This window comes from Pedobacter sp. Leaf194 (assembly GCF_001423945.1).
GTDB lineage: Bacteria > Bacteroidota > Bacteroidia > Sphingobacteriales > Sphingobacteriaceae > Pedobacter.
Genome location: NZ_LMPU01000001.1, coordinates 1,038,087 through 1,268,772, shown reverse-complemented (window position 1 = coordinate 1,268,772; position 230,686 = coordinate 1,038,087). Strand labels below are relative to the sequence as shown.

Annotated in this window: 186 protein-coding genes, 2 tRNA genes and 2 pseudogenes (2 of these 190 only partly in view); 93 read left to right on the top strand and 97 right to left on the bottom strand. The window is 39.3% G+C overall.

Annotation, left to right across the window (positions count from 1 at the left end; all coding sequences use genetic code 11):
• The 3 genes from ASG14_RS05665 to ASG14_RS05655 form a co-directional block, all read right to left on the bottom strand.
• Positions 1 to 975, bottom strand: the 5' portion of a protein-coding gene (locus tag ASG14_RS05665) for a SusC/RagA family TonB-linked outer membrane protein (protein ID WP_056870016.1). It extends 2,034 nt beyond the left edge of the window; only the first 975 of its 3,009 coding nucleotides appear in the window; the start codon lies at positions 973 to 975; its stop codon lies beyond the left edge, outside the window.
• A gap of 332 nt (positions 976 to 1,307) precedes the next feature.
• The gene (gene katG, locus ASG14_RS05660; RefSeq protein WP_056870015.1) at positions 1,308 to 3,575 is read right to left on the bottom strand and encodes a catalase/peroxidase HPI; all 2,268 of its coding nucleotides are present in this window, start codon (positions 3,573 to 3,575) and stop codon (positions 1,308 to 1,310) included.
• 326 nt (positions 3,576 to 3,901) lie between these two features.
• Positions 3,902 to 4,354 (bottom strand): PleD family two-component system response regulator, encoded by a 453-nt coding sequence (locus ASG14_RS05655; RefSeq protein WP_056870014.1) that lies wholly within the window; start codon positions 4,352 to 4,354, stop codon positions 3,902 to 3,904.
• Positions 4,355 to 4,796: 442 nt separating this feature from the next.
• On the opposite strand from ASG14_RS05655, the gene glf reads away from it, so the two are divergent.
• The 4 genes from glf to ASG14_RS05635 all read left to right on the top strand — a co-directional run bounded on the left by glf (position 4,797) and on the right by ASG14_RS05635 (position 9,026).
• Positions 4,797 to 5,924: a UDP-galactopyranose mutase gene (gene glf, locus ASG14_RS05650; protein ID WP_056870013.1), complete on the top strand. Its 1,128-nt coding sequence runs from the start codon at positions 4,797 to 4,799 to the stop codon at positions 5,922 to 5,924.
• 8 nt (positions 5,925 to 5,932) lie between these two features.
• Positions 5,933 to 7,078 (top strand): glycosyltransferase family 1 protein, encoded by a 1,146-nt coding sequence (locus ASG14_RS05645; RefSeq protein ID WP_056870012.1) that lies wholly within the window; start codon positions 5,933 to 5,935, stop codon positions 7,076 to 7,078.
• Positions 7,078 to 8,229, top strand: coding sequence for a hypothetical protein (locus ASG14_RS05640; RefSeq protein WP_056870011.1), 1,152 nt, complete (start codon positions 7,078 to 7,080; stop codon positions 8,227 to 8,229). The genes ASG14_RS05645 and ASG14_RS05640 overlap by 1 nt, the downstream gene beginning before the upstream one ends.
• A gap of 260 nt (positions 8,230 to 8,489) precedes the next feature.
• Positions 8,490 to 9,026, top strand: a complete 537-nt coding sequence (locus ASG14_RS05635; RefSeq protein ID WP_056870010.1) for a DUF4142 domain-containing protein — start codon at positions 8,490 to 8,492, stop codon at positions 9,024 to 9,026.
• Positions 9,027 to 9,241: 215 nt separating this feature from the next.
• Here the strand turns inward: ASG14_RS05635 and ASG14_RS05630 are convergent, their stop codons facing one another.
• The 3 genes from ASG14_RS05630 to ASG14_RS05620 all read right to left on the bottom strand — a co-directional run bounded on the left by ASG14_RS05630 (position 9,242) and on the right by ASG14_RS05620 (position 13,239).
• A complete protein-coding gene (locus ASG14_RS05630) occupies positions 9,242 to 11,434 on the bottom strand; it encodes a glycoside hydrolase family 97 protein (RefSeq protein ID WP_235528524.1) in 2,193 nt (730 codons plus the stop codon).
• An 81-nt stretch (positions 11,435 to 11,515) separates the two neighbouring features.
• On the bottom strand, positions 11,516 to 12,769 hold the full coding sequence (locus tag ASG14_RS05625) for a DUF2130 domain-containing protein (protein ID WP_056870009.1): 1,254 nt from the start codon (positions 12,767 to 12,769) through the stop codon (positions 11,516 to 11,518).
• Between the two features lie 89 nt (positions 12,770 to 12,858).
• A complete protein-coding gene (locus tag ASG14_RS05620) occupies positions 12,859 to 13,239 on the bottom strand; it encodes an OsmC family protein (protein WP_056870008.1) in 381 nt (126 codons plus the stop codon).
• Between the two features lie 106 nt (positions 13,240 to 13,345).
• Between ASG14_RS05620 and ASG14_RS05615 the strand changes: the two genes are divergently transcribed.
• Both ASG14_RS05615 and ASG14_RS05610 read left to right on the top strand, forming a co-directional pair.
• Positions 13,346 to 13,711 carry a YtxH domain-containing protein gene (locus tag ASG14_RS05615; RefSeq protein WP_056870007.1) on the top strand — a complete coding sequence of 122 codons (366 nt, stop codon included), beginning with the start codon at positions 13,346 to 13,348 and terminating at the stop codon, positions 13,709 to 13,711.
• A gap of 53 nt (positions 13,712 to 13,764) precedes the next feature.
• On the top strand, positions 13,765 to 14,514 hold the full coding sequence (locus ASG14_RS05610; RefSeq protein WP_082491354.1) for a YdcF family protein: 750 nt from the start codon (positions 13,765 to 13,767) through the stop codon (positions 14,512 to 14,514).
• Positions 14,515 to 14,544: 30 nt separating this feature from the next.
• Here the strand turns inward: ASG14_RS05610 and obgE are convergent, their stop codons facing one another.
• From obgE to ASG14_RS05585, 5 genes are all read right to left on the bottom strand, one after another.
• Positions 14,545 to 15,540, bottom strand: a complete 996-nt coding sequence (obgE, locus tag ASG14_RS05605; protein WP_056870005.1) for a GTPase ObgE — start codon at positions 15,538 to 15,540, stop codon at positions 14,545 to 14,547.
• A 116-nt stretch (positions 15,541 to 15,656) separates the two neighbouring features.
• Positions 15,657 to 16,226 (bottom strand): adenylate kinase, encoded by a 570-nt coding sequence (locus tag ASG14_RS05600; protein WP_056870004.1) that lies wholly within the window; start codon positions 16,224 to 16,226, stop codon positions 15,657 to 15,659.
• 73 nt (positions 16,227 to 16,299) lie between these two features.
• Positions 16,300 to 16,373 (bottom strand) — tRNA-Arg (locus tag ASG14_RS05595).
• A 98-nt stretch (positions 16,374 to 16,471) separates the two neighbouring features.
• Positions 16,472 to 16,936 (bottom strand): redoxin domain-containing protein, encoded by a 465-nt coding sequence (locus tag ASG14_RS05590; protein ID WP_056870003.1) that lies wholly within the window; start codon positions 16,934 to 16,936, stop codon positions 16,472 to 16,474.
• 91 nt (positions 16,937 to 17,027) lie between these two features.
• Positions 17,028 to 17,936, bottom strand: a complete 909-nt coding sequence (locus tag ASG14_RS05585; protein WP_056870002.1) for an SDR family oxidoreductase — start codon at positions 17,934 to 17,936, stop codon at positions 17,028 to 17,030.
• Positions 17,937 to 18,336: 400 nt separating this feature from the next.
• Here ASG14_RS05585 and atpD point away from each other — a divergent pair, with 400 nt between their 5' ends.
• From atpD to ASG14_RS05480, 19 genes are all read left to right on the top strand, one after another.
• Positions 18,337 to 19,839 carry a F0F1 ATP synthase subunit beta gene (gene atpD, locus ASG14_RS05575; protein ID WP_056870000.1) on the top strand — a complete coding sequence of 501 codons (1,503 nt, stop codon included), beginning with the start codon at positions 18,337 to 18,339 and terminating at the stop codon, positions 19,837 to 19,839.
• A gap of 81 nt (positions 19,840 to 19,920) precedes the next feature.
• Positions 19,921 to 20,166, top strand: coding sequence for an ATP synthase F1 subunit epsilon (gene atpC / locus ASG14_RS05570; protein WP_056869999.1), 246 nt, complete (start codon positions 19,921 to 19,923; stop codon positions 20,164 to 20,166).
• A gap of 559 nt (positions 20,167 to 20,725) precedes the next feature.
• Positions 20,726 to 21,616 (top strand): aminotransferase class IV, encoded by an 891-nt coding sequence (locus ASG14_RS05560; protein ID WP_056869997.1) that lies wholly within the window; start codon positions 20,726 to 20,728, stop codon positions 21,614 to 21,616.
• 110 nt (positions 21,617 to 21,726) lie between these two features.
• Positions 21,727 to 23,409 (top strand): dihydroxy-acid dehydratase, encoded by a 1,683-nt coding sequence (gene ilvD / locus ASG14_RS05555; RefSeq protein WP_056869996.1) that lies wholly within the window; start codon positions 21,727 to 21,729, stop codon positions 23,407 to 23,409.
• A gap of 47 nt (positions 23,410 to 23,456) precedes the next feature.
• A complete protein-coding gene (locus ASG14_RS05550) occupies positions 23,457 to 23,681 on the top strand; it encodes a hypothetical protein (protein ID WP_056869995.1) in 225 nt (74 codons plus the stop codon).
• A 65-nt stretch (positions 23,682 to 23,746) separates the two neighbouring features.
• Positions 23,747 to 25,498, top strand: coding sequence for a biosynthetic-type acetolactate synthase large subunit (gene ilvB, locus ASG14_RS05545; protein WP_056869994.1), 1,752 nt, complete (start codon positions 23,747 to 23,749; stop codon positions 25,496 to 25,498).
• Between the two features lie 119 nt (positions 25,499 to 25,617).
• On the top strand, positions 25,618 to 26,256 hold the full coding sequence (gene ilvN, locus ASG14_RS05540) for an acetolactate synthase small subunit (RefSeq protein ID WP_056088599.1): 639 nt from the start codon (positions 25,618 to 25,620) through the stop codon (positions 26,254 to 26,256).
• A 92-nt stretch (positions 26,257 to 26,348) separates the two neighbouring features.
• Positions 26,349 to 26,732 carry a glyoxalase superfamily protein gene (locus ASG14_RS05535; RefSeq protein WP_056869993.1) on the top strand — a complete coding sequence of 128 codons (384 nt, stop codon included), beginning with the start codon at positions 26,349 to 26,351 and terminating at the stop codon, positions 26,730 to 26,732.
• Between the two features lies 1 nt (position 26,733).
• Complete coding sequence (locus ASG14_RS05530) at positions 26,734 to 27,216, top strand: DinB family protein (protein WP_056869992.1); 483 nt, start codon at positions 26,734 to 26,736, stop codon at positions 27,214 to 27,216.
• Positions 27,217 to 27,506: 290 nt separating this feature from the next.
• The gene (ilvC, locus tag ASG14_RS05525; RefSeq protein WP_056869991.1) at positions 27,507 to 28,988 is read left to right on the top strand and encodes a ketol-acid reductoisomerase; all 1,482 of its coding nucleotides are present in this window, start codon (positions 27,507 to 27,509) and stop codon (positions 28,986 to 28,988) included.
• 124 nt (positions 28,989 to 29,112) lie between these two features.
• Positions 29,113 to 30,519 (top strand): 3-isopropylmalate dehydratase large subunit, encoded by a 1,407-nt coding sequence (gene leuC / locus ASG14_RS05520; RefSeq protein WP_082491352.1) that lies wholly within the window; start codon positions 29,113 to 29,115, stop codon positions 30,517 to 30,519.
• Positions 30,520 to 30,573: 54 nt separating this feature from the next.
• A complete protein-coding gene (locus tag ASG14_RS05515; protein ID WP_056869989.1) occupies positions 30,574 to 30,861 on the top strand; it encodes an antibiotic biosynthesis monooxygenase in 288 nt (95 codons plus the stop codon).
• 7 nt (positions 30,862 to 30,868) lie between these two features.
• Positions 30,869 to 31,552 carry a trans-aconitate 2-methyltransferase gene (locus ASG14_RS05510; RefSeq protein ID WP_056869988.1) on the top strand — a complete coding sequence of 228 codons (684 nt, stop codon included), beginning with the start codon at positions 30,869 to 30,871 and terminating at the stop codon, positions 31,550 to 31,552.
• 60 nt (positions 31,553 to 31,612) lie between these two features.
• Positions 31,613 to 32,194 carry a 3-isopropylmalate dehydratase small subunit gene (leuD, locus tag ASG14_RS05505; protein WP_056869987.1) on the top strand — a complete coding sequence of 194 codons (582 nt, stop codon included), beginning with the start codon at positions 31,613 to 31,615 and terminating at the stop codon, positions 32,192 to 32,194.
• Positions 32,195 to 32,248: 54 nt separating this feature from the next.
• Positions 32,249 to 33,709 (top strand): ATP-binding cassette domain-containing protein, encoded by a 1,461-nt coding sequence (locus tag ASG14_RS05500; RefSeq protein WP_056870254.1) that lies wholly within the window; start codon positions 32,249 to 32,251, stop codon positions 33,707 to 33,709.
• A 2-nt stretch (positions 33,710 to 33,711) separates the two neighbouring features.
• Positions 33,712 to 34,803 (top strand): 3-isopropylmalate dehydrogenase, encoded by a 1,092-nt coding sequence (gene leuB, locus ASG14_RS05495; RefSeq protein ID WP_056869986.1) that lies wholly within the window; start codon positions 33,712 to 33,714, stop codon positions 34,801 to 34,803.
• A gap of 10 nt (positions 34,804 to 34,813) precedes the next feature.
• On the top strand, positions 34,814 to 35,974 hold the full coding sequence (locus ASG14_RS05490; protein ID WP_082491350.1) for a 2-isopropylmalate synthase: 1,161 nt from the start codon (positions 34,814 to 34,816) through the stop codon (positions 35,972 to 35,974).
• A 308-nt stretch (positions 35,975 to 36,282) separates the two neighbouring features.
• A complete protein-coding gene (ilvA, locus tag ASG14_RS05485) occupies positions 36,283 to 37,533 on the top strand; it encodes a threonine ammonia-lyase IlvA (RefSeq protein WP_082491349.1) in 1,251 nt (416 codons plus the stop codon).
• 123 nt (positions 37,534 to 37,656) lie between these two features.
• Positions 37,657 to 38,004 (top strand): cupin domain-containing protein, encoded by a 348-nt coding sequence (locus tag ASG14_RS05480; protein WP_056869984.1) that lies wholly within the window; start codon positions 37,657 to 37,659, stop codon positions 38,002 to 38,004.
• A gap of 81 nt (positions 38,005 to 38,085) precedes the next feature.
• On the opposite strand, the gene ASG14_RS05475 is transcribed toward ASG14_RS05480, so the two are convergent.
• Positions 38,086 to 38,646, bottom strand: coding sequence for a DUF4230 domain-containing protein (locus ASG14_RS05475; protein ID WP_056869983.1), 561 nt, complete (start codon positions 38,644 to 38,646; stop codon positions 38,086 to 38,088).
• A gap of 135 nt (positions 38,647 to 38,781) precedes the next feature.
• Between ASG14_RS05475 and ASG14_RS05470 the strand changes: the two genes are divergently transcribed.
• The gene (locus ASG14_RS05470) at positions 38,782 to 39,192 is read left to right on the top strand and encodes a hypothetical protein (protein ID WP_056869982.1); all 411 of its coding nucleotides are present in this window, start codon (positions 38,782 to 38,784) and stop codon (positions 39,190 to 39,192) included.
• A 7-nt stretch (positions 39,193 to 39,199) separates the two neighbouring features.
• Here ASG14_RS05470 and ASG14_RS05465 read toward each other — a convergent pair whose 3' ends face one another.
• The 14 genes from ASG14_RS05465 to hemA all read right to left on the bottom strand — a co-directional run bounded on the left by ASG14_RS05465 (position 39,200) and on the right by hemA (position 54,333).
• On the bottom strand, positions 39,200 to 40,192 hold the full coding sequence (locus ASG14_RS05465; protein ID WP_056869981.1) for an ABC transporter ATP-binding protein: 993 nt from the start codon (positions 40,190 to 40,192) through the stop codon (positions 39,200 to 39,202).
• Between the two features lie 120 nt (positions 40,193 to 40,312).
• The gene (locus tag ASG14_RS05460) at positions 40,313 to 41,125 is read right to left on the bottom strand and encodes an outer membrane beta-barrel protein (protein ID WP_056869980.1); all 813 of its coding nucleotides are present in this window, start codon (positions 41,123 to 41,125) and stop codon (positions 40,313 to 40,315) included.
• Between the two features lie 132 nt (positions 41,126 to 41,257).
• On the bottom strand, positions 41,258 to 42,001 hold the full coding sequence (locus tag ASG14_RS05455) for a hypothetical protein (RefSeq protein ID WP_056869979.1): 744 nt from the start codon (positions 41,999 to 42,001) through the stop codon (positions 41,258 to 41,260).
• Entirely contained in the window at positions 41,982 to 42,551 is a 570-nt protein-coding gene (locus ASG14_RS05450; protein ID WP_056869978.1) for an RNA polymerase sigma factor, read from the bottom strand. The genes ASG14_RS05455 and ASG14_RS05450 overlap by 20 nt, the downstream gene beginning before the upstream one ends.
• 373 nt (positions 42,552 to 42,924) lie before the next feature.
• A complete protein-coding gene (locus ASG14_RS05445) occupies positions 42,925 to 44,079 on the bottom strand; it encodes a hypothetical protein (RefSeq protein ID WP_056869977.1) in 1,155 nt (384 codons plus the stop codon).
• A gap of 200 nt (positions 44,080 to 44,279) precedes the next feature.
• Positions 44,280 to 44,840: a CopD family protein gene (locus ASG14_RS05440; RefSeq protein WP_056869976.1), complete on the bottom strand. Its 561-nt coding sequence runs from the start codon at positions 44,838 to 44,840 to the stop codon at positions 44,280 to 44,282.
• A gap of 15 nt (positions 44,841 to 44,855) precedes the next feature.
• Complete coding sequence (gene hemE / locus ASG14_RS05435; RefSeq protein ID WP_056869975.1) at positions 44,856 to 45,881, bottom strand: uroporphyrinogen decarboxylase; 1,026 nt, start codon at positions 45,879 to 45,881, stop codon at positions 44,856 to 44,858.
• A 186-nt stretch (positions 45,882 to 46,067) separates the two neighbouring features.
• On the bottom strand, positions 46,068 to 46,583 hold the full coding sequence (locus ASG14_RS05430) for a hypothetical protein (protein WP_056869974.1): 516 nt from the start codon (positions 46,581 to 46,583) through the stop codon (positions 46,068 to 46,070).
• A complete protein-coding gene (locus tag ASG14_RS05425) occupies positions 46,583 to 47,287 on the bottom strand; it encodes a response regulator transcription factor (RefSeq protein ID WP_025146905.1) in 705 nt (234 codons plus the stop codon). Before ASG14_RS05425 ends, ASG14_RS05430 begins: the two co-directional genes overlap by 1 nt.
• Before the next feature lie 8 nt (positions 47,288 to 47,295).
• The gene (locus ASG14_RS05420) at positions 47,296 to 48,162 is read right to left on the bottom strand and encodes a sensor histidine kinase KdpD (protein ID WP_056869973.1); all 867 of its coding nucleotides are present in this window, start codon (positions 48,160 to 48,162) and stop codon (positions 47,296 to 47,298) included.
• A gap of 404 nt (positions 48,163 to 48,566) precedes the next feature.
• Positions 48,567 to 49,937, bottom strand: coding sequence for a glutamate-1-semialdehyde 2,1-aminomutase (gene hemL, locus ASG14_RS05415; RefSeq protein WP_056870253.1), 1,371 nt, complete (start codon positions 49,935 to 49,937; stop codon positions 48,567 to 48,569).
• A gap of 142 nt (positions 49,938 to 50,079) precedes the next feature.
• Positions 50,080 to 51,048 carry a porphobilinogen synthase gene (hemB, locus tag ASG14_RS05410; RefSeq protein WP_056869972.1) on the bottom strand — a complete coding sequence of 323 codons (969 nt, stop codon included), beginning with the start codon at positions 51,046 to 51,048 and terminating at the stop codon, positions 50,080 to 50,082.
• 186 nt (positions 51,049 to 51,234) lie between these two features.
• A complete protein-coding gene (gene hemC / locus ASG14_RS05405; protein ID WP_200940315.1) occupies positions 51,235 to 52,815 on the bottom strand; it encodes a hydroxymethylbilane synthase in 1,581 nt (526 codons plus the stop codon).
• Positions 52,816 to 53,106: 291 nt separating this feature from the next.
• Complete coding sequence (gene hemA, locus ASG14_RS05400) at positions 53,107 to 54,333, bottom strand: glutamyl-tRNA reductase (protein ID WP_056869970.1); 1,227 nt, start codon at positions 54,331 to 54,333, stop codon at positions 53,107 to 53,109.
• A gap of 104 nt (positions 54,334 to 54,437) precedes the next feature.
• On the opposite strand from hemA, the gene ASG14_RS05395 reads away from it, so the two are divergent.
• Positions 54,438 to 54,830, top strand: a complete 393-nt coding sequence (locus ASG14_RS05395; protein ID WP_056869969.1) for a DoxX family protein — start codon at positions 54,438 to 54,440, stop codon at positions 54,828 to 54,830.
• Between the two features lie 35 nt (positions 54,831 to 54,865).
• Here ASG14_RS05395 and ASG14_RS05390 read toward each other — a convergent pair whose 3' ends face one another.
• A complete protein-coding gene (locus tag ASG14_RS05390) occupies positions 54,866 to 55,093 on the bottom strand; it encodes a YtxH domain-containing protein (protein ID WP_056869968.1) in 228 nt (75 codons plus the stop codon).
• 58 nt (positions 55,094 to 55,151) lie between these two features.
• Between ASG14_RS05390 and ASG14_RS05385 the strand changes: the two genes are divergently transcribed.
• Positions 55,152 to 55,976 (top strand): S9 family peptidase, encoded by an 825-nt coding sequence (locus tag ASG14_RS05385; protein ID WP_056869967.1) that lies wholly within the window; start codon positions 55,152 to 55,154, stop codon positions 55,974 to 55,976.
• A gap of 92 nt (positions 55,977 to 56,068) precedes the next feature.
• Here ASG14_RS05385 and ASG14_RS05380 read toward each other — a convergent pair whose 3' ends face one another.
• The 6 genes from ASG14_RS05380 to ASG14_RS05355 all read right to left on the bottom strand — a co-directional run bounded on the left by ASG14_RS05380 (position 56,069) and on the right by ASG14_RS05355 (position 62,612).
• Complete coding sequence (locus tag ASG14_RS05380) at positions 56,069 to 57,343, bottom strand: mechanosensitive ion channel family protein (protein WP_056869966.1); 1,275 nt, start codon at positions 57,341 to 57,343, stop codon at positions 56,069 to 56,071.
• A 186-nt stretch (positions 57,344 to 57,529) separates the two neighbouring features.
• On the bottom strand, positions 57,530 to 59,512 hold the full coding sequence (gene ispG / locus ASG14_RS05375; RefSeq protein ID WP_056869965.1) for a (E)-4-hydroxy-3-methylbut-2-enyl-diphosphate synthase: 1,983 nt from the start codon (positions 59,510 to 59,512) through the stop codon (positions 57,530 to 57,532).
• Positions 59,513 to 59,577: 65 nt separating this feature from the next.
• The gene (locus ASG14_RS05370) at positions 59,578 to 60,186 is read right to left on the bottom strand and encodes an RDD family protein (RefSeq protein ID WP_056869964.1); all 609 of its coding nucleotides are present in this window, start codon (positions 60,184 to 60,186) and stop codon (positions 59,578 to 59,580) included.
• A 59-nt stretch (positions 60,187 to 60,245) separates the two neighbouring features.
• Positions 60,246 to 61,223: a LiaI-LiaF-like domain-containing protein gene (locus ASG14_RS05365; protein WP_056869963.1), complete on the bottom strand. Its 978-nt coding sequence runs from the start codon at positions 61,221 to 61,223 to the stop codon at positions 60,246 to 60,248.
• 5 nt (positions 61,224 to 61,228) lie between these two features.
• Positions 61,229 to 61,903: a PspC domain-containing protein gene (locus ASG14_RS05360; RefSeq protein WP_162238712.1), complete on the bottom strand. Its 675-nt coding sequence runs from the start codon at positions 61,901 to 61,903 to the stop codon at positions 61,229 to 61,231.
• Positions 61,904 to 61,922: 19 nt separating this feature from the next.
• The gene (locus ASG14_RS05355) at positions 61,923 to 62,612 is read right to left on the bottom strand and encodes an SDR family oxidoreductase (protein WP_056870252.1); all 690 of its coding nucleotides are present in this window, start codon (positions 62,610 to 62,612) and stop codon (positions 61,923 to 61,925) included.
• 146 nt (positions 62,613 to 62,758) lie between these two features.
• On the opposite strand from ASG14_RS05355, the gene ASG14_RS05350 reads away from it, so the two are divergent.
• From ASG14_RS05350 to ASG14_RS20205, 6 genes are all read left to right on the top strand, one after another.
• Positions 62,759 to 63,493 (top strand): ABC transporter permease, encoded by a 735-nt coding sequence (locus ASG14_RS05350; protein ID WP_056869961.1) that lies wholly within the window; start codon positions 62,759 to 62,761, stop codon positions 63,491 to 63,493.
• Positions 63,493 to 64,245 (top strand): ABC transporter ATP-binding protein, encoded by a 753-nt coding sequence (locus ASG14_RS05345; RefSeq protein ID WP_056869960.1) that lies wholly within the window; start codon positions 63,493 to 63,495, stop codon positions 64,243 to 64,245. Before ASG14_RS05350 ends, ASG14_RS05345 begins: the two co-directional genes overlap by 1 nt.
• Positions 64,246 to 64,313: 68 nt before the next feature.
• Positions 64,314 to 65,195, top strand: coding sequence for a class I SAM-dependent methyltransferase (locus tag ASG14_RS05340; protein ID WP_056869959.1), 882 nt, complete (start codon positions 64,314 to 64,316; stop codon positions 65,193 to 65,195).
• A 101-nt stretch (positions 65,196 to 65,296) separates the two neighbouring features.
• Positions 65,297 to 66,343, top strand: a complete 1,047-nt coding sequence (locus tag ASG14_RS05335; protein WP_056869958.1) for a hypothetical protein — start codon at positions 65,297 to 65,299, stop codon at positions 66,341 to 66,343.
• Between the two features lie 61 nt (positions 66,344 to 66,404).
• Positions 66,405 to 67,817, top strand: coding sequence for a hypothetical protein (locus ASG14_RS05330; protein ID WP_056869957.1), 1,413 nt, complete (start codon positions 66,405 to 66,407; stop codon positions 67,815 to 67,817).
• Between the two features lie 192 nt (positions 67,818 to 68,009).
• A complete protein-coding gene (locus tag ASG14_RS20205; protein WP_157274843.1) occupies positions 68,010 to 68,153 on the top strand; it encodes a hypothetical protein in 144 nt (47 codons plus the stop codon).
• A gap of 18 nt (positions 68,154 to 68,171) precedes the next feature.
• Here ASG14_RS20205 and ASG14_RS05325 read toward each other — a convergent pair whose 3' ends face one another.
• The 5 genes from ASG14_RS05325 to ASG14_RS05300 all read right to left on the bottom strand — a co-directional run bounded on the left by ASG14_RS05325 (position 68,172) and on the right by ASG14_RS05300 (position 75,090).
• Positions 68,172 to 69,260 (bottom strand): acyl-CoA dehydrogenase family protein, encoded by a 1,089-nt coding sequence (locus tag ASG14_RS05325; RefSeq protein WP_056869956.1) that lies wholly within the window; start codon positions 69,258 to 69,260, stop codon positions 68,172 to 68,174.
• 65 nt (positions 69,261 to 69,325) lie between these two features.
• Positions 69,326 to 69,946, bottom strand: coding sequence for a nicotinamide riboside transporter PnuC (gene pnuC / locus ASG14_RS05320; protein WP_056869955.1), 621 nt, complete (start codon positions 69,944 to 69,946; stop codon positions 69,326 to 69,328).
• 536 nt (positions 69,947 to 70,482) lie between these two features.
• Complete coding sequence (locus ASG14_RS05315) at positions 70,483 to 71,793, bottom strand: DEAD/DEAH box helicase (RefSeq protein WP_056869954.1); 1,311 nt, start codon at positions 71,791 to 71,793, stop codon at positions 70,483 to 70,485.
• Between the two features lie 402 nt (positions 71,794 to 72,195).
• Positions 72,196 to 73,533, bottom strand: a complete 1,338-nt coding sequence (locus ASG14_RS05305; RefSeq protein ID WP_056869952.1) for an MFS transporter — start codon at positions 73,531 to 73,533, stop codon at positions 72,196 to 72,198.
• Between the two features lie 219 nt (positions 73,534 to 73,752).
• A complete protein-coding gene (locus ASG14_RS05300; protein ID WP_056869951.1) occupies positions 73,753 to 75,090 on the bottom strand; it encodes an APC family permease in 1,338 nt (445 codons plus the stop codon).
• Positions 75,091 to 75,547: 457 nt separating this feature from the next.
• On the opposite strand from ASG14_RS05300, the gene ASG14_RS05295 reads away from it, so the two are divergent.
• Both ASG14_RS05295 and ASG14_RS05290 read left to right on the top strand, forming a co-directional pair.
• A complete protein-coding gene (locus ASG14_RS05295) occupies positions 75,548 to 77,416 on the top strand; it encodes a DNA topoisomerase IV subunit B (RefSeq protein ID WP_056869950.1) in 1,869 nt (622 codons plus the stop codon).
• A gap of 41 nt (positions 77,417 to 77,457) precedes the next feature.
• Positions 77,458 to 79,599, top strand: coding sequence for an ATP-binding protein (locus ASG14_RS05290; RefSeq protein ID WP_157274842.1), 2,142 nt, complete (start codon positions 77,458 to 77,460; stop codon positions 79,597 to 79,599).
• 8 nt (positions 79,600 to 79,607) lie between these two features.
• Here the strand turns inward: ASG14_RS05290 and ASG14_RS05285 are convergent, their stop codons facing one another.
• From ASG14_RS05285 to ASG14_RS05275, 3 genes are read right to left on the bottom strand one after another with little or no spacing between them, the layout of a single operon-like run.
• Complete coding sequence (locus ASG14_RS05285; RefSeq protein ID WP_056869948.1) at positions 79,608 to 80,630, bottom strand: YihY/virulence factor BrkB family protein; 1,023 nt, start codon at positions 80,628 to 80,630, stop codon at positions 79,608 to 79,610.
• Positions 80,631 to 80,637: 7 nt separating this feature from the next.
• Positions 80,638 to 82,938, bottom strand: a complete 2,301-nt coding sequence (locus tag ASG14_RS05280; RefSeq protein WP_056869947.1) for a BamA/TamA family outer membrane protein — start codon at positions 82,936 to 82,938, stop codon at positions 80,638 to 80,640.
• A complete protein-coding gene (locus ASG14_RS05275; RefSeq protein WP_056870251.1) occupies positions 82,922 to 87,919 on the bottom strand; it encodes a translocation/assembly module TamB in 4,998 nt (1,665 codons plus the stop codon). The genes ASG14_RS05280 and ASG14_RS05275 overlap by 17 nt, the downstream gene beginning before the upstream one ends.
• A gap of 148 nt (positions 87,920 to 88,067) precedes the next feature.
• Between ASG14_RS05275 and ASG14_RS05270 the strand changes: the two genes are divergently transcribed.
• From ASG14_RS05270 to ASG14_RS05260, 3 genes are all read left to right on the top strand, one after another.
• Positions 88,068 to 88,556, top strand: a complete 489-nt coding sequence (locus ASG14_RS05270) for a cytidine deaminase (protein ID WP_056869946.1) — start codon at positions 88,068 to 88,070, stop codon at positions 88,554 to 88,556.
• A 23-nt stretch (positions 88,557 to 88,579) separates the two neighbouring features.
• Positions 88,580 to 90,259, top strand: coding sequence for a PNGase F N-terminal domain-containing protein (locus tag ASG14_RS05265; RefSeq protein ID WP_056869945.1), 1,680 nt, complete (start codon positions 88,580 to 88,582; stop codon positions 90,257 to 90,259).
• A 265-nt stretch (positions 90,260 to 90,524) separates the two neighbouring features.
• Positions 90,525 to 93,410: a DNA gyrase/topoisomerase IV subunit A gene (locus ASG14_RS05260; RefSeq protein WP_056869944.1), complete on the top strand. Its 2,886-nt coding sequence runs from the start codon at positions 90,525 to 90,527 to the stop codon at positions 93,408 to 93,410.
• Between the two features lie 165 nt (positions 93,411 to 93,575).
• On the opposite strand, the gene ASG14_RS20380 is transcribed toward ASG14_RS05260, so the two are convergent.
• The gene (locus ASG14_RS20380) at positions 93,576 to 96,848 is read right to left on the bottom strand and encodes a DUF559 domain-containing protein (protein WP_162238711.1); all 3,273 of its coding nucleotides are present in this window, start codon (positions 96,846 to 96,848) and stop codon (positions 93,576 to 93,578) included.
• Between the two features lie 240 nt (positions 96,849 to 97,088).
• Positions 97,089 to 97,493: a hypothetical protein gene (locus ASG14_RS05245; RefSeq protein WP_056869943.1), complete on the bottom strand. Its 405-nt coding sequence runs from the start codon at positions 97,491 to 97,493 to the stop codon at positions 97,089 to 97,091.
• 202 nt (positions 97,494 to 97,695) lie between these two features.
• On the opposite strand from ASG14_RS05245, the gene ASG14_RS05240 reads away from it, so the two are divergent.
• From ASG14_RS05240 to ASG14_RS05190, 10 genes are all read left to right on the top strand, one after another.
• Positions 97,696 to 98,574: an ABC transporter permease gene (locus ASG14_RS05240; protein WP_056869942.1), complete on the top strand. Its 879-nt coding sequence runs from the start codon at positions 97,696 to 97,698 to the stop codon at positions 98,572 to 98,574.
• Complete coding sequence (locus ASG14_RS05235) at positions 98,574 to 98,801, top strand: DUF3098 domain-containing protein (RefSeq protein ID WP_056869941.1); 228 nt, start codon at positions 98,574 to 98,576, stop codon at positions 98,799 to 98,801. The genes ASG14_RS05240 and ASG14_RS05235 overlap by 1 nt, the downstream gene beginning before the upstream one ends.
• 37 nt (positions 98,802 to 98,838) lie before the next feature.
• Complete coding sequence (locus ASG14_RS05230; protein ID WP_056869940.1) at positions 98,839 to 99,042, top strand: DUF2281 domain-containing protein; 204 nt, start codon at positions 98,839 to 98,841, stop codon at positions 99,040 to 99,042.
• Entirely contained in the window at positions 99,042 to 99,428 is a 387-nt protein-coding gene (locus ASG14_RS05225) for a type II toxin-antitoxin system VapC family toxin (RefSeq protein ID WP_056869939.1), read from the top strand. The genes ASG14_RS05230 and ASG14_RS05225 overlap by 1 nt, the downstream gene beginning before the upstream one ends.
• Positions 99,429 to 99,446: 18 nt before the next feature.
• Entirely contained in the window at positions 99,447 to 100,241 is a 795-nt protein-coding gene (locus ASG14_RS05220; RefSeq protein WP_056869938.1) for an undecaprenyl-diphosphate phosphatase, read from the top strand.
• 26 nt (positions 100,242 to 100,267) lie between these two features.
• On the top strand, positions 100,268 to 100,999 hold the full coding sequence (gene truB / locus ASG14_RS05215) for a tRNA pseudouridine(55) synthase TruB (RefSeq protein WP_056869937.1): 732 nt from the start codon (positions 100,268 to 100,270) through the stop codon (positions 100,997 to 100,999).
• Positions 100,996 to 101,856: a YitT family protein gene (locus ASG14_RS05210; protein ID WP_056869936.1), complete on the top strand. Its 861-nt coding sequence runs from the start codon at positions 100,996 to 100,998 to the stop codon at positions 101,854 to 101,856. Before truB ends, ASG14_RS05210 begins: the two co-directional genes overlap by 4 nt.
• Positions 101,857 to 101,988: 132 nt before the next feature.
• Positions 101,989 to 102,984: a bifunctional riboflavin kinase/FAD synthetase gene (locus ASG14_RS05205; RefSeq protein WP_056869935.1), complete on the top strand. Its 996-nt coding sequence runs from the start codon at positions 101,989 to 101,991 to the stop codon at positions 102,982 to 102,984.
• Positions 102,985 to 103,498: 514 nt separating this feature from the next.
• On the top strand, positions 103,499 to 105,712 hold the full coding sequence (locus ASG14_RS05195; protein WP_056869933.1) for a cation:proton antiporter: 2,214 nt from the start codon (positions 103,499 to 103,501) through the stop codon (positions 105,710 to 105,712).
• 71 nt (positions 105,713 to 105,783) lie between these two features.
• Positions 105,784 to 106,827: a DUF2157 domain-containing protein gene (locus ASG14_RS05190; protein ID WP_056869932.1), complete on the top strand. Its 1,044-nt coding sequence runs from the start codon at positions 105,784 to 105,786 to the stop codon at positions 106,825 to 106,827.
• A 65-nt stretch (positions 106,828 to 106,892) separates the two neighbouring features.
• On the opposite strand, the gene ASG14_RS05185 is transcribed toward ASG14_RS05190, so the two are convergent.
• Together ASG14_RS05185 and uvrA are read right to left on the bottom strand one after the other, a co-directional pair.
• Positions 106,893 to 107,546, bottom strand: coding sequence for a LysE family transporter (locus ASG14_RS05185; protein ID WP_056869931.1), 654 nt, complete (start codon positions 107,544 to 107,546; stop codon positions 106,893 to 106,895).
• Between the two features lie 8 nt (positions 107,547 to 107,554).
• Entirely contained in the window at positions 107,555 to 110,368 is a 2,814-nt protein-coding gene (gene uvrA / locus ASG14_RS05180) for an excinuclease ABC subunit UvrA (RefSeq protein WP_056869930.1), read from the bottom strand.
• Between the two features lie 262 nt (positions 110,369 to 110,630).
• Between uvrA and ASG14_RS05175 the strand changes: the two genes are divergently transcribed.
• The 5 genes from ASG14_RS05175 (at position 110,631) to recA (ending at position 115,022) form a co-directional block, all read left to right on the top strand.
• Positions 110,631 to 111,215: an RNA polymerase sigma factor gene (locus ASG14_RS05175; protein WP_056869929.1), complete on the top strand. Its 585-nt coding sequence runs from the start codon at positions 110,631 to 110,633 to the stop codon at positions 111,213 to 111,215.
• Positions 111,216 to 111,302: 87 nt separating this feature from the next.
• On the top strand, positions 111,303 to 111,497 hold the full coding sequence (locus ASG14_RS05170; protein ID WP_056869928.1) for a hypothetical protein: 195 nt from the start codon (positions 111,303 to 111,305) through the stop codon (positions 111,495 to 111,497).
• 132 nt (positions 111,498 to 111,629) lie between these two features.
• Positions 111,630 to 112,814: an MFS transporter gene (locus ASG14_RS05165; RefSeq protein WP_056869927.1), complete on the top strand. Its 1,185-nt coding sequence runs from the start codon at positions 111,630 to 111,632 to the stop codon at positions 112,812 to 112,814.
• Positions 112,815 to 113,206: 392 nt separating this feature from the next.
• Complete coding sequence (gene nth / locus ASG14_RS05160; RefSeq protein WP_056869926.1) at positions 113,207 to 113,872, top strand: endonuclease III; 666 nt, start codon at positions 113,207 to 113,209, stop codon at positions 113,870 to 113,872.
• A 136-nt stretch (positions 113,873 to 114,008) separates the two neighbouring features.
• Positions 114,009 to 115,022 carry a recombinase RecA gene (recA, locus tag ASG14_RS05155; RefSeq protein ID WP_056869925.1) on the top strand — a complete coding sequence of 338 codons (1,014 nt, stop codon included), beginning with the start codon at positions 114,009 to 114,011 and terminating at the stop codon, positions 115,020 to 115,022.
• Between the two features lie 68 nt (positions 115,023 to 115,090).
• On the opposite strand, the gene ASG14_RS05150 is transcribed toward recA, so the two are convergent.
• Together ASG14_RS05150 and tsaD are read right to left on the bottom strand one after the other, a co-directional pair.
• The gene (locus tag ASG14_RS05150) at positions 115,091 to 115,294 is read right to left on the bottom strand and encodes a hypothetical protein (protein WP_056869924.1); all 204 of its coding nucleotides are present in this window, start codon (positions 115,292 to 115,294) and stop codon (positions 115,091 to 115,093) included.
• Between the two features lie 131 nt (positions 115,295 to 115,425).
• Entirely contained in the window at positions 115,426 to 116,427 is a 1,002-nt protein-coding gene (tsaD, locus tag ASG14_RS05145; protein WP_056869923.1) for a tRNA (adenosine(37)-N6)-threonylcarbamoyltransferase complex transferase subunit TsaD, read from the bottom strand.
• A 200-nt stretch (positions 116,428 to 116,627) separates the two neighbouring features.
• Between tsaD and ASG14_RS05140 the strand changes: the two genes are divergently transcribed.
• Complete coding sequence (locus tag ASG14_RS05140; RefSeq protein ID WP_235528523.1) at positions 116,628 to 120,932, top strand: translocation/assembly module TamB domain-containing protein; 4,305 nt, start codon at positions 116,628 to 116,630, stop codon at positions 120,930 to 120,932.
• A gap of 90 nt (positions 120,933 to 121,022) precedes the next feature.
• Here the strand turns inward: ASG14_RS05140 and ASG14_RS05135 are convergent, their stop codons facing one another.
• The 3 genes from ASG14_RS05135 to ASG14_RS05125 form a co-directional block, all read right to left on the bottom strand.
• Entirely contained in the window at positions 121,023 to 122,234 is a 1,212-nt protein-coding gene (locus ASG14_RS05135) for a bifunctional 3,4-dihydroxy-2-butanone-4-phosphate synthase/GTP cyclohydrolase II (RefSeq protein ID WP_056869921.1), read from the bottom strand.
• 140 nt (positions 122,235 to 122,374) lie between these two features.
• Positions 122,375 to 123,799: an LptF/LptG family permease gene (locus ASG14_RS05130; protein ID WP_056869920.1), complete on the bottom strand. Its 1,425-nt coding sequence runs from the start codon at positions 123,797 to 123,799 to the stop codon at positions 122,375 to 122,377.
• A 29-nt stretch (positions 123,800 to 123,828) separates the two neighbouring features.
• Entirely contained in the window at positions 123,829 to 124,209 is a 381-nt protein-coding gene (locus tag ASG14_RS05125; protein ID WP_056869919.1) for an START-like domain-containing protein, read from the bottom strand.
• A 137-nt stretch (positions 124,210 to 124,346) separates the two neighbouring features.
• On the opposite strand from ASG14_RS05125, the gene ASG14_RS05120 reads away from it, so the two are divergent.
• Positions 124,347 to 124,423 (top strand) — tRNA-Met (locus tag ASG14_RS05120).
• Here the strand turns inward: ASG14_RS05120 and ASG14_RS19995 are convergent.
• The 4 genes from ASG14_RS19995 to ASG14_RS05105 form a co-directional block, all read right to left on the bottom strand.
• Positions 124,380 to 125,933: a recombinase family protein gene (locus ASG14_RS19995; protein ID WP_082491417.1), complete on the bottom strand. Its 1,554-nt coding sequence runs from the start codon at positions 125,931 to 125,933 to the stop codon at positions 124,380 to 124,382. The two genes, ASG14_RS05120 and ASG14_RS19995, sit on opposite strands and share 44 nt — an antisense overlap.
• Positions 125,934 to 127,397: 1,464 nt before the next feature.
• Positions 127,398 to 128,273, bottom strand: a complete 876-nt coding sequence (locus tag ASG14_RS05115) for a hypothetical protein (RefSeq protein WP_056869918.1) — start codon at positions 128,271 to 128,273, stop codon at positions 127,398 to 127,400.
• Positions 128,266 to 131,079, bottom strand: a complete 2,814-nt coding sequence (locus tag ASG14_RS05110; protein ID WP_056869917.1) for an N-6 DNA methylase — start codon at positions 131,077 to 131,079, stop codon at positions 128,266 to 128,268. Before ASG14_RS05110 ends, ASG14_RS05115 begins: the two co-directional genes overlap by 8 nt.
• Before the next feature lie 366 nt (positions 131,080 to 131,445).
• Positions 131,446 to 134,328, bottom strand: coding sequence for an NACHT domain-containing NTPase (locus tag ASG14_RS05105; RefSeq protein ID WP_056869916.1), 2,883 nt, complete (start codon positions 134,326 to 134,328; stop codon positions 131,446 to 131,448).
• A 623-nt stretch (positions 134,329 to 134,951) separates the two neighbouring features.
• Here ASG14_RS05105 and ASG14_RS05100 point away from each other — a divergent pair.
• From ASG14_RS05100 to ASG14_RS05090, 3 genes are read left to right on the top strand one after another with little or no spacing between them, the layout of a single operon-like run.
• Positions 134,952 to 136,523, top strand: a complete 1,572-nt coding sequence (locus ASG14_RS05100) for a type I restriction-modification system subunit M (RefSeq protein ID WP_056869915.1) — start codon at positions 134,952 to 134,954, stop codon at positions 136,521 to 136,523.
• Entirely contained in the window at positions 136,516 to 137,730 is a 1,215-nt protein-coding gene (locus ASG14_RS05095; protein ID WP_056869914.1) for a restriction endonuclease subunit S, read from the top strand. Before ASG14_RS05100 ends, ASG14_RS05095 begins: the two co-directional genes overlap by 8 nt.
• A gap of 16 nt (positions 137,731 to 137,746) precedes the next feature.
• Positions 137,747 to 140,614 (top strand): type I restriction endonuclease subunit R, encoded by a 2,868-nt coding sequence (locus ASG14_RS05090; RefSeq protein ID WP_056869913.1) that lies wholly within the window; start codon positions 137,747 to 137,749, stop codon positions 140,612 to 140,614.
• A gap of 565 nt (positions 140,615 to 141,179) precedes the next feature.
• On the opposite strand, the gene ASG14_RS05085 is transcribed toward ASG14_RS05090, so the two are convergent.
• The 5 genes from ASG14_RS05085 to ASG14_RS05065 form a co-directional block, all read right to left on the bottom strand.
• Complete coding sequence (locus ASG14_RS05085) at positions 141,180 to 141,545, bottom strand: TetR/AcrR family transcriptional regulator C-terminal domain-containing protein (protein WP_056869912.1); 366 nt, start codon at positions 141,543 to 141,545, stop codon at positions 141,180 to 141,182.
• Between the two features lie 335 nt (positions 141,546 to 141,880).
• A complete protein-coding gene (locus tag ASG14_RS05080; protein WP_056869911.1) occupies positions 141,881 to 143,809 on the bottom strand; it encodes a family 43 glycosylhydrolase in 1,929 nt (642 codons plus the stop codon).
• A gap of 100 nt (positions 143,810 to 143,909) precedes the next feature.
• Positions 143,910 to 146,243, bottom strand: a complete 2,334-nt coding sequence (locus ASG14_RS05075) for a TIM-barrel domain-containing protein (RefSeq protein ID WP_056869910.1) — start codon at positions 146,241 to 146,243, stop codon at positions 143,910 to 143,912.
• 49 nt (positions 146,244 to 146,292) lie between these two features.
• The gene (locus ASG14_RS05070; protein WP_056869909.1) at positions 146,293 to 147,030 is read right to left on the bottom strand and encodes a DUF3823 domain-containing protein; all 738 of its coding nucleotides are present in this window, start codon (positions 147,028 to 147,030) and stop codon (positions 146,293 to 146,295) included.
• A 15-nt stretch (positions 147,031 to 147,045) separates the two neighbouring features.
• Positions 147,046 to 148,506 (bottom strand): sigma-70 family RNA polymerase sigma factor, encoded by a 1,461-nt coding sequence (locus tag ASG14_RS05065; protein ID WP_056869908.1) that lies wholly within the window; start codon positions 148,504 to 148,506, stop codon positions 147,046 to 147,048.
• 389 nt (positions 148,507 to 148,895) lie between these two features.
• Between ASG14_RS05065 and ASG14_RS05060 the strand changes: the two genes are divergently transcribed.
• Entirely contained in the window at positions 148,896 to 149,390 is a 495-nt protein-coding gene (locus ASG14_RS05060; protein WP_056869907.1) for a hypothetical protein, read from the top strand.
• A gap of 107 nt (positions 149,391 to 149,497) precedes the next feature.
• Here the strand turns inward: ASG14_RS05060 and ASG14_RS05055 are convergent, their stop codons facing one another.
• Entirely contained in the window at positions 149,498 to 149,884 is a 387-nt protein-coding gene (locus ASG14_RS05055) for a helix-turn-helix domain-containing protein (RefSeq protein ID WP_056869906.1), read from the bottom strand.
• Positions 149,885 to 149,985: 101 nt separating this feature from the next.
• On the opposite strand from ASG14_RS05055, the gene ASG14_RS05050 reads away from it, so the two are divergent.
• Positions 149,986 to 150,699, top strand: coding sequence for an SDR family oxidoreductase (locus tag ASG14_RS05050; RefSeq protein ID WP_056869905.1), 714 nt, complete (start codon positions 149,986 to 149,988; stop codon positions 150,697 to 150,699).
• Positions 150,700 to 150,991: 292 nt separating this feature from the next.
• On the opposite strand, the gene ASG14_RS05045 is transcribed toward ASG14_RS05050, so the two are convergent.
• Positions 150,992 to 151,177 carry a hypothetical protein gene (locus tag ASG14_RS05045; RefSeq protein ID WP_200940313.1) on the bottom strand — a complete coding sequence of 62 codons (186 nt, stop codon included), beginning with the start codon at positions 151,175 to 151,177 and terminating at the stop codon, positions 150,992 to 150,994.
• Positions 151,178 to 151,317: 140 nt separating this feature from the next.
• On the bottom strand, positions 151,318 to 152,697 hold the full coding sequence (locus ASG14_RS05040) for a recombinase family protein (RefSeq protein ID WP_157274840.1): 1,380 nt from the start codon (positions 152,695 to 152,697) through the stop codon (positions 151,318 to 151,320).
• A gap of 314 nt (positions 152,698 to 153,011) precedes the next feature.
• On the opposite strand from ASG14_RS05040, the gene ASG14_RS20200 reads away from it, so the two are divergent.
• Entirely contained in the window at positions 153,012 to 153,203 is a 192-nt protein-coding gene (locus ASG14_RS20200) for a hypothetical protein (RefSeq protein ID WP_157274839.1), read from the top strand.
• Positions 153,204 to 153,663: 460 nt separating this feature from the next.
• Here the strand turns inward: ASG14_RS20200 and ASG14_RS05030 are convergent, their stop codons facing one another.
• From ASG14_RS05030 to ASG14_RS05000, 7 genes are all read right to left on the bottom strand, one after another.
• Positions 153,664 to 154,404 (bottom strand): copper homeostasis protein CutC, encoded by a 741-nt coding sequence (locus ASG14_RS05030; RefSeq protein ID WP_056869903.1) that lies wholly within the window; start codon positions 154,402 to 154,404, stop codon positions 153,664 to 153,666.
• Between the two features lie 74 nt (positions 154,405 to 154,478).
• The gene (locus tag ASG14_RS05025) at positions 154,479 to 156,680 is read right to left on the bottom strand and encodes an alpha-galactosidase (protein WP_056869902.1); all 2,202 of its coding nucleotides are present in this window, start codon (positions 156,678 to 156,680) and stop codon (positions 154,479 to 154,481) included.
• The gene (locus ASG14_RS05020) at positions 156,670 to 160,041 is read right to left on the bottom strand and encodes a DUF5107 domain-containing protein (protein ID WP_056869901.1); all 3,372 of its coding nucleotides are present in this window, start codon (positions 160,039 to 160,041) and stop codon (positions 156,670 to 156,672) included. Before ASG14_RS05020 ends, ASG14_RS05025 begins: the two co-directional genes overlap by 11 nt.
• Before the next feature lie 4 nt (positions 160,042 to 160,045).
• Entirely contained in the window at positions 160,046 to 161,392 is a 1,347-nt protein-coding gene (locus ASG14_RS05015; RefSeq protein WP_056869900.1) for a sugar porter family MFS transporter, read from the bottom strand.
• A gap of 180 nt (positions 161,393 to 161,572) precedes the next feature.
• The gene (locus ASG14_RS05010; protein ID WP_162238710.1) at positions 161,573 to 162,604 is read right to left on the bottom strand and encodes an aldose epimerase family protein; all 1,032 of its coding nucleotides are present in this window, start codon (positions 162,602 to 162,604) and stop codon (positions 161,573 to 161,575) included.
• 4 nt (positions 162,605 to 162,608) lie between these two features.
• Complete coding sequence (locus tag ASG14_RS05005) at positions 162,609 to 164,159, bottom strand: RagB/SusD family nutrient uptake outer membrane protein (RefSeq protein WP_056869898.1); 1,551 nt, start codon at positions 164,157 to 164,159, stop codon at positions 162,609 to 162,611.
• Between the two features lie 11 nt (positions 164,160 to 164,170).
• Entirely contained in the window at positions 164,171 to 167,227 is a 3,057-nt protein-coding gene (locus ASG14_RS05000; RefSeq protein WP_056869897.1) for a TonB-dependent receptor, read from the bottom strand.
• Between the two features lie 201 nt (positions 167,228 to 167,428).
• Between ASG14_RS05000 and ASG14_RS04995 the strand changes: the two genes are divergently transcribed.
• The 3 genes from ASG14_RS04995 (at position 167,429) to ASG14_RS04985 (ending at position 171,373) form a co-directional block, all read left to right on the top strand.
• Positions 167,429 to 168,316 carry an AraC family transcriptional regulator gene (locus tag ASG14_RS04995; protein ID WP_056869896.1) on the top strand — a complete coding sequence of 296 codons (888 nt, stop codon included), beginning with the start codon at positions 167,429 to 167,431 and terminating at the stop codon, positions 168,314 to 168,316.
• A 71-nt stretch (positions 168,317 to 168,387) separates the two neighbouring features.
• Complete coding sequence (locus ASG14_RS04990) at positions 168,388 to 169,170, top strand: hypothetical protein (protein ID WP_056869895.1); 783 nt, start codon at positions 168,388 to 168,390, stop codon at positions 169,168 to 169,170.
• A 271-nt stretch (positions 169,171 to 169,441) separates the two neighbouring features.
• Complete coding sequence (locus ASG14_RS04985) at positions 169,442 to 171,373, top strand: glycoside hydrolase family 97 protein (RefSeq protein WP_056869894.1); 1,932 nt, start codon at positions 169,442 to 169,444, stop codon at positions 171,371 to 171,373.
• A 217-nt stretch (positions 171,374 to 171,590) separates the two neighbouring features.
• On the opposite strand, the gene ASG14_RS04980 is transcribed toward ASG14_RS04985, so the two are convergent.
• Entirely contained in the window at positions 171,591 to 172,331 is a 741-nt protein-coding gene (locus tag ASG14_RS04980) for a DUF92 domain-containing protein (RefSeq protein ID WP_056869893.1), read from the bottom strand.
• A 405-nt stretch (positions 172,332 to 172,736) separates the two neighbouring features.
• Here ASG14_RS04980 and ASG14_RS04975 point away from each other — a divergent pair, with 405 nt between their 5' ends.
• The 17 genes from ASG14_RS04975 to ASG14_RS04900 all read left to right on the top strand — a co-directional run bounded on the left by ASG14_RS04975 (position 172,737) and on the right by ASG14_RS04900 (position 194,964).
• Positions 172,737 to 173,414: an NAD-dependent epimerase/dehydratase family protein gene (locus ASG14_RS04975; protein ID WP_056869892.1), complete on the top strand. Its 678-nt coding sequence runs from the start codon at positions 172,737 to 172,739 to the stop codon at positions 173,412 to 173,414.
• Between the two features lie 4 nt (positions 173,415 to 173,418).
• A complete protein-coding gene (locus tag ASG14_RS04970) occupies positions 173,419 to 174,645 on the top strand; it encodes a metallophosphoesterase (protein WP_056869891.1) in 1,227 nt (408 codons plus the stop codon).
• Between the two features lie 82 nt (positions 174,646 to 174,727).
• The gene (locus tag ASG14_RS04965) at positions 174,728 to 175,933 is read left to right on the top strand and encodes an SDR family NAD(P)-dependent oxidoreductase (protein ID WP_056869890.1); all 1,206 of its coding nucleotides are present in this window, start codon (positions 174,728 to 174,730) and stop codon (positions 175,931 to 175,933) included.
• 340 nt (positions 175,934 to 176,273) lie between these two features.
• Positions 176,274 to 176,942, top strand: coding sequence for an RNA polymerase sigma factor (locus tag ASG14_RS04960; RefSeq protein ID WP_162238709.1), 669 nt, complete (start codon positions 176,274 to 176,276; stop codon positions 176,940 to 176,942).
• A gap of 190 nt (positions 176,943 to 177,132) precedes the next feature.
• Positions 177,133 to 178,272, top strand: a complete 1,140-nt coding sequence (locus tag ASG14_RS04955) for a FecR family protein (RefSeq protein WP_056869888.1) — start codon at positions 177,133 to 177,135, stop codon at positions 178,270 to 178,272.
• Between the two features lie 232 nt (positions 178,273 to 178,504).
• Positions 178,505 to 181,810 carry a SusC/RagA family TonB-linked outer membrane protein gene (locus tag ASG14_RS04950; RefSeq protein ID WP_162238708.1) on the top strand — a complete coding sequence of 1,102 codons (3,306 nt, stop codon included), beginning with the start codon at positions 178,505 to 178,507 and terminating at the stop codon, positions 181,808 to 181,810.
• Positions 181,811 to 181,820: 10 nt separating this feature from the next.
• Positions 181,821 to 183,296, top strand: coding sequence for a RagB/SusD family nutrient uptake outer membrane protein (locus tag ASG14_RS04945; protein WP_162238707.1), 1,476 nt, complete (start codon positions 181,821 to 181,823; stop codon positions 183,294 to 183,296).
• Positions 183,297 to 183,342: 46 nt separating this feature from the next.
• Positions 183,343 to 185,817 carry a zinc-dependent metalloprotease gene (locus tag ASG14_RS04940; RefSeq protein ID WP_056869885.1) on the top strand — a complete coding sequence of 825 codons (2,475 nt, stop codon included), beginning with the start codon at positions 183,343 to 183,345 and terminating at the stop codon, positions 185,815 to 185,817.
• Positions 185,814 to 188,330, top strand: coding sequence for a zinc-dependent metalloprotease (locus ASG14_RS04935; RefSeq protein ID WP_056869884.1), 2,517 nt, complete (start codon positions 185,814 to 185,816; stop codon positions 188,328 to 188,330). Before ASG14_RS04940 ends, ASG14_RS04935 begins: the two co-directional genes overlap by 4 nt.
• Positions 188,331 to 188,698: 368 nt before the next feature.
• Positions 188,699 to 189,295 carry an NADPH-dependent F420 reductase gene (locus ASG14_RS04930; protein ID WP_056869883.1) on the top strand — a complete coding sequence of 199 codons (597 nt, stop codon included), beginning with the start codon at positions 188,699 to 188,701 and terminating at the stop codon, positions 189,293 to 189,295.
• Positions 189,296 to 189,613: 318 nt separating this feature from the next.
• On the top strand, positions 189,614 to 190,303 hold the full coding sequence (locus ASG14_RS04925) for a Crp/Fnr family transcriptional regulator (protein ID WP_082491345.1): 690 nt from the start codon (positions 189,614 to 189,616) through the stop codon (positions 190,301 to 190,303).
• Between the two features lie 180 nt (positions 190,304 to 190,483).
• Positions 190,484 to 191,383, top strand: a complete 900-nt coding sequence (locus ASG14_RS04920; RefSeq protein ID WP_157274836.1) for an AraC family transcriptional regulator — start codon at positions 190,484 to 190,486, stop codon at positions 191,381 to 191,383.
• 91 nt (positions 191,384 to 191,474) lie between these two features.
• Positions 191,475 to 192,302 carry an SDR family oxidoreductase gene (locus ASG14_RS04915; RefSeq protein WP_056869881.1) on the top strand — a complete coding sequence of 276 codons (828 nt, stop codon included), beginning with the start codon at positions 191,475 to 191,477 and terminating at the stop codon, positions 192,300 to 192,302.
• Between the two features lie 156 nt (positions 192,303 to 192,458).
• Complete coding sequence (locus tag ASG14_RS04910; RefSeq protein ID WP_235528521.1) at positions 192,459 to 193,211, top strand: hydrolase; 753 nt, start codon at positions 192,459 to 192,461, stop codon at positions 193,209 to 193,211.
• 407 nt (positions 193,212 to 193,618) lie between these two features.
• Positions 193,619 to 194,191 (top strand): pirin-like bicupin family protein, encoded by a 573-nt coding sequence (locus ASG14_RS04905; protein ID WP_162238706.1) that lies wholly within the window; start codon positions 193,619 to 193,621, stop codon positions 194,189 to 194,191.
• Positions 194,188 to 194,322: a hypothetical protein gene (locus tag ASG14_RS20375; protein ID WP_162238705.1), complete on the top strand. Its 135-nt coding sequence runs from the start codon at positions 194,188 to 194,190 to the stop codon at positions 194,320 to 194,322. The genes ASG14_RS04905 and ASG14_RS20375 overlap by 4 nt, the downstream gene beginning before the upstream one ends.
• Before the next feature lie 267 nt (positions 194,323 to 194,589).
• Entirely contained in the window at positions 194,590 to 194,964 is a 375-nt protein-coding gene (locus ASG14_RS04900) for a VOC family protein (RefSeq protein ID WP_056869879.1), read from the top strand.
• A gap of 19 nt (positions 194,965 to 194,983) precedes the next feature.
• Here ASG14_RS04900 and ASG14_RS04895 read toward each other — a convergent pair whose 3' ends face one another.
• Both ASG14_RS04895 and ASG14_RS04890 read right to left on the bottom strand, forming a co-directional pair.
• Positions 194,984 to 196,918 (bottom strand): sigma 54-interacting transcriptional regulator, encoded by a 1,935-nt coding sequence (locus ASG14_RS04895; protein ID WP_056869878.1) that lies wholly within the window; start codon positions 196,916 to 196,918, stop codon positions 194,984 to 194,986.
• A 15-nt stretch (positions 196,919 to 196,933) separates the two neighbouring features.
• On the bottom strand, positions 196,934 to 197,839 hold the full coding sequence (locus tag ASG14_RS04890) for a sensor histidine kinase (protein ID WP_082491343.1): 906 nt from the start codon (positions 197,837 to 197,839) through the stop codon (positions 196,934 to 196,936).
• Between the two features lie 690 nt (positions 197,840 to 198,529).
• On the opposite strand from ASG14_RS04890, the gene ASG14_RS04885 reads away from it, so the two are divergent.
• Complete coding sequence (locus ASG14_RS04885; RefSeq protein WP_056869876.1) at positions 198,530 to 200,851, top strand: sensor histidine kinase; 2,322 nt, start codon at positions 198,530 to 198,532, stop codon at positions 200,849 to 200,851.
• 254 nt (positions 200,852 to 201,105) lie between these two features.
• Here the strand turns inward: ASG14_RS04885 and ASG14_RS04880 are convergent, their stop codons facing one another.
• The 3 genes from ASG14_RS04880 to ASG14_RS04870 all read right to left on the bottom strand — a co-directional run bounded on the left by ASG14_RS04880 (position 201,106) and on the right by ASG14_RS04870 (position 203,949).
• The gene (locus ASG14_RS04880; protein ID WP_157274835.1) at positions 201,106 to 201,621 is read right to left on the bottom strand and encodes a cupin domain-containing protein; all 516 of its coding nucleotides are present in this window, start codon (positions 201,619 to 201,621) and stop codon (positions 201,106 to 201,108) included.
• A 139-nt stretch (positions 201,622 to 201,760) separates the two neighbouring features.
• A complete protein-coding gene (locus ASG14_RS04875; protein WP_082491339.1) occupies positions 201,761 to 203,020 on the bottom strand; it encodes an epoxide hydrolase family protein in 1,260 nt (419 codons plus the stop codon).
• A gap of 71 nt (positions 203,021 to 203,091) precedes the next feature.
• Positions 203,092 to 203,949 carry an SDR family oxidoreductase gene (locus ASG14_RS04870; protein WP_056870246.1) on the bottom strand — a complete coding sequence of 286 codons (858 nt, stop codon included), beginning with the start codon at positions 203,947 to 203,949 and terminating at the stop codon, positions 203,092 to 203,094.
• Between the two features lie 252 nt (positions 203,950 to 204,201).
• Here ASG14_RS04870 and ASG14_RS04865 point away from each other — a divergent pair, with 252 nt between their 5' ends.
• Entirely contained in the window at positions 204,202 to 205,236 is a 1,035-nt protein-coding gene (locus ASG14_RS04865; protein WP_056869874.1) for an aldehyde reductase, read from the top strand.
• A 48-nt stretch (positions 205,237 to 205,284) separates the two neighbouring features.
• Positions 205,285 to 206,085 carry an AraC family transcriptional regulator gene (locus ASG14_RS04860; protein ID WP_056869873.1) on the top strand — a complete coding sequence of 267 codons (801 nt, stop codon included), beginning with the start codon at positions 205,285 to 205,287 and terminating at the stop codon, positions 206,083 to 206,085.
• Between the two features lie 124 nt (positions 206,086 to 206,209).
• Here ASG14_RS04860 and ASG14_RS20670 read toward each other — a convergent pair.
• The 3 genes and pseudogenes from ASG14_RS20670 to ASG14_RS04840 form a co-directional block, all read right to left on the bottom strand.
• Positions 206,210 to 207,105: pseudogene (locus tag ASG14_RS20670) on the bottom strand (transporter).
• A 286-nt stretch (positions 207,106 to 207,391) separates the two neighbouring features.
• Entirely contained in the window at positions 207,392 to 207,778 is a 387-nt protein-coding gene (locus ASG14_RS04845; protein ID WP_056869870.1) for a hypothetical protein, read from the bottom strand.
• Positions 207,779 to 207,942: 164 nt separating this feature from the next.
• Positions 207,943 to 208,581: a Crp/Fnr family transcriptional regulator gene (locus ASG14_RS04840; RefSeq protein WP_235528520.1), complete on the bottom strand. Its 639-nt coding sequence runs from the start codon at positions 208,579 to 208,581 to the stop codon at positions 207,943 to 207,945.
• 506 nt (positions 208,582 to 209,087) lie between these two features.
• Here ASG14_RS04840 and ASG14_RS04835 point away from each other — a divergent pair.
• The 4 genes from ASG14_RS04835 (at position 209,088) to ASG14_RS04820 (ending at position 211,979) form a co-directional block, all read left to right on the top strand.
• The gene (locus ASG14_RS04835; RefSeq protein ID WP_056869869.1) at positions 209,088 to 209,621 is read left to right on the top strand and encodes a YceI family protein; all 534 of its coding nucleotides are present in this window, start codon (positions 209,088 to 209,090) and stop codon (positions 209,619 to 209,621) included.
• A gap of 243 nt (positions 209,622 to 209,864) precedes the next feature.
• A complete protein-coding gene (locus ASG14_RS04830) occupies positions 209,865 to 210,269 on the top strand; it encodes a nuclear transport factor 2 family protein (RefSeq protein ID WP_056869868.1) in 405 nt (134 codons plus the stop codon).
• A gap of 89 nt (positions 210,270 to 210,358) precedes the next feature.
• Positions 210,359 to 211,354 (top strand): hypothetical protein, encoded by a 996-nt coding sequence (locus ASG14_RS04825; protein WP_056869867.1) that lies wholly within the window; start codon positions 210,359 to 210,361, stop codon positions 211,352 to 211,354.
• Positions 211,355 to 211,613: 259 nt separating this feature from the next.
• Complete coding sequence (locus ASG14_RS04820) at positions 211,614 to 211,979, top strand: hypothetical protein (protein WP_056869866.1); 366 nt, start codon at positions 211,614 to 211,616, stop codon at positions 211,977 to 211,979.
• Positions 211,980 to 211,984: 5 nt separating this feature from the next.
• On the opposite strand, the gene ASG14_RS04815 is transcribed toward ASG14_RS04820, so the two are convergent.
• The 9 genes from ASG14_RS04815 to ASG14_RS04775 all read right to left on the bottom strand — a co-directional run bounded on the left by ASG14_RS04815 (position 211,985) and on the right by ASG14_RS04775 (position 218,808).
• Positions 211,985 to 213,196: a DUF3570 domain-containing protein gene (locus ASG14_RS04815; protein ID WP_056869865.1), complete on the bottom strand. Its 1,212-nt coding sequence runs from the start codon at positions 213,194 to 213,196 to the stop codon at positions 211,985 to 211,987.
• Between the two features lie 12 nt (positions 213,197 to 213,208).
• Positions 213,209 to 213,439, bottom strand: a complete 231-nt coding sequence (locus tag ASG14_RS04810) for a DUF4266 domain-containing protein (protein ID WP_056869864.1) — start codon at positions 213,437 to 213,439, stop codon at positions 213,209 to 213,211.
• A 2-nt stretch (positions 213,440 to 213,441) separates the two neighbouring features.
• Positions 213,442 to 214,374 carry an FAD:protein FMN transferase gene (locus ASG14_RS04805; RefSeq protein WP_056869863.1) on the bottom strand — a complete coding sequence of 311 codons (933 nt, stop codon included), beginning with the start codon at positions 214,372 to 214,374 and terminating at the stop codon, positions 213,442 to 213,444.
• Positions 214,375 to 214,382: 8 nt separating this feature from the next.
• On the bottom strand, positions 214,383 to 214,811 hold the full coding sequence (locus ASG14_RS04800; RefSeq protein ID WP_056869862.1) for a thioredoxin family protein: 429 nt from the start codon (positions 214,809 to 214,811) through the stop codon (positions 214,383 to 214,385).
• 5 nt (positions 214,812 to 214,816) lie between these two features.
• Positions 214,817 to 215,182: a ubiquinol-cytochrome c reductase iron-sulfur subunit gene (locus ASG14_RS04795; RefSeq protein ID WP_056869861.1), complete on the bottom strand. Its 366-nt coding sequence runs from the start codon at positions 215,180 to 215,182 to the stop codon at positions 214,817 to 214,819.
• A 292-nt stretch (positions 215,183 to 215,474) separates the two neighbouring features.
• On the bottom strand, positions 215,475 to 216,167 hold the full coding sequence (locus ASG14_RS04790) for a VIT1/CCC1 transporter family protein (RefSeq protein ID WP_056869860.1): 693 nt from the start codon (positions 216,165 to 216,167) through the stop codon (positions 215,475 to 215,477).
• A 36-nt stretch (positions 216,168 to 216,203) separates the two neighbouring features.
• Entirely contained in the window at positions 216,204 to 216,872 is a 669-nt protein-coding gene (locus ASG14_RS04785) for a cytochrome b/b6 domain-containing protein (protein WP_056869859.1), read from the bottom strand.
• A gap of 5 nt (positions 216,873 to 216,877) precedes the next feature.
• Positions 216,878 to 218,134: a HAMP domain-containing sensor histidine kinase gene (locus tag ASG14_RS04780; protein WP_235528519.1), complete on the bottom strand. Its 1,257-nt coding sequence runs from the start codon at positions 218,132 to 218,134 to the stop codon at positions 216,878 to 216,880.
• Positions 218,131 to 218,808: a response regulator transcription factor gene (locus ASG14_RS04775; protein ID WP_056869858.1), complete on the bottom strand. Its 678-nt coding sequence runs from the start codon at positions 218,806 to 218,808 to the stop codon at positions 218,131 to 218,133. The genes ASG14_RS04780 and ASG14_RS04775 overlap by 4 nt, the downstream gene beginning before the upstream one ends.
• A gap of 816 nt (positions 218,809 to 219,624) precedes the next feature.
• Here ASG14_RS04775 and ASG14_RS04770 point away from each other — a divergent pair.
• Both ASG14_RS04770 and ASG14_RS04765 read left to right on the top strand, forming a co-directional pair.
• The gene (locus ASG14_RS04770) at positions 219,625 to 220,743 is read left to right on the top strand and encodes a site-specific integrase (protein WP_162238704.1); all 1,119 of its coding nucleotides are present in this window, start codon (positions 219,625 to 219,627) and stop codon (positions 220,741 to 220,743) included.
• Positions 220,744 to 221,095: 352 nt separating this feature from the next.
• Positions 221,096 to 222,169 carry a transposase gene (locus ASG14_RS04765; protein WP_082491337.1) on the top strand — a complete coding sequence of 358 codons (1,074 nt, stop codon included), beginning with the start codon at positions 221,096 to 221,098 and terminating at the stop codon, positions 222,167 to 222,169.
• A gap of 46 nt (positions 222,170 to 222,215) precedes the next feature.
• Here ASG14_RS04765 and ASG14_RS04760 read toward each other — a convergent pair whose 3' ends face one another.
• The 8 genes and pseudogenes from ASG14_RS04760 to ASG14_RS04730 form a co-directional block, all read right to left on the bottom strand.
• Entirely contained in the window at positions 222,216 to 222,677 is a 462-nt protein-coding gene (locus ASG14_RS04760; protein ID WP_056869855.1) for a RadC family protein, read from the bottom strand.
• Between the two features lie 151 nt (positions 222,678 to 222,828).
• Positions 222,829 to 223,014 carry a DUF2158 domain-containing protein gene (locus ASG14_RS04755; protein ID WP_056869854.1) on the bottom strand — a complete coding sequence of 62 codons (186 nt, stop codon included), beginning with the start codon at positions 223,012 to 223,014 and terminating at the stop codon, positions 222,829 to 222,831.
• Positions 223,015 to 223,182: 168 nt separating this feature from the next.
• Positions 223,183 to 223,986 (bottom strand): hypothetical protein, encoded by an 804-nt coding sequence (locus ASG14_RS04750; protein ID WP_056869853.1) that lies wholly within the window; start codon positions 223,984 to 223,986, stop codon positions 223,183 to 223,185.
• Positions 223,987 to 223,996: 10 nt separating this feature from the next.
• Complete coding sequence (locus tag ASG14_RS04745) at positions 223,997 to 224,332, bottom strand: hypothetical protein (RefSeq protein WP_157274833.1); 336 nt, start codon at positions 224,330 to 224,332, stop codon at positions 223,997 to 223,999.
• 355 nt (positions 224,333 to 224,687) lie between these two features.
• Positions 224,688 to 224,744: a hypothetical protein gene (locus tag ASG14_RS20665; RefSeq protein ID WP_369817218.1), complete on the bottom strand. Its 57-nt coding sequence runs from the start codon at positions 224,742 to 224,744 to the stop codon at positions 224,688 to 224,690.
• 17 nt (positions 224,745 to 224,761) lie between these two features.
• Positions 224,762 to 224,848 (bottom strand): annotated as a pseudogene (locus tag ASG14_RS20660) (DNA translocase FtsK); the annotation flags it as partial.
• Between the two features lie 285 nt (positions 224,849 to 225,133).
• On the bottom strand, positions 225,134 to 225,910 hold the full coding sequence (locus ASG14_RS04735; protein ID WP_157274832.1) for a hypothetical protein: 777 nt from the start codon (positions 225,908 to 225,910) through the stop codon (positions 225,134 to 225,136).
• Positions 225,885 to 226,709, bottom strand: a complete 825-nt coding sequence (locus tag ASG14_RS04730; RefSeq protein ID WP_056869849.1) for a hypothetical protein — start codon at positions 226,707 to 226,709, stop codon at positions 225,885 to 225,887. Before ASG14_RS04730 ends, ASG14_RS04735 begins: the two co-directional genes overlap by 26 nt.
• A gap of 291 nt (positions 226,710 to 227,000) precedes the next feature.
• On the opposite strand from ASG14_RS04730, the gene ASG14_RS04725 reads away from it, so the two are divergent.
• Entirely contained in the window at positions 227,001 to 227,657 is a 657-nt protein-coding gene (locus ASG14_RS04725) for a heavy metal-binding domain-containing protein (RefSeq protein WP_056869848.1), read from the top strand.
• Between the two features lie 30 nt (positions 227,658 to 227,687).
• On the opposite strand, the gene ASG14_RS04720 is transcribed toward ASG14_RS04725, so the two are convergent.
• Positions 227,688 to 228,419 carry a hypothetical protein gene (locus ASG14_RS04720; protein WP_056869847.1) on the bottom strand — a complete coding sequence of 244 codons (732 nt, stop codon included), beginning with the start codon at positions 228,417 to 228,419 and terminating at the stop codon, positions 227,688 to 227,690.
• 383 nt (positions 228,420 to 228,802) lie between these two features.
• Here ASG14_RS04720 and ASG14_RS20190 point away from each other — a divergent pair, with 383 nt between their 5' ends.
• Positions 228,803 to 229,129 carry a hypothetical protein gene (locus ASG14_RS20190; protein ID WP_157274831.1) on the top strand — a complete coding sequence of 109 codons (327 nt, stop codon included), beginning with the start codon at positions 228,803 to 228,805 and terminating at the stop codon, positions 229,127 to 229,129.
• Between the two features lie 813 nt (positions 229,130 to 229,942).
• Here the strand turns inward: ASG14_RS20190 and ASG14_RS04710 are convergent.
• Positions 229,943 to 230,686, bottom strand: the 3' portion of a protein-coding gene (locus ASG14_RS04710; RefSeq protein WP_056869845.1) for an IS110 family transposase. It continues 375 nt past the right edge of the window; 744 of the gene's 1,119 nt are visible here — the last part of the coding sequence; its start codon lies off the right edge, out of view; the stop codon is at positions 229,943 to 229,945.

Below are 230,686 nucleotides of genomic sequence, written 5' to 3'. Positions count from 1 at the left end.
AACAGTATTGGTATAGGTTTTACCTGTTTTAAAAAACAAATCAGACTGGTCATAAACCTTAGCCGGTTGTCCGTTTATTTTCAGGGTATCCATTAATGCACCCCAGGATGTGCTTGTTTTTTGATTTACGCCGTCGAAATATACACCATTAGATCCTAACGAATATTTATTTTGGATTTCTGGCAGTAACGGATTTTCTATCGAAAACGATGAAGAAAAACTGATTGTGGGCTTTTTATTCTGGCTGCCCGCCTTTGTTGTGATGATAATTACGCCCTTCGCCCCATCCGAACCGTAAAGCGCTGTTGCCGCCCCACCTTTCAAAACATTAATACTTTCGATGATATTTGGATCTAAATCAGCAATACGATTTGTGCCCGGGCCAGAATTTAAGTTTCCGGTTTCGTCATTGTTTACCGGAATACCATCAATTACCATTAGCGCCTCATTATTTCCATAAAGTGAATTGGCGCCCCTGATTACGATTCTTGATGAACTTCCCGGCGCACCAGACGAACTGGTAATTTGTACACCCGATACTTTACCGGCAAGCGCATTTACAAGATTTGGCTCTTTAGACTGCGTAATCTGGTCGCCTTTTACCTCCTGCGAGCTATAGGTTAGATTTCGCTTGTCGCGTTTTACACCTAAAGCGGTTACCACAATCTCATTTAAGTTCTGCTGATCTTCGGTTAAAACGACAGCAATATTGCTTTGACCTCTGTTGCTAACCTCCATTGTTTTGTAGCCAATGCCGCTAAACACCAAAGTGGAAGGGTTTACATTTTTGATTGAGAATACGCCCTGCGCATCAGAAGAAGCACCAGTTGATGTTCCCTTTATTTTCACCGATATGCCAGGTATTGGTTTTCCTAATTCATCGGTAATTTTACCGCTAATTAATGCCGTTTGACTGTAACTCCGTATAAAACAGAGCATAGCCAGCGTGCACAGAATAATTTTTAGTTTGGTCATTGAATTGAATTTAGTTATTGGTCAGACCAAAGCTAGTCTTCTCGAAAACCAAATTAAGCGTTGATTTTAGCACGTATTAACCAGAAATTAACACAAATGTCACAGTTGTTTTACAATTCACTTCAAGAAAAAAGATAAAAGCAAGGAGCCCGGAAGCCGGCTTTAAATTTTTCGACAGGTAATAATTTTTAAACGTAAGTCAGCATAAAACGCTGAGCCAACTAACTGCAATGGCTAAAAACCAAAAATCCACCAGCTATTTTTGTAGCTGATGGATTTTTTATTGCGGTTTCAATTTCTATGACCGAAATCAGTCTGAAATTTTGAACCTGTTAATGTTTTAAATCGAACCTATCCAGATTCATTACCTTATCCCATGCATTAACAAAGTCGGTAACAAATTTTTCTGATGCATCATTACTTGCATAAACCTCCGCAATGGCACGAAGCTCTGCATGCGATCCAAAAACAAGATCTGCACGCGTAGCTGTCCACTTCGGCTGGCCTGTTTTACGATCGCTGCCGAGATAAAGCTCATTTTCAGACGATGTAGCTTTCCACGCCGTATTCATGTCCAACAGGTTTTTAAAGAAATCATTGGTTAGCTGTCCTGGCCTTTGGGTAAACACACCATTTTTCGACCCATCAAAATTCACATCGAGCACACGCAAGCCCCCTACTAAAACTGTTAATTCTGGTGCTGTGAGGTTTAACAGATGTGCTTTATCGATAAGGATTTCTTCAGCAAAAACCGAAAGATTTGGTTTTCTATAATTTCTAAATCCATCGGCAAGAGGCTCCAGAAAACTAAATGATTCAACGTCGGTTTGTTCCTGAGATGCATCTGTGCGGCCTGGCCTGAAGGGAACTTTAACACTGTGACCGGCATCGTTCGCAGCTTTTTCTACCGCAGCTGAGCCAGCGAGTACAATTAAATCAGCAAGTGATATTTGTTTGCCAGCAACCTGCGCACCGTTAAAGTCTTTTTGTATTTGCTCCAGTACCCCTAAAACTTTCTGTAACTGCACCGGATTGTTAACTTCCCAATCTTTCTGTGGAGCTAATCTGATTCTGGCACCGTTAGCGCCGCCACGTTTGTCAGAACCTCTAAAAGAAGAAGCCGAGGCCCAGGCAACAGAAATTAACGCTGACGAAGATAAGCCTGACTGCAAAATTTTTGCTTTTAATAAGTCTGTGTCATTTTCATCGACAAGGTTATAACTTACCTTAGGGAGCGGATCTTGCCACAATAACTCTTCCTGCGGAACATCCGGACCAAGGTAGCGCGATACGGGACCCATATCCCGGTGGGTTAATTTAAACCAGGCACGGGAGAAAGCATCAGCAAAAGCTTCCGGATTTTCAAGCAAATGCCTCGATATTTTTTCATATTCAGGATCGAATCTTAAAGACAGATCGGTGGTAAGCATAGTAGGCAGATGCTTTTTATTTACATCAAACGCATCAGGAATTATGGCTTCGGCATTTATTGCCTTCCACTGGTGTGCGCCGGCCGGACTTTTAGAGAGTTCCCATTCGAAGCCAAAAAGATTTTCGAAGAAATTGTTGCTCCATTTTGTAGGTGTCGTTGTCCAGGTCACTTCAAGTCCGCTCGTAATGGTATCGCTTCCATGTCCCGAACCAAAAGCGTTGCTCCATCCAAAACCCTGACTTTCGATTCCTGCAGCTTCAGGCTCTTTTCCAACATGATCTGCGGATGCAGCTCCATGCGTTTTGCCAAATGTATGGCCGCCGGCTATCAAAGCAACGGTTTCTTCATCATTCATGGCCATACGTCCGAAGGTATCCCTAATGTCTTTAGCGGCAGCCAAAGGATCAGGATTTCCATCAGGTCCTTCCGGATTTACATAAATTAGTCCCATTTGCACGGCAGCAAGTGGTTTTTCAAGCTTCCGGGAATGTATGTCACCATCGGCATCGTCATCACTTACCAAAACGCCATGCCCTTCTACCACGCCTTCTGAGCCATGAGCATAACGAACATCGCCACCCAACCAGGTTTTTTCAGAGCCCCAGTAAACAGACTCATCAGCCTCCCAAACATCAGCACGGCCACCTGCAAAACCGAATGTTTTAAAACCCATGGATTCGAGCGCAATATTTCCGGCTAAAATCATTAAATCCGCCCACGATATTTTCCGCCCGTATTTTTGTTTAATTGGCCACAGTAACCTTCTGGCTTTGTCCAGACTAACATTATCTGGCCAGCTATTTAATGGAGCAAAACGCTGCAAACCTGCTCCGGCTCCACCGCGTCCGTCGCCAACACGGTAAGTTCCGGCACTATGCCAGGCCATTCTGATAAACAAACCACCGTAATGGCCAAAATCTGCCGGCCACCAGTCCTGAGAATCCGTCATCAGCTCATGCAAATCAGCCTTTACAGCATCTAAATCCAGGCTATTGAATGCCTCGCGATAGTCGAAATCTTTATCGGGATTTGATAATGCAGAATTTTGCCTTAAGATATTTAGCTTTAACTGATTCGGCCACCAGTCATTATTTCTTGTACCGCCACCGGCAACGTTCTGCTTTAGGCTTCCGTTATGAAACGGGCATTTGCTGATATCATTTTCCATTTAAATAAACTTTATAATTTGGTTATCGTTTACATTAATTCGTCAGATAAATATACTTAAAAAAGGAATCGCGAATAATCATAAAACTTGATAGGCACATAACTAAAATCTATTTACGTGAAATAAGTGTTGGGATTTACTTGAGAAAGATAAATTGCCTGGCGCAGAGAGCAGATGCCTAAGGGCAAATGGTTTATGATTTATTTGTTTCGGCTCGGAACTAATTAACAGAAATTATTCAAAAATAAAGCGCACGAAAACTCAGGAAGTTGCTTGAATCACAGCAAAGTGGACCGAGGTGGCTTTTTTAGGAGGGAAATATTTTATTAAAGCTTTATGTGGCCTTGTAACGTTAAATCAACCTTTGATAAAAGATCACTTATATTAAAGGGTTTTGCTATAAACCCATCAGAGCTACAGGAAAGTTCGACATGTGTTTTGGATGAATTGGCGCTCATCATCAGCACAGGAATATTGGCAGTAGATGCTTGCTTTTTCAACGCATTGCACACTTCAATTCCATTCCCATCCGGAAGCATTATATCCAGTAGATAAAGATCTGCGCTTTTATCATCTCCTTTATTGAAATCTTTAACAGTGGAAAAACCATAAAATTCGTACAGTTCTTCTGTGAGTAGAATTTCTATCACGTCCCGTATCCCCTCATCATCTTCAAGCACAAATATTTTTTTCCCCATCGTTATAATACAATGATTATTAATCGCTTTTGTTTCAATTACTTCGCAAGGTTGTCGATTTTTATTTATTCCGGTTTTCATTTGTTTTGGCCAAAACCATTATCAACGTTTCCATGCGATTCATTTTTAGTGTTAGAATTAATACGCGGAACGATATGATTAATACCCAATTTTTAAGCCTATATCCGTTAAAGGATTTTTTTAAATACACAAGATACTGATAATCAATATTTTGAAGTCTAACTAATCTTTCACAAGTAAAGCCGTTCCCATTAGCTGATAAAACTATTTTTATTTAGGGCCAGTTATATCTTCGATGTCCCTGAACGATTTGGAGACCAATTAAGAACCAGATTTGAGTGCCACGAGGGCTTGTAATGCCCACTGGATTGAAAGACATGAATCTTTAACTAGACTCAGGTTCACGTTCATTCAAAAGACGGCAGTGTCATCATTATTTGTGTGTTAAAAATAAAACTAGAAATGAACGCAACCCGCCAAAATTCTGCAAAACCCGACGCGTATGCCGAGATATGATTACCTGATTGTAGGAAGCGGGTTGTTCGGCTCTGTGTTTGCTCATGAAGCCACCCGCAGAGGGAAAAAATGTTTGTTGATAGACAAAAGAAACCACGCAGGGGGAAATATCTACTGCGAAAAGGTAGAAGAAATAAACGTTCATAAATATGGTGCCCATATTTTTCATACAAATGATAAAGCGGTTTGGGATTTCGTAAATTCATTTGTTGAGTTTAATCGTTATACCAATAGCCCGGTAGCAGAGTATAAGGGAAAACGATACAATCTTCCATTTAACATGAATACCTTCTACCAGCTTTGGGGTGTAAAAACACCTAAGGAGGCTAAAGATAAACTTGCAACCGAGATCGGATTGGCCAGGGTGGAAAAACCAGTTAACCTGGAACAGCAAGCCCTATCTTTGGTAGGTAAGGATATCTACGAAAAACTGATTAAAGGTTATACCGAAAAACAATGGGGACGGCCTGCCACGGAACTTCCCGCCTTTATTATCAAAAGGCTACCCGTGCGGTTTACTTACGACAATAATTACTTTAATGACCGATACCAGGGCATCCCAATCGGAGGTTATAACAAATTGACAGACGGGCTGCTCGAAGGTTGTGAAGTTCAGCTTAATACAGATTATTTTTCTGACCGGGGCAAATGGGATAACGCTGCAGATTGCGTCGTATTTACCGGCCATATCGACCAATATTATGATTACCAGTTTGGCCAGCTTGAGTATCGCAGTTTAAAGTTTGAACATCAAATTTTAAACACCGATAACCATCAGGGTAATGCCGTAGTAAATTATACCGAACGTGATGTTCCTTACACCAGAACAATTGAACACAAGCACTTTGAGTTTGGCACACAAGCAAAAACAGTTGTAACCAAAGAGTATCCTGATGAATGGACCACAGGAAAAGAAGCATATTACCCGGTTAATGATGAGCGAAACACACGCATTTACGAAAAATATAAAGCCTTATCAAAACAGGAAGAGCACGTAATATTTGGCGGCAGGCTGGCAACTTATCAATATTACGACATGCACCAAATTATTGCTTCGGCACTTAAGGCCGCGAATGTTCATTTCGCCGTCGAGCAAATCGGTAACCAAATTTAAATCTTAAAATGAAATTAGAAAAATTCGCCTTTCCTAAAAACTTACTGTGCTTTTCTCAACTTCGGTGGGATTTCGTGTTTCAAAGGCCCCAACACCTCATGAGCCGCTTTGCGCAAGAAACAAATGTGTTTGTTTTGGAGGAACCGATATGGGACACGCAGGGAAATAATCGTTTTGTAATTGATAAAAGAACAGAAAAGCTAACCATCATCACCCCGCATCTTACGCACCAGGCAAACCCTGAGCACGAAAGGCTTACCATGCGTAACTTACTTACCGAGTTTTTAAAAAACCAAAACATGGCCGATTGGATTTTTTGGTACTACACGCCAATGGCATTGATGTTTTCTGATAACCACGGTCCCGCATTAACGGTATTCGATTGCATGGATGAGCTTTCTGCCTTCGACTTTGCTCCACCTGAACTGCTACAAATGGAAAAGGCACTTTTAACAACCGCAGACATTGTATTTACCGGCGGACATTCCCTACACGAGGCAAAGAAAGGCCAACATAACAACATTCATATTTTTCCAAGCAGCATCGATAAAGAACATTTTGCGCAGGCGAGGACAGCAATTGCAGAACCAGCAGACCAGGCCCGGATTGAAGGCATAAAACTGGGGTTTTTCGGGGTTATAGATGAACGTTTCGACAGCGCACTCATCAATGAAATTGCTGTGCAGAGGTCCAATTGGCAACTAATTTTGTTGGGACCGGTTGTAAAGGTTCCTTGGGAAAGCCTTCCTCATCATCCCAATATTCATTACTTAGGCCAAAAATCCTATAAGGAACTTCCTGCATATCTCTCCGGATGGGATGTTGCGATGATCCCTTTTGCAATCAATGCTTCAACCCGTTTTATCAGCCCAACCAAAACACCAGAATATCTGGCTGCGGGTAAGCGTGTTGTATCCACTCCAATCAGGGATGTGGTGCAGCCCTATGGTATAAGCGGACTTGTGTCAATCTCTTCAAACGCCGAAGAATTTATAAGTGAGGCAGAAAAAAGCATTGCTTTAGTCGACAAAACCAAATGGCTTGCTTCGGTAGATTTGTTTCTTAAGGATAAATCATGGGACAATACCTTCGCAGAAATGAAACAAAAAATGCTTTCTACCTTGCTTGAAAATAATAAATTACTGGCCAGCTGATGAAAAATACCTGTCCGTTCCGATCCTTTTGGATGGGTGGCTTTGAGTGTTCAGATCAGCTTAATCACTTTGGAAACAGGGTAGATCTGCTCAGTGAAACAGGACATATCGAAGCTGCCCGGGCCGATTATCGCCTGCTGGCTGACTTGGGGATATACACGGTACGCGAAGGCATTCGATGGAGTTTTGTAGAAGAACGGCCATATCACTACAATTTCGACACGGTAAAGACGATGATGGAAGCCGCAGCAGTTACCGGCATTCAACAAATTTGGGACATATGCCATTTTGGTTTTCCTGTGGATTTAAGTCCGCTACACCCCCATTTTTCAGAACGGTTTGTAAGCATTTGCACTGCCTTTGCAACCTTTCAAAAAAAAAATTATCCTAATGAACGATTAATTGTCACACCTGTTAATGAAGTTGGGTTCATTTCGTGGTTGGGCGGAGAACAAGCCAGTACAACGCCTTATGCAAAAGGGATAGGTTGGGATATAAAATACGCTTTGGTGAAAGCTTATATCCAGGGGATAAAAGCAATTAAGACTATTAACCCGGAAGCCTGGATAATGACCACCGAACCATTGGTAAACATTGTACCTGCATTAAATGCCAGTTTATATATGATCATGGATGCGGAAGAAAAACATGAAATCCAATATCAAACCACCGACATGCTAACTGGAAAAATCTGTCCGGAATTAGGTGGAGCTGCAGAATTAGTTGATTTCATTGGCTTAAATTTTTATTACAATAATCAATGGCTGGCCAACGAACCATCCTTTCTACCCTGGGCAAACGTGGATCCAGATCCAAGGTGGAGATCGCTTTCATCTTTGCTGGAGGAGGCTTACCTGCGCTATGAAATTCCAATTGTACTCTCGGAAACGAGCCACGCGGGCGAACACAGACCAAACTGGCTTGAAATGATTACGAAGGAATGTTTCAAAACATTGCAAATGGGCATTCCTTTGAAGGGCATTTGCCTGTATCCGATTATCGATCGGCCGGATTGGGACCACGGCCACTTTTGGCACCACTCCGGCCTTTGGGATGCGGATGCAAACAATCCCCATGCCCGAAACCTATACATTCCATATGCACAACAACTGGCGAAATCCATGGATATCATCAAGACGCTTTCATGTTGATTACTATCGCATTGAAGACAAACGCCCCAAGCACCTGAACGCGGTGTTTGTGAATGAAATAAAACACGCGGATATGTTTTATTAGATAAGCCTTTAGTTGTTAAAAGCTTTGAAAAATGTACCGGAATGTTTAATAATTCGCAAACCTGTAAATAAAAATCCGTGTTATTCTTACGATAAAAAAGTGTATGGTGACCTGGCATATGGGCCTTGCTCAAATGTCATTTAGCCTGATTCAAGAATTATAATAATCTATGACTATGGAAATTAAAGACACAAGCAACCGCCGGGAATTTCTCGCAAAATCAATTAAAACAGCTTTAGTAATTGGCGCTGGCGCCTCTGTTGCTGGGGGAGTACTAAATCCAGTTGCAGCAATGGCGCAAAATGCTGACACAGCACTGCAGGCAAAGATTGCGATGCTGGGTACGGCTTCCCTTCAAACCAGTCAGCTTGCATTAACCAAAGTCTCAAATGCTGAAGTAAAAATGTTCGCAAAATTTGAAGCTGCGGAACAGGAAGTGATGGGAAAAATACTTAAAGACATGGGCACAATGGTTCAGACACCAACGGCAGATGGCAAAGCGTTGCTCACCAAATTGCAATCTTTAAGCGGCGAAGCTTTCGACAGAGCCTTTATGCAGGGACAGGTGGACACGCATAAAAAATTAAAGGATGCAGTGTCGGCATTAATGAACGCAAGTAGTAATAAGCATGTTAAAAACGTTGCCAGTTTGGCATTGGCCACCATACAGGAACATACTGAAAGAGGCCAGATGCTACTGACAAGAATTTAAAAGCTCCACGTTATCCGAATAGCAAACCCATGCTGCTGGGCGAAGAGCTATTCAGCATCGTTAATTGCTTGCCATTCTTCAAAATGAAATCAATAACCGAGTTTTTGCAAAAATCAACCAGGATATTTTAGCAAAAAAAAGCCGCAGCGTAATGCTGCGGCTCAAGTTCAAAACTTTTATACTTTAATGTGAAAGTTATTTTCTTCAAATTAATCTCACTTAGCCATTATGCTGATTGCATAGCCACCACCTGGAGCACAATTTAAAGTCAACTTCGTTTTATTGGTAACTTCCATCTTACGGATGGTATAAGCTTTTGGGTTAGTTTCATAATTGGCATCTTTAGCATCAGCATAAATTGTTGCAGTATATTTTTTACCTGCATCTAAAAAGCTAAAGTCAATTTTCGAGGTGCGGGCAACTTCATCATTAGTGCGACCAACAAACCAATTCGCTTTACCTTTTGCTTTACGGGCAAATGTTATAAAATCTCCAGGCTCAGCCTCCAGAACTCTCGTCTCATCCCAGTCAACGGCTACATCTTTAATAAACTGAAAAGCATCCATATACTTGTTATAAGTTTCCGGCAAATCAGCAGCCATTTGCAGCGGACTATACATTGTTACATAGAGCGCCAACTGACGAGCCAAAGTACTGTGGACAAAAGAAGTGTTCTGCGGGTTGTAAACACTAACTTTTGTTTCAAATATACCAGGTGTATAATCCATCGGCCCACCAATTAAACGGGTAAAGGGTAATATCGTGGTATGGTCGGCATTGTTACCACCAAAAGCCTCGTATTCGGTTCCACGGGCAGATTCGTTTCCGATTAAATTTGGGTAAGTACGAGCCAGACCAGTAGGCCGCACCGCTTCGTGGGCATTCACCATAATCTTATATTCGGCAGCTTTTTGAATGGCGTACAAATAATGATTATTTAACCATTGCCCATAATGATGCTCTCCGCGGGGAATCATATTGCCCACATAACCACTTTTTACCGCATCATAGCCATTAGCCTTCATAAACTTATATGCCGTGTCTAAATGTCGCTCATAGTTACGAACCGAAGAAGAAGTTTCATGATGCATAATCATCTTAATTCCCTTGCTTGCTGCGTAGCGGTGTAATTCCTGCACATCAAAATCCGGATATGGTGTTACGAAATCAAAAACATAATCTTTCGTTTTTCCAAACCAGTCTTCCCAACCTTCATTCCAACCTTCAACTAAAACGGCATCTAATCCATTCTTTGCAGCAAAATCGATGTATTCTTTTACATGAGCAGTATTAGCGGCGTGCTTTCCGTTGGGTTTAGTCTTCGAGTAATCGGTAACGCCCAACTGCACGCTTGTTAAATCGTTATATGCCCAGGTACTTTTTCCGGTAATCATTTCCCACCAAACGCCTACATATTTCGTTGGCTTAATCCACGATACATCCTTAAATTTTGTTGGCTCGTTTAGGTTGTAAGTTAGTTTTGAGGTTAAAATATCGCCTGCCTTATCACTTACAATTATCGTTCTCCATGGAGATAAACAAGGAGCCTGCATATAGCCTTTGTCGCCAATTGCATCTGGTGTTAACCACGATTCTAAAACCATGTTTTTATCATCAAGATTTAGCGACATTAAGGAGTAGTTGATCAAGGCAGCCTCATGGATGTTGATGTACAAACCATCTTTGCTTTTCATCATTAGAGGGGTTTGTAAACCTGTTGGCGAAAAAGTAGTTTGCGATGCATTGGGCGTAACCGCTGCTTTCATTTTTCCTCGCACCTCTGACAAATTTGATGTAACTGTGCTGTATTCCTGAGTATCGTAATCGCCGGGAAGCCAGAACGCTTTATGATCGCCGGCAAGTGCGAACTGCGTTTTTTCTTCTTTTATCACAAAATAATCGAGGTTTTTTTGTTCCGGAAATTCATACCTGAAACCCAGTCCATCATTAAATAAACGAAAACGAACAATTATGAAGCGGTTGGTTTCTTTTTGCGTTAAGGTTACAGCCAACTCGTTGTAATGATTCACAATTTCCTTTACTTCACCCCAAACCGGCTTCCAGGTTTCGTTGAAAGTGCTCGTTTTGGTATCGGTGATGGCAAAGCCATTCATTAACGATTTACCTTCTTTAAGTTCTAAACCAAGTTTGCTGGTTTTAATAACATCCTTTCCCTTGTATTTTAAACTGTAGGTTGGTACGCCACCATCAGCCAAAGTAAAAGTGGCAGTCAAATTTGCATCAGGCGATTTCAGTTGTTGTCCGGAAACGTTCCCGAAAAAAAACAAAATGCAAATTAATGCTAAAAATTTAGAGCGGTTAAGGTATTTGTTGGTTGCTTTATTCACTTTGTATAATTTATTTGTGAGTCTTTTTTTCTTGTTTTTGAAACCATGTAAAACGGGCATTCCACACATTTCTGATTTTACTTCGGTTAGCCCGATGATGAGGCTGCGATTGTAAGCTTGCTTTTAGGCAAGGTCTTCCATTTAATCCAGTAATAATTGCTCTTCATCATCATCGGTTAAACTTAACTGTATACTATCGCTTCCGGCAATGCCTTCAATGGAGCCACGGATGTGTGTCGCATTCAATAAAACTTTTTCAAGTTGCTTCTCGCGAGCTTTCCACAAGCGTTCCATTGCATCACGTTCGCGTTGAATGGAAAGTTTCATGCTCAAAAAACCTTCACGGATAGCCTTCCATTGCTCCGAAAATTCGGCTCCGGTAAGGTAATCGTACAACATATGCATTTTATCTCCGCGGTTTTCCTGCGATTTCATTGCACTAGATAACCGTAAAATTCCGTCTCTCAATACGTAGGCCACGGCATTCACTTCCTCAAAAGAGCAAATCCACACACCATCTCGCTGGCCAAAGCAATCCATTCCTTTAGGGTAACACTGACTTACGATTACCGCAACATCAACACCCATGCTGCGCATATCTTTCTTCAACTTTTCAATCCAATCGCCACCGAAATCTTTCGTGCGTTTGCTTTCATAAATAATTTTGCCACACTCTTGCCCGAACTGGTTGCGTACAACCTGTACGCAATCTGCCCCCCGAACACCTTTACCAACCTCCTCAATTAAATCGAACGGAAAATTACTACGCAGCAATTCCTCTAAAATTAGTTCCTGAACCTCACCCTGCAACTGCATGCTGCCTTGTTCGGCTTTTCGTTTCATTTCTTCTGCTAATTTCTTCTGGTCGTCGAGTTGCTTTTCGAGTTCCTTTAAACGCAGCTGATGTTCAGTATCTTTAATGCTATTTTTTTCGGCTTCCTGTTTACGAATTTGCTCCACCAATTCAGTTCTTTGCTCCTGCATTTTACGCTGCAGAGAAAGTTCCATTTCCTGTTCTTTTAAAAGCAAACTTTCTTCGCGTTTCAAAAACTGAAGTTCCTTTTCGCGGGCAAGCTTTAATTTTTCGGCATTATCTTTTGCCGAACCCTCCAACATCTGCAGTTTAGTTTCGTAATCGGAAGCAATACTTTTTCGCAAATTCTCTTCTAAATCCGTTTTCAGCTTATTCTTCTCCTCAGCCATTTTGGTATCAAAGGCTTTCTGCTGCAACTGCTTTTCATTTTCGAGCGTTGCTAATTTGCGTTGAAATTCTTCATCTTTCTGCCTCGTAAAGGCGACCATTTTCTCACGCAACTCTTTCTTATAATCTTCGGCCATGGCTTCTTCCATAGGAAAAACATGAGCACAGCTAGGACATTTAATTTCGGTGGCCATAATAATTTATTCACTTCAGAAAAAACTGAAAGCCTACAAATATATTAAAGCTTTTTAGCATTGTGTAAACGAGTTTTGCACCGTTGCCTTTACAGTACTTTCGAACGAATATCATGGCCGGCAGCTAAAATTTTGCTTACCGGACACTTTGAAGCAATATCTTCAAGCCTGAGTTTCTGTTCATCCGTTAATTGGCCCGTGCAGGTAATTTCTTCTAAAAATATCGTTTCGGCGTTTTCAACACTGATATTAACTTCTACATCGATTTTATCTACCTCCCACCCTTTTCTGTCGATGTACATTCTCAAAGTAATTGCAACACAAGAAGCCAGCGATGCCATTAACAAACCTTTTGGAGCGAACCCCTTGTGTGTTCCGCCTAATTCAATCGGTTCATCTACCACAATTTCGTGCGAACCGTTAGTTACAGAACAGGCATAATGTTCTTTATTTATCGTTGCTTTTACCATTTTTTTTGAAGTTAATTGAACGATAAACTTAACAAATAATCTACTTATTAAGATTTTTATGAAACATTATAACATAGGATTTGTTCCTTTAAAAAAATGCTACGTTATGAAATACAGAAAGTTAATCGGAAAATATTTAACGAAGAAATCGGATAATAACGCACAAATCGCACTAGCTCTGGTTGCGGGTTTGGCTGCTGGGGCAATCATAAGTATTTTATTTGCTCCGGATAGCGGCGCTGGCACACGAGGGAAAATTGCCGGTGGCGCTAAAAATTTACGCTACGGATTTCAGGATAAATACAATTTGCTAAAGGAAAAAGTGTTCGGAGTTGAGGCAATTGAAAATGATATAGTGGAACATGAAGTTCCTCATTTTAAGCACACCGTTGCTAAAAAGCCAAAATCGAGCGTTAAAGAAATATTAGAAAACGCTCACGAAAACACTCAGGTTCAGGAAGGCCAGGGTTAAGGGGCAAAACACAATCGAAACATTTTATTAGTTTTACAGGATAATATCAACCCATGATTTTTATCCTCTCGAAGATTCTATTGTTTCTGATTAAGCCTTTCTTCTGGTGCTGCAGCCTGTTGGTTACTGCCTTTTTTATAAAAAGCCCGAAACTAAAAAGACGATTTTTTAGTTTCGGGCTCATCATTTTATTGTTGTTTTCTAACGGTTTCATCATCAGGAAAGTTTATAATTTGTACGAACCTGAATATCCCAAAGCAATAAAAAATTATGATGTAGCCATTGTGCTGGGCGGCTTTTCTGGCCTAAACAAACGTAATAACGATATCCAGTTTAACAGAACCAGCGACAGACTATTTCAAACCATTTCTTTATACCGAAAGGGCAAAATCAGAAAGATTTTGATTGCTGGTGGCAACGCCGACCTAACTGATAACCAGGTTAAAGAAGCCGATTTGGTAAAGGTATTTCTCCATCAAATTTGTATACCTGATTCTGACGTGTTTTTTGAGAATCAAAGCAGAAATACAATAGAAAACGCCAAATTCAGCAGGGCGATAATTGATAAGTATAATCCAAGCGCAAAGGTTATTGTTGTAACCAGTGCATGGCACATTCCGCGGGCAAAACTAATATTCGACAGGACCCTTGCAAATAAGCCAGACTATTTGCCTACAAATTACAATGGCGAGGTTTCGAAAATATCTTTCGACGATTTTGTTCCCGAAGCGGGCGCAATGTCTTCCTGGGATACACTATTTAAAGAATGGATTGGACTGGCTGTTGATAAAATCAGGAGTTAACGAATTTATTTCAAGCATCTCGTTGTATGATTATCCTTCTATAGCTTTAACCAACATATCCTTCAACTCCAAGATGTTTTTCTCAGCAACTGATGAAATAAAAATTGAAGGAATATTTGGTAAATCCTGCTTCATTTCGTCCATAAGTTCCTCATCCAGCATATCAGATTTTGTAATGGCCAAAACGTGCGGCTTTTGCATTAATTCCGGATTGTAGGATTCAAGTTCGCTTTTTAAGATTTCATATTCTTCTTTAATGCTTCGGCTAGTATCTGCAGGCACCATAAAAAGTAGTACAGAATTACGTTCTATGTGGCGTAGAAAACGGTAACCTAAACCCTTTCCTTTCGAGGCACCCTCGATGATGCCGGGAATATCTGCCATTACGAATGATTTACCGCCTCTATAACTTACAATGCCCAGGTTAGGAACAATTGTAGTGAAAGGATAATCGGCAATTTCGGGCTTGGCAGCAGAAACGACAGATAATAAAGTAGATTTTCCGGCATTTGGAAAACCAACCAGACCAACGTCGGCCAAAACCTTTAGTTCGAGAATATTCCAGATTTCTTTTCCAGGCTCACCAGGTTGCGCATAACGGGGAGTTTGTTGAACCGCATTTTTAAAATGTGCATTCCCTAATCCTCCACGGCCACCTGGCGTAAGTATTTTAGTCTCGCCATCTTTAGTTATTTCGAAAAGAACTTCTCCTGTTTCGGCATCTCTGGCAATTGTTCCAAGCGGAACTTCAAGAATTTCATCAGTACCTTGTTTCCCGAATTTATGCGAGCTTCCACCAGCACCACCGTCCTCAGCAATGATGTGTTTCCGGTATTTAAGGTGTAATAAAGTCCATATATGCACACTTCCTTTTACAATGATATGGCCTCCGCGACCGCCATCACCACCATCAGGACCGCCCATTGAAGTTAAAATATCACGATGCAAATGTGCAGAACCTGCCCCGCCTTTACCAGAACGACAACAAATTTTTACATAATCTACGAAATTTGAACCTTGTGACATATTGATTTTACATTTTAGATGGGCGATTTTTGTTGACAAAATTCGCTAAAAAACAAACATCCGCAAAAAACAACTAATGCTTTTTTTGCGGATGTTAAAACTTTAAATTCTACGGTTTAAAACTGATCGATTACAGCGCAAAGATCATTATAAACTGTTTCTATTTCTCCGATTCCGTTTACTTTTTTCAACTTTCCCTGCGCCTCATAATAAGGCAATACATGAATCGTTTTATCGAAGTATTCCGAAATTCGTTTCTTTAATTTCTCGGCATCATCATCCGGTCTGCCACTAATTTTGTGGCGCTCAGCAATGCGTTTGGTCAATTCAGTCTGGTCTACATCTAAAGCGATTACGCCGTCAATTTTACTGCCCTTGCGCTCCAAAAATAAATCGAGTTCTTTTGCCTGAGGAACAGTACGCGGAAAACCATCAAATACAAATCCCTTAGCTTCCGGATTTTTATCTACCTCTTCTTCAAGCATCGCAATCGTAATTGCATCTGGCACGAGTTCTCCATCCGCTAACAACTGACTAACTTTTTTCCCTAATTTGGTTTCTCCCTTAACATGCGCTCTGAACAAATCGCCGGTTGAAATGTGTATTAATTGATATTTTGATATCAATTTTTCGGATTGGGTGCCTTTACCCGCCCCCGGAGGGCCAAAGAGAACTAAATTAAGCATCAACGTGGTTTAGGTTATCTTTAAAATTAATAAAGCCTTACCGCCATGGGGCGACAAGGCTTCATCCAAATTGTGCACTTGTAGGGATTCGAACCCCAAACCTTCTCATCCGTAGTGAGATGCTCTATCCAATTGAGCTACAAATGCAATTCCGTTTGTTAACGGACTGCAAAAGTAAGATTTGAGTTTTAAATTCGCAATTAAATTTGAAAAAAAATCCAGGTCCTACCTTGCTTTTAATGAATTTAAGCTTTTAATGAATCATTAATCGCTTTAAAATCAGGCAAATCACCAGCATTCTCCAAAACTTCAGCATAAGCAATTTTACCCTCTTCATCTATTACAAAGGCTGCTCTTTTCGATACACCTTTTAATCCGAACACAAATTCATCGTAAAAAGCGCCATAAGCTGAAGAAACATCTTTGTTAAAATCAGACAGTAGTGGGAACTGATAGTTTTGAACTTCTTTAAATTTAGCTAACGAGAACGGAGAATCTACAGAAATACCCAGCACCTGTGCATCAATACCTTCATAGAAACTAAAATTATCTCTCATGGTGCAAAGTTGTTCGGTACATGTACCTGTAAAAGCCATCGGAAAGAAATGGATAATTACTTTTTTTCCTTTAAATGCTGATAAAGAAACTTCAGCTAAATCTGAACTGTATAATTTAAAATCTGGGGCTTGATCGCCAATTTGTAGTGACATATATTTTTTGTTTTGTTTTTTGTTTAAATTTATTTGGTCATTTGTTCATTATTTCGTTTGCCAAATGACCAATAAACTAATCACTAATGAACTAATTTACCTTTTTAATTTGCTCATCCACAATCTTCAAACCTTCCTCAAAGCTATGTGGATTGTAACCTAAATCTTTAACCGTTTTATCGAGTATAAAACCAGTTTTCACAGGTCGTTTTGCCGTTTGGTTTAAGCTCTCAGAACTTATTTCTGTAATTATCGATTTATCAAGCGCCCAATAATCGGCAACTTTCCGCACTAAATCTGCAATACTCATGTAATCTTTACCCGATACATGATAAATGCCGCTCGCATTCTGTTCAACAGCCAGCAAGCAGGCTTCTGCTAAATCTTCCGCCAGGGTCGGCATCCGATACTGATCATTCACCACATTAATTGGCAAACCCTTTTCTAGCGCACCTTTTGCCCAAAGCACAATATTGCTTCGGCTCATATCATTGTTAATGCCGTAAACCAATATCGTTCTTAAAATTGCCCAATCGGCTTTTGAGTTCTTTATTAATTCTTCGGCCAACACTTTCGATTCACCATAATAACTAACCGGATTGACGGCATCATCTTCTTTATAAGGCCCATCCGCACCATCGAAAACAAAATCGGTACTTAAATGGATGAGTTGAATATTCTTTTCTTCGCAAAGCGATAATAAATTTTGAACAGCATCTACATTTAACTGACGGCAAAGCTCTTTATTCGCCTCGGCAGTATCAACATTCGTCATTGCAGCGGTGTGTATAATCGCATCTGGCTTATGTTTTTCAATAACTGCTCTAACCTGAGCTGGATTTAGAATATCCATTTCTGCGTATTCATAACCATTTATTTTAGGGTAACGATTTGCAGCTTTTGAAGTTGCTATCAATTTCACCCTTCCCTCCGCTAAAACCTTTTCAGTTATTTTTTGCCCTAATAAACCGTTGCTTCCTGTTGTTAAAATGGTTTTCATTTATATTATTATAGTAATAAGTAATAAGCTACGATACCTTTGTTACGATCATCCCTATTAAAGATTGAAATTAACACAATTATAAATATGCAACAAACAAACTATATTTCTGCTTAACAAAAATGTAAAAGCGCCAAAAGAGGAAATAATTTCTCGTCAAACACCTAGTTCTATCACTTTTGACGATGACGTTCGGAAATTTAAATTCATCCATAAACAGTGAAAAAAATAGCTCCGTTTTGGCATTAGCCCGACTTGAAACAACCCCTTTTAATCATGTTGAAAAAATTTGTAATATATATTTAAAATTTACTTGGAATAACTTAACTTTGCCAACCGAATTGGAGCCCCTTGAAACTGCTTTAATTCATTGACTGTAATAAATTTACTCACAACAGATATGCCTAACTTAGGAAAAATAGCACAAATTATCGGCCCAGTGGTTGACGTTAGCTTTGCTGATGATGCCCATCTACCTAAAATTTTTGATGCGTTAGAAATAACGAAAGAAAATGGACAAAAAATCGTTTTAGAGGTTCAACAACACTTAGGTGAAGATCGCGTTCGTGCAATCTCGATGGATTCTACAGATGGTTTAGTGCGTGGAATGAAGGTACTTGATACTGGTTCAGCAATTAAAATGCCTGTAGGCGATCAAATTAAAGGTCGTTTATTTAACGTGGTTGGTGAAGCGATTGATGGTATTACAGCTGTAGATAAAGCAGACGGTCGTCCTATCCATGCTACTCCTCCTAAGTTTGAAGATTTATCAACCGAAACTGAAGTACTTTTCACTGGTATTAAAGTAATCGATTTATTAGAGCCTTACGCAAAAGGTGGTAAAATTGGTTTGTTTGGTGGTGCTGGTGTAGGTAAAACAGTATTAATCATGGAGTTGGTTAACAACATTGCTAAAGCTTATGCTGGTTTGTCAGTATTTGCAGGTGTTGGAGAGCGTACTCGTGAGGGTAACGATTTACTTCGTGAATTTATCGAATCGGGCGTAATCAATTATGGCGACGAATTCTTACACTCAATGGAAAAAGGTGGATGGGATTTGAAAGCTGTTGATACTGAAAAATTAAAAGAATCTAAAGCAACATTGGTTTTCGGTCAAATGAACGAGCCTCCTGGTGCACGTGCACGTGTTGCATTATCAGGATTAACTGTTGCAGAATATTTCCGTGATGGTGATGGCGAAGGCGCTGGAAAAGATATTCTTTTCTTCGTTGATAACATTTTCCGTTTTACACAGGCAGGTTCTGAGGTATCGGCTTTGTTAGGCCGTATGCCATCTGCAGTAGGTTACCAACCAACATTGGCAACCGAAATGGGTTTAATGCAAGAGCGTATTACATCAACAAAACGCGGTTCAATTACATCTGTACAGGCGGTATACGTACCTGCAGATGATTTAACTGACCCTGCACCGGCAACAACATTTGCCCACTTAGATGCAACTACTGTACTTTCCCGTAAAATTGCCGAGTTAGGTATTTATCCTGCGGTAGATCCATTGGATTCAACTTCACGTATCCTTTCTCCAGCGGTTTTAGGTGATGAGCATTATAACACTGCACAACGTGTTAAAGAAACATTACAACGTTATAAAGAACTACAGGATATCATCGCGATTTTAGGTATGGACGAATTATCTGAAGAGGATAAATTGGTTGTATCAAGAGCTCGCCGTGTTCAGCGTTTCTTATCTCAGCCTTTCCACGTAGCCGAACAATTTACCGGCTTAAAAGGTGTATTGGTTGATATCAAAGATACCATCAAAGGTTTCAATATGATTATGGACGGAGAAGTTGATGAATATCCGGAAGCTGCATTTAACTTAGTTGGTAGCATTGAAGATGCTATTGAAAAAGGTAAAAAATTATTAGCAGAAGCTAATTAAGACGTTGTACGTAATAAGTTATACGTTATAATTATGGTGGAAACGCTTAAAACTTAAAACGTAGAACGTAAAACTTTAAAAATGAATTTAGAAATATTAACTCCAGATAAAAAAGTTTACGAAGGTGAAGTAACGGCAGTTACTGTTCCGGGTACTTTAGGTTCTTTTCAGATTTTGAAAGACCATGCCCCTATCATCTCCACTTTAGAAGATGGGGAAGTAATTATCAAAGCGAACAAAACCGATGAACAACGCTTCTTTATCAAGGGCGGTGTGGTTGAAGTTATCCACAACAAAATTGTTGTTTTAGCGGAAGGTATTGCTTAATTGAAATTCTTATTGCTGAAAGCTCAGCATTTATAAAGCCTTTCCGATTTTCGGAAAGGCTTTTTTTTTGATTAATGTTTAATTAAAAAATTCAACTTTCGCTGTTTTTTTATTCATTTTAAGAAGAATGTAACCTATTTTATAATGCTTGCATAATAAACATACCGTATACCGTTTCGATATTTGGTATAAGGTTGACGGCATTAAATCACTAAATCTATTATATGATAGAATAATATTTGGTAGCAACGGTGTATTATAAAATATTATTCTAAATTCACTTTTTTTTGATTTCTCTTGCATATTAATGAACCAAAAACTAAATTGGTATTTATAAATCATCAGGAAATAATGACAATTCGAAGCAATACATTTTTTAATAATAGCGCTACAACCACAGGTGGTTTTGCGCTGTTGTTGCCTGTCATTATTCTCAATCTCCTACTCCTAATTTTAGGAAAGAAGACGGGTGGCTTTTAAATAGATTATTAATAATTAATATACTTAAAGCGTCCTGACAAAAACAGGACGCTTTTTTTAAATAACAAAACGCGGTATTATGAAATACTATAATTCTAATACGATTATTTACCTTGATGGTCGGTTCGAAAAAGCTATGGATAGCAGTACAGACTTATACGGGCAGTCGCTACATTATGGTTACGCTGCCTTCGAAGGCATTAGGGCTTATAAAACACATAATGGAAACCGCATCTTTAAGGCTGCAGCACATTTCGACCGCTTAGAACGTTCTTGTCAACTGGCAAACATTCCCTTTCCCTGGGATAAACAGGAGCTGATTAAGGAAACCTACAAGCTACTTACTTTAAATAAGTTAAAGGATGCTTATATCCGGCCCTTGGTTTTTTGCCACCCTAATATGAAGTTAAACAGTCCAGGTGGTGTTTCAATTTTTATATGCGCCTGGGACTGGGATGCCTACTCTGGAAATAAGCTTTTAAAGCTAAGCATTTCAGATTATGAAAGGCCAAATCCTAAATCGACTCCAATGGAGGCTAAATTGAGTGGAAATTATGTAAACTCGATTTTAGCCACAACTGCGGCCAATGTGAAAGGTTACGATGATGCCTTGCTGTTAGATATGCATGGATTTGTAGCTGAATCGTCGGGTGCAAACATTTTTCTTGAGAAAGACGGAAAGTTATACACCCCATCATTGGGCAATATTTTGCCTGGAATTACCAGGGCAACAGTGAAAGAACTTTGCACAGTTCTGGATATTGAATGCATCGAAAAAAAATTAACAGTTGAGGATTTAAGGAAGGCTGATGGTGCATTTTTATGTGGAACTGCTACAGAGATAGCAGGTATTGCCTCAATCGATGACATCGTTTTTCGTACCCTTTGGAGAGAATCAATAGGTTATACAATACAACGTGCTTATAAAAATCTTGTGCTTGAAAAAGTAAACTATGAGGTAATTATTTAGCAGAAAGCTGTTAACAGAAATTGTCTGGTAGGAAGTACCTTTTAAAATTATCTAATACCTGGCATGAATATAAATGAAAACCAATAGAACCAGAATATACATTTTAAACAATGAGCGAATTAAATAAGTACAGTAAAACATTTACACAAGACCCAACACAACCCGCGGCACAGGCCATGCTTTACGGAATCGGATTAACCGATGCAGATATGGCAAAAGCACAGGTTGGCATTGCAAGCATGGGTTACGATGGAAACACCTGCAATATGCACCTGAATGACCTTGCGAAAGATGTAAAGGCTGGGGTTTGGAAAAATGATTTAGTAGGCTTGATTTTTAATACGATTGGAGTGAGTGATGGCATGAGTAATGGCACCGATGGCATGCGGTACTCACTGGTTAGTCGCGATGTAATAGCAGACAGTATTGAAACCATTTGCGGCGGCCAATATTATGATGGAATAATTTCTATTCCTGGTTGTGATAAAAATATGCCTGGTGCAATTATGGCAATGGCTCGTTTAGATCGGCCTTCAATAATGGTTTACGGTGGCACAATTGCTCCTGGCCATTACAAGGGCGAGGAATTAAATATTGTTTCTGCTTTCGAAGCTTTGGGACAAAAAATTTGCGGAAATCTTTCTGAAGAAGATTATCAGGGCATCATTAAACACACTTGTCCGGGTGCCGGCGCTTGTGGAGGTATGTACACGGCAAATACCATGGCATCTGCTATTGAGGCTTTAGGTATGAGCTTACCTTATTCGTCTTCCAACCCTGCAATTAGTCCGGAGAAAAAGCAAGAGTGTCTAGACGCCGGAAAATACATCAAAATTTTATTGGAAAAGGATATCAAACCATCTGATATCATGACAAGAAAAGCGTTTGAAAATGCGATACGCTCGATTATTATTTTGGGTGGAAGCACCAATGCCGTATTGCATTTTATTGCAATGGGTAAGGCTATTGGTGTAGAAATTACTCAGGATGATTTTCAAAAGATGAGTGATGTTACGCCTGTGCTTGCAGACTTTAAACCAAGTGGTAAGTACCTGATGCAGGATTTACACCAGTATGGCGGTATACCCGCGGTGCTAAAGTACTTGTTGAACGAAGGTTTGTTACATGGCGATTGTTTAACCGTAACCGGGAAAACTGTTGCTGAGAACCTGGCCGATGTTAAATCCATTATGGACTACGACCAAAAAATTATTCAAAAATTGAGCGAACCCATCAAGCCAACGGGCCACTTGCAAATCCTTTACGGCAATCTTGCTGAAAAAGGATCAGTAGCAAAAATTTCTGGTAAAGAGGGAGAAAAGTTTGAGGGAGCTGCACGTGTTTTTGATGGGGAGCATGATTTAATTGCAGGCATTTCAAGTGGGCGGGTACAACCTGGCGATGTAATTGTGATTAAAAACTCTGGTCCGGTAGGTGCGCCAGGCATGCCTGAAATGTTAAAACCAACTTCTGCTATTATCGGTGCGGGTTTGGGGAAATCGGTTGCTTTAATTACCGACGGCCGTTTCTCCGGCGGAACACATGGTTTCGTAGTTGGCCACATCACGCCTGAATCTTACAAGGGCGGGTTGATTGGCTTGGTAGAGGATAACGATCCAATTTTAATTGATGCTGTAAACAATATTATAAGTTTACAGGTAAGCGAAGAAATTATCGCAGAGCGAAGAAAAAAATATGTTCAGCCAGCTTTAAAAGTAACTAAAGGTGTGCTTTATAAATATGCCAAAACAGTTTCAGACGCTGCCAGTGGTTGCGTAACTGATGAATATTAAATTTTAAAGTCATCCCGACAATAAATTAATATTTAAATGAATACAATATGCAAATTATTAAAAGCATTGAAAGTAGAATTGAGCGGGCAAGTATGCGGCCGCAAATTGTGTCGGGCTGTGGTGAGCCAAAATCAGCATCACAGACTATGACTTTGATTTGGGTCGGCACCCGGAACATGCCAAAGGCGTTTAAAGCTCAACGTAGAGCTATTCTTGGTGGAGGTTTGCAAAATGCAAACCCAATCGATAAAAAGGAGAGATTGCTCAATTAATTTGGAAAAACCGGGGGAAGAATCCGGTTTTAGATTAAAGAATATACAACCGCAAAAACAAGATTATGGAAACTGCACAAGATATAGTACAACAACCCGAGGTTAAAGCAGAAACCTCAAAACATTCGTTTAAAGGAACAGGATCGCAGGTTTTATTGAATGGATTAATTGAAGAAGGTGTAACCACTATTTTTGGTTATCCAGGCGGTGCAATTATGCCAATTTACGATGCACTTTACGATTACGCAGATAAATTAGAACATATTCTGGTTCGTCACGAGCAAGGTGGCATTCACGCAGCCCAAGGTTTTGCCCGGGCAAGTGGCAAGGTTGGAGTTTGTTTCGCAACAAGCGGGCCGGGTGCAACAAATTTAGTTACCGGTTTAGCAGATGCTCAAATTGACAGCACACCGTTGGTATGTATCACGGGACAGGTTTTTGCGCATTTACTGGGTACAGATGCCTTCCAGGAAACAGACGTAATCAACATTACTACTCCAGTTACCAAATGGAATTATCAGGTTACCGATGCAAAGGAAATTCCTGAAGTTTTAGCTAAAGCATTTTACATTGCTAAAAGCGGCCGGCCTGGTCCGGTGCTAATCGACATCACAAAGAATGCACAATTACAGGTTGAGGAATTTCCTGAATATGTAAAATGCAATCATATCCGCTCCTACCGCCCCAAACCAAAAGTGAGGGTCGCATACATCGAGCAGGCAGCAGAACTTATTAATGCTGCCAAAAAGCCTTTTGTTTTATTTGGCCAGGGTGTAATTCTAGGTGGTGCCGAACAAGAATTTAAAGCCTTTATCGAAAAAAGCGGTATTCCTGCCGCCTGGACGATTATGGGCGATGGTGCAATCCCGACCGCACATCCACTAAATGTTGGCATGTTGGGCATGCATGGAAACTATGGCCCAAATGTTTTAACCAACGAATGTGATGTGTTAATTGCCATCGGTATGCGTTTCGACGACCGCGTTACCGGTAGGTTGGATAAGTATGCGAAGCAAGCAAAAGTTATTCACCTGGACATCGACCCTGCTGAAATTGATAAAAACGTGAAGGCAGAAGTTGGAATTTGGGGCGATTGTAAAGAGACCCTTCCCCTGCTTACCAATTTAGTAAACGAAAACAAACATGAAGATTGGTTGGCTAAATTCAAAGACTATAATCAACAGGAAATAGACCAGGTTATTACGCCAGAACTTTATCCTACCGGTGATGAAATGACTATGGGTGAGGTATTGCGCAACATCAACGAAATTTGTGGCGGCGATGCCGTAATCGTTACCGATGTTGGTCAGCACCAAATGGTTGCCTGTCGTTACGCCAAATTCAATCACACCCGCAGCAATATTACCTCTGGTGGTTTAGGAACAATGGGTTTTGGTTTGCCTGCAGCAATTGGCGCCAAATATGGTGCGCCTGCTAAAACAGTAATTGCCATTATCGGCGATGGTGGTTTCCAAATGACACCGCAAGAACTGGGTACGATAATGCAATTCGGCGCAGCGGTAAAAATCCTGATTTTAAATAACCGTTTCTTGGGAATGGTTCGCCAGTGGCAACAATTATTTCACGATAAACGCTACTCTTTCGTAAACATAACCAGTCCGGATTTTGTGGCCTTGGCAAAAGCCTATTATATTGAAGGCGCTAAGGTTGATGAACGGGCTAATTTAAGAAAGGCATTGGAAACCATGATTAACCACGAAGGTTCTTACCTGTTGGAAGTAATGGTTGGAAGAGAAAACAACGTTTTTCCGATGGTTCCGCAGGGAATGAGCGTAAGTGAAATTAGGTTGAAATAGAGCCAGGAATGAAAGGCGGCGCAAGCGTTAACTCGACTGGAGCGCAGCCAAATGGAGAGAACTTAAAATAAAGTTTGCTCCGCACGGTTGAAATGGACGATACGGTTAAAAGAAACATCATGAGTACTGAAAATACAATAGAACATAAAATAGATAAAGCTGATTTAGACGGAAAGCAGGAATACACGATAACGGTATATGCCGAGAACCGGATTGGCTTGTTAAACAGGATTGCGATTATTTTCTCAAAAAGAAAAATCAATATCGAGAGCCTAAACAGCTCGGCATCTGAAATTGACGGGATTCATCGCTTCAACATCGTAATTACCGAAAGTTATGAGGTTGTGAGGAAACTTGCACGACAGATTGAAAAGCAAATTGAAGTTTTGAAAGTTTATTTCAATACTAACGACGAAATTATCTGGCAGGAATTAGCGCTTTACAAAGTTTCAACCGATGAAATTGCTGAAAAGGTAACTGTTGAGCGTTTGTTGAGGCAATATGGCGCAAGTGCCGTGGTTATTCGTAAAGATTATACTGTTTTCGCGGTAACTGGTCACAGAGAAGAAACTGATGCACTCGTAAAGGCACTTGAACCATATGAACTGATAGAGTTTGTGCGTTCGGCAAGGGTTGCCATTATAAAAGATAGCGCTGGTTTCCATGAAAAACTGAAAGAGTTTGAAGCTTTTGAACCCGGAGAGGAACTTGTAGAAAACGAGTTTTTAGATAAAGGAGAAAAGATTTTTACGATGTAGCATTGAGCAAGAGGAAAAAGCAGGGATTACAAGCATGATGCCTGGCAATCTTTAGCAAAAAGCGCCTCTTTGCGGTTAAAAACTTAAGGAAAATGAAATGTAAAAGTGTTAAGCCGATTCTTCGAATATTCGATTATGATAAAGCGATTGAATTTTATGTGAATTGGCTGGGCTTTAAAATTGACTGGGAACATCGGTTTGAAGAAAATACGCCGGTTTATATTCAAATCTCCTTAGGTGGAATTGAATTACACCTGAGTGAGCATCACGGCGATAGTTCTCCGGGAGCGCACATTCACGTCGATTGTACCGGCTTACATGAATTTCATAAGCAAATAATAGATAAAAAATATAAATACAACAGGCCAGGCTTGGAAAAAACTTTCTACGGAAGCTGGGCTGTCACCGTAAACGATCCGTTCTTTAACAAGATTACTTTTAATCAGCCATTGGACGAATCAGAGATAGAAGCATAAAATGATAAACGAAGTATTTGATTTCATAATTAATTCCAGAAAAGCCTTTATCCAGCTTATCGATGACTTAACAATTGAACAGCTGAACAAAATTCCGGATGGCTATAATAACAACATCATCTGGAACTTTGGCCACATTGTAGTGAGCACACAAACACTTTGTTATGTACGCACAGGCATACTTGCAGATGCAGGCTCGGTAAAGTTTAATGAGTTTTACAAAAAAGATACCCGCCCAACTTACAGGGTAAGCCAGGAAGAGGTTGCAGAATTGAAGGCGATTGCGCTCGAAAGCATTGAAAAAATAAGAGATGATTATGCAAAGGGTGCGTTTGCAAATGCAATGGCCTTTTCAACTTCAACTTACGGAGTTGAAATGAAGAATATTGAGGAGGTACTGATTACAACAATCGGCCATGATAACCTGCACTACGGTTACGCCTGGGCACTGAAGAAGGTGATTGTTGATGTTCAGTCTGCATAAAAAGTGAACGTAAGTTTGCCGCTGATTTGTAACCATGAGGGACGCAGGAAAATTTTGAAACACAGAACCCTGGTAAAATAAACCCGATTGGCGTGGATGCCGGTTTTTCTCCGGCAGGAACAAAAAGCGGGACTGAAATAGCCGAAAAGCACAGGATTTGCTTTTCAACAAAATAAAAATGTTTTGTCACGAGATGAAACAGGCCATTAGATTGATTAAGCAAAAATCTTTTTACGAGCTCAGAATGACTGATAATTAGAAAATAGAACCATAAAATAAATAACAAAACGATGTCAAATTATTTTAACACATTACCTCTTAGAGAAAAATTAAACCAATTAGGTGTATGCGATTTCATGGAAAGTTCAGAGTTTCTGGACGGCATTAGTGCTTTAAAAGGCAAGAAACTGGTAATTGTTGGTTGCGGTGCCCAAGGCTTAAACCAAGGTTTAAATTTAAGAGATAGTGGTTTAGATGTAAGCTACACATTGCGCAAAGAAGCAATTGAAGGTAAGAGAGATTCATGGAAAAATGCAACTGAAAACAACTTTAAAGTTGGTACTTACGAAGAACTAATTCCTACTGCTGATGTGGTAATTAACCTCACTCCCGACAAACAACATACGGCAGTTGTGAATGCAATTATGCCTTTAATGAAAGATGGAGCCACTTTATTATATTCTCACGGCTTCAACATTGTAGAAGAAGGTATGCAAATCCGTAAAGATTTAACCGTTATTATGGTTGCACCTAAATGTCCTGGAAGCGAAGTTAGAGCGGAATATGTTCGCGGTTTTGGCGTGCCGACTTTAATTGCGGTACACCCTGAAAACGATCCTCAAGGTAAAGGATTAGCACAGGCGAAGGCCTATTGTGTAGGTACTGGCGGGCACAGGGCTGGTGTTTTAAAATCGTCTTTTGTGGCTGAGGTGAAATCTGATTTAATGGGCGAGCAAACTATTCTTTGCGGCTTGTTGCAAACCGGATCCATCTTATCGTTTGATAAAATGGTAGAAAAAGGCATCGATGCTGGTTACGCATCAAAACTTGTTCAATACGGTGTTGAAGTAATTACTGAAGCTTTAAAGCAAGGTGGTATTACTGCGATGATGGATCGGTTAAGCAATGTTGCTAAAATCAAAGCCTTCGAAATTTCGGAAGAGTTGAAAGACATTATGCGTCCGCTTTTCCAAAAGCATCAGGATGATATTATGAGTGGTGAATTTAGCCGGACGATGATGGAAGATTGGGCAGCGGGTGATAAAAATTTATTGAAATGGCGGGCAGAAACTGGCGAAACAGCCTTTGAAAAAACACCTGCCGGCGATGTTAAAATTGGTGAACAAGAATATTTCGATAACTACCTGTTAATGGTTGCTTTTGTTCGTGCGGGGGTAGAGCTCGCTTTCGAAACTATGGTTCAGGCAGGAATTAAACCGGAGTCGGCGTATTACGAATCGTTACACGAAACACCACTAATTGCGAATACGATTGCCCGTAAAAAGCTGTTCGAAATGAACCGCGTAATTTCCGACACGGCTGAATATGGTTGTTACTTGTTCGACCAGGCTTGTAAACCATTGTTAGCAGATTTCATGACGAAAGTAGATACAGATTTGGTTGGTAAAAACTTTAACGAAGGTAAAGATGGCGCAGTAGATAACAGAAAGCTTATCGATGTTAACGAAGCAATTCGCTCACATGAAGTAGAACAAATTGGCGCCACACTGCGTAAGGCAATGACGGCAATGAAGGCAATTAAAACTGCTTAAAAAGAGAAACCAGCGTTTCCGCTGATAAAAAGAGTATATGCCTTTAAAAAGGTGAGCAATTTATTAACACACTTGCTACTCCCTCCTACCCGGGAGGGTTGAGGTGGGGCTAATAACACATATGATGTCAAAAACATTAGTAGAGAAAATTTGGGACGCACACGTTGTAAAAAGTGAAGAAGGATTTCCTGATATTTTATACATTGATACACACTTAATACACGAGGTAACCTCTCCGCAGGCGTTTGATGGTTTGCGCAAAAGAGGATTACCGGTTTTTAGACCGAAACAAACGGTGGCTACGGCAGACCATAACGTGCCAACTTTAAACCAGCTACAACCTATTAAAGAGGAGCTTTCCCGCTATCAGGTAGATATGCTGACAAGAAATTGCGCAGAATTTGGGATTGAACTTTATGGCCTTGGCCATCCTTTCCAGGGGATTGTTCATGTTATCGGACCAGAACTGGGCATTACCCTACCTGGCAAAACAATGGTTTGTGGTGACAGTCACACATCTACCCATGGCGCTTTCGGAGCAATTGCTTTCGGGATAGGAACATCGCAGGTAGAACAGGTTTTTGCAACGCAATGTTTGTTGCAATCGAAACCTAAAACGATGAAAATTGAAGTAAACGGGCAGCTTGGAAAAGGTGTGGGCGCAAAAGATATTATCCTTTACATTATTGCTCAGATTTCTGCTGCCGGTGGAACCGGATTTTTTATCGAATATGCAGGTTCGGCTATTGAAGCTTTAAGCATGGAAGCGAGAATGACAATTTGCAACATGAGCATTGAAATGGGTGCCAGAGGCGGATTAATTGCGCCGGACCAAACCACTTTCGATTATATAAAGGGTAGAGAATTTGCCCCGGCCGGAGCGGAATGGGATAAAGCGCTTGCTTACTGGAAAACATTATACAGCGATGCTGACGCGAAATTCGATAGCATTTTAACTTTTGATGCGGCTGATATCGCTCCGATGATAACCTACGGTACCAATCCTGGAATGGGGATGGGCATTCGTGAAATTATTCCGGCAACTCAATCACAACCAGAAAAAGAAAAGCTTTCATATCAAAAAGCACTGGATTACATGGGCTTTGATGACGACGCAGCTTTGATAGGCAAACCGGTAGATTATGTTTTTATTGGAAGTTGTACAAACTCACGCATTGAAGATTTACGTGAAGTTGCAGAGTTTGTTAAAGATAAACGCAAGGCGGATAACGTAACCGTTTGGATTGTTCCTGGTTCTAAACAAGTAGAACAGCAAGCTAAAAACGAAGGTTTGGATAAAATTTTTGAAGCCGCTGGTTTCCAACTCCGCGAACCAGGTTGCAGTGCCTGTTTGGGAATGAACGAAGATAAAATTCCGGCAGGGAAATACTGCGTTTCAACTTCAAACAGAAATTTTGAAGGGCGGCAAGGACAAAACGCAAGAACATTATTAGCCAGTCCCTTAACTGCAGCAGCGGCCGCAGTTACAGGCGTAATTACTGATGTAAGAGAATTTTTAGTTGAAGGCTAACAGCAAAAAATAGTTAAAACGGCCGGTTGTTGCTAAACACAAAAATTAAGAAAGATGATATTAGAAGTTGCGATATTAAATGTAAAAGCCGGCCTTACTGCCGAATTTGAAATGGCCTTTGCAGAGGCTCAGAAAATTATCTCAGCGATGGAAGGTTACCTCTCACATCAACTTAAAAAGTGTTTAGAAGATTCGGATAAGTACATTTTGCTGGTAAACTGGGAAACATTGGAGGCGCATACCGGAGGCTTTAGAGGTTCTTCAGAATACCAGGACTGGAAAAGATTGTTGCATCATTTTTATGATCCTTTTCCAACCGTTGAACATTATGTAGCAGTTTAAATTAGAGATGGAAACATTACAAATACAAAACCAGTTTAATGCGGTTTCTGAAAAATACGACAGGCAGAGGCGGTTTCTAATTCCCTGTTTTGATGATTTCTATGGCATCGCCTTAAGTTTATCTGAAGAAGTTGGAACGGTTAAAAACATTTTAGATGTTGGTGCCGGAACCGGATTGATGAGCGCATTCTTCCACGAAAAATATCCGCAAGCAAAAATAACGCTGATTGATATCTCTGAAGCAATGCTTAAAAAAGCCGAAGAGCGTTTCGATGGAAAAGAAAACATTAGCTTTTTAAACGCAGATTTTGCAACAGTCGATTTACCCGAAAATCAGTATGATTTAGTGGTTTCAGGCTTGGCTATTCATCATCTACCCAACGAGTTAAAGCGCCAGCTTTTTGAAAAAATCGCAAAAGCTTTAAGTCCGGGTGGCTGGTTCATTAACGCCGACCAGGTATTAGGCGAAACAGATTTAGCGGAAAAGATATATACCGAAAACTGGAAGAATCATGTACAACAGAACCCTAATTTAACGGAAGAAGAGAAACAAAGCGCTTTTGAACGAATTAAGGTAGACATTATGGCGCCGCTAAAAGCACAATTAGAGTGGCTGGAAAGCGCCGGATTGAAGAACGCCAACTGCTATTACCAGCATTACAATTTTGTAGTTTTTGCCGCAAACAACTAAATATTATATAGGACGGTGGAAAAATAGTGATACATATACCGGCTACTTGATACTAATAAAATGAGAAAGTTTACAAAATTAACATCGGCAGTTGTGCCGCTAAACATAGAAAATATTGATACCGACCAGATTATACCTGCGAGGTTTCTAAAAGCAACCACCCGCGAAGGATTTGGAGAAAACCTGTTTCGCGATTGGCGCTATGAAAATGATAACCAGCCAAAAGCCGATTTTGTGTTGAACAACCCAACCTACAGTGGTAAGATTTTAGTTGCGGGGAAAAACTTCGGATGTGGCAGTAGTCGCGAGCATGCCGCATGGGCAATACAAGATGCAGGTTTTGATGCCGTAATTAGTAGTTTCTTTGCTGATATTTTTAAAGGCAATGCATTAAATAACGGCTTGCTGCCAATACAGGTAAGTGAGAACTTTTTGTCGCAAATTTTTAAAGCTGTTGACCATCATGCAGGCTCTTCTTTAGAGGTTGATTTGGAAAACCAAACGGTAACGATTATCGAAACGGGCGCACAAGAAGCTTTCGAAATTAATCCATACAAAAAATCGTGTTTAATTAACGGCTATGATGATATCGATTTCATTCTGGCGCAAAAAAATTTAATAGAAGAATTTGAGCAAAAATAATTGCGCAAAGCCAAAAACGCAAATAACACCCATTTAATCATCCGAAAGCAAAATATGAAGGAGCATTTCGTCAACATTCAGCATTTAAATTTAAAATACCAGCAAAAGCAGGTGTTACAGGATTTAAACTGGACGATAAATTACGGCGAAAACTGGGTTTTAGGAGGAATGAGCGGAAGTGGCAAAACCGCTTTGGCAAAAGTTATTGCCGGGCACTTAAGTGCCTTGGGCGATGTGAACATCAATTTTGCCTTAAATAGCCAACTGCCTGCCGAAGTCTTATTAGTTGAAAGCTGGTATCAATTTAAAAACCTGGAAGGCGTTGCAAACTTTTATTATCAGCAGCGCTACACCAGTTTGCAAGCAAAAGATACTTTAACCGTTCATGCAGAATTGGTTGCTTTTGGTAGCGAAAAGCATTTGCATTTCGATAAAGTGGAGCCGATTTTAGAAGCGTTAAATTTTTCTTCATTTGCAAGTTCTCAATTAATCGAGTTATCGAGCGGAGAACATAAAAAGCTGCAATTGATTAAAGCACTTTGGTTGAAACCACAATTGCTCATTCTCGACCAGCCATATACAGGATTAGATTCCGCATCGCGTAAAAACTTAAATGCTTTATTAGATGAAATTTCGGCTGAAGGTGTTCAGTTAATTTTAATAAGCAGCGAGGTCGAGCTACCAAAGTCGATAAATCATTTTGCAGAAATTAAAGGCGGTAAATTGGTCGAGGTAAATTCAATTGAGCTAGCCGCTGATGTTGTGAAGCAATCGGGAGAAATTCCTGACTTTTTAAAGCAATCGCCAATTTACGCATCAGATAATATTGTAAAAATGGTCGGTGTGAACATCAGTTACGGCGAAAAACAAGTTTTAAAAAATATTAACTGGGAAGTTAAAGCCGGCGAAAAATGGTTGTTGCAAGGACATAACGGATCTGGCAAATCAACGCTACTAAGCTTGATAAATGGCGATCACCCGCAATCTTATGCCAACGAACTTTATTTGTTTGGCAACAAACGTGGAAGTGGCGAAAGCATTTGGGATATTAAACAGCACATCGGTTTAATTTCTCCGGAGTTTCACTGGTATTTCGATGCCACTGCAACGGTTTGGCAAAGCATCGCGTCGGGCTTTTATGATACAGTTGGACTGTTTCAGCAACTTCCGTATTCAAAAAGCGCACAGGTTGATGAACTGGTAGAATATTTCGGCTTAACTGAAAGCAAAAATGAGTTGTTAAGCGCACTTCCATTGGGCAAGCAACGACTGGTTCTGCTGGCAAGAACGATTATTAAAAATCCCGAACTTTTGATCCTCGACGAACCTTGCCAGGGATTGGACCGGCGACAAACAACCCATTTTAACCAGCTGATTGATGAGTTGTGCAACAACGGAATGACCTTAATTTATGTTGGCCATTTTGAATCGCAGCTGCCAACCTGCATAGAAAAAAGAATATTATTAGAAAACGGCGAGGTAAAAGTCGTCGAGAATATACTAGAAAGCGTTTAAGAATGAAGAAGAACATTTTAGTAATACCTGGAGACGGTATTGGACCCGAAGTAACCACGTGGGGCAAAGCAGCATTGGAAAAAATTGCCGAAATTTTTGGGCATGAATTTCTGTTTGATGAAGCATTGATGGGCCATGTGGCAATTGAAGCTACCGGCGAACCCTTGCCAGATGAAACTTTAGAGAAAGCAAGAAAGAGTGATGCAATCCTTTTTGGTTCAATCGGCCATGCAATGTATGATAACGACCCAAGTTTAAAAGTTAGACCAGAGCAAGGTTTATTAAAAATTAGAAAAGAACTCGGCCTTTTTGCAAACCTTCGCCCCATATTATTATTTGATGAACTTCTTCAGGCTTCGAGCATTAAACCAGAAATTTTAAGGGGAACGGATATCTTGTTCTTCCGTGAATTAACGGGTGATGTATATTTTGGCGAAAAGTCTCGTTCTGAAGACAGGAATACAGCTTCAGATTTGATGATTTACCACCGTTACGAGGTTGAGCGTATTGCGCACAAAGCTTTTCAGGCAGCACAACAGCGTAGCAAAAGGCTGTGTTCGGTAGATAAAGCAAACGTTTTAGAAAGCTCTCGCCTTTGGCGTGAAACCGTGCAGGAAATTGCAAAACAATACCCTGACGTAGAAACCGAACACATGTTTATCGACAATGCGGCGATGCAGTTAATTAAAAATCCAAAAAAATTCGACGTGGTTTTAACGGCGAATTTGTTTGGTGATATCTTAACAGATGAGGCTTCGCAAATTGCAGGTTCTATGGGCATGCTGGCTTCGGCATCTGTTGGCGAAAGCACAGGTTTCTTCGAACCCATACACGGCTCTGCCCACGATATTACGGGGAAAGACCTCGCAAACCCACTGGCCTCTATCCTATCGGCAGCATTGATGCTCGAAATTGGCTTCGGGTTAAAGGACGAAGCCAAATTATTGGTAGATACCGTTGATGAAGTTTTAAAAGAAGGTTTTAGAACACACGATATTGCCGACCAAACCACCAACCGCTTTAAAGTTTTAGGCACAGCTGAAATGGGCAAATTGGTAATGAAATTCTTATCACAAAAATTAATCAATTCCTAAATAAAAGATTATGATTCACGACCCAAACAAAGTTTATATTTTCGACACGACATTACGTGATGGCGAGCAGGTTCCTGGCTGCCAGTTAGATACAAACCAAAAAGTAGAAATCGCTAAATCACTCGAACTTTTAGGAGTCGATGTAATTGAGGCTGGTTTCCCGGTGTCTAGCCCCGGCGATTTTAATAGCGTAATCGAACTCTCAAAAGCAGTTAATAATCCAATCATTTGCGCCTTAACGCGTGCAAATAAAAACGATATCGATGTAGCTGCTGATGCTTTGCGTTATGCTAAAAGGCCTCGTATACATACGGGAATCGGCGCCTCAGATTTCCACATTAAACACAAATTTAACAGCACGCGTGAAGATATTTTGGAACGGGCCGTTGATGCGGTAAAATACGCCAAAAAGTACGTTGAAGATATTGAATTTTACGCAGAAGATGCCGGCCGTGCCGATATTGAATTTTTGGCTAAAATGGTTGAAGCGGTTATTGCCGCAGGTGCTACAGTGGTAAATATTCCAGATACCAATGGCTATTGTCTTCCAGACCAGTACGGCTCGAAGATTCTCTTTTTGAAAGAAAATGTTAAAAATATTGATAATGCCATTATTTCTGTTCATTGTCATAACGACTTAGGTTTAGCTACCGCAAACTCTATTGCTGGTTTGCAGAATGGTGCCCGCCAGGTAGAGTGTACCATTAACGGTATAGGTGAGCGTGCCGGAAATACATCGATGGAAGAAGTGGTTATGATTTTGAAAACGCACAAAGTTTTAGGTTTGAATACCCAAATTGATACAACCCGTTTCTACGAAATGAGCCACATGGTGCGTAATAAAATGAATATGCCGGTGCAGCCGAATAAGGCTATTGTCGGCGGAAACGCATTTTCTCATAGTTCTGGTATTCACCAGGATGGTTTCTTAAAAAACCGGGAGAATTACGAAATTATTAAGCCTGAAGATGTTGGTTTCCCGGATGCAACAATTGTATTAACTGCAAGAAGTGGCCGTGCAGCCTTAAAACACCATTTAGATCGCTTAGGGCATAGAATGGAAAAAGAGCATTTGGATATTGTTTATAAGCAATTTTTAGTGTTGGCAGACAGCAAACAGGGCATAAACGATATTGATTTAAATCAGTTGGTGGCTTTGCACCTGGCTTAAAAAAGCCGAAATGTTAACGACTAAAGCCTGCAATGCCAAGCGACTTTTCGTGGTAAAATTTGCGACAACATCAATTTTTAATTTAGATTAGAATTTGGCCTGGTTTTAGTTTGATGCACGAACCGAATTTTTTAAACCTGATAGTAGTGGAAATACTTTTTGGTGCAGATCTCTCCGAATTCGTGTTGACGATAGCAAAAAGATTGCAACGAATAGCAGGGCTAAGCAGCCGGGAAGCACTGATTTTGCTTTTCAAAAAAATTTAAACGATAATATTTTATTACTTATCGCGACTTGATACTATAAAAATGAATACGATAACTCCGAGTAAACTGGATTTTGATTCTGCGCTGCAGCGACTTAAAGGCGTAGTAAAACGTACGCCTTTGGAGTTTAATGCAGGCCTTTCGGCGCAATACAATGCTAATGTTTACCTAAAGCGTGAGGATTTGCAGATTGTACGCTCCTACAAGTTAAGGGGGGCATACAATAAAATTAGTCAGTTGCCAGACAGTGCTTTAATAAATGGCGTGGTGTGTGCCAGCGCCGGAAACCATGCCCAGGGTGTTGCTTATTCATGCAAAAAATTAGGTATTAAATGTGTGATATTTATGCCCGAAATAACGCCCAAACAAAAAATTAAGCAGGTAAACATGTTTGGTGGCGACAATGTTGAGATAATTTTAGTTGGTGACACCTTTGATGATTGCCTGAAGGAGGCGCTTGTTTTCTGCGAAGAAAAATCGTCAACCTTTATCCCGCCTTTTGATGACGAGAAGGTAATTGAAGGACAGGCGACAGTTGGGATGGAAATTTATGAGGATTTGCCTGAGCTGGATGCCATCATTGTACCCGTGGGCGGCGGCGGTTTGGCATCTGGTGTAAGTGCTTACCTGCAAACCGTAAAACCATCGGTAAAGATTTTTGGCGTAGAACCAATGGGTGCTCCATCACTAAGCGAGGCCTTAAAAAACGGCGGACCGGTAACGGTAGAGAATATTGAACGGTTTGTAGATGGGGCGGCGGTAAAACGAATGGGTTGGATTACGTATCAATATTGCCAGGAACTGCTTAGCTCCACTTATCTCATTCCGGAAGGGCAGATTTGTACAACAATACTAAAACTTTATAACGAAGACGCAATTGTTGTTGAGCCTGCCGGCGCTTTATCTGTTGCGGCGCTGGAGCAGGTGAAAGACCAAATTACCTGTAAAAATATTGTTTGCGTAATTAGCGGCGGTAACAACGACATTGAACGCATGCAGGAAATCAAAGAAAAATCGTTGTTGTTTGAAGGCTTGAAACATTACTTCATCGTTCGTTTCCCGCAACGCCCGGGTGCCTTGAAATTGTTCGTGAACGAAGTTTTAGGTCCGCATGATGACATTACCAGGTTTGAATTTATTAAAAAAACGAATAAAGAAAATGGCCCCGCACTAGTGGGTATTGAACTTTCGAACAAGAATGATTATGCGAGTTTATTGCAACGCATGGAAGATTTTAAGTTCGAGATTATTGAACTGAATCAGGACCAGACGTTGTTTGAGTATTTGGTTTAGTGCTTAAAAGCAAAAAGCCTAAGTTCATTACGAACCAGTCAAAAGAAATAATATAGAAATTGTCAACCCGAAGCTGTAGAATAATAGCACATCTGCAGCTTAGATAATATAATTTGCTAAAAGATGAATTTTAAGGATTTAACAAATAAAACGTTAATTGCTGATAACGATTTACCCTGGGAAGATTTAGGCGCCGGGGTAAAAAGAAAAGTAATGCCTTTTGATGATAACCTAATGCTTGTTAAGGTTGCATTTGAAAAAGACGCCGTTGGCGCTATCCATAACCATCCGCACCTACAGGTAAGCTATGTTGCAAAAGGAAGTTTTGAGGTTAGTATGGGCAATGAAAAGCGAGTTCTTAACGAGGGCGATGTTTTCTTCGCTCCATCAAATGTTTTTCATGGTGTTGTTTGCCTCCAAGAGGGTTTATTAATCGATATTTTCAATCCACACCGGGAAGATTTCCTGTAAAATTCTGTAATCGTTATTTAGCGGCTGATTAAGTGAAATCTTGATGCTTAAAACCAGAACCCTGATAACCCAAGTGCTAACTTAATTAAAAGTCAGCCTTACATTTTTATAGCCCAGGCCCTCAATAATTGGCTTTAGTACGTTTGCGGCATTGGTTTTCGTTTGTGCCAGAATATCAGATTTTTTAACTTCTGCGGTAACCTGTTTTTCTGCCGCCTTGTATGCCTCATCAACCAGGCCGGCTTCGCGAAAGAAGGCCATCTTTGTGTCGTAAACCCGCGAATTTTTATGGTCGATTTTTACATAACAAATTTCGGGTTGTGGTAAATTTACTACAGCTGTATCTGCAGAAACTTCAATATCATCGCGGGTAATTTTAGTAAGGTCGATACAACCTACAGCCTCAGCTTTTACAATTAACAGCACGCTTGCTTCAGGTAAAAAGTCGGTTTTGTTTTTATGCTCTAAAACGTCGCTAATTTGGTAGCGAACCAGTTCCAGTTTACCAATAGCCTCAATTTTTTCGACTAAAAGCTGGTGTTTACTTTCTACCGAGGTATTGATGCTAAACTTTTTTGAGATGAAAAAGTATCCCGCAACAGCTAAAACGAGCCATGGTAAAAGTCTAAAAAATATTCTCATTGCAAGGGTGGATTATTTCAATTTTCGAATTTGTGCTGTACTGAATTAACAATTATTAATCCACTTTGTGTGTTCAGGTATTTTTGGCAGTTGTTTTGCATTACGCAAAGTACACACAAATAAAAACTAATCAACATGAAAAAACTGACTATTCTAATGCTTTGCATTGTCACACTGGGTTTGGCATCTTGCAAAAAGGACACTATTGTTTATCCAGCATCAGCTAAAACCTACAATCGTTACATAGAGCCAAATCAATGGGTTCAAAATGCGAATGGCACTTATTCTTTTACGTGGAATAAGCCAGAATTTGACGGCGTAACGTTGGACGACGAAGGCGTACTTGTTTACTTCACACATCCAACTAATGATAATAGCGATGTTCAACTTCCATACACATTTAACTATACAGCTTACAGTTATGAGCTATTTAGCGGAGGTATCACATTTGATGTTCAGGACAGCAGAAATTTGGCGGCTTCCGTTAGACCAAGTTACCGCATTCTTGTAAAGGTTGTTGTAATTCCGTCGGAATATGTAAACTAAAAGAATTTTAAAACTCTAAGAAACGACTGATGTTCAATTGAACGTGGTCGTTTTTTTTATGCTCTCCCCTGTTCAATTGCAATGCCCGAACCGTTACGCCGTTTCTTTCCAGCAGCAGTTCATCATAAAAACCTTTGTAGTAAACATCTTTAACTTCGAAACGTCTGCTGCTCCAGTTGCTGCTAATTTCTGCCCATTCGGGATAAAAAGCTACTGAGGCCGCAAAAGTTTTAATACCTAATTTTTCTGCGTCGCCACGAGATAAAACTACTGCGTTGCCCAGAATTTGTGCTGTGTAAATGTGTTTTGGATGCTGATAAATTTCTGCCGGCGGACCGGTTTGCAGGAGCTCTCCATTGCGAAGAATAAGCAATTGGTCGGCAAGAAACAAACCGTCGGCAGGATCGTGAGAGACCAAAATTACGGTAACGCCAGTTTCCGCGGCAACACGCTTAATATCTGCACGCAACTGGTTCTTCAACAAGGCATCAACCTGACTAAAAGGTTCGTCCAGCAACAAAACTTTAGTATCTGCAACCATGGCCTTTGCTATGGCTACACGCTGCTGCTCGCCACCACTTAATTCGATTATTTTTTTATTCTGAAGTGGAAGAATCCGAAGATGTTCCATAATCGATAGCGTTTTTTCAGCTTTAGTTTTTAAATCTGTGTTGGATAGTTGTGAAGCAATGTTGTCGTAAACCTTTGCATAAATATTGAGAGAGAAATCCTGGGTAACCATTTTCATCTGTTTGTGGCCCGGAATTAATTGCTCATCTGGCCCTTTTACCTTTTCATTTTCAAAAAAGATCTCGCCCGAATCGGTTTTCAATAAACCATAAATCGATTTTAACAGCGTTGATTTACCACTTCCGCTCTCACCGATAATGGCAACCACATCGCCCCTGTTTATTTCGAAACTGATATTTTTTATACCGCCCGCCTGCTCAGCCTGATATTGCTTGGTTAAATTTTTAACGTTAATTATTTTATCGCTCACAGGGTAAATATAAAGCTTAAAGCAGAAAGACTAAAGCTTAAAGCGAAATGTTTTTACCCAAAAAATCCTGTTCCGCCTAACCGAAACAGGATTTCATTATTTGTGTGTTGTATATTTTTTTTAGTTTAATCCGAATGTGATACCGAAACTCATATTTTTCAATCCGGCCTGAGCTGGCGTTGTAAACATATCGTTGAAATAGTATTTGGTAAACAAGCCTAAACCTCCGTATCCAAATCTAACGGTACCGCCGTAACGAACTGATTGGAAATGATAACTATCATATTGCTTTTCTTTTCCGCGTTCTTCGCTAATTTGTTTCACCTTACCGTTTAATAAGAAACTTACCTCCGGACCTACAACAAAGTAGAATCTTTTGCCTTTTTTACTCTCGCTGGTGCGAAATTCGAAGTTTAAAGGAATGTGTACATAGCTACTGGAGAAACGGTTTTTAGAAAATTCGATTGGCTCATTGATGTAACTTAAAGTAGGTTGATTTTTTTGAATGGTGATATTGTCTCTCAAACGAATCAATGTCCAATCGAAACCGCCGGCTACGTAAACTTTGAAATTCGAGTTAAAACGATATCCAAACTGCAAAACATCAAAAGAAAATTTGCTTGTTTTACCTCCTTTATAATCTAAAAATTCATTGTTTGGAGATAGATTGAAATCGCCATTATCGATTAATCTCGAGAATCCTAAATCAACTCTGGTAAAGGTAACACCGCCAACGAAGCGGCCTTTTTTTGGGTTTTCAGCTGAATCAGCATTTTTAGTTATCAGGTTCCCACCACCAATTGTAAGCGTATACTTGCTTTTCTTTTTAATCACGGTATCCTTAACTACCGTATCTTGTTGCGCAAAAGCACTTGGAGCCATAACACCGGCAAGCCCGCTTACCAAAAGTGTTGTAAAAATTAGATGTTTCATATATTGTGTGTGTGTTTATTAATGAGTTATCTTGAATTAGTAATTTTAGTGAGCGAATTATATCGATTAATTTTAAGTAAGCTTAGATTAACTTCCAACTTACAATCGTTGAAGGCTCAAAAAATTCTGCCGCTATTTTCTATTTCTTTTACCAATTTTAAAAGGCCCTATGTTTATCGATGAAAGTGAAGAATCATCATCATCTGTACGGAATTGGATAAATTTATCTTTCCGTTTATCAACTTTGTTTACAATCAGGTTTACAACATCACCTACATTTCTAATGCCTTTATTTTCGGCCTGATTATCTTCTCCTGTCACATCATCTGCTTTAACAACCGTTGCAGCAGCTGCAAATACCGTTTCCTGATTAACTTTAGCAACAGCATTCTCAATTTTAGCTTTAATATCTTCCTTCGGCTTATCCACCTGTGCAATCATGATTTCCTGTTTCTGCATTTCGGGCGCTGTAACCACTTTCTGTTTTTCTAAAGGTAGAATGGTTACTTTAGCTTTCGCAACAGCTTCAACCGGTTTTGAACTATTTCTTAGAACAGGCAGCGGTGTTTTAACCGTAATCGCTTTTGCAGAATCTGCTACAGGTTGCGTTTCAACTACCGGCTTAATTACCTTCGGCTCAACGTTGTTTGCAAACTGCTTTGGCTTAATTTCCTGCTGTTTAAAAATCAAAAAACCAATAGTGGCAATCAGTAAAACCGCAGCGGCAGATAACCAATAGATTGGTATAATCCTCTTCTTTTTCGGTTCGATTTCACTTTCTATGTTGCTCCACAAATCTCGCGATGGCGAAATTTCGGCCTCTTCGAAAGCATTTTTAAATAACTTATCAAAATCCTTATCCTGTATAGGTTGCATAACCAAATCCCTCCATTTTTATAATTTCCTCTTTTAATATTGCCCTGGCTCTCGATAACTGCGATTTACTGGCGCCTTCCGAGATACCCAATGTTTCGCCAATTTCTTTATGCGAATAGCCCTCAATTACGTACATATTGAAAACCATTCGATAACCATCAGCAAGCTTTTGTATTACCTTCATCAAATCCTGCATACCCAATGTACCGAAATCAAAACCGGTAGATGGTTGCTCGTAAGCTTCATCGATTTCCACTACATTAAGGCTGCGTAGGTTTTTACGATAGCTTTCTATTGCGGTATTTACCATTACTCTTCTAATCCAACCCTCAAAAGAACCATCGCCACGGTATTCTTTAATCTTTTGAAAAACCTTAATATATCCCATTTGTAATACATCTTCAGCCTCCATCCTGTCTTTTGCGTAACGCATACAAACCGCCAACATTTTCGGTGCAGTTTGCCTGTAAAGCAGTTCCTGCATTTTCCGGTCGCCGGCTTTGCAACCTTCCATCAAATCGTTTATCGTATAGCTTCGCGTCAATTTCATTGTGTGTTTGTATATAGAAGATGGCAGATTACAAACATTGGTTGCATCAATCGTAAAAAAAAGTTAAATAAATGTTAAAAGGCTATTTTATATCCTGGTTATCAAGAAGATAACCTACAACTAATTTTCAAGAAAGATATAGTTTTTTGTTTTGGAAAGCAATTGGCCGGATCTTTTTTTGAACTGTTAGTACAATCCATTCCTGCGCAGAATACAAGCGGGCAGCAGCCAAAAGGAATTTCTGTAATTCCGTTGGCTAAGGCCAGTAATAAAAAATCACATGAGTTTAACAAAGTTTGTATTCCACTGCCGTCAGCCTTAGCTTAAGGATATTGAAAAGAAAATTAGCAGCAGTTCGCAGCCAGAAAAATGTTTAATCTTTTTTCTTGACCTTAAATAATTTAAAATCCTGTTTGTAAGTGATAAAAAATGAATGATTAAACTGCAGTTGTTTATCTGTATTGTCCAAATCGATATGAGGCTCAAATCTAACGTCGAGGTACAAATGTGGAATCAGTTCTTTCTGATAAGCATAGCGCAGGGATACAATGTTACGGCCACTTTGCTTTAAACCGTTTGTATATAAATTACTCGAAACCGATTCATAAAGCGGCATTCCTTTTATGGAAATAAAATTATTTCCCTTCCAGTAAGATGCTACCAGGCTGCCCCATTTGCTTTCTACGCCGGCATTTAACCACATCCCGAAGCCGCCCTGGTAGGCCCTTCTTTTATCAGGAGAAAAATCTTTGTAAACGGCGAGGTAATTATCGGTGTAGATTTGTTTAATATTCGTGTTAATTGCTTTGTGTAATTTCAAGCCTGCTGCGCCATTAAACACCGTACTGATTGGAATTTCTTTCAAAACATCAATTTGTCCGCCCTGATGAAACGCAAGAAACTGAGCCGGAAAACTAAACTTCCAGCCATTATTTTCAGCAATTGTAGTTTCGGTAGATAAACCACCAATAATTTCTTCTTTTGCGGCCTCGCCTTTATAAATCATCTTCTGCCAGGCAATCCATGCATCGAGGTTAAACTTTTTTCTTTCAACTAATAGTTGTGTTCCGTATTCAATTGGGGTGGTAATCGTTCGTTCGAAATCGTACAGTGGCTCAATGTACTTATGTTGTATTCCGCCTTCCAGGCTACCAAAAACAAGTGTTAAGTTGCGTTTATGATATTTTAAACTAAATAATGGTTTAGCATCACTTATTCCGTTTCTGCCAAAATCTTTACGAATAAAAGCACCTGCGGTTATGGCTAGATTCGGGTGGGCATAATATACGATTTGAGGTTGCAGTTGCGTTCCGTATAACGTATAACCATCATGAAAATCATTTGTATATTCATAATTCCGCACGTAGTTAAAGTTATAGAAATTGAAATGTACTTCGTTTGTTAAACTGCTATCAGGGCGGATTCTGTTTTCAATTGCTGTTTGGTTAAATTGTGCAGAGGCAATAAAAAAACTGAAAAGAAATGTTATGAGGAATAAGGCCTTCTTACGATCCGGGTTTGTAAACATCTGTCTGGATTTTAGTGCCCAAATTTAGAATAGTTTTTTCGTAAAGTTTAAATTATCCAACAGCGGGAACCTAGAATTGATTACAAGTTTACTCAAAGCAAACAAAGTTTTATACTTTCTGGCTTCAACGTTGGTGGATTCAAAATAAAATCTGGATTAAGTTGAGTTTTGATATCGCTTACTCTGGCTTTTGCAAAGTGTTATTCGCCGCGTTTCTTACGGTAATTTTTATACAACTTTACGGCAATCATAATGGCCATCGCTACGCCCATAATTCCAATCAAGCCGTAAATCCAGTTTATTGCACTTTTAAGGATAACTACAAACACAATTGCAATCATAAAAATTGTTGCGAGCTCTCGCCACAGGCGCAGCTGAAAACTACTTAACTTAAACTGCTTATTTTTTAATTGCTTAACAATATTTCTACAGATGAAATGATAAACGAGCAAGCCGACCACAAAGGCCAGTTTTACCTGCATCCAATCTGCGCTTAAGAGGTCAGGATTTAAGGTTAGCATGGAAACCCCAGCCAAGACAGTAATTACCATTGCCGGCGCACAGATAATTTTCCACAGCGTGGCTTCCATTTTAACAAACTGATTTAATAAGATGGATTTCTCAGGCTCCGATTTAGCGTTAGCTTCGGTATGGTAAATAAATAAGCTTAAAATGTAAAATAAACCTGCCATCCAGCTAATTACGAATACAATGTGCACTGCAATGAAATATCGATAATATGGAAGCAGGCTCTCTATCATTTAACTAGAAACTGATTAATACCTAAATTCTTTAACCACTTCAATCGCGTATTTCACATTATCAAAAGGAATATCCGGCATAATTCCATGTCCCAAATTGAAAATGAAACCTTCCGTTCCACGCATGCGTTCGAAAAGTTTATGAATTTGTGCTTTAATTACAGGTTGGTCTGCGTATAAAATGTGTGGGTCTAAATTCCCTTGAACAGCAATTCCTGCTGGCAAAGCATTTTTAATGTTCAATAAATCAGCATTCCAGTCTACAGAAATCACATCAGGCTTTGCCTCTGCCATCATTGGCGCAAAAACCGAGCTTCCTTTGCAAAATGAAATTACAGGAATATCAGTTCGGTTTAAATTAGAGATAATCTCCTGAATATAACGATGTGAAAATTCCTGATAGTCATTCCAGGATAATGCAAGCGCCCAGCTATCGAAAATCTGAACAGCGTTTACACCGGCAGCAATCTGAAGATTTAGATAATCGGCCGTTACTTTAGCAATTTTTGCTAATAATTTATGCGCCAACTCTGGCTGGTTATGAATAAAAAGCTTCGTTAATTTAAAATCTTTTGAAGAACCACCTTCAATTAGGTAACTCATCACCGTAAAAGGTGCACCTGCAAAGCCAATTAAAGGAATATCGCCAGCCAAACGCTGCTGAATCACTTTAATTGCATCAGCAACATACTGCAACTCACCCAAACAATCAACATTCAGGTTTTCAATATCCTGTGCATTACGAACAGGATTTGCAAATTTCGGCCCTACACCCTGGGTAAAGCTTAAATCGCCTCCCATGGCTTCGCCTGTTACTAAAATATCACAGAATAAAATCGCTGCATCAATACCCAACAAATCAACGGGTAACATGGTTACATCGGCGGCAATTTCAGGAGTTTTGCACATCTCTAAGAAAGAGTATTTGTTTTTAATTTCCCAGTATTGTGGCATAAAACGGCCAGCCTGGCGCATCATCCATACCGGTGGGCGTTCTGTTTGTTTCGAAAATGCAGCGTCTAAAAATAAATTATTCTTCATGATTTGTAATTGTCTTCCTTAATCAACGTCAGGCTGGTGCTTAGTCGGGTTCCTTAAAGCGAACAAGCTGAGCCAAACCCGATAGCCCTGATGACGGGTTGGCCGCAAAGGTATAAAATAAAAAAAAACGAAGTACCTTTTTATTCCTAAAGCGGCTCTTCGTTCCTCAAAATGACAATACGAATATTATAATTTTCCTATTTCTTTCTCAATCTTTACGATTATATCTTTAGACCGGGTGGATTCTGCAAGTTCTTTGGCAACTTTAACATAGGCCTCGGCCTTTTCTTTATCTTTTTTTCGCAAAGCGAGATTAGCTAAATGAATTAACACAAACGACTTTTGCGTTTTTCCGCCGACGGGAAAGCGGCTTGCCAGTTGAAAGTGATATTCGGCTTTATCCCAGAGCTCCTCTTTCAAGGCCATATTGCCCTGCATAAATTCGTAATAGCCCCTTCGGTTTTTTGAAAGCCTTTCAGGATTAGGAACTTCAGCCAGCATCAGCTTTGCTTTCTCAAATTCGTTATTTTTAAAATATTTTGAGGCCATTAGAACAGAACTATGCCTGAAATGGCTCCAGATAACAAACAGGAACAAAAATCCCGCAACCGCGGCTAACTCGTATTGGGTAAAAAACACGCACACTAAAGCAGCCATCAAAAAAATGGCCATTAGCGCATACCTGCCTAAACTATTGTACATTAATGACTATCGGTGAATTTGTAACCAACCCCGCGGATTGAGTGAAAATAAACAGGGTTTTTTTGATCTGGCTCAAAATACTTACGGAAAGTTAAAATGAAATTATCAATCGTTCTGGTTGATGGATAAACATCGTAATTCCAAACGGTTTCCAAAATCTGCTCTCTTGAAACGGCATCATTTTTCCGCTCAATTAACAACTTCAACAACATCGTTTCCTTTTTCGTTAACGGCGTAATGGTACCATCATCATGTTTAAGTTCGAAAGAGTTGAAATAGATTGTTTTATCGCCAATTTTGTAAGAATTTAATTCTTTTAAATCATCAGATTTTAAACTGCGTTTAACCAAAATACCCACGCGAAGAATAAGCTCCTCAAGGTTAAAAGGTTTAACCAAATAATCATCAGCGCCTTTTTTCAAGCCTAAAACACGATCTTCAGAAGTGTTTTTGGCAGTTAAAAACATAATTGGAACTTCTGCATTTTCTAAACGAATTGTTTCACAAACCTGGAAACCATCCATTTCCGGCAACATTACATCTAAAATAATCAGATTGAAGCGTTCTTCTTTAAAAATTTTAAGAGCGGTTTTGCCATCTTTAACGGCGTGAACTTTATAACCCTCAAGTTCCAGGTTTAATTTGATAGCATCTAACAAGTGATCCTCGTCTTCTACCAATAGAATTCTAAGTTTTTGTGACATAATTGAGATTAACTAAATGTTACTTCAAAAATACTTCCCTGGGGCAAATTGTCTTTAACTGTAATATCTGCATCATGGTATTGTAAAACCTCTTTCACAATAAACAAGCCTAAACCTGTTCCTTTCGCTTTCCTGACATTCTCATTACCAACGCGGTAAAATTTATCAAATATCAACATTTTTTCGGCATCCGAAATGCCGGGCCCTTTATCAACCACACTTAGCTGAATATGTCCATCCACCTTATCTAAAAGCACATTTATTTCATCACAGGGACTGGAATATTTAACCGCATTTTCTATCAAATTCGTAACTACTGACGATAAGGCAAACTTGTCACCCATTATCTGCAAATTTGGCTGAATTTGCGCATTTATCAACTGTTCATTTCCACATGAATGAACCTGCAACCTGTCGGTGATTTTGTAAACCAATTCCGAAAAATTAAACTCCTCTTTTGGAAACGTGTAAGAACGGTTCTCAATCTTGGTGGCCAGCAACATGTTCTCAACCAAATCATCCAATCGTTCGATATCTTTTAACGAATTATTTAAAAGCGAAACCTGACGGGCCTTATCCAAATCTCTTTTAACAATAGTCTGGATAGAAAGTTTTATTGCTGCCAAAGGCGATTTCAATTCGTGCGTAATAGACATGAGGAAATTCTGTTGTTGCTCTCTCAGTTTATCTTCACGTTTTAGCGATTGATGCAGGAAATAACCCCCAATGCACAGCAAAAACAGAAACACAGAACCCTCTCCCATAATCATCGTCATGCGGCTGGGCTGCAACCGCACCACCAAAGTTCCCCATGAAATGAGCTGAATTAAAGCATAAAGCAATAATGCGTAAAATATGATAATCGATTTCTTCATCTGTCTTTACCGAAATTTTCTATAATTTGAGGATTTAAAGATTATCCTTTAATTGCAAAATGTATTTTTTGCCCTTTAGTTTTGTTTTACACCAACCATTTTTCGCAAAAAAGCGTAAACTGAGTATGGAAAGCAATTTACTGCTCATTCGGTTATTTCAGTCCCGCTTTTCGTTTCAATCTTTTTGCGATTGTTGTTTCGTCTGTCAACAACGTGCATCAAAAAAATTTTCACTGCAATCGGGTTTAGAGAACATAAGTACGTGCAAAAACTACAAAACCAGCTCCCAAACCTCGCAAAGAAACAAATGTTGGCTTTCACCTTTAAGTTTTAAAAAACCAACTTTGTAGTAATATAATCGTTTTTAACTGCCTTTTGAAACGGCAAAGGCAGTATAAAAAAAACTATTTCTTAAACACCAAATCGAGGGCTTCAAAAATCGCCCGCTTAGCTTTTTCCAACTCAATTTTTGTATGTGCTGAAGATACGAAACCAACTTCGTAACCTGATGGCCCCAAATATATGCCGCGGTTAAGTAGTTCACGGTGCATAACTTTGAATTTTTCCATGCTGCTTGCGTCAATATCATCAGCCGATTGAATTTTATCCTTATCGGTAAATGCAAACCAGAAAATAGACCCAACCGTAAAAACTTTAAACTTGTAATTTCTGGCAGTGGCAAAACGCTGAATACTTGCTACAAACTCCTGCGTTTTGTTATTCAAATCTTTGTAAAAACCAGATTTGTTCAATTCGGTTAACGTTGCAATACCTGCCGCCATAGCCACCGGATTGCCCGATAATGTACCAGCCTGGTAAACCCCACCGTCCGGAGAAATGTGGCCCATAATTTCAGCAGATGCACCATACATACCCACTGGCAAACCACCGCCAATAATTTTCCCGTAGGTTAGAATATCAGGTGTGGTGTTGTAATAAGCGGCGGCACCCTCAAAACCAACCCGGAAACCAGTGATCACTTCGTCGAAAATAAGCAGTGAACCATTATCCGTACAAATTTTACGCAAGAAGTGAATATAATCTTCGTCCTGCATAATCAATCCATTGTTTGCTGGAATACCCTCTATTATTACCGCGGCAATCTGATCTTTAAACTGCGAAAATGCCTGTTCAATAGCCGTCTTATCATTCAAAGGAATTACGACTGTTTCCTCAGCGAAAGATTTTGGCACTCCAGCAGATGACGTTTCCCCGAAGGTAACTAATCCTGAACCTGCTTTAACCAAAAGTGAATCGCTGTGACCGTGGTAGCAACCTTCAAATTTTAAGATTTTATCTCTCCCTGTAAATCCTCTGGCCAAACGAATCGCCGACATTACGGCTTCCGTTCCAGAACTTGTGAACCTAATTTTCTCTACAAAACGATTATTTTTAATTATGAGCTCTGCCAATTCGTTTTCCAACGCAGTTGGCGCACCAAAACTCATCCCGTTTTGCATTACTTCGGTAACCTTTTCTCTAATTTTAGGGTTGTTATGGCCCAAAATAAGGGGACCCCAACTTCCGCAGAAATCGATAAACTGATTTCCATCTGCATCCCAGATATAACATCCATCGCCCTTTTCGATAAAAAGCGGGGTTCCGTAAACAGATTTAAAAGCCCTTACGGGAGAATTCACGCCTCCAGGAAAATACGTTTTCGATTTCTCATACAACTCTGCAGATTTTACCCTCGAAATATCAGGTTTGCTTCCTGTATTTACCGGCACATCGGCCTCGTTGCCTGAAAAAATTTTCTTTAATGAGTCTAACATCTTGTAAAGTTTTAAGCTGTACGTATTAAGTGCTAAGTATCCGAAAGGACGCATAACTTATTGCCTACAACTTTTTATTTTTAAGGTGTAAATTTCAAGTTTTAATTAAACGCCAAAACGTAAAACATAAAACTTACGACTTTTAAATCCAGTCGTTATTTAAAATATCTTTTATGTGATAAGTTGTAATAATACTTGCACCTGCTCTCGCAAAGGCATGCATTGTTTCCATTACAACCTTTTGTTCATCAATCCAGCCACGTTCTGCAGCAGCTTTTACCATTGAATATTCGCCTGAAACATTGTAAACTGCTATTGGTAAATTTGTATCCTGTTTCAACCTCTGGATAATATCTAAGTAAGCCAAACCTGGTTTCACCATTAAAACGTCTGCACCTTCCTGCTCATCAAGCTGTGCTTCGCGTAAAGCTTCTAGCGGGTTTCTAAAATCCATTTGATAAGCCTTTCTATCGCCCTTGCTTGGCGCACAGTCGGCCGCTTCTCTAAAAGGACCATAATATGCAGATGCAAACTTTGTGGCGTGGCTCATAATGGCGGCGTTTACGAATCCGTTTTCATCTAAAAGATTGCGCATTGCCTCAATTCTGCCATCCATCATATCAGAAGGGGCAAACATATCAGCGCCAGCCTGAGCATGTGCGAGGGCCATTTTTGCAATTACATCAACCGTTTTATCATTTTGAACGTAATCGTTCTCCATAATGCCGCAGTGGCCATGGGTAGTGTAAGAACAAACACAAACATCGGTAATTACATATAAATCTTCACCGAACTGATTTTTCAACTCGCGAACTGCAGTCGGAACTAAAGAATGATCATGATAGGCAGATTTAGCATCAGCAGACTTCTCATCGCCCACGCCAAAAAGCATAATTTTATTGAGGCCCTTTTTCATCCCGGCTTCAACATCTTTAATCAAAGCATCAACCGAATAATGATTCACGCCAGGCATTGCATCAATTGCATGGGTAACATTTATACCGGGCACTACAAAGTATGGGTACACAAACATATCTTTCGATAGTCGGGTTTCGGCTACCATCTCTCTAACCAACGGGTTCTTCCTTAATCTTCGCGGACGATGTAACATTCTTTTAGTATCAAGTATTTAGTCTCAAGTATCAAGACTTGAGTATCGTATTTTTTTAGAGCAGTTAGTTTTTTTATGGTCGGTATTGGGAGGCATGAAGCAATGACGAGGCGGCTTTTCTTTTCGCTTTTAGCCTTCGCCTTTCTGCTACCAAACTCTTCGCTTTCGGTTTTGGTCTTTTATTTCCTATTTAATCTCTATTCCAAAAACAGCTTCAGATAATCCAATTTCATCAGGCGAGTACGGCAAAACGTATTTCACGCCCATTTCGTCGAATTTCTTTCCTGTTGAGTTTCCGATAGCAATAACCTGTTGTCCGGGTTCGAGTAAGTTATCAGCAAAATAAGCGTCAACATTCGATGGACTTGTAAAAATTAATACATCGGCAAAACTTTGGTCGATATTTTCTTCGATTACGGTTTCGTAAATAGGTAAGTCAATTATTTTTGCGTCGGCCGGCAACGATTTCTGAATCGATTGCAGAGAATCCTGCGCTCTTGGAAATAAAACATTTTTTCCAGAAACTAATTTTGCAAAATCTCCGGCAACTTCAGCGATATCGCCACTTTCGCCAACGAAATCAGCAAAATGATTAAACTTTCTCAACGCATCTTCCGAACCTCTGCCAACAACGCCAAACTGCGTTTTCTTCGGCAATTGTGGCTTTAAGTTGAAAAAATATTCCACGCTGTTTCTACTGCTAAAGAAAATCCAGTCGATATTCTTTAAAATAAACTGATCTAAAACCGTTACAATGGGGAACGTCCGAATCAGAGAACGACCCTCAATTTCTATATTATTGCTTTCTAAAGCTTTACGAAAGTAACTATGCTCACCTATTTCTCTCGAAATGAAGACTTTTGCCGGCTTCTTTCTTTGTTTATCAAACTTGGCAACAATTTTCTCAGCTAAACCATCAGTAGTTGCAGAGCGCAAAAACAAACGCTCGGGAAAATCATCTGCGGTGTCAGCTTTCGAAGTCCACACTTCAAAAGCACCGTTTTCTTTTTTACAATAACAACCCAAAGGCATATGGCAACCACCTTCGAAAAGATTAAGCACCCTACGTTCTACAGCAACTTCCTCAGCCGTTGCAAAATCATGAAGCTTCTGTAATGCTTCAAACAGTTCGGTATCATTTTCCCTGATTTGTATTGCTAAAGCACCTTGTGCGGGCGCCGGCACAAATTCTGTCGGTTCTAATTCTTCAACGTGAAACTCACTTACATCCAGGCCAAGGCGTTTTATTCCGGCTTTCGCCAACATAATCGCATCGTAGTTTTCGTCTCTCAATTTTTGGATACGTGTTGGAACGTTTCCCCGCAAATCCTCAATTTCCAAATCTGAGCGTAAACCGAGTAACTGGGCTTTTCTTCTGTTGGATGATGTGCCTACCATCGCACCTTTTTTTAACGAAAGTTTTTGCGAAACATCAACGCAATCTTTTAAAATTAAAAGATACTCCGTTGCCTCTTCACGTGGAGGTATAGCAGCAATGGTTAATCCGGCAGGATGATTTGTAGGTAAATCTTTAAGGCAGTGTACCGCCAGGTCGATTGCTCCCCCCAATAGCTCTTCTTCAAGTTCTTTGGTAAAAAACCCTTTTCCTTCTAATTTATCTAATCTCAGATTCAGAATCTTATCACCCTGCGTCTTGATTATTTTAATTTCCGCTTCAATTCCTATAGCAGCCAATTCATTTTGAATATAATTTGCTTGCCATAAAGCCAATTCGCTACCGCGTGTTCCGATGGTTAATTTCTTCACTATAAAGGTTAAATGAGCTACAAATTTAAGGGAATTTTAGTTTATACCATGAATTGTTTAAAAATGCGACAGTGAGGTTACAGAATTTTCTTTTTTATTACCAGTTAGGCACAATTTCTTATATTCAGATGGAATAAACAATCTGGCTTAGAGCGCAATACCAGCAAAATGTTGATTAGGTTAAATGGATGGTAGAAAAAAATATAGATAACTTATCTATTTAAATTTGCCATTGCGAAAAAAATCCGGTGGAATTCAGACCGTTTCGTAGCCCGAAGGGTGAAAAATTAACTAAGATTCTTTAACCAGAATTTCCTTAGCCATAATCATTGGAACGCTGATGTATTTCTTTTCCATGTAATTCATCACACGTTCCAGAACCTCGCGGGAAGCATCGTCCATTTGACTAATTTCCTCTGCGAAAACACCATTCAATGCCGTATGCTTAATTTCCTTAATTTTGCGGGGAACTTCCTGCATCGCTAACTCGATACGACGCTGTTTTAAAACCGTGAAAAATTCAGTGATGTTGTTGCTGATAATTTCTTCAGCGTGTACCAATTCATTGTAGCGTTCCTGGATATTTTTACGGGCTACTTCTTTCAAAGATTCCACTTCAATGTAATGAATCGGATTATTATGAATCACCGCCGGTGCAACATCATTCGGAATCGCCAAATCAACAATTACCTTTTTTCCGGTATCGCCGTTAAGCAACCTGGCATAAAGTTCTTCGTTAATAATGGCTTCTGTAGAACCTGTACAGGTAATAATCACATCGAAACCTTCTGTGTAAGTTTCTAAACTTTCTAAACTAAAAGCTCTTCCATTTAGCTCCTGAGCCAAAGTTTCGGCTTTAGAAAGGGTGCGGTTGAAAATTGAAAAGTTGGAATATTTATGCTTGTTAAGGTATTTAGCAATGTTTTGATTGGTATCGCCGGCGCCAATAATAAGCACACGGGAATTGCCACACATATTTAATTCTTTAAGCTTGCGATAGGCCAACGAAACTACCGATACCGGATTTTTAGAAATATTGGTATGGGTGTAAACCTCCTTTGCGGTTTTTACAACCCTGTCCATAATCATCCGCATGTAATCGCCAGTAAAACCGGCGTCGCGGCAATTTTCATATGCTTTGCGAATTTGTGCAAGGATTTCTTTTTCGCCAACAACTAAACTTTCTAAAGAGCAGGAAGTTCTCAAAAGGTGATTAAAAGCCTCTTCATTTTCAAAAACCGTAACATTATCAAGAAAACGCTCCATAAATTCCGGAGGTAAACCCATATCTAAAACGGTCAAAAATCGGGTAACAAATTCTTTGTCTGTTTTTTCTTTGGTAAGGAAAACAAACTCAACACGGTTACAAGTTCCAATATAGAAAATTTCGCTAACGGGAAGTTCAGCCTGAAGATTTTTCAACCTGCTGTCTAAACTCTGGTCACAAATTACTAATTTCCCTAAAGATTTCAGGTCGATGTGGTGATGCGTAAAAGCTATTACTTTTAAATATTCCAATTGCTTCCGTTATTAACTATTGTCGGGATACAAAAGTAACATGGTTGGTGCATGTCACCGTCATTAATCTGTAATTTACATCAATTTAGAACGGTTTTAAATAAATGCATCAAACTGACAATCGCACATTCACTTTCAAACTTTTCTTATGGATTTATGCCCTTCTTTACGTTCTGGCGGGATTAAATCATTTTATATCAACTGATGTATATTACGCAATAATGCCAGAATGGTTGCCTGCGCATTCATTATTAATTTACTTATCGGGAATAATTGAGATAGGCTTAGGCGTTTTATTGCTTTTTTCCGGCGTGAGAAAACTGGCTGCAATACTCTTAATTGTTATGTTAATTTCCTTTCTTCCTGTCCACATGTACATGATACAGAAGGCGCCGTTTATGCTTGGTAAAATTTTGGTAACGCCTATTATTGCCTGGGCGAGATTGCCCTTGCAGGCGCTTTTAATTTATTGGGCATTTTATTATTATAACAAATAGATGAGCAGAGCAACCCATCTATTTGCTGGGGAAACCTAGTCTTTTTTTTCCTCATCTGAGGTCAAATCTTCCCATTTTGCCTCGGCCGATTCTTTTAATTCTGTTGCTTTTTCTTTGGTATCTTCCCAAACATCAGCGGCTTTATGCTGTAGATTTTCCAAAGTATCTTCAGCCTTTTCTTTAAATTCGTTTAATTTATCACTTAAGTTATCAAAAAATCCGTTTTCTGATTCTTGCTTTGGGTTTTCGTTTTCTATCGACATTTTAATTGTTTTTAGAAGTAAAAACAAACACTATACCATTCAACTTTGTTAAAATGCTATGATTACAAAGCAAGATTTCAGCCTGATCGGTTCTGATGGAAAACTAATCATCGGGGATGTTACTTTCGAAGACAAAAATCCAAACACACCGGTTGTACTTTTTATCCATGGCTTTAAGGGTTTTAAAGACTGGGGAGCACACAATCTGGTCGCCAGGTATTTTGCTGCAAACGGCTATCGATACATCAAATTTAACTTATCTCATAGCGGTGTTCCTACCGAAAATCCAAGTGACGTTACAGATTTGGAAACTTTCGCAAACAACACGGTATCGAAAGAGCTATTTGATATTAATGCCGTGTTGGATTACATCGAAAAAGCATACGGACGTTCAACCGAGGTTAATATTATAGGACATAGTCGCGGTGGTGGACTAGCAATTATTGCTGCAGCTAACGATTTAAGAGTTAACAAATTGATTAGCTGGAGTGCGGTGGCTGCCTTTAACAGCCTTTGGAAAAAAGAAGAGGAAGCGGAGTGGAAGAAAACGGGCAAAATTTTCGTTGTTAATGCCCGGACTAAGGAACAGATGCCTTTAAATGTTAGCCTTCTTGAGGATTTAGAAGAGCACGCAGAAACATTAAACATAATAGAGGCTGCGAAGCGCATCAATATTCCATGGTTAATTGTTCATGGTGATGATGATGTTAATGTCCCTTTCGAAAATGCACAGAAACTTGCTGATTCCAACCCAAACAGCAGGCTTATAAAAATAGAAGGTGCAAATCACGTGTATGGTGCATCGCACCCTTACGAAAATGAAACCTTGCCACCATTACTGTTTAAAGTGTGTGAAAAGTGTTTAACCTTTTTAGCAGAGTAATCATTGGTATTTATTTTCGCATGGAGAGAACAATCTAATTAAAAATTAAATTGAGTGCATTATTACTAGGTTAAAAATTTACTAATTCCGGCTTAATCATTACCTCTTCCAACAAAACCCCGCATATCACTCCCGCTAGGACTTTGAAAAATTTCCAAATCAAAATATGGAACCGCAGCGAGTAAGTGGTCGAAAATATCTGCTGCAACTTCCTCAAATTTCTTAAGGGCTTTTTCTTTTGAAAAAACATAAATCTCAATCGGCAAACCATTCTCTGTGGCTTGCAACTGCCGAACCATGAATGTTAAATCAGTATTGATATATGGATTACTTTCGAGGTATTTTTCAGCGTAAACCCTAAACGTTCCAATATTTGTAATATGCCTTCCGTTGACTAAATTATTAGGATTTACCGTGTTTTCGGCATTGAACATTTCAATCTGGAGTTGAGTTTCCGCAAGGTAATCCTTTAAAAAATCGATGCTTTTTAAACGATTAATTAGGTCTTCATCACAAAATTTAATGCTCGAAATTTTGATGTTAATGTGCCTTTTAATTCGTCTGCCTTCACTTTCTTCCATGGCCCGCCAGTTCTTAAACGATTCGCTTACAATAGCATAACTTGGCACAATTGTTACCGTCTTATCCCAGTTACGAACTTTTATGGTCGTTAGGTTAATCTCGGTTACCTCGCCATCTGCGCCATATTTTTCTACCGTAATCCAGTCGCCCACCCGAACCAAATCAATGGCACTCATTTGCACTGACGCTACAAAACCCAAAATAGGATCGCGAAAAACGAGGATAAAAACCGCCGTTACCGCACCAAAGCCGCCAAAAATATACAGGGGGGATTCATTCAAAATAATCGATAAAATAAGTACGAAACCAACAATATAAAAAACGATCTTTGCAACCTGCTTATAGCTTCTTATGGGTTTATCGGCATATTTTCGGGATGATTCCATGATGGAAACCACCGCATTAAGAAACGCATTTACAGCAAACATTACTGCGAGTACAATGTATATTTTGGCAATAATTAAGGCGTAAAAAAGCCAGCTTTTAAAATCAATGAAAACAAATGGAACAGCATTATAAATGATATAAGCTCCGAAAATTAAAGCAAAGGCCCTGAAAACCCTGAATTCGAAAAGGGCCTGTTGCCAATTGGATTTTGTTTTTGCACTTTTTATTACTGCGATAAAAACCTGGCGGGTTAAAAAGATAGTGATAAACAGAAATAGCGTAACCCCAATTAAGCCAATAAAAAAGTAAGCGTAGGTTAAATCTCCGTCAGACAGGCCTTCATTCATCAGCCAGTTTCTGAGCCCTGTAAATATGGTGTGAAACTCAGGAATGTTCATGGAGCAATATAAGTTTATTGATTAGAAATTTTAGATAAAGAAATTGCCGGGCAATTTTTTTTTTCGAAGCGTTTAGCAGTTTCTGCAGACAACTCATCTCCAGGTTTTGAAGCCGAACGAAGATTTCTTTTTGATATTCTGTAAATCGGGAAGCAAACTTACGCGTTTAAACGTTGCGCATCCGAACTAAGCTTTCTCTATCCAGTTTCCATCACCCTTGATGATATCAATCAGTTCATCAAGCGCAAAAGCAGTATTCACGTTTTTCTTAACAACTTCCTGTCCGCGGTAAAGCGTAATTTTATCAGGGCCGGTGCCAACATATCCATAATCTGCATCAGCCATTTCTCCAGGACCGTTAACGATACAGCCCATAATGCCAATTTTCAGCCCTTTTAAATGGTCAGTTCGCGAACGAATCAGTTGTGTAGTTTCCTGTAAATCGAAAAGCGTTCGCCCACAACTTGGGCAGGAAATGTATTCTGTTTTGCTTATTCTGGTTCTGGTTGCCTGCAAAATGCCAAAACTCGTTGCATTGAGCAGCGCCAAATTCTGTCCTTCGGCATCAATCCAAACACCATCGCCGAAACCATCCGTTAGTAAAGCGCCCAAATCAGTTGCAGCATAAAGCATCAAATTATCTGCCGCTAAACTGTCGTAACTTCTTTTAATAATTACCGGGGTTTGAATGTTTTTCTGCTGTAAAGCAACAAACAACGCTCTTTGTTCTGCCATTCCATGGTTTGCGTTTGTTTTCAAGATAAAAACCACGTTACTTAATTGGTGTAGAGACAGATGACTAAAACTTGATGAATCGATTTCGACAAAATTTAAATGCTCATCTTTAATTGCTGCATCATTAAATTCATCCAAAGTAAACAAAGGGTGACAATTATTCTTATCCCTTAATGCCAGCCAGGTTCTGTAATTATAGATTTGTTTTAGGTTTCCCGGAAAAGAGAACGAAGGCAGGTTATCTCCAAGAAAAACTAAATCGCAAGCCTGATCCGCCAGATTATATTTATCTAAGCCAGCACTGTAATTGTAGCCAACAGCGTTTAAAAAATATGGGTCCTTCAGGTTTTCCTTTGAAACATCAATCATAACCACAGGGTGATGATGACCGCCAATGTGCTGAACAGGTTCGGTGATTCTCCTTGAATAAGAATATGGAGAATAGGTTTGCGGTTCGTGGTTTAAAGTTTCAGGTTCCGGCGCATTGGCAAAGCCTTGATTTCCAGTCTCCGGGGTAGCACGTCTTGAAGAATATCTATCAGCTAATGCTTTTGCAACAGGCGCTTCAAATTCCGGGTCTTCAGTTAACGACACACGAATGGTATCACCTAAACCATCTTCAAGCAATGTGCCTATACCAACTGCAGATTTTATGCGGCCGTCTTCACCATCTCCCGCCTCCGTAACCCCCAGGTGCAAAGGGTAGTTCATTCCTTCTTTAACCATCGTTTCAACGAGTAAGCGATAGGCCTGAACCATAACCTGGGTATTGCTGGCTTTCATGGAAATAACCAGATTGAAATAGTTTTCGGCCTCGCACATGCGGATAAATTCCATAGCAGATTCAACCATGCCTCGAGGCGTGTCGCCATAGTGGCTCATAATTCTGTCGGAAAGTGAGCCATGATTGGTGCCGATACGCATTGCGGTACCGTACTCTTTACAAATTTTTATTAGCGGAATGAATTTTTTGTTGATTCGTTCCAACTCCGCCGTATAAGCTGCCTGTGTGTATTCTAAATTTTCGAACTTTTTCTTATCCGCGTAATTCCCTGGATTTACACGCACCTTTTCAACAATCCTGGCTGCCATTTCAGCTGCATTCGGTGTAAAATGAATGTCGGCGATGAGCGGCACATCATATCCGCGATAACGCAGTTCTTTTTTAATATTGGCTAGGTTTTCGGCCTCTTTAATACTAGGCGCAGTGATACGAACGTATTCGCTACCAGATTCTACCATCCGAATGGTTTGCTCAACAGTCCCTATGGTATCCATGGTATCGGTTGTGGTCATCGACTGTATACGGATTGGATTGTTGCCGCCTAAAGCGATATCTCCAATCTTTACTTCGCGGGTTAAAAACCTTGAATAAGTAGTTAAACTATTACAATAACCACCCGCTAAACCATCTTTTACCGATATATTTTCCATGCAGTTGCAAAGATATAGATAGAATTTTGAATGAGAGAATTTTGGATGAGAGAATGACTTAAAATCTATATCAACCTGTCTTTGATAACTAAGGTATCGGCGGCCACATCGTGCCAGCACTGATTTCTTTTATTTAGAAAGCTATAAAAGTAACCGAAGAAAGCAGGAATAACAGATAATATTTTTGACAGGTTTCGAATTAACGAGCGACCAATAGAAACCCTCGTACCTTCCAGATCAGTTACTTTTATATTCACCAATCGCTTTCCAATAGTTGCTTGCCTTTTTGAGGCTTCTGCAAAACTGCCGTAAATTAACTTTATCATAAAAATTGATGGCAGCGGAACCAGGAATGCCATAATGCGCTGGTCTTTTCCATCTACAAAAATAAAACTGATGAGGATAGCGAGGCAATAAATTACGAAGATTAAAAAGTGGTCGATAACCGATGCAAGCAGCCTCAAATCGAAAGCCGCGAAATACTGAGGCGCAGTTTTTTGATGGCTAAAACCAAGAAGCTCACGCAATTCTTCGATCGCATGAGCTTCTTTATAATCGTCCATTCCTGGCTTACGAACAAATGTATTGGGGGTAATATTTAAGCCACTAAGCTGGGATAATGTGTACGGACCTTGCGGCTTACCATTAATTACGACTGTGTACTCAGGATTCATTGAATTTAAGATTTAAAGGTACTGCAGCTTTAGTCTTTAAGCTTTTACCTTTTTGCTTTCTAATACCTTGACACCTCAAAGTTACTCAATCCGCCATCTAAATTAATGAAGATTTTTTTTGTTGAAGATTTATAGTTTGATGTTTCATAAACACCGTCGCTTAGCTTCTCGAAACCTTCAAAATCTTTGGCTGATAAACCGGTTTTAGTTTTGATTCTGCAACCGGAGGTTGTTGGAACTTTAATTTTAACGTCGGCTACACCAGATTTCACAATTACATCGGTAATTGGCAACAAATTACCAACTTTTATATCTAAAGATGCGGCACCGCCATCGAAACGGAAAGTCCGCACTTTATAATCTTCGAAATTGAAGTCGGCTTCACCAGCACCAAGTTTCATAATTATATCCCAGTTTGGTGATTTGTTAAGTTTAAAATCTACATCATTACCGCCATCACCAAAATTCCATTTGTTCTTTTTATCGCCCATTTTAAAGGTAAGCAATGTAGCGGTATCAGTAGTTTGTTTCGTTAACGAGAAATCTCCGTGCCTCTTCTTAACGTCTGCTTTAATTAAATCGGTTGTTTCGCCGTCCAGGTTGAAGGAAATACCTCCACCGGAAATATTTAACACTGCTTTCTTTGAACTATCAACTGCGGCAAAAGGTTCAGATAAATTTAACTGCTTGTAAGCTTTGTCGTTATTATCATTATCATCGTTGTTATCATTATCATCAATGTTTACATCGATATCTTTTTTAAAATTATGGCCCCACCATGAGCTTCTGTCTGGTTCTTGCTGGCCTTTAAAGAACAGGAAACCAAGAGTTAAAACCAACACAGCAATGGAGATCATACTACCGGTTTGCGAGTTGTTTTTGTTGAACAATATGTTTACCCCTGCAATGATTAGAAATACAGGCCAGAAATGCCATACATTTCGCCAGTAAAATTCGATTACGCCAAAGTTTTCCAGTAAGAGTACACCGCCTACAAAAAGCAGTAAAATACCCCAAATTAATCTATCTAATTTCATAATGTTTATACTTGAGGGTTGTTAGGTGTTGAATTGTTTTCGCCTTTGGTTTCCTCAACAATTACCGCGTCGGTAACGGTTTCGGTTTTCGGTTCTTCTGCCGCTTGTTGCTGGTTTTGAAACGCAGCCCATTCATTTTTTCTTCTTGATTTTGCGATAATGCTTATTCCAAGCACGATAAAAATTACAGGCCAGAAATTTCTAAGTCTGAACCAATCGGGAATGAAGTCAAATTCACGCATCAGGAAAAAACAACCAATTACGAGCAGCAATAAGCCTCCAATGGTTCTGCCGGTATCGTTCGGCTTGTTAAACTTTCCAAAATCTGCCTGCGTTTCGAAGGGGGTTTTTTGAGCATCGTTTACTGGCTGTGTCCAGTTTGTGTTGCCCATACCCGCAGCGCCGGCGAATGAATCCGGCTGCCCAAACGGAGCCGCATTTGGATTATTCTTATTAAAATAATCGTTAAACTTTGAGAATTTTGCTGCCGGATCATTATTAACCGGAACGATAATCCACATGATAATATAGGCTATAAGGCCTCCACCTGCCATAAAAATGGTAGATAATGCAAACAATAATCTAACTATGGTTACCTCTACCTGCATGTATTCTGCAAGACCTGAAGCTACACCGGCAATCATCTTATCGTGTTCGTTTCTAAAAAGCTTCTTTTCCATAACGCTGTTCATTTTGTGTTTAAAAATCAAGCGGAGTAATTAGCACTTCATCAACATTTACCCCTTTACTTAAGTTTAAAATGGTGAACAAAGTTTCTGCAATATCTTCGGGTTGAACGAATTTTTCATCAGGAATTGTTGTCCCTTCCCAGGATGAAGTTTTGGTTGAACCCGGCAAAAAAGCAGTTACTTTAACATTGTGTGGCGCTAATTCTTGCCGCAATACATGATTAAGACTAAACATCGCTGCTTTTGTTACACTATAACTTCCACCATTTTTTACAGGTGCCTTACTGGCTACCGAACAAATGTTAAAAATATGACCACGACGTTCTGAACGCATTTTTTTTCCAAAAAACTTAGAGATATAATAAGCTGCATTGACGTTAATATTCTGCTGTTTTTCGAAAACTTCGTCGTCTTCATCGAGCATACTGCCAGGCAAAAAAGCGCCTACGTTGTTAACCAAAACGTCTGCAAAGCCAACGTCCTGCCCGGCAGCATCTAAAAAACCGTATATGCTTTCCTTAACACCAGCATCGGTAGAATAAATTAAAATTTGTCTGCCGGGTGTTAACAATTCCGCTTTAAGCCGCTCCAGTTCACTGATGTTTCTGGCTGTGAGTACTAAGTCGTAGCCCTCTTGCCATAACTTAATTGCAACTGCCCTACCTATTCCCTTTGTAGCCCCGGTTATAACTGCTTTCATGCTTTTATGGTTTAATTTTTGTAAGCAAAAAACCATATTTATATTTAAAACCACGAATATTTTTGCAATTAACAAAGCCCTACAACTTTTTTATCGTTTCTTTGTAGTATTATAAATTAACATTTAAATTAAGCAACACATACGGAATGAATTTTACGAATTTCGGCAGGTACATACTGCTACTCAAATCTGTATTCAGAAAGCCGGAAAAACTGAAGATATATTTAAAGGAAATAGCCAAGCAAATGGATTATGTTGGTGTTGGTTCTCTGGGACTAATCGCCATCATTTCAACATTTATCGGTGCGGTTATGACCCTGCAAATTGCTTTCCAGCTGGTAAGTGATTTCATTCCAAAAACGATTATCGGTTCTGTTAACAGGGATTCGAGTATCCTGGAACTGAGCCCCACAATCAGTGCGATTGTTTTGGCCGGAAAAATCGGCTCCGCTATTTCTTCCGAAATAGGTTCTATGCGTGTAACCGAGCAAATCGATGCCTTGGAAATTATGGGTATAAATGCACCTGGTTATTTAATTCTTCCAAAAATCATTTCCGGCATTACCATGGTTCCCATGCTGGTTATTATATCAATGTTTTTAAGTATTTCTGGTGGTTATATTGGCGGTTCTGTTTCCGGAGCTGTTACGCCTGCTGAATATCTTCAGGGTATTACAACCGATTTTAATCCATACACCATTGTTGTGGCCTTGGTTAAGGCATTTGTTTTTGGATTCATAATAACATCAGTACCTGCTTATGAAGGTTTCTACGTACGTGGAGGCGCCCTTGAAGTATCGCAGGCAAGTACAAGAGCCGTTGTAATAAGTTGTATTTCTATTTTAGCTTGCGATTATATCGTAACCCAATTATTGTTGTAATGATAGAGATAAAAGATATTTATAAATCATTCTCCGGAAACGAAGTTTTACAAGGCATTTCGGGAAAGTTTGAAGAGGGTGTAACAAATCTTATCATCGGAGGTTCGGGTTCAGGAAAAACGACCTTACTTAAATGTATGGTTGGTTTGCATCAACCAGATTCGGGTTCAGTGTTGTATGATGGCCGCGATTTTACCCCTATGACCTATGAGCAACGCATCGAAGTTCGTAAAGAAATCGGCATGCTTTTCCAGGGTTCGGCACTTTTTGATAGTATGACTGTTCAGGACAATATCATGTTTCCTTTGAATATGTTTACCGATCAAACCCGAAGTGAAAAAATAGATCGGGTAAATTTTTGTCTTGAGCGTGTTAACCTGGCAGGTAAAAACAATTTATTCCCGGCAGAATTATCTGGCGGGATGAAAAAACGGGTTGGTATTGCCCGTGCAATTTCAATGAATCCAAAGTATCTGTTTTGTGATGAGCCAAATTCTGGCTTAGACCCAAAAACATCCATTGTAATTGACGAACTGATTCAGGAATTAACGGAGGAATATAAAACCACCACGATTGTTGTTACCCATGATATGAATTCGGTAATGGGGATTGGTGATTATATTTTATTTCTCCACGAGGGCAAGAAATTTTGGGAAGGCAGCAATAAAGAAATAGCTCACACCGAAATTAAAGAACTTAACGACTTTGTTTTTGCGAGCCGTTTCATGAAAGCCGCAAAAGACAAATTTTAAAAATAATACAACAGCTATCGGTTTAAGATTGCTTCGTGCCTCGCAATGACGAGTTATATATTTAATAAATGATACAATTACTTGCTCCAACACATTGGAAAGATTACGAACTAATTGATTGTGGAGATTTTGAAAAATTAGAACGTTTTGGCAACGTTACCCTTATCAGACCTGAACCGCAGGCTGTTTGGAAAAAAACAATGTCGGAACAGGAATGGAAAAAAATTGCCAACATAACTTTCAGAGGCCGCTCTGCTACTTCCGGCGAGTGGGTAAAAAAAAATCCTGCCATCCCCGATCGTTGGCATGTTGAATATAAAAATAATGAAGTCGCTATAAAACTTCGTCTTGGTTTAACTTCTTTTAAACACGTTGGGGTTTTCCCTGAACAGGCCGTAAACTGGGATTTTATATCATCATCGATTAAAAAATTTAAAACTACGCAACCCCGGGTATTAAATCTTTTTGCCTATACAGGTGCTGCATCATTAATTGCGAATGCTGCCGGCGCAGAAACCACTCACGTAGATTCGATAAAACAGGTTGTAACCTGGGCAAATGAAAACCAGGAGTTATCAGGTTTAAAAAACACCCGTTGGATGGTTGAAGATGCGTTGAAGTTTGTTAAAAAAGAACTTAAAAGAGGCAAAAAGTACAATGGAATTATCCTGGATCCGCCGGCATACGGCCACGGCCCTAATGGAGAAAAGTGGAAACTTGAAGATCACATTCAGGAAATGATGCAGGATGTTGTTCAATTGCTAGATGAAAAGGAACATTTCTTGATTCTTAATACATATTCGCTCGGATTTTCTTCCGTAATTGTAGAGAATTTAATTCGCACATCATTCCCCGAAGTTAAAAATTTAGAAACCGGAGAATTATATCTTCAAGCCACAGCAGGCGTAAAACTTCCATTGGGCGTTTTCGGCAAATTCTGTAATGTGTAAATGTTGATTACTTTATTTTGAACTATCGGTTTTCCATCCTACTTTCATGCACAAACAGATTCGGAAAACCTGAAAAACATTAATTATCTATAAATATATCTATGAAATTTCCTCAATTAGCGGGCACTCTTATCCTGGGTTTTGCCGCAATCTCTTTATTCGCCAACTGCAATTCGGATGGCAAAAGCGGTGGCATTGGCAAAATGTTCTCATCAGACAGTAGTAAAAAGAAAACAGATTCTACTGTTAATGTAATGAAGCCCGTTGATCCTAAATTGTACGATTCTCTTGTACGCAAACTAGCCAATGGCGACACGACCGGGAAATGGCCGGTTAAAAACCAGCCGATTCCATTAGCAGGCGCAATTTTACCTTTTAAGCGAATTGTTGTTTATTATGGTAACCTCCATTCAAAGAAAATGGGCGCTTTAGGAGAATATGCACCGAAAGAAATGTGGCAACGCTTAAACGCAGAAGTTAAACGCTGGGAGAAAGCAGATCCAACCACTCCCGTGCAGCCGGGTTTACATTACATCGCTGCCGTAGCTAGTGGTACAGCGGGTAAAGATGGAAAATACATTAACAGAATGGGCAACAAACAAATCGATTCTGTTTTAAAAATTGCGAAAATGCAGCCAAATACCATTGTGTTTTTGGATTTACAAGTTGCCCTAAGTACAATTAAAGCAGAACTTCCTCACATCGAAAAATATTTAGAATTGCCATATGTACACCTCGGCATCGACCCGGAGTTTTCGATGAAAGACGGCTCTCTGCCAGGAAAAAAAATCGGAACATATGATGCAGCAGACATTAACTACGTAACCGGTTATTTAGCGGACATTGTTAAAAAGTACAACCTGCCTCCAAAAGTTTTCACCTTACACCGTTTTACTAAAAAGATGGTTACAAATTCTCAGAGCATTAAATTGCGACCTGAAGTTCAGGTAGTAATGCACATGGATGGATGGGGCGAACCAGAATTAAAGAAGGGCACCTATCGCCACTTTATTTTCGGCGAACCGGTTCAGTTTACCGGCTTTAAATTGTTTTATAAAAATGATTTAAAGAAAGAGCCAAAAAGATTGATGACACCTGAAGAGCTATTAAAGCTCACGCCAAAACCAATTTACATTCAATACCAATAATATTAAGGCCCGCAATTAAATTGCGGGCTTTACTTTTACCGCATCGAATTATAGCCTCCTCATGAAAAGCCTTCTTCTTACCACCTTCGTTGTTGCACTTGCAACCATTTGCACTTTCGGGCAAAAATTAAATAGTCAAAATTCGTTTTCCAAAACTGCCGAATTAGCATCTAAAAAAAATGTGCCTATCCTTTTAATTGTTACTGTACCTAATATACAACGTCCGGTAACTGTTCAAGGTGTTAAAATAGATTTCAGCACTGCGCTGGACGACAAGGAGGTTATCAAAAAAATAAACGAAAATTTTATTGTCTATAAAACAGTAATAGGCGACACTTCCGTAAGATCTGTTTTATCGAGATCGTCAGTCAATACCTTTCCCGCATACGTTTTTTTACACCCAAACAAAGACGTATTTTATAAAGACTTCGGGAACTTTGGAAATAAAGAACGATACTTTTCAATGATTAAAATGGCTTTAAGTGCAGAAAAAGAAAAATCACTTTCTGAACTGGAAAGAGATTATCTGGCAAACGAAAAGGATTATGTACTTCTAAAAAAGCTGATTGATACCAGGAAAAAGGCTGGAATAAATACCAATGCAGATCTGATAGAGCAGTATGTAAATTCGCTTAAACCAGGCGATTTCAATAATTATGAAAGTGTTCTATACATCCTCGAAGCTGGCCCATATATTAACGGGAACGCCTACAAAATGGCGTTTACGAACCGGAAAATCACCGATAGTATTTATAAAACGGAACCGCTGCAGAAACGTTTGGCTTTTAACAACCAGATGATAAACAATACCATAACCGAGGCCATTAAAAAAAAGAATATTGCGATGGCTTATTCGGTAGCCAATTTTACTAGAGGGACATGGAACGACGACTATACCCGTGGTGGAAAGGCTTACGATAGTCAAATGATGCGTTACTATCTAGGCATAAAGGACAGCGCTAATTATATGCGAACAACGATGTTTCATTACGACAGATATTACATGAAAATTGGCGCTGATAGCATTAAAAAGATTGAAGCTAAAGACAGAGAAGCTTCTATACAGCGAAATATGCCAACAATGATTTCGAAAGCAAACATGCTATCAAAAGAAAAGATGGATAGCCTTATGAAATTGCCTGGCGGTGCTAAAATAACTCAATCACTTACTGCAGTGGGTTCAACTTCTACCAGCTTCGCGATGGAACTGAATAACGCGGCATGGCAGTTTTACCTAACTGGTACAGACAATATTAACTACTTAACCAAAGCAATGATTTGGAGCCGCCGTTCGATAGAACTTAATCCTTTGAGTGGCTATTACGACACGCTCGCACATATTCTTTACAGGATGAAGTTTTTCGAAGAAGCAATTAAAACCGAAGAAGATGCAATTAAAAAGTCGAAGACTGAGGGAAGAACTACCGATGCGCTGGAGGTTGAATTAAAAAAGATGAAAGCGAGGAAGATTTAGTCGCGATGAATAAACTCACAACGATTCTACTTCTTATTAGCTGCTTTTATTACACAACCTATGGCCAGGGAATAGAGCAAGTAAAAACCCGTTTGGGTTGATGCACTTTATGAAAAAAAATTCTTCAAGACCGTTAAAGAGGAATTTTATGTCTATTATGCGTCTTCTACAAACAATATCTTTCAAAAAATAATGGAACAGAAGGCCAATATAGAATACCCGGCTTTCTTCTTTTTCGACAGCCAAGGGAAAATTGTTTATCAAGATTCGGGCATTTCGGCAAAACAGGAAAAGTATGTTATGATGCTCGAAAATGCAAGAAAAGCAATAAATTGAGTGCTAGTTATATTTGAATCACTCGATAAAAGTTAAAAGTGCATGCTGACTTGCAGTGTGTATATCTCTCCAAACCCTGTTAATTTCCGACTCCTTTTTTGCAGCTTCCAATCCGCAGTAAGGAAAAAGTGTATCTGCAGACTGCCTGCAAGCGTGGGCCAATTTCCGGCTAATCAAACTGACAGCGGAGCATGTTTCTTCATCAATTTTTCCCTTAGAAATTAACTCATCCCACGATTCGTCAAAAGCCTTGTAAAAGCTGTTTCTTAATTGCTGGATGTTATTTTTGCATTCGTTTAGTTCATAGTTGAAAAACTCGATCTGCTTATTTGTGTATCTTTTTAAACCTGATCGCTTATAAAACGACTCTTCCGTCAACTTTAAAAAATGATTTGCCATACCCAAACTGTTTACTGCCAATGTGGTTTCGGCCAATTGTAAAAAGGGATAGTCGAAACCACTATCAGCAACCTGAATGGTGTTGTTAATTTCAAACGTTCTATTCTTAGCTACAACTAAGTTACTAACCTCAAAGGCATGACTCCCAGTGGCAATTAACCCAAAGTAAGACCAACCAGAAAGAATTTTAACTTCATCTTTTTTAAGAATAAATGATAATACTTTCGGATTGCCTAACTCATCCATAACATCTGTTCCATCGTTATTTTGAAGAATGCAATTTGCCGTGAAGATTGTTGCATGCAAAGCGCCGCTGGCGTACTTCCAATGCCCATTAATCACATAGCCATCTGATGTGTTTCTTGCCGTACCCCCCACAGCGCCGCTACCTGCAAAGCAAACAGTTCTTTCGGCAAAAATTTCTTTAGCCAATTCCGGATTTAAAAAACCTGCAAACCATGCAGCACCAGCACACAAGGTAACGGTCCAACCCAGACTTCCATCTGCCTTTGCGAGCTCTTCTTCAAGTCTTAATATCTCTGGAAGTTTTTTCCCAGGCCCGCCATAAATTTCAGGCACAAAGAGTTTAAACCAGTTTTCATCGTAGGCAAGTTCTAAAATTTCCGGATGTAATTCGCCCATTTTTTCAGACAGGGCTGAAAATGCGCTTACTTTCTCTTGCCAGGTTTGTGTTAATATATTTTGCATGAATCTTTTTTTAAACTGAATAGGTAACATGACTTAACGGGTTCAGAATGCGTAACCTTGAAGTTTTACAGCACGCTCAATTTTCTTTTCCCGATGATCTTTTTCCACTCGATAAAACCGAAGATTGCCACGACAAAAAGGAAAGTAGTTAAACAAGCCATTAAGGGCAATTTTTTATGAAATAGCAGAGGAATTGCCACGATATTTGAAATGTTGAGAAAAATCCAGTTTTCTATTTTGCGTTTCGCCAGAAGCCACATTCCTGCCCAGGCAGTGGATGACACAAAAGCGTCAAACAGTGGAACATCAGAGTCGGTATGGTTTCTCAATACAAAATAAAAAACAAAAAATCCGACTATAGAAATTAAAATGGCAATGAGCAATTCGCTGTTTGTACTCCACGATACCTGATTCTCGCCGTCGAGTTTTCGTTTTTTCCAAATTACCCAGCCATAAACACTCATCACTAAATAGTAAATACTCAGAAGCATCTCCGCATAAAGTTTCACTTTAAACAAAAGAAACATTGATAATAGTATGGAAATAATTCCAGTCGGATATAGCCAGATGCTGTTCCTTTTGGCAAATAAAACTTCTGAAACCCCAAAGCCCACCGCAAGCCACTCAATTAATGGGGTATTTAAAATCTGCTCCTGAAAAAGCCTGATCCACTCTTGAAAATTCATCTACAATACGCTTGTGCCTTTCGGCCGATAAAAATTATTGAAAACTGCTTTTGGGGGCGAAACAGTATTGTAATGTACCTCTTCCCTACGTCGGCATTATCCGAATCAGGTGCATTAAGTGGCGAACTTTTGATGGAAGAGTTGTAAGTGAGCACCTAAACCCTAATCCCTAAACGCAAGCCTCTTAAATGGGTGTAATCTCAGCCTATTAACTGCTAAACATTGCAATGTTAATAAGCACCCCTTTGAGTATGGCAAATATAGTTTTTAAATTTGAAGATTTAGATTTTTATCAAATTAACGGTTTCCAAGCAATGCACTTACAGCAGTCCGGAAAACCCGGAGCCGGCCTAAACGACTAAAATTCGATATAATTCAGGCGTTGCCAAACCAAATTATTAGAGATGACCTTTGCAAAAAACAAAAACCCGGACTGTAAAATTACAAACCGGGTTTTTATGTAAATGGCAAAAAGCAAGCATCAAGGATTTACTCTTTCAGCTTTAGGGCTTCAGCTTTAAGCTCTAACCTGAAACCTATTTCGCTTTAGCTTTATTTCTGTTACCGCCGAATCTGCGGTTGTTACTTGCGTTACGAGGCTTTCCACTCATATTTCCCTCAGCACCATTTCTCTTTGCGCCACCGCCACCGCCTTTAGATTGTGCCTGTGGTTTACGTTTTACCTGATTTTTAGCCAGCATGCTCTCCCAGGTTAATGGGTAAGGATGGCTGTCAACAACTGGCAAAGTGATTTTTATCAGTTTCTGAATGTCTAACAAATATTCATTCTCTTCAGCATCACAAAATGAAATTGCAATTCCATTTGCGCCTGCACGGCCTGTACGGCCAATTCTATGCACGTAAGATTCAGGAATATTTGGCAGTTCGTAATTAAAAACGTGCGACAACTGGTCGATATCAATACCACGGGCAGCAATATCAGTAGCCACTAAAACTCTAATTTTTCTGTCTTTAAAATCAGTTAAAGCCCTTTGTCTGGCATTTTGCGACTTATTACCGTGAATAGCTGCAGCTTTAATTCCGGCATGAGCCAAATCTTTCACAATCCTATCTGCACCGTGTTTAGTACGGGTAAAAACCAAGGCAGTTTCAATGGCTTTATCCTCCAAAAGATGGATTAATAACTTCTTTTTATCTGGTTTGTCTACAAAATAAATCGACTGGTTAATGGTTTCGGCCGTAGAAGAAACTGGCGTAACCTCTACTTTCGTCGGATTTGATAAAATTGTATTTGCCAGTTTCTGAATTTCATCTGGCATGGTTGCCGAGAAAAACAATGTTTGACGCTTTGCAGGTAACTTGGCAACCACTTTTTTAACATCGTGGATAAAACCCATATCCAACATCCGGTCGGCTTCATCCAACACAAAAAGTTCGATAGTATTCAGGTTAATAAAACCCTGGTTCATTAAATCCAGTAAACGGCCAGGTGTAGCAACTAAAATATCGACACCTTTTTTAAGCGCCTCTACCTGCGAGTGTTGGTTTACTCCGCCAAAAATTACCAAACGGCGTAAATTTAAATTACTTCCGTAAGCTTTAAAGCTATCTTCAATTTGAATGGCAAGCTCGCGAGTTGGCGTTAAAACCAATGCTTTAATATTTTTTGTGGCCTTGGTATTGATGTGTTTTTCGTGCAGTAACTGCAACATCGGGATGGCGAAAGCGGCGGTTTTACCCGTTCCAGTTTGAGCGCAGCCTAATAAATCTTTTCCTTTTAATATTGTTGGGATGGATTGCTCCTGTATGGGTGTAGGTTGTGTATAACCTTGGGTCTCAAGCGCCTTTAAAATTGGCTCAATGAGGTTTAATTCTTTGAATAACATGTATTTTTTTTTGTAATATTTATCGAAGAAGCTAGAACAATCATTAATTGAAGGACTAACTTGCGGAGAGAATATGCCATTCAGAATGGCAAGCCCTTATTCCTGCTTCGCTGCAAAGGTAAACAAATTTATTAAGATTATTAAGAATTGGAGGGAGGGCGCTGTATTTGGCGCAGCACTTCTATTTTTTTTGGAAATGTTAGTGCGTCTGTTTTGGCCGATTACAGCCCTGCCCTCCGCTACAATCTTTTAAAGCTTTGGTAACTTAAAAGTTGAACATTAATGCGCCTTTAAAAGTATTTTCCCCAGGTCAGGTTTATCATGAAAGTATTGTGCGGCTGGCACCAGAATACAATAAGCCGAGCAAGTTAACCTAAAACCTGTCGAGGTTTAGAATTCTTTTCACTCCTTATTTTCTTTAAACCGGCTGAAACAAATTAAGGCAATCAGGCACAACGCGAAGCCAACAATGCCATTTAAGCGTAGACCAAAATCGTTTCCGGGGTCTTTTCCGTAAATGGTAAGCATTGCAAAAACCGCAATACCCAGGGTTTGACCAAGTTTTACAAAAAGGTATTTAACTGCAAAAAACATTCCTTCATGGTTTTCCCCAGTTTCCAAAGTATCTTTCTGGGCAATATCTGCTAAAATCGCGTTAGGTAAAATCCCTAATGCCGCTAAAGGAAAAGAGGCTGATAAAACGAGTATATACAGTTGTGTTCTTGGTAATAATGGCAACTTTCCTAAAAAGAAAATGGTAACGAAAATTAAGCACAAAACAACGAACGCGGATAGCACAAATAGTTTTTTACCAACTTTGGCAGAACCGAAGTTAACAATAGGATAAAATATTAATGATGCCAAAACCATAACGCCCATAAATTTCCCACCTTCTGATTCATCTAAACCCAGTAGCACCGTACAGAAATACAACAGGCCACTCGAAATAATGCTCAGGGCGGTATAAAATGCAAAATCAGATACGAGATAATATTTAAAATTGCTGTTTTTGAAGGTGTTTTTAATGGCCGGCCAAAGCGGAATGTGGGTTGGCTTTGCTACAGAAAATTCCTTCTCATTGATGAAAAAAACCGGAAGCAACATGACCAGGCCAGACAGAATACATAAACCCCAAATCGCAATTTGAACGGCTTCACTACGGTTTGCAACCTGAAAATTCTGCTGCACTAAATCCGCGAAATTATTGGTACAGGCTGATAGAATAATCCCGATTACAAAGCCAACTTGCTGGTAACTTGATAGCTTTACTTTTTGCCGCGGTGTGTTGGTAACTTCGGCCAATAAGGCGTTGTAAGGAATAATATAAGTAGTTACCGAAACGAAAAACAAACAAAGTGTTATGGTGAGCCACCATGCATTATGCAAACTTTCGCCTTTTTGTAAAGGATAAAAAACTAAACCACAAAAAACCATGGCAGGGAGAATTGCCCATTTCATAAAAGGCATGCGCCTGCCATTTGGGTTGTTGCTCGCATCACTTTTCGAGGCAATAAAAGGATCGAAAACAGCATCAACCAATCTGCCGGACGCTGCAATTATTGATAGAATATTAAACAAACCTAAAAAAACAAGTTGCGGAACCAGCGGTGGTAAACCAGCGTTGCTTGGTGGCAAATAAAAGTATGGCAGCATTACGATGATAATATTCGTCATCGTGCTCCACCCTATCATACCAGCAGCATAAGCGATTTCTTGTTTTAAAGAGAGTGTTTTGTTCATTAAATTATAATCATTTTAAAATGATAGAATTACGTACTTAATTGTTGGCCTTGCATTGATACGCCAAATTGAAGTACCGAATTGCCATATAAACCCGACAGCAGCGGAAATACTTTTTAGGTTAACTAACGCCAAAGTTAACCGTGGCGAGCCCTAAAAAGATTGTAGCGTATGGCGGGGCCACACTAACCAAAAAGCACTGCATTTGCTTTACAAAAGCTATTTCTTGTTAAACAATCTCGAAATGAAATAGATTAACAAAAACCCCACAAAAATATACAATCCGTTCAGTGCAGCACTTGGGTCGTCGGCATAAATGCTAAAGGCTACAAAAGTATAGGCGGCAATAAATATTACAGGCAATATAGGATATAATGGAACAGTATAAATGGCTTTTTTATCAAGATGGGCTGTACGCTTTCTTAAAATAAAAATTGTTGCTGCAGAACTTGCCATACTAATGCTTTCCAGGAATATGGTATAATTTAAAATCTTATCGAAAGTTTTGGCATAAAAGATTATAACAACCGCAACAAGGGTAAAAATAGTTAGGCTCCAGGTGATTACCTCTGTTTTCGCATTCATTTTGCTAAACAATTTGGGCAGCGCACCTTCCTCGCCCATAGCAAACATAGCCCGCGGGTTGCTAAGTAAATTTACATTTACATAACCCATTACCGAGATAAAAATAATTACCGAAAGCATTTTAAAACCTGCAGGACCAAATATTTTCGATGCTAAAATTGCGGCAATGCTTTCAGCGGTTTTTAATTCTTCGAAGCCTATAACTTTAACGTAAACATAATTGAGCAGTAGATAGAGTGCAACAATTATGGTTAACCCGATGATTATTGAGCGTGGTATTACCTTTTTTGCTTCTTTAACTTCGCCTCCAAAATTGATGGTTTGTGCATAGCCTGCGTAAGAGAATGATACCGCTATTAAACATAAACCCAGCGCTTTCCCATAATCTGACCAGTTTGGCAACGCGTTGCCTTGTGTTTTAAATTCAGGTGCAACAGTTTGTATTTGCCCACCAAAAAAAACAGCACAAATTAAAGTCAGAATTAAGCCTATTTTAATTATTGTTAGAACGTTCTGCGTTTTCGAACTGGCTTTTAAGCCCAAAAGGTTGATTAAGTAAAATATTAAAATGGTGGTAATTGCAATCGCGACACGGTATGTTTCGTTCTGCATTTCTACCGGTAAAATGATTTTGCCTAAATATTCTGCTCCGATTATCGAAATTGCAGCAACAGATGCAGCGCTCGAAATTAATACAATGCAATTGATTGCAAAGGCTATGGAGGGATGATAGGCAATGGAAAAGATTTTATAATAACCGCCAGTTACCGGATAACGGGCACCGATTTCTGCATAAGTGAGTGCGCCACAAAAAGCAACAAAACCGCCGATAATCCATGCGAGGTAGAACAATTCGGGAATTTGAGCTTTCGCAGCCACATTTACAGGTGTACGAAAAATGCCCATACCAATTACCAAACTGACTACGATCATGGATAAATCGAAGAGCGAAAGTTGCTTTTTTTGCTGCATTAAAAGTAATTATTATTGATTGGTTGAAGATAGGGAAAATAGGTTAAATGGATGCTGGAAGATGCAGAAAACAAAATAACGCTCTCACAAAAGGGTAATTTTATAACTGCAAATGGTTAGAACTTCCTGTTTAGTTAGCGGTTTTATTGAAGTGAATAAAGGGATAATTTTTATACTGCGGCAAAGTGGCCACACACTTCAATAACCCGCGGGTTTAATAAATCGTTTTTTGTTGAAATTTTCTTTTGCTACCCTCAAAGAATAAATCTATTATTGTATAATAATTTTTGCTACTCGAGATTCGTGAAACCAACAGCTAAATTTTCCGACTCCCGATATCAAATCATCCCTTAATATTTGTCATGTTGAACGTTAAAGCTTGCTCCGAACATCCCTCGGTATAGCTGCTTTGTGTGAAAACGAAGTTCATTCAACCTGGTAACACTTTACTAAATTTATGGCAGAAGTAATTTATAACGACGACAGTATTCGCTCATTAGATTGGAAAGAACACATCAGACTGCGGCCCGGTATGTATATCGGTAAGCTTGGTGATGGTTCTGCGCAAGACGATGGAATTTATGTTTTGTTAAAAGAAATTGTAGATAACTCTATTGATGAGTTTGTGATGGGTACCGGAAAAACCATCGAAATTACGGTTTCTGAGCAAAAAATAAATGTTCGCGATTATGGCCGGGGAATTCCTTTAGGAAAAGTTATAGATTGTGTAAGTAAGATAAATACCGGCGGTAAGTATGATAGTAACGCCTTCCAAAAATCAGTAGGTTTAAATGGTGTAGGTACGAAAGCGGTAAATGCGCTATCAACCAGTTTCACTGTACAATCTTACCGGGATGGAAAAACCAAAAAAGTTGAGTTCTCGAAAGGGGAAATTGTAAATGAACAACCTGTTATTGACACAACCCAGCGAAATGGTACGGCCATAACTTTCTATCCGGATGAAACCATTTTTAGAAACTACCACTACATTCCTGATTTTGTGGAGAGTATGGTTTGGAACTATGTGTTCCTGAATACTGGTTTAACAATCAATTTTAATAATCAAAAATATTTTTCAGAAAGAGGACTTTACGATCTACTTTCAAAATTTAACAAGCCAGAAGAAATACGGTATCCAATCATTCATATGATTGGTAACGATATCGAGATTGCGATGACGCACGGGCAACAATACGGCGAAGACTACCACTCGTTCGTAAATGGCCAACATACTACACAAGGCGGCACACACCAGGCTGCTTTCAGGGCTGCAGTTGTAAAAACCGTACGGGAGTTTTTTAAAAAAGAGTTTGACGCTGCTGATGTGCGTTCATCAATCATCGCGGCAATTTCCGTCCGTGTGCAGGAGCCGGTTTTCGAATCGCAAACTAAAACCAAACTTGGCTCTCAAAATATGGGACCAGAAGGACCATCTGTTGCTACTTTCATCAACGATTTTGTTAAAAAAGAACTTGATGATTATCTACACAAAAATCCTGATGTGGCTGATGCGCTTTTAAAGCGAATAAACCAATCGGAACGGGAGCGTAAAGATATTGCAGGGATTAAAAAGTTAGCCAACGATAGGGCTAAAAAGGCATCGTTGCACAATAAAAAACTTCGTGATTGTAAGGTTCATTTTAATTCTACACACGAAAAACGTTACGAGACTACCTTATTTATTACCGAGGGAGATTCTGCATCGGGTTCGATTACCAAATCTCGTGATGTAGACTGCCAGGCTGTTTTCAGCCTAAAAGGAAAACCACTAAACTGCTACGAGCTGACTAAAAAAGTGGTTTACGAGAACGAAGAATTTAACCTTTTACAGCACGCCCTAAATATTGAAGATGGATTAGACGGTTTGCATTACAACAACATTGTAATTGCTACCGATGCCGATGTAGATGGCATGCACATCAGGTTGCTGATGATGACCTTCTTTCTTCAGTTTTTTCCTGATTTAGTAAAAGCAGGACATGTGTACATTTTACAAACCCCATTATTCAGGGTTCGCAATAAAAAGGAAACCATATATTGTTATAGTGATGAAGAGCGCCGGAATGCCATCGAAAAATTAGGTAATAAACCTGAAATTACTCGTTTTAAAGGATTGGGGGAGATTTCTCCTGATGAATTTGGTTTGTTTATCGGTAAAGATATCAGGCTGGACCCTGTTATTTTGAAAGACCAGACCATTAAAAGTTTGCTTGAATACTACATGGGTAAGAACACGCCCGACAGGCAACAGCACATCATCAAAAATCTCCGGGTAGAAAAAGACGAAGTACAAGAAGAGCCAAAAATAATCGATGAAGTAGCATAAATTCTGGCGTTGATTAATCGCAAAATTAAATCAACGTACATTTGAAACCCACTAAAAGTTCAGCAGGAAAGTATTTAATAGTTGTATTTTTACTCGTAGTCATTTTAGGAATAACGGCAGGATTATTCGTGAATTTCTCAAAAATACCACTGTTAAAATCGGTTAATAAAATCGTTCAGGTTCAGAGTGATTTTAGTAAGCTGGATAGCTGTATTTTTAAGCTCTACAACGCGGAAAACAGCTGTAGAATGTATATTGTTAGTGGCGAAAAAAGTTTCTACACGCAATTTGCGCATGAAATTAAAGAGGTTTCTTTAATCATGGACACCATCGAAAGCCAGAATTTAAAGGAAAATGCATTTTCTAAAGAAAGCTTCACGGCGTTAATCAGGCAAAAAAAGCTGCGCACAAGCCAGTTTATCCAGTTAAAGAGATTATCAGACAGCTTAATTAACTTTTCGATCGCCGTAGATAAGGATGTCGAAAATATTAGTCCGAACAGTGAGCTTTTTACGGCCAGACAATTCAAAAGTATCACCAGAATTGACACCCTGAAACCTAAAGTGATTGCCCAGCCTAAGAAAAAATTCTTCGGTAGAATTATCGCTGCAATAAATGATAAAGGGAAAAAAGGTACTGATAGTACAACCGCGACACTTGTAAAAACTGTTATCACTGCCGATACATCATCTGTAAATGGTGAATACAACAAAATGCAGCTAAAAGCTATAAATACTTACTACCTTAAACTTTACAAAATAAACAAGCGCTTAAAAGATAAAGAACGAGAACTTTTAGATGTTAACCATGAGCTGATTGTAAATATTGTAAACGGCCTGAAACAGTATAAAAAAACCGAAAAAAACTATTATTCATCTGTTCAAAAATTAGTTACAGTAAACGCATTCAGCACGCTGGAGAACCTGGACAAATTCACAATCATATTGCTCCTTTTTGCCGCAGGCCTGCTTATTCTGGTCTTCTACTTTATCTATACGCTCTACAAAAACGGGCAGGCACTAATCGAGTATAGTAACAAGGCTGCATTATATGCCCTTTCCAAAAGTCGTTTTCTGGCAAATATGAGTCATGAAATTCGTACCCCCTTAAACTCTATCGTCGGTTTTTCGGAGCAATTAACACAGGTTGATCTCGAGGCCCAGCAAAAAGAACAAATTAGTGCCATACGAAATTCTTCGGTAATGCTGCTCGACGTTGTTAATGATATTCTCGATTTTTCAAAATATGAAACCGGAAAAGTTACGATGGAACAAATTCCGTTTTCTCCGTTTACAGCCATTCAGGATGTATTTGACGGGATGAAAATACAGGCTGAAAAAAAGAAAATTGGCTTCATACTGGAAATGTCAATCGAGAAGGATTTATTCATACTTGGCGATCCGTTACGATTAAAACAAGTGGTTATGAATCTTTTAAGCAATGCCATTAAGTTTACAACTCAGGGGGAAGTTGTTTTAGAGGCAGCTTTAACCAAAACTAGTGGTAGGCAGGCGCTGCTAAATGTGAGTGTTTCCGACACTGGTTTGGGTATAAATCATTTAGATCAGAAAATTATTTTTGATGAATTTGCGCAAGTATATTATGCATCTACCAAAGAGAAACAGCAGGGAACTGGTTTAGGGCTTGCCATCTGCAAAAAGATTGTTGAGTTTCAAAATGGTACAATCAGTGTTAGCAGCGAAGAAGGAAAAGGCTCTGTTTTTTCTTTCGAGTTGCCATATGAAATCACCGGGAACAGTAAACCGGAAGAAGCCACTAAACCAGTGCTTTTGGAAGATGCGAAAATCCTGGCTGGAAAGCGTGTGCTTTTAGCCGACGATAACATGCTAAATATCCTGTTGGCAAGTACGATTCTAAAAAAATATAAGGTAAACTTTGATACCGCTTATAATGGTCTCGAAGCTTATGATTCTTTCAATGAAAATCTATACGATCTGATTTTAACGGATATTCAGATGCCCGAAATGGGCGGGATAGAACTGACAAGAAACATCAGATACGGTGAGGATGTTGGCAAAAGAGGAATTCCTATTTTGGGTGTAACAGCCAACGTAATGCAGGAAGACAGAAAAAAATACCTGGAATCTGGCATCAACGAGCTGGTTTTAAAGCCATTTTTAGAAAAAGAACTGGTAGAAAAAATGATTTTATTCTTGAAGTAGGATTGCTTCTAAGCCTTTGGTGCATGAATGGTATCTTCAGGGTGTTGAGGTGGAAGCACGTCAACTTTTTTCTCTACAATCGTAATTTTAGTAAATACTGCGTACTTGCTTGGGCTAATCCCCCCATCGTACTTTTCTGCATAAGCCTGGGTAAATTCGGCCCCAAAGTAAAGGATAATTGAGGTGTAATATATCCAAAGCAGTATTACAATTATCGAACTTGCTGCGCCAAACGCTGAGCCCGGATTTCCTTTTTCAATATAAATGCCAATTAAATATTTACCCAAACTAAAAAGAACCGCGGTAAATAAGGCACCAATAATCGCCGATTTCCATTTGATTACAACATCAGGAAGGACTTTAAATATTACAGTGAATACAGCTGTAACCGCAGCCAAAGTAATTACATTGTTTAAAATGTAGATGATTAAACTCATTGTATCATCTGCGACAGGAACGACCTTATCGATATTTGTTTTGGAAAGCAACTTTATCAACTTATCTCCCAACCCAACTACGACACTATTTATAACCAGAGAAACCAGTAATAAAAAGCCCATCGAAACAATTAAGGAAAACGAAAGCAACCTGTTGGTAAGCATTTTCAGCCAACCTTTCTTAGGAATGGCCTTCACTTTCCAAATCATATTGATGCTATCCTGAATTTCAATAAAAATAGCCGTAGAGCCAATGACCAGGGTAGCAATACCGATAATTAAACCCATGGTAGATTGCCCGCTTTTGTTTGCATGTTCTACAAAACCCTGGATTTGTATAGCCGCATCTTTACCGACCATTTCTGTAACCTGAGCAAAAAATTTACCTCTGGTAGAAGTATTCATTTTATCGCCAAAAAAAAGCGTTGCCGCCGATAGCACGATGATGATAAGCGGTGTGAGCGAAAAAATTGTATAGTATGCCAGCGAAGCACTTAGTTTGGTAATCCTATCCTCAGCAAAGCCTTTACCCGCAGCAATGAAGAGGTGATAAAGTGCAATAAAAAACTGTTTAATCTTTTGAATTATTTTCATTGAAAAATTAAAATGGATAGCCAATCCCAATATTAAAGATTAGGTTTTGCCTTCTCCAGTCTTTATTTCCGAACGCAAGATCATCAAATACCCAGCGTTGTCCTTCTGGCAAGAAAGGTTTCCGAATAGGAAAAGCCACGTCTAACCGAATAACGAATATGGTTGCATCTACCCGAACACCCGCTCCGGTGCCTACCGCCAATTCATTTAAAGCATTTTTGAGCTTAAATTCAGACCCTGGTCTGCCAGTGTTTGTAGTTCCTGGTATTCCGGTGTCTTCTTTACGCAGCCAAACGTTACCTGCATCTACAAATAATGCGCCATAAAGAATACTCACAATTTTAAAACGCAATTCTGAATTGAGCATCAACTTTATATCCCCGCCCTGGTCGGCAAAAATAGCATTTTCAGGTACCTTGTAAGTTCCCGGACCCAACGTTCTCGCCGGAAAGGCCCTAATATCATTACTTCCGCCAGCAAAAAACTGCCTTACAAAGGGCAAAGAAGTACTATTGCCATAGGCATAACCGTACCCTAGGTTTAGTCTGTTAGCCCAAACCACGTTCCTGGTAACTTTATAATAGTCTCTTAAATCTGCCTCTAACCTAACAAACTGAGATAGCGGTACGTTAAAAAGCGAACGTTTACCTTGGTCATCTTTAGGCACAAATGCCCCCCAAACATTCCCACCTGTTTCTACACCGCCGAAGAAATAGGTGTTATTTCTGCGATTGTCTTCCATTTGGTTTGTAAAGGTGAAATTATAATTACTTCCGATTATAAACTGATTCTCTAAAGTTGAACGGAGCAGCGGATTTTGCTCGTAAAGACGTTCCTTTGTGGTATCGGATGGAAAAGTTGTTGAAATATAACTTACCGAGATTGGATTGAAGTTATGTTCCTTGTATTGATTTTCCTTGAAGTTATAGCCAAATTCTCCTTTAAAAGCATGTAAGGTATATTCCGAACCGCGATTTAGCATCTGGTAAGAAAGGGACGTAATCGTTTTCGGGATAAACGCTGTTGTACTGTTTGGTTTGTAAAACGGAACAATAAATCTTGGAAAGGTTAGTTTACCTTCTGCTGTTAATGAGATTGAATTTTTCCCAAGTGCTGTTCCCTTAGTTTGCGTTTCAAAGCCACCGCTAACGCTAACGTCTAATTGTTCGGCCCCGCGGAACAAGTTTCTGGTGGTTTGTGTAACTTTTACTTCAGAGCCGACAAAATTGTTCGATTTGCTGGTCCCGGTTACCGAAAATGTTAATGAATTTTTCTTAAGCGGCGTTAAGTAGATATTTAAATCCAGCTGGTTATTTTTGAAGCTGTCAAGCGGCAAAAATTCGGCCCTAACATCCTGGAAAGCCCCAACATTTACCATTCGGTTTAGCGATTGATTATGGTCTTTACGATTGTATAATTCACCTTTCTGAAAAAACACTAATCGATCAAATAACCCTGGTTTGAAGGTATTCCGGTCATCATAGATATTAAAATCGTGGTATTGCACTGGTTTAAGCCTGCGCAACACGCTGTCTCTCCTTATGGAATAAGCAGGATAAATGTTAATATTATTAATGGTATACGGTTTTAAACCCGCTTCAGGGGCAATATCTTTTACTTTTACGGTAATGTTAACGAGGTTTTTGCCTATTGTACTATCAACCTGCATAATTAAATAATCCGGACTGAAATAAAAGTATCCACTTTCTTTCAAGTCGTTGTCGATTCTTATGCGTTCATTTTTATAGACATCTAAATCGTAATAATCTCCTACTTTTAACAGTGTTTTATCTTTATTCGAATTGATAATTTTTGTCAGCACACCAGAATCTGGCGGGAAATTTATTTTATTTATTTTATACCGTTCTCCGGTAACAGCGGTGTAAATCGCTTTACCTTTTTTGTCTTTTACAACCGTATCTCCGGTAACAACCGCCTGTAGGTAGCCTTCGCTCAACAAATAACTCGTAAGTACATCATTGTTGTATTTCAGTTTAACTTCGCTTAATAGAACCGGCGCCTCCCCTTTTTTTCTAATCCAATTCCTTAAACCCTTTGGCTTTTTAGGCTCGCCTGCGAAGTTATAAATGGCAAGCTTTAACTTATTATTGGGCCGGGGTCTGGTTTTGCTCTTTAAATCTGCCTTTACCTGCTTTTCATCATCAATTTTACCTGACGAATAGGGATTAATATTTATCTCTGCGCCTGTATATAAAATCTGGCCAGGTTTTAAGGATTTCGTGCTACTACAACCCGCATAAACTAAACAGGCCAATACAAATAAAATAGGTCTAGTTAGTCGTCTCATCTTGTGCTTTCTGTTCAATGTTTCTCGTTCTTCTATTTCGTTTTTTCTGGAAAATCTCTTTGAATTTATTGTAATCAACAACTAAAGTGAATCCAAGCCCAGTTTCAATGATCTGGCCTTGCACTATCACATCATTCTGATTTCGCCTGTAAGCCCTCAACCGGTACCTTCCATCGGCAGATAATGCATATTCTACGTTTACGTTTCCTGCAATATTGGTCGATTTTTCTCCTGGCGCCTGTGGGCCCTCAAGTGCGAAAGAACTTCCTACCGTTACGGTCAACCTGTCGTTAAGGAGTTTTTTGGATAAGCCAACCTCCAAATCCGTTTTCTGTTGCAACGAGCCTGTAGAATAATCTTCTGAAGAATTTACCCCAAAATTAAGATCAACACCTTGAATCAAATCTGATGTTAGGTTGTTTAATTGCTCTGTTAATAATTTGCTCACACTCGATCTTGCAAGTGTAGATACGCCTCCGCCGCCACCGGCTAAACTTTGAAATGGGTTATTTGCGATAAACCTGTTAAGCGCCAACAAGGCGAAAACCTGTTTATTAAGCTCGCTTTCATCACGATTTACATTTTGAAGCCTGGTATAAGCCAAACTTCCAATTTCTGTTGCTCTTTCATTTTCAGGCAGGTCAATTTTGAAAGAAATGATTGGTTTAAGCAACTCCCCTTTCATCATCAAATAAACCTGAAACGGAAGCTTCGTTTTTGCCTGTACCAAATCCGGTTGGTTTAATAAATCAATAGGTGCTGCATTTACTTCGTACATTGCAGATAAGTTAACATTCGCCGTAGTAGGCTCGCCGGTCCACACAATTGTGCTTCCTTTAACTATTTTAAATTCTTTTTTACCTAACGGGCCGACCGACAAATTATAAGAGCCATCAACAACTTCATAGCGTCCGGTTAAACTAATTTTCCCACTTGGATCCATTGTTGCGTTCAAATCTGCATCGCCTTTTATGTTAAGCGCATCACCGTTTGATGGGTCAACAACTACATTAAGTTCCGCTTCAGGATCTATTTTGACTGCCGCAACGAGGTTTAAGCCTTTAATTGGTGATTTACTTACGCTATCAACCTTCAATGCTTTTTGCCCGTTAAAAGGTGGCGCATCAGCATCAATAAACTGAACTATACCTTCCTGGTCAATAATAGCAGGGTCATTTGCAGGCAAAGCAAAGAAAAACTTAGTGCCTTTGTTAACGTTCACCGTCATGTTTACATCAGGCTGGTTCAAATCTCCTCTAACCTTAATATTACTGGTTAGAAAAACAGTTCCGTAAATCATTTCGTTATCTGCCGCAGTAGAATTTATTGCCCTGAAATTATTCATCCGAATGTCGAGTCCGAACTTATAATTTTTGTAGTCAGTGGTTAACACCTTTCCGTTAATTGTTGCCTTTTGATTAAGCGAATCGATAAGCGTAAAGTTGTTAAAAGCAATGCCCTCATTGGTGAATGAAATTTTCTCGTTCGGCAATCTAAAATATGAATTCACGTAAGCAACGTTTATGCCTGCATTATTGAATGTTAAATCGCCCAATATTCTTGGCGCAGTTAAAGCGCCCTTAACTGAAAGTGCTCCAGTTAATGTTCCGGTTCCGTTTTTTAACTGTCCCTGCGATAAACTCTCGATGTTTTTCATTTCAATCTTATCGATATTAACTGTTAAATCGAGCGCACTTTGCGGGGCGGTATAATAAAAGCCGTTAACCCTAAGTTCGTGTACACCTGTAAGTGCCACATTCACCTCAAAAGCATTTTTGGTATTATTATTAACAGCCAATCTCAAGGTGCCCAACTGGTCTTTTTCATAGCGCAGCTGGTCTATCGTTAAGTTTGCTTCAAACTTAGGGGTTGATGCTAAATCTTTAACATTTGCGGTGCCATTTAACCGCCCACCAACCAAAGTTGTATCTGTTTCTGCAAATTTGGTGAGCGTTTCGAGTTGGAAATCTTTAAATTCTACAGCTAATGGTGCATTAGGTTGAGTTGGGTTACTATTTATGGATAGAGATTGACCACTGTTACTAATCTGAAATTGATTTACCAGAATGCCCGATGCGCCAAATTGTATATAGTTATATTGCGAAACTACCCATTTTTGATAATCCAGCAACAGCTTTTGTGGATCCAAAGAAAATTTAAAATCTTTATTAATCGATTGGAATGTTCCGCCTATAACGTATTTGTCCTTAAGTTTTCTATCACGAAGAAAAATGTTGACGCCGAGGTTGTTATTCGCCGCATCGCCATTAACCTCTGTATTAAACAGCGCAATTGACGGGCTCTGTAAACTCTTAACAGTTAAAGCATAATTTAATTTATTATTGTCGTTGTTGATGTTCAAAACTGTCGTGTCAACTTTAAAATCGCCGTAAACAACTTGCGGGAAATTACCTTTAATTTGTAAGCTATCTTTCTGAGTGTCGATTAAGCCATAAAATTGAGATTGTTTAAATACCGCCAGTTCTGGTACAAACTGTTTCAACAGCTTGGAATCATAAATCTGAACAGCAAACCTCATTCTTTGGTCTGGAATTTTTGTTACAGTTCCAAAAGCGTAGTACTTATTAATTTCGTTGATAATGGCATTGCTTATCTTTGTTAACTGATATTTACCATCTACCCTCGCAGATAAAATTTCCGATTTCAACGTTAATTCATTGGCTGTTTCGGTGGTTTTAGCCTTAACAGAAATTGTATCTACATTAATGCGCTGTGCATCTTTTACCAGCTGTAAACCTGTAATGTCAACGGTACCATTTAAATAATCTGCATCAGCAGTTGCTAAATCTACTTTGACCAGGCCGGCGGCCGTTAAAATCGTCGGACTAAAATTAAGTGCCTGCAAATTCAATTGCTTTAGATTAAGATTTGCCTTTACAGCAGGATATTTGCCCGCAAGGTTGGCTCTGGCATCAAGTGTAAAGTTTGCGTTATTATCTGGCATGCTGCCTTTTATTGAAACATTCTGGTTGGCGTACGTACCAGCGATATTTAGATTGCGATAGGTATATTTGTTGTAATAAGCATTTAAAACGCGGGCGTTAAATTTGGCATTTATCTTTTTCGGGTCCAAACCTGTTCCTGCAACGTTTGCCTTAACCGAAACGCGACCCAGTTTTGGCTGCATTTTTAACAAACGGCCAACGTTAAAGTTGTTGAGGGTAACATCTGCTTTGTAACTTTCTCTGCCTTTTGGTCCCTTCATTGTGGCCGCTAAAATCGCAGCACCCATATCCGTTTGGATATTCATGTTGGTGTTGAAATCCGTCATTGAGCCAGTAAACCTTCCTTTGGCATTTATTACATTTGGCAACTCGATGCTTGGTGGTAAGGATTTTCTTGGCACCGCCACCAGGATATCGCTCTTGGTTACGTAAAGTTTTTTAATATTTAAATCCAGAAAAGTTTTGTTAATATCCGGTAGTCCCTTTGCGGTTCCGCTTATGTCTATTTGCGTGTTCTTTAACCCGCTAACCTGCAACCGTGGGATATTGAGATTATTCAGGTAGCCGTTTACATCAGCATTTATCTTAATTTTTTTATTGCGGTAGTTTGCCGGAACAGCATCGCTAAAATAGCCTGCATCTTTTAATCCAATTGTCGTATTTTTTAAGCTCAAAGCCAGTTTTACCCGCTCCGGATGCTTTGTCAAATCATCCATCGAAGTAAAATTCAGCTCAGTGGCATTTTCAATGTTCGTATTTGGTGTTCTTAAAATAAAATTGCTCAGCTTAATCTGCTTGTCGTTATAAACCGCATTTCCCTTTAACTCATTCAGCTGGAAACCGCTTTTTTCTTTTAACGAACCATTTTTAACATTTGCCTTAATGCCCGCTGCACTATAACTCACATCGCCTGCGCCAAAAGTTAATCCGGTGATTTTTAAATGATTAAAATCCATTCCCTTTGCAGCGGCCTTTGCACCTAAATTATCGAACTGAACATTATTTTCTGCTAAACTTATGTTCTTAATCATTAAGCCTAAGGTAGATTTCTGAGCGACAACAGTGTCTTTAACTTTTTTGAGGTCGTTACTCGGTGCCGGCTTAAAGGCGAAAAGGATATTTGATTTATTTAGTTTGGCATCATCAACTGTATATTTACTATTTGTTAAATCTACTTTTAGGTTTGTTAAGCCTAATTCAATTACATCCGCAATAGCCTTGGTTGTTGAAATCTGATCATCGTAATTTACTTTAACATTGTTAAAAGCAAAGTTTTCTACCGCAATTAACGGAAGCTTTCCTGTTGCTTTCTGGCTGCTATCTACCGTATTTGTAATGTGCTGCACCAATTGTGTTAGCGGCTTTTGCTGCAAGTATTTTAACGATGTGTTGTTTAATGTCAAGTCGCGGATAACATAGTGCTGATTAGCCAAATCAAAAGTTTTCAACTTAGTTTTGAATGCACCTAAGTGCAGTTTCACATCGTTTCCAGCAACGTCATCACGGTAGGTAATACCAATATCTTCAAACGACACTTTATCTACCGAAAATTTCAAAGTTGAAGTGGTGTCTTTGTCGACCTTTTCTTCAGGTTTTTTCTGGTCGCTCATGAAAGCATCTACTAAAAAAGAAAAGTTAAAAGTCGTATCGGGGTTTATCCTTTTAACATTCGCCCGTATGTTTTTTAGTTCGATATTATTAATCTCAACAGTATTTTTTAAGAGTTTAAAGAGGCTGATATCAACAGCGAGTTTTTCGGCATATAAAAGCGTATCGCCTTTTCTGTCTTCGATATAAAACTTGTTTAAAACAACATCTTTGGGAAGCGCAATTTTAATGCTTTCGAGACTAACCTCCGTTTTCGTTTTATCTTTAAGGTAGTTTATCGCTTTCCCTTTTACAAAATTTTGTACTGCAGGAATGTTTAGAGACAAAGCCACCGCGACAACCAAAATTATCACCGAGGCGATGATCCAGAGTAAAACTTTAAGACTTTTACGTACGTATTTATTCAAAGCTGATAGTGTTTGGTAATTTACTAAATGCCAAAAGCATGCCACTAAAATTAATTTAAGGCAGATCTTTGTAATTAATACAAAAAATAAACTAAATTGTTCGCCCCGCTATAAAATTTAACATTAGCGTTTTTATAAATCATTATAGATGAAATCATTAAATCTAAATATAAGTTTTGAGCAATACGCCGGCATCGATGAACTAAGTGATAGCGAGCGCCAGCTGTGTGCGCTCTCCGAAAAAGCGTTGGCGACTTCATATTCGCCTTATTCAAAGTTCAGGGTTGGCACCGCCATTCGTTTGGCCACCGGCGAAGTTGTTTTAGGAAGCAACCAGGAAAACCTTGCCTATCCTTCTGGGTTATGCGCCGAACGGGTAGCACTCTTTTCAATCGGCTCTACTTACCCAAATGCGGTGATAGAAAGCATGGCGATAACCGCCCAAACGGATAATTTCGAAATCCTGACGCCCGTAACTTCTTGTGGTGGTTGTTTACAGGTAATGGCAGAATTTGAGCGCAAACAATCTACACCGATAGAGGTGATATTTTATTGCTTAAATGGCGAAATTTTGAAAGTGCCGAGTGTAAAGAGTTTATTGCCTTTCGCTTTTGTGGAGGATAGACTGGAGCGATAACCTATATTTGTTTTTTTTAAGTTATGAAACAATTTTACCTTATCAGCGCTGCTGTTTTAAGTTTTTTCTGTAGCCAGGCGCAGCAAGTATTAAAGGCTGATTTAAATTACAGAATAGAATACTGGCGCTCTGCAGATGGCAAACCAAAGGAAGATAGAAACCCTTCTATAATTATTGCAGGCGCAAAACAAAACCTCCTTACAAGCGAAAGCATTTTAGCCGGCAAAGCTAAATTTCCTTACGAGCAAACTGTTGTTACAAAGCCTGAAAATATTTTATTCCAGCTCGCAGATTTGGGCAAGTCCAATCAGATTTCAACTTCAGATAGCACTTCAATTGGTAAACAGACTTTTGAATTCAGTTCTGAAACGAAAGTGATTTTAGGCTATACCTGTAAAAAGGCAAAAACCGTTGTAAACTCAAATACAATAGAATTATGGTATACCACGCAAGCCGGAATTAAGGCTGCGCCCACAGCCTTAGGCCAAAATCTTGGTTTGGTGCTGGAGCAAATCCGCAATGGAAACAGCTATTTAACGGCTGTAAAAATTGAAGAAGCAAAGAAAATTAAGGCTGTGGAATTAAGTACACTAAACCTGACAGATGGATTATCTTATAAAGATTTACTTTGGAAAAGCAGGTTTACCACCTTAAATGTATTTACCAATGAAACCATCAATTTTGTAGATAAGCCACAATCGTCAGATTCTATTTTCAGGTTTGCCGGAGGAACGGTTATTGCCCGAAAGGTTAGTTTTCCGGCGTGGGCTACAAACCCAAATGTTTTTGTGGATTTGACGGAACAATCTAACGGCGATGCATACGACAGAACGGGCTCCGTTTTTGTAATTCCAACGGATAAAACAGTTAGCTTGATGGATGCATTAAAGCGTTCGGTAAAAGAATTGCCGGTTTACGACAATGGTAACGGAAAAACTTACCAGGGTGTTGTTGCTACACCAACTTACAATCCGGTAATAGAACTTATGCGTTTTTTTACCCCTTTCGGCGTGGGAAAATACAATAACCTGAAGCTAAAAGATAAAACCTGGGCCGATAAGGTATATTACCGTCAGGACATTTCCGAGCTTTTTCCTTTGATAAACGGGAAGGAAGTTTGGGTAGCGGTTTTTATTGGCAATTACGATAAAGGCGGACATAAGGTATCGTTAAACATTACACTTCATAATGCGGGCAGAGAAAAGGCTGATAAAAGTATAATTATGCCTTTATTTAACTCGACTAACGTAATGGAAATGGCCGGCCAGGAATACGCAACCATGTTTAGCAGCGAAAAAGGTTTGGAGGTTTCTTTTGTGCTGGCGAAAGATGTAAAAGATGCCAAACTGCGTTACATAACAACCGGCCATGGTGGCTGGGGCGGTGGTGATGAGTTTGTTCCAAAGAAAAACACGATCTCGCTGGATAATAAAGAGGCATTTGCATTTATACCATGGCGGCAAGATTGCGGCTCTTATCGTTTATCAAATCCTGCTTCGGGAAATTTCGAAACCGGCCTTTCATCTTCAGATTTAAGCCGATCGAACTGGTGCCCGGGTACGGTTACCAACCCAAATATAATTAGCCTTGGCGATTTAAAAGCTGGCACTCATACCATAAAAGTTAGTATTCCGATGGGCTTGCCGCAAGGCTCTAGCTCTAGCGCATGGAATGTTTCTGGCGTTTTACTTGCCAAAGAGTAGTTTGTACAAATTGCAACTGGGCAAAATTTGCAGAAATTACCTTCCTAAACCTGATTGCAGCGGCATCCTTTTAGCTGTAATTCTGAGCGCAGCGACGGAACAGCTAAAAGATACAGCGTAAAGCAGGAAGAAACGTTCAAAAAGCGAAAGAACCTGCTTTTCAAATCTTCTTTAAACGAAAAATAGTCTACGGAATGTGCATAACCTCTCTGCATTCTGTGTAATCATTTTTATTATATTTACGGCTGCCAATTTTTGTAAATAGATGAGTGAAGAATTAGACCAAAACATAAACGAAGAGCACAAACATACGGTAACCCCAATTAACGGTTTATACGAAAACTGGTTCCTCGATTATGCGTCTTACGTAATTCTGGACCGTGCCGTTCCGCATATTCATGATGGATTAAAGCCTGTACAAAGGCGCATTATGCATTCGTTAAAGGAAATGGACGACGGACGTTTTAATAAAGCGGCGAATGTTATTGGCAACACGATGAAGTACCACCCGCACGGTGATGCCTCTATTGGCGATGCGATGGTGCAGATTGGTCAGAAAGATTTACTTATTGACATGCAGGGAAACTGGGGCGACCCAATTACCGGTGATAGTGCCGCGGCGCCTCGTTATATTGAGGCCCGTTTATCGAAATTTGCTAACGAAGTTGTTTTTAATCCGGATACTACGGAATGGCAGTTAAGTTACGATGGGCGGAATAATGAACCGATTACTTTGCCTGTTAAATTCCCTTTGCTATTGGCGCAAGGAGCAGAAGGTATTGCAGTTGGCTTGGCTACCAAAGTAATGCCACACAATTTTATTGAGTTGCTAGATGCTTCTATTGAAGCCCTGAAAGGCGTTCGGCCGAATATTATGCCCGATTTTTTTACGGGTGGTATGGCCGATTTTTCGAACTACAATGAGGGCCAGCGTGGCGGTAAAATCCGCGTACGTGCAAAGATTACCGAAAAAGACAAAAAAACTTTGGTAATTACGGAGGTTCCGTATAGCACCACAACAAGCTCGGTAATTGATAGCATTCTGGCCGCCAACGATAAGGGCAAAATCAAAATCAAGAAAATTGAAGACAGCACTGCTGCCCATGTGGAAATTATTGTGCACCTGGCGCCAGGCATATCGCCCGATGTAACCATTGATGCACTCTATGCGTTTACTGCATGCGAGGTTTCAATTTCGCCGAATACCTGTATTATTCAGGGTGATAAGCCACACTTTATGAGTGTGAATGATATCCTTATTGAAAATACAAAACACACGAAAAGCTTATTAAAAAAAGAACTGGAAATTCGGTTGCATGAATTGCAGGAGAAAATTTTCTTTAGTTCTTTACTAAAAATATTTATTCAGGAGGGCATGTACAAGAATTCTGAATATGAAAACGCTGCCAATTTTGATACTGTTGTTGACGTTTTGCATTTATTGTTCGACCCTTTTAAGCCATCTCTTTATCGCGAGATTTTACCTGAGGATTTTAAAAAGCTAATCGACAAGCCGATGAGTAGCATCACAAGGTTTGATGTTAAGAAGGCTGATGAGCAAATGAAAAACCTCGAGGATGAAATAAAAGTGGTAAAAAATCATTTAAAGCACCTCACCGATTACGCTATTGCGTGGTTTCAAAAGCTTAAGGATAAATACAGTAAAGGCCGGGAACGCAAAACTGAAATTCGCTTGTTCGACCGTGTTGAAGCATCAAAAGTAGCCTTAGCAAATGTGAAGCTTTACATGAACCGTGAAGATGGTTTCATTGGAACTGGCTTGCGGAAAGACGAATTTATTGCAGACTGTTCTGACATTGATGAAGTAATTGTTTTCCGCGAGGATGGAAAATGTATAATTACTAAAGTGGCCGACAAAACTTTTGTGGGCAAGGGCATTATACATGCGCAGGTGTTTAAGAAAAATGATGAGCGGACGATTTATAATATGATTTATAAAGATGGCTCGTCTGGAACAGCTTACATTAAACGTTTCGCCGTTGTGGGCGTAACCCGCGATAAAGAATACGACTTAACGAAGGGCTCTAAAGGCTCGAAAGTTTTATACTTTACAGCAAATCCAAACGGAGAAGCAGAGGTGGTAAATGTGGCTTTAAAACCGCATTCTAAGTTACGCAAGCTGCAGTTCGACCAGGATTTTGCCGAAGTTGGCATTAAAGGCCGGGGTTCGCAGGGAAATATTATTTCTAAATATCCCGTTAAAAAAATCATATTAAAAACTAAAGGTGTTTCTACTTTATCTGGATTGAAAATCTGGTATGATGATTTGCTGAAACGCTTAAATGTTGATGGCCGCGGGAAATACCTTGGCGAGTTTGATGGAGATGATAGAATTCTGCAGATTCATAAAGACGGTTACTATGAATTAAGCTCTTTCGAATTGAGCAACCATTTTGATGATGGCTTAATTTTAATTGAAAAGTTTGATGCTGAAAAGGTGTTCGCCGCAGTGCATTTTGAAGGAAAAGCACAAAATTATTTCATTAAACGTTTTAATTTCGAATTGCAATCTAATGGCAAAGAGGTTGTTTTTATCAGTGAGGAGCCAAAATCAAAGTTGTTGTTTTTAACATCAAATGCAGCAGCCAAAGTTGTTGTAGATGTTTTAAAAGGCAAAACACAAATTCCGGAAACACTAGATTTGGTGTTAGCTGATCTGATAGATGTAAAAGGATTGAAAGCAAATGGAAATCGTTTATCGCCGCATGACGTACAAAAAGTTGTTTTACAAGAACCTGAAACCTCGGTTGAAGAGGTAGAAGAAACTGAGGATGGCGGCGGAAATGACATTTCTGGTGAGGTAGATGATGTTGAACAAGACGAAGCCGAAAACCTTGAAACGGAAGAACAGTTAGTACCTGAGCAAGTTGCTGAAAACATCGTTTTGGAGAAACCCAAAGTAAAATTTGAGCGGAAACCAGAACCGGCGGCACCGCAACAACCAGTTGTTAACGAACAACCAATTGCGGAGGAAGTGCCCGAAATACGCCAGTCTGCGCCTACAAAAACAGACGAACCAAAATCAGCTGAAAAGCCAAAAGAAGAAAAACCTGTCAAAAAAGTTGATTTTGAGATTACCAATCCAGATGATATCGAAATTGACGAAAAAGGTCAGCTTGGATTGTTTTAGTCGCTACGGCAAGTTAAATAGCTAGAAAGTTTTTTCCATGCATGACTTGAATTGGATTGCAAAAGGTAAATAAGCATAAACCCCGACTTGATCTGCTCAAATCTGGGTTTATGTTATTTAAGAGGTAATGGCGATGAGCCTTACAACCAACTTTTAACTTTAGGCTTAAACTACAACATTAATAATTTTTCCTTTTACGAAAATGATTTTCTTAGGTGCTTTGCCATCTAAAAACTTGAGGAACTGCTCGTTTGCCAACAGGATAGCCTCAACTTCCGGCTGCGCTAAAGTTAAGCTCAGGTTCAGGTTCATTTTCATTTTTCCATTCACAGAAACCGGATAAGCAAATTCGTCCTCTACCAGATATGCTGGATTGAAAGCCGGAAACGCTGTGTATGACAAACTGCCCGCCGGGTTACCAAGCTGAACCCAAAGTTCTTCGCAAATATGGGGTGCATATGGCGATAGCAAAACAACCATTTCTTGTAGTATGCTACGTTTATTGCATTTCAAATCTGTTAATTCGTTAACAGCGATCATAAAGCTGGAAACGGATGTGTTAAAAGAAAACCGTTCAATATCATCCTGAACTTTTTTAATGATTTTGTGCAATGATTTCAATTCTGCCTTTGCAGGTTCTTCATCAGTAACCGTAAATTCCCAGGTTTCGTTGTGAAATAACCTCCAGAACTTACGGAGGAACTTGAACACACCCTCAATCCCGTTTGTATTCCAAGGCTTGCTCTGCTCCAGCGGACCTAAAAACATCTCATACATACGCAATGTGTCTGCTCCGTAACGCTCAATCAAATCATCAGGGTTAACCACATTGAACTTCGATTTCGACATTTTTTCTACTTCGACACCGCAGATGTAATCAGCCCCCTCACGGCCTCCCTCTGATGGAGAGGAGATGGAACCGTCCTCTAAAATAAGAACAGCATCTTTGTATTCAGGAAACCAGTTTCTGAATTTTTCAATATTCAGCTTGTCATTTTCTACAATATTCACATCAACATGCAATGCTGATGTTTTGTACTCTTTCCTCAAGCGTGCAGAAACGTAGGTATTTGTTGGCTTTCCATCAGCATCGTTGATACGATACACAAAATTGCTTCTTCCCTGAATCATCCCCTGGTTAATCAATTTCTTGAAAGGTTCTTCCTCTTTGGTATAGCCCAAATCTTTCAAAAATTTATTCCAGAAGCGGCTATACAACAAGTGGCCGGTAGCATGCTCGGAGCCGCCGATGTATAAATCCACATCCTTCCAGTAATCAACAGCCTCTTTAGATGCAAACTCTTTATCATTGTTTGCGTCCATGTAGCGGTACCAGTACCAGCTACTACCGGCCCAACCAGGCATGGTGCTAAGTTCGTAAGAATACCCTGCCCCACCTAAATCCTCCCCAGTAGGGAGGACTTCCAAATCCTCCATAAGGGCAAGTTTCTGCTTAATTTGCGTAACAACTCCCTCAGGGCTCCCAATAACTTCTTCGTTTGTAAATCGGATCACTTCATAATTATAAAGCGATAAAACTTCGGTTCTTTGCTTGTCCTGTTCTATAATTGAATCATGGTAACCGCCATCAACTTCAATAATCAAACCTTTTTTAAGGGAAATAAAATCAACAATATACTTATCTACCGGATGCTGTCTTCTAAACTTTGCACCAGTTTGATTATCCCTTAAAAACTGCCATAATATATTCTCGGCCTCTGTAGGCTCAGAACGATGTTGCTTAGCATTATCTTTTAAAACACTATAAAGCGCTGGGTCAGCTTTAGCCCGGTAAGCATCATGCGACTCCCTCCCTCCCGGGGAGGGTTGGGGTGGGGCCTGATACCTCCATCCTTCCGCTCTCGCTAAAGGCGGTTCGCCGGTTTCTGTTGGTAAATATTTATCAATCTCAGGCAGGATTAATGGCAACTCTTCCTCTTTCAATAAATACGGCAAACCATCCTTAAAATAAACCGGAATGGGCTCGCCCCAATAACGCTGGCGGCCAAAAATCGCATCACGTTGACGGAAGTTGACCTTTGCTTTCCCAACTTTTTCGGTTTCTAACCAGTTATTCAAAAACGGAACAGCTTCTTTGTAAGTTAATCCATTAATGAAACCAGAGTTAATATATTTCCCTTCCTTAGTGGCATCCGCTTGTGTCTCTATATCTTTCTGTCCATCCAAAATCTGGATAATTGGCAAGTTAAAATGTGTTGCAAATAACCAATCGCGTTGGTCACCACTTGGCACACCCATTACCGCACCGGTTCCGTAACCTGCAAGCACGTAATCGGCAATCCACAATGGAACACGGTCGCCATTAACCGGATTAATTACATAACTACCGGTAAAAGCACCAGACACAGTTTTTGTATCCGCCATGCGGTCTAGCTCAGATTTCTTTTTGGTTTGAGCAATGTAATTATCCACCTCCTGTTTTTGTTCGGCTGTGGTTAATTCGGCAACCCATTCGTGTTCTGGTGCCAAAACTAAATATGACACCCCAAAAATTGTATCTACGCGAGTGGTGAAAACTTCGATAGAGGTTTCACTGCCCTCAATTTTGAATTTTACAGACGCTCCAACGCTTTTTCCAATCCAGTTGCGCTGCATTTCTTTTATCGGCTCAGGCCAGTCGATGGTGTTCAAGCCTTGCAAAAGCCTGTCGGCATAAGCAGTGATTCTCATGCTCCACTGCATCATTTTTTTTTGCTCAACAGGGTATCCGCCACGCTCAGAAAAACCATCTTTCACTTCATCATTGGCTAAAACTGTTCCCAAAGCCGGGCACCAGTTTACAGTACTCTCGCGAAGGTAAGTCATGCGGTATTTAAGCAACTCAACTTGCTTTTCTTCGTCCGTAAATGTTGCCCAATCGCTCGGCATAAAAGATTTCACATCTTCATCACAAACAGCCTTTACATCGGCGGTGCCGGATGAATTAAATTTTTCAATTAGGGTTGAAATGTCCTCTGCCCGGTCATTTTCAATGTTATACCACGAATTGAACAATTGCATAAAAATCCATTGCGTCCATTTGTAATAGGAAGGTTCGCTGGTGCGAACTTCACGACTCCAATCGAAAGAAAAACCTATCTGATCTAACTGGCGACGGTAAGTTGCAATGTTTGCCTCTGTTGTAATGGCCGGATGCTGACCGGTTTGAATTGCATATTGCTCTGCCGGCAAACCAAAAGAATCGTAACCCATTGGATGCAAGACGTTAAAACCCTTAAGGCGTTTATATCTCGAAAAAATATCTGATGCAATGTATCCCAGTGGATGACCAACATGTAAACCTGCTCCCGATGGGTAAGGAAACATATCTAAAACATAATATTTTGGCTTTTCAGAGTTACTTTCGACTTTAAATGTCTGATTGTCGGCCCAAAATTTCTGCCACTTTTGTTCTATTTCTTTGAATTGGTAGTCCATTGCAAGTTTTAAATTTTTAAAGGGGCGAAATTACGGAAATTAAGGGGTTTAGTGAAACATAATTTTGCGCTGAAACACAAAATTTTTAAGTGCTGTACAGGTTGCTGATAGCGAATATTTCGCCATTGCGAGGTAAGAAGCCATCAGTTTATCAAACAAACACCTTCGACTTATAAAAACAAAAAGCGCCATTGGTTTAGAACCAATGACGCAAGCAAATAATCGGGGATTAAGATCTTTCTATCTTGTGAGGTAATATTTTTTAACAATATTAGTTTTGTCGATTTTAGCGGTGAATTGAAGTTGCGTACCAGAAATTGTAGAAACCGTACAATAAGACGTTCCTTCGGGGAAAATCATACCAAAGTCGTTGCCAAGCGAAACGGTATAGTTGCCGATTGTTCGTTGATTGGTTAAACTAAGTTCAACCTGATCATCTTCATTCGATTTAAAATCAAGGTAATCGTTCGCCGTGTAATTAAAGGTTCCATTTAGTGTTTGATTGCTATTACCTGAGACTTCAATTTTATTAACCGTCCATTTGCCAATCATTCTTGCCTTCAGAGAAGTTTCATCCTTTTTGCAGGAGAATAACGTGGCTGTTGCTAAAAAAAACAGGCTTAATAAGGTAATTCGTTTTTTCATTTAGGGTAGATTTAAGTTTTAGTTACGATTATTAACATCGCTTATCCAAATTTCGTACAGATTTAGCAAAAAAAGCTAATTGCGGTTACCAAATTAGCAAGAAATAATTCCAATAGTATTGCGTTAATATTCATTTAGAAAACGTTTATATTGGTGTTTATCAGGTATAATTTATATTTTCGCAAAAACAAAATTTAAATACATGGAAGAATTCGAAGTAAGTGACGCATCTAAGAAGACCAAGACTGTTTATATCTCTACGATTATAAGCATCGCTTTGGTTTTGTTAATGCTGGGGCTGCTTGGGTTGGTACTTGTACACGCCAAAAACCTGTCTAACTACGTAAAAGAAAACATCGTTTTAAACATTATTGTAGATGAAGGTGCAAAGGAAACTGATATTTTAGCTTTTCAAAAAGAACTGAATGCAAACCCTGCGGTAAAACAGACGCAATACGTTAACAAAGAACTCGCTGCCCGTAACTTAACTCAGGATTTAGGCGAAGATTTTGTGAACTTTTTAGGTTATAACCCTCTAACCTCCACCTTCGATGTTTATCTGAAAGCAGATTATGCCAACAACAAGAGTATTGATGCGCTGAAAGCCAACATCGCGAAAAACCCGGTTGTAAAAGAAGTCGTTTACCAGAGTTCGTTAATTGATATGGTAAACAAGAACATTAACACTATTGGGTTAATTATTCTTGCGTTCGCTGCCTTACTTCTGGTTATCTCTATCGCATTGATTAACAACACAATACGCCTGGCAATTTACTCACAACGTTTTTTAATAAAAAGTATGCAGCTTGTTGGTGCAACGAAAAATTTTATCAGACGTCCTTTCTTATTATATGCTGCGCTGCATGGTTTAATTGCGGCCTTTATTGCAATTATAATTTTACTTGCTACATTAATTTATGCACGTAAAGAGGTTCCTGAAATCATCATTTTAAATAACTACAAAGAATTTGGCTTTGTATTTATAAGTCTGGTTATCATTGGAATTTTCATTACTGGTTTAAGCACATGGTTTGCAGTTAGCAGGTATTTACGTTTAAAATCTTATCATCTTTACAGGTAATGGCAGAGAAAAAAACAAGTCCGGTTGCTAAGGACGTTAAAAGCGAATTGGTTTTCAACAAAAAAAACTACCAGTTATTGTTGATAAGTATGGCAATTGTTGTAGTTGGTTTTGTACTGATGATGGGCACAACCGGCGACATTTACGATTTCCGAAGAACACTGTTGGCGCCTTTGGTGGTGTTATTCGGTTTCGCCTTTGGAATTTACGCCATCCTTAAAAAATAATTTGGCACAACCAATGCATTTTTTTTAACTTTAATTCATGACAACAACTAATTTGCAAATAGAAATAAACTCACTACCTATGAATCTTAGGCAGGAAGTTGCAGACTTTGTTGAATTTTTAAAAACAAAAAACGCAACGCAACCCAAACCAAAATCTCGCGAGTTTGGGTATGCAAAAGGCAAAATTAAACTATCTGATGATTTCGACGAGCCTTTAGATATGTTTGCTGAATACATCTAATGGCTTTTCTTTTAGACACACATGCATTTTTGTGGTTTGTAGCCGGAGATAAGCAATTGCCCGCATCGATTAAAACCCAACTCAGCGACATCAATCAACCTTGTTTTTTAAGTATCGCGTCGTTGTGGGAAATAGCTATTAAGAAGCAAATAGGAAAGCTAGAATTGAAGATTGATTTTAACGAACTATTTCGATTTACAGAGCGAAATCAAATTGAGATTATTTCGATCAATGAGGCCCACCTTTCTACATTGCTTAATCTGGAATTCGCAAACAATGATCCATTCGACAAGATTATTGTATCACAAGCTATTGCCGAAGATTTAGTCTTGATATCAAAAGATAAAAAATTAAAAAACTACAAATTAAAATTAATCTGGGAATAATCCACAATTTCTAAAACTATGAATTCTTTTGAAGCGATTATCCTTGCAATTATTGAAGGACTAACCGAATTTTTGCCTGTATCAAGCACCGGTCATATGATTATTGGCTCATCTTTAATGGGCATAGCCAGCGAACCATTTGTGAAACTTTTCACTGTTGCCATACAACTGGGTGCCATTCTTTCTGTAGTGGTATTGTACTTCAAAAGATTTTTCAAATCCATAAATTTTTACATCAAATTATTAGTCGCATTTATTCCTGCGGCGATATTCGGATTATTGCTCAGCAAAAAAATAGATGAGCTTTTAGAAAGCCCGATGGCGGTTGGAATATCCCTCCTCGTTGGCGGAGTGATACTTTTATTTGTTGATAATTGGTTTAACAAACCAACCATAAATGAGGAAGAAGAAATAACTTATTTAACAGCTTTAAAAATTGGTTTCTTTCAATGCATTGCTATGATTCCGGGTGTTTCACGCTCTGGGGCAACAATTGTTGGAGGAATGACTCAGAAATTAAGCAGAAAAGTAGCCGCAGAGTTTTCGTTCTTTTTAGCTGTGCCAACCATGTTCGCAGCAACGGCAAAAAAATTGTACGATTTTTATAAGGAAGGTAACACGATTACCCACGAGCAAATTAACCTGTTAGTAATTGGTAATGTGGTGGCTTTTATTGTTGCACTTCTGGCCATTAAGAGTTTTATCGGATACCTAAATAAACATGGCTTCAGAGTTTTTGGCTGGTACCGAATAGTAGCCGGATTAATAATCATAGGCTTGCTGCTAACCGGACACAACTTACAAATTATTTAATCTGTATCTTTGCACAAAAAAATTTTGTGAGTACAGAAAGTTCAAAGTTTAAAGATTTCAGTTTTGCAGAGGGAGAGCTGCTGCTTATCAACAAGCCATACAAATGGACTTCTTTTGATGTAGTTGGCAAAATACGTAACTCCTTAAAACCATTAAAGCTTAAGGTTGGCCATGCCGGCACTTTAGATCCACTGGCAACCGGGCTGCTCATCATCTGCACCGGTAAACTAACCAAACAAATAGACACCTTTCAGGCCGAGGAAAAAGAATACACAGGCACCATGATTTTGGGCGCCAGTACCCCATCCTTTGATATGGAAACGGAAATTGATGAAACGTTTGATATCAGCGCCATCACCGAGACTGAAATTACCGAAGCCTGCAAGCCTTTTATTGGCGATATAGAACAATATCCACCTGCACATTCTGCGGTAAAAGTAAATGGCGAACGCCTATATGTTAAAGCCAGGCTCGGCGAAGAGGTTGAACTCCGAAAACGTTTTGTTTCTGTGCCCGAATTTGAAATTACCAGAATAGAATTGCCCGAAATTGATTTCAGAATCGTTTGTAGCAAAGGTACTTACATCCGCTCCCTGGTTTCCGACTTTGGTAAAAAACTAAACAATGGCGCTTATCTTTCCAAGCTCACCCGAACACGTAGCGGAAACTTTTTACTCTCTGATTCGTTTGAGGTTTTAGAGCTTGTTAATTATATTCGTAGTAAAAAAGAAGTAGCTAAAGCACAGGAGGAAGCATGAACAACATCAAAAACAAGAACGCACGCTTAATAAAAGAATTCCTTTTAATTGTTGCGGGGGTTACCTCGGCTTGTTTTGGTTTGAAAAGTTTCTTAATGCCAAGCCACTTTATAGACGGCGGTGTTACGGGTATTTCCTTATTGCTAAGCACCCTTACAGGATGGAATTTATCTTACCTGATTGTTCTAATCAACATTCCATTCGTTATTTTAGGCTACCGGCAAATTGGCAAAGGTTTTGCGTTTAGAACCGCGGTTGCCATTGCAGCACTTTCGCTAGCATTAGTTTTTCTACCATTTCAACCAATTACCCACGACAAGCTTTTAATTGCCTTTTTTGGGGGATTATTTTTAGGAGGCGGAATTGGTTTAGCAATGCGTGGAGGTTGCGTTATTGATGGAACAGAGGTTTTAGCCCTCTACATCAGCAAAAACAGCATATTAACGGTTGGCAATATCATCCTGATTTTAAATGTAATAATTTTTGCATTTGCAGCTTATTTCCTTAATATCGAAACTGCGCTATATGCCATATTAACTTATCTGTCAGCCTCTTACACCATCGATTTTATTGTAAATGGCATCGAACAATATACCGGCGTAACCATTATTTCCGAACATCAGGATGCCATAAAGAGCTTCATTATTGGCGATATGAGGCGGGGCGTTACCATTTATAAAGGTGAAGGCGGTTACGGAGAAAAAAAAGACATCGATATTATTTTTACAGTTGTAACTAAACTGGAAATGAGCAAGTTGCAAACAGCAATCCGCCAGATTGATGCCGATGCGTTTGTGATACAACAACAAATTGCCGACTTAAAAGGTGGCGTGGTTAAAAAACACGCTCTGCATTAAAAATATTTAAAAAATTATGGCGTTACCCCAAGCTACGCAAGGGGTCGGGCTGTACGCTAAATCCCCGATGAAAAACCGGGGGATATCGCTTCCATCCCTAACGCAAAACCAAAAACCATAAAAAATCTACAATTGAAAATTTATAATAACCTTGCCGATTTCAATAAATTAGACAACGCCATCGTTACCATTGGTACATTTGATGGTGTACATTTTGGTCATCAAAAAATAGTAAAACAACTTGTAGAAAAAGCCAAAGCTGAAAAAGGCGAAAGTGTAATTTTAACATTCTTCCCTCACCCGAGGATGATTATCGACCCAGAAAATCAGGAATTGAAGATGATTAACACGATGGATGAAAAAGCGGAGATTTTGAAACAACTCGGGGTAGACCACCTTATCATCACCCCTTTTACCAGAGATTTTTCGAATCAGCTCCCTGAAGATTACATCAGGAATACGCTGGTAAATAATATTGGCACTAAACACATCATTATCGGTTACGACCATCGCTTTGGTAAGGACCGCAGGGGCAACCTGGCAGATTTAAAAGCAGCAGGAATTCGTTTTGGATTTACAGTTGAAGAAATTATGGAGCAAGATATCCACGATGTAGCGGTAAGTTCAACCAAAATTCGCCAGGCACTTTTAGCCGGAGATGTTGCCTTGGCAGCTGATTATTTAGGTTATCCGTTTTCTATTTTCGGAAGGGTAATTAAAGGAGACAAAATTGGCCGTACAATTGGTTTTCCTACGGCAAATATTTTTGTGGAAGAAACCTATAAGCTCATTCCCGGCGATGGAATTTATGCTGTTACGGTGGAAATGCATACAAATCCTGAAATTCAGAATTTGGACAAAAACACAGAAGCGTTAACTGTAAATGACCAGCCGTTAACCTACAAAGGCATGGCTTACATCGGCCAGCGGCCAACCATTAACGGCATGACAAGAAATATCGAAGTTAATATCTTCGATTTCGACCAGGAAATATATGGTCAGGATATAAAAATGAATTTCTTAAAATTTTTGCGCCATGATGTAAAATTTACCGGTTTAGACGCCTTAACCATCCAACTTCAAAAAGATAAGGAGGCTACGCTGGCATACTTCGAAACGATAAACTAAGGCGCCGAATTCATATTTTCCTTTCAAAAAGGGCCATTTTTTGCTACATTAGCAGCAATGAGGGTTTTTTACATCATTATTTTTCTGCTGTTTTCTATTAATTGTGCAAGCTACGCTTCGCAGTTTAAAAAGAATAATGCCGTTAACAGCGCTTCAAAAGTTGTTTCATTTTCTCCAAAGCGACCGGTAAAAATTAATCCGGGTTTTTGTAGCGAAAATGAACATTTGCAGAAAGATTTTATCAGCAATAGCGCCTTAAAGCTTGCGCAATCCCCTTTCATACTCTTCTCATTTTTCTTATTTCTTTTTTTAAAGAACAAAAATATCAATGCAAAAGTTATCATTAAACGGTTAGGCTTTAAATATTGGTGTTTATTCAAAATGCTCTATCCGAAACACGTTTTCTGGTAGTTATAATCTGCAATAACAGCGCAATGATGCCGCTCCTGCATTAACTTACGCTTGGCAGAAGCCAGGCTTTTGTATATTTTACCATTTTTCCGAATTTTTATAGATGCATTTACCAGATTTAATTGCCGATTTAGGTTTAATTCTTGCAGCAGCAGGAATAACCACGCTTATCTTCAAAAAAATTAAACAGCCATTAGTTTTAGGTTATATATTAGCAGGCCTTTTGGTCGGCTCCCACCTTAGTTTTTTTCCATCAGTGACCGATACCAAAAGCATCAATATTTGGGGTGAAATCGGCGTTATATTCCTTTTGTTTAGTCTGGGCTTAGAATTTAGTTTTAAAAAACTTGTTAAAGTAGGTGGGTCCGCATCCATAACAGCAATTGTAAAAGTGCTCTTTATTATTCTGGCCGGTTATCTGGTTGCGAAGGCAATGGGCTGGTCAAACATGGATAGTTTATTCCTCGGTGGGATTTTATCCATCTCATCAACAATGATTACCATAAAGGCCTTTGAAGAACTTGGCTTAAAGCATAAAAAATTTGCCGGGTTAGTTTTCGGCGTTTTAATTGTTGAGGATTTGGTTGCCATTTTGTTACTGGTACTTTTTTCAACTTTAGCCGTTAGCCAGCAATCGGCAGGTACGGAAATGTTATTTTCAATCTTAAAACTTGCATTTTTCCTCGTGCTCTGGTTTCTCGGGGGCATATTTTTAGTGCCATCCTTCTTAAAAGCCACAAAAAAATTGATGAATGATGAAACGATGCTTGTTGTTTCATTGGCGCTTTGCCTGGTAATGGTTTTACTGGCAGATAAGGTTGGCTTTTCGCCCGCACTCGGTGCATTTATTATGGGTTCAATTTTGGCAGAAACCACGCAGGCAGAACGAATCGAACACCTCACAAAGTCGGTAAAAGATCTGTTCGCAGCAGTGTTTTTCGTATCAGTTGGTATGTTAATAGACCCAGCCATGTTGGTTAAATATTCCGTTCCAATTATTGTTGCCACGGCAGTAATTATTCTCGGCAAAATACTGTTCACCATTCTCGGGGCATTGCTTTCTGGTCAGCCTCTTAAAACATCGGTACAATCCGGAATGAGTTTAGCTCAAATTGGAGAATTCTCTTTTATCATTGCATCGCTTGGCTTGACCTTAAAAGTTACAAGCGATTTTCTGTACCCAATAGCCGTTGCTGCAGCTGCCATTACTACTTTTACAACACCTTATCTGATAAAGCTTTCTGAGCCATTTTATCAGTTTTTGAAAAGAAATTTACCACAAAAATGGCTCGACGGAATTGAGAGATACAGTTCGAGCACGGAAGGAATTACGACCCTTAGCGATTGGAAAATACTTTTACGCTCGTATATTTTCAATACTATTATTCATTCGGTCATAATTATTGCCATTATTTTCCTGGCTTATCGGTATGTGCAACCATTTATCGTTAAAAATATTGCCAACAGCTTAACATCAATTATTATAAGTGTTGTGGTTTCTTTTGTGTTAATGTCGCCATTTTTATGGGCGTTATCCATCCGCAGAATTCAAAAAACCGCATATTCGCACCTCTGGTTAAACAAAAAATATACCCGCGGACCATTAATTGCCATCGAAGCCTTCAGGATTGCTTTGGGCATTTTCTTCGTCGGATTTTTAATGTACGAGTTTTTCGATACCTGGATTGCTGCCGGAATTGCTCTGGCAATGATTGTTTTGGGTATGGTAATTTTCTCAAGAAAACTGCAGTCGTTTTACGACAAACTCGAAAAACGCTTTATGCTGAATTTAAATGCACGGGAAAATCAAAAACCAGCAATTTTGCCTTGGGATACCCACCTTGCCGAATTAACGGTGTCGCCCGAATCGGAAGTGGTTGGCAAAACATTGGCCAGTTTAATGATTAGGGAGAAGTACGGAGTTAATATTGCCATGATTGAGCGGGGCAGAAACAACATTCCAACACCCGGCCGGGATGAGCTACTCTACCCTAATGATAAGTTGTTATTAATCGGGGCTGACGACCAGCTCGCTGCAGTCAAAGCTATTTTAGAAGTAGATATTCCGGAAACAGAACAGGAAAAAAGCTTCCCCGATAAAGAAATGACCCTGCAAAAAGTTGTTGTAAATGCCGATTCTCCGGTATATGGTTTAAGCATTAGGAATGCTGGAATACGGGAAAAAGCGCAGGCTTTAATTGTTGGCATTGAACGTGGCGCCGACAGGATTTTAAATCCGTCATCCGATTTCATTTTCGATAATGGCGATGTAATCTGGATTGTAGGTAACAATAAAAAAATTAGAGAAGTTATATAGTTGATAATGTGCCTTGAAACCAACACTTTTATCTTTACACTAATTTTATATCTTCGTATACAAACCTGGCTATGAAAGTTGATAGAGAAAAAAGCGAGTTTCTGGATGATATGATTGAGCACTGGAGAGCTGACGGTCTGATTGACGAAGAAACCGAAAAAAAACTGCGCAAAAGTTACGAGGCTAAAAATTTTGATTGGCTCCGCCTCGCACAATATGCATTTTGGGTTGCCCTGGCTTGTGGTTTTATTGCGCTTGGTTCTCTACTAATTGATAATTCTGTTCTAAATTACCTGAAAAGGGTTTATGATACCCCGAATATTGTTATTGCAATCGTTTCTGCCGGCCTTGCCGCCTGGCTCTATATTTTAGGTTTTCGAAGAAAGAAAAGCTTATCGCATTTAAAATTCAGTAACGAAGCAATTGTTTTTTCTGCCATTTTGCTAACAGCCAACGCAATCGCTTATTTCGGAAAGGCGATAGATAACGGCTCTGGTAACTTCTCCATTCTAATTTTGATTTCTGTGTTTATTTATGGGGTGTTAGGCTACATTTTCAACTCAAGGTTAATCTGGATTTTCGCCTTAATATCCTTGGGCGCCTGGTTTGGGACAGAAACCGGCTATTTAAGTAGATGGAACTATTATTTCCTTGGGATGAACTACCCATTGCGTTTCGTTTTATTTGGCGCAATCTTAACTGCCGCGTCTTTTATAATGAAAGTAAAACCAAAATTGGCGCATTTTTTTCAGGTTACCTACATCGCCGGAATGGTTTATCTCTTTGTTGCTTTATGGGCTTTATCCGTATTCGGAAATTTCGCCAGCCTCGAAGAGTGGTACAGCGTAAGGCAATTGAGTCTTTTCTACTGGGCCTTAACATCGGCGGCCGTTTGCGTTGCCAGCACTTTATTTGGGCTGAAATACCATGATGATGTTGCAAGGGAATTTGGCATTACGTTTTTATTCTTAAACCTTTACACACGGTATTTTGAATACTTCTGGGATAGCTGGCATAAAGCCCTGTTTTTCGCTGTTTTAGCAGCATCATTCTGGCTAATTGGCAGGAAGGCCGAGAAGATTTGGAATGTAGAATTTTTGACAAAAATCCGGTAACTTTGCTAATCTGATATTCCTTAAAAACTATTCTATAACAAATTGAGCCGGCTTTAAATTATGCGCTAAAATATAATAAACAATTGCTTTCCAATTAGATAAAGCGCCAATACGTACAGAAATATCGCTATAGATTTATTAATGATTAAGCTACTCAGCGCAAACTTCTCCTGAATAAAAGTTGCAAAATGCGCATAAACGTACAGCGCCAGGGCTGAGCCAAAACCAGAACCAATACTAAAAATAATTAGCGATAAATAGTCGGTTTTTATCCACTCGTGTAGAATTACATAATTTCCAAAAAACAACCAGAAAGGTATCTGAACGGGATTTAAAACACCAAGTATTAATCCATACAATACACTGCCACTGCGCTTATCTTCTTTTTTATTGCTTGTTTTGGGCGCCTTTTTACGGTTAACCCACGTTATGGTGCCCATAACAATAAACATAACAATCATAAAGCAATCCACCAGGGTACCAAGTCTTACCTCGCTTACTGCTGCGTTTGGGTTAATGTCGCTCATTGCCCAGCGGGCAAAGCGCATCATACCGAAGGTGAAGCAAATTTCGACACACGAAAAAGAAAGGATAAAATACCAAACCTGCCGCATGCCTTTATTTATGGCAAGCTGCGCTACAGTAAGGTTAATATTCCCGGGAGGAATGTAACCCATTGCATTAAGTAAAATGCCAATGAAGAACGTTATAAGTAGCATTGCCGAAATTATGGATTTAAATTCAAATGCGATGCTAAATATTTCCCGGTGTACGAACTTTTCTCATTAACCAGGTCTTCAGGTATGCCTTCGAAAACAAGCTGCCCGCCACCGTCGCCCCCTTCCGGACCGATGTCTATAACCCAATCTGCACACTTAATCATGTCCATATTGTGCTCAATAACCAGAATTGTATTTCCTTGTTCTATTAAGGTATTTAAGGCCTTAAGCAGTTTTTTAATGTCGTGAAAATGCAAACCTGTTGTCGGTTCATCAAAAATGAACAAGGTTTTGTTGGCATTGTTACCCTTAATTAGAAAAGATGCAAGTTTAATTCGCTGGGCTTCTCCGCCAGATAATGTGTTGGATGACTGCCCCAAATGAACATAGCCTAAACCTACATCAACCAATGGATTGAGCTTGTTTAAAATCTTCTGTTCATCCTTAAAAAACTCCACCGCTTCATCAATGGTCATATCCAAAATTTCGGATACATTTTTCTCCTTATAAGTAACGTCCAAAACCTGCTGTTTAAAGCGTTTGCCTCCGCAGGCTTCGCAAGGCAAATAAATATCGGCCATAAACTGCATTTCGATTTTCACTTCGCCTTCGCCCTGGCAAACATCACAACGGCCACCCTCCACATTAAAAGAAAAAGCTGCCGGTTTAAGTCCCGCCGCCTTTGCTGCTGCTAAACCAGAAAACAATGCCCTTATATCATCCCAGGCTTTAACATAAGTAACCGGGTTTGAGCGACTGGACCGCCCTATTGGGTTTTGGTCGACCATTTCAACGGCGCTTACCAAATCGCAATTACCGAAAATACCATCGTAAGTTCCGGTTTGTTCACCTGCATAATTGCCTATTGCCTTTTGCAGCGCCGGATACAAAATCTTTTTAACGAGACTGGTTTTTCCAGAACCCGAAACGCCACTTACGGCAGTAAAAACCCCTAAAGGAAACTTAACATCAATGTTCTGAAGGTTATTTTCCCTTGCCCCTTTAATCAAAATATGGTCTTTCCATTTACGACGTTTTTCAGGAATGGCAATTTTTTCCTCGCCAGATAAATACCTTCCCGTTAAACTTTTTTTATCTTTTAGAATTTCTTCGTAATTGCCACTAAAAACCAGGTGACCACCATGGGTACCTGCCTCCGGACCAATATCTATAATGTAATCGGCAGCACGCATCATTTCTTCTTCATGCTCCACAACCAACACGGTATTGCCAACATTCCTGAGAGAGATAAGCACCTCAATAAGCTTATTGGTGTCGCGGGGATGCAAGCCAATACTCGGTTCATCCAGTACGTAAATAGAACCCACTAAGCTACTGCCTAGCGAAGTAGCCAGATTTATTCGTTGCGATTCGCCGCCTGATAAGGTATTTGATAAACGATTTAAGGTTAAATAACCTAAGCCAACATTGTTTAAATAAAGAAAACGATTATCGATTTCCGCAAGCAGGCGTTTGGCAATTTTAGCATCATTTGCATTAAGCTTTAAGTCATTAAAAAAAACTAAAGCTTTAGATAGAGGCATTAAAACTACGTCGATAATGGATTTATCTGCGATTTTTACATAAGAAGCATCTTTACGCAAACGAGAACCCTTACAATCAGGGCAGGTTGTTTTACCGCGATAGCGGGATAACATTACCCGGTACTGAATTTTATAGGTTTGCTCTTCCAACTCTTTGAAAAAAGCATCCAATCCGGCGAAATATTTGTTACCTGTCCAAAGCAGGCGTTGCTCTTTTTCTGTTAACGCACTGTAAGACCGGTGGATCGGAAAATCAAATTTTGGCGCAACTTTTATAAAGTTTTGCAACCAAACGCTCATTTTTTCACCACGCCATGGCGCTATTGCATTATCATAAACACTCTTGCTTTTATCAGGAACAACTAAATCTTCGTCAATTCCAATTACATTGCCATATCCTTCACAACGTTTACAGGCGCCGTAAGGATTATTGAAAGAGAAGAAATTTGGGGTTGGCTCCTCGAAACGCATGCCATCAAGTTCAAACCTGTCGCTAAAATGTTTGGTTTTACCTTCGGCTTCCACATAACAATCGCCCTTACCCTCAAAAAATGCGGTTTGCACAGAATCTGCAAGGCGGCTCAAAGTCTCTTCATCGGTACTGCTTACAATTCTGTCTATAAGAATCTGCACCGTTTCATCATTTGTTAGTTCAGCATCTTTAAAGTCAGCATCATCCAGCACGGATTCAATTTTTAAAATTTTGCCATCCATTAATACCCGTAAAAAGCCTTTTTGTAAAAGGATAGCAAGTTCTTCTTTAATTGTTCTGTTATTGTGTGGGTAAAGCGGGCAAAAAATAGTAACCGTGGTATCTGCCGGCAAGGCGCCAACAAAATCAACAACCGTACTAACCGAATCTTTTTTTACTTCTTTTCCTGATACAGGAGAGATTGTTTTGCCAATTCTGGAAAAAAGCAGCTTTAAATAATCATAAATCTCTGTTGATGTACCTACGGTAGACCTGGGGTTTGAGGTAATTACTTTTTGCTCGATTGCGATTGCCGGCGCTATACCTTTAATGTAGTCCACATCAGGCTTATTCATTCTACCCATAAACTGACGGGCATAACTAGAAAGACTCTCTACATAACGTCGCTGTCCTTCAGCATATAAAGTATCGAAAGCAAGCGAAGATTTTCCCGAACCCGACATACCTGTTACAACAACTAATTTATTTTTCGGAATTGCAACATCTATATTTTTAAGGTTGTGCACACGGGCACCTTTTATAATAATATTTTTATGCGGATCTTTTTCGGCTTCTTTTTTGCTCATGAAATATAACAGATATGGAATATAACCTTTTTAGGATAATTAGTGTTTTATAAATAATATACAAAAATAGCGTACTGAGGTGGTTAATTTATTTTTTAACATTTTATTTTTTGCTTTTTGATAAAAAAAACACTTTCTTTGAATATTAACAACCTCAAAACCAAACTAACACATTCAAAAAACATAGGAGAGCAGCTATAGAAATTAAACTTCTACAAATTAATTTTTAGCAAATAGTACGGGATTTAGTGTAGGTAAACCTATGAATTTACAATCATATAATGATCAGGACCTGGTAAAGTTATACGTTGCCGGGAACGAGAATGGATTGCAGGAACTTTTACGCCGACATAAAAGCAAGATTTATACTTCTATATATTTATTGGTTAAAGACCAATACCTTGCGGAGGATATTTTTCAGGATGCATTTATAAAGGTAATTAACACCCTGCGCTCCGGGCGATACAATGAAGAAGGCAAATTTTTGCCGTGGGTAATGCGTATAGCACATAATTTAGTTATCGATTACTTCAGAAAAGAAAAAAGAACGCCAATTATTACCAGTTCTGATGGCATGGACGTTTTCAACATGCTGCACTTTTATGATGAAAGTGCAGAGGATAAAATGCTCCGCGACCAAACTCATAAAGATTTAAAAGCAATGATTCATTTACTGCCAGATGAGCAGAAAGAAGTGCTTTTAATGCGTCACTATGCAGATTTAAGCTTTAAAGAAATAGCAGATTTAACTGATGTGAGTATCAATACAGCATTAGGTAGAATGAGGTACGCATTAAGCAACCTCCGCAAGATGCTTAAAACTAAGGAAATGACTTACAAAGGGTAACTTAAATATTACACAAAATGTTTTTTCGATTGAAATAAAGCATCTCAACTATCGTTAAGTTTATAAAACAAAAACATTTAGTTGCTTATGACAAAAACCTCTACATCAAAAACAAATGTAAATTTACCTACCCAAAACATGTTTCAGTCGATAACTGATAATGATTCTGATGCGGAAATTGACTTATTTTATGATCAAATCAAAAGTAAGTTAGATGGGCTGATTAAAAATCCTTCGGATGATTCAATCAACAGGATATTAGCCTACAGCAAAAAGAAGTAAATTTTACAAGAGCCAAAAGCTGCCCCAAGAATTGAGGCAGCTTTTTTTATGTGCTTCATTTACACAAGAATTACAAAAACATTCTTGCAAACTCATACCTTTGCTTAGTGTAATTTTAACACTAAGCACACTATGAACAAGAATTTAATTCCCTTAACACTTGGTGGCCTTGGCATCGGCATTACAGAGTTTGTGATGATGGGCTTATTGCCAGATATATCTAAAGATTTAAACGTTACCATTCCTCAGGCGGGCCATTTGATATCAGCGTACGCACTAGGCGTTGTAATCGGTGCGCCACTGTTAATTATGATTGCAGGTAAATATCCACCAAAGAAGATATTAATTGCTTTGATGGTTATGTTTACAGTATTTAATGCGTTTTCGGCCTTTGCCCCTACTTTTAACACACTTTTTATTGCGAGGTTACTTTCTGGCTTGCCACATGGTGCATTTTTCGGTGTAGGCTCGGTTGTAGCAAGCCGCATTGCACAAAAAGGAAAAGCTGCACAGGCAGTTTCATTAATGTTTATGGGTTTAACCATCGCAAACATTGTAGGCGTTCCGCTCGGAACTTTCATCGGACACAATTTTTCATGGCGAATCTCCTTCGCGGTGGTCGTTTTAGTAGGTCTTATTACTTTGTTAAGCCTCAAACTATGGTTACCTGCTTTAGAGGCGACTAAAAACAGAGACTTAAAAGCAGAATTGAGCTTCTTCAAAAAACGGGAAGCCTGGATAATTATCTTTATGATTTCAATCGGAACCGGCGGATTGTTTACCTGGTACAGCTACATTGCACCATTAATGACGGATGTTGCCGGCTTTTCGCCAAACGCCGTAACTTACATCCTTATGCTTGCAGGCTTTGGCATGATGGTAGGAAATTATATCGGTGGCTTGTTAGCCGATAAATTTTCACCCGCAAAAGCATCGGCAGCATTGCTGTTAACCATGGTTGTAACATTAACAATTGTACATTTTGTATCAGCAAATCAACCCCTGGCGTTGATAATGACATTCATTACCGGCGCTGTTTCTTTTGCCCTGGCAGCTCCTATACAAATGCTGATGATCCAGTCGGCTAAAGGCTCCGAAATGCTTGCCGCATCTGCAAGTCAGGCGAGTTTTAATATTGGCAATGCTTTGGGTGCGTTTTTTGGAGGCTTACCATTGGTTTATGGTTTCGATTACACCGCTCCAGCCTATGTTGGGGCTGCAATGGCTTTGGTTGGCGCATTTTTTGCCTTTTGGTTAATTAAAAGCAAACAAGAAATAACAGAAAAAGTTAAGGTTCCGGCGCCATCATTTCATTAATTATCATTTGCAAATGAACGGCCTTCGCCTCTAAAAAATGTTCGCCCTGCTGTTCGCTTTAGCCTCGCAGAAAAATGCTCGGGCTGCCGCTGCCATCAGGTTTAGGAACTACAGCTTCTGCAATTAATGCGAATAACATAGGATAGGTTTTCGCGTTTGGACTTTAGTTGCTGATTACAGGTTTTGCCTTATAAACCAGATTGAAGCGAAAATACTTTTTAACTTCTGGCGAAAAAAGAACCAGTTAACATTGCCAGCTAAAGTGCAGCAAAAGAGGCACAACAGAAGTTGAAAAGATTGAAGCAGAAAGCGAGACTGCCCGTTAAAAAGTACCCGTATTTTGATTTCCTAATAAAAATCATTGGTTATAAATCTGCTCGCTATATTTGCAGATGCTTAAAAAAGAACGGTATAAACTTTTCGTAAAACATTTCTCGGCAAAACAGCCCGATGCCGAAACCGAATTGCATTATAACAATCCCTACCAGCTTTTGGTTGCAGTAATATTATCGGCCCAGTGCACCGATAAACGTGTTAACATGGTTACGCCAGCGCTTTTTTTGCGGTTTCCTAATGCAAAAACCCTTGCAGAAGCTACCCCAGATATCGTTTTTGATTACATAAAAAGTATAAGCTATCCGAATAATAAGGCCAAACACTTGGTGGGCATGGCCAATATATTGGTAAACGAGTTTAACGAGGTTGTTCCTGCTGAGATTGATGATTTGCAGAAAATGCCGGGTGTGGGGCGCAAAACGGCAAATGTTATCGCATCTGTTATTTACAATGCGCCTGCAATGGCGGTAGATACGCACGTTTTTCGCGTAGCAAACCGCCTGGGGTTAACCAACGGAAAAACCCCATTGGCGGTGGAAAAAGACCTGGTAAAAAATCTTCCGCAACAAGATATACATATCGCTCACCATTGGCTTATTCTACACGGCCGGTACGTTTGCGTAGCCAGGAGCCCGAAATGTGAAGTTTGTGAAATTACCTACATGTGCAGGTATTTTGAGCGTTTGCAGGCTAGAAATGAACGTGAAAAACACCTGCCTTAAATTATTTCAAATTTACTATTGAGATTAGCTAAAAAACCATTAACTTAGCTAAATATTTTAGTATTACAAGTTATAAACATAAGCAGATAATAGCTGACAATTCGATTATATTTACGAAATCAAATCATAATAAAACATGGCAAGCGCAAATCCTGATAAATTAAAAGCCCTACAGTTAACGCTGGATAAATTAGAAAAATCTTATGGTAAAGGTACCATAATGAAACTTGGCGATACCGCTATTGAACCAATTGATTTTATATCAACAGGTTCTATCAGTTTGGATATCGCTTTAGGCATTGGTGGTATTCCAAAAGGAAGAGTAATTGAGATTTATGGTCCTGAATCTTCTGGTAAAACAACCTTGGCAACACACATAATTGCGGAAGCGCAGAAAAAAGGTGGTATTGCAGCATTTATCGATGCAGAGCATGCATTCGATCAGTTCTATGCTAAGAAACTAGGTGTTGATACGGATAATTTATTGATTTCGCAGCCAGATAACGGTGAGCAGGCGCTGGAAATTGCCGATAACCTTATCCGTTCAGGCGCTATTGATGTTATTGTGATTGACTCTGTAGCTGCATTAGTTCCTAAAAGTGAAATTGAAGGTGAAATGGGCGACAGCAAAATGGGTTTACATGCCCGTTTAATGAGTCAGGCACTACGTAAATTAACAGGTACAATTTCAAAAACAGGGTGTTGCTGTATATTTATTAACCAATTGCGTGATAAAATTGGCGTAATGTTCGGTAACCCTGAAACAACAACCGGTGGTAACGCATTGAAATTTTATGCATCTGTGCGTCTGGATATTCGTCGTATTTCTCAGATTAAAGATTCTGATGAAGTTTCTGGTAACCGAGTTAAGGTCAAAATCGTTAAAAATAAAGTTGCTCCGCCTTTCCGTATTGCAGAGTTTGATGTAATGTTTGGCGAAGGAATCTCTAAAAATGGTGAAATTGTTGATTTAGGCGTTGATTTTGGCATTATTAAGAAAGCCGGTTCTTGGTATTCTTACGGTGATACAAAATTAGGACAAGGAAGAGATGCTGTTAAGCAACTTTTGAGTGATAATCCTGAATTAGCTGAGGAACTGGAAGTTAAAATTAAAGCTGAAGTAACCGGCGATAAGCTAGAAGAAAAATAGTTTCGCAATAAAGAGAAAAACCCTCAAAATTAATCAGTTTGGGGGTTTTTCTATTATATTATAAGCTTCTAATTGCCATCCTGGCTAAAAATTGCATTAAAATCTTTAGTTACATAGACAATTACCAGTATTGCGGCAATTAATAGAGCACCCAGAATAATTACGCCCCAACTGCCCTTCAGTTTATTTTTGTCTTTTCTAATCAGATAATACAAAATCCCGATCAGCGGAATCGCACAAACTATCCAAAAAACTAATGATGCTCCTGTCATATAAAAATTAATTATCAAACTAAAATATTCAGCTCAAGGTTTCTACAATTTACCGCGAGGCAAAAATTAACTCATTACTGAATTTTTATGCCTTTGATTCCGTTGTTAAACCTTCAAACTACCTTGCGTTTTTAAAACTCCATCCTTGCCATTGGCGAAACGTTCTGTTCCACAAAATCCTGGTTTAAATATTTATGATAACCGGCAATGGCAATCATTCCGGCATTGTCGGTACAATATTGAAATGCCGGGATGTAAACATTCCAACCTAACTGAACCGCCAAATCCTGTAAAGTATTTCTCAACCCTGAGTTTGCAGAAACGCCACCAGCAATTGCAATTTCTTTTATCTCGTATTGTTTTGCAGCTTTTTTCAATTTATCCATTAAAATTTGAATAATGCTGAATTGAACCGACGCACAAATATCATTTAAATTTTCGGCAATAAAATCTGGATTCTCTTTTTCCTGCTTTCTTATAAAATATAAAATTGAGGTTTTGAAGCCACTAAAACTGAAATTCAAATCATCGATTTTTGGTTCTGCGAATTTAAAGGCTTTAGCATTACCTAGTTGCGCATGTTTATCAATAAGTGGCCCGCCCGGATAAGGCAACTGAAGAATCTTTGCAGTTTTATCAAACGCTTCACCGGCGGCATCATCCAAAGTTTCGCCAACAATTTCCATATCAAAATAGTCTTTAACAAGCACAATTTGAGTGTGGCCACCAGAAACTGTTAAACACAAAAATGGAAATTTCGGCTTCGGATCGTCAATAAAGTGTGCCAATATATGTGCATGCATATGATTGACAGAAATTAACGGTAGATTTAGGGCTAAAGCAAAAGATTTTGCGAATGATACACCCACTAAAAGTGAACCCAATAAACCTGGTCCGCGGGTAAAAGCAACAGCATTTATGTCCTGTTTTGTAACATTCGCATTTTTTAAAGCTTGGTCTACCGCAGGTACAATATTTTGCTGATGTACCCTTGAAGCTAATTCAGGGATTACGCCACCATAATTTTGATGAATTGTTTGGTTTGCAATAACATTGGCCGTAATTTTGCCGTTGTTACAAATAGCGACTGACGTATCATCGCAGGAAGACTCGATAGCAAGTATAACAGACAAATTATTTTTATTTAAGCTGCAAAATTATTAAAAAACTATTTAAAATACTCCTTTGGGTAATTGCATCAATAATTTTGCTGCTCTCGCTACTTGTTTTTTCACTGCAATTTAAGTCTGTTCAAACTTATTTTGCACAAAAAGCTGCCGCTTACCTTTCAAAGGAGCTTAATACTACCGTATCAATTAAAAGCTTGTACATTATGCCTTTCAAATCTATCGTGCTCGAAGATTTGCTCGTGCTCGATTTGCAAAAAGACACGCTTTTAAGTACACCAGCATTCATGGTTGATATCAGCCAGTTATCCATCAAAAAAAAGATTATCGATATAAACACTGTTCAAATTAACAACGGAACCTTCTTTTTAAAAGATTTCAAAGATAATTCTTCTAACCTCGATTTTATTATAAATTACTTTGATTCTGGTAAGCCAAGTGTAAAAGATCCGAATAAAAAGCCTTACAAAATTTCCTTCGGCAGAATTATCATCAATAAGCTAAACTTTAAGTATAAAAACTTCAAGGGAAAGGATTTAAGCCAGGGTAAAAGTGTAAATTTTGACAATGTTGACGTAAAAGATTTAAGCGTAATTTTAGAAGGCTTAGACACCAAAAATCACCTCTTCAAAACCAACGTAAAAAATCTCACCCTTAAAGAACGAAGTGGTTTTTATTTAAAAAACCTTACCGCCGAAACAACAGTTGATTCTAACGCGATAGAGCTCAAAAATCTTTTGCTTGTTACCAACCAGAGCCGGTTAACGAACTACTATCAGATGAAGTTTAAAACCTTCAGAGACTTTAATCATTATATAGATAACGTTCGCATGAAGGCTATATTTAAAGATAGCCACCTCACTTCCAAAGATATTGCATTCTTCGCTCCGGAAATGAACAAGATGAAGCTTGATATCGATGTAGATGGACAAATTTCTGGTTTGGTAAATAACCTTCGGGCCAAAAAACTTTCTATAAAATCGGGAAAGGCAACCTACATAAAGGGAGATTTCATCATTAAAGGTTTGCCTAAATGGGAAGAAACCTTCATGGATTTGAAAATTGAAATGGCAGGAACGAATAAAAATGACCTCGATGAAGTACTTGCCGGAATTACAGGAAAAAACAAGAAGTTGGTTCCAAAAATAGTTAGTAAGTTCGGTAACATAAACTTTAACGGAAGTTTCACAGGATTTCAAAATGACTTCATCGCCTACGGCGAGTTTAAAACGAAGCTTGGAAGAATTGTATCTGATGTGAACATGAAAATTGATAAGAACGATGTTCCTTCTTATTCTGGAAACGTAAAAACATACGATTTCAACCTGGGCAATTTAATCGATGAAAAAAGCCTTGGGAAAATAACATCATCACTATATGTTAAAGGAAGAGGTACGGAGTTAAAGCAATTAACAGAAAAGTTAAATGGAAAAGTCGATTATATAGATTTTAATAATTACCGCTACCGGAATGTTAAAATTGACGGCACATTCGATAAAAAGTATTTCGATGGTAAACTAAGTATAAACGATAAAAACATTAAGCTAAATTTTGATGGCGGCGTTAATTTGAATCCTAAACTGCCAGTGTTCAATTTTAGGGCTAGTATTTTTGGCGCAAAGCTGAAAGCCTTGCATTTGCTTAAAGATTCCTTACGTGTTGATGCTAAATTCACGACCAATTTCTCGGGTACCGACCTAAATAACATTGAAGGGAAGTTGCGAATTCAGGAGATAACCTTAAAAAATCCAAAAGGAACGTACAGCATCGATTCGGTAGAACTCACTGCAAACGGAGTTGGCGTTGGCCGGAATTTAACAATTAAATCAGACATCCTTGATGCAAGTATTAGTGGCAAGTACGATTTAAATTCCATCGGTTCCTATTACAAGGCGATTGCAAAGACTTATGTACCATCTTTTCAAACAAAGATTTACAAGTATAACGACCAAATTTTTCAGTTTAATTTAAAAGTTAAAAAATTCGAACCCTTGGCGCAACTGATTTCGCCAGGCCTGGAATTAGCAGAGGGTGCTAATTTTGTTGGAAACTTCGACTCGAGAAACAATACCGCAACGCTAAATGGTTTCATTAAGAATTTAAAATACCAGGGCATCGTTGTAAATAATATAATTGTTGATGAAAATACAACACCTCAACAGTTACAGTTAAACATCACCTCTGACAGAGTTCAGCTTAACGACAGTCTTTTTATCAAAGACGTGAACATTTCTAATATTTTAAGAAGCGATAGTTTGGCTTTTAACTTAAAAATGTCGAGCGCTTTGGAAGACAACCAGCTCGATTTAAACGGCCTGGTTGAGTTTACTAAAAACCAGGATACCGCGGCCAGATTAAGTGTTTTACCCTCAATTCTGAAAATCAATAACGAGGAATGGCGCATACAGGAAAAAGTCCGCATCATTTTAAATAATGGAAGAACAGAAATTAAAAATTTCGATTTAACCAATGGCCCGCAACAGATTACCGTTGATGGCTGGCTATCAGACGACCCAAAAGATTTACTTCAGGTTGGTTTTAAAGACTTTAACCTTCGAACCATAAACCCTTTTACAAAAGGCTTTGGCGTTAAGCTTGGTGGAAAAGTAAACGGTAAAACCGATTTATATGGCATTTTGAAAGGGCCAAGAGTTAATGACGATGTAAAAATCGATTCGCTAAACTTTAACGACATCTACATCGGAACCCTTACAGATACATCGACATTTAACAGCGCACAGAACAAAGTAAATGTTTATACCAGAATTATGGCCGACGATTCTGAAACTTTTAAACTGACCGGTAATTTAGACCTGAAAGAAAAAGACATCGATTTACAGGTGAAAATGGATGATAGCAAACTGACGATTTTTGAGCCTTTCGTAAAAACGCTGGTATCGAACCTGAAAGGTAATGTTTCATCAGATTTAACTGTGAAAGGTAAGTTAGATAATCCGAAAATTAACGGAACATTATCGCTTAACAAGGGACAACTTACCGTGAACTACCTTAAAACCACCTATGTAATTACCGATGATGTTCAGGTGAATAATAGCGTTATTAGGCTGGAAGACTTTAAACTCGCCGATTTGGAAGGGCATGAAGCCACTGCAAACGGATCGGTGGATTTAAACAATATAGACGACCCAACATTAAACGTAACAGTTAATGCGCAAAGTTTTATGGCGTTAAATACTACTGCTAAAGACAATTCTGTTTATTACGGGCGGGCTTATGGAACCGGGGTTTTTAAGTTTATCGGGCCGACCAGTAAAATGAAAATCGACATTAAAGCGAAAACAGAAAAGGGAACAGTATTTAATCTGCCACTTAATAGTTCTGAAACCGTTTCCGATAAAGATTTCATCAATTTTATAAGTAGAGATTCGGCAAAGGTTGTGAAAAAAACAACCAGTTTTGAAGGCTTAACACTAACCTTTAAGCTAACGATCGACCCAAATACTACCGCTAATATTTACACCACATTGGGTAATTTAAGTGGAAAAGGAAATGCCGAACTGAACTTAAATATCAATAGTCTGGGCGATTTTGAAATGTCTGGCGATTATATTATCGAGAGCGGAAGCTTTGATTTTACAGCTCAGGAGGTTATTAACAAGAAATTTGAAATACGCCAGGGCGGAACCATCAGGTGGACGGGCAACCCAACGGCGGCGCAGATAAATTTGAAAGCTGTATATGCTTTAAGAGCCAGTTTGAACGAGTTATTTAAAGCGGCGAACAGAGATGCCAGTGCGAACGCAAACCAACGGGTAAATACGGAGGTAGAAATGGGACTTACAGGCTTACTTTTACAGCCAGATATCAAACTCGATATTAATTTCCCTGCAAACCCGGCAATTAAAGAAGAGTTACAAACCTACTTAAGTGATCAGAATAATTTAAATCTTCAGGCATTCAGTTTAATTATCAGGAGAAGTTTTGCTCCTGGAAATGGTGGCGAATCCATCGGCAAGCAACTTGGTTCCAGTGTATCAAGCACTGCAACAGAGTTGGTTTTTAATCAGTTTAACAACGTGCTATCATCATTAAACCTGAATTTTGTTGATTTAAACGTAAAATCGCTAAGCGAAGCAAATGCATCATTCAAATTCTTTAACGATAGATTAATTGTAAATGCAGGTATTGTTGATAGAAACAGTTTAAATGACTTTACCGTAATCGATTTCTCGAAAAACAACGTTGGTAGCGAGGTAGAGGCATTATTCCTGATTAAAAAAGACGGAAGTTTAACCGGCAAGCTTGCAAACAAGCCACCAACCCAACAAAGTATCTTCTTAAATAGCGGCATTAGCGCAACAGCCAATGTAACCTCTGTTGGATTGGTTTACACCCAGCAGTTTGATACATTTAAAGAATTTCTTCAAAAAATTACAGGCAGCTACCGTAGAAACTTACGTAAGAAACAAGCCGAGCAACCGGTAAAAACAAACAAATCGATAAGCAAAGAAGCGATTATTAACGATAGAAAAAATAACCCAAAAAGATAAACAGAAAAGGGTTTTAATGTTGAGATTACAATCATAAAAAAAGCAACCTTCCGAAAGAAAGATTGCTTTTTTTATGTGGCATTGCAAGAATTAACCTTTCATAATGGAGTGACCCATTTTATCTCTTTTGGTTTTAAGATAACGTTCATTATGTACATTACTTTCAATTTCTATCGGAATGTTTTCTACGATTTCTAAACCGTAACCAATTAAGCCGGCACGTTTAGTAGGATTATTGCTCATCAGGCGCATCTTAGTTACGCCTTGCGATCTGAGAATCTGTGCACCCACACCGTAATCCCGTTCATCACCTTTGAAGCCAAGCTTTATGTTAGCTTCCACCGTATCAAAACCTGCATCTTGGAGGTTATAGGATCGCAACTTATTAATAAGTCCGATACCACGGCCTTCCTGATTCATATACACCACAACTCCCTTGCCCTCTTTCTGTATCATTTCCAAAGCCTTGTGTAGCTGTGGACCACAGTCGCATCTGCATGAGCCGAAAATATCGCCGGTTACACATGAGCTGTGCACCCGGGCAAGAATTGGTTCGCCTTCTTTCCACTCCCCTTTTGATATTGCAAGGTGGGTGGCATTGTTATCAAGCTGCGTATAGGCAGTCATTTTAAAATCGCCCCAGGCTGTTGGTAAATCTATAGTAACCTCCTGTTTAACCAGGCTATCGATGCCCAACCGGTAGGCAATTAAATCTTCAATAGAAATAATTTTGAGCTGGTGTTGCTCTGCAATCTTAAATAGATCGGGTAAACGGGCCATTTCACCATCTTCCTTTAAAATCTCTACTAACACGCCTGCAGGCCTCATACCAGCCAACCTTGCCAAATCTACCGCTGCCTCGGTATGGCCGGCACGGCGGATAACGCCACCAGCTTTAGCCCTTAACGGGAAAATATGGCCTGGGCGACCAAGTTCATCAGGATTGGTATCAGGATTTACTAAAGCCAACATGGTTTTGGAACGATCGCTTGCAGAAATACCGGTTGTGCAACCGTGTCCAACCAAATCAACTGAAACAGTAAAATTAGTTTCGTAAGCAGCCGTGTTTTTGCCAACCATTAAATTCAGGTTTAGCTCATCGCAACGTTCTTCCGTTAATGGCGCACAGATTAAACCCCGCCCATAAGTTGCCATAAAGTTGATTACTTCGGGCGTTGCATTTTCAGCGGCCGTTAAGAAGTCGCCTTCATTTTCTCTGTCTTCGTCGTCTACAACGATTATAACTTTTCCGGCTTTGATGTCTTCAATGGCCTCTTGTATGCTATTTAGTTTTGTTTGCATTTCTGTTATTAGAATAGATTAACAGCTGAAAATTAAAAAATAATTAACGGGAAACTCGCTATTAATGAGTACAAAGGTACAATCTTCTTAAGCAAATTTTTTAAGAATATATCATCTGGAAGTAAAGGAAAAGCGCCTCCTTATTGCTGCTTAATTTTAAAAAGCTTGATAAAAAACTGCTTATACTGGTTAACATCAAACAAAGCAGAATCGGCCGTAGCTTTATAGGTTAAAAACACCGCTAAAGGCGTCAGAATTATAAATGCTATCCACATCCCGAACACTGGATTAATTGAGCCTTCGCGGGCTGATTTTTCGGCTACGGTAGTAACAATATGGTAAACCAGGAAAAACGAAATGGCTATTACAACCGGCAAACCCATGCCTCCTTTTCTGATGATGGCACCCAGCGGTGCACCTATGAAAAATAGCAGTACACACGATGCCGCAAGGGTGAATTTGCGTTGGTATTCTACACTGGTGAAGATAATTTCACCTTTTAAATCTTCCTGTCGCGGAACACTATTGGCTAAACTTTGGGTAATTACCGAAATCGTGTTGGCAGCATTTTGAACGCTTAGCAACCTTGAACCATTAGGAATACTCTTTAAAATATTATCATCGATTTTTTTCGGCGAAACCTTCAGTTTGGTATAACCCAATGTGGTGTTGCTTTGCTTAAAATTATTACCCAAACTTCGGCCAGTATTCCGATACAAAGTATCCATCTGTTTTGAAAGGGAATCTCTTTTTCTAACGATGCCCTTAAGGTTAAGCATTACCGTACTATTACCGAAAGCACCCTGATCCGTTTTTTGCATATCGAATGATTCCATGCTGAATTTCGGTTTCGTTTCTTTAAACCTGCTCCGGTACATGATTTGCCGGGGATTATAAATGCCACTGCTACTCGGCTGTTCTTCGTACGTTACACCATCTTTCAGGTTAAAAATTAAAAACTTACCATCACTGGATTTGGTCATTTCGCCCTCTTTGGCTAAAATCACCTTTGGGATGCCATTTGTTCCTTTATGATCGTAAATCATGATTCCGAACATTTTCCCGTCCTCGTTTTTACTATCCACACGAATAGAATAATCGGGAATACTGTTATTAAAAACGCCCGGCTTAATCAGGAATGCGAGCTTCTTATTCCGCACATCGTACATTAAGGAATAAAACTTGAGGTTTGCTTTTGGTAAAATGTAATTAGAGAAAACGAAAGAACTTACCGTAAGGAAGAGAATGAGCACAACCAATGGCTGCATTGCTTTTTGGAGTGATATACCAGCTGATTTTATGGCAACAAGTTCATAGTTTTCGCCCAGCGTGCCAAAAGTCATGATTGAGGAAAGTAATACGGAAAGCGGAAGCGCCATAGAAATTTGAACCATCGATTGATAGTACATTAATTCGAGAATGGTATACCATTCAAAACCTTTTCCTATTAAATCATCTACATATTTAAAGAGAAAAAACATCAAAAGGATAAACATGACCACAAAGAAAGTGGCAATAAATGGCCTTATAAATGTTTTAATTACTAAAAGATGTATCTTTTTCACCTTACAAAGGTAAACAAAGGAGAGAAATATTATGCACCTAAAACGCTTATCAGATAATCAATCTGGTTATCCCAGATTAATTTTTTTTCTGCAAGCAATTCATCCGTCGAGAAATCGGTTATGGAAAGTGCAACATCATTCGTTAGTTCATCCTGAACAATTTCCATTTCGAAATAGCACTGAGGCTCATCATCAAGCCATTTAAATTTAACAAGCTTATTCTCTTTTATAGAAACAAGCTTTGCTTTTTGTGTTTCATCATCCCAGGTAAAAGTATAAACCTGATCGCGAAAATTAACATCATCGGCAAACCATTGCGATAAGCCATTTGGCTCACTTATAAAACTATACAGTATTCGTGGTGACGATTTAACTTCGTACTCAAGTGTGAATTTTTTCTTATCTGCCATGTTAATTCATTACCAGAATAAAATTCCGGACTACTTTTTTTATTTTATTTTTCTAAAGAAAGGTAATTTATTCTATATTTGCAACTCCAAAAAATAACCAAGCAAATATTTGTAATATAACATAAATATTTGAACCCGGCGGGGTAGCTCAGATGGTTAGAGCGCAGGATTCATAACCCTGAGGTCGGCAGTTCGATCCTGCTCCCCGCTACCATAGTGGGCAAATCAAATTTTTGTTTGGTTTGCCCCTTTTTTTTGCCCTCAAAAACTGCCTTTAAAGTACCTAGAACGCGGACAGCCTCATTCATTCGAACAGTTCGATGTTGTGTTCCGTCAAAAGTGAGTTTTTGGGGATAGATCGAACTAATTAATCGCCTTTTTCCTTCAGAATCTGCCTCTATATATGTTTCATGTAGGTTTTTGAGCAACCCAGTCGCTTTTCCGATTAGTTCACCAATATTCTCTTTTCCCCTGGATAAATCGATGAGTCTATTTTCAAGAACAAGGATATTTCTTTCACAGTCTGATTTTATTTTCCTGTACTCAAAATCAAGAATTACATCGTTGAGCATCTTGTCCCTAGCCTTCGAAATTCTATAATTAAACTCCTCCAACCGTTTTTTTACATTTGATAATTCATTATTATCTTCACTTGCAAAAGCTTGATAAACCTGCTTCAAAATCATAACATAGGCCTCATGCAACAGTGGATCTATAGTGTATTTTTTTAACTCCTCCACGAAAAGCTTATTGACTTTGTCCGCATTATATCTCACCCCACATTTAGAAAAGCAATGGTAATAGTGATAGTGCTTGCTGTAACCTTTTGAAGCACTACCTGAGAGCATGTAGCCGCACTTTGGACATATCAGAAAGCCACGCAAGGGAAGCGCATCAGGAGAAGATATAGTAGTCTTTTTTGGTTTGTTTCTGCCGTTCAAAACATCCATAGCTTTATAAAAGATGCTTTCCGAAACTATCGCTTTATGTTGCCCTATAACTGTATGGGCTTCCTCGTCCTTATATTTCGCAATGGGTATCCTACCGCAGTAAATAGGATTTCTAATTATCTGCCAAAAATTTTTTCTACCTGTCTTCAGCCCTTTATCCGATGCTGCCTTCCAGATCTGATCAATGAACCACTTACCCGTAGATAATTCGTCATATACCCACTTCATTATTGACGCTTGTGGCTCTACAGGACAAATATACTTTCGCCCGTCTTCGGTTACCTTGTTAGTATAACCTATGGAAGCAGGCCCCATCCATCGCCCTTCTTTTCTTGCTCTTCTCATTCCATGAAAAGTATTGAGTGCTCTTCTATCATTCTCGACCTCGGGAGCTGCGAGATAGAAAGCCAGCATCATTTTGTTTTCAGGAATTGAGATATCAAGAGGCTGTTCAATGGCCTGAGGCTCTATACCGAGATCACCCAAAATTTTTATCATCTGATAGGCATCCCCCGCATTTCTACTGAATCTGTCCCACTTGGTGAAAAGTACCAAATCCGTTTGTCCTCTTTTCTTTTTTAGATCAGCCAATAATTTTTGCCAGGCAGGGCGTATAAAGCTTTTGGCGGAATGATCCTCAAAAACAACTTTCCTCACTTTGATATCTCTGGCGAAACAATATTTCTGTAAAACCTCTTCTTGGTTGCGCTGGGAATATCCCTTATCAGCCTGTTCATCAGTACTTACTCTTATATATAAATCTGCTGTAATCATCTTTTTAAAACTTGCTCTACTTCCAAAATAGCTAAAATATATAGCAAATCCAAGATTTCCTTCGCTTGATTTATAGACATTTTTACTCCTTTTTTCTTTAACATTTCCATTAATTTCTCAGGGGTCATTCGGTCTATCGGAAGATGTCTCATAAGCTGTGGATAAACCTAAAATTAATTACACGTCAAATGAACATTTGTATATTACGTTCGGGATCATGTGTTTTTTTTTGCCATGTTTACTGCTTTGGAATAATGCAATTTGGATTTATACCTTTTCTTTCACAATAGTGATTCGGATATTTTTTTGAAATAAAAAATTTATCGGTAGAAGCAAATTAGCATTACGCTATGGTGGGGTCCACAAGCCACAGATGAGCACTGGCCATTGTAAAAGCATTCTATAAATTCTTTCCAATCTTGATGATAGTTAAAACACTTCCTCCCTTTAGGATACCCTAGATTATTATTTTTTAGAATACATTACCAATTAGATATTGCAGAATTTTGGATGATTTATTATTGTTTTAAGTATTTCCGAGTTCCGAGGAAATACCCGACCTCAAGGGCGCAAGATTTTTTTGTGTATACAAAAATACATCTTGCAAAACACCCGAGTGGTTAAAGTATTTCTTCAAGTGACGTGATCTACATAATGAAGATGCGTTTAAGTTTGTTTGATATATGTTTATAGTTTAAAACGGTGGTATTATGAGATTTTATTATATCTTTAAAACTATTCAGGACCCAAAACGGGTAGCGTCTCAGAAACTTGTATCATTAAACAAAATTTATTATAGATATCAGTAAAGGTTCTATTGATACAATTATGAAGATTAGATATGCCAGAGTTTCTACTAAAGAACAAAATCTAGCTTAAAAGATTAGATTAATGGTCTCGAAAACTGATCATTCAAAGCATTTCCAAAACATTTATTTCAAAAATCCCCATAATAACGAACTGATATAACTAGCTTTCTTTCTTATACTGAGTTAATATCCTATCTTTTATGTCCTCGTTGCTAAGATTTGGTACAAATCGTTTGTTTATAACTATAAATCAGCGATGACACGCTCAAATCAACTCCCGCAACCTTGCTGGCTAACAAATCGAAAAACTCATGCCGTATGGTTTGCGGACTACCTGCACTCCAAGGATCAAAAGCAATCTTCATTACATAATTATCTCTCAATTTACCCTGTATTAGCTTTAAGAATCAAGTTTTGCCACTGCCATAGTACCCAAGAATGCCTATTGCAAAATACTTCTTGTTATGGGTCAACTTAACCAGTCGTGCGATTTCCATAGCTGCAATACATCGCATGAAATGGTCATCCTCAACATTTTAAACCGCATTATCCTACGTGCGTAGCCATCTGGATATTATGGTAATATTGACGACAGTAATACATGATACTACCGCTACCATCGTGTGAGGTAGTCAGGAAAAGAATATCGCAGTAATTAATACTGCTTAGACCAGATTATTACCTCAAGCAATGAATTGACAAGTGCCTTAATAGCATATGGCGTTATTTGGTAGCCAGTTTTCGAAGTACCATGAACATATTCACTACAAGCATGGTGGATTAATTTGGTTGCCCCAGCTATCGTGCTATCCTGGTACGGTGGCGTAGTAGGCTTATAGAAATCGGCAGGATTAGGGTTTCCTTCCAAATGCTTGTGGAAGCTACCCGTGAAACTCGGTGAGTTATTAGCTTTGATATCGCTGTCGCGCACTACTGCTTTATTTCTCTTATTTATTGCCCTATATACTTCTTCATGCAATTCACGAACATCAGCCAAAATGCCTTTAAATTTTGCTGGATTTGATTCATTATAATTTATCAAGACGCTGACTAAGATGGTTTCTTTTGCAACATCTAATTTGTTCTGGTCAAATGCCTCAAATACTGCTGGGTTTTCTCTTTTCAATCGAAGGGGTTCTGCATCTTTAATACAGGATTGCAATTCTATGAAAAGTTCCTTTTGATCATCCGGTTTTTTAAGAAACATCTTTTCTTTAGGGTAATATTTTTTCAAACCTTCAAATTCTGTCTCGTCTCCAGTGAGAATAAACCTCGGAAAGCCCGGCACGTTAGTATCAATATAATGTAGGGCAGCGCCTATGAAGTCTGCACTCTCTTTAGTTTGAGAATCGGTCAAAAGACATTTAATGTCCAAAACTACAGCTGCATATTTATGGGCAAATGCAGGAAGAATGCGTTTAAGTCCTTCGAGGCTTGATTGTGGTGAAACACCTATAGTCAGTGCAGCGGCCTCATTGACGAATGATGTTGTAAAATCCTTATCATCGTCGATTAATATTATATTATTCATATGTTTTTTGTTGAGTTGGTAATTCAATTATGAGGGAAAAGCCCTTACTATTATTTTCAGCCACTAATATTTGCCCTCCGTGCGCCTCAACAATCCTATTTATATAATTACCTCCGATGCCTGAACCTTTACTGTGCCGTCCCTTATCAAAGGCTGTTATAAAATCTTTTTGCTGAAGTTCATACGGCGCTCCATTGTTTGAGTACTCTATTGAGATAACATCGCGATTCCTGTTGTATCTAACAATAAACTGTACCCGATATTTTTTACCTGTAATGAAGTCAGTGAAACCGTGATCTTCTGCATTCTGAAGTAATTGATCTAATAATTCCTTGAAAGCTGGTTTGTTTATCAAGGATACTACGTCCTCACCTTTGACTATAATTTCATATTTGTGATTTATAGCTATTTCTTTTTCATTCTTGTATTCTCTTAATAACTTCAGTAAATCAGTTTCGGTTAAATCCTCCACTGATAATTTGAAATTCATCACTTTTTCAACTGTGCCTAAAATATCACTCAAATGTTCAGAATCAGCCATTAATTTTTTAACCAGTTTTCCTAATGGAAAGTTTTCAGGCTTTTGGGTAAATACTGCTATTTCTGGATCTATTTCAATCTGCTGATCCTCGTCATTAAACTCCATTCTATCATCCAGTTTTTCTTTCTCTATTACCCTCATAATCCTGCTGGAAATACTGTTGATTCCCATGAAGGTTGGTCGCAGTTGATGTGTTAAAGTCTTAATTATTTCAAGCTCAGACTGCCTAAGCTCATCTTTGCTTCCTAAGGATTTAAGAACAGCATTGGCTCGATTTTTCTCTTCCGCAATAAGATTGGCTTTTTGCGACTCTATGAAGCTCTTTTGGGTTTGCCGATCAACATAAGGTATAACAATTTGCTTCAAACTAGCAATGCTTATATAAGGCATAACGGCACCCAATTTTCTTTTCTTAACCTGCTCGACAACAAAAGAAGAATAGAGCTGATAATATAAATACTCCAGATCAATACTGTCTTTTTTGTCTAACGGCAAAAAAGCATATACACCTGTGTGAATTAATACACTTCTGTTTTTATCCGTAGGAACGAAAATTGTTGCTTTAAGGTTTTCTCCGATTCTTGCAACTAATAAGCACTTTTCACTGATTAGGGCCCTTGCATATTTTTGTGCAAAATAAACTTTTGATGAAATGTTGTCAGATAAATCGGTTTCTAAAATATCCCGGGACAAATTTTCTATTTTAATTAAGGGATAGTCTCCTGTAGGATCTATATCTGTTTTTTGAGGCTGTATACCTCCTCGTATTGATACTAGTTCTGATAATATTTTACCTGAACCTTCCTTAATCATAAGGTTTGCCAGAATGTACTGTTCGTCATAACCTTCAGCAGAAAGATTACTGTCCTGCCGCAATTCGGATATGTCTAAAATCTGAGAATCTTTGGCAAATATGACGTCACTTTTGTAGGCTGCTATGATGTCATCATTATTAAGATACACCGTTTTAGAGTCATGATCTGCTACGTTAGCTGTTATGAACCTAATGCGATTCCTATAATCAGCTTCTTTATTTTTATTAATTATAAGTAGTGAGGCTTTAGCATCAGTGTAAGGTCGTAAAGTACCATAAGGAAGGCTAATGACGCTCTCAATAGCGTCTTGGTAAATCAAAATATCCCGTATTTCTTTTTCTTTTCCTTTTTTCATTAAAAAACCTTCAGATACAGTAATCACTGCTTTTCCGGTATCTTTTAGTTTTGATAATATTAAGAGAACTAATGACCCAAAATTTCTTCCAGATCTTGGCGGCGCTAAAAGATATTTATTAAATAAAAGTTCGTGTTCAAAGGAATTTATTACTCCGCTAGATGGCAGATCAGCTACAATGTAATCGTATCGATTACCACTGTCGACTTCCTGAAAGCTGTCTCCCGAACGAATTACAGCATCCTGTATACCATGAAGAATAAGATTCATGTTGCCCAATTGTGCGACACGCATATTAATCTCAGTCCCGGAAGTAACCAAATCAATTCCCTGTGAGTAGTAATTTGCCTGAATTAGCAATCCACCAGTCCCGGCAACGGGATCGAATAATGATTTTCCAGATTCAGGTTCTAATAAGCTTATCATTAACTCCCGCAAACTGTAAGGAGTCGGGGCGAAATCAGAATTAACATAACCTTTTGCAGTAATTGAAAGGAAATATTCGAAAGCATCCGCAAATGCACGTTCATCTAAATCTCTGGTGTCAATATTATTTATGGCAATCGAAATCTCTGTTTTTCTGCGATAGTCAAGTTGTGATAAAAATCTTCCACATTCTTTGAAGACGCCCTCAAGACTTACGTATCTTCCGTCAAAGCTATTAAGGGCATCGATTAACTCCCTACCATCTGGAAGAAGCATCTCCTGTTTTACCAAAACGTTGTCCCAAATGGAGAGGTTTTGATCAATGTTTTGATTCTCAATATCGTATTGCCTTTTAAAAAATAAAAGTACTGCGAGAATGAACTGAACATCAGAAGCACCATGTACACCTCTCAAAGTATTGACCAAATACGAGTAATTGAACAACAGGTTTTTCCAAATCTGATCTTCAACGAGGATTATTTGGTCATTAATTTGCTCAAATGTTGAAGGGTAATTCCTTACCCTAGCCAAAACCTGGCGTGGTTCAACAGGCTGCGAATCATTTCTTTGGTAGTAACCCTGAATATTTATTAAAGAAGCAATAGCCTTTGTAGTGAGAGGCCGCTTGTTTTCTCTTAAAACTGTTTCAATCGCTTCGTGTAAAGTCATTTTTGAATCGTTTGCCCCACAGTATTTAAAGCATAACCAGGGGTCAATTTGTTACATTGCTTTTTTTATTAATTATGTAAATGTAGCGAATTCGTGAACACAAAAATTGAACTTCTAACTCAATGAATTTTTAGAGGATTCCAATTTACTATAGAATGTTGCATTGAAAAAATAGTTGGGAGATCTATAAACCATGAAGACTGGAGTGATACGAAATCATTACGAAGGGATAAAAAAATAACTTTGATACTGAGTTTGGCTCAAGGGAGGATTAAACCTCAGAGTACCTGAGTATTTAGAAATTACAATCTCTTTCCTTGATACACTTCGTAAATAGATTGTAAATTAAAAATATTGCTTTTGTTCCTACTCAGTCGAATAATTAACTTCAATACCTGTGATCTTATCAATTATTTTGAAAAGCTCAACGAAGTTCGTAAAAACAGCAGGTTCTTGAATTTTAAGGACTTCGTTGGCAAACGAATTTTTGTTCCCAATAATCTCGTACACGTTTTCAATTGAGGTCTTTTTTAGTTTATTATGTTTATTTAATAGTTCGTCTGAAAAGTAGTGTTCTATCTCCAAAAAATTAAAAACCTGTTTTTCCTGAATATAGTTTTCTCGGTCAGCAATAGCAGGCAGACACAAAGCATAGACCTCCTGATTTTGAAGTTTCCTTAGAGTATGATTTTCTAAATCGTCAAAGTTCTTTAATCTTCGGAACTCTTCCAGGCCGCCACTGTCTCTATCAAACAGCCCAATCAATTTTTGATCTTTAGATAAAATGACGGAACCATTTTGGATTATTTTGGCTAATTGCTTCACTCCTGCATTTTCTTCTCCTGCCGCTTTAATCTCCCAGTAAGGCACGTTTCCACTCGTTAAAACCATAAACGCATGCTCTAATATTCTTGCATCCGTCTTACCTTCTGTTATAACGATATACCGTCGCTCAGAGCGAATTGTATCGTAGTTCGTGAACCTGAGTTTGCCAGCTGGAATGTCTGTTAGTCTTTTCAATGGTTCGCTAAGTTTATGGTAATCCTTTTTAACAGCTTTCTTAAGTTCCTTATAATTCTCTGTTTTGCTCATTTCCAACGCAAGATCTGCTAACATAACAAGGCTGGGATCATGTGTTAAATTGCTTTCAAATATGAGTTTTTCAAGTTGCGAGCTCTCATTAATACGTTTTGAATTAAGCGTTAAAGCTAGTTTTAAACTTTTATACCCTGAACTGGTGTCATTTAAATGCTGGTATTGATTATAGAAATCAGTAAAAGATAAGTTTAAGGGCTCTTTAAGAGTTATAGAGTTAAAGTTTTCATAAAAATAGAACACATTCATCAATAGCAAAATTGGTAATTTGTAATTCTTAAATAGAGCGTCCTCATCGGAAGATATTTTCATTAAAGCCTCATGGGCTTGAATGTTTATATTAACTGCCATGTCAACCCCTTGCTTTCTAATTTTGTTGTCTGTCTGGTATAAAGACTGCATTAAATATCCTAAACCCATTACACCCATAAAAAATTCATTGACTTTTGAGGAAGTTTGCACTTTTGTAATTATCCTTATCAAAAAATCAGACATGTCTCTTGATTTACCGGCGTAAAAAAATGATGCGTTTTGCCAGTTTATATCAAAAAAATTTTCGACAAGGAGGTTTTCTTTATTCCGTTGATGCTTAAATAATTCAATAGCTCCATAATATTCCATGAAAGAATCATGACTAAATTGAATGTATTTTCCATCCTTAACAAGTAATATGCCGGTGTTATTTATTAGGTATTCAAGTACGTCTTCAATATTTCCTTTTCTTATTGGAATGGTTTTATCTTTATAATAAGCGACAAAATAATCGAAAAATTCGTTTTTATCCATCGGAGTATGTTCCTTGCGTTCCAATATCGCTAATCCATACAGAGATAAAATTCTTTCTCTAAAAGAGCTATCGATGAACTCCAGTCTTGAAGAGACAATTGCTTTTCCCAGGAGAACAGCGTTGAAATTGTCGTAAATATCTGTTATGGTAGCAGGTATTTCTAGATTATTTTCTTCATAAAGAATTGATATCAACGACAATGTTAACGGCGTTATCGGTAGCTTTTCAAGAATACGGTTATCCTTCAATGCATCTAGAAGAGCATCTGCTCTTGATTGTTCATTTTGGAAAAAATTAGAAATGAAACGCTTAATCTGATCATTATTGAATTTTTCGATTGAAAAATTATCCGCCTCTTTTAGTATTGGACTTGAATAGAGCTTTTCATGATTCCTCGAAGCGATTATAAAGTTTACACCCTTGTTCTTATAAAGCTTTTCCAGTTGTGAAAGGATAGTATTTTGGTTAGCCTCCTCAAGTTCATCAATGGTGTCGACTAATACTGTCATACTATAATTGGCGAAATAATCAAAACCTTCATCAAAGAAACTACTTAATTTTTTCTTGATTAAGGTTTTTAAATCGTAATTAGCCTCAAACAATTCAGTAATCGATAAGAAGACTGGAAGGCTTTTCCTCTTGTCTGTGCTTTTATTTAAAGATATGAGATGTTCTCCAATTTTTTTTAAAGAAGTTGTTTTTCCTGTTCCTGCTGACCCAGATAAAATTAGTGGTTTAGAATTTGAGCAAAGTTGTTCCATACCAACTTTTTTCCTGATAGGGGTACCCGTATTTTTATCCTCAAAAAAGTGATAGTAATTTGGTTCAATAAAAATTTTTAAAAGCTTATCATATTTTTCGTTAAATATTTGAAGTTTTTTTAAATCGCTATCTCCATGAATGGAATCGCAATAAGTACGTTCATATTCTAATAACTGAACGTCATCATGTTTCCAAAAGTCTAGTAGATGCTTATCGATAAGCGGGATTAGATCATCTCTTCCAAGAAAGTCAATCGTGAACTTTGGCAAAAGGCTTTTTATATCCACTTGAAACCCTTTTGTGATTACATTATTACTAAAAATAAAGAATGTTACAATTTTGTGGGTGTCAGAGAACTTTTCTATGGAAGACTGGTAAACTTTTGTATGCTCGGAAGCATTTAGCTTTTCGTCTAAATAGATAAAAGCATGTTGATGTTGTGACAAAGGGCCTGAATAGGTTCCTGTCACGACATCTCCAATTTGTTTAATTGATGTGTAGCCAAGTTTTTCGACTAAAGCTGTAATAAGATGAAAAAGTTTTTCTTTATCAAGACCTTTAACAATATCAATTTTTTGTTTTTGCGGCGCTGCAATTACGTCCATACTTTAATTATTTTAAGGAATTATCCTGGGTGGGTTTCATGCTTGGATAATATATTATTAGTAATACCAATTATTTCATCTATTACTTTTTTGCTCAGATCAGTTGGGCGCATTGCTAGTTTCGTGAGTTCGGAAAGCTCATATTTTGTTAGTTTAGATACATCCTTGTTAATGGCATTCCGACTGCTTTAAGAGATATATAACCAAAGACTTACGCATTACCGTTCATATTGGTAGTAGATATTGTCTATTGGTTGATTGCTAATTCTTTTAGTTCGATTTTTAATGTTTTCAAAACTAGGGAATATGATCCAATTTTCAATATATATCAGTATCCGCCCCTATGCACACCGTCCGCCGCAATTATAGATTCTTTTTATTAAAAGCTCATATTACATTGCCTCCATTAGTCCACATTTATAGTGCAAGATAGAGAATATATTCAGGCGATTTGTCCAAGTTGGCATTTCTCGAGAAAGAATTGTATTATCAGACAAGTAAAATATGGAAGTAATACTATGTAGTATTATGCAGATGATCATTACAAAAAAGCACTATTTATAAATTCCAAGATTTTTATTCGATATATCGTATTAATTTAGCCAAAAAATTAATACCCATTCATGTCTGAAAACCAAAAACAAATACTAGAGCAAAAGCTTTGGAATATTGCCAATACCTTAAGGGGAAGAATTAACGCCGATGAGTATCGCAATTATATTTTAGGTTTTATTTTCTTCAAATACCTATCAGAAAAGCAACATTTTTACGCCAATAATTTATTGGCCGATGAAACGGTTAAGGAATACACGCTTATTAAAGACGAAGAAACGCTGTCGGCTATTAAAGAAGAATCGCTACATACCTTAGGTTATTTTTTAGCGCCCGATCAATTATTTGATGTACTCACCAAATTGGGAACAGAGAAAGGTGCAGATAACTTTATTATCGAAAAGGTAGAAATGGTGCTTAACCACATTGAGCAAACTACCATGGGCACCGAATCGGAAGAAGATTTTAATGGTTTGTTTCAAGATATGGATTTGGCTTCGCAGAAATTGGGCAAAACACCCGATAAGCGCAATGAAGTAGTCGTGGAGATTTTAACGAAGTTGAACGAAATTGATTTCCGCTTGCAAGATGTTGATGCCGATGTATTGGGCGATGCTTATGAATACCTGATTTCTAATTTTGCGGCTGGTGCTGGAAAATCGGCTGGCGAATTTTATACGCCACAACAAGTTTCTACCATTTTGGCAAAAATTGTAACCTTAGGAAAAGATAAAATCCGTTCGGTTTACGATCCTACTTGCGGTTCTGGATCGTTGTTGTTGCGTGTAGCAAAGCAAACCAAAGTAGCCGATTTTTACGGGCAAGAGTTAAACCCTACAACCTATAACCTTGCTCGAATGAACATGATTTTGCATGATGTGCATTTCTCTCATTTTAATATAGAACAGGATGATACTTTAGAAGAGCCTCGCCATTTGGAGCAGCGTTTTGAGGCCATTGTGGCCAACCCGCCATTTTCTGCAAATTGGAAAGGTGATGCGCATACTTTAAATGCATCTGACGCCCGTTTTAACCAATTTGGAAAGTTGGCGCCAAAAACCAAGGCCGATTTTGCTTTTTTACAACACATGTATTACCAATTGGCAGATAATGGTACGGTGGCTTCGGTGTTTCCACATGGGGTATTATTTCGTGGTGCTTCTGAGGGTGGAATACGCGAATATTTTATTAAAGAATTAAATGCCATTGATGCCATAATTGGTTTACCTGCTAATATTTTTTACGGTACCAGTATTCCAACTTGTATTGTGGTATTAAAGAAATGCCGCAAAGCGGATGATAATATTGTTTTTATTGATGCCAGTGGCGGTGAGTTTTATATCAAAGGAACAAATCAAAATATTCTTACAGAGGAAGGTATTAGTAAAATCATTCAATTTTATAGAGACAGGAACGAAGTAAACAAGATTTGTCATATCACAACTTTGGAAGAGATTAAGGAAAATGAGTATAACCTCAATATTCCTCGTTATATTGATGCTTTCGAGGAAGAAGAAATTATCGACATTTTTAAAGTTGTAAAAAGACTTAATGAATTAGATGGAGAGCTAAAGAAATCAAATGAAAAACTTCTTGCTTTTTGTGAAGAATTAAATATTCCTAAACCGTTTTCAAATGAGTAGAAACCATTTAAGATTTGAAAAATTTAATGAAATAGATTGGCAAACAAAAAGAGTTAATCAAATTTTAAATAAGGTTGTAAATCCTGTAAAGGTTGAGCAAGATACTTTATATAAGCAAATTGGTATTAGATCTCACGGAAAGGGAATATTTCATAAAGAATTAGTTTCAGGTAAGGAAATTGGAAATAAACGTATATTCTGGTTAGAAAAAAATTTATTTATAGTCAATATTGTTTTTGCTTGGGAAAGGGCGGTCGCTAGAACTACTGAGAATGAAACAGGATTGGTTGCATCTCATAGATTTCCAATGTATAGACCAATTGAAAAAGAAGCTGATTTAGATTATCTTCTACATTTTTTCTTAACTAAGAGAGGTAATCAATTATTAGAATTAGCATCTCCAGGAGGGGCGGGTCGAAACAAAACATTGGGACAGAAAGAATTTGAAAAACTTGCTTTTTCAATACCATCTCTTTCCGAACAACAAAAAATAGCAGCTTATTTATCAAGTATCGATCAAAATATCAGTTTATTAACTGAAAAGAAAAAAGAATTATCTCGCTATAAAAAAGGGATGATGCAAAAACTCTTTGCGCAACAAATTCGCTTCAAAGATGAAAATGGAAATGATTTTACTGATTGGGAAGAGAAAAGATTAAGTGAAATCTCAAAATTTAGGCGAGGTAGTTTTCCACAACCTTATGGTTTAGCAAAATGGTATGATGATAAAAATGGGTTTCCATTTGTTCAAGTTTATGATGTTGGAGATGATTTTAAATTAAAAAAGGAAACTAAGAGAAAGATCAGTTATCTGGCCACAAAGCTAAGCGTATTTGTGCCTACAGGTACAATATTAGTTACTATTCAGGGGTCAATTGGTAGAATAGCCATAACAAATATTGATTGCTATGTCGATCGTACACTATTAATAATAACTTCGTTAGCTGAAAATTTAGAAGTTAATTATTACAAATATTGTTTATTTCTTCTTTTTGAAATTGAGAAGCACAAAGCCCCAGGAGGAACTATTAAAACAATAACAAAGGAAGTTTTAAGTGACTTTACTATTCCATTTCCCTCTCTTCCAGAACAAATAAAAATTGCCGATTTCTTATCAGCGATAGATGAAAGTATAGATAAAGTAAATGAGCAAATAAAGCAGACGCAAGGCTTTAAAAAAGCTATGTTGCAACAAATGTTTGTGTAATTACAAAAATAAATTAATGACCGCTCAACCCGAACAATTATTAGAAAATAACTTAATTAGCCAATTGGTTGGCTTAGGTTACGAACGCATTATACTTCGCGAGGAGAAAGATGTAATTACTAATTTTAAGCAACAGTTAGAAAAGCATAACCAAGTTTCGCTTAGCGATGCAGAATTAAATCAAATCCTCATCTATCTTAATAAAGGAAACACTTTCGAACGGGCTAAAACCTTGCGTTCGCGTATTCCTTATGTAAACGCATTGGGCGAAAATAAAACCATTCAATTAATCGATCAAAAAAAATGGTGTAAGAACGAGTTTCAGGTGGCCAATCAAATTTCTATGAAAGGAAATTATGATAACCGTTACGATGTAACCATTTTGATAAACGGTTTGCCGCTGGTTCAAATAGAACTCAAACGTCGTGGTTTAGAGCTTAAAGAGGCTTTTAATCAAATTAATCGCTACCAAAAACACTCGTATGGTACTGGTTTCGGCTTGTTCCAGTTTATTCAATTGTTTGTAATTAGCAACGGGGTTAACACCAAGTATTATTGCAATGGCCGGGTAAAAGATCGTTCGTTTAAGCAAACCTTTTTTTGGACAGATATTACAAATGAGTTGATTACCAACTTGGCAGATTTTGCGGATGATTTTATGAATCCCTGTCATTTATCGAAAATGATCACGCAGTACATTGTGCTTAACGACACACAAAAAGCACTAATGGTACTACGGCCTTATCAATATTATGCGGTAGAAGCTATTATTAACCAAGTTAAAACAACGCATGAATACGGTTACATTTGGCATACCACAGGATCGGGTAAAACTTTAACCTCATTTAAGGCGGCACAAATTTTAACCGACATACCAGAAGTACACAAAGTGGTTTTTGTGGTAGATAGAAAAGATTTAGATACACAAACCGCTAAAGAATTTAATAGTTTTAGTAAAGGTAGTATCGATTCGACAAGCGATACCAAAACCTTGGTTAAACAATTGGCTGGCGATCGTAAATTAATTGTAACCACCATACAGAAGCTGAATAACACCATATCTAAAAGCTATTATTTAAAGGATATGGCTGGTTTAACTAACCAACGCATTGTGTTTATCTTCGATGAATGCCATCGTTCGCAGTTTGGTGAAACACATGAGAACATTAAAAACTTTTTTAAGGGTTGCCAAATGTTTGGCTTTACCGGCACACCGATTTTTGCTGAGAATGCGGGCACCAATGAATATGGTAAACGCACCACGCAAATGTTGTTTGGCAAGCCTTTGCATAAATATGTAATTACCGATGCCATTAAAGATGGTAATGTATTGCGTTTTGCGATAGAGTACATCCGTACATTTAAACAAAAGGACCAAATTCTAGATATTGAGATTGAAAAAATTGACGAACCTGAGGTGATGCAATCTCCCATTCGCCAAAAGGCAATTGTAAACCATATTTTGCAAAACCACAGGCTGAAAACACACAACAAGGAATTTACAGCCATGTTTTGTGTAAGCAATTCCGATGCGGCAGTTGCTTATTACAAACTTTTTAAAAAAGCGAAAGAAAAAGGATTACACGATTTAAAAATTGCAACCATTTTTACTTACGCCGCCAACGAAGAGCAGAAGAAAAATAAGGATTACAAGCTGTATGCAAATGATGATGCGCTTGGTATGGTTGCTGAAGACGCGGGTCCTTATTTATCGAAATACAAACGAGAGGAGTTAGACGATTTTATTGACGACTACAATAAAATGTTTCAAAGTAATTATTCGACCAAAGATTCTACTTTGTTCTACCAATATTACAACGATATAGCTGAAAAGGTCAAAAATCAGCAAATTGATATTTTGATTGTGGTAAATATGTTTTTAACTGGCTTTGATAGCAAAACTTTAAATACCTTATACGTTGATAAGAATTTAAAACATCATGGCCTGATTCAAGCCTACTCTCGTACCAACCGTATTTTAAACGAGGTAAAATCGCATGGGAATATAGTTTGTTACCGCAATTTAAAATCGGCTACCGATGAGGCCATCGAACTGTTTGCCAACAAGGATGCCATTGGCGAAATTATCGAACCGCCTTTTGAAGCTTTAGATGCGAAGCTGAAAGAAAAATACGATGAGTTGATAGCTATTGTCCCTACGGTAGATAATGTGAACCAATTGCAAAATGAGGAAGAACAAGCGGCATTTGTTAAGGCTTTTAGAGAGGTAATGCGCTTAATTAACAAAATGAAGCAGTATGGTGATTTTGATTTTGAGTATTTACCGATTACTGAATTTGATTTTGATGGTTACAAAAGCAAATATTTAGACCTGTATGAAGCAAATAAAGGTTTAACAAGTGGTGCAACTCCCGCTCATTCGATTTTAGATGATTTGGATTTTGAGTTAGAGCTGATCCACCGTGATGAGATTAATGTAACTTATATTATGAACTTGTTGATTCGCTTACAGTCAGCGCCGGTTGATGAAAAAGCGAGTCAAGAGAAGATAATTCAAGATTTATTAAATTCTGATATTCAACTGCGGAGTAAAAAGGAACTAATTGATAAGTTTATGCAGAAGAACTTACCATTTATTACCAATGCCGATGATGTGATGGAAGTATTTGATGATTTTATTCAAACTGAAAGAAAATCGGCAATGGCAACAATGAGTGCAGAAGAGCAATTGGATTCAGATAAATTGGAACATATTATTGGAGAATATCTTTTTACCAATAGACAACCATTACGCGATGATATTGTGGGTACTATGCTGGTAAAACCAAAATTGGCTGAACGTTCCAATAAAATTGAACGTATTACCTACAAAATTTACGATTTTGTAAATACATTTGTGAGCGGTTTTGCTGGAAGGGCATAAAAAATATACCCGATAATCAATGCCAAAATCTACATTGCTATGTATTGATATGAGAAAAAAATCTAATTTTTTTTACCCATAAATGGATGAAGTTGCGTCTCAAAAAACGAACCTTTTCTTAATGTTTAAGATAATTAGCAACATTCGCCAATTCCTGCAAATCAGACAAGAAAAAATTCGAAATTTGTCCAGTAAGGGCTACTTAAGGAAACAACCCATTTGTGTTGTTTCCTCTTTTTATACCCATAAGAATTTGTTATCCAAATCGTTACAGCCTCACTTTAATCAGTTCGATATTTAGGAAGATTTTCTTGAACTATTTTGCCTTTCTGACTGAAAATCAAATATTAATGCAGCTGAGACGCTTTTTCCGAGTTCGACGTTTCCTTAAGGATATGTTGATTTTTGGACTCAGTTAACCGCTATAGGTTTTAGCAACAATGTACAGCTTGGTCTTCAACTCAGCTCAATGGATCGAAGCGGTACCGTACAGGCATACATTTCGAGACCTTCGGCAAATCTTGTACTCATGCCCACCGAACTTGGTATAGTAGGGATACTGGTATCATCTTTTTGTTGTTAAATAAACTGTTGTTAGATCTTGTAAGTGCGAAACCACCCTGTCTTTAATAATTTTTTTATCTTTCGGATTGTTCAGGTCGAAATTAGAGCACGATATAACCTTGTGGGGCGAAATAACAATATTGGTTATGGTGCCCATAATGGTAGCGATTACCATCCGTACATCTACCTTGTTAAAGGTGCCATCTTCTATCCCATCGGTAATAATGCGATCAATAAGCTGCATGTTTTGACTCATCGCATCCTTAATTTTATCATACATTTCGGGCCTCTGGGTTAAAGACAATTCGCGGTGCATCATTTTATGGAACGCAGTTTTATTAAGTATCCCATTTACATAGCCCTCCATAACCCTGTGCAATAAGATCTTTATTTAAATTAGCTAATCATCCTTTGAAAGGAAAAACATATATCAGAAGTGTTGGTGAAATATTAAGAAAGGCTCCTGCAAAATGTTCAGTATGATTGTTTTCCTTTTTTTCTGACAGAAACACGGCTTTTTTTAAAGAATAGTCCCAGAAATCACATTGACTGATTGTTTTGGCCAAAGGCATATTCCAAAGAGAAATCAGGATGGAACTAGATCACCCATCCTGATTTTTCAATTTTCTTCCCTACATCATAGGTACCAATACTAAACACCTGGACTAAGAAAGCTGATTTACAAATAATTAAATCAGAAGTCTACTGCATAAGTCCCTCACTTGTCATTGAAATGCGTTTTATTGTACCATCCTGGTTGTGAAATAACTTATCAATACATACCGACCTGCTATGACCGCTTCCATTGGGCTGGATAGAACCATTATGGTAAATAAAATACCATTGATTTTTGAATTCAACAATAGACTGGTGATTGGTATCGGAATTACCTGCTATTTCATTCAATATGCCCCGATATTTCCACGGCCCGGAAATGTTTTTGCTGGTTGCGTAAGCTGTTTTTTCAGGGAAACCTGTTGCATAAGAAAGGTAGTATAAATTGTCTTTCTTGTGCAGCCATGGTGCTTCTGTGAAGTCAAATCCTTCAAAGTTAATCCGTTTAACCTCGCCGTCGATCTCTGTCATATTCTCCTTTAACTTAGCAAAATAACATTCACTATTTCCCCAGAAAATCCATGCCTGACCATCTCCGTCAATATAAACTGATGGGTCTATACATGCCCAATAATTTTTAGAATCAAAACAATCTTTATTTGTCAATAAAGGTTTTCCTAAAGCATCTTTATAAGGCCCCTCAGGCTTATCAGATACGGCTACACCAATACCGTAAGCATTTGTGCTTACGTAAAAATAATATTTATTATTTCTTTTTATAACCTGTGCGGCGTAGGCATCCCCACCTTTCGCCCATGAAAAATCAGATAGTTTTAAAGGAACGGGATATTCTGTCCAGGTTGTCATGTCCGTACTTGAAAACACCAACCAATCTTTCATTTTGTAACCCTTCTGGTCGCCCTCAAAATCATGCCCGGTAAATAACCAAAGTTTATCGTTCTCAACTAATGCAGCCGGGTCAGCGGTGAAATGGTGCTTAATAATGGGGTTACCCGTACTCTTAAACACATACCTGTCTGAAAGTTCTGTTGGCTGCAATAAAGCCGCAGGAACACACTCCCATTCGTCATTTAATCTCCTTGCTTCTGATTTGGTTATGCCAATCACACTTCCATGCCGTGGATTAAAGTTTTTTGTGAATGATTTGGAAACTTTGGTGAAATTGAATAAATCTGTGCTGGTCTGGTATTCATATTTACCTTTGGTATATAAATCGTACATTAAGACATAATCATCCGAATTATTTAATTTGAAAACGCTCGATCCTTCTACAGCGATATTTTTATCTGAGTAAACATCTAAATATTTAAAATCTTCGATCCAGGGCCCTTTTAATGATTTCGAAGTAGCTTGCTGAATGCCGTTTTTCACTTCTTTACCATCAACCTTTGTATTTCCTTTAAAGAAAAAATGATAAGTACCGTTTTTAAAAACGATGTCTCCGTCTATGCCACCGAATTTAGGACTAAATATTAATTTTGGCTGGCTTTCAAATCCGTTAAAATCCTTGTTTGCATATGCAGCATAAAAATCAAGTTTGTTGTCGTTTTTAAACTTAACCGTGAAATAGACCATGTATTTTTTAACCACGGGATCATAAATGGTTTGAGGCGCCCATACCCATTGTACATTCGCGAAAAATTTCGGGTATTGCTTAGTTAAATCAATAGCACTGTGAGACCAATGTATTAAATCGCTCGACCTGAGCATAACAATTCCATTGTTTTGTCCCCAGCCATTTTTCACCGTATTCATATCTGTGGCTGTGATCAAAAACGCATCATTTTTTTCCGTTCTCAGAATATGTGGATCACGTATACCACCAGATAGTGATATTTCATCCGCTTTAAGAACCGGCTGGTTTTTATTGAGTGCAGACCAGTTTAAACCGTCGCTACTCGTGGCAAACCGGAGTTGTTCCTGTAAATCTCCTTTACCCGACCCCTCAAAATAAGCAAATAAGTAGCCATCATATTTCAATTCTGGTTGCTTTTTTTGAGCAAAACTGCTTGTTGCGACTATTAACAGGAACGCTAAACTAGTAATTTTAAACATTTTATATTTTATGATTATGTATCCTGAATTTAAAGAATACCCCCACAATATTAATATAATAAAGTGGGGTTAATTCTTACTAAAACTAAAATTTTTGGATTTAAAATGTCAAAGAAGTTCTTTTACCAGTGTAAGTAATTGACTTTCTTTCAGCGCTACTGCCTGATGTATCCATAACAGATTTACCGTTAACAATAACCATATTAAACTTACGGCTCATTAACATATTTTTGAATTTCCCTTTTCTGTCATCTATGGAAAGAACTTTAGTTTTGTCGTTCCAACGAAAAGTGATTTCTGTATATGCGCCCTTTTCGTAATTATAATTGTCAAATTCATCTTCATACAATTTGAACATACCATTTGCACCAGGATAAATTCTTATTTCGAGGTTATCCCATTTCTTTTCTGTGGCATATTGTACGTCTGGTCCCCATGGAACAATTGAACCTGCCCTGACATACAAAGGTATGATGTCAATTGGAGCCGATTTCTCTACTGTTTGTCCACCTTTCTTTTGCTCACCGGTCCAGAAATCTACCCAGTCAATTCCTGCCGGAAGATAGACCTGTTTTTTTGTAGCACCTTTTTCAGTTACGGGTGCCACTAGAAATGCATCTCCATACAGGTATTCTATTGTGTTCTCTAAACCTTGTGCATCAGTCGGAGCTACAGCATATAACGGCCTGATGATAGACCCTGAATTTTTAGTTACATTCCAGGCTGTTGAATAAGTATAAGGCAATAGGCTGTAACGCAGCTTGATGAATTTCTCCTGTACATCGAAAATTTTATCTCCCCGGTTTCCAAATTGATAAATTTCCCTTGGAAGATCTGTTCCATGAGAACGCATCATTGGCGTAAAGGTAGCGAACTGCATCCAGCGCGTGTATAATTCCTGAAATTCCGGATTTTTAACGCCTCCATTTTTCACATATGCTCCGGCAAAAAAACCACCTATATCGGCATTCCAATAAGGTAGCCCACTAAGTGAAAAATTGATTGCATTAGGGATTTGTTTGACAAAAGTAGGCCAATCTGAACCTATATCTCCGCTCCAGGTATTGGCCGAATAGCGTTGTTGACCAGCAAAGGCCGAACGGGTTAAAAGAACGACCCGCTTTTCTTCACTTGTTTTACGCTGATTTTCGTATACACCTTTAGTATGGGATAATGGAAACGCATTATGAACACTTCTGAAGGTTCCCAGATGTGTCGGCTGGTCGAAATCCTGTTCTTTCAAATTGATGTGATCGGGTTCGGTAGAATCCAGCCACCAGGCATCTATGCCTAAAGAAAAAATACCCTTATTCAAATAGCTCCAGTAGATATTTCTCGCTTCCGGATTGTATACATCATAAGGACGTGTATTTGCGCCCGGAGGCCAGGTATCAAAATTAATAAGCATATCCTTGCGCTTGAATTCCTGATATTGAGGTGTTTTTGGTGCAAAACCTGGCCATGCCACAATAAATAAGTGGGCATTTAAATTATGGATGGTATCTACCATCGCCTGAGGCCTTGGATAAATTTTTGGCGCAAAACTCATCGCATTCCAGTTGCTATCTGCTCCCCAATATTGCCAGTCCTGAACAATTCCGTCGAGCGGAATTTTTAGATCACGGTATTTTCTGACCACGTCAACAATTTCAAATTGTGTTTTATATCGTTCACGTGATTGACTAAAGCCATACACCCAGAGCGGCATCATCGGCGCCTGCCCAGTCAGATCGCGCATAAGCGTTACTACGCCATCACTCCCTCCGCCGGCAAGAAAATAATAATTTATGCCTTTTCCAACCTGCGATTCAAAGGAAGTGCCCGTCGGGCCATCTTCAAACGTGGATAAGGATGGGTTATCCCAAAACAAACCATAACCCTTAACAGATTGAATAAATGGAATCGCAACGCGGGTATTTTCATTTTTTAAAAAAATCTTCTGCCCACGTTGGTTAAGCTTTCCGTTTGGTTGTTGTCCCAGGCCGTAAATCACTTCCTTTTCGTCTAAGCTGTAAACTTGTTTCATCGCAAAATTACCTTCAACATTGTCCTTTACCGGTGTAAAGGCAGCTGAATTTTCTTTTTCAGTTAAAAGGGGTTTTCCATCTGGAGAGAAAAAGCTGACCTTACCTGTTTTTAAATCCAGTCTAACCTCAACTGCATTGCTTTTAACAATAGCCACATCATTTGAGCGATTAACTTTCAGCGGCGTTTTTTGTGGCGTTTTAATTACTGAAAGGCTTTCGTTCCTAAAGTTCGTTCCTTTGGGATACTTTAAAATCCTCACAATTTGCGGCGAAAAATACTGTAGTTCAACATTCATCGTTGGCAACTCTGCCATAATTCCCAGTTTGGTCGGTTTATAAGACTGACTAAAGGCAACGTTAGTGACGGCTAAAAAAAATAGTAAAATGCAATAGTGTTTTTTATTCATAATGTAATGTTGATATGATTGTTAGTTGATTGCAGCTAATAGGCAAAAATTAATTTTTCTGCGGGGAAAGCTGCACTGTTTTCGTGTAAAGCAAATCGCTTACACCCTGTGTTTTAACCCCAACTCTTGCGAATAAAAAGCCTGTTGTCTTTAAATTATCCTTTTCCGTTTTGGAAAGTGTTTTTAAATCAAGTGTCAACTTAACGGTACCTGGCGCAATATTAGTGAAAGACCGCTCAACTACTCTGGAAGTAATGTCCAGAATCGACGTTGTGCCCAAGTATATCACAAGTTTCTCCAGATTAGCCGTGCTTACGACCTTATCCATTTTAAAATTGGCAGTTAACACAGAATCTGTGTAGGTATTGCTATATTCTGATAGCCAATAGTAGGGACGAACGTTAAATACCAGGTCAGACTTCTCTCCTTGTAGATTGAACCTGATGGTATCCGTACTCGAGACCCATGGTCCTCTTCCAGGTGTTATATTTAGATAATAATCCCCATCATATGCATTAATGGTAAATGTTCCGTCTTCACGTGAGAACATTTTGATAAAGCCCGGATCCCATGTGCCGGGTCCGGTTTGATGAAGTTGTAAAGTATTGGATCCATTCCCATCAGAAGATGTACCCATTAGCTGTAATTGCTGTCCGTTATAAACAAAGCGGCCAGAGATTTTAGAGCTCGGGTATTTTTTATTATCAAGTTCTTTGCTGCACCCGAAAAGGCCAATTATTGCAATGGAAAAAATGCTTATCGCTGAAATCAAAATATTATTTTTCATGTCGCTTAAATTATTTTATTGAAGTGGGTTTCTTACTAGTTTTGGATTATTGGTAATCCAGGATGGCTCTATTGATCCATAATAATCCATTAGTGGAAAAAATCGCGGTGTATTGGCCATTTTATAGGAAGGTTGTTTAACGAAAACCCACTTTCCGTTATTCATATCATTTGCTGCCACTACTTTATATGGGAAAAGTGCGAAAATCTGGGAGGTTGCACCGCCAGGAACACCATTCCATATGGTATGTGCCAATCTCCAGCGTTTCAAATCCCAAAAGCGATGATCTTCAAAGGCAAACTCAACCCGATATTCATTAACGATGTTATCAAATGTAATGTTAGCTGTTGTCAATGGTTGTATAGCACCTCTATCACGCACCACATTGATGTACTTAACCGCATTGGTTTTGTCGCCCATTTCTAAAGCCGCCTCTGCAGCAATCAGATAAGCTTCAGCAATTCTGAATCTTGGCCACCACATTTCGCTAAAACCAGGATTTAAACCTGCGTTTACACTTTCATCAAGAAATTTCCTAACCAGAAAACCAGTCTTATTAACGTAATCATTTGAATTGGAAACAGGTCCGTTTGTGGCAGTTATTACCTGGCCTGTAGCATCTAATGCATTTACAGCCGAGGTTCTCAATACATAGCTGTTTCCGGACCGGTTAACCTGACCAGCCTGTAATACCACAGGTACACCCCTGTAAGGTGCACTTGGCCATATTACCGTTCCGTATAACCTCGCATCCTTCGCATTAAAAGGAACTTGTACTGAATTATAAAACACGTAACTACCATCCGTATTGGTTGTCGCAATGGCCCGATTTGAACCATCCCGGTTTTCAAAAGACTCCACTAAATTCAATACAGCACCCAACCTGTTCCCTTCGGTATAATCGCGGTGGGTATAAGGCATAGCGAAATTTGTAAATGTGGTAACTACGTTAGGCCTTAACCTATCCATTGCCCAGATAACTTCTGTTTCGGGAGAAATATTTAATTTTTTAGCAATTTCTTCGTGCTTTAGCCTTTCGTGGCGACTAAGAAGATAAACTTTTTTAGCCTGTTCCGGAAGTTTATCGATAGAATTATCAATTAATGCCCGGTAATGGTCAACCTGTGTAATCTCTTCTTGCATGTCAAAAACCTCGTTAAAATGCTGCTCAATTGGCAAATTAAAATTACGTTCGACAGCAATTTTCCTTAGCTGGTTATATGTTTGGTTTCTGCAAATTATAAACAGGTAATTGCTGAAACTTTTGATATCTACCAGTGTTTCCCTTTTTATCCATATTTTGATAAAGGCATCCTGAACAATCTCCTGAGTTATGGCCTTGGATTCAGTAATTTTATATACAAACTCACCCAATGCACCATAGTACCCTTCAAAAAGTTCCGTAAATGCATGCTCATCCCCCTTAGCTATCTTCGCCAGCAGTTCTTGTTCATTAAAAAGGGGTTTTAGTGCCAAAGCTTTGTTTGAAAGTCAATTTACAAATAAATTGAGACCAATTATAGACATATTTTTCTATATCTGGCAATGCACTTCAATTCGGATCACTTCCTGTTAAATGCTTATTTAGAAATGGATTATCTGGATACCAGATAATGAATTTTTCGATCCAGCCAAAGGCTTCATTTGTAAATCCTTAATTTGATGTCGTAATGATTTCAAAAAAAACTGAAAGAAACTGGGATGAAAGACATTCATGGTCGTCGCGGATAGTTTCATCGTGCAAGTCCGAAGTGTAATAATTGTATTAGATATCTTAGCATTAGAAAATCATTTTAATTTAATCATTAAATACCGCAATTAGTTCTATTTTTCCATTATTACTCGTCTCATATCTCATAAACCTAATGTCAAATACAGTCGAATCAAAGCATATCATTTTTAAATGGCGATGGCGAAATGGCTGTGATAACCAAGCAATACGATTGGCAATCGACCAGTTTGGAAGCGCCTGCTTCCTGGCGCAGAGTTTGAAGACGACCTTAAGTATCAGTTTCAATTCAAAGTTTCCAATGTTTTTATTCTTTGGCGTTGAACACATTTGTTTTTGTAATGATGCTTACCGGCCAAGTCTGGGTATGAATGGCAAACATCCCGCGGCAGGAAAAAGCGTGGCAGCTATCTGGCCGGAAATATGGCTGAGTATTAAGCTACTCATCGATTTGGCGCTTTGTGGTGGAAAAGAGACCTGGAATGAAGATTTACTGCTTCCGATTTACCGCAACGGGAATGGAGGACGTCTACTTCTTCACTGGAAAAATTCCGGTAGGCAACCTGTACCCCAATTTCTCTTTAAGTTATTCGGAATAATCAAATCTTGCGATCCCATCTTCTTTCATTGACAGTAAAGGGATTACCCAAAAACTGTAAAGCTATAAACTTATAAGACCAAGTTGCGGGCCGTCAATTGGTGGCGCATAACGGTTTAGGTATTTGCATTAGTTTTTTTTCAATTCCATTCCGTCTTCACTTTTTCACGATGTAATAGTCCCCACTCTCTCAATGCCACAATTACCGCACCAAGCGAATTTGTATATTCTGTTAGTTCGTATTCGATGCCAATAGGTTTCGTGTCATAAACGCGTCGGGTTATAAAACCGTTTAATTCTAATTCTCTTAATTCGTGTGAAAGCACTTTTGCAGAAATTTTACTCATTGTCCTTTGAATCTCACCAAAATGCTTGTTGCCTTCAAGCATTGCAACCAAAATTGGAATCCTCCATTTTCCACCTAATACATATAATGCATCTTGTATTGGGCCTAATGAGGATTTACATTCCGTAAGATTAGGAAATAGCTCGACAGATTCCTTTAGTTGTTTTGTTATCTCAATCATAAGGTTAATTACTTAAAGGTAACTAGTTACATTCGGGTAACTACTTACATTTTGTAAGCAATTTAGATATTTTTGGGATACTAAAAATAAAAAGTAAGTAAATGGGAAAAACTATTGTAATAATTGGTGCTGGTCCAGGTGTTGGATTTGCTGTGGCACAACGTTTTGGGAAAGAAGGCTATAACGTAGCTCTTTTGGCAAGAAGTAAAGAAAAATTAGATGATTTGGTTAAACAGCTTGAAGCACAAGAAATTTCGGTTGCTTCGTTTTATGCTGATGTTTTGGATAGAAATTCTTTAAAAGCTGCTTTGTCTGCTGTAAAAAAACACTTTGGTTCTATTGATGTTATTGAGTTTAGCCCAACTCCTTCAATGGAAACCATGCGTACGCCAAGAAATATTGATGTTGAAAATGCAGCATTCCATTTAGATTTTCAATTGTTAAGCGCAATTACTGTGGTTCAAGCGGTGCTGCCTGATATGCTATCTAAAAAAGAGGGAAGTTTGTTATTTACAACTGCTTCGTCTGCACAAAAACCAACTTCTCTGACAGCAAGTTTCGGAATTGCTGCTGGTGCTTTGTTAAATTATATCCGTGTGCTGAACAACGATTTGTTATCCGAAAATATTTTTGCAGGGATTGTATCAATTGGTGGGTTGGTATATAATACCAACGAACCCGATCAAGAATTATTAAAACATTTCCCTCAAGGAATGCCTGCTATTTCATCAAGAGAGGTTGCGGAAACACATTGGAAAATGCACTCTGAAAAGAAAGAAAACGAAATGATACTCGGAAAAACTTTTTCGTTTTAAGTGTCTCTCATGGAACATATCAAATGGCTTCATTTTGAGTTCGAAAATTGTCCAGTAACCTACCTCTATATCTTAAAATGATTTGCAACTTTCGCTATTTCCTGCAAATCAGACAAGAAAAAGTTCGAAATTTGTCCAGTAAGGCTACTTAAGGAAACAACCTATACCAGTTGTTTCCTTTTTTTATGACCATAAGAATTTGTTAACCAAATCATTAGAACCTCACTTAAAGCAGTTCGATAATTAAGAGATTTTCTTGGATTATTTTGGCTTTCAGATTGAAAATCAAATATTAATGCAACTGAGAGGCTTTTTTCCAGTTCGACGTTTCCTTAAGAAAATGCTGATTTTTAGATTCAGCTGAACCGCTATAGGTTTTAGCAACAATGTACATCAAATTTAGTATCATGGCAGCTTCTTTTTCATCAACATGAATTTCTTGCTTAGCTAAAACACGAATAGCAAGGTGTGAAGTCACTTTATGATCCGCAAAATTGGAGCTATGAGGAAGTATGTAATCGATATCGGTAATTTTAATATTTTTCTTTTTGTTTAAAATCTTAAAGAGGGCTTTACAAGTGGACAGTAATACTTTACCATTTGCTACATCAATTTCTCTTACCGGGAAAAAAAACTCAGTAAGTGTTTTTTATCGCTTAAATCCAGCTTGTCAAAACTTCTAAATATATCCACAGATGATCTATCCGCGAATTTAATCTGTTGAGCTAGACATAAAAGCTTAGTATCCACAACACTTAATTCCTTATTAAGATCTTCTAAAACAGCTATGACTTCATTTTTTATTGAGCTAAAATCATCAAACTTTAGCACATCGGACACAAATAGCTTTCTGGTTTTACCAAGCAGTTGATTCTGTTCATCAATCTGCTTAGTTAGCTTTTTTCGTTCTGTTAAATACTCTATCTTCTTCGTTCCAATATTGAAATCGTCTAACACGAGTGCAAATAATTCCGTTGCGTACGTCGAAAGCCTAATTTTTTGCAACTCTTTGACATAACTATCATTTAACGCATCCGTTCTTACTCTTATTTTGCATTTACCTGAACAATGATAATACCCATATTTCTTATTATAGCCTTTAGAAAAACTACCGCGTAGTTTGCTTTTACAGACAGGACATATTAAATATCCCTTCAAGAAGAAAACCTTCTTGAGTTCATCTGTCTTACAAAGCACCCTTCTTTTGGTAAGAATGACATTTTGAACCTGATAGAAAAGATGTTCAGATACAATAGGCTCATGAATTCCCTGGACGAGCTGAGTGTTATCAAGAATAGAGGATAATCTTATTAGTCCGCAATAAACAGGATTTTGCAACATTCTCCAAAAGTAAGATCGGGAGCACCTTAGTCCTTTTGCCGAAGCCATCATTCTAACTTCCTCAAGGCTATAGGAATTGGTAGACAACAACTGATATACCCAGGTCAATATTCCTGCTTCAGGCTGTTTAGGCGAAATATACTTCCGGCCATCCAGCGCTGTGAGGTTAATATATCCTATTGGTGCTCGATTCGGATAGCGTCCCAACTGTTTTGCCCTCCGCAGTCCATTTATAGTGTTCAATGCTCTTCTGGTATTTTCAGCTTCAGGAATGGAAAGGTAAACAGCAAGCATCACTGTACTTTCGGGAACAGAAAAATCAATTGGCTGATCAATAGCCATTGCATCAGTATTGTATTTCCGCAGCAAACCGATCATTTCATAAGCATATTCGATGTTTCGGCTAAAACGATCCCACTTAATGAACAGGATATTATTTTTTTCGTTCTTGGAACTTTTCTTGAGTTCAATAATTAATTTTTTCCACTCGGGTCGATTGAAGTTCTTAGCCGAATAATCCTCACTAAATACTCCTTTAATCTCTATATTATTATGAGAACAGTATTTTAACAATTGGTCCTCTTGCTCAGGCAACGAATAGCCTTTTCGCTTTTGCTCATCTCTGCTTACACGGATATATAGATATGCGGATTCCATAGTATTCAAAGATTTTAGTCAAATAAATAACGAACAAAAGATGATAAAAGTGGGTTATTGTTCAATCCATCAAACGAATAGCTTTTTTCAAGCCTTAGAGGTGCATAGCTTTAACTTACTTAACCTTCGACGTTGAAGAAACGCTTCAAGATTTGTTTACCTTATACTGCTAAGCATCGCAATAGCTTCCTTTTTGGATGAAAAATATAATGGACTATTCTGATTATATTGTAGGCACAATTTATCCAAACCCTTGCGCACTCATCATGGAAAACGAATTTGGCGGTTCCTGGACCGAAACGAAAATTTAGATATTGGAAAAGTACGTATCTGCCTACCTGACAATCATGAATAAATATGCGTTTCACATTACCTATTTCGACGCTTTTGCAGGTAGCGGGGAGATCAAGATCGGAAACGAAGATGATTTTAAAGTGATTGAAGGTGCCACGCAAAAAATCGTTGATATCAGCTCGCCTGGAAGCTTCGATATCTACTATTCCTAGAGAAGGACGAGATGAAGAAGCAACGGCTTGAAACCTCTGTCAAGATCAAAAAACCTGATAATGTATTTGTAGTTGCAGAAGACTGCAATGTGGTACTTGGACGTCTCGCCAGCTTTTTAAGAAAGGACAAGATGAGGAAAGCTTTTGTATTCTTGGACCCTTACAGGAGGCGGGAGTTTATAAAATATACCGTTAGGCGGCAATGGATTAATTCAATTTAAGACTCAGCTTACAGCAGCTCTAATAAATGCTTAATTAACATTCAGATAATTTGGTCACTAGAATGCTCTTCTGAAATAAGAACGACATGCCCATATTTTTTTCACGAATCTTCAGCTTGACAATTATAGTGCTAAAGATTAAGAGTTCTTAGAAGCAAATCGCCTTATTACCCTGCACGAGATACAGCAAAATACAAAGAAGCACTTTTCGGGTTTGTTGATCTCCAGTTGAGGAAGTGCTAGTGCTGTTCGAGAATTTGAATCATTTTATTAAGTTCCTTTTCTGATGAAACATAGAGGTTTCCATAATCGGTGATCTTATCGTTAACATATTGTAGCGGGTTCGGCGAGATTAGTCTTGCCGAGGCATGGTATTGGTTTGCAGCACACTGCGCTATCAATGCTTCGAGATTTCCTGAGTTGATGCCTGCTCCAGGCATAACTATGATTCGATCATCAGCCTGCTCGACTAAACGTTTTAGGATTAGTCCACCCTGTGGTGCGCCTATCTGCCCACCAGAGGTGAGCACACGCTCACAGCCGCAATCAATCAAATCTTCGAGTGCGGCGAACAAGTCTGGTGTTCCATCAAAAGCACGATTGCAGGTTACTTTCATAGGATAAGCCCAGTCTACTATTCTTTTGAGCCATTCCTTATCAATCTCAGCTGAAATTTTCTGAGTGCCAACTGATATACCGCCGCAGCCCAAACTCTTGCAAAAAAGAATATCTCTTCTAATGATTTCATATTCTTCTTTATTGTAGAAATAATTGCCTGAACGTGGTCTTATGATAGGATAAAGCTGGATATCGATCATTGAGCGTACCTGCTCAATAGTACCTGCGGATGGGGTTGTTCCACCTTCTACAGGATTATCGCAAAGCTCTACTCTGGCTGCACCAACGCGCTGGGCAATTACGCAAGATTGGACATTGAAGGCACAAACCTCCAGTTGCTTTTTTTTAACTTCTTTAGTCATATTTACAGAAAAGCAGATTTCCTTAAAGTTTTGATTTCAATATCTATTTCAGTTCTAATCTTCGAATAGCTTCCTTAATTTATTCTTCTTATTTCCACTATCACGCTGGTTCTGGATTGGTCTAAATCTGGATTGAACCCTACTTTCATAAGGAAGTCACCAGAATATTCCCTTGAGGAAACAATTTTGGAGATTGTTCCGGGATAAATATTGGTTTCATTTATTACATATTTTGCTGTCGGGTCAAGCCCTTTAATCGGTATGGATGCCCGACTCCGGCTACCATAACGGTTATTTACTAGGTAATTGAAAATCACGCCCTTCTCCCCATCCTTGCTTATGTAGGCCATTGAAGCGACGCTTCCCTCAAGTGGATTCGCCAGGCGATATTGGTCACCGTTGAAGATAATATCTTTTACTCTATTGTAATTAATTACTGCTTGTTTGGCAAATGCAAGGTCTTTTTCGTTCAATCCGGCGACAACGATATCAAAGCCAAGTTTGCCCATCATGGCTACATCTGTGCGGAATTTCAGAGGTTGCTTGCCCCAGTCGGTGACGTGGTTTGCACTGGCCAATGCCGGATAGAAATATGAATACTGCCACTGCATAAAAATTCTTTCCAGGGGATCGGTATTATCACTAGGCCAATACTCGGTAAAATACTGAAGGGCTGCATAATCGACCCTACCTCCTCCGCCAGAGCATAGCATCATTGGAACGGTCGGATATTTTTTCCGGATTCTCTCAAGTACATTGTAAAGTCCCTGAACGTAGTCTACATAGAAATGAGATTGGTCAGCCAGAGTTTGTGAAAACGCGTTGTATATAACTGCATTGCAATCCCATTTTATATAGGCCAGACCTGGATTTTTAATAAATAGACTATCTACAACGCCGAAAACAAAATCCTGAACCTTGGCATTTGTCAAATCCAGTACTAATTGATTACGAAAATAATATTCTTCTCTTTTGGGCTGCTTAATCACCCAATCCGGATGTTGTTCATATAGGCGGCTTTTGGGGTTAACCATTTCCGGCTCAATCCATATGCCAAATTTGACCTGGTTTTCTTTGGCAGTTTTTACTAAAGAGGAAATTCCGTTAGGTAATTTTTCCTTATTTTCTTCCCAGTCCCCCAGACCTGCTACATCACCGTTTCGGGGGTATTTATTTGCAAACCAACCATCGTCAAGCAGAAAAAGATCTACACCAAGTGCTTTGGTATTTTTAATCAGTCCGTTCAGCTTTTGCTCATTGAAATCAAAATAAGTAGATTCCCAATTGTTTAATAAGGTGAGCCTATTCCCGTGACCATCTAAGAGCTTGTAATTCCTTGCCCAATCATGCAGGTTCCTGCTTGCCTGCCCTTTACCTTTAGTGGAGAGGGTAAAAAGAAATTTTGGTGTGGTAAATTCTTTCCCCTTAGAAAGGGTATAATCAGATGCGTAATTGTTGATTCCGGAAATGATTTTCAAATTGTCCTGATTATCAAGTTCCAAATCTGTGCGAAAATTTCCACTCCATTCTAATCCACCAAAAAGAACCGTACCCTCATCTTCTCCCGCTGGTTTATCTATTGAAACCATAAAAATCGGAGGCTGAAACAGATTTGCACGCGTCCCAAGCTTGGAGTCCAAGGTTTTTATTCCATGGGTTATTTTGGTTTCTTCTGACTGCATCTCTTTGGCCCAGTCGCCATGAAACTGGTTGAGAAAAAATGCATTACCTTCAAGGTACAGATTGGCCGACGCGTATTTATGCAGGACCACATCCCCTGCTTCCCCGTTTACTATTTTTGTCCATTGCTCCACAACATCATGCTTTACATAGACTTTATAAAAAAGAGTAAGTTCAAGGGTATATTTGGGATCTTTTAGATTGATCTTTATCAAACTTACATCAGCGTCTACTTTCTCCACGGTGTGACTAATGTATTTGAGTTCCAGAGAAGGATTACCGTCTGAATGAGTCAGACTGATGGCTGGCTCAAAAAGATTTCGGGATCCTGAAGGTGTGTAAGCAGAAGAAAGCTGCCCTGTGTAATCTGTATCTGGCCGCTGTACGCCCTGAACAATAGCGTACTCTTTTGCATTACGCAGTTTAGGTCCGTTATAAATCGTACGTAGTACTTTATCATCACCAATCTGCAAAACCATAGCATTGTTTTTGGTTTCAAGGGGAATGATTGATTGCGCGAAGCTTACTTTAAGCCCGCTTATCATTAATATAATTAGGAGCGATGCCGTCAGGCGGATATGGTGACTAATTCTCATTTGTTTGAACTGGTAATGGGTTTACTTGTAATAAAGATTTTTCTTCAGCGAGCCTTAAATGTAAAGATGCGGCCAGGTGGGAGCTGTCTGCGGACAAAACATCATTAAAGGCAATTTTTGCTTTCACTTTATCACCGAGACCTAGGTATCCCAGGCCGGAAACAAAATTACAGTGAATTTTATGCCTGCGTTGAAGGTCATCATCAAATATCATCATATCAGGCAGCGACACGGCAAAGTAATCAATTTTAACTTCATCATTGAGGTGTTCACGTCCATAGTCTATCAAGTTATTGAATATGGCCAGAGCTGACTCGCGGGCACCAAGTTTAAGCTGAGCAAGCCCTTGATAAAATATTTTATCCGGCTGTTGGTCATTATAAAAAATCGCAGCTCCAGGTTCTGAATTTCCCTCACTGGCCTCTAGGAAATACTTATTTGCCGAATTTATATCGCCTTTGAGTTCCATAGCAAGACCCAGCCAGTAAAATATATCATTTTCCCTGGTACCGAAAAGCTTACCTTCTCCCAGGTTTTGGGGATATTTCCGGGCCTGGGTTAATAAATTTTCTGCCCGCGGTATATCGCCTTCCCTGATTGCAATTTTAGCCAGTTCTATGCAGCTGAAAACATACTGACCGGATACTTTTCCTTCTCCTCCTTCCCAGGGGTGAAATCTTCTTCTGCCAATCATATCCAGGGCATCGCTAAAGTCTTCTGAAAGGTTGAGTAAAGTTATCAATTCAAGGTACAAGTCATCCCGCTCTATGACATGGTTGAAATTCGCCCTAAGAAACTCCAGCCTAAATTTCGGGGCATAGTTCAATCGCTTATATAACTGATGGAGTTCCATACATAACCTGTCATCTGTGGGATCGATTCTGAAGGCAGATACGAAATATTCAAGTGCCTGGTCAAAGTTTGAATGCTTATTGAAATATGCAATTCCCAGGTTACGATAGACTGTAGGAAAGCTGTTGTTTATCTTTAGGGATAATTCCCAGTTATCAATGGCCAATTGATACTGCCTTTTATCATAAAATAAGTTCCCCAGATAATAAGGTGCCATTGCATCTGTTGGGTTAGCTTTTATTGCCTCATTAAGAACCAGAATTTCTTCCAGGCGGTTTGGAAAACAGCGGTATGAATCTGCAGCGGACGCAAGCCCGAACCATTTTATTGACTCCGAGTAATTGGCTTTTTTATTATAGAAGTATCCCAGGTGATACTTTGCCATAGGATTTGAATCGTCTTGCTCAATAAAAAGTAAGAGCATATCAATAGCTTCATCGTACAAGCCGGCCCAGGCATAGTCTATTGCATATTCAATGATATTCTGTATAGACCCCCGGGATAAGCTGAGTAATTCATTGAAATGTTTATTGTAATCTTCATTTTTGGAAAGATAAGCTGATATGACCATCTGTTCATATATAGCGCCAAGATTAAACTTGTCCCTATCCCTTGCGTGCTCACAGACCTGATAGGCTTTATCGAATCCTAAAGACTTACGCATAGCGGCTGAACGCAGAACATACGCTTTACTATTATTGGCATTGTTATCTAGAGACCGGCTCAGGTGATCCAAAGCTTTGCTGTAATCATGGTTGGTTAAGTCAATCCTCGCAAGCGCAAAAAAGGCATTATCGCACATCGCTTTGCTCCATGTGGCTTTATAAAATGCGGTATAGGCGAGATCATCCTGACTCTGGAATCTCAAGGTAAGCCCCAGATTATAATAAGGTTCGCTGTCATAGGGATTTGGGTTCCGGAGAATGGAGGTTTCTATCGCTTTCTCAAAGAAGCCCTGGCTCAGGGAGAACTGACCGCGGCGAAGATACCAAAGTCCAAGTGCATTATTTGAGCGGATATCCCCTGGCTCTCTTCTGAGTGCTTCCTGATAATAATCTACCGGCTTATAAGTCGCGTGGCGATATTGTTCAAGATGTTGCCCATGAAGAAAAAGCATTTCCACACTGGATACTTCCTGGGGTTCAGGGGCAGCCTTTGCTGCTTCGGGAAGACTACGATTTTTATTGTCTTGCTCATTGTAGCGTAGTAATGCCCGGTTGTTCTCGTCAAGAATTTCAACCCGTAGGCATTGACCGACTTTCCGGGACTTTAATGGAATGAATTTGCTGTAACCTGCTTCAATGTCGATGTTCGTTTGCTCGGAAAAAATTGGTTGATCATCACAAAAAAGATTGATTTGCAGAGATTTTTGTAAAGAAGTTACCTGTATTTTCAAAAGTATTCCATCGGATTCATTTGCAAGGGATAAAAGAACATCCTTGGAAGCGTTCTGCAAAACACCCAACTCTCGATAGGGAAGGAAATATTGTTTAAAGGATTTTTCCTCATTCGGCATCAACCAGGTAAAGTCGGGTTGGTTGTCTGTAAACATCCCCGTCATAAGCTCGATATAAGGCCCGTCTTCATCTGTTAGATTGCGGTCCCACGCCTGCCCAAAATCGCCGTTGCCCCAGGTCCACTGTTTTTTGCCTGGCGAGACATGATGGTTTGCCACATGAAGCATGCCGGCCTGGGTGTCATGCTCATATCCACCAACAAAGTCGTACTGAGAATTTATTGCCATGTAAGAGGTGGGTACGGGAATATTTTTATACATGGAAATATCTGTTCCGGGAGCATAATCAACCTTATAATAGGTACCTTTTGCAATTGGAAAGGAAGATACATCTCTTTTCCCGTGGTCGAAAACTGCATTCACATCTGGGGGAAACACAGACTGATAGTAATCATTGACCTTAACTGCCGGATTTGCCCACCAGAGAAATGTTTGAGGGAGTTCGCTTCTGTTAAGTAACTTGGCAGAGATCTCAATATAGGCTTTATCAGGGTAGAGTGTAAAACCGGCCATGCCCTTGGTATGGAACATTTGTTCAACCTCATTTACCCATATCGTTTTGCTTCCGTCTGCATGTTCTTCTATGGCATAGTCCACAGGGTCAAATGTACTAGGTCTATGGTGTTGAGGCCAGTTGAACTCTATTCCGCCTGATATCCAGGGGCCGGTAAGTCCAACCAGAGCCGGTTTTATCACATGGTTATAATATATGAAATGACGTTGCTTTATTTTGTCATATGCCATCTGAATTCTGCCTCCCAGTTCAGGCAGTACCATTATTTTGATGTATTGATTTTCTAAAAACAGGCCTTTATAGGTTTTGTCCTGCTTATCATCACTGATCTTTTCAATTATCGCATGCGGGTATACTACCCCACTGCTTCCCTGATATACCCTGTTTTCAAAAAACATGGGGTTTTTATTTGGTTTTCCTACCTCGTAGGTCGGGATGGTCACGGCCTGTTCCCATACGCTTACCTGTTTTTCGTCCATGATTTTAGTGTCTAATTAAATTTTCTTCCAATTCTTCAAGTGTCTGTCCTTTTGTCTCCTTTACGCGAAACTTTATAAATAGAAATCCCAGAAAGCATATTACCCCGTAAAGGTAAAAAGGCCCGAATGTGCCCAGCTTTTGTGCAAGAATCGGAAAGGTAAAAACCAATATAAAATAGGCTGCCCAAAGTGAAATAATCGCGACTGAGGATGCTGTTGTGCGAATGTGATTAGGGAATATTTCGGAAATAAGAACCCAGGTCACCGGCGCGAGGGAAATTGCATACAAACCAATTGCAAGTAATACAAATACCGAAACCAGTCCGGCCGGAAAGTGGTTCTGTAAAAGAAATGCCAGCACGATATATCCTACCGAAAGCCCAAGGGAGCCAATGAGCATGAGCGGCTTACGGCCTAAACGGTCAACTTGCCACATGGCGAGCAGGGTAAAAAATAAATTTACAACGCCAATGGCCACAGTTTCGAAGAGTTGTCTGTTCAAATCTGCCCCAACGGCTTCAAATATCGTTGATGTATAATTAAAAACTACATTTATACCACACAACTGTTGGAATACGGCCAGGGTGATTCCGATTATAACAGCCGGACGTACACTTTTTTCAAAAACGGCTTTGTAAGATGCTTTCTGTCCTTTTACAAGTGTCTTTGTAATGCTTTGGATTGTGGTGTCAGCAAAGCTACCGGAACCAAGCTTTTCCAGCACTTTGCGCGCTTTTTCAGTCTTTCCTTCTTTTATAAGCCACCTGGGACTTTCGGGCAGCCATAGTACACCTAAAAGAAAAATCATTGATGGAATAACTCCCAGCCCAAACATCCATCGCCAGGCATCGGGGCCACTGTCAGCCAGGAAATAGTTCACCAGGTTTGTGATGAGTATACCGATAACGACTGTAAGCTGATTAATTGCTACATTCCTTCCACGTACTTTGGCCGGAGAAATCTCAGCGATGTACATTGGACATAACATCGAAGCCATCCCGACACCTATGCCGGCGATAAACCGGAGGGTTACAAACTGACTCAGGTTATTACAGAAGGCAATAGCAAGGGAAGACACGGCGAATATAACCGCAGCTGCCATGAGGCCGGGGCGTCTTCCAAGTCGCTCAGCGATCCTTCCGGCAATAAGGCAGCCGATGATACAGCCAAGGGCAAGCGAACCGGTAAGAAAGCCTTCCCACCAGGCATCCAGTTGGAAGCTATTCCTTAAAAAGGGCAATGCGCCTGAAATAACGGCGAAGTCAAATCCAAACAAGTATCCCCCCATAGCAGAAATGAAGGATATACCGATAATGTAAAGATGGTTAGAATGTTCATTCTGTTGGTTCATAAGTGTATTATAAAAGTGTAACAGCGTCTCGCTGCATACGATAAGTTAATTATTTCCGTGTCAAACTAAACTTCAAGCCTAAGTACGATAATCGAAGTTAGTGAGTGGCCTTAATCTGAAAGATAAAGTCTTTATTTTCAGTATAATGCTTAAATATAAAAGTTCAGTTGCTATCATCGTTTAAGCTTGGTTTGTAAATTTGAATTTTATGTTATTTTCATATGGTTTTTCAGGGCCAAATACTGAAGGGACGAAAGCGGCCTGGTTCAGGTTATCGGGCAAATAATGACATTCCAAGGCAAGTCCACCAAAAGGCCTGTAAGGCCGCCCCTGGTGTCCGTTATAATCACTTTGCAGGTAATCACCGCTATACAGCAGCATTCCTGGATAATCTGTGAAGACATGGAGCTTACGTCCAGAATTTAAATCTTCAAGTATAGCTGCAGTTTTATCTACGGTATGGTTATTGGAAAATTTATAATACCGGTTAAATCCCTTAAGGCCCTGACTATCGTCTCCTGGTTTCGATTTTAATAAATCCCGGTTAAATTGAAGGTCTTGGTTTCGGAATACTTCTCCGGTCGGCAGATGATCATAGCCCATCGCTATGACCTCCTGAGAAGCGATGCTCAGGCGGTGCTCAAATACTGAACCCGCCTGACCAGTTAGGTTAAAATAAACGTGATTAGACAGGTTCAATGGGGTCAGCTTATCGCTGGTTGCTTTATAATTTATTGTCATCTGGTTATCTTCAGACCAATGGTAAGAAATTGTTAAACTGCGATTACCCGGAAAGCCATCAATTAAGCTGGTGAGTTTAAGGGTGAAATGAACTGAACCGGGTTCAAGGATAAAACCAAAGATGGCGCTGTGCATGCCTCTGGAACCTGAATGGTTTAGGTTTGGACCGTCGTTGCGCTCCAGGACATACATCTTTGAATCAACACTAAAACAGGCCTGGCTAATCCGGTTGGCAAAAGGGCCTATAGTCGCCCCCAGATAGCATTGATCTGAAATATATCCTTTTACATCAGGAAATCCCAGCACAACATTCCCCAACTTCCCCATCTTGTCGGGAACAACAATGGACACAATCCTGGCACCGAAATCGCTCAACTCCACATAAGACCCGCCTGAATTGGTCAGGCGAATCAAGTGTAGCGGCTTACCTTCCAGGTGTCCCCAGATTTTAGAGGTTGTTCCTTTGGGCATACTCTTACTGATTGAGGTACCCCGGATTCTGGTCTGTTTCAGAGATGTCATCATTTTGCTTGATTTCCTGCAACGGAATTGGATAGCGGTTATGGAAAGCCTGGATGGATCCGGTTTCACGTGCCCATTTATTTCTTGCTTTCACTAAATCAACGAGTTTACCCGAACGAATAAGATCCATTCTTCTCCAGCCTTCGAAGCAAAGTTCCCGCATACGTTCATCAAGCATGTTATCACGGAATTGTTGTTGACTCCAGGCACTATTCCATTTTTTATCTGCCGGAAGATTTCCGTTCCATGCCCTTAAACGGACGGTGGAATTTACCAGGTCAACGGCCTGAGCTGTCGCACCTGTTTCATTCAGCGTTTCTGCATAACAAAGCAGAATATCTGCATAACGCAGGTAAAATATATTTTTTCCTGACAGCCAGAAGCTTAACGTTCCTTCGGTGCGCGGATCTTCATATTTTTTTACGTGTGGATCGAGTTCGTCACCGCCAAAGGCGGGATTAAGTACAGGAACTTTCCCTTTATAGGTGAAATCGTAACGAATACTTTCAGACTTGCGTACATCACCGTCCTCCCAAATTCCGCCTTCGGCTGTTTTACCATAGCAATATTTGGTCGGGACCATTAAATCATAACCTCCGAAGAAGGCATACTGATCGATTTCTGCCAACGACCGGGAACCCATTTGCCATTGGGTCTGGTTATTATCAGGATAAACATTGTTAAATTGAAATTCAAAAATCGATTCTGTGGTATTGGGCTTAGCAGGATTCCATAAATCTGCATAATTGGATACAAGACTATAGGTACCGGCATCAATTAGTTTCTTAAAGGTATCCCTTGCTTTGGTAAAATCACGTTGTCCGGAGGCGACTGGCGCGTATAAGTAAACTTTCCCTAAAAGGGCAAGTGCTGCTCCACTGGTCGCCCTTCTTTTATCTGATTGGGTCAGGGGAAGAAATTTCGCGGCATTTTCAAGGTCAGCGACGATACTGGAATAAACCAGGTTAAGGGGCTGTCTTTTTGTACCATATTCAGCGAATTTCGACTGATCGATTAACGGAATCTCTCCCCAGTACTGACTCATTTCAAAATTCAACGCTGCACGGATAAAACTCGCTTCTCCTAAAATCCGGTTCTTGCGATTTGCATCAGCATCCTGGCTGAGCCCGATGGCATAGATTACTTTTGCGGCGGCAGAGATTACTGGCCATCTGCTGTTCCATTGTTCTGCCAGGGCAGTGTTGCTGGCGGTAAGGAACGCGCTGTAGCGGTCGAGGCTGGCTTGCCTTTCATCTGTTCTTACCTGGTAAGCGCCTTGCTGGGCCTCATCCGTGCCCAGGGTAAAAATGAATCCTCCCCTATCTTTTTTAGTGTTTCGCCAACTGGTGTAAAGACCGAGTACCAGGGGTTCAATGTTATCCAGACTTTTAAATACATTTTCCTCTGTCAGTGCAGTCTGAGGATCTTCTGTAATAAATTTTTTGCATGAAGGGCTGATTAAAATCAGGGCCGACATAAAAAACAGTATATATATTTTTTTCATTTTGATTGATATTAAAATCCAACGTTAAGTCCAAGAACAAACATTTTTGAGGTAGGGTAACTATCTCCACCTTCCGGGTCATAGCCTTTATATTTGGTAAGGGTAAAAAGATTGCTGCCTGTCAGGTATAACCTGAAGGTGGTCATTTTCGCTTTTGATAACAGAGCCTGGTCGAAATTATACCCCAGGGTTAATGCAGTCATGCGAAGAAAAGATGTGCTTTGTACCGAATAGTCCGTTTCACTTACGCTATAACGGCTGCCACCGATGTAAGCCCGGGGAATGTTTGTGTTGGTATTTTGTGGTGTCCATCTGTCAAGCTGATCGATATGGCCTGCATATTCACCTGAGCCGTTCATTAATCCATCGTAAAGTGAGTTAATCCCTTTTCCTCCGACATTGTAATTAAATACAGCATTTAAAGAGAGTCCTTTATAATTTACGTTGGTCGAGAAGCCGCCATAAAGTTTAGGATCAGTTTTTCCTACGACGATTCTGTCCAGGTCATCGACTTTATTGTCACCGTTTACATCGACTGGTATGATGTCTCCAGGCTTTATGGTATGGCCTCCGTAGTTAATATTCTTAATCCGTTCGATATCCTCACTCTGTGCTATTTTTTCAAATTTATAAGTGTAAATAGAGTTTAATGATTCATTGAGAAATAAATTTCCAGTTCTCTGAATTTCGACCCCTGTGAATCCGCCATAATTATAAATGGCATCCACGCTGCCATAAAGCTTGGTTATTTTATTTTTGTAACTGCTTATGTTTAGTGAAACTGACCACTGTAAGTCCTGCTTTTCTATAATTCTGGCGGTAACATTCAGTTCAGCGCCCTTATTCAGTAAAGAACCCACATTGGCTATCGTGTTTCTGAATCCCGTGGTCGTGGACAGCGTTCTTTCCATGAGCAGGTCGTCGTTATGAATAACAAAGTAATCAGCATTAATAATTAACCTGTTTTTTAAAAGGCCGACATCAAGTCCAAGGTTCAACTGCTTTTGCTTTTCCCAAACCAAATCAGGATTTCCCAGACGTCCATCAGATACGTAGCTTACCGACCCGTTTGAGAATACCGGTCTGTACAATGAGTTATAAGCAAAATTTGGAATATTCTGGTTTCCTGCAATACCATATCCTGCGCGAAGCTTGAGCATATCCAGATTAACGCTTTTGAAGAATTCCTCTTTTGATATGTCCCATGCTAGGGCCAGTGATGGAAATATCCCCCATTTATTACCGTTACCAAATTTTGAGGAGCCATCGTACCTGGCTGTGAGGGTTGCGAAGTATTTACCGTCATAGTTGTAATTACCTCTTGCAATGTAACTTATCAGGGAGTTGGTTACAAAATCTGAGCCCAGCTGGGTGCGATCTTTCAGGTAAGCCCCGCCAAGATATTTATAAGAAAAATCATCGGTGGCAAATCCGTATGCATCAATCTGGTTGTAATTGTAATTGTTTTGTGTTAAGCCAAAACTTACCAAACCTGAGAAGTTGTGTTTTCCGATTGATTTGTCATAAGAAACCGAATTATCCCATTGCCAGTTAAACCAGTTTTCCTTTTTCTGGGTGGCGCTGCCTGAGGTTGCGTTCCGCACAGATTGTCCAAGGCTTTTGGGTATATAATTGTAATAATCCTGATTCCTGACATCTAATGAAATTCCACTTCGGATGGTTAACCCTGCAATGGGTGTTACCGCCAGATAGTTAGTGGTCAGTAAACGGTTCAGATTTCCTTTTCCGTCAATATTCAGACTCCTGATGGGATTGTACAGGTCCGTATTTTGAATGCCTTTCCAGCTTAGGTAAGGAATGTCGCCGCTAATGGGAAGTAATGGGTTTGCATTTGCGGCGATGTTGAAAACACCACCATCAATGTAGGATTCGTTGGTTCTGGAAAAATTGGTATTGCTGCCCAGTTTCAACCATGGCTTTATTTTCTGTTCAAGGTTAACCTGTCCACCATAGCGCTTGTAATTGGAAGTTTTAAGCAACCCTTTTTGGTCTGTATAATTAAAACTCACATAAACAGACCCGTTTTCGCTACCTTTTGAAAAAGTAGCCGTATGGTTTTGTTGGATGCCCCGCTGCGTAATTTCATCAAGCCAGTTATAGGAATCCCCCGCGCGGTAAACCTGCAATTCGTTCTGACTGAAGATCGGAGAGGCAGTGCCGAGCAGCGTATTAATGTATGTCTGTCGATTTCCTGTTGGATTATCATCCATGAACTTATTCGCATATGCATCTATTCTGAGTTCTGCAATTTGCTGCGCGTTCAGGTAAGGTACATTCTTGGTGAAGGACTGAATTCCCGCCCAGGCATTGTAAGTTATTGATCCTTGCCCGTTCTTTCCTTTTTTGGTGGTAACCAGAATAACGCCATTTGCCCCCCGGGAGCCATAAATAGCGGTAGCAGAAGCATCTTTAAGTACATCGATACTGGCGATATCATCGGGATTTATAGAGTTGAATGCGCCATCATCGATAACCAGGCCATCTACAACATATATAGGGTTTGCTCCGAATCTTATGGAGTTGTTGCCCCTTACTTTAATGCTGCCGCTACTACCAGGACGAGGGTTTGTATTTTGCACAAGGACTCCGGATATGCGACCCTGAATTGCTTGATTGATGTTTGTTGCTGGTAATTCTTTAATGGTTTTTTCAGTAATTCCTGATACCGCTCCGGTAAGATCAGCCTTTCGCACTGAAACCCCGACTACAGTAACTTCCTGTAGATCTTTATCGAGGCTACTTAAGATTATCGCCATATTCTCTCCTCCGGCAACCTCTTTATTTATATAGCCGATAGATGATATCACCAAAACCGAACCTTGCTGAGCGTTTAGGCTGAACCTACCGTCCTTATCTGTGGAGACACCATTGGTACCGCCTTTGACTTTTACTGAAACGCCAGGGATGGGCTGTCCGCCCTGTTGGTCGGTCACCCTGCCGCTCAAGGTAACATTTGTCTGCGCCTGTAAACAGGGCATGCCTGTGAGCATCAAAAGTGCAATTAACACAATTGAGTTCAAGATTTTCTTAGGTAAGTTTAGGATCATTTTGTAATATTTGGTTAAAATAATATTATAAGCAGACTGACCTGGTTCTCGCAGACCTACTCATACACGTCTCATAATGAGATAAAGATACCAGCGATAAAAAAATATAAAATGGACAATTGCATAAAAAACATGGACAATATCCGCATTGCGCAAATAGAGTAATTCAGGTAAATCACTATATTTACCTAGGCAATACAGATGATGGAAGAACAGAAAAAAATAAAGGAAGGATTTCTTGGTCAGAGAATGATTGTGCTAACTCCGAACATTCGAAAGATAATCGCAGGCAACCCACTAATCAATACTTTTTACCTTACTGCAATAGGTTATTATCCAAATGCTGCCGGCCACGACCGGGAAAGAAGATTGGGAAGCCCGGAATTTATTCTTCTGTATTGTATGGATGGAGAAGGCAGGATAGAGATTCAGAATAAAAATTTTGAGTTAAAGGCAAATATGTTTTTTATCATTCCCAGAAATGTTCCGCACCGATATTCAAGTCACCCTAAGCACCCGTGGAGTATTTACTGGCTTCATTTCAGTGGCAGCAATGCGCCGGAGATTTTCGAAAGGTCCCTAGTAGATGGTAATTTGCAGATACACGCTGTCCCTTTTGAAGAATACCGGGTAAGGCAGTTCAACCAGATTTTTACGATTCTTGAACACAGTTTTAGCAGTAAAGAGATGGAGATTATGAATTTCAGGGTTCTGCATTTTGTGACCTCCCTGATTTACCATAAGGAGATCAATCCAGCTGTTTACAGTCAGGATTCGGTGAGTAGCTCGATAAATTTTATGAAGTCCAAACTCTCTGAACACATATCGGTAACGAAATTGGCAGAAGATCAAAGAATGTCCGTTTCCCAGTACTTGCGAATCTTCAAACAAAAAACAGGGCAGTCCCCTATTGCCTACTTTAACCAATTAAAAATCCAGCATTCCTGCCAATATTTATACTTTACTGATAAGAGCATTAAAGAGATATGCCTGAAATTGGGTATTGAAGATCAATACTATTTCTCAAGATTATTTAGCAAATTGATAGGAGTTTCTCCATCGGTTTACCGAAAGATGCACAAGAAATGAGATTTTATATAATAAGATGTTCTTTAATAATTTACTCCCTGAAATGATTAATTTTTAAACCCGGAGTAGAAATGCTCCTATATGTATTCTTTACTATGGACAAACCTGAGGAACAAATATTTATTGAAACACAGGGGAAAATTATTTCCAATAACATCAACCAACTGGTACTTGTCAGACTTCAGATTGAAATTTATATCGCTATGCTTTTAGCAAGGCACACCTGGGATAAAGACAAAGACGTTAGGATAAATATTTTGAACCAAATTAATGCGCTACTACTTTCACAGCAAATGAATTTGCAATTCAATCTTGAGCGGGTGAGTAACCATCGTTTTCAAAAACAGTTTTTAAATATAGATACATTTAAAGAGGCCAATATGATATTTGTCACTTATTCTACATTTAATAAAAACGGATTGATATACAATTTATCGGCAGTCATGGAACGATATCTGAGAATTATCTTAAAAGAATTCGATCCGCTAACCGATATTTCGGGTGGCATTTACGGAATCAAAAAGAAGTTCTTTTCTCATTTAAATCTTGTACGCGGAAGTCAGCCCTGGAACGCCCTGGCGTTATTATCGATGATACGTAATACGATTCACAATAACGGAATATATGTTCATAAAGATGATGCGACCGTCGTCTACCGTGGCGAATCATATAATTTTGTAAATGGCCTGCCGCACGATTTTGCAACTTATGAAAATATAGTAAATATCATTCTGGATTTCCTGGAAATTGTCAAAATATTAAAGAGAAAGAGGAAATTACGGACCATGCGCTCTATTCTAAAGTGCAATCAAACCGTTAAGGGTAAAATAACAAACTTAAAAACGATAAATTAAAAAAATAAGGCCTCATTCCTACAATCACCTTATTGCCATACCTGCTGAAAATATAATCCATTAATGAAGTGATATTGTCCATTTTTACTCTTTTAGCTCTTATTTAAATTAGCCCTGACTAGAGCTGAAGGAATTTTCTCTTCCAAAGAACCCATCCTGCCTAAAATTAAAGGCATTATGGTTAACGGCAAAGGTTCAAGAATCACAAGCTTTAACTTGTCTGCCTGGTACTAAAATAAACTTGCAGACAGAATATTATTTACAACCAAATATGAACCGAAGATTCCATTACAGCTTAATCATCGTGCTATTGCTTGAAGCCTATTTTGCAACTTTAAGTAGCTTTGCGCAACAAAGAGCGCTTTATCTACAGTCTGAAAACCGTTTAAATAAAATCAGCTTATCATTGACTGGCGAGGGAAAATTATTTTACAAAGTCACCCGGCGGGATAAAGTAATCATTGAAAGTTCTCCATTGGGTCTTGTCCGCAATGATTTTGATTTTACTTCAGGCCTTTCAATTAGCGAAATTTCCCAGGTTGCAAAAAGAAAGGAAAGGTATGAATTGAAGGTGGGTAATCAAAAAACCATTGACCATGAATTGAACTCCAGGAGCGTCACGTTTAAAAACAAACAAGGAGCTTTTATGATATTGGATTTGGTGGCAGGGAATGAAGGGGTTGCTTTTCGATACCGCTTTTCGGATCAGAGCAATGAGTTGAAGACAATTAAAGATGAGATCACCGGCTTTCATATTGCAGCCAATGCAAAAGGATGGTTACAACCTTACAACAAGGCAGGCAAATATGAACCAGGTTATGAAGACTTCTATCAGCAGATCCTGCCGGGAGATCCGATTGTCAATCCGAGAAATCCTTCTGTTGGTTGGTGCATGCCGGCACTCTTCCATGTAAACGACAGGCAAAATTGGGTGTTGATTGCCGAGTCCGGAACAGACGGTTCATACCCGGGCTGTCATTTAAAACCTGATTCAAAGGGCGGCATTTATCATATTGCATTTGCACAGCCAGATGAGAAATATACACTGCCTTTACCGGATAAAAAATATGCTTACCCGGAATGGACGCTTCCCTGGACGATGCCATGGCGAGCTATAATTATTGGTGATAAGGCAGGCGACATATTATTATCAACACTTATTACCGATCTTGCGCCAGCTTCAAAGATTACAGATACATCCTGGATTGGGCCAGGAAAAGCGGGATGGTCCTGGTGGTCTCATCCGGATGATCATTCGGTTTCGATTTATAATCAGTTTAGTGACCTCTCTTCTGCTATGGGCTTTAAGTATACTTTATTTGATGCAGGATGGGAAAAAGCCAACTCTGAAGGCAATATTATAGAATATGCCATCGCCAGGGGCATTCAGCCATTGGTCTGGGGTTATTCGTCAGAATATTATGACCCGGATAAAAGAAAAAAAAGATTTAGGCAGCTCTCACAGATGGGCATTAAAGGGGTGAAGATAGATTTCTGGTGCTCGGACCGGCAGGAGGTTATGGGAACACTTCAATCCGTATTTGAAGATGCTGCCAAAGAACACCTGCTAATTAACCTGCACGGAACTACTGTTCCCAGAGGTTGGCACCGAACGTGGCCAAATTTTATAACCGCTGAGGCAATACTGGGTACGGAAAGTTATTTTTATGATTCAAAATTCCCTGATAAGTCTGCTGAACAAAATACGGTATTGCCATTCACGAGAAATGTCGCCGGGCCGGCAGATTATACGCCTTTCGCCTTGTCAATCAGAAAATTCAGACGACTCAATACAGCGGTTCATGAACTTGCCACGGCAATGACCTATACCTCCGGCATCATTCATTTTGCGGATTCCAAAGAAGTTTTTGATTCACTTCCCGGTGAAGTCCGGGAATTGCTCAGGGAGGTGCCTGCAACCTGGGACAAAACGTCCTACATCATTGCTGAGCCGGGAAAATCGCTTGTGCTTTCGCGTGAAAAAGGCAATCTTCATTACATCGTGGGAATTAATGGAACCAACCAGGGGCAACAGATTAAATTAAATCTGAAAAAATGGGGAAAAGGTTTTTCTAAATTCAGGATTATTTCAGAAGGAAAAGATAAATTGATGGGCTTTAAAGTACAGACCTTTTCAACTTCGTCCGCGTGGTCATATCTAATGGCGCCTAAAGGAGGCTTTATCATCCAGTTCCTTAGATAACAAGGTGTTGTTTTTTATTATACAAATTTCCCCGGGTCAGCATAAAAATGTATATATAAAATCATTTACATCAGTCTGCAAAATTCATTAAGGATTACTGATATTTTGTATTTGAAAGAAATGTCAATTCACCACGGCACCTGTACACGGTAAAATAAATAAAAAAATAAGTAAGGCCGCCATCGAATGAAATTTTGAGTAGGGTCTGACGTGTCCCCTAGAATAAAATGCTGATAAGGATTGCTACAATAGCGGCAAACAGGGTATTTAAAAAGTTAACAACGTTGTTATTAATTATTCCTTTTCGCTCAAGCGTAGCGCCCAATACTGAATCTAAAAGATTGCCGGCAGTTCCGGCAATAACAATTAAAAAAAAGTTCCTGTTCCATCCAAACCCAGATGAAAAGATTGAAGCAATAATGCAGCTTCCTAATATACCAATCAGGATTCCCTCTAAACTGACAACGCCCTCCAATCCCCTTTTTTCGGGCTGAAAGGTAATGATATTTAAAAACCTGCGTCCATAGACGGTGCCGAGTTCGGAAGAGAGGATATCTGCGGTAGCAGAAGCGAAACTCGCTGCCATGGCAAGTAACATCAGTTCTTTCAGGCCCGGAATGATTATAATTATCAGGCCCGCAATCACGGGAAGTCCGGTGTTGGCAAGCACCTGGAAGGATTTGCGTGCTGCTTTGTCCTGAGGATTTGTAAATTCCTGCTTAAAACTCAGCTTCCAACCACTGGCGGCAGAGGCCAGTAAAAAAAAAGCGCTCATCATGGCTATACCCGGGTAGCCGGCGACGGCAAAAATGACAGTTGCAAGTATTCCTCCGATAATTGCCGCGGCAACGGTCAGTTTCTTTGCCAGAATGCTATAACTCATGCCAACAATAAGTATTGCGGCAAGCAAAAAATAGTCGTTGGATATATGGCCAAAACTGTTCATTTCATTAATCATGAAGCAAATTTAACAAGTGTCTGAATTCTTATTGATGTTGCCTGTCATTAACATTTATAAACTGATGCTTTTATTGACTTGACTTTATATCTATTACAAATAAAACAGCAACCACTCATTCGCCATTGCAATTTTTATAATTTGTAGTAGGGAATTATTTCTATCTGGAATTTTTACCTACTCTACCCATCTTCCATACGAGTTAAGAGCGTTTTAAATAATTTTTTTCATCACGGCAAATTAATATGGACTTGCGAACAAACAAAATTGAACGCCAGAACAAAGAGACCTGATTAGATTCCACATAATTTTGTTTAAAGGAATTTAACCTCATCGGAGAACAATTTAATTCAGCTGTTTTTCTTTAGGATAATTTTATAAGGTAGGGAAATTACATGATCATTTATGGAAATTAAAGTTATTGTAACCGGGGCGACAGGACTGGTTGGCGAAGGGGTAATTATGGAATGCCTGAATCATCCTGATGTAAAAGAAGTGATGATGATCAATCGCAAATCCAGTCGATTGGATCATCCCAAGTTAAGGGAATGCATAGTAACTGATTTTTTTAATTTAAAAGAATTTCTTAATGAATTGAAAGGTTATGACGCTTGCTTCTATTGCGCCGGGGTCAGTTCAAGAGGGATGAGCGAATCAGCATACAGTTTTGTAACTTATGATACTACACTAGCCTTTGCAAATACACTTCTTAGCCAAAATCCTAATATGATCTTCGGTCACATATCAGGAAATCTGACAGATAGCACAGAAACGGGAAGGTTGATGTGGGCAAGAGTAAAAGGCAAGACTGAAAATGCTTTAATGAAACTGCCATTCAAAAAAGTGTATAACTTTCGCCCTGGTTTCATGAAACCCACAAAAGGGCAGAAAAACATTAAAAGCTATTATAAATTCATCAGCTTTTTGTACCCGTTTTTAAAGCTTATCGCCCCAAACCAGGTGAGTACGATGCATCAGGTAGGGTTGGCTATGATAAATAGTGTATTAACCGGCTATCCCAGGCCGATATTGGAAATAAAAGACATTAAGCATCTCGCTGCTCAAAATCATCATAACCAGTAAAATAATGCACAGGTTTATAGGGATTTTGCTAATATGGATGTTGGCTGATTTATATCTGTTTCAAGCGCTTAAAGTTATTGGACTCAATCAGAAAGTACGGAAAGCCTACTGGCTTTTTGAGGGATCGCTGGCTATATCTGCTGCATACCTGATAGCTACGGGCAAACTAGAGCTTAGCTCTCCAAGAGGTTATATATGGCCGATGGTTTTATTATCTCTGATACCAAAACTGGCTACTTTACCCTTGTTATTTTTAGAAGATCTTGTACGGATTGCTTTGCTCGTCAAGAAGTATTTTACTTGCTGGTTTACTAATTCACCCAAAAGCGTGCAGTCGTCTCTGATAAGCCGGAAAAAGTTCATTAGCCAAGTTGTCATTGGATTTGCAGCCGTTCCGTTTTTCGGACTGATTTATGGGATGACAAAAGGTAAATATGATTATCGGGTACACAGGGTTAAATTGAAATTCAAGGATCTGCCTGCCAGTTTTGACAAGTTCACTATTACCCACTTGTCGGACATACATGCGAGAAGTTTAGACAGCAGGCAAGCGGTTGAAAACGGCGTCAGACTTGCCAATGCTCAAAATAGTGATTTAATTCTTTTTACCGGTGACCTGATTAATAACCGTGCAGAAGAAATGGATGATTGGATAAGTGTATTCTCAAATCTTAGCGCTCCATATGGTACCTTCTCAACACTGGGCAATCATGATTATGGCGATTATACCACATGGGAAAGTGAGCAGACCAAGGCCGATAATTTCAAGCGACTTAACGAGGTACATAAGGAAATGGGGTTTAGGCTGCTGCTCAATGAAAATGTTAGGATTGAGAAAGATGGTCAGCATATCATCCTGATTGGCGTTGAAAACTGGGGTAAAAATGCTGTACAAAAACCGGGAGATCTTACAAAGGCAACTCATAGAATTGACAACGCTGATTTTAAGATTTTAATGAGCCATGACCCTTCTCACTGGGATGCGGAGATACTTTCCCATGAAAAGCACATTCACCTGACCCTGGCAGGACACACCCACGGAATGCAGTTCGGGATTGAAGTACCGGGCATAAAGTGGAGCCCTATAAAATACCTATATCAACAATGGGCTGGGCTATATCAAAAGAGTGGCAAATACATTTATGTAAACCGGGGATTTGGTTTCCTGGGTTTCCCAGGGCGATTGGGCATCTGGCCTGAAATTACTGTACTCACTCTTGAAAGCGCCTGACCCCAATCAGAGCAGTTGATACTTAGCGGAAATTTACAATGAAATAAGAAAAAAAGACATTCACTATTAATATTTTATAAAAATGGAAAATAAAAACAGCACCAAACCAGTTTCCAGGAGCTGGTCACTAAGAAAAAAAATTATCGTCTCGCTGAGTATACCATTGAGCTTATTTCTACTTTTTTATTTATCAGTAATACTGCTTTTCGTGAAAAGCGACACCTCAAAAGATACGCCCCTGTATAGAGGAAGAATTATTCCGGATACACTTCAGACTCCATTGAATAACAGTTTCGGACATTTTACGGAGCCTTTGGAAATCGTTAAAGATCTGGATTTGAAAGGAAAAATCATTGTAATGACGGGTGCCCATACCGGCACGGGAAAAGAGGCGGCTAAAGCCTTTATCAGCAAAGGAGCAACGGTGGTTGCCTTAACCAACGACGTGGACTGGGCTGAGAAAAATCTGAAAGGTTTGCCCAGGGTTGAAATTGAGTACCTGGATTTGCAAAAGGCGGAAACCATTGATGCGTTTACACGGAAATTTCTAGTATCCGGAAGACAAATCGACGTTCTAATCAACAGTGCCGGAATTCACAACACGCCGCTACAAAGGGATGTTAGAGGCTATGAAAGACAGTTTTCGGTCAATGTTTTGGGACATTTTGCATTGACATTAAAACTATTGCCAGCATTGAAAAAAGCAAACGGCGCAAGAATTGTAAATCTTTCTTCAAGGGGGCACCGATTGAACGGGGTACAATTTGGCGACATCAATTTTAATCATACTAAATACGAGGGAATGAGATCCTATGCGCAAACTAAAACTGCATTGGCATTGCTATCGGTAAAAGAAGATGAGATGTTTAAACGATACAACATCAGAGCCTTCGCTGTACATCCCGGTCCCATACCCACAACTGACTTATTCGCCGGTTCTTTGGTCGGTTATGCTTCAGGGTTCAAATTTTGGTATACTGAGTTTACAGCAAAATGCTTAAGGACATTTTGGGGAACCGAGATAATGAATTTTTTAAGGAAGCCTAAAAATGAGGGGGACAAATTTAAAACGGTGAAACAAGGTGGCTCAACTACCGCCTGGGCATCATTTAGTCCCCAGCTTAAAGGAAAAGGGGGGCTTTATCTGGAAGACTGCAATATTGCGCCAATTGTTCCCAACGGAAGTGATGCACCATTCGGGGTAAGACCCTGGGCTTTGGAAAGAAAAGCCGCTGATAAAATTTGGGACATCTGTCAAAGGATGACGGGAGTTTACTATCGCGAATAATAAGCGATTATGAGCAGTGCTAGTGATCAATCCAGTATTATGGCGGACAAATAAATGAAAGCATCCTGAAAGAATATTTATTTAGGGAAGAAGCTGATGATTGTTGTGGCTATTAGAAAAATACCGGATTGCCAAGTAAACCATAAGAATTAAAGAGGCTGGTAAGCTGTATGCTGGGATGGGCATGCCATATCTTGATTAGTCAAGCTGTTTCATGTAAAGAACTGGTCTGCAATAATTAATTTCATGACGTGTTTTTCCCATTTTATTACTGAAGTTAAAAAGTATCATCTGGATCCTGGAGATTGTCATAATGGGTGATCCCCCGCAGAAAAATCATATGGATTGGAAGGGAAATGGAATATTCGTTAATAATCTCTATTTTAGAGGCAAACAACCTGATCAATTCCAACCCATGTCTTTTAAAGAAGTTAGAGGCCCAATTATTAGTGCTTTTGATAAAAAGGGACTGGTCTTCGAGCAGGCTTTTGAAAAGTACTGGCAACAGCTTTATAACCATGCCTTACGCAAGATAAATGACAGTCAGCTGGCCGAAGATCTAATCCAGGAATGTTTCATCGTTCTTTGGGCCAATGAGGATATGCTTGAAAGGGAGAATGAACTTCAGGGCTATTTATACGGAATCCTTCGTCACAAAGTCCTCGATGTTTTTAGAAAGGATGAGGTGCGATTTCGATATGCGGATGGTCATTCAAAAGAACCTCAAAATCATGCGATGGCAGCGGATGAAAATATCCTGACAATGGAGCTGAAAAAAATAATCGACGATGAGCTCGCTCTAATGCCTCCCAGGATGCTCGAAATCTATTATCTAAAGCGCGAGCAAAAGTTTTCTACTTCTGAGATTGCTTCAAAACTCGGATTGTCTGAGCAGACTGTTAAAAATCAGAGCTATCGGGCGGCCGAACGTTTAAAAAAACGTATTATGGCATACGACTCGTCACTTTTAATGCTGGGAATATCCATTCTTTTAAGAATAAGAAACTAACACCCATCAAAAGCGCCTGAATACACTTCAAATAATACCAATGTTGTTCTTTTAACCAATAAAAGTATTTTCCCTAGCCATTCGTCAAGTATTTTTAAGCAATTTAATTTTTTTTAGAAAAAAAATAAAGATCGGATGGTACTTTTAGATAGTATGGACGATTTATATTAAAAACCTATATAAAATTCTCGTGCAAAAAGAACTCATTCATAAATATCTCGAAGGAACCGCAACAGATGAAGAGCGTACGGAGGTGGAACTCTGGTATGCATCGATACAGTTGCCTTTGCGAAAAAGTAATGATCATAATGCCGTTCGCTCGCGTATTTACGCCAGAATAGAGAAAGCTAAATACCATGATGATGGCATCAGAAAATACAGGTGGCAGAATTGGCGTCTATTTAGTGCTGCTGCAGCCATCGTCCTGGTTGCGGGATCAGTTTTTTTGATGTTTAATAATAGCCAAAAGTCTGGCCGTAACGCTTTGTCAGGAAATTCAGTTTTGGGATATGATATTGCACCGGGTGGCGATCAGGCAATACTTACCCTTGCCGATGGACACCAGATTTCCCTTGATACTGTTGCCGAGGGAAAATTAAAAGCTTCGTCAGGAGTGCAGATTAGTAAAGCAAAAGGAACAATCTTGTATTCTCCGACAAATGAGAATGGTTCTGCGGAGCGATACAATGTACTAAGTACACCAAAAGGGGCAAAATTCAAACTTATACTACCCGATGGGTCAAATGTGTGGCTTAATGCACTTTCGAGCATCCGCTACCCGGAAGTTTTCAGCGGTACGGGTCGCTATGTGGAGGTAAAAGGCGAAGCATATTTTGAGGTTGCGCACCTGGAAGCAAAAGACAAAAAGTCCCGCGTTCCATTCATCGTACAGGCAGGTAGCGAGAAAATTGAAGTACTGGGTACCCACTTTAATGTACATTATTATCAGGACGAACCTGAACGGCTGACAACCCTTTTGGAAGGTGCTGTGAAAGTTTCCTCACATAGCAAATCAGTGTTATTGTCGCCTGGCCAGGCTGCTGGTCAGGAAATTGGGAACCAGGAATTGTTCAGGCTGGATAATGTAAACACAGATTTGGCAATCGCATGGAAAAACGACGAGTTTCGGGTTCGGAATTCTACCGTTCCCCAAATCATGAAACAGATATCCCGGTGGTATGATGTGGAAGTAGTCTATCAAGGCGCACCTCCAAAGGACCGGTTCAGTGGAACAATTTCACGGCAAGAAACCCTTTCCCATGTACTGGAAATACTGGAACGTGGTGGAATAAAATTAAAACTCAATGAACGAAAAATCACTGTCTATTAGCAAGAAATAAACAACCCGATCTCTACCGGCAAGGCCGGGAAAGATTGCCGATTTTCTGAAAAAAAAGCCGGGGTATGCGTCAACACACCCAGGATAATTTGGTCAGGTATCGTTTTTAAAAATCGACTAATTTCTTTAACCATCAACCCAACCAAACAAAAGTATGCAAATTTCTACTTTGTATCAACCATGGCCTGCCTTAACCAGGGGCCGTCATAAACTATTGAAAATAATGAAGATATTCACACTGATTATGCTCATATGCTGCGTACAGGTAAGTGCTTCGGTATACAGCCAGAATATCAGTATCTCTGAAAAAAATATTAATATTGAAGATCTCCTTCAGAAGATCGAAATACAGAGCGGTCATACCTTTTTCTACAATTCAGGGCTATTTAAGAACTATCCACTTATCAAAATAAAACTGAAGGACGTTCCGTTGGATGAGGCGCTTGCAAAAATCCTTTCACGACGTGAATTTGAATTCCACGTAGTCAATAATACTGTTGTGATCAATAAAGCAGACCCCAAGCTTCCAGGTGCGGTGCTTGCCGAAAATGCTCCAATTCTGGTGACCGGGAAGATTATAACCAAAGACGGCAGCCCACTAGCGGGAGTAACTATAACCGCTATTGGAACGGGTCCAAAACAGGTCTGGGTTTCGGACTTAAGCGGTACCTACTCAGCAACACTTTTAAACGGAAACAACGGATTGTTATTTAGTTATTTGGGATACTTCAGCAAGGAGGTAAAAGTCTCCCGAAGCCGGAATATGGACATTACCCTCGAAGAAAACAACAGCCAGCTTGACCAGGTTCAGGTCCTGGCTTACACCACAACCTCAAAAAGGCTCAGCACCGGCAACTCTTTCACCATCACAAGCGAAGAGCTGGCAAAGAGCCCGGTTCCCAATGTGCTTCAAATGATTCAAAAGAAGGTTCCAGGTCTGCAGATCATACAAAATACAGGTCAGGTCGGCGGGTCGTTCAATGTTAAGATCCGGGGTATCAATGGATTCAATAATGTTGACCCTTTGTATATAGTTGATGGGGTACCCTATCCTGCCGGAGGTACGAACTTCAACCCTAACGGAATTTCCGGGGGGCTTCCTACCTTAAGCAACAACCGGGGTACGGGTACGCTGGCTCAGCAAGGTGGAAATGCCTTAAATTACCTAAACCCTGAAGATATTGAAAGCATTGATATTTTGAAGGATGCAGATGCAACGGCAATCTATGGATCGAGGGGTGCATATGGCGTAATTTTAATAACTACTAAAAAAGGTAGCTTAAATAAAAACGGTACTCCTTCTCTGAATGTTACCCTTGATAGGGGATTGAGTGTTGTTGGCAGTTTTCCCGAACTTTTGGGAACTGCAGATTACCTGATGTTAAGGCGGGAGGCGCTTAAGAATGATGGGCTCGCAGTTGGTGCGGCGGATGTAGACCTCAATGGAACCTACCCATTGGATGCAGAAACCAATTTCTCTAAAGAACTGACTGATTCCAAGGCCTGGAGCAACCGTGTAAACCTACGGTATAGCGGCGGCACTGAGCTCACCAGCTACTCGGTAAGCGGGAGCTTTAACGATCAGGATAATGTATTTCGCTCGGGGGGCTATAACCGGGACGGTGGACTTAAAGTTGATCTGGGTACCGGAACAAAAGATAAAAAGTTTAATCTTTTGGTATCTACGCTGTTCAATTCTACAGTCAATACAATGGTGCCTTACGAGTTTTCTGGTGACGCAGCGACATTGCGCGCGCCAAACGGGCCTTCTTTCTTCAACCCGGACGGAAGCTTAAACTGGAACTTAAACTTCAATCCTTATTCTTATATTAATACCAGTTATCGTGGGGTAACCAATAATCTCCTGGGCAATACAACCCTGATGTACAAACCCATAAAAGGTCTTACCATCAAAGCGCTCGTAGGATATAACCTGCTTACCGGCAATGAACTGCGTCAGGTACGAACCAGTGTATTTCCACCTAATGATCTGGCTGCGACAGCTAAAGCTAATAGTGCAAGTAACGTTTACAACATCCGGACCTGGTCCTTCGAGCCCTATGCAAGTTACAGTACAGCAATGGGCAAGCTTGGCAACATCACAGCCATTGCAGGTGCTACCTATCAGGATAAAATGATTTACCAGAACCAGATTACCGGAACAGGTTTCGTGGCTGATGCGCGTTTGAACAATCCATCGTCAGGAACATCTGTAACAACCGGCTTCAACAAATCGGTCACCCGCTATGTAGGCTATTTTGGGAATATAAGCTATAACTGGGCCAATAAGTACATTGTTAATTTTAGTACCAGATACGATGGTTCAACCAAGTTTGCCCCAGGAAAACGGTTTGGCTGGTTTGGTTCAGCCGGCGGCTCATGGATATTCAGCGAAGAAAAATTTATAAAGGAAAACCTTAGCTTTCTGAGCTTTGGAAAACTCCGGGCAAGCTATGGTACAACAGGTGGAGACGGAATAGCGAATTACGCATACCTGGCTACATACTCGACCGGAACACCATACTTAAACAATACTGTATTCACAACAAGCGCACTCGCCAACAATACCCTGCACTGGGAAACCAACAAAAAACAGGATTACGGGATTTCCCTGGGGGTTTTAAAAGACCGCATTTTGATTGATGCGAGTTACTATAAAAACAAAGTCTCTGATCAATTGCTTGGGCAGCCTCTTTCCAATGTGACTGGATTCTCAAGTGTCACCTTAAATTCTCCAATTCTTATACAGAATACCGGAATTGAATTCAGTTTATCAAGTTCTAATATTCGCGGAAAAAACTTTAGCTGGTCGACCAGTGCGGTTATGACGGTACCCAAAAGCAAAGTAATATCAATGCCTGAGCAATACCTGACACCAAATTTCAATTATGTACTTGGCGGATCTGTCAGTAACATCAAAGTTTATAATTATGCCGGTGTAAACCCTCAGACCGGGGAGTATAATTACATTAACACAGCAGGTATTCAGGGCGCGTATTTAACCGGGTTAACCGCAGCTGATAAAAATATTAATATTGATCTGTCTCCACGTTATTATGGAAGTATTTCAAACTCATTGAATTATAAAACCATCTCTTTAGATTTTTCAGTAGCCTTGGTGAACAAAATGGGCAGCAATTTTCAGGGGCAGTTAAGTTATCTGCCAGGTGTTTTAGACAAGAATACGACTTCCTGGGCACTGGACCGCTGGCAAAAACCAAACGATGAGACAAACGTACCCAAGGCAACCACAGATCTGTTTGCAAACTTGCTTGGCCAGAGTACTTTCAGGCAGAGTTCAGGTGCTTACGAACGTATTACCTATGCTCGTTTGCAGAACCTGAGTCTATCCTATTCGCTGCCCAAAGCGTATTTGAAAAGGTTGCATGTGAATAACCTTCGCGTTACTCTTCAGGGCCAGAACCTGTTGACGATCTCAAAATACCACGACCTGGATCCGGAGAATCTGTCTCTGACCTCGCTCCCGCCATTAAAAGTATTCAACCTTGGTTTAAATGTTACGCTTTAATTTCAACGATATGAAAAAGATTCAATCCTATATATTCATAACCTTTGTTCTTTCGGGCATCTTATTGAGTGGCTGTAAAAAGTTTCTGGAAATACCCTTGCCCACTGATCGTTTTGCTACTGAGGGCGCTTACCTGAACGATAATTCAACAGGTGCTGTACTCACAGGTATTTTCAGCACTGCCGCCGGAAGCGCAATTTATAGCGGTCCTGCCAGTGGATACGAAACTATCGGTTTCCGCACAGGTTTGTATGCCGATGATTTGACACAGATTCAGGCATCTACGGTGGGTAATGCCGCCGCGGCTACCGCTCAATTTTATCTTGATGGACTTAACTCATCCAATACGGTACAATGGGTAACCCTGTACCGTCAGATTTACAATTGCAACCTTACTATTGAAAACATTGAGTCTCATAAAAGCAATCTTTCCCGCTATAATCAATGGATGGGTGAAGCATTGTTTATGCGTGCCTTCAGTTATTTTGATGTGGTAAATCTATATGGGGATGTTCCTCTGGCACTCAGTTCAGATTACGCGACAACTAATTTTCTTCCACGCACCCCCAGGGCGCAGGTATATGCGCAAATGGTAGCGGACCTTTTAAGGGCCGAGAGTTTATTGGGAGAAACCTACCTGGACGGATTGAGCGCGACGACCCCTAACCGTACCCGCCCAAATAAATACGCGGCCGCAGCTTTGCTTGCCCGCGTCTACCTTTATACTGAAAATTATGCCCAGGCAGAGATTGAAGCCACTAAAGTGATCGCCAACAGTGTGCTTTACCAGCTTCCCACATTAGCCAATGCATTTCTTTCCAACAGCCGGGAAACAATTTGGGCCATTGCACCGGTAACGGGAGCCGTTGTACGCGATTATAACCTTTACGCCAGTGCACCTGCTGTAAATGCAACACAGGTTGCCCTTGCCAACATCAATCCGGCTACGATGAGTGCTTCGCTGTTAAATAGTTTTGAAACCGGTGACCAAAGGCTAAGCACATGGACGGTTTTAAAAACGACAACGACTGCACCAGTAAACGGACAGTTTTATTATCCGGCTAAATATAAATCGGTTGTAAACGGAACAGAGTTTTTGATGCAGCTACGCCTTGCGGAACAATATTTAATCCGGTCGGAAGCCAGGTTAAAACAGAACAATGTCGCTTCAGCTGTTCAGGATCTGAATATAATACGCCAAAGGGCAAGGCCCGCTACTCCGGGCAATGTCCTCCCTGATTATCAGGCCACACTTTCCCCGGAAGCTTGTATGGACGCCATTTTAAAGGAAAGACGTACCGAACTTTTCAGTGAATCCGGCCACCGTTTTTATGATCTCAAACGTACCGGCAGAATTGATGCGGTAATGACTTTAGCTGCATCGGTAAAAGGAACTAACTGGGCAAGCTGGAAACAGATCTGGCCAATTCCATTAAATGATATTCAGTTAAACCCCAATTTGACACAGGCACCAAACTACCAATAAAACTTTCAGGCTGCCGCATCACGGCAGTCTGATTTAACCAAATTTCATGAAAAAAAATTGCAGCCTACTTTATTTTAAAGTTATTTCGATCCTTATTGCCCTGAATTTTTCGTTCTATTCGACAGCGCAGGTAAAAGACAGCACATCTAACAGTCCGAACTCCCGCCTGCGTGCCTATCATACACTCATTAGTGGCAAGGCGAAAACCTATAGCAGTTTTTTGCTTGTGCACCAGATAGAGGACAAATATTATATGGAAATTCCCGATTCCCTTTTGGGAAGAGAAATCCTTACGGTCAACCGTCTCGGACGCACTGCTGCTGATTTCCGAACTGCTGATGGCCCGTTCGGTTATTCTGGCGACCTCATAAGCGAAAACCTCTTTCACTTTGAAAAAGGTCCCGGAAACAAACTTTTGGTAAAGTCTAAAAGTTACAAAGAACGGGCAAGCGATACCACTGTCAATGGCATGAAGCGTTCTCTGGAACGCAACAATTCCGAATCCCTCTTACAATCCTTTGCGATTAAAGCAACAAATGACAGCACGCACAGCACCGTAATCGAGCTTACTGAATACCTTAATCAGGATAATATGCTTTTTGGATTTTCACAAACGCTTAAAGCATCCGGCGGACTGGGTACGATGGTTAATGATCGCTCCTATATTGAATCTGTTAAAGGCCATCCAGATAATCTTTTTTTTCGGATGGTGAGGACTTATAACAAACCCCTTTCAAAAGGAAGTTCTATTATGTCTCCGTTTACTTTTGAGATTAACAGTTCGATGATTCTCCTGCGAAAACAATTGATGAGCGTACGAGGAGCGGATAAACGTGTTCCTTTTCAACAGGTAGATTATATTGATTTTGACCAAAACCCTCTTGGCGTAGTCAATCTGGGCTATATCTGCCGCTGGAGAATGGAGCCTTCAAATCCCTCAGATTACAACAGGGGAAAATTGAGCGAACCAAAGGTTCCCATCAGGATGTACCTTGATGCGCATATCCCGAAAAAATGGCTTCCATATATTGCAGACGGAATCCTGAGATGGAATAAGGCTTTTGAAAAAGCGGGGTACCGGAACGCAATCGAAGTGATAATGCCAAATGCTGATTCCAACCAGGTTTTTCTTGAAAATGCACACTTGAGCGGGGTGATTTTCAAACCGGGTTCGGGAGAAAACTGGGGTAACATCATCCGGGATCCCCGTACGGGAGAAATCCTTCAGGCACAGCTTAACTTTTACCTTCAGGATTTAAACAAACTTTACAATCATTACCTCATACAGGCTGGTGCACTCGATCCCAATTCGCACCGGGCAACCTTTACAACGGATTTAATGGGCAGGCTTCTTTCTTCCTACATGAGCCAGCAGATGGCAAATGCCCTTGGCTTAAAACCCAATTCGGCTGCTTCCGCTGCGATTAAAATTGAAGATATAAGAAATAGCGAGTGGCTAGATAAACACGCTTTTAACGGATCAATTACCGACAAGGGGCTGATTAATTATCTCGCGCAGCCACAGGATGGCATAAAGCCGAAAAATCTATTGGCCAGGATCTCGGAAAGCGATATATGGAACATCAACTGGGGTTACCGATCATTTCCTTTTCCTGAAAGCAAGGTTTCGAACCGCCAGATTCTTGAAAGAAGTAATTTGGGCCTGCAAATCTATTCCGGGGAAGCGCCTTCAGGAGCTAACAAAACCACAATTGACCCGAGAATTCAAAATGGCGATTTAAGTAACAATGCCGTCCGGGCCGGAAAACTTGGCATTGCAAACCTTAAAAAAGTGGCACCCAATCTGCTCACGTGGACCTTAACCCAGGGGCAGGGTTATCAGCCGGCAAGCGAGGCATACAAGCAGCTGGTGGCCAGATACAATGAATATCTGAGGTATGCTGCAAGTGAAATAGGCGGCATTTATATAGATATTAAAAACAGTGACCAAAAAGGTAATGTTTTTAGCTTTGTACCGCCTTTGCTTCAAAAGCAGGCTTTGGATTTTCTTCAGCAGGAAGCTTTCAAAACCCCGCAATGGTTAAATTTACCCAAACTATATGCACGTACCGAGACCGATTTTGATATCGTAGGCAAGGTACAGAAAGAACTTCTATTCGATTTATTAGATAATAAAACGCTGATTAAGTTAATAACAGCAGAAACCGCAGGTAAAAAGGGATATAGTCCTTCTGCTTACCTTGAGGACTTATCAGACGGAATATTCTCAGAACTCGGCCATCATGGGACATTGGACAATAGCCGTAGAGAACTTCAGAAAACATATGTCAATAAGCTGGTCATACTGTTACAGGCAATGTCCAAAAGTGATTCTGACCTCTCATCTGTTTTGCGTATGCATGCTATGGGTTTAATGAAAAAAGTGAAAGGCGGCAGTTTGGCCTATAAAGGAATTGCTGCATCGCACTTCACCGACCTTTACGAACGCCTGCGCCTGGGATTATACAATCCCGCACAACCTGAAAGAAACAACACTAACCCATTTTCTACCGTACGATGAGAGCCTATTTTCTATCCGCCGCATTAGCGCTAAGCATGCTTTTTGTATGCTATTTCAATGCAGGAGCACAGCAGCATAAGGACACAAACAAAACTCAAACTGTCCCTTTAATAAAGGGTGCGACACCGGCCAAACCTGTTACCCCCCCGACAAACCTGCCTAAGCCCTATAAAGAGGTGATACCTATTAGCGCAAAGACCAGTCAGGGTTTTATTGTAGTGCACCAGGTAGGTGAGCGCTACCTTTTTGAGATCCCTGACAGCATATTCGGACGCTCCATTTTTACTGTCAACCGCATCACCAGGTCGGCGCAGGACTGGCGCAATCCATTTGCCGGGTTGTGCAGTTATGGAAACGACTGGATTGGCCAGGCAATGTTCAGCTTCGAAAAATCAGGGCCGGATAAAATCGCCCTTAAAATGATCAGCACCACCGAGCGCGTTACAGATAACGACCAAGCTCTGGAAAGTGCTTTGACAGATAATAATTTTAAGCCAATTTATGCTATTTTCCCGGTGAAAGCCTACAACAAAGAAGCTCGCTCGGTTGTCATTGACCTCACCGATTACCTGAATAGCGATAATCCGATATTTGGATACACCAGCGGGATTAAGATACTCGCCATGCCCGCTACCTTTTCTCCAGAGCGCTCCTTTTTACATTCGGTTAAGGCTTATCCTGAAAACATTGAGGTTACCAGTACCCGTACCTACGCCTCTGGAAATTATGTATTGACTGGCGAATACAACAGTTCGATTATCCTGCTTTCTAAAAAACCGATGATAGCCAGAGCTTTGGATGATCGTGTTGGTTTTTTTGGCGTAAGCCCCGCTGATTATACGACTTATGATGCTGACGGACACGTCCGAAACCAGGCCAATATCTGGCGCTGGCATATGGAACCAAAACCCGAAGACCGTGCCCGCTACTTTGCAGGAGAACTTGTAGAACCTGCAAAGCCCATTGTTTTCTATATCGATCCGGCAACCCCGAAAAAATGGGTTCCTTATTTAATTGCAGGGGTGAACGACTGGCAAAAAGCTTTCGAAAAAGCAGGGTTTAAAAATGCGATTATGGCAAAAGAAGTGGCACCGGCTGATACTACCTTTGACATTAACGACTCCAGGCATAATGTAATGGTTTACAAGGCTTCAGCTATTGGTAATGCCTTAGGGCATTCGCTGGAAGACCCAAGAAGCGGCGAAATCATCGAATCACATATTCAATGGTACCATTCGGTAATGGAAGTACTTTACAAATGGTACTTTGTACAGGCAGGTGCTATTGATACTGCGGCACAAAAACCACAGTTCAGCGATGAATTAATGGGTCAGCTCATCCGCTTCGTTTCTTCTCACGAGGTTGGCCATGCAGTAGGCTTGCGCCATAATTGGGGTTCATCCTCTACCACTACCATTGCACAGCTTCGCGACCGGAAATGGGTGGAAACACACGGACACACGCCATCCATAATGGATTACGCCCGTTTCAATTATGTTGCCCAACCGGAAGATAATGTTACTCAAAGCGGTATTTTCGCCCGGATTGGTGATTATGATACCTGGGCGATTGAATGGGGTTACAGGTTGATGCCAGACACTCTAACTGCCAGGGAAGCTCAGGAATTACTCAACAAATGGACTACCGAAAAGCTGGCAAGTGATAAACGTCTCCGCTTTGGGATAGGCGATGATTTCACCTCAAAATATCCGCAAAACCAGCGCGAAGATCTGGGTGATGATCCGGTAATGGCCGGAACGTATGGAATCAAAAATTTAAAACTAATCAAAAAGAACCTGATAAAATGGACACAGGTGCCGGGTGCTTCATATGACCGTACTGCCGATATTTATAAAACTTTGGTTGATCAATATGACTGGTATATAAAACATGCGACAGCTTACATTGGCGGTATGGAATTTAAGCCTGACAATAATACCGAAGGAAAGGAAATTTATGGGTATGAGCCATTTTATAAGCAGAAAAAAGCAGTCGATTTTTTAAACCGGGAACTTTTTTCTACACCTGAATGGTTGCGGAACAATGAATTATATTTATTGAGCAACACTGATTTCAGCAGCGTGGAAGCGATACAAAAAAGAGTTTTGCAACAATTGCTGGATCAAAAACTTTTCAACAAGCTCCGTGCGGCTGAAAAATCGGAAGGCAATACGGCCTACACCCTTCCGGTATTTTTGAACGATTTATATCAAGGCATTTTTTCAGAAGTAATCAAGGGCGGGGAGATTACAGCGAACAGGAGATTTCTACAGAAAATCTATGTCAATGAAATTACCGCACTGATTCCAGCGCTTTCGCGTTCAGATGGTGATTCCGGTTCGTTATTAAAGATACAGGCAAAAAGCCTGCTCAATAGTTGCAAATCCGGATTAAAAAACAGAAAATCACCTGTAGAACGGGCACACTTACATGACCTCGCTTTTCGCCTTGATGATGCCTTAAACCGGCAGTTGCGGATTGCAGAAATCACAGAAAAAATAATTAGTAAATAGTAAAAGGTAATTAAACGAAAAGTGTGGTATTTACCTGATAATTAATTTTCCTGGTCGGTAAAGAAAGTGTAACTGCTGAATAAATTTATTTAAAAAGGCATACCGGGACCTTAATTCCAGTATGCCTTTTTTTGTTCTAAACAATAATAAAATATTAACCGGCAATTTAAAGCTGTTATATCATCATCTTCTTGGTTCAGCTGTATACTTCATTACAGCTAATTTGGTTCCAGGTCACAATGCCATTCGTTTTGTATGTGAAAGCCATCTAAAATAAAGATCCATTGATATTTATCAAAGGTTTTATTTGATTTACGTCAATGTGAGGAGCATAAAACCATTGCAAATTTGTATTAAAACAATAAATCATGAAAAAGACATTTGGAATAATAGGTGCGGGTCATATTGCACAGACAATTGCAAAATTCCTGATCGAATCAGGTAATGAAGTGTTATTAAGTAACACTGATCAGGAAAAACTAAAAGGAGTGGTATCCCAGATAGGCGATGGCGCAACAGCAGCCTCGGTTAGTAAGGCCGCAGAAGCTGATGTTGTTTTTCTAGCCCTGCCATGGCTAAAAGTTCCTGAATTGGGAGCGGAAATTGGTTCATGGGAGAATCGCATAGTTGTAGACGCTACAAATCATTTCATAAGTGCGGACTTTCAGGTCGCAGAGCTTGACGGCGGGGCTTCAAGTGCTGTTGTTGCGGACCACTTACCTGATGCCCGTGTAGTTAAGGCTTTTAATACCCTTTTTTATAAAATACTTGAGCAGGATCCTCAGCAAAATGGTGGAAAACGGGTCATCTTTCTTTCCGGGGATGATAAGGAGGCTAATCAGGAAATTTCAGCTCTGATTGAAACTTTTGGTTTTGCTCCTGTTGATTTGGGGCCACTGTCTATAGGAGGCTTATTGCAACAAGCTAAAGGGCCTTTAGCATCACTAAACCTGATAAAACAGTAGTTTGAGCAGAGGGCAGTTGTTCATCGGTCCTAATTCTGTTGAACCTGTGCAATTTGTCAACAAGCGAGGAGCAAATTAACATGAGACCTGCAAAAGATAGTTGCAGGTCTTATTAATTTCGAAGAATTGATATGGACAAATTAGATCAGCGAGAAAAGCATCCACCAGAGTAATGAAGTCACGATATTTCGGCAATTAGTCCTACTAATACCGATATCCCGAGACTTATTTTGTTTAAAATCATAAGTAACTGATAATCAACTATTTTATAAAATGGTATTCTTTTAGCATAGTGTGTTTAAATAATATAAACATCTTATGTACACTGACAGAATCACAATTTCAAGCACAGCGCAGGTATCGCATTTGCAAAACGGAAATGAATTATCTGGAAAAGATGAACCTGCTGTAAGAACTTTAACAGGACCAGCTCACTGGGAACTGTTTAAATACATAACGAGGGTATCGGGCCTAGCGCTATCAGATGAGGAAAAAACCATCCTTGCGGGATGCGTAAAATTTAAAAAACTAAGAAAGCGACAATATTTTCTTCAGGAAGGTGATGTATGCAGGTATACAGGATTCATCATAAAAGGATCGACACGCATGTTTTCGATTAATGATCGTGGGCAGGAATCTATAGTAGCTTTCGGCCTGGAGCATTCGTGGGTCGGCGACCAGCAGAGTTTCAAAGCCGGGACAGCCTCACTGTACCATATTGAAGCGATGGAGAATACAGAGTTGCTGATAATGAACAATACACAGATGGAATTTTTGATATCAACTGTACCTGCGGTGGCTATGATGTTCTCAAATTATCAGATCCAGCAGCTCATCTATAACCAGAATAGAATCAATGCGGCTCTGAGTATGACCATTCAGGAGCGTTATTATAACCTGATGAAATCCTGTCCGAACTACGCACAGCGTTTTTCACAACACATGATAGCGTGCTATCTCGGTGTAAAAGCGGAGACATTATGCAGGATCAGAAAAAGCAAAATATAACGCTCAGATTAAACACGATATCTTAAAATCAGCAATTCAATACATCATGAGACTACTTAAAGTTATTTCTTCCCTGTTCCATGCTTACCGGACATTTAAACAGCGCAAATACTGATATAAATAAGAAAATAATTAAAAAATCCTGGTTCCATATTTCTTTTACTCATTTAAATCTGTCTTGTGATACCGCAACAAATATTATCTAATTGCCCGTTAGCAAATCTTTCTCACCATAATAATGATATAAATAGTAAATTCTTTTCTGCTTTTCCTATAGTTAATTTTCATAAGGGAAGAACTACTTCTGCGATGATTCATTCGAGAAGAGATTTTTATAAAATTGTTCTAATCTCCGGGCACGCTACCTATTTTTATGGTGACAGACAGGAATCAATTGCGCCGGGCCATTGTTCCTTAGTGTTTACGAATCGTGATGTCCCCTATCGTTGGGAAATCCATAGTGGGGCGTGTGAAGGTTTTAGTTGTATTTTTGCTGACGACTTTCTGCCGTTACATACCTATCTGCGTCCTGCGGACTGGTCTGTATTTGATTCGAACGGGCAATGTTTTTTTCATCTCGACCAGGATCAGACAAGCATATTTAAATCGGTTTTCGAAAAAATAATTCAAGAGCAGTCGTCAACCTATGCTAGTAAATATAACCTGATTTTTATCTACCTGTTAGAATGTATTCACCTTGCACTTAAACTTTGTCCAGCATCACCCCGTATTATCAATTCCCCTTCAGGGCGTATTACAGAAGCATTTTACGCAATCTTATCTGAACAATTCCCGGCGGGACTCAGTAGAAACGAACGATTCAGAACAGCCAGAGACTTTGCTGATCAGATTGGTATTCACGTGAATTACCTGAATCGAACATTAAAGACGACAACAGGTAAAACAACAACGCAACTGATAGCTGAACGTACCATTCAGCAGGCACGGGCATTATTATTATATTCCGACGATTCTATAAGCCAGATTAGTTATCGGCTGGGCTTTGAAGAGCCGACACATTTTGCTCAGTTTTTTCATAAGCACACCCAGTTAACGCCTTCAAGTTTACGACAGATTTGATTTATAACAGTTCCGGGTTGAATCTTGTTAGCATCAACTTTAGAACACTTCTATTTTTGCCGGATAGATTAAAAAAATTAAATTATTTCATATGAAAACATGGTTTATCACCGGCACTTCTACCGGTATGGGGCGAATGCTTACAGAAAAATTATTAGCTCAAGGTCATAGGGTCGCAGCGACAATTAGAAAGCCCGGCGCACTTGACGAACTCAAACAAAAATATCGCGAACGCTTATTGGTTTTCACATTGGATGTTACAGATCCGGTAGCTGTAAAAGAGGTCGTTAATTTAGCATTTAGCGAGCTGGGAAGAATTGATGTTATTGTAAACAACGCTGGTTATGCGCTGTTTGGTGCAGCAGAAGAGTCAACCGATGAACAGATTAGCCATCAGTTTGAAACAAATCTTTTTGGCTCTATCCGTGTTATACGCTCCGCCCTACCTCATTTACGTGCACAGGGGGGTGGAAATATCTTACAACTATCATCTTCTGCCGGTCAGACAGTTTATCCGGCGTACAGTTATTATAATTCAAGCAAGTGGGCTATCGAAGGCTTCTGCGATACTTTAGCATTTGAGGTAGCGGCATTTAATATCCATATTACAATTATTGAACTAGGGGCCCATAAAACATCATTCGGAGCCGGAATAGTAGATTCACCAATCCACAATGCTTATGATCAAACGATTGTTGGAGAGATGCGCAGGATGATAGCAGCCGGAAACTTTAAGATTCGGGGAGATGTAGATTTGTCCAGCCAGGCCATGATCGATATTGTTAATTTAGAGTCGCCACCAAGACGACTGGCACTGGGAGCAGATGCATATCAGCATATGAGGGAGGCTCTTAAGACCCGGTTAGAAGCGCTTGAGGCACAAGAAGATATCGCGATGGCAAGTGAAATACCAGATTAATATGGGAATAAGAATTGGTTAAGTGTCCGTTGTATAAATTGATTGTTTTTAGAATAGATCAAGAGTTTAAGTTGTATTTGGTCAATTACATTTCTTGTTTGAAATCAACGCAGAACATTTATGTTCTTCTCAATTTGCGTTCATCAAAATAAGTATATGAAAACAAAATCAAACTCTTTAGGAACCGCCGCCTTGATGAAGTCGGCCAGTTCAATTTGCGTTGCAGTCCTGATCTTATTCTCAGGTATATCTTTAAAAGCGCAAACCAATCCCAAGCAAGGACTTGGAGCTTTGTTGACTCCCGAAAATTGTGTTCTACTGTTGATAGACCATCAGCCGTTTCAGTTCGCAACTATTGGTAGTCACAATACACAAGCGATTCTGAACAACTCCATTATGTTGGCAAAAACCGCTAAAGTATTCAAAGTTCCTACCTTGCTGACCACAGTCATTGCGGATCGTGGCGGTAAGATCGCACAAGGAATTCAGGATGTTCTTCCTGATCAAAAGCCGATTGACCGCACGTTTATTAATGCATGGCAGGACGATCGCATTTCGGGTTGGGTAAAAAAATCCGGTAAAAAGAAGATCGTCATTGCAGGTCTGTGGACCGAGGTTTGTGTGGCTATGCCAGCCATTCAGGCCTTAGGTGAAGGTTATGAAGTATATGTTATCACTGATGCCTCTGGTGGTGTATCGACAGAAGCGCATGAGGTCGCGATACAACGTATGGTGCAGGCTGGCGTAGTCCCTATTACAACTATTGTTTTTCAGGCTGAACTGCAGCGTGACTGGGCTCGCGGAGAAACAGCTGCGGGTATTATTCCGATAATGTTCCAGCACGAAGGTTCATTAGGTACTTCGTTGCAATGGGAGTTCGAGCTTCAAAAAGCCGGCGGGAAAAAGTAATCAAAGGACTACAAAAATTTATTTAAGGTTATCGGGGTGAAGACTCCTGCCAAGCATACCTCGGTTCTTGCCAGTTTGTGCTTCACCCCGGTTCCTGTATGATATTTTTTAAGTACATAAGCCTAAACAGAAGCTCCATTCTGAAAACAGTTGGCTCCAAATCCCGCAGAAGTCGTTTACATCGTCCTGATACATTTTAGAAAGTCAGTTATTTGTATCCTCAGGTTTAAAGAAATTTCTGGATCACGTATTCCACAGGAACCAAATTGATGTATGTCAAGTACTTTTCTTATTCCACATCAACGTTCAGTCTCAGAGATCTCTCCACTTTTGCCTAAATTAATTTTCATATAGTTAGCTAACTATATGAAATGATTTATGAAAAGCTTATTAGATCTTCGAAAATAATGAAAAACATAACTTATCTACCCGCATCGACAAGGGGAAATACAAATACAGGCTGGCTTAACGGCTATCATTCCTTTAATTTTGAACCTTCATCTGATCCCCTCAGAGCGGCATTTGGACCATTAATCGTTCTAAATCAAGATACTGTTCAACCAGATGCAGGTTTTGGTTTGCATGGACACCGAAATATGGAAATTATTTCTATTCCCCTATCCGGCACCATCACACACACGGACAGCACTGGTAATGCTACAAAAATCAGTTTAGGAGATATACAGGTCATGAGTGCAGGCAGTGGAATTTACCATAGTGAATTCAACAATAGCCGGGAAGAACTGGAATTTTTACAGATCTGGATCCGACCGGAAAGAATGAATGTAGTTCCCAGATATCAGCAAAAGACCGTTACATCAGAGCGCGTCAATTCCTTTGAAGAGCTGGTTGGCCCGGGCCCCAAAGAAGAAGGGCTTTGGGTTTATCAGGCAGTTCATTTAAGTTTGGGTAATTTCGAGCCTGGGAGAATGGCCGATTATGTTGTGAACGCAGAAGAAAACGGGGTTTACCTTTTATGATTAGCGGTGAAGGAAAAACCGCAGGCCACACACTAAGGTCGGGCGATGCGCTAGCTGTAAGGCACTTGAAGAACATTCGCTTAGAAATTACCGCTCATGCCAGAATTCTGGCCATTGAAGTTCCGCTTTAAAGCCGATTTATAAGATAATCTATCTCGTCAGTTTGTCTATAGCAGGAAGTGCGTGTAAAGCTGTAATTGATTTACAGGAGTCCACTTCCTGTTTAAACACTTTAGCACGCCGTGGTAATTCGTAAAGATACCTGGACTGCAACGTCTCATAGTTGAACCGACCTTTCATCAGAGTTCCAATAATCAAAGGAGGCCTTGACATTTATCAATTCAAATTCTTATCCGAAGTCAATCGCTAATAATTTGCTCAATGGCATTTTTGTAAGAATGAAAAACGCGTACGGAATAAAGAAAATTTCACTTCGGGTAAACGAAAAGGAATTACTTGTTTACACCACCCTGGCAGAAAAAGCGGTCGGGTACAGAAAACTTCTGGCAGATCACGGATTGGTTGTCTACTTACAGGCTGACGGAACGACGATCGAACTTTTCGGACCTGGATCGGTTTATCCCGAATATCTGTTTTCAGGATCCGATTCGGTAGTAAGTTACAGGGTTTCAGATATTGAGACCACCGTTTCCGAACTGGAGCGGACAGGTGCAAAGACCTTGTCACCAATTCAAAGAGGGACTTCCGGTTACAGATTTTGCCACCTGGCCATTAATGGCAAGGCAGTATTTGGTGTATTTGAAAATGTTTAATCAATTTCATCCCTAAGCTTTAGTGATCAAGATAAAGATCTTTTCTGATGCCAAGTTTTTTCATTTTCGATGTAAGTGTACTTGGCGGTAATCCCAATATTTCTGCTGCACCGCCATTGCCGGTAATTTTCCCTTTGCACTTCTTAAGTACTGAAAGGATGTATTCGCCCTCAATCTGTTCCAGGGTTTTATGTTTGGCGGGAACATCTGTCGGATTTACAGTGTGTGAAGCTACAGCAGGAATCTCAACAGATTCAATTGCGGTACTTCGCGTTCTGATAAGCGTCCTTTCCATCAGATGTTCCAGTTCCCTAATGTTGCCGGGCCAGTGATATTCCGAGAGCTGTCTTAAGGCGCTGCGGCTAAGATCCGGTATTTCGATGCGATTGAGCTTGAGCGCACTATTGGCAAGGAAGTGTCTCGAGAGTAATTCTATATCTTCCTTCCTGTCCCTTAAAGGTGGTAGTGTAATTGGGTAAACATTCAGTCGATAGAAAAGGTCCAGCCGAAAACGTCCTTCTGCTACTTCTTTTTCAAGGTTACGATTTGTTGCAGCGACCAAGCGAAAATCAACCTTAATCGTGCGGCTGCTGCCAATACGTTCAAATTGCTTTTCCTGAAGTACTCTTAGCAACTTTACCTGCGAATCTAATCCCAGTTCGCCTACTTCATCAAGAAAAATGGTGCCATTGTGGGCGGCTTCGAATTTTCCGATTCGTTTTTCGAGTGCTCCGGTAAAAGCGCCCTTTTCATGCCCGAAAAGCTCCGATTCTATCAGGTCGGCTGGTATGGCCGCACAGTTTACAGTTACGAAAGGCGCATCTTTTCGTGAGGAAAGCAGATGGAGGTTTCGGGCCACCATTTCTTTACCCGTACCGCTCTCGCCTAAAATAAGTACCGGAACCGGTGTATCAGCCACCATTTCAAGACTATCCAGCACGTGCAACAAAGCTGCGCTCTTCCCGTAAATTCCTTTAAATTTCGGGTCTGCATTTAATGGCTCTATCCTTGAGGCCCGCCGTAGCACTTTTGATTCATTATGATCTTCAACAGAGGAAATTTGGCTGAAGAGTTTACACACTGCGCTTTGCGCTTTTAATAGTAATGATTTATGGGTATGGTCATATGCATTTTCTATCTTATTGAAGAACTCCATTTTGAGGATCCCAAAGTCAGTTCGGCAAACAAAATACAGGAATGAATTCAGTCCGTATATTGAACCTTTGTCTTGAATTGTTAAATCTTTGATAAATTCGCTCATTTCTCCTCCAAAGATTACGCTGGCATCAGCGGACTCAGGTGTATTTTCCCGGTAGTCATACTGATCTAAAAAATCACAGGGCTGCTTTGGCTCTGGTATTGGAAAAAGCTGATATTCATTAAAACCAGTACGAAAAAAACTGCCTGAACTTTGTTTTTTTGTTCCATAAGGTTCAAAACAGTAGGCTAAATAGTCAAATGGAATTAGTGACTGGAATACGTTTGGAATCCTGGTAAGTTTATCTTTATAAGCTATTTCCGCCTCCATTAGTGATTTCAGACCCTGCATAAACAGCATTTCGCGCTGTGAAGCGAACTGCCTGTTGCTTTCATGCTTGTCGCGGGCAATGTCAAGCATAATGAGCAGATCTTTTTCCCTAAACGGCTTAACTATAAATCCATAAGGCTGGGTTGCTTTGGCAACCTCAAGGACAGCCTGATTGGTATTCGCAGAAATGTAAATGAATCCAATACCCCTTTCCTGAAGAAACGGTGCCAGCTCAGTTCCCATTGAGTTATCCTGCAAAAAAATATCCAGTAATACCCAATCGGGCTTATCATGTTCAATAGCAGCTTTAGCCGCCTCAACGGTATCAGCAGTGGCGCAGACGACATATCCTGCATTTTCCATGATGCTGGATAAGTCATTTGCCACAATGAATTCATCCTCAACAATTAATAGCTTCTCATTCATACTAATAATATAGCTTTACTGGCCGGCGCTAAAGTGACCGGATTTTTTTATTGTAGCTTTAAAATCGATAGCAATTTCCAGCTCATCTTTCTGTGTGATTTCAAACCGGCCCTTCATCTGTTTGGAAAGGCCGGCAATCAGCGTCTTTCCCAAGGTTTTCGAGGAATAGAAATCAAAACCTTTCGGCAGTCCTATTCCGTCATCGGAATAAACAAGCCGGTAATTTAAATTGTCCTCAGACGACAACGTTATTTTTACGAAACCCTCTCGTTCACCCGGAAATGCAAATTTCAACGAATTGGTAATCAACTCATTGATGATTATTGCGAAAGGAATTGCGACTGTAGGATCAACTTTCAAAGAAACGAGATTCATTTCAAATTGCACACGTTTTCCGCAATTAAATTCATCAATAAGAAAGTCAGCCAGTTCCTTAATACAGCACGACATCTCAATGACCGCGGAAGAAGCATGCTGGAACAACTTCTGGTGTACCAGTGAAAGCGCAAACAGGCGGTACTTGGTTTGATACAAAATCTCAAGACCATTTTTATCATTGGCAAAAGATAATTGACCATTAATCAGGCTGCTCAATATCTGAAGATTGTTTTTTATCCGGTGGTGCATTTCAGATTCAACATATTCGTTTCTCTCCGTTAATTTTTTGATGCTGTACCCTAATTTCTCATTCTCGGTTTTCAATGACTCAATATTTATCCTGTCAGTACTTCTTAGCCTGTTTAAGAGGTAGTTCCAGAATAACAGAAGAACCAATAAGGCAAAGAGCAGTAGCAAGCCCGAAGTGATATAAGTGTTTGATTGCCGACTTATCAAACATATTCCGGAAGACATTTTTATGCCGGGTATGCCGGTAGGTCCACCGGATGTTGTGATGAATAAGAAGCCTGTTTTAGTGTTCATGCTTTATATTTTTTTGCACCTGGAGGCGTTAATGAAATTTGATTTTGAGCAGAACCAGTTATAGCAGTTCTTCAAACAATTCTTTTCTAATAAGTTACCAAAATCGTTGGGATAACAATTAATTGCCAATTGGTGAAAATTCTTTTAAGTTCAATCCTCTCCGGGATTTTAGTCTGCCATTTAGTATAATATGTTTTCTTATCGATACTTCCCGGGGTTTAAACTGAGACAGCTTTTCACTGTACATTTATCCTTCTGAACTTCCGTCACTAAGTTGCCAATGAATTGGCAGGGGAATATTGATCTAAAACAGAAAACAGTATTGACTTTTGTCAAGTTGAATGTTGGCATAATTTGTTTATGGTCAATTTAGCTATCATCCTATCGGCAACATAATAAGTTGCCAGCCAACAAGCTCATCTAACAGAGCCGCTGGTAGGTACACAGCATAAACTATTAACTCCATCCCGCACCACGCCCCAATACTTATTTACCTCTCAGAACTATCTTAAATCGCTTTATAATACAAATTACTAACACAAATATTCATACGTCAATTTTCTTCTTGATTATTTTTGATTTTGGTCAAAATAGTGATGTTCTCTGGTTCAAAAAGCCCGTTAAATAAAACATAATATGATATTTGAAAGCAAATGGCGATATTTATTTCCGGGATATACATGCATTCAGATGATTTCTTTCTTTAGAAAGTGCTGCGCGTTTAAATTTTTCTTCTGGATTATCCTTAAGAGTAATTTTGTCTATGCACAAAAGACTCAGGACCAGGCCGCTCATAAACTATTAGTTGAAAGGTCCGCACTATGGGATAAGGCAAAAATAGCAAGTAAAGATCTGGAGCTGGCACAACATTATATTGATAAAGCGGGGGAAAGCAAAGAAGATATACTCTTAGCACAAAAATACTGCTCAGAGGCGCTTAAGACATCCCGGGAGAAGAATCTGCTCCTTCAGACCATTAGGGGGTATACCATTCAGGCACAGATAAAACGGGAAAAGGGTGATCAAAAATCAGGTAACCAGTTTGCTGATCTGGCCGTTTCCCAAGCCAGCAAAATTACCGATCCGGCAACTCTGGCTTCAGTGTACTTTGAGAAATCAAGTTATTATGAGATATCAAACGATGCTGATCTCAAGACGAAGATTAAATTTTACGAACTGGCCTGTAACCATCTCAAAAAGTGTAATCCGAACACGCTCAAACTAGCAGATGCGTTGAAGTATTTAGGTGATCTTTATGGATTAAACCGTGGGAAAGATGCCGCTGCCCTTGCCTGTCTTTTCGAATCACTTGCGATTTACAAAGCCAATCATTACAAACAACTTCACGATATTTATGATCTTATCGGCTACGATCTTGCAAGAATGGAGCGCAGGCGTGAAGGGCTGAAATACACATTGATGGCTGTCCGCACCGCAGAAGAGCTGCGGGACAGCAGCATGACCGTATGCACCATTTATAACCGGCTTTCTTATGCCTATAATAATTTAAATCAGGATGCCAAAGCAACCGCTGCAATGGAAAAAGCTGTAATGTATGCCAGGCATAATCGCCAGAATAGTATGGCCGATCTGCTAACCTCCAATCTCGCAGTTACCTATATTCATCTTAAGCAATACGACAGGGCTTTGGAACTCACTCAAAAAGCACTGGCTGCAGGGCCCGAGGATCCGAAGATCAGGTTACTCTTCAAAATCGATCAGGTGAGGATTTATACGGCGATGGGCAAACTTAAGAGCGCTTCTCTTGCCTATCGGAACGCACAGCAACTCAGCTCAGCAGCTGTACATTCTGTTATCATCCAGGAATTGATGTGTGAGGCGGGTATAAAGCTTTTTATGAGTTTGAAAAACTATAAAAAGGTAGATTCACTTATAAACAACTACCGTGGGATTAACGCAAAAACCGGCAACTTTATGGCTATGGCGCATGCGGAACAATATGCTTATCAATCAGATTCGCTTCAACAAAGGTTCAAAGAGGCTTTTTTTCATCATCAGGCCTATACAAGGTTGAATGATTCATTGGTCAACCGAAATCATGACAAGGAAACCGCCGCCCTTCAGTTGCAGTTCGAGACAGAAAAAAAAGATCGTGATATTGCGCTTAAAGCAAAAGACATTCAAATGCTGACTAAGCAGGCAGATTTAAAAAATGCTGATTTACGCAATCAAACCTTAATACGAAACCTTTCTATGCTTGCTGTAGCTATGTTACTGGGACTTTCAGTAATGATTTATAGCCGCTACAGATTGAAGCGTAGGGCCATAAGTGAACTGGAAGCCCAAAAAAAGGAGATCAATGCCCAGAACGAGTTTCTAAGACAGCTGGTAACCGAACGGGAATGGCTGGTTAAGGAAGTACACCACCGGGTAAAAAATAATTTACAGATTGTTGTGAGCTTATTAAATTCCCAGTCCGGTTTTACTGACAATGTGCTTGCAAAAGAGCTTATCCGGGAGAGTAAGAACCGGATCAACTCGATATCAATAATTCACCAACGACTTTACCAGACTGAAGACATGATAGGTGTGGATATGGCTCAGTATATCCGTGAGTTGGTCGAGATTACCTCTTGCAGTTTTGGTGTCGAGGGGATTATTAATTTCACACTGGAACTTATACCGTTAACCCTCGACGTGTCTCAAGCCGTTCCGGTTGGGCTGATACTGAATGAAGCGCTGACAAATGCCGTTAAATACGCAACTCTGCCTGACCGACAGCCCTCAATCAGGATTGTATTGAGCAAAAATGAGAACCTGGTAAATTTAACAGTCGCCGATAACGGCAATGGTCTGCCTGAACACATAGACCTTAAGAAACCTAATTCACTTGGCTTAATTTTAATGAGTGGACTAAGCAAACAACTTGGCGGTTGCCTGTTGTACCAGAATAAAAAAGGTCTGGAATTATCCCTTGAGTTCAAGCGTTCTAAACTGTTGGGCGAGCCTTTGATTAAAATGCCGGAGCGCAAAAAAGAGGTTTTTGCCTGAGCAGAATAATTATAGCAGGTTCAGCAGTATTGTAAATCAGTCAACAAGGAGTAGGATTCGCAGAATTGAGCGGATTGACTCAAATCATTTAACCAGGTGTCACAGCGAACTATTAATCTTATTTTACAGCCTGCAGTTGCTCCTATAGTCTAACATGGAATCCTTATAACAATCAGGTTTAGATTAAAATAGCCGCAGTTATTAATAACTACGGCTTTAAGGTTCGATATGAACATAATTTTATGCTTAGCTTATTACAGGTCTAACTGTTCCCCGTTTATAATTGCCATTACCTGATCATCGCTAAGTGGTGGCCCTAAAATATCCATACCGGCATTATAAGCTATCTGCGTCAGTTTAGCCGTATCTTCAACAGTGAGGTTATCTTTAGCAATATCGCTGATAAAAGATTCAAATTCCCCGGGGGCAGTGATTACTGTCATGTGTACGGATTCGTCGCCATATGCTCTCCATGTATGAGGAACGGTCCTGGGCAACATAATTGTATCACCAGCCTTTGCCACCGCGGATTTTTGTGGTGTCCATACGACTATGGTTCCCTGTTTGAGGATAAGAATTTCATCCTCATTGCGATGCAGGTGAACAGGCGGACCAAAATTTTTTGGCGCTTTATAGTCCTGCAACATTACCCTGTCTAATGCTTTCGAACGAGGAATAATGGTCCTCGCCTGTTCGCCCCAGGATGTTGTAGACATATCATCTGATGGATGATCAATTATGAGTGTTCTTGAATTTTGGGTGTTTTTCATTGTGTAAGTGATTGTGGATTTTATTTTTATTGTTCCAGGATTTCTGTCTGCTAAACCCACTCCGACTAACAGGGTAGTTAAAAATTTAACACCTGCAAATTTTCAGGCCTGGATCAGAGTTAATCTTAAATGCCGGAGATCATTTTTTTCGAAAATCCCTGAATGCTTCTCTAAGGTCATCTACATATAGCTGTGGCTGTTCCATTGCCGCAAAATGACCCCCTTTTGGCATTTCTTTAAAACGAACTACATTATATCCACGTTTAGCAACTGAAAGAGGTGCATTAGTAAAAGCGAAATCATATGGATATTTTGAGATCATCGTCGGAACACTAACATAGCCTGGCCATGAGGATTTCATTTCAGTCATTGCTCCACGATAGTACCAGAAACTGCCGTCGATGCCATTATCATTAATGATGTAAAGCATAATATCAGTCAGTAGACGGTCCTTTGATATTACAGCATCAAGGTTACCTTTATTATCCGACCAACTCCAAAATTTTTCAGCTATCCACGCTGCTGTTCCTAAGGGACTATCGTTAAGGGCTACTGCTGGCATCATCGGTTTCCGTGCCTGGAGACGCCAGTAGTCCATACCAGCGGTCCTAAACTCCTCCCCCGCCTTAAAATATGCTTTTTCCTCTGCTGTTTGTTCCTTGGCGGGAACAGGTACACCAGGAAAAAAATTCAGGTGTATTCCTTTTACGGTTTCCGGGTAATTATGACCCAGTAGAATGGTAGCCCCTGCTCCCCAGTCACCGCCCTGAGCATAATAGCTTTTGTACCCGATCACCTCTGTTACAAGCTTATTCCACAAACGCGCAGTTGTTATACCGTTAACGGGTTTACTGGGCATGGATGAAAAACCAAAACCTGGCAATGCAGGGATGATAAGTGTAAATGCGTCCTCAGCTTTTCCGGCATATTTAGACGGATGGGTTAGTGGATCAATAACATCAAAAAATTCAAAAGTGGATCCCGGCCATCCATGTGTGATGACTAATGGCAGTGGATTTTTACCCTCGCCTTTTATAAAGTAGAACTGAATGTCCATATCTTCAACACGCGCTTTGTAAAGGGGGTAGCTGTTCAACAATTTTTCCTGCTTGCGCCAGTCATATTTATTAATCCAGTAATCCTGAAGTCCTGCAAGCCATTTCATATCCATACCAGTCTCCCAGTTGGATTCAGCTCCTTCAGAAGCCGGCATTTGTTTCGGAATCCGTGCATTCTTAACACGCTCCATAACCGAATCCAATCTTGAAGAAGAAACTTTTATTGTAAAGGGCTTCACTAATTCCGGCTGCGCGAAATCAGCCATCTTATCTACGTTTTGGGCCGAAACGATGGCCGCTGAAGTATTTAGTACCATGGTTAATATTATAAGCTTTTTCATAATGATTTTATGGTTGAGAATTATCAATCAGAGGTCCGATAGGATGGCTACCTATGGACCTCAAAGGTTTGTTATGCTGTATATTTTGCTACCCATTTAGCTTTATTGGCAGCTCTTGCCTCTATGAATTCCTTATCGGTTCCTTCAGCGATGGCATCCAGAGGGAAACGCAGCGGACGGGTTCCATCCTGCATGTTCACTAGGGTAAGTATTCCCTCGGCAATCGTTTGAGGATCCATATTGTATTGGGCCATTTTACCAAAAAGGGCACCTCCTATGGCATTGAATTTATCTGTCGCGGCCTGACCATAGGCGGTTGTTATTTCTGGTTTATCCGAATGCACGCCTGCCTTAGAACCATTGGTCATTTCAGTAGGGTAAACACCAGGCTGAATGGTTACATTTTCTATATTATATTCAGCCAGTTCATCCTGTAAGCCTTCAGAGATGGTTTCCACACCGAATTTAGAAGCCAGATAGGGAACCATAAATGGCAAAGTGTGACCACTTGCTCCTGAAGTAATGTTGATTATCAGACCTTTCTTTTGTTTACGCATTGCAGGAAGTACCTCCTGATATGTCCGGATAACGCCGTAGAAATTAACTTCAAACATTTTTTTGATCTGATCGATACTATATGCTTCTAAAAGACCAAACCCTGTTACAGCTGCATTATTTATCAGGACATCAATTTGTCCGTATTTGGCGAGCACGCCAGTGAAGGCGCTTTTGACTGACTCATCATCGGTCACATCAATTTCTACAACATCAACGTTGGGAAGTGCCGCAAGTTCCTGAGCGGGCGACGCATTTTTTCCTGCAACATCACGCATACCTGCAATAATGTGATAACCTGCTTTTGATAGGGTTATGGTAGTCAATTTTCCAAATCCTGTACTTGTTCCTGTGATGAAAATTATCTTTTTCATATTCTTTTCTTGTTTTTGAATACCCAAAGTTGCGCACAACAAGGCACCCCAAAATTGATATTTGATAAAAAGGAACATTGATATATATCAATAACAGGATTGGAAAAACATGTAAACACCCAACAATGCGCCGTAGTATATTTTTCCATTTAACTATAATCACAAGAAGAACCTCACAACAAACAAAAATGAACGCTACAACAAAATATAAGATGCAAAAAAGAAGGAGATTTGCTTAATTAATTTAATACAATGGAAACATTCAAAAATGAAACTGTATTGGTTACCGGAGGATCCGGTTTCGTAGGCAGCTACTGCATTTTACAGTTACTTAGGGAAGGATATACCGTAAGAACTACTATCCGCTCTTTAAATAAGATAAATTCTTTAAAAGCAGCATTATTAGCTGGCAAGGCGGATAACATCACTAACCTTACTTTTTTTGCGGCTGATCTCACTGCTGATGAGGGTTGGGAACAGGCTGTGGAGGGATGCGACTATGTTCTTCATGTGGCTTCACCATTTCCTCCAGGAGAGCCTGAAGATGAAAACGAGTTAATCATTCCTGCAAGGGATGGTGCTTTAAGAGTGTTGCGTGCAGCCCAACAGGCTAAGGTAAAGCGTGTGGTACTAACTTCTTCATTTGCAGCAATAGGTTATTCCATCAATCCTAAAAATCATGTTTTTACCGAATCGGACTGGACAGACACAGCAATAAAACTTCCAGCATACATCAAATCCAAGACATTGGCAGAACTTGAGGCATGGGATTTTATAAAAAACAATCCAGGTGAAACGGAACTTGCGGTCATCAATCCTGTAGGCATATTCGGGCCGGTTTTGGGTAAAACCTTCAGCAGTTCTATATCAATGATTGCGCAGCTGTTGTCTGGAAAGATGCCAGGGACACCTAAGATCTCCTTTGGAGTTGTCGATGTTCGGGACGTAGCGGACATCCACATCAGGGCAATGAAAGATCCGGCGGCAGCGGGGCAAAGATTTCTGGCAACATCAGACGGAACCATTTCATTTCCTGAGGTCGCGAAAATATTAAAAGATGACAAAAATCTACCTGTTGAAAAGGTTCCTTCCAAAGTTCTACCAAACTGGCTGGTAATTTTTTCCTCATGGTTTAAACCGGAATTGAAAGCTGTTGTCCCCCAGCTTGGAATCGTAAAAACAATATCAAATGCAAAAGCCAAATCTGTACTGAACTGGAATCCGAGGCCTAAAGAGACGACCATCAGGGAAACTGCAGAAAGTCTTATAAAATTTAAAGTGATTTAATGCCCATAATTATAGGCTTTTAGGTTTTGATTTCCGAAATTTGAAATTATGATATCTGCACTTGAACATCCTCAGATACTGGTATCCTGTTACTATAAGAAATCTGTAAACGGAGAGGATATAGTCAACCGGCATGCTTTTGCATACCAGATCAGCGGAAGCCTGACTGTTCAGGATGGGCGTGAGAAAGTTACCTTTCAGCCAGGTGACTTTCGTTTTAATGTTCGTAACCGCTTAGCCAAATTTGTTAAACAGCCTGGTGAGCATGATCCTTTTAAATCACTATCAATACAGTTTGACGAACAAACTTTAAGGGATTTCGCTTCCGAGCACCATCTAATTGCGGAAACAACATCTTATGTTCCGCCTTCGTTTCAACTAAAAAAACATCCGCTTCTTCAAAACTTTGTAGATTCATTGCAGCACTCACTACCTTTCTTCAGCGACGGAAACAGCGAGCTGATGAAAGTAAAATTAAAGGAAGCACTTATTGTTCTGCTTAAGGTTCAGCCCGAACTAAAAGATATCCTTTTTAATTTTCAAACGCCGGGAAAAATTAATCTGAAAGCATTTATGGAGCGTAATTTCAGATTTAATCTAAGCCTTGCCCGGTTTGCCTATCTTACCGGTAGAAGCATTTCGGCCTTCAAACGTGACTTTTTCGAGGAGTATGCTATGACACCGGCGAAATGGTTGCAGCAAAAAAGATTAGATGAGGCCTATTATTTGCTGAAGGAAGAAAACTTCAAAACGACTGATGTTTATTCAGAGGTGGGATTTGAAGACCTCTCCCATTTCTCATTTGTATTCAAAAAACATTTTGGAGTTAATCCATCCAGCATATCTTAAGTTTAAAATTTCTGTCTACAAAGCGACATAAACTATATTACGGGGATTTAGCGGGATAAGCTTTGATTTTCGAAACGCATAAAGCCTTCTGGAAACAAGGGTATCATCGAAAATTTATGGAATTTTATTTCGAAAGCGGAATAACGACGCGTAATGTTGGCCTGTTGCCTTCAAAACGATTCCTGGCACCTGTTTCGAAAAACATTTTAGCTTCGATAAGTGCGCCAATAGGAGTAAAATATGCCAAACCCGGGCCGATTCCTAAAACTCGTTCCCTGGTATTTCCAATTCCATACTGATCAGCATAATATTGGGTATTTCCGGAATGGCTGTCCTGGTTTAACTGAGTCAAAAAATAACCAACAGCCTCAATTTTTAATCCCTTAGTCAGCGCATAGTCGATAGAATAGTTACCATTATAATATGCGCCAGGTTTATCAGACTGGCCGATAATATGCGTATTATAATTAAACTGGTTTCGGGTGCTGATGCTAATTTTGTTATTAAGGAAAATTGTAAGGGCGTGATAAATTCCCAAAGTATATAGATGTGAAGATGCATTTACATTGTCCTGCTGTCATAAGCACCGGTAGGAAAGGTTACGTCAAATTCGATACGGTGTGAAAAAGCTTTTCCAAACAATTTTTTATCAGACCATTGGACTGCCGTTCCCTGTACAATGTCCCCGAGTACCCTTGGATTGACAGTTGGCGCAGGTCCGCTTAGGTTAGATGAATTGATTTGAACTACGGGAATGATTACTGTGAAGCCCAGATTCCCGCCCAACAGCTTTACCGGTGTTAGATAAATCAACTGGTTTAATGAGGCCACCGAATTGACCTTCAAATCTGAGGAGATACGCTTGCCGGATCCGTCCCTGAAACGTTTGGTATTAAAAGCCTGAACATAGCTCTGAAATGCCCAGCCGGGTTTTCCAGCAAAGCCGTCATAAACATTGGAAAGTCCGAGATTTGTGGGAGGCAACAGCGGATCCTGGGCGAATGCGTAACCAATATTCATCAATAGCCCGAGAACCAGAGCTATGAAAAATAACCGGTAAGCAAGAACATTGGTTTTGGAAATGACAACTTCAGCGGGTTTAATGATTTTTAAGCCATTATTAGCTGAAAAAGAATGGACAGAAACTTCCTTGAAATTTTCTGCATTTTGCTGATTTGGTAATTGTGTTTTCATACAGCAAACCTAATGCGCTCCGGAAAGTGACCCGATGACTTAAGGCAAGAAATTTGGTTGATAAATATCAATGCAGGGGATAAATAATGCCCTTCTGCATCTATTAGTATGTTTATTTTCCCAAAGCCAGATTCTGGTACAGGCCAATGACTGTTTTATTGCTCAAAAGAACATGGCAATATATAAATGCATTACATACGGTCTCAATACTGCCCAATAGTTGCGCACCTTCATTTTGCACGATTGATATCATTTCAGTTAGATTTTCAACGTTAAAGCCTACGACCACATTTGTGTACTTAAACAAATAATCAGGGTAATTAGATCCAGGTCCGTAGAATTCCATTATTGTACCATCCTCCATACTATAAACGTTGAGGCCCGGCTCGACCGGGATTCTCCTTAACTTAAGCCCTTCGGATAATAGTGTTTTAAACAATTCTCCATCAGGAGTGCCTGTTTTTACGGCAATCCGGTTAATCGTTTTATTCTTTTTCATATGATTTCAATTTAATTAAGCAGAGATTAGCCGTTAAATTGATGGTATTATGATGCAAGCTCATCTCTGGAGACAAAATTGAGTGATCGAAACCATGTGAAAATTGACATAAAATAAAATAGCAATTGATTTACATCAAGTGTTATCAATAAATATATGAGGTACTAGCGCTTTACGATCTGTTTTCTGACACGACTTAAGGTCTCTGCCGTAATCCCCAGATAAGAGGCGATCATGCTCTGCGGAACGCGCATATTCAGGTGAGAGAACTTTTCAAGAAAACTTAAATATTTTTCTTCAGCGGTAAGGCTTATAAATGTATGAATCCTGTTTTGAGCCACAAGGAAACTTTTTTGCAATATGTTGTTGATCATATCGTTAAAAGCAGGTACTTCGATACATAGCCTGTCAAATTTTTCTTTGCTGATCAGCGCTACTTCTGAATCCTCAATTGCATCAATATTGTAAATCGAAGGATGACCCGTCTGAATACTTTCGCGGTCTCCGATCCACCAGTTCTCGATTGCAAAATTTAAGATATGTTCTATTCCTTTTTCATCAACTGTATAGGTTCGCAAACATCCTTTTGTTACAAACGCATGGTTTTTGGCGACGTCGCCTTCCTGTGTAAGGTATTGTCTTTTCCTGACTTTTTTAATAACAGCAACTGAGGCCACCTTTTCCAGTTCCTCTTCTGTATAATTGCCTTTTCCTTTTAAATATGTTTTAAAAACCTCTATCAATGCCTGGTTGTTGTTGTGGTTGAGTAAAAGGACTAAATATAGTGAAATAAGTTTATTCAATAAAAAATCAGTCGCAAATGCATCTCTGGATCATGAGTAGAAAATATTAAAGGAATTCCTGTATACGAACTGTTAATCCTACCGGCCATCGAAATATCGGGCAATTAGATAAAATACTTTAACTCGTTCCATTATATGAATCAAGCCAATCGGCCCCAACTACTTGTTTACATCATTATGTTGTTATGATTTTTTTCTTAACACATTATAGATAAAATTCATAAAAAGATAAAATTGTCTGGCATTGACCAGATAAACTTTAAAGTATTGCCTAACTAAGCTAATTACTGGTTCAGGCTTATGATATAGCTATAGCATGCCTTTGGAATACGAAATGATATTGTTTCATAATTTCCGCATTTATCAGAACGATTAATTGATTTAAGTCAATGTCATTTCTTAAGATTTATCAATCCCTCAGCCTAAGAGACTGCCCATCTTTGCTATGTCAAGTGGCAACACATAAACTAAAATAAATCAATTTTTACAACCTAATTTTTTGAATCATGTCAACATTAACAAAATGGGTATTAGACCCAATGCACTCAGAAGTGCAATTCAAAGTGAAACACCTGTTAATTTCTACCGTTACAGGATCTTTTAAATCTTTTGAAGGGAGTCTGGAAACTGAGAATACAGATTTTACAGACGCAAAAATCTGGTTCAGCTTAGAGGTAAACAGCATCGACACCAACCAGGAACAGCGCGACGGCCACCTTAAATCTGCAGACTTTTTTAATGCCGATGTGTATCCGAAGATCAGTTTTGCTTCAACAGAATTCACCAAAGACGAGGAAAATTATAAGCTGGTGGGTAATCTAACCATCAAAGAGGTGACCAAACCCGTAGTACTTGCTGTGGAGCAGGGTGGTATTGCTGATGATCTTTACGGAAATACAAAAGCCGGTTTTGAGATAACAGGCAAAATAAACCGTAAGGAGTTTGGCCTGTCCTGGGACGGCGTCACCGAATCAGGTTCTATTGTAGTAGGTGATGACATTAAATTACTGATAAATGTTCAGTTTGCCAAACAGGCTTAAAGTTTATTCTATCAGATATTCCACCCGAATTTAAACAGTTCGGGTTTTTTTATACCTGAATGTAGCCGGAACCTGGTAAAGCAATTTCAACTAGTCATGGAATCTTGCCGCCGATAATAATTGTTAAGAATAAGCAAATTGATTTAAATCAAGATGATTTCTTGCTGTATGTCAATTGCTCTGATAAAAGGATTAAACATTTTTGTAGTGTTAACAACAATATAAAATTTTAAAAATAAAAACATGAAAACTGCAAAAGAATTATTACTCGACTATTTAGAGAACATAGGAAACCCTGATTTTCAGATTGAACTTTTTGCCGACGACGCTGTATTTGAATTGCCATATTTAGCTAGCTTAGGTATACCGGCACGTTGGGAAGGTCGTGAAGTGCTTTACAAATTTTTAGGCAATCTGCCAAAAACATTCCCTGGTTTTAAATTTAAAAACATTCAGATTCATATTGATACACCTGAACAGGCTTTCGGTGAATATGAGGCCACTGCTATTATTGCCTCAAATGGCAAAGATTATGCTCAACATTATATGGGCAGAGTTGTCGCTGAAAATGGTAAGATTAAATTGATTCGCGAAGCTTTAAATATGGTACCAGTTGTCAGAGATATTAAGGGCATCGATATTAACTAAAGTTGCTAGAGCCTCCTGCACCCGGATGATATAATCCGTCCTGTGTTGGAGGTTTTTTTATGTCCAATCTTATTTATTAATTTATCCGCATGAAAAACCTTCGCGCATTTTTATTTTGGCTCGTGAATATCATATGCCTTCTTTTTTCTATCAGCAGTTCTGCCCAGCACAAAGAGGCAGGAAAACATTCAATTAATTTACATGAGGTTCAGGTAAGGTATGGTCTTGATTCTTCCAAGCCATTATCGAAGCGAATTACAATTACACCGGATAATATTATTAAAATGTTCAGGGAAGCAGGAATGTCTCCTACAGAACACCAATTGACCAAAGAGGAACTTGCAACAGTTGTCAGCGCAATTTCAAGGCTTCCGTCCTTCTATCAACAAGTTTTGAAGCAACATCTAAAAAGCATTAGTTTTTTGGATAATATGCCTAATACTGCCTTGACGTCTTCAATCACTGGAAATGAAACAGTCAGATTGTACCATATAACTTTCCGTTCGGGCATACTTCATCAAAACATCTCTGAGTGGGTGAGCGAAAAAGAGCGTACTTGTTTTTCAGAAACAGACTCAACAATTTCAATCTCAATCCAGGCGGGTATTTTAAAGGCTTTCAATTATGTCCTGCTTCACGAAGGCACGCACGTCGTTGACGGTTCACTCCAGATTATTTCGGCAGACTCCGTAGCAGGAAGACCACATATGAATGATTTTACCAGAAAGTTCACAAATGGCATCTGGACTAACATTAATACACTTAGCTTTCCAGTTACAGACTCATTAGCAATAAAAAGCAGGTTCCGCAGGGACGGACGAAGATATGATAATACCGAAGCGTTGGAAGTATATTCAGAACTTATGAAAATCCCGTTCGTTTCATTGTATAGCACTGCAAGCTGGCACGAAGACCTCGCCGAGATCTTCACGGTTTATTACCTGACTAAAATCTATAATCAGCCGTTCCGAATTATCATAAAAAAAAACGGGAAAGTAGCTGGAGAATTTGAACCTATGAAATCAGACTTGGTTAAGAGTCGATTAAGCCTCCTTCATCGGCTTTACATAGGGCCTGAATCATGAAGGAATTCAACAATTTGTTTTGATTACGCGCTTGTATAATTCAGTGATTACGTATAAATACAAAGGACAATATTGATAAGCGCAAACAATTTTTTGTAAGCGAATTTCTATCAGTTTCAGTGCAAGGTGGCGTCATTTTGACTACGAGTTAATTTTCAATGTATCAGACGCATATTTAGACCAAATATCATTAACAAAAAGATAGATGTTTTATTAATGATTTAGGTAATTTCATTGCTTAAAATCTTTAATAGAAAAGATGAGTGTCCATATAGGCTTAATGATTTGGAAGGAAATGAAACAGCAAAATCTTTCTGTTTCAGATTTTGCTGTTGCTCTTAACTTTAGTAAAACAAAAGCACAAGAGTTACTCAATGCCGCGACTATCGACATACTTATTCTGGTTCGTATCAGTGAAATCCTTAACTACAATTTTTTCAGCTATTATGAAACTGGAAAGGTCTTCTCAAAGATTGAATTGCATGAAAAAAATAAGCTGACTGCAGAAGTTGATCGGTTGAAGGCTTTGCTCAATGAGAAGAACAAAGCCCTGGAACTTCAGGAAAGGCTTAATAAGATTCAGCTCAGTACAATTTCATTACTGGAAAAAGGACAGTTTAGATAAACACGCTACTTAAATTTAAGGTTTAACGATACAATATTGGACACCAGGCTTGTTGAACGTGAATAGTGGCCATACCTCAACTCAAGCATATTCAGTCTCTGCCATCCAAATACACCTTTGGGTGGGGCGAAGCGGATTCCTGCGCCATAAAAATCACTGATCAATGTGGACAGGTCATAATCGCTGGTAAAATATTGTTCAGATGGCGAATGCTGGCCATAAGGTGCAAAATACTTGGTACCCGCCTGGTTGTTATACCGGTAAAAAGGACTGATCGAAAAGAATGAATTGATTTTAACTGGTATTTCAAGTTCTGCTGTGTGTGCCCTGATGCCCCAATTGTCCATATAGTACCGATAAAAAGTGCGGATGACAAAACGGTCATCCAAAAAGTAGTTCATGCGCAATCCTATAGGAAGCTTATAACGCTTATCCGGTAAAGTTTCCGGGCGTAACGAACCATCGGTGAAGTAATCACGCTGGTATTTTGTAGCAAGCAAGCCTTTCTGATAGGAAGGTTCTAAAATCAGCGACGCCTGAAACTTCTGGTTGATCACCTGGGCCAGGGAGAAAGATGCACTAAAGGAATTTCGTGGTGCAGTATCATACTGTTCTCCGCCCCTTCCAGTGTTTCCGGTTCGCAGTTCTATCGGAAGGATAACGGTCCACTGGTCTAAAAAGGCTTGAAGTTTAAAATCAAACTGGGTATTTTTATCTTTTGATAAACGGGTTAGATTGAAGGCTGCACCCATCGATTGATAATCAAACTCTGTTGAATAAGAGCCTGTAAAGCCAAATGAATTTCCGGTTTCCTCATTGGATTGCGTCCAGTTTAAAGATGGGTAAATACGGGTATCTGCCGAAGAGGCTGAAGAAATGGTGCTTGGATCTATCTTATCAGATGATGCTGAAGTATAGTGATCTACCCCCAATTCGAACAGGAACGTATTTTTCTTTCCATTCTTATTAAATTTCGACATCTGCAAATCAATCGTATTTGCAAAATCGCTTAGTTTCTCGGTACCTATACCTCCTGTAACGGCAGAATTATTACCATCCTGGTGATAATAAGCTGAAACCAGGTTAATTTCATCAATTTTGAGTTTTCTAGACTGATACCTGCTGGTATCTACTTTTGCGGGTGCTGGTTTGGTTTGTGCATAAGTGCTTAAAATACCGAAGTACATAAAAAGCACATGAAGATATATTTTTCTCATTTCTACGGCTAATTAATTACAACCACAACCACCACCACTTTTGCCGCCATTGGCGCCCGATGCACCTTCACGATACAGCTGGAAACTTTGCTCAAATTTTTGAGCCTTCCGGGCAGAAAGAATCATGTCCGCATCGTTAATTTTGCTTTTTTGATAGGGCTTTACACTACTGCAGGAAGTAAGCATACTGCCAAAGAAAATTACAGCCAGCAGGGAAAGAAAAAATGTTTTTGAAATTTTCATAATTATATCACATTAATATTGTTTGAGGTAAAAACCCGATCATAATCGTCAATCACAATACAAGCCACTTGTTTAATCTGGTTAATCAGCTCCAGCCCTACTTTTACACCCATTACCACGACGGGCGTGGCAAGTGCATCAGCAAGTTCAGCACTTGGGCATATAATGCTTACGCTTTTAACGCCACTTACCGGGAGCCCGGTTTTGGGATCTATGGTATGCGAGTAACGCTTGCCATCAATGGTTACATATTTTTCATAACTACCTGAAGTAGCAATTGCCATATCACTGATATTCAGCGCAGAGAATGGCCTGTCGGTTTGTTCGGGATCTGCAATGCCTACTGTCCATGGACGACCATCAATCTGGAAACCCCAGGTAACCAGGTCTCCTGCTGCATTCACAATCCCGCTTTTGATGCCGAGTTTTTGCAGCACCAACTTTGCCTTATCGGCTGCATAGCCCTTTCCAATTCCGCCAAAACCGATACGCATGCCTTTATTTTTAAGCAGAACCGTTGAACGTTCTTTATCCACTATTAGATTCCGATAATCTATAAGTTCAACGGATGCCAATGCCGTCTGCTCATCGGGTAAGCTCGTCATATTCGGATCAAAGTTCCAAAGTCGTTTATCTATCGACCCGTAGGTAATATCGAAAGCACCGTCGGTAATTTCTGATATCCTGATAGACCGCTCGATCAGACTGATCACTTCATCCTCAACTTTTACAGGTAGCAAACCAGCATTTTCGTTTATAAGACTCGTCTGGCTGAAGTCGCTGAAAGTAGTGAGCAGATATTCTATCCGCTTTACTTCTTCTATTGCAGCGTCTATCGCTACATTCCCCTCCCTCCCATGTTCAGCGATTACGGTAAACTCAAAGCGGTTTCCCATGAGTTTAAGTACACGGTTTACAGAAACAGGTTTAGCCATCTTTTTATTTATTTTTTTAGTTTATCTATTTCAGAGACAAATGCCTGTGGACTTTCATCAGGAAAGCCATCCCAGCTTTTAAGCACTTTTCCATTTTCATCAACCAGGACAGTAAAAGGGAACTTACCATCTTTGTTATAGACTTCTGCTAGTGATTCGTTGAGTTGAATTTGTTCCTTGGAAAGCTGGTTTTTCTTCTGCCTTGGAAAATCGGCCCTTACCAGTAAAAGATTGCTGGCTGCGTATTTTTCAAAGCTTGCTGATTCCAAAATTTCTTTTCGGAGGCGAATGCATGGGCCACACCAATCGGAACCTGAAAAATTAATCAGGATTTGCTTATGTGTTACCTTTGCCTGTTTCTGTGCTTCCGTAAAGTTCCCCATCCAGAATGCGGGAATAGTAAATAGCCCCAATAGGGCAACAAAAAGTAGTTTCATAATTTTTAAGAATAAACTTTTAAAGTAGTACCCGTAAGCTGGGTATTATAAACAGTTAAAGAACGTGAAGCCGGACCATTGGTTACTGCGCCGTTTTCAGCAAAGGTTGCGCCATGGTTGGGGCAATAAAAGCGGTTGTTTGCAGATTGATAAGTGAGGGTATAACTTTCATGGGTACACGATCGTTGCACGGCAATATATGCCCCTGCCTTTGTTTTGGCAACGATAATCCCATTTGATACCAACGAACCACCACTACTTAACAAGGCTGCAGAACTGCTGCCATCAGTCTTTTTACAACCCATGCAGTTGAGCAGTGTAAAGGCCGCAGCACTCATCCCGATGTTGCTAAGAAAATCTTTTCTGTCCATGTACTTTTTATAGTTAAAATGAGCAATTCAATAAAATATTCAGTTAATGTCCCGAAGGATAGCCCTTCGTTATCGACAGATATAAAATGAATAAAGCTGTGTAAAATTCTATCTATAAAAAGCTTTTAGGGTTCCATGCATGCTGGCGGTTGCTTATCCGGAAATATAGATTAAAAGCCAATTGCATGTAACAAAACTATAGACAAAGTCTGAAGACATTCTGAAGTTTAAATTAAATTCTGTTAAATATTTGTTAATGATGAATCGGGGGAGCGAAAAATAGAAACACGGCTTAAGTAATTAATCTTGCAATTAGAAATGCCGCCCCGGCAGCAATCAAACCTATTGCAGTCACTTTTAAAGCGCCTTTTATTGGTGGCTGGCCGGTTACCTTGCTTTTGAAATAGCCAAATACAAACAAACAAATGGTGGTCAGCACAGCGGAGAGGATAAGTCCATCCTGCGGCATTGAAGTAAAAAAATAAGCTGATAAGGGTAACATGCCACCAACACAATAAGAAAATCCTATGGTAAGCGCACTGTTTCTCGCCCTGTTCACATCTGGTTTTTCCAGACCCAGCTCGAACTTCATCATGAAATCTACCCACCGGTCTTTATTCTTACTCATTTGATCTACAATAAGTTCCTGCGCTTCATTATCCAGTCCGTATTCCGCAAAAATCTCTTTTACCTCTTCTTTTTCCTTTTCGGGTACATTTTCAACTTCCAGGTATTCCCTTTTCAGCTCACTTTCATAATGCTCCTGCTCTGTTTTTCCCGCCAGGTAACCACCCAGCCCCATAGCAATGCAGCCAGCAATGATTTCTGCAATACCCGCGGTAATGATAATCGAATTGCTGCTAACCGCAGCGCTCAGGCCGGCGGCAAGTGCAAATGGAACCGTGAGCCCATCGCTCATGCCGATAACGATATCAGAAATGAAAGCTGAACTTTTTAAATGCTGTTCATTATGAAACTTACCCATATGTTTAGCCTTATGTTAAATTAAATGTCCGTCATCTTAATTTTCTCCGCCATTGATCATGTCCGAAACAATTCCCTTTCCATCCTTCCGCTCGGCCAGTAAAACGCCTGCCAGATGAAGAACAATAAAACCCAGTATCAGGTACATGCAAAAACCATGAAATTCCTTAATGCCGTGGTTAATGTTTTTAGAGATGCCGGTATAATCTTCAAAAGCAAGCAGCAGGCCGGTAACCACCATAATAAAAAGCAGAAAGTAAAAAATGATGTAAAGTCCTTTCACCACCAGTTCGTGCTTCGCTGTTTCACGTTCTTTTTTTAAGATAAAATATGCCTGACAAGCTTTTTTGAGCTTGGGAAAGAGTTTTTGCGAGTGAGGCATAAAAAACGCTGCAATTAACCTGAACAGAAAAAGCGCAGCTAATGCATAGCCAAAATAAATGTGTATCCCCCATACCTGATCTTCCAGGCCATGTGTAACTGCACCGGCCTGTTTATCACTTATTGAAACTCCTGCATTTATCAGTTCATTTTTCACAAAGCTACGTTGCGATCCATCAAAGAGCGTGGAGTTGATCAGCACGGTGAATAGTGAACCGGAAATGATGATGAAATTTACCCAGTGCCACAAACGAGTGGCAGGAGCATATTTCTTTCCTTTTTTGATCGCTCCGATTTCCTGATTCGTGGGTTCGATAATGGACATATATTTTATTGATGGTTAAATTTTATAGTGAAGGTGTGCAGGTCCTGATAATAGGAATAATCAAGCTGGTAACGTTGCCGGTTGCAGATCTGCTTGAGTATGGCGAGTCCCAAACCTGTACCTTCTGAGGCATTATCCTTATAAAAACGGTCAAATATTTTCTCGGGATCAAGCGCTTTATTGTGTCCGGTATTTGCAAACACGATTTTATCAGTTTCCAGATTTATTTCAATTTTACCTCCATCGTAGTTGTGCCTGATCACATTGCTGAAAAGATTATTAATCAGTATTTCAAGTAAGCTACGGCTCGCAGATATGCTCACATCGGCTAATGTACTTTCTACAGTGATATTGCGCTCCGAGATAAGTTCCTGGAAGTAAACTTGCTTTTCTTCAATAAGCGATTTCAGGTTAATCTTTTCCTCGTCCTGCAATAAATTGTTATCAATTTTAACCAGGAGTAGTAGTGATTGGTTAAGCTTGGTTAAACGGGAGGTGGCCTTGTACAGTTCAACCAGTATTTCGCCATCTTCTTTCGCCAGTACATTTGACTGGAGCATGTTATCGAGCTTCGAATTGATCACAGCCAGGGGCGTCATCATTTCATGGGATGCATTTTCGGTAAACAGCTTAATCTCGTTATAATCAGATTTCACCTTCCCTGAAAGCTCCACCAAAACTTTGTTTAATTGCCTGAATTCTGCCACGGGCATTTCTACAGGCTCGTACGGCCGTTCATGATTAATATTGAAGGCCGTAATATTTTTTAAGAGCTGCTCAAAAGGCGTCCAGATTTTTTTGAGCAAAATCCTGTTCACCAATAGTACAAGGGCGAAAAGCAGCATCACAGGAATGAGGATAATTAGGCAGATGTTCCTGATCTGCTCCTGCCGTTCAAATTTTGAAGCAATAACCAGAACACGGTAGGGTTTCCCAACCAGTTCGAGTTCGGTTCGAAGATACCTTGCGGTTTCTTTGCGGTGCTTAAGGGGATTATAGAATAGCGTATCGCCGTAGCTACTGGACGGATTGGCCTTTTCTATTTTTTTGTATTGAACAACGAGGTCCTCAAATTCATGCGACTTATAAAAATTACCTTTTGCTGAATACTCCTTTACCTCCATTACCTCTTCCACCAGGTCATGGTCAATCTGCTGATCAAGATAATAGACAAGCATCTTGTAAAAAAGAAATCCGATAAGCAGCAGCCCGAAAAGACTGATGATAATCAGTATCCTGTTGTATCTGGTAAATAGCTTCATACTTCCGTAAATTTATAACCAACGCCATATACCGACTGAAAGTAATCGCTGCTACCCGCATCAGTAAGCTTTTTACGGATGTTCTTAATATGGGTATAAATGAAATCAAAGCTATCGGCCATATCAGCATCATCACCCCAGATGTGTTCTACCGCCGCAGACTTAGAAATCACCTTACCTTTATTAGCAACAAAATAAAGCAGGAGATCAGATTCTTTTTTGGTCATATAAACTGGCTTAGCACTTACCAAAACCTCTTTTGCATCCAAATCAATTCGTATTTCGTTGAATTCGATATGGCGGTCTCCGTTGGCGCTTTTCCGGCGTACAACCGCAAGTATTCTTGCATTCAGTTCAGATAGATGAAAAGGCTTAATCAGGTAATCATCGGCACCGAGACTCAAACCTTCTATCTTTTGATCAAGAGCATTTCTCGCTGATATAATGATCACGCCTTCCGGTCTGTTCATCCTTTTAAGATAGTTCAGTATCTGAAGACCTTCTCCATCCGGGAGGGTCAGGTCGAGCAAGATACAATCATAGTCATAACTGTTCAGCCGATCAAGTGCCTCAGCATAGTTTGAGGCCATGGTGCAAAGATTACCCTCACAGGTAAGGTATTGTGATATACTACGCTGCAGGCCTAACTCGTCTTCAATAATCAGGATCTTCATGATTAACAAATATGGTATAAGATACTGAAGACATCTTGAAGTTCCGTCAAAAAAGGACCCAAATGGTTATTAAAAAAAGCTTAATTACCTGAAATTTATTTAACGTTAACCTGTTGTCCCGACTGAATGGAGAATTGGAATAGGGTTCATGGAGTAAAAACTAGTTAGATGATGAAGGTATCACATAAATAAAACTAATTTTCTGAGTTTCGATGATCGCATTTGAATTTCAGTTCGAAAATTGTCCAGTGACCTATCTTTAAATTTTAAAATGATTTGCAACTTTCACTAATTCCTGCAAATCAGATAGAAAAAAGTTCGATATCTGTCCAGTGACGGCTACTAAATTGACAAAAGCCCTGAAGCTCGACTTCTTTCTTTGAAAGCGGTCTGAATTCAGGGCTTTTTGTTTGCGCTGTTTTCTTCAAATTGAGTAAACTTTTGATATCAGACTGGATTTGGGGTTTTTAAGTCAATATTTTTTCTGCCTAACGTGACAGCATAAACTACTTAGGCTGATATCAAATGAAAATATTCTTCTAAATTCTAAAGATTTTGAAACGATTGAAACAGCAGCTGGCGTATTTTAGAGTAAGATTTTAAACGCTCAACGCATTTGATAGAATGTTGTTGGCCTTTTCAAAACAAAAAAGCAGGAAATTCCTGCTTTTTTGTTTTGAAAGTATACCTGTGGAGAATATCGGATTATCCATTCACGAATTTAATTTCAATGAAAATCAACTAGTTACACTTAATAACAGCCTGCCAACGGACGAATTACGGACGAAATCAAAACAAAATACCAACTTTGCATTTATGAGTACTTCTTTTACACAACCAATTCTAAGAAAGGGTAAAGCTGTCAACAAGTCTGGCAAACGCTTAACGAAGGCTGAAGAGGGTATTCTTCAGGATTGGTATATTGAATATTATTTTACCGATTTATCCCTTGATATTATCAATAAGCGAGTAAAGTTAAGACGGGATATTAATAAATCTGAAAATATCCGTGATAAAGAATCTCGAGCTCAAACGTTGCTAAGTTCTATTACAGAACTTCTTCAGGAAGGGTATCATCCTTTCAATGAAGAAGCAAACATCAAGTTAAGAAATGAAATTATAAGTATTTCAGTTCCTGAAGCTGTTGATGTATACATACAACATCTTAACGACATCAAACTCCGCAAGAAATCAATACAGACTTATTACAGTAAACTCAGATATTTTGCCGATGCTTATTCAAACTTGAAGGTAAACCAAATCACAGATTTGAAAATTACTAAATTCCTTAAAGAACAAAAGCTTAGTAATAGTTGGTCTGAGCGAACTTACAATGCAGCACAACAAGCTTTAGGTGCGTTCCTAAAACACTTAGTGTCTCTTAAATATATTGAAACAAACCCGATTGCGAAAGTATCACGACTGAAAGCATCAACATCATCAGATTTGCATAAAGTCTTTACAGACGCAGACTTAAAGTCGATAATGGATTATTTATCAGCTAACGATAAATTTACTGAACTGTTCGTGAAATCAATTTACTATACATGTATAAGGCCGAAAGAATTGAGGCAATTGAAGGTGAAGATGATTGATTTCGATAATATGATCATTACTCTCCCAGCTAGTATCTCTAAAAACAAACAGGTTGGCACTGTGAAAATCACTCCTAATTACTTAAAAGAGCTTAAGTCAAATAATATCGATAGCATTTCATCAGACAACTATCTTTTTTCGTCTGGATCAACCATCGGCGGTAAACTGGCTGTTGGAGAGAATACACCATATTACCGATTTATGTCATGCCTAAAAGCCCTTGGATTGGACGATAAAGGTTACACTTTATATAGCATTAAACATAAGTCAAATATAAGCAAATACTTAGACGGGTGGACAGTCGCAGAAATTATGAAAGCAATCGTCATGGAAGTATAAGTCAAACTGAAACTTATTTAAGGGAGCTTACGAAGTTTGTAAAGATAGATCAAAAGGAAATCCCATCAATATGATAAACTGCCCTGGACAGTTTCAAGTCGAAGGCAGTTAAATTTTACATCAGACATTCATAAGCAAAGCTGCCTGAAATATACTTTCCCATCTACTCATACTTTTATTAACTATTAAAATTGCTTATATTGTAATAACAAATCACTCAACCACAGCTATTTTCGTCTTTAGGATAGACTTAACAGTACTGGTAGCACAGATCTATTTCGCATAATAAGCCTAAAGGTGGTTATTAATCGTGGCAGAAGCGACCTATTTCCACTTGTAGAAGAACCTATCAATGATTAAAGGACTTTCGAGTGATTTGTTAAAGAAATGCACTATGATAGAGAGCAAGCTCACTGTTATCAAATATTTCATCGGGATCGACGTCTCTAAAGCAACATTTAATTATTGCTTGAGATATGGTGGCAGGTATGTTGTGAATGGCAAAGTTGCCAATAACGTAGAATCAATCCAAGAATTTGTCGAAACACTTAAAGAGATCCAAGGTTTCAAGCTTGGGTATGCTGTTTTCGGGATGGAAGTCACTGGAGTTTATGGTCTAATCTTGATGAATACTTTGACCAAGATGAAAGCAAAAGTGATTGTCGAACCATCAACAAGGATTAAGAACTCACTCGGTATAATTAGAGGCAAGAATGATAAACTCGATGCTGCTCGAATCGCTCGCTATCTCATCAAAAATCTTCAAGAATTGAAGCTTTGGTTACCCCGCAGGAAAATTATAGACGAGCTCAGTAGCCTATCAACATTAAGGGAAAGAATGGTGAAAATTGGTACTATCATTACCACTCCTCTGAATGAAGACATTAACTTCATTGATCCATATATATCTGCTGCAAATATCAAACTATGCAATCCGTCAATTATCCAAATTGAGCAATTGATAACAAACATTGATCTTAGGATCAAGACTCTTTATAAAAATGACGAGCGTTGTAACCGCCTTATGAAAATAATGCTTTCTGTAATGGGAATTGGCGATGTAACTGCTTTACAAATTCTAATCCATACTAATGAATTTAAAACAATTACAAATGCCAGAACATTTGCATCTTACTGTGGCATAGCACCGTTTGAATATGAATCTGGAACAAGCGTTAAAAGAAGGGCGCGAGTTTCTCCTTTTGCAAATAAGCGAATTAAATCATTGCTCCATAACGGAGTAAGAGCATGCATTGGAAGTGATCAAGAAATTAAAGCATACTACAAACGTCGAGTAGAAGTTGATAAAAAGAACAAGATGTCAACTATGAATGCAATCAAATTCAAATTGATATGCAGAGTTTTTGCATGTATTCGTGGTGATAGATTATATGAGAAAGGATATGTTTCATTTAAGCCCATTTGAAAAGAGATTTTAAGTTAGCCTGGGTTATTAACCCAAGCTAAAGACGTTACATCAACCACTCATCAGCGAAGCTAAAATAATTATGATTGGTAACGATGATATGATCGCAGACCTCGATATCTAATAACTTTCCTCCTTCCTTTATCTTCTGAGTTAATCTTTTATCAGCTTCACTTGGATTAACATTTCCGCTCGGGTGATTATGTGCTAGTATCATCTTGCTTGTATTAGTCTTCAATGCAACAGCAAAGATGATTTTAGGATCAACCAATGTTCCGGATACCCCACCAACTGATATATCTACTATTCCTAAAACTCGATTGTTAGTATTCAGTAGAATCACTTTAAATTCCTCTAAATGCTCTATACTTCCCATACGCCAATGTTGCATCAGAATTTTGTAAGCATCCTGTGAGCTATTAATTTGCGGACGTTCGGTAATGTTGTAATTTGATTTGTAGCTGATTTCCACCTCTGCTACTTTGAATGCAGTTTGTTTCTGTACCATATGATTAAATTAATTATGGTACGATGGCAAGCTTTAAGATCAACTAAGCAAAGGAGGAACGGAATAAATAGACCGTGCAGTTGCCTCTTGAGCGTTTATGCCGTAGTTCCTTTTAGCGTGTTGAGATCAGAGGCTTAGATTTGAACAATAATTATTTCTTATTCTCAGTGTCTGGAACAATAATTAAATTATCCTTAAATGTCTTAAGCTCTTCAAATCGTCCGTTTGCCCAATATTGACACACAGGCATACCATCACGATAGCCAGTTATCGTCATCTTGGGACCTCCACTTTTCAGGATTACAATAGAACCAACAGGCATAGTAATTTCGGGCATATTAATGTAATAAGGTATACAATTATAGTGATTGAGATCTATATCTCCAAGCGGCTACAAAATAACTAAACCGTATGTTTGGGTTGAGCATTTATGCGGGAAGTTGTTGGACGCTTCAGCAGATTAAAGCTTTTTTGTATAAATGATTAATGGCCTATAAAGATGCTTTTAAGTTTGTCCATTAGAAAGTTCTGTCAAATCTTTTAACATTTTACTTGTACGACCAACAAATTCAGGCGTCATTGTCCCGTCCGAGTTATAAACTGCAAGACCTGCCAAATCATACAATCCTTGTTTAACTAATGCTTTAAACTTTCTTAACTCTTCTTCTGCTTTCGTTTGGTTGGTTTCTGATGTAAATAATCTTGCGGACGTATTACTCTGTGAAATTCTATGATCCTCAACCAGATTTTTTACTCGAGTCTCGTTTTCCTCCAGAATTGCTTTTAATTGGTTGTCATGGTCAGCATTTAACTTCGACACTATTTCATTTTGTAATGCATTTAAGTCATCTATCCTGGACAGTAACGCTGTGTTTTGATCCTTGTATACACTTTCTTTTGCTATTGATTCAACATATCTTGATTTTACTTCCTCCAAATCGCTTGACACCTTAGTGTGTAATTCAACACTAACGACTTTATTTTTGGTCATGCTGTAAACAATCCCATCCGTCGAAGTAAGTAACCAAGAATTAAATATTCTAACTCCAGATTTGAAGAAGGGAACGAGAAAAGTATACATAATGGCAACAAGCAGAGGATGCCACAACATATTATTATCGTTCCTGCAATTCTCAATAATGTTGAGGTAGGAAGTATATCCATCGACCTTCAATTCAGTCTGTTTATAGAAAAGCAAAGCAACAATAATTGGATAATTAAATATCACCCATCCGATTACAAATGAAGATATGAATGGATTGCTTATGCGATCCTTTAAATCGGCAAAGAAGTCTTTGAAAGTGTCCATTGCATTCAGGTTAGTTAAATTTAGAAATGAAGTCGATAATAGAAGAAAGCATCAATTGAACTTGATCTTTGTCATACTCACCATATTTTCCATGCGCAGCCATGTTTCTTAAATCAAGATGAGCGACAATCGATTTCTGAACTAGCATGTTGTAAATGCCAGCTTTGTATAACTCAGTATTCATTGTATCTGCCTTCAAAGGCTTCAGCTTCCCAGATGTCAAGTCCTGTTTTACGATAGGGATGTTGTTTGATAAACAGAGTTGTCGAAGATTCTCTTCTAAAACCCCACCGACTATTACAGCTGCAGGATCTTTATAGCCCTGATTTAATAAATCCTCTGCCATTTCTATGAAGTCATTATATATCTCGCCTGAGATTAGCGATTTTACATCTGTCAACCACCCATCTTTCACATCAGTCCTTATTTTGTCTAAAAGACTTATTGCATAATTTATATTATACAGTTTGTAATATCTTACGCTGTTTCGAAAGTCATTGAAGTACAAGCTATCACGTCCAAGGGTAAACTCCAAGAATGATAGTACAGAGGTTCTGTATGCATGGAATTTAGCGCTATCTTCACTTTTTTAATCTGTGTTTATTTTAATAAGTAAATCTTCTGCTTCCGTTATTAGACCATCAAGCTTTCCAGTTATTTTTTCTTTTATCATACCATAGATCGTTGTTCAATTTCATTATCTAGTCGCCAATTCTATCAGACTTAGAGCGGTTACAAGGCTCACAAAGTAATTGAATATTGCGGTAAGTCGTTGCCCTAACTTCAATTTACGCTGAATAAGTGATGTCGATCCTTGCTGATGTAATACTATAAATCTTGCGGCATCTTCAAGGAAATGATCTGGACGTTCAATTCCAATTGTTCGCTTGTTTAAAACCCTCTTGTTTACTTCTGCATCTATAAACGCATTAATCTCCTGCTCACTTAAACTTGGAAATGAGGGATGTTGATTATAGCCTTTCTGGTCTATAGGAGCAAACACATTTATGTTATTAGCTTGAAGATTATCTTTTGATGGTTTATTTGAAAAGAATGCTATTAAACGTTTAATCATATTGAGAGCAAATTAAAACATAACTAATATACAACTTGGTTGTAACGATTGCAACCACGATTTATCGAGAGCTTAAAGGTTCAGCCAAGGCAAATTTATCGCGAAATAGATATATTCGTACGTATAGTAAGTCCAAGTTATAACGATGATGAGAAGTATAATCAACTCAGACTGGCGAAATACTACGGGATTCTTAACTATCATAAGTCCAACTGATCTAATTAAAATGGAAACTAAGATAATGAACCAACCGATCACTAGTCTTGACGTGTGAGTGGCCTTGCTTACTCTTTTTAAGTTTATGTATTTAAATCCATCTTTTGTTCCTTTAATGCGTGACATTAAATTGAATCGAATTTTATAATAATCGTAGGAATTAAAGAATACCCTAAAACAGACGCCATCTCCTTGTTCAAGAGCTTCATTTTCTTTCATATTGATGAATAAAATTTTATTGTCGACCTGAGAGGATACGTTAAGCTCGGCTCTGCTTTTAGCGATAAGGTCAGATCTAATAATCTTATTGATTCCATTCGCTTTTAATGATATAGGTTGTGACTCAACGAAATCCGAGAAATCAATAAATTGCAAGCCATTATTCCAAATAGCAACATCAACATAATATGTATATTGCATCTCTATGGTGGACACCATTAGGCTTTTTCCTTGGCTACTGTTAATAAGCTTCGCCTTGGAGATATAGTAATACGGGATCTTCTCGTTTAAGCCTTTAATGTAAAAGAATGCACTCATTATAAGTGCTGTTAATATACAAACAACAGGATTGCCAATAAAGGCTAAAGTTTTCTTACCGAAGTTTCGATCAATTTTGATTCTGTCGCCTAGCATCAGTTATCGTATATCTTTTGATGTGACCAGCGTGTGTTTTTATTACCTGTACGTCAATTAAAATCTTCCCTGCCGCATTGTTTCCGTTTGAATTGTGCAATGACCAAGTCAGTGTACGCTTTTGTTCATCATCGAGTTGACTTGAATGAAAAGAAACTGTCTTTTCTCGTACATTATCGTAAAATCTGCCAATTCCACTTAAGTTATTATATTTGGTGACGTTGCCGAACACATCTGATTCAATAACTGGATCCTCCTCAGACATTACGTAGTCAAGTGTAGCTCTATTAAATTCCACAACCACACCAACTCTAGGTCTCGTTATTTCTATTTTAATATCATTATCATTTGCGATCGGTCGATGCAGCTCTTGTAGGGGATTCTCTAATGACCTAGATATCTCATCTTCATAAGATGGGTTCCTATTCACAATTCTTCTAGTGCTAGGCTCTTCTAATTCTCCTTCACGGCCAGTCGCTTCCCTCCATGTATATTTGATAAAGTCCCAAAATGCAGCGGAAAGGATTGAAGCTCCAATACCTTTAATAACATCATCTTCAAAGATAATACTGACAAATTCGATGAAGCTCCCCTGTCGAGATGGATGGAGTAGAAAATTGACTCCATGTGTAGAATCTCCCTTGCGTTTTACCTCTCCATCATTCAGTAAAGCATGAACAGTTATAGAAAGAGCTTTGGCCAATCCAGCCATTGACCTTGACGCATCGTATAAATCTAATCGACGGTCATCAGCTGTTCCGCCTGTATAGCGGATAATAAATTTTATTTCTTGAGGCATATTTAGATTAATTGATGACAAGGTAAGAAATACTTATTGAAATAAATATTTCTATAGAATGCTTAAACATGTTACGAGAAGTATACAGCAGTTAGTTCCAAATGGACATCTACAATATAATTTCAACAACTAGGCGGTATATAGTTTCTCATGCAATGTAATTAAACAGTTAAATTCAACTTAATATCTTATAGATAATAAAAGGTTAGTTACTGTCAATTGCATTTAAATACGGGAAACCATAATAGTCTTCATTCTTTACTTGCTATATTGGTTGACTAAATAAACTATATGTCTTATAAACATTGTCCTCATTGTCAAAAGAAACTAGATGGACTCATGACCACTCGGATCATTCTAAAAGATTCTACTAATGCGTTTATTAATCAGTTTAACTTTCCTAATAGTGAGGCTTACTGTAATGCAAATGAATGTGGCCCTGCGCTAATTGAAACTTACAAACAGGAGATTGCATCTAAAAAGGATGCCCTAATTAAAGAAATATTCACGAAGATCGATCTCATACCAATCATTACAGCTAATAGTCCACTAAACTGGAGCTATGATATCCTTGATATCGTGACTGCTCAATCTGTGTCTGGCACTGGATTCTTCTCTGAAATGTCAGGTTCTTGGGCTGATTTCACTGGCGGGCAATCAGATACTTTGATTAACAAATTGTACTCTGGTGAGGAAATATGTAAACAGAAGCTTAGATATAAATGTTTGTTAATAGGCGGCAATGCTATTATTGCAACTGATATTGATTATTCAGAAGTTGGCGGTGCAAAGGCAATGCTAATGGTTTGTATGGCTGGAACTGCTATAAATCTCAACTTGAATAATGTATTGGCTGATAAACGTGATGATATTGAAATGCTTAAAGCCAAGGCGAACGAATTAAATCAATTGAAGTTAATTAAGTTTCCAGAGTTTGGAATTAGCTAATATCATATGGGTAAACAGGAACCAGAATTATTAGAGAAGATGAATGTGTTGGGTTATATCTCCAATTACATCGATCCCTCCATAAAGTAGTTTCTTTAAGGCTTCTTTCTTAGCCATATCGAATACATCATATAATAGTTTAAGTCCTGTTTTCTTGACCTTCGACATTAATTTAGCGAAACGTAGAATGAATTGACGTTTGGTCAGGTTTTGTATATCTGCTCTTAATTGCGCAGTTTCTTCAACTATCTGGTCATCTTCTTGTACCATTTCGTTAGATTTCAAGTCATGCTCCAAAAGTGTAAGCCAGTTGTATAGCAAAACTTGCTTGTCTGGTTCAAAGGCTTTATCATCCGCATCCTCATCTAGAATTTCCCAATCAGAATAGAATTCGGTCTCATATTGTTTCGTTATAACATCATCATCTGTAAATGAAAATGAGTCATACTCTTTCATTAATTCAATCCATTCTTTAAATCTTATGGTTAAATTCTTTATGTTAAGATCGTAACTGCTTATACCTTGATTAGTCTCATCCGTTGGGCATAGATGAAGTCTATAAATGATTTCATCACCAATGACTGTTGGTCCCATTACGTCAAAATAAAATTCATTTACTGATATTGACCTGTATGCTATCAATGCGCTAGGGTAATCGTAGATTTCAATTATTTGATTATTGGTTGTTAATAGAGCGTGCAATTCCTTCATTAGCACTTTGATTTCCTTTAATATGACTAATGGGAATGATGTTTTATCCATGGGTTAAATTATGCACGAATATAATGATTAAGTTCTATATCGCACGGCTCGCCGCCTGCGAGCTGAGAAAATGTGTAAGAATCAGCAGTTGTGAAACAACGGGATTCGATCTATTAAATATTTGGTAAGTTTGATACTCTAAATGCTCCATCATGTTCGCAAAAGCCACGCTATTTATAGGCCTAATATGCCTAACCATTCATTCTAATGCCCAGAACGCTAAAAGGAACTCAACATATATTGAGTTAGGCGGGAATGCTGTATTTTATTCTGTTAATTATGATAGAATAATTCCCTTGAACAATCAAATCAAGTTAGCTCCGAGAATCGGCATTATGTACTTACCGATTATTGATCGCAGAGCAAATAATACCTTTGGGAATGTGAATATACCCGTGGAACTTAATGTCCTTTGGGGTAGAGATGATAACGTGAAAAACTTTCCTGAGTTAGGCCTTGGGCTTAATTTGGTAAGCATCAAGGACGGTTACGTGCTTGGCCCTTCAGATCAAGTTCTAAAGTACACTTCGAAGTTTGCCAAGATTGCAATTATTAGGGCTGGTTTCAGACACCAGAAACCTCGAGGTGGTTTTATGTATCGTGTGGGCCTATTAATCCCAATTGTACAAGATGATTATTCTAAGCAAAGAGTGGGAGATGATGTGTTCTATAGAATATATGGCGGCATTAGTTTAGGATGGTCGTTCTAGTCTATTGCCTATGAAAAGTAGTTTGTCAATTGCGTACCGACATGCGTATTGAGCGATGGTCGTTGCAGTAAAGTCCGCAGGACGATGCAACGTTATGTTTTATGATAGTAAAACACGATGCTTGGCGACATTGTTGAATTGTAAATTCATGTGCTTTAAATCATCAACAATGATGACAAGCTGAAGCCTGAGCGACCACGCAGGTACGCTGAACTGAGAAAGCAATTAGATTTATCCAGGATGCAGCGGAGTGAATTTATGATCGTAGCCAATCCTAGATAAATATAAGAGAGCTTTCATGAGGCGACTGCTTTGCCAAAATTAAAACCATGACATCAAGCGGAGCGACTGGCGTGTGTTTTAAGTGGCATTAACCTCGCCGAATACCGATCTTCCTAATCGAGTTTGCAATGCCCCAACCGACTCACCACTGACTAAAAGTAACCGCAGAAACTTAAAAGAAAGCTAACTGTTGCTGAACCACTAATCTAAAGACTAAACCAATCCCATTCCCGCTGTAAGCAGCAAAGTTGGGGTGGGATTGGTTGTAGGATGTAATGACTTTTAATATATTTGGAAAATCTAATTTAACTCACTATGGCATTATTTGCATTGATCCCTATACTCTATATATTGGCGGTAATAGGATTTATATATTTATTCTTTACAATATTGGCAGGCATACGAAAGTCCAATGAAGAAAGAAATGATATTTTAAGAGACATACATGAAGAGCTTAAGCGTCGAAACCAAGTTTAAAGACAAACCATTCCTTTCTCCACTTAAGCCACCGTTTTGGAGAGAGGAATGGATTTAGGATGAAAACACTCTCTTCGTGTTGAAACAAAACACATGTTTCATCTGAAGCACATCCACATTCAGTAAAGAGAACTGTGAAATAATTCTCTTAGGTGTCGGAATGTACTCCGCCTGATACATTCTATTCCCGTTAACGCAAGCAAATATCCTTAGCAACAATTTGAATCGGATTGCATTCAATACCAACATCCCATTCTTCCCTTCTCCAACAGTTTTTCGATCATAATATGTCCGAAATTCCCCCTTTGTCTTTATCGAGCCGAGTGCGCAGATGTGAATCAAAGCTTTCATTTTCTTATCTGCCATACTCGATGTTCTTGTTCTTTTGTTAACTGTGGTTCCAGATTTATGAGGATATGGAGCAACTCCGCAGAAGGCGGCAAACTTACGGGGGTCATTTATATCTATAAGCTCATTTGTTTTGATTAAAATCTGTAATGCTGTAGTCTTCCCCACATATGGTACCGACATCATCTGTTTCATTTTAACGCTGAGGTATTCGTCCCCAGACCAGATTAATTTAATAGAATTATCTATGTCAGCTATATTCAGGTTTAGCGCAAGAAGGCTTGCCTGACAGTGGTGACGGGTTTGTTCAATGATCTCTTTAGTTGCAAACTTTGACATTTCCTTAAGAGGCATATCAAGGATGTTTTTAGTTGCGATAAGTCTTTCTCTTAGCGAGGCAAGACTAGCGAGCTGATTCAGTATCTGTCGCTTCGGTTCCCAGAATTTTAA

Excerpts from the sequence above, each read along its gene's own strand:
- ASG14_RS05150 (WP_056869924.1), bottom strand. The coding sequence starts at position 115,294 with ATGACAGGAGCATCATTAGTTTTTTGGATAGTTTGTGCGATTCCGCTG.
- ASG14_RS05170 (WP_056869928.1), top strand. The coding sequence starts at position 111,303 with ATGACAAAAACCTCTACATCAAAAACAAATGTAAATTTACCTACCCAA.
- ASG14_RS05085 (WP_056869912.1), bottom strand. The coding sequence starts at position 141,545 with ATGGAGGGCTATGTAAATGGGATACTTAATAAAACTGCGTTCCATAAA.
- recA (WP_056869925.1), top strand. The coding sequence starts at position 114,009 with ATGGCAAGCGCAAATCCTGATAAATTAAAAGCCCTACAGTTAACGCTG.
- ASG14_RS04820 (WP_056869866.1), top strand. The coding sequence starts at position 211,614 with ATGAGTGTCCATATAGGCTTAATGATTTGGAAGGAAATGAAACAGCAA.
- ASG14_RS05350 (WP_056869961.1), top strand. The coding sequence starts at position 62,759 with ATGAATTTTACGAATTTCGGCAGGTACATACTGCTACTCAAATCTGTA.
- ASG14_RS05615 (WP_056870007.1), top strand. The coding sequence starts at position 13,346 with ATGAAATACAGAAAGTTAATCGGAAAATATTTAACGAAGAAATCGGAT.
- ASG14_RS05510 (WP_056869988.1), top strand. The coding sequence starts at position 30,869 with ATGGAAACATTACAAATACAAAACCAGTTTAATGCGGTTTCTGAAAAA.
- ASG14_RS04970 (WP_056869891.1), top strand. The coding sequence starts at position 173,419 with ATGCACAGGTTTATAGGGATTTTGCTAATATGGATGTTGGCTGATTTA.
- ASG14_RS05430 (WP_056869974.1), bottom strand. The coding sequence starts at position 46,583 with ATGTACAATAGTTTAGGCAGGTATGCGCTAATGGCCATTTTTTTGATG.
- ASG14_RS04735 (WP_157274832.1), bottom strand. The coding sequence starts at position 225,910 with ATGCTAGGCGACAGAATCAAAATTGATCGAAACTTCGGTAAGAAAACT.
- ASG14_RS04775 (WP_056869858.1), bottom strand. The coding sequence starts at position 218,808 with ATGAAGATCCTGATTATTGAAGACGAGTTAGGCCTGCAGCGTAGTATA.
- ASG14_RS05195 (WP_056869933.1), top strand. The coding sequence starts at position 103,499 with ATGCATTTACCAGATTTAATTGCCGATTTAGGTTTAATTCTTGCAGCA.
- ASG14_RS05490 (WP_082491350.1), top strand. The coding sequence starts at position 34,814 with ATGATTCACGACCCAAACAAAGTTTATATTTTCGACACGACATTACGT.
- katG (WP_056870015.1), bottom strand. The coding sequence starts at position 3,575 with ATGGAAAATGATATCAGCAAATGCCCGTTTCATAACGGAAGCCTAAAG.
- ASG14_RS05360 (WP_162238712.1), bottom strand. The coding sequence starts at position 61,903 with ATGGAAAAGAAGCTTTTTAGAAACGAACACGATAAGATGATTGCCGGT.
- ASG14_RS04725 (WP_056869848.1), top strand. The coding sequence starts at position 227,001 with ATGTCTTATAAACATTGTCCTCATTGTCAAAAGAAACTAGATGGACTC.
- ASG14_RS05230 (WP_056869940.1), top strand. The coding sequence starts at position 98,839 with ATGACAACAACTAATTTGCAAATAGAAATAAACTCACTACCTATGAAT.
- ASG14_RS04720 (WP_056869847.1), bottom strand. The coding sequence starts at position 228,419 with ATGGATAAAACATCATTCCCATTAGTCATATTAAAGGAAATCAAAGTG.
- ASG14_RS05500 (WP_056870254.1), top strand. The coding sequence starts at position 32,249 with ATGAAGGAGCATTTCGTCAACATTCAGCATTTAAATTTAAAATACCAG.
- leuD (WP_056869987.1), top strand. The coding sequence starts at position 31,613 with ATGAGAAAGTTTACAAAATTAACATCGGCAGTTGTGCCGCTAAACATA.
- ASG14_RS05110 (WP_056869917.1), bottom strand. The coding sequence starts at position 131,079 with ATGACTTTACACGAAGCGATTGAAACAGTTTTAAGAGAAAACAAGCGG.
- ASG14_RS05240 (WP_056869942.1), top strand. The coding sequence starts at position 97,696 with ATGGAAGAATTCGAAGTAAGTGACGCATCTAAGAAGACCAAGACTGTT.
- ASG14_RS04810 (WP_056869864.1), bottom strand. The coding sequence starts at position 213,439 with ATGAAAATTTCAAAAACATTTTTTCTTTCCCTGCTGGCTGTAATTTTC.
- ASG14_RS04730 (WP_056869849.1), bottom strand. The coding sequence starts at position 226,709 with ATGCCTCAAGAAATAAAATTTATTATCCGCTATACAGGCGGAACAGCT.
- ASG14_RS05470 (WP_056869982.1), top strand. The coding sequence starts at position 38,782 with ATGAAAAAACTGACTATTCTAATGCTTTGCATTGTCACACTGGGTTTG.
- ASG14_RS05235 (WP_056869941.1), top strand. The coding sequence starts at position 98,574 with ATGGCAGAGAAAAAAACAAGTCCGGTTGCTAAGGACGTTAAAAGCGAA.
- leuB (WP_056869986.1), top strand. The coding sequence starts at position 33,712 with ATGAAGAAGAACATTTTAGTAATACCTGGAGACGGTATTGGACCCGAA.
- ASG14_RS05220 (WP_056869938.1), top strand. The coding sequence starts at position 99,447 with ATGAATTCTTTTGAAGCGATTATCCTTGCAATTATTGAAGGACTAACC.
- hemE (WP_056869975.1), bottom strand. The coding sequence starts at position 45,881 with ATGAAGAATAATTTATTTTTAGACGCTGCATTTTCGAAACAAACAGAA.
- ASG14_RS04795 (WP_056869861.1), bottom strand. The coding sequence starts at position 215,182 with ATGGACAGAAAAGATTTTCTTAGCAACATCGGGATGAGTGCTGCGGCC.
- ASG14_RS05455 (WP_056869979.1), bottom strand. The coding sequence starts at position 42,001 with ATGCAACCTATACAGGATAAGGATTTTGATAAGTTATTTAAAAATGCT.
- ASG14_RS05640 (WP_056870011.1), top strand. The coding sequence starts at position 7,078 with ATGAAAAATACCTGTCCGTTCCGATCCTTTTGGATGGGTGGCTTTGAG.
- ASG14_RS04995 (WP_056869896.1), top strand. The coding sequence starts at position 167,429 with ATGATGGAAGAACAGAAAAAAATAAAGGAAGGATTTCTTGGTCAGAGA.
- ASG14_RS05285 (WP_056869948.1), bottom strand. The coding sequence starts at position 80,630 with ATGAAAATAATTCAAAAGATTAAACAGTTTTTTATTGCACTTTATCAC.
- atpC (WP_056869999.1), top strand. The coding sequence starts at position 19,921 with ATGAATTTAGAAATATTAACTCCAGATAAAAAAGTTTACGAAGGTGAA.
- ASG14_RS04900 (WP_056869879.1), top strand. The coding sequence starts at position 194,590 with ATGAAAAACGCGTACGGAATAAAGAAAATTTCACTTCGGGTAAACGAA.
- ASG14_RS05280 (WP_056869947.1), bottom strand. The coding sequence starts at position 82,938 with ATGAGACGACTAACTAGACCTATTTTATTTGTATTGGCCTGTTTAGTT.
- ASG14_RS04980 (WP_056869893.1), bottom strand. The coding sequence starts at position 172,331 with ATGATTAATGAAATGAACAGTTTTGGCCATATATCCAACGACTATTTT.
- ASG14_RS05550 (WP_056869995.1), top strand. The coding sequence starts at position 23,457 with ATGCAAATTATTAAAAGCATTGAAAGTAGAATTGAGCGGGCAAGTATG.
- glf (WP_056870013.1), top strand. The coding sequence starts at position 4,797 with ATGCCGAGATATGATTACCTGATTGTAGGAAGCGGGTTGTTCGGCTCT.
- ASG14_RS04755 (WP_056869854.1), bottom strand. The coding sequence starts at position 223,014 with ATGCCCGAAATTACTATGCCTGTTGGTTCTATTGTAATCCTGAAAAGT.
- ASG14_RS05070 (WP_056869909.1), bottom strand. The coding sequence starts at position 147,030 with ATGAAAAATAATATTTTGATTTCAGCGATAAGCATTTTTTCCATTGCA.
- ASG14_RS04790 (WP_056869860.1), bottom strand. The coding sequence starts at position 216,167 with ATGGGTAAGTTTCATAATGAACAGCATTTAAAAAGTTCAGCTTTCATT.
- ASG14_RS04960 (WP_162238709.1), top strand. The coding sequence starts at position 176,274 with ATGGATTGGAAGGGAAATGGAATATTCGTTAATAATCTCTATTTTAGA.
- pnuC (WP_056869955.1), bottom strand. The coding sequence starts at position 69,946 with ATGAATTTTCAAGAGTGGATCAGGCTTTTTCAGGAGCAGATTTTAAAT.
- ASG14_RS05270 (WP_056869946.1), top strand. The coding sequence starts at position 88,068 with ATGAAATCATTAAATCTAAATATAAGTTTTGAGCAATACGCCGGCATC.
- ASG14_RS04875 (WP_082491339.1), bottom strand. The coding sequence starts at position 203,020 with ATGAAAAAGCTTATAATATTAACCATGGTACTAAATACTTCAGCGGCC.
- ASG14_RS04945 (WP_162238707.1), top strand. The coding sequence starts at position 181,821 with ATGAAAAAGATTCAATCCTATATATTCATAACCTTTGTTCTTTCGGGC.
- ASG14_RS05225 (WP_056869939.1), top strand. The coding sequence starts at position 99,042 with ATGGCTTTTCTTTTAGACACACATGCATTTTTGTGGTTTGTAGCCGGA.
- ASG14_RS05140 (WP_235528523.1), top strand. The coding sequence starts at position 116,628 with ATGCCTTTCAAATCTATCGTGCTCGAAGATTTGCTCGTGCTCGATTTG.
- ASG14_RS05395 (WP_056869969.1), top strand. The coding sequence starts at position 54,438 with ATGCATCAAACTGACAATCGCACATTCACTTTCAAACTTTTCTTATGG.
- ASG14_RS05365 (WP_056869963.1), bottom strand. The coding sequence starts at position 61,223 with ATGAAATTAGATAGATTAATTTGGGGTATTTTACTGCTTTTTGTAGGC.
- ASG14_RS05105 (WP_056869916.1), bottom strand. The coding sequence starts at position 134,328 with ATGGACGTAATTGCAGCGCCGCAAAAACAAAAAATTGATATTGTTAAA.
- ASG14_RS04925 (WP_082491345.1), top strand. The coding sequence starts at position 189,614 with ATGTACACTGACAGAATCACAATTTCAAGCACAGCGCAGGTATCGCAT.
- ASG14_RS05370 (WP_056869964.1), bottom strand. The coding sequence starts at position 60,186 with ATGAATCCTGAGTACACAGTCGTAATTAATGGTAAGCCGCAAGGTCCG.
- ilvD (WP_056869996.1), top strand. The coding sequence starts at position 21,727 with ATGAGCGAATTAAATAAGTACAGTAAAACATTTACACAAGACCCAACA.
- ilvC (WP_056869991.1), top strand. The coding sequence starts at position 27,507 with ATGTCAAATTATTTTAACACATTACCTCTTAGAGAAAAATTAAACCAA.
- ASG14_RS05005 (WP_056869898.1), bottom strand. The coding sequence starts at position 164,159 with ATGAAAAAAATATATATACTGTTTTTTATGTCGGCCCTGATTTTAATC.
- ASG14_RS05100 (WP_056869915.1), top strand. The coding sequence starts at position 134,952 with ATGTCTGAAAACCAAAAACAAATACTAGAGCAAAAGCTTTGGAATATT.
- ASG14_RS04930 (WP_056869883.1), top strand. The coding sequence starts at position 188,699 with ATGAAAAAGACATTTGGAATAATAGGTGCGGGTCATATTGCACAGACA.
- ASG14_RS05075 (WP_056869910.1), bottom strand. The coding sequence starts at position 146,243 with ATGAATAAAAAACACTATTGCATTTTACTATTTTTTTTAGCCGTCACT.
- uvrA (WP_056869930.1), bottom strand. The coding sequence starts at position 110,368 with ATGAGCAAAAAAGAAGCCGAAAAAGATCCGCATAAAAATATTATTATA.
- ASG14_RS04895 (WP_056869878.1), bottom strand. The coding sequence starts at position 196,918 with ATGAATGAGAAGCTATTAATTGTTGAGGATGAATTCATTGTGGCAAAT.
- ASG14_RS05330 (WP_056869957.1), top strand. The coding sequence starts at position 66,405 with ATGAAAAGCCTTCTTCTTACCACCTTCGTTGTTGCACTTGCAACCATT.
- ASG14_RS05480 (WP_056869984.1), top strand. The coding sequence starts at position 37,657 with ATGAATTTTAAGGATTTAACAAATAAAACGTTAATTGCTGATAACGAT.
- ASG14_RS05380 (WP_056869966.1), bottom strand. The coding sequence starts at position 57,343 with ATGAACATTCCTGAGTTTCACACCATATTTACAGGGCTCAGAAACTGG.
- ASG14_RS05560 (WP_056869997.1), top strand. The coding sequence starts at position 20,726 with ATGAAATACTATAATTCTAATACGATTATTTACCTTGATGGTCGGTTC.
- ASG14_RS05450 (WP_056869978.1), bottom strand. The coding sequence starts at position 42,551 with ATGAAATTGACGCGAAGCTATACGATAAACGATTTGATGGAAGGTTGC.
- ASG14_RS04990 (WP_056869895.1), top strand. The coding sequence starts at position 168,388 with ATGCTCCTATATGTATTCTTTACTATGGACAAACCTGAGGAACAAATA.
- ASG14_RS04805 (WP_056869863.1), bottom strand. The coding sequence starts at position 214,374 with ATGGCTAAACCTGTTTCTGTAAACCGTGTACTTAAACTCATGGGAAAC.
- ASG14_RS04865 (WP_056869874.1), top strand. The coding sequence starts at position 204,202 with ATGGAAACATTCAAAAATGAAACTGTATTGGTTACCGGAGGATCCGGT.
- ASG14_RS04890 (WP_082491343.1), bottom strand. The coding sequence starts at position 197,839 with ATGAACACTAAAACAGGCTTCTTATTCATCACAACATCCGGTGGACCT.
- ASG14_RS04965 (WP_056869890.1), top strand. The coding sequence starts at position 174,728 with ATGGAAAATAAAAACAGCACCAAACCAGTTTCCAGGAGCTGGTCACTA.
- ASG14_RS04885 (WP_056869876.1), top strand. The coding sequence starts at position 198,530 with ATGATTTCTTTCTTTAGAAAGTGCTGCGCGTTTAAATTTTTCTTCTGG.
- ASG14_RS05080 (WP_056869911.1), bottom strand. The coding sequence starts at position 143,809 with ATGTTTAAAATTACTAGTTTAGCGTTCCTGTTAATAGTCGCAACAAGC.
- ASG14_RS05445 (WP_056869977.1), bottom strand. The coding sequence starts at position 44,079 with ATGTTTACAAACCCGGATCGTAAGAAGGCCTTATTCCTCATAACATTT.
- ASG14_RS05620 (WP_056870008.1), bottom strand. The coding sequence starts at position 13,239 with ATGGTAAAAGCAACGATAAATAAAGAACATTATGCCTGTTCTGTAACT.
- ilvA (WP_082491349.1), top strand. The coding sequence starts at position 36,283 with ATGAATACGATAACTCCGAGTAAACTGGATTTTGATTCTGCGCTGCAG.
- ASG14_RS05190 (WP_056869932.1), top strand. The coding sequence starts at position 105,784 with ATGAAAGTTGATAGAGAAAAAAGCGAGTTTCTGGATGATATGATTGAG.
- ASG14_RS04870 (WP_056870246.1), bottom strand. The coding sequence starts at position 203,949 with ATGAAAAAGATAATTTTCATCACAGGAACAAGTACAGGATTTGGAAAA.
- ASG14_RS05295 (WP_056869950.1), top strand. The coding sequence starts at position 75,548 with ATGGCAGAAGTAATTTATAACGACGACAGTATTCGCTCATTAGATTGG.
- ASG14_RS04785 (WP_056869859.1), bottom strand. The coding sequence starts at position 216,872 with ATGTCCATTATCGAACCCACGAATCAGGAAATCGGAGCGATCAAAAAA.
- ASG14_RS05345 (WP_056869960.1), top strand. The coding sequence starts at position 63,493 with ATGATAGAGATAAAAGATATTTATAAATCATTCTCCGGAAACGAAGTT.
- ASG14_RS05090 (WP_056869913.1), top strand. The coding sequence starts at position 137,747 with ATGACCGCTCAACCCGAACAATTATTAGAAAATAACTTAATTAGCCAA.
- ASG14_RS05115 (WP_056869918.1), bottom strand. The coding sequence starts at position 128,273 with ATGAATAATATAATATTAATCGACGATGATAAGGATTTTACAACATCA.
- ASG14_RS04845 (WP_056869870.1), bottom strand. The coding sequence starts at position 207,778 with ATGAAAAAGAATAAAACGATTAACCGGATTGCCGTAAAAACAGGCACT.
- ASG14_RS04780 (WP_235528519.1), bottom strand. The coding sequence starts at position 218,134 with ATGAAGCTATTTACCAGATACAACAGGATACTGATTATCATCAGTCTT.
- ASG14_RS05135 (WP_056869921.1), bottom strand. The coding sequence starts at position 122,234 with ATGCAAACAAAACTAAATAGCATACAAGAGGCCATTGAAGACATCAAA.
- ASG14_RS05175 (WP_056869929.1), top strand. The coding sequence starts at position 110,631 with ATGAATTTACAATCATATAATGATCAGGACCTGGTAAAGTTATACGTT.
- ASG14_RS05025 (WP_056869902.1), bottom strand. The coding sequence starts at position 156,680 with ATGAGAATTAGTCACCATATCCGCCTGACGGCATCGCTCCTAATTATA.
- ASG14_RS05265 (WP_056869945.1), top strand. The coding sequence starts at position 88,580 with ATGAAACAATTTTACCTTATCAGCGCTGCTGTTTTAAGTTTTTTCTGT.
- ASG14_RS05020 (WP_056869901.1), bottom strand. The coding sequence starts at position 160,041 with ATGGACGAAAAACAGGTAAGCGTATGGGAACAGGCCGTGACCATCCCG.
- ASG14_RS04770 (WP_162238704.1), top strand. The coding sequence starts at position 219,625 with ATGAGTACTTCTTTTACACAACCAATTCTAAGAAAGGGTAAAGCTGTC.
- ASG14_RS05585 (WP_056870002.1), bottom strand. The coding sequence starts at position 17,936 with ATGAAAACCATTTTAACAACAGGAAGCAACGGTTTATTAGGGCAAAAA.
- leuC (WP_082491352.1), top strand. The coding sequence starts at position 29,113 with ATGTCAAAAACATTAGTAGAGAAAATTTGGGACGCACACGTTGTAAAA.
- nth (WP_056869926.1), top strand. The coding sequence starts at position 113,207 with ATGCTTAAAAAAGAACGGTATAAACTTTTCGTAAAACATTTCTCGGCA.
- ASG14_RS05635 (WP_056870010.1), top strand. The coding sequence starts at position 8,490 with ATGGAAATTAAAGACACAAGCAACCGCCGGGAATTTCTCGCAAAATCA.
- ASG14_RS04860 (WP_056869873.1), top strand. The coding sequence starts at position 205,285 with ATGATATCTGCACTTGAACATCCTCAGATACTGGTATCCTGTTACTAT.
- ASG14_RS04825 (WP_056869867.1), top strand. The coding sequence starts at position 210,359 with ATGAAAAACCTTCGCGCATTTTTATTTTGGCTCGTGAATATCATATGC.
- ASG14_RS05260 (WP_056869944.1), top strand. The coding sequence starts at position 90,525 with ATGAGTGAAGAATTAGACCAAAACATAAACGAAGAGCACAAACATACG.
- ASG14_RS04745 (WP_157274833.1), bottom strand. The coding sequence starts at position 224,332 with ATGGCAGAGGATTTATTAAATCAGGGCTATAAAGATCCTGCAGCTGTA.
- ASG14_RS05185 (WP_056869931.1), bottom strand. The coding sequence starts at position 107,546 with ATGCTACTTATAACGTTCTTCATTGGCATTTTACTTAATGCAATGGGT.
- ASG14_RS04915 (WP_056869881.1), top strand. The coding sequence starts at position 191,475 with ATGAAAACATGGTTTATCACCGGCACTTCTACCGGTATGGGGCGAATG.
- ASG14_RS05340 (WP_056869959.1), top strand. The coding sequence starts at position 64,314 with ATGATACAATTACTTGCTCCAACACATTGGAAAGATTACGAACTAATT.
- ASG14_RS04910 (WP_235528521.1), top strand. The coding sequence starts at position 192,459 with ATGAAAACAAAATCAAACTCTTTAGGAACCGCCGCCTTGATGAAGTCG.
- ASG14_RS04760 (WP_056869855.1), bottom strand. The coding sequence starts at position 222,677 with ATGGTACAGAAACAAACTGCATTCAAAGTAGCAGAGGTGGAAATCAGC.
- ASG14_RS05000 (WP_056869897.1), bottom strand. The coding sequence starts at position 167,227 with ATGATCCTAAACTTACCTAAGAAAATCTTGAACTCAATTGTGTTAATT.
- ASG14_RS04815 (WP_056869865.1), bottom strand. The coding sequence starts at position 213,196 with ATGAGAAAAATATATCTTCATGTGCTTTTTATGTACTTCGGTATTTTA.
- ASG14_RS04975 (WP_056869892.1), top strand. The coding sequence starts at position 172,737 with ATGGAAATTAAAGTTATTGTAACCGGGGCGACAGGACTGGTTGGCGAA.
- ASG14_RS05325 (WP_056869956.1), bottom strand. The coding sequence starts at position 69,260 with ATGCAAAATATATTAACACAAACCTGGCAAGAGAAAGTAAGCGCATTT.
- ASG14_RS05095 (WP_056869914.1), top strand. The coding sequence starts at position 136,516 with ATGAGTAGAAACCATTTAAGATTTGAAAAATTTAATGAAATAGATTGG.
- ASG14_RS04905 (WP_162238706.1), top strand. The coding sequence starts at position 193,619 with ATGAAAAACATAACTTATCTACCCGCATCGACAAGGGGAAATACAAAT.
- ASG14_RS04835 (WP_056869869.1), top strand. The coding sequence starts at position 209,088 with ATGTCAACATTAACAAAATGGGTATTAGACCCAATGCACTCAGAAGTG.
- ASG14_RS04830 (WP_056869868.1), top strand. The coding sequence starts at position 209,865 with ATGAAAACTGCAAAAGAATTATTACTCGACTATTTAGAGAACATAGGA.
- ispG (WP_056869965.1), bottom strand. The coding sequence starts at position 59,512 with ATGGAAAATATATCGGTAAAAGATGGTTTAGCGGGTGGTTATTGTAAT.
- hemB (WP_056869972.1), bottom strand. The coding sequence starts at position 51,048 with ATGTTACATCGTCCGCGAAGATTAAGGAAGAACCCGTTGGTTAGAGAG.
- ASG14_RS05355 (WP_056870252.1), bottom strand. The coding sequence starts at position 62,612 with ATGAAAGCAGTTATAACCGGGGCTACAAAGGGAATAGGTAGGGCAGTT.
- ASG14_RS04800 (WP_056869862.1), bottom strand. The coding sequence starts at position 214,811 with ATGAAACTACTTTTTGTTGCCCTATTGGGGCTATTTACTATTCCCGCA.
- ASG14_RS05625 (WP_056870009.1), bottom strand. The coding sequence starts at position 12,769 with ATGGCCACCGAAATTAAATGTCCTAGCTGTGCTCATGTTTTTCCTATG.
- ASG14_RS05010 (WP_162238710.1), bottom strand. The coding sequence starts at position 162,604 with ATGCCCAAAGGAACAACCTCTAAAATCTGGGGACACCTGGAAGGTAAG.
- ASG14_RS05315 (WP_056869954.1), bottom strand. The coding sequence starts at position 71,793 with ATGTTATTCAAAGAATTAAACCTCATTGAGCCAATTTTAAAGGCGCTT.
- ASG14_RS04935 (WP_056869884.1), top strand. The coding sequence starts at position 185,814 with ATGAGAGCCTATTTTCTATCCGCCGCATTAGCGCTAAGCATGCTTTTT.
- ASG14_RS20375 (WP_162238705.1), top strand. The coding sequence starts at position 194,188 with ATGATTAGCGGTGAAGGAAAAACCGCAGGCCACACACTAAGGTCGGGC.
- ASG14_RS05125 (WP_056869919.1), bottom strand. The coding sequence starts at position 124,209 with ATGGCAGATAAGAAAAAATTCACACTTGAGTACGAAGTTAAATCGTCA.
- ASG14_RS05015 (WP_056869900.1), bottom strand. The coding sequence starts at position 161,392 with ATGAACCAACAGAATGAACATTCTAACCATCTTTACATTATCGGTATA.
- ASG14_RS05055 (WP_056869906.1), bottom strand. The coding sequence starts at position 149,884 with ATGATTGAGATAACAAAACAACTAAAGGAATCTGTCGAGCTATTTCCT.
- atpD (WP_056870000.1), top strand. The coding sequence starts at position 18,337 with ATGCCTAACTTAGGAAAAATAGCACAAATTATCGGCCCAGTGGTTGAC.
- ASG14_RS20380 (WP_162238711.1), bottom strand. The coding sequence starts at position 96,848 with ATGGACTACCAATTCAAAGAAATAGAACAAAAGTGGCAGAAATTTTGG.
- ASG14_RS05610 (WP_082491354.1), top strand. The coding sequence starts at position 13,765 with ATGATTTTTATCCTCTCGAAGATTCTATTGTTTCTGATTAAGCCTTTC.
- ASG14_RS05475 (WP_056869983.1), bottom strand. The coding sequence starts at position 38,646 with ATGAGAATATTTTTTAGACTTTTACCATGGCTCGTTTTAGCTGTTGCG.
- ASG14_RS04880 (WP_157274835.1), bottom strand. The coding sequence starts at position 201,621 with ATGAAAAACACCCAAAATTCAAGAACACTCATAATTGATCATCCATCA.
- ASG14_RS05305 (WP_056869952.1), bottom strand. The coding sequence starts at position 73,533 with ATGAACAAAACACTCTCTTTAAAACAAGAAATCGCTTATGCTGCTGGT.
- ASG14_RS05535 (WP_056869993.1), top strand. The coding sequence starts at position 26,349 with ATGAAATGTAAAAGTGTTAAGCCGATTCTTCGAATATTCGATTATGAT.
- ASG14_RS05385 (WP_056869967.1), top strand. The coding sequence starts at position 55,152 with ATGATTACAAAGCAAGATTTCAGCCTGATCGGTTCTGATGGAAAACTA.
- ASG14_RS05420 (WP_056869973.1), bottom strand. The coding sequence starts at position 48,162 with ATGAAGAAATCGATTATCATATTTTACGCATTATTGCTTTATGCTTTA.
- obgE (WP_056870005.1), bottom strand. The coding sequence starts at position 15,540 with ATGTCACAAGGTTCAAATTTCGTAGATTATGTAAAAATTTGTTGTCGT.
- ASG14_RS05245 (WP_056869943.1), bottom strand. The coding sequence starts at position 97,493 with ATGAAAAAACGAATTACCTTATTAAGCCTGTTTTTTTTAGCAACAGCC.
- ASG14_RS19995 (WP_082491417.1), bottom strand. The coding sequence starts at position 125,933 with ATGATTACAGCAGATTTATATATAAGAGTAAGTACTGATGAACAGGCT.
- ASG14_RS05335 (WP_056869958.1), top strand. The coding sequence starts at position 65,297 with ATGAAATTTCCTCAATTAGCGGGCACTCTTATCCTGGGTTTTGCCGCA.
- ilvB (WP_056869994.1), top strand. The coding sequence starts at position 23,747 with ATGGAAACTGCACAAGATATAGTACAACAACCCGAGGTTAAAGCAGAA.
- ASG14_RS05390 (WP_056869968.1), bottom strand. The coding sequence starts at position 55,093 with ATGTCGATAGAAAACGAAAACCCAAAGCAAGAATCAGAAAACGGATTT.
- ASG14_RS05300 (WP_056869951.1), bottom strand. The coding sequence starts at position 75,090 with ATGCAGCAAAAAAAGCAACTTTCGCTCTTCGATTTATCCATGATCGTA.
- ASG14_RS05440 (WP_056869976.1), bottom strand. The coding sequence starts at position 44,840 with ATGATAGAGAGCCTGCTTCCATATTATCGATATTTCATTGCAGTGCAC.
- ASG14_RS05165 (WP_056869927.1), top strand. The coding sequence starts at position 111,630 with ATGAACAAGAATTTAATTCCCTTAACACTTGGTGGCCTTGGCATCGGC.
- ASG14_RS04950 (WP_162238708.1), top strand. The coding sequence starts at position 178,505 with ATGAAGATATTCACACTGATTATGCTCATATGCTGCGTACAGGTAAGT.
- ASG14_RS05030 (WP_056869903.1), bottom strand. The coding sequence starts at position 154,404 with ATGACTAAAGAAGTTAAAAAAAAGCAACTGGAGGTTTGTGCCTTCAAT.
- ASG14_RS05460 (WP_056869980.1), bottom strand. The coding sequence starts at position 41,125 with ATGAAACATCTAATTTTTACAACACTTTTGGTAAGCGGGCTTGCCGGT.
- ASG14_RS05515 (WP_056869989.1), top strand. The coding sequence starts at position 30,574 with ATGATATTAGAAGTTGCGATATTAAATGTAAAAGCCGGCCTTACTGCC.
- ASG14_RS04750 (WP_056869853.1), bottom strand. The coding sequence starts at position 223,986 with ATGGACACTTTCAAAGACTTCTTTGCCGATTTAAAGGATCGCATAAGC.
- ASG14_RS05060 (WP_056869907.1), top strand. The coding sequence starts at position 148,896 with ATGTCAAATACAGTCGAATCAAAGCATATCATTTTTAAATGGCGATGG.
- ASG14_RS20205 (WP_157274843.1), top strand. The coding sequence starts at position 68,010 with ATGGAACAGAAGGCCAATATAGAATACCCGGCTTTCTTCTTTTTCGAC.
- ASG14_RS05600 (WP_056870004.1), bottom strand. The coding sequence starts at position 16,226 with ATGCTTAATTTAGTTCTCTTTGGCCCTCCGGGGGCGGGTAAAGGCACC.
- hemL (WP_056870253.1), bottom strand. The coding sequence starts at position 49,937 with ATGTTAGACTCATTAAAGAAAATTTTTTCAGGCAACGAGGCCGATGTG.
- ASG14_RS05210 (WP_056869936.1), top strand. The coding sequence starts at position 100,996 with ATGAACAACATCAAAAACAAGAACGCACGCTTAATAAAAGAATTCCTT.
- ASG14_RS05590 (WP_056870003.1), bottom strand. The coding sequence starts at position 16,936 with ATGTCACTACAAATTGGCGATCAAGCCCCAGATTTTAAATTATACAGT.
- ASG14_RS05050 (WP_056869905.1), top strand. The coding sequence starts at position 149,986 with ATGGGAAAAACTATTGTAATAATTGGTGCTGGTCCAGGTGTTGGATTT.
- ASG14_RS05530 (WP_056869992.1), top strand. The coding sequence starts at position 26,734 with ATGATAAACGAAGTATTTGATTTCATAATTAATTCCAGAAAAGCCTTT.
- ASG14_RS05645 (WP_056870012.1), top strand. The coding sequence starts at position 5,933 with ATGAAATTAGAAAAATTCGCCTTTCCTAAAAACTTACTGTGCTTTTCT.
- ASG14_RS04940 (WP_056869885.1), top strand. The coding sequence starts at position 183,343 with ATGAAAAAAAATTGCAGCCTACTTTATTTTAAAGTTATTTCGATCCTT.
- ASG14_RS05040 (WP_157274840.1), bottom strand. The coding sequence starts at position 152,697 with ATGGAATCCGCATATCTATATATCCGTGTAAGCAGAGATGAGCAAAAG.
- ASG14_RS05425 (WP_025146905.1), bottom strand. The coding sequence starts at position 47,287 with ATGTCACAAAAACTTAGAATTCTATTGGTAGAAGACGAGGATCACTTG.
- ASG14_RS05655 (WP_056870014.1), bottom strand. The coding sequence starts at position 4,354 with ATGAAAACCGGAATAAATAAAAATCGACAACCTTGCGAAGTAATTGAA.
- ASG14_RS04765 (WP_082491337.1), top strand. The coding sequence starts at position 221,096 with ATGATTAAAGGACTTTCGAGTGATTTGTTAAAGAAATGCACTATGATA.
- ASG14_RS05630 (WP_235528524.1), bottom strand. The coding sequence starts at position 11,434 with ATGCCCGTTTTACATGGTTTCAAAAACAAGAAAAAAAGACTCACAAAT.
- ilvN (WP_056088599.1), top strand. The coding sequence starts at position 25,618 with ATGAGTACTGAAAATACAATAGAACATAAAATAGATAAAGCTGATTTA.
- ASG14_RS04985 (WP_056869894.1), top strand. The coding sequence starts at position 169,442 with ATGAACCGAAGATTCCATTACAGCTTAATCATCGTGCTATTGCTTGAA.